At 53.9% G+C, this 230,686-nt stretch carries 198 protein-coding genes, 1 tRNA gene, 3 pseudogenes and 1 riboswitch (2 of these 203 running past the window's edge); of the genes and pseudogenes, 99 read left to right on the top strand and 103 right to left on the bottom strand.

From position 1 onward, the window contains the following. From WJU16_RS25400 to xth, 3 genes are all read left to right on the top strand, one after another. Positions 1-420: the 3' portion of a hypothetical protein gene (locus WJU16_RS25400; protein WP_341836159.1), read on the top strand. The gene continues 750 nt to the left of window position 1, outside the view; 420 of the gene's 1,170 nt are visible here — the last part of the coding sequence; its start codon lies beyond the left edge, outside the window; its stop codon occupies positions 418-420. Positions 421-524: 104 nt separating this feature from the next. Beyond that, positions 525-1,283, top strand: coding sequence for a DUF72 domain-containing protein (locus WJU16_RS25395; RefSeq protein ID WP_341836158.1), 759 nt, complete (start codon positions 525-527; stop codon positions 1,281-1,283). A 21-nt stretch (positions 1,284-1,304) separates the two neighbouring features. Next, positions 1,305-2,078: an exodeoxyribonuclease III gene (xth, locus tag WJU16_RS25390; protein ID WP_341836157.1), complete on the top strand. Its 774-nt coding sequence runs from the start codon at positions 1,305-1,307 to the stop codon at positions 2,076-2,078. 6 nt (positions 2,079-2,084) lie between these two features. Here xth and WJU16_RS25385 read toward each other — a convergent pair whose 3' ends face one another. Beyond that, positions 2,085-2,819 carry a hypothetical protein gene (locus WJU16_RS25385; RefSeq protein ID WP_341836156.1) on the bottom strand — a complete coding sequence of 245 codons (735 nt, stop codon included), beginning with the start codon at positions 2,817-2,819 and terminating at the stop codon, positions 2,085-2,087. Between the two features lie 134 nt (positions 2,820-2,953). Here WJU16_RS25385 and WJU16_RS25380 point away from each other — a divergent pair, with 134 nt between their 5' ends. Continuing rightward, positions 2,954-4,093, top strand: coding sequence for a glycoside hydrolase family 43 protein (locus WJU16_RS25380; protein WP_341836155.1), 1,140 nt, complete (start codon positions 2,954-2,956; stop codon positions 4,091-4,093). A 3-nt stretch (positions 4,094-4,096) separates the two neighbouring features. Here the strand turns inward: WJU16_RS25380 and WJU16_RS25375 are convergent, their stop codons facing one another. The 3 genes from WJU16_RS25375 to WJU16_RS25365 all read right to left on the bottom strand — a co-directional run bounded on the left by WJU16_RS25375 (position 4,097) and on the right by WJU16_RS25365 (position 10,034). Then, positions 4,097-5,239: an efflux RND transporter periplasmic adaptor subunit gene (locus tag WJU16_RS25375; protein ID WP_341836154.1), complete on the bottom strand. Its 1,143-nt coding sequence runs from the start codon at positions 5,237-5,239 to the stop codon at positions 4,097-4,099. Between the two features lie 3 nt (positions 5,240-5,242). Then, positions 5,243-9,568, bottom strand: a complete 4,326-nt coding sequence (locus WJU16_RS25370; RefSeq protein WP_341836153.1) for a CusA/CzcA family heavy metal efflux RND transporter — start codon at positions 9,566-9,568, stop codon at positions 5,243-5,245. 67 nt (positions 9,569-9,635) lie between these two features. Continuing rightward, complete coding sequence (locus tag WJU16_RS25365) at positions 9,636-10,034, bottom strand: hypothetical protein (RefSeq protein WP_341836152.1); 399 nt, start codon at positions 10,032-10,034, stop codon at positions 9,636-9,638. Between the two features lie 175 nt (positions 10,035-10,209). Here WJU16_RS25365 and WJU16_RS25360 point away from each other — a divergent pair, with 175 nt between their 5' ends. From WJU16_RS25360 to WJU16_RS25335, 6 genes are all read left to right on the top strand, one after another. Continuing rightward, positions 10,210-10,962, top strand: coding sequence for a hypothetical protein (locus WJU16_RS25360; RefSeq protein WP_341836151.1), 753 nt, complete (start codon positions 10,210-10,212; stop codon positions 10,960-10,962). Between the two features lie 710 nt (positions 10,963-11,672). After that, the gene (locus WJU16_RS25355) at positions 11,673-12,041 is read left to right on the top strand and encodes a cold shock domain-containing protein (RefSeq protein WP_341836150.1); all 369 of its coding nucleotides are present in this window, start codon (positions 11,673-11,675) and stop codon (positions 12,039-12,041) included. Between the two features lie 160 nt (positions 12,042-12,201). Further along, positions 12,202-12,792: a dihydrofolate reductase family protein gene (locus WJU16_RS25350; protein ID WP_341836149.1), complete on the top strand. Its 591-nt coding sequence runs from the start codon at positions 12,202-12,204 to the stop codon at positions 12,790-12,792. Positions 12,793-12,892: 100 nt separating this feature from the next. Beyond that, positions 12,893-13,117, top strand: coding sequence for a hypothetical protein (locus WJU16_RS25345; RefSeq protein ID WP_341836148.1), 225 nt, complete (start codon positions 12,893-12,895; stop codon positions 13,115-13,117). After that, positions 13,066-13,422, top strand: a complete 357-nt coding sequence (locus tag WJU16_RS25340) for a GNAT family N-acetyltransferase (RefSeq protein WP_341836147.1) — start codon at positions 13,066-13,068, stop codon at positions 13,420-13,422. Before WJU16_RS25345 ends, WJU16_RS25340 begins: the two co-directional genes overlap by 52 nt. Positions 13,423-13,462: 40 nt before the next feature. Then, positions 13,463-14,197 (top strand): ATP-binding protein, encoded by a 735-nt coding sequence (locus tag WJU16_RS25335; RefSeq protein ID WP_341836146.1) that lies wholly within the window; start codon positions 13,463-13,465, stop codon positions 14,195-14,197. Between the two features lie 9 nt (positions 14,198-14,206). Here WJU16_RS25335 and WJU16_RS25330 read toward each other — a convergent pair whose 3' ends face one another. The 3 genes from WJU16_RS25330 to WJU16_RS25320 form a co-directional block, all read right to left on the bottom strand. Next, positions 14,207-16,156 (bottom strand): hypothetical protein, encoded by a 1,950-nt coding sequence (locus WJU16_RS25330; protein ID WP_341836145.1) that lies wholly within the window; start codon positions 16,154-16,156, stop codon positions 14,207-14,209. Positions 16,157-16,241: 85 nt separating this feature from the next. Continuing rightward, positions 16,242-17,231, bottom strand: a complete 990-nt coding sequence (locus WJU16_RS25325; protein ID WP_341836144.1) for a methylenetetrahydrofolate reductase — start codon at positions 17,229-17,231, stop codon at positions 16,242-16,244. 573 nt (positions 17,232-17,804) lie between these two features. Continuing rightward, a complete protein-coding gene (locus WJU16_RS25320; protein ID WP_341836143.1) occupies positions 17,805-18,494 on the bottom strand; it encodes an FkbM family methyltransferase in 690 nt (229 codons plus the stop codon). Positions 18,495-18,666: 172 nt separating this feature from the next. Between WJU16_RS25320 and WJU16_RS25315 the strand changes: the two genes are divergently transcribed. From WJU16_RS25315 to WJU16_RS25285, 8 genes are all read left to right on the top strand, one after another. Next, positions 18,667-19,530 (top strand): DUF4886 domain-containing protein, encoded by an 864-nt coding sequence (locus tag WJU16_RS25315; RefSeq protein WP_341836142.1) that lies wholly within the window; start codon positions 18,667-18,669, stop codon positions 19,528-19,530. A gap of 270 nt (positions 19,531-19,800) precedes the next feature. Next, the gene (locus tag WJU16_RS25310; protein WP_341836141.1) at positions 19,801-20,922 is read left to right on the top strand and encodes a glycoside hydrolase family 2 TIM barrel-domain containing protein; all 1,122 of its coding nucleotides are present in this window, start codon (positions 19,801-19,803) and stop codon (positions 20,920-20,922) included. Beyond that, positions 20,919-22,754, top strand: a complete 1,836-nt coding sequence (locus tag WJU16_RS25305) for a glycosyltransferase family 2 protein (protein WP_341836140.1) — start codon at positions 20,919-20,921, stop codon at positions 22,752-22,754. The genes WJU16_RS25310 and WJU16_RS25305 overlap by 4 nt, the downstream gene beginning before the upstream one ends. After that, entirely contained in the window at positions 22,646-24,628 is a 1,983-nt protein-coding gene (locus tag WJU16_RS25300) for a glycosyl hydrolase (RefSeq protein WP_341836139.1), read from the top strand. Before WJU16_RS25305 ends, WJU16_RS25300 begins: the two co-directional genes overlap by 109 nt. A gap of 181 nt (positions 24,629-24,809) precedes the next feature. Continuing rightward, positions 24,810-25,139, top strand: a complete 330-nt coding sequence (locus WJU16_RS26220) for a DUF6660 family protein (RefSeq protein WP_404980253.1) — start codon at positions 24,810-24,812, stop codon at positions 25,137-25,139. A gap of 267 nt (positions 25,140-25,406) precedes the next feature. Beyond that, the gene (locus WJU16_RS25295) at positions 25,407-29,681 is read left to right on the top strand and encodes a CusA/CzcA family heavy metal efflux RND transporter (protein ID WP_404980252.1); all 4,275 of its coding nucleotides are present in this window, start codon (positions 25,407-25,409) and stop codon (positions 29,679-29,681) included. Positions 29,682-29,697: 16 nt separating this feature from the next. Continuing rightward, positions 29,698-30,978: an efflux RND transporter periplasmic adaptor subunit gene (locus WJU16_RS25290; protein WP_341836137.1), complete on the top strand. Its 1,281-nt coding sequence runs from the start codon at positions 29,698-29,700 to the stop codon at positions 30,976-30,978. Between the two features lie 653 nt (positions 30,979-31,631). Beyond that, complete coding sequence (locus tag WJU16_RS25285; protein WP_341836136.1) at positions 31,632-32,198, top strand: collagen-like protein; 567 nt, start codon at positions 31,632-31,634, stop codon at positions 32,196-32,198. Between the two features lie 109 nt (positions 32,199-32,307). Here WJU16_RS25285 and WJU16_RS25280 read toward each other — a convergent pair whose 3' ends face one another. Genes WJU16_RS25280 through WJU16_RS25265 form a run of 4 tightly spaced genes read right to left on the bottom strand, consistent with a single transcriptional unit; the run spans position 32,308 to position 36,998 of the window. After that, positions 32,308-34,269: a sulfatase-like hydrolase/transferase gene (locus tag WJU16_RS25280; RefSeq protein ID WP_341836135.1), complete on the bottom strand. Its 1,962-nt coding sequence runs from the start codon at positions 34,267-34,269 to the stop codon at positions 32,308-32,310. Between the two features lie 43 nt (positions 34,270-34,312). Continuing rightward, positions 34,313-35,017 carry a phosphatase PAP2 family protein gene (locus WJU16_RS25275; RefSeq protein WP_341836134.1) on the bottom strand — a complete coding sequence of 235 codons (705 nt, stop codon included), beginning with the start codon at positions 35,015-35,017 and terminating at the stop codon, positions 34,313-34,315. A gap of 17 nt (positions 35,018-35,034) precedes the next feature. Continuing rightward, positions 35,035-36,333: a HAMP domain-containing sensor histidine kinase gene (locus tag WJU16_RS25270; RefSeq protein WP_341836133.1), complete on the bottom strand. Its 1,299-nt coding sequence runs from the start codon at positions 36,331-36,333 to the stop codon at positions 35,035-35,037. Further along, positions 36,330-36,998 (bottom strand): response regulator transcription factor, encoded by a 669-nt coding sequence (locus WJU16_RS25265; RefSeq protein ID WP_341836132.1) that lies wholly within the window; start codon positions 36,996-36,998, stop codon positions 36,330-36,332. Before WJU16_RS25265 ends, WJU16_RS25270 begins: the two co-directional genes overlap by 4 nt. A 67-nt stretch (positions 36,999-37,065) precedes the next feature. Between WJU16_RS25265 and WJU16_RS25260 the strand changes: the two genes are divergently transcribed. The 3 genes and pseudogenes from WJU16_RS25260 to WJU16_RS26215 all read left to right on the top strand — a co-directional run. After that, a complete protein-coding gene (locus WJU16_RS25260) occupies positions 37,066-38,475 on the top strand; it encodes a serine hydrolase (RefSeq protein ID WP_341836131.1) in 1,410 nt (469 codons plus the stop codon). A gap of 490 nt (positions 38,476-38,965) precedes the next feature. Continuing rightward, complete coding sequence (locus WJU16_RS25255; RefSeq protein ID WP_341836130.1) at positions 38,966-40,021, top strand: response regulator; 1,056 nt, start codon at positions 38,966-38,968, stop codon at positions 40,019-40,021. A 299-nt stretch (positions 40,022-40,320) separates the two neighbouring features. Beyond that, positions 40,321-40,425, top strand: a pseudogene (locus WJU16_RS26215) (short-chain dehydrogenase); the annotation flags it as partial. An 86-nt stretch (positions 40,426-40,511) separates the two neighbouring features. Here the strand turns inward: WJU16_RS26215 and WJU16_RS25250 are convergent. The 13 genes from WJU16_RS25250 to WJU16_RS25190 form a co-directional block, all read right to left on the bottom strand. Next, positions 40,512-41,024, bottom strand: coding sequence for a nicotinate-nucleotide adenylyltransferase (locus tag WJU16_RS25250; protein WP_341836129.1), 513 nt, complete (start codon positions 41,022-41,024; stop codon positions 40,512-40,514). 420 nt (positions 41,025-41,444) lie between these two features. After that, positions 41,445-42,254, bottom strand: coding sequence for a hypothetical protein (locus tag WJU16_RS25245; RefSeq protein ID WP_341836128.1), 810 nt, complete (start codon positions 42,252-42,254; stop codon positions 41,445-41,447). Next, positions 42,251-42,970 carry a Crp/Fnr family transcriptional regulator gene (locus WJU16_RS25240; protein WP_341836127.1) on the bottom strand — a complete coding sequence of 240 codons (720 nt, stop codon included), beginning with the start codon at positions 42,968-42,970 and terminating at the stop codon, positions 42,251-42,253. The genes WJU16_RS25245 and WJU16_RS25240 overlap by 4 nt, the downstream gene beginning before the upstream one ends. Positions 42,971-43,228: 258 nt before the next feature. Further along, positions 43,229-45,943, bottom strand: a complete 2,715-nt coding sequence (locus WJU16_RS25235; RefSeq protein ID WP_341836126.1) for a carboxypeptidase-like regulatory domain-containing protein — start codon at positions 45,941-45,943, stop codon at positions 43,229-43,231. A 104-nt stretch (positions 45,944-46,047) separates the two neighbouring features. Next, positions 46,048-46,623 carry a hypothetical protein gene (locus tag WJU16_RS25230; protein WP_341836125.1) on the bottom strand — a complete coding sequence of 192 codons (576 nt, stop codon included), beginning with the start codon at positions 46,621-46,623 and terminating at the stop codon, positions 46,048-46,050. Positions 46,624-47,168: 545 nt separating this feature from the next. Then, a complete protein-coding gene (locus WJU16_RS25225) occupies positions 47,169-48,098 on the bottom strand; it encodes a phosphatase PAP2 family protein (protein WP_341836124.1) in 930 nt (309 codons plus the stop codon). A gap of 73 nt (positions 48,099-48,171) precedes the next feature. Beyond that, positions 48,172-48,720, bottom strand: a complete 549-nt coding sequence (locus WJU16_RS25220) for a sigma-70 family RNA polymerase sigma factor (RefSeq protein ID WP_341836123.1) — start codon at positions 48,718-48,720, stop codon at positions 48,172-48,174. Between the two features lie 27 nt (positions 48,721-48,747). Further along, complete coding sequence (locus tag WJU16_RS25215; protein ID WP_341836122.1) at positions 48,748-49,521, bottom strand: metallophosphoesterase family protein; 774 nt, start codon at positions 49,519-49,521, stop codon at positions 48,748-48,750. A gap of 10 nt (positions 49,522-49,531) precedes the next feature. Further along, on the bottom strand, positions 49,532-49,960 hold the full coding sequence (locus WJU16_RS25210; protein WP_341836121.1) for an arsenate reductase ArsC: 429 nt from the start codon (positions 49,958-49,960) through the stop codon (positions 49,532-49,534). A 21-nt stretch (positions 49,961-49,981) separates the two neighbouring features. Continuing rightward, the gene (gene arsB / locus WJU16_RS25205) at positions 49,982-51,061 is read right to left on the bottom strand and encodes an ACR3 family arsenite efflux transporter (RefSeq protein WP_341836120.1); all 1,080 of its coding nucleotides are present in this window, start codon (positions 51,059-51,061) and stop codon (positions 49,982-49,984) included. Between the two features lie 149 nt (positions 51,062-51,210). Next, positions 51,211-51,552, bottom strand: coding sequence for a GNAT family N-acetyltransferase (locus WJU16_RS25200; RefSeq protein ID WP_341836119.1), 342 nt, complete (start codon positions 51,550-51,552; stop codon positions 51,211-51,213). A gap of 10 nt (positions 51,553-51,562) precedes the next feature. After that, the gene (locus WJU16_RS25195) at positions 51,563-52,408 is read right to left on the bottom strand and encodes an arsenite methyltransferase (RefSeq protein WP_341836118.1); all 846 of its coding nucleotides are present in this window, start codon (positions 52,406-52,408) and stop codon (positions 51,563-51,565) included. Positions 52,409-52,462: 54 nt separating this feature from the next. Continuing rightward, positions 52,463-52,792: a metalloregulator ArsR/SmtB family transcription factor gene (locus WJU16_RS25190; protein ID WP_341836117.1), complete on the bottom strand. Its 330-nt coding sequence runs from the start codon at positions 52,790-52,792 to the stop codon at positions 52,463-52,465. A gap of 233 nt (positions 52,793-53,025) precedes the next feature. On the opposite strand from WJU16_RS25190, the gene WJU16_RS25185 reads away from it, so the two are divergent. Then, the gene (locus tag WJU16_RS25185) at positions 53,026-53,484 is read left to right on the top strand and encodes a MaoC family dehydratase (protein ID WP_341836116.1); all 459 of its coding nucleotides are present in this window, start codon (positions 53,026-53,028) and stop codon (positions 53,482-53,484) included. A gap of 104 nt (positions 53,485-53,588) precedes the next feature. Continuing rightward, on the top strand, positions 53,589-54,653 hold the full coding sequence (locus tag WJU16_RS25180) for a ketoacyl-ACP synthase III (RefSeq protein WP_341836115.1): 1,065 nt from the start codon (positions 53,589-53,591) through the stop codon (positions 54,651-54,653). Positions 54,654-55,638: 985 nt separating this feature from the next. Here WJU16_RS25180 and WJU16_RS25175 read toward each other — a convergent pair. From WJU16_RS25175 to WJU16_RS25165, 3 genes are read right to left on the bottom strand one after another with little or no spacing between them, the layout of a single operon-like run. Beyond that, complete coding sequence (locus WJU16_RS25175) at positions 55,639-56,547, bottom strand: SIR2 family protein (RefSeq protein ID WP_341836114.1); 909 nt, start codon at positions 56,545-56,547, stop codon at positions 55,639-55,641. A 32-nt stretch (positions 56,548-56,579) separates the two neighbouring features. Further along, positions 56,580-57,614, bottom strand: a complete 1,035-nt coding sequence (locus WJU16_RS25170) for a DUF4917 family protein (protein WP_341836113.1) — start codon at positions 57,612-57,614, stop codon at positions 56,580-56,582. 33 nt (positions 57,615-57,647) lie between these two features. Continuing rightward, entirely contained in the window at positions 57,648-57,878 is a 231-nt protein-coding gene (locus WJU16_RS25165) for a helix-turn-helix transcriptional regulator (RefSeq protein WP_341836112.1), read from the bottom strand. 336 nt (positions 57,879-58,214) lie between these two features. Here WJU16_RS25165 and WJU16_RS25160 point away from each other — a divergent pair, with 336 nt between their 5' ends. The 4 genes from WJU16_RS25160 to WJU16_RS25145 all read left to right on the top strand — a co-directional run bounded on the left by WJU16_RS25160 (position 58,215) and on the right by WJU16_RS25145 (position 60,191). Next, positions 58,215-58,463, top strand: a complete 249-nt coding sequence (locus WJU16_RS25160) for a hypothetical protein (RefSeq protein WP_341836111.1) — start codon at positions 58,215-58,217, stop codon at positions 58,461-58,463. Positions 58,464-58,498: 35 nt separating this feature from the next. Next, a complete protein-coding gene (locus tag WJU16_RS25155; RefSeq protein ID WP_341836110.1) occupies positions 58,499-58,966 on the top strand; it encodes an MbcA/ParS/Xre antitoxin family protein in 468 nt (155 codons plus the stop codon). A 1-nt stretch (position 58,967) separates the two neighbouring features. Further along, entirely contained in the window at positions 58,968-59,399 is a 432-nt protein-coding gene (locus WJU16_RS25150) for a hypothetical protein (RefSeq protein ID WP_341836109.1), read from the top strand. 90 nt (positions 59,400-59,489) lie between these two features. After that, complete coding sequence (locus WJU16_RS25145) at positions 59,490-60,191, top strand: hypothetical protein (RefSeq protein WP_341836108.1); 702 nt, start codon at positions 59,490-59,492, stop codon at positions 60,189-60,191. Between the two features lie 2 nt (positions 60,192-60,193). Here WJU16_RS25145 and WJU16_RS25140 read toward each other — a convergent pair whose 3' ends face one another. The 3 genes from WJU16_RS25140 to WJU16_RS25130 form a co-directional block, all read right to left on the bottom strand. Next, the gene (locus WJU16_RS25140; RefSeq protein ID WP_341836107.1) at positions 60,194-61,444 is read right to left on the bottom strand and encodes a site-specific integrase; all 1,251 of its coding nucleotides are present in this window, start codon (positions 61,442-61,444) and stop codon (positions 60,194-60,196) included. 269 nt (positions 61,445-61,713) lie between these two features. Then, positions 61,714-61,786: transfer RNA gene (locus tag WJU16_RS25135), tRNA-Lys, on the bottom strand. Positions 61,787-61,876: 90 nt separating this feature from the next. After that, complete coding sequence (locus WJU16_RS25130) at positions 61,877-62,896, bottom strand: alpha/beta hydrolase (protein WP_341836106.1); 1,020 nt, start codon at positions 62,894-62,896, stop codon at positions 61,877-61,879. 45 nt (positions 62,897-62,941) lie between these two features. On the opposite strand from WJU16_RS25130, the gene WJU16_RS25125 reads away from it, so the two are divergent. Beyond that, complete coding sequence (locus WJU16_RS25125; RefSeq protein WP_341836105.1) at positions 62,942-63,478, top strand: GNAT family N-acetyltransferase; 537 nt, start codon at positions 62,942-62,944, stop codon at positions 63,476-63,478. 93 nt (positions 63,479-63,571) lie between these two features. Then, a complete protein-coding gene (locus WJU16_RS25120) occupies positions 63,572-64,945 on the top strand; it encodes an alpha-L-fucosidase (RefSeq protein ID WP_341836104.1) in 1,374 nt (457 codons plus the stop codon). A gap of 74 nt (positions 64,946-65,019) precedes the next feature. Here WJU16_RS25120 and WJU16_RS25115 read toward each other — a convergent pair whose 3' ends face one another. After that, on the bottom strand, positions 65,020-67,083 hold the full coding sequence (locus WJU16_RS25115) for an Ig-like domain-containing protein (protein WP_341836103.1): 2,064 nt from the start codon (positions 67,081-67,083) through the stop codon (positions 65,020-65,022). 460 nt (positions 67,084-67,543) lie between these two features. Here WJU16_RS25115 and WJU16_RS25110 point away from each other — a divergent pair, with 460 nt between their 5' ends. Both WJU16_RS25110 and xrtN read left to right on the top strand, forming a co-directional pair. After that, positions 67,544-70,042: an XrtN system VIT domain-containing protein gene (locus WJU16_RS25110; RefSeq protein ID WP_341836102.1), complete on the top strand. Its 2,499-nt coding sequence runs from the start codon at positions 67,544-67,546 to the stop codon at positions 70,040-70,042. Then, positions 70,021-71,352 carry an exosortase N gene (gene xrtN, locus WJU16_RS25105; RefSeq protein WP_341836101.1) on the top strand — a complete coding sequence of 444 codons (1,332 nt, stop codon included), beginning with the start codon at positions 70,021-70,023 and terminating at the stop codon, positions 71,350-71,352. Before WJU16_RS25110 ends, xrtN begins: the two co-directional genes overlap by 22 nt. Positions 71,353-71,356: 4 nt before the next feature. On the opposite strand, the gene WJU16_RS25100 is transcribed toward xrtN, so the two are convergent. Further along, the gene (locus WJU16_RS25100; protein WP_341836100.1) at positions 71,357-72,160 is read right to left on the bottom strand and encodes a M90 family metallopeptidase; all 804 of its coding nucleotides are present in this window, start codon (positions 72,158-72,160) and stop codon (positions 71,357-71,359) included. 58 nt (positions 72,161-72,218) lie between these two features. Here WJU16_RS25100 and WJU16_RS25095 point away from each other — a divergent pair, with 58 nt between their 5' ends. The 3 genes from WJU16_RS25095 (at position 72,219) to WJU16_RS25085 (ending at position 76,142) form a co-directional block, all read left to right on the top strand. After that, a complete protein-coding gene (locus WJU16_RS25095) occupies positions 72,219-74,648 on the top strand; it encodes an AsmA-like C-terminal region-containing protein (RefSeq protein ID WP_341836099.1) in 2,430 nt (809 codons plus the stop codon). 110 nt (positions 74,649-74,758) lie between these two features. Then, positions 74,759-75,343: a type 1 glutamine amidotransferase domain-containing protein gene (locus WJU16_RS25090; protein ID WP_341836098.1), complete on the top strand. Its 585-nt coding sequence runs from the start codon at positions 74,759-74,761 to the stop codon at positions 75,341-75,343. A gap of 79 nt (positions 75,344-75,422) precedes the next feature. Beyond that, a complete protein-coding gene (locus tag WJU16_RS25085) occupies positions 75,423-76,142 on the top strand; it encodes an SRPBCC family protein (RefSeq protein ID WP_341836097.1) in 720 nt (239 codons plus the stop codon). A gap of 98 nt (positions 76,143-76,240) precedes the next feature. On the opposite strand, the gene WJU16_RS25080 is transcribed toward WJU16_RS25085, so the two are convergent. The 4 genes from WJU16_RS25080 to WJU16_RS25065 form a co-directional block, all read right to left on the bottom strand. Continuing rightward, positions 76,241-76,489, bottom strand: a complete 249-nt coding sequence (locus WJU16_RS25080) for a hypothetical protein (RefSeq protein WP_341836096.1) — start codon at positions 76,487-76,489, stop codon at positions 76,241-76,243. A 39-nt stretch (positions 76,490-76,528) separates the two neighbouring features. Then, complete coding sequence (locus tag WJU16_RS25075) at positions 76,529-76,771, bottom strand: hypothetical protein (protein ID WP_341836095.1); 243 nt, start codon at positions 76,769-76,771, stop codon at positions 76,529-76,531. 133 nt (positions 76,772-76,904) lie between these two features. Beyond that, positions 76,905-77,720, bottom strand: a complete 816-nt coding sequence (locus tag WJU16_RS25070) for a mechanosensitive ion channel domain-containing protein (RefSeq protein WP_341836094.1) — start codon at positions 77,718-77,720, stop codon at positions 76,905-76,907. Positions 77,721-77,828: 108 nt separating this feature from the next. After that, complete coding sequence (locus WJU16_RS25065; RefSeq protein WP_341836093.1) at positions 77,829-78,407, bottom strand: outer membrane beta-barrel protein; 579 nt, start codon at positions 78,405-78,407, stop codon at positions 77,829-77,831. A gap of 168 nt (positions 78,408-78,575) precedes the next feature. Between WJU16_RS25065 and WJU16_RS25060 the strand changes: the two genes are divergently transcribed. After that, positions 78,576-79,949, top strand: coding sequence for an exonuclease domain-containing protein (locus WJU16_RS25060; RefSeq protein WP_341836092.1), 1,374 nt, complete (start codon positions 78,576-78,578; stop codon positions 79,947-79,949). A gap of 77 nt (positions 79,950-80,026) precedes the next feature. Here the strand turns inward: WJU16_RS25060 and WJU16_RS25055 are convergent, their stop codons facing one another. After that, a complete protein-coding gene (locus WJU16_RS25055; RefSeq protein ID WP_341836091.1) occupies positions 80,027-85,228 on the bottom strand; it encodes an AAA domain-containing protein in 5,202 nt (1,733 codons plus the stop codon). Continuing rightward, the gene (locus WJU16_RS25050) at positions 85,225-85,398 is read right to left on the bottom strand and encodes a hypothetical protein (RefSeq protein ID WP_341836090.1); all 174 of its coding nucleotides are present in this window, start codon (positions 85,396-85,398) and stop codon (positions 85,225-85,227) included. The genes WJU16_RS25055 and WJU16_RS25050 overlap by 4 nt, the downstream gene beginning before the upstream one ends. 143 nt (positions 85,399-85,541) lie before the next feature. On the opposite strand from WJU16_RS25050, the gene WJU16_RS25045 reads away from it, so the two are divergent. Together WJU16_RS25045 and WJU16_RS25040 are read left to right on the top strand one after the other, a co-directional pair. Continuing rightward, complete coding sequence (locus WJU16_RS25045; RefSeq protein ID WP_341836089.1) at positions 85,542-86,531, top strand: histidine kinase; 990 nt, start codon at positions 85,542-85,544, stop codon at positions 86,529-86,531. Positions 86,532-86,541: 10 nt separating this feature from the next. Then, positions 86,542-87,297, top strand: a complete 756-nt coding sequence (locus WJU16_RS25040; protein WP_341836088.1) for a LytTR family DNA-binding domain-containing protein — start codon at positions 86,542-86,544, stop codon at positions 87,295-87,297. Between the two features lies 1 nt (position 87,298). Here the strand turns inward: WJU16_RS25040 and WJU16_RS25035 are convergent, their stop codons facing one another. The 6 genes and pseudogenes from WJU16_RS25035 to WJU16_RS25010 form a co-directional block, all read right to left on the bottom strand. After that, positions 87,299-87,568 (bottom strand): hypothetical protein, encoded by a 270-nt coding sequence (locus WJU16_RS25035; RefSeq protein WP_341838694.1) that lies wholly within the window; start codon positions 87,566-87,568, stop codon positions 87,299-87,301. Between the two features lie 15 nt (positions 87,569-87,583). Then, a pseudogene (locus WJU16_RS25030) lies at positions 87,584-88,959 on the bottom strand (ABC transporter ATP-binding protein); the annotation flags it as partial. A gap of 171 nt (positions 88,960-89,130) precedes the next feature. Beyond that, positions 89,131-89,724 carry an HAD family hydrolase gene (locus WJU16_RS25025; protein WP_341836087.1) on the bottom strand — a complete coding sequence of 198 codons (594 nt, stop codon included), beginning with the start codon at positions 89,722-89,724 and terminating at the stop codon, positions 89,131-89,133. After that, the gene (locus WJU16_RS25020) at positions 89,721-90,452 is read right to left on the bottom strand and encodes an SDR family oxidoreductase (RefSeq protein WP_341836086.1); all 732 of its coding nucleotides are present in this window, start codon (positions 90,450-90,452) and stop codon (positions 89,721-89,723) included. Before WJU16_RS25020 ends, WJU16_RS25025 begins: the two co-directional genes overlap by 4 nt. Positions 90,453-90,489: 37 nt before the next feature. Beyond that, on the bottom strand, positions 90,490-91,821 hold the full coding sequence (locus WJU16_RS25015) for an FAD-binding oxidoreductase (RefSeq protein WP_341836085.1): 1,332 nt from the start codon (positions 91,819-91,821) through the stop codon (positions 90,490-90,492). After that, on the bottom strand, positions 91,821-92,708 hold the full coding sequence (locus tag WJU16_RS25010; RefSeq protein WP_341836084.1) for a decaprenyl-phosphate phosphoribosyltransferase: 888 nt from the start codon (positions 92,706-92,708) through the stop codon (positions 91,821-91,823). Before WJU16_RS25010 ends, WJU16_RS25015 begins: the two co-directional genes overlap by 1 nt. A gap of 113 nt (positions 92,709-92,821) precedes the next feature. On the opposite strand from WJU16_RS25010, the gene WJU16_RS25005 reads away from it, so the two are divergent. After that, positions 92,822-94,441, top strand: coding sequence for a hypothetical protein (locus tag WJU16_RS25005; protein ID WP_341836083.1), 1,620 nt, complete (start codon positions 92,822-92,824; stop codon positions 94,439-94,441). Between the two features lie 47 nt (positions 94,442-94,488). After that, the gene (locus tag WJU16_RS25000) at positions 94,489-95,388 is read left to right on the top strand and encodes an EamA family transporter (RefSeq protein WP_341836082.1); all 900 of its coding nucleotides are present in this window, start codon (positions 94,489-94,491) and stop codon (positions 95,386-95,388) included. Here the strand turns inward: WJU16_RS25000 and WJU16_RS24995 are convergent, their stop codons facing one another. Both WJU16_RS24995 and WJU16_RS24990 read right to left on the bottom strand, forming a co-directional pair. Next, entirely contained in the window at positions 95,389-96,060 is a 672-nt protein-coding gene (locus tag WJU16_RS24995; protein ID WP_341836081.1) for an MgtC/SapB family protein, read from the bottom strand. It abuts the gene before it with no gap. Positions 96,061-96,062: 2 nt separating this feature from the next. Further along, on the bottom strand, positions 96,063-96,317 hold the full coding sequence (locus WJU16_RS24990; RefSeq protein ID WP_341836080.1) for a hypothetical protein: 255 nt from the start codon (positions 96,315-96,317) through the stop codon (positions 96,063-96,065). Positions 96,318-96,398: 81 nt separating this feature from the next. On the opposite strand from WJU16_RS24990, the gene WJU16_RS24985 reads away from it, so the two are divergent. The 3 genes from WJU16_RS24985 (at position 96,399) to WJU16_RS24975 (ending at position 99,850) form a co-directional block, all read left to right on the top strand. Further along, on the top strand, positions 96,399-97,331 hold the full coding sequence (locus WJU16_RS24985; protein ID WP_341836079.1) for a phosphoribosylaminoimidazolesuccinocarboxamide synthase: 933 nt from the start codon (positions 96,399-96,401) through the stop codon (positions 97,329-97,331). Positions 97,332-97,451: 120 nt separating this feature from the next. Continuing rightward, the gene (locus tag WJU16_RS24980) at positions 97,452-99,251 is read left to right on the top strand and encodes an ABC transporter ATP-binding protein (RefSeq protein ID WP_341836078.1); all 1,800 of its coding nucleotides are present in this window, start codon (positions 97,452-97,454) and stop codon (positions 99,249-99,251) included. 164 nt (positions 99,252-99,415) lie between these two features. Next, positions 99,416-99,850, top strand: coding sequence for a DUF3276 family protein (locus WJU16_RS24975; protein ID WP_341836077.1), 435 nt, complete (start codon positions 99,416-99,418; stop codon positions 99,848-99,850). A 161-nt stretch (positions 99,851-100,011) separates the two neighbouring features. On the opposite strand, the gene pgi is transcribed toward WJU16_RS24975, so the two are convergent. Further along, a complete protein-coding gene (gene pgi / locus WJU16_RS24970; RefSeq protein WP_341836076.1) occupies positions 100,012-101,640 on the bottom strand; it encodes a glucose-6-phosphate isomerase in 1,629 nt (542 codons plus the stop codon). 66 nt (positions 101,641-101,706) lie between these two features. Further along, on the bottom strand, positions 101,707-102,537 hold the full coding sequence (locus tag WJU16_RS24965) for a hypothetical protein (RefSeq protein WP_341836075.1): 831 nt from the start codon (positions 102,535-102,537) through the stop codon (positions 101,707-101,709). Positions 102,538-102,645: 108 nt separating this feature from the next. On the opposite strand from WJU16_RS24965, the gene prfB reads away from it, so the two are divergent. Both prfB and pruA read left to right on the top strand, forming a co-directional pair. Next, a protein-coding gene (gene prfB / locus WJU16_RS24960; RefSeq protein ID WP_341836074.1) for a peptide chain release factor 2 occupies positions 102,646-103,741 on the top strand; the annotation gives its coding sequence in 2 pieces (ribosomal slippage) (positions 102,646-102,705 and positions 102,707-103,741; 1,095 coding nt in all). A gap of 50 nt (positions 103,742-103,791) precedes the next feature. After that, the gene (pruA, locus tag WJU16_RS24955; RefSeq protein WP_341836073.1) at positions 103,792-105,423 is read left to right on the top strand and encodes an L-glutamate gamma-semialdehyde dehydrogenase; all 1,632 of its coding nucleotides are present in this window, start codon (positions 103,792-103,794) and stop codon (positions 105,421-105,423) included. A gap of 317 nt (positions 105,424-105,740) precedes the next feature. On the opposite strand, the gene WJU16_RS24950 is transcribed toward pruA, so the two are convergent. Next, positions 105,741-106,253, bottom strand: a complete 513-nt coding sequence (locus WJU16_RS24950; protein WP_341836072.1) for a peroxiredoxin — start codon at positions 106,251-106,253, stop codon at positions 105,741-105,743. A gap of 106 nt (positions 106,254-106,359) precedes the next feature. Between WJU16_RS24950 and pyrR the strand changes: the two genes are divergently transcribed. From pyrR to WJU16_RS24910, 8 genes are all read left to right on the top strand, one after another. After that, positions 106,360-106,887 (top strand): bifunctional pyr operon transcriptional regulator/uracil phosphoribosyltransferase PyrR, encoded by a 528-nt coding sequence (pyrR, locus tag WJU16_RS24945; RefSeq protein WP_341836071.1) that lies wholly within the window; start codon positions 106,360-106,362, stop codon positions 106,885-106,887. An 11-nt stretch (positions 106,888-106,898) separates the two neighbouring features. Then, a complete protein-coding gene (locus tag WJU16_RS24940; protein ID WP_341836070.1) occupies positions 106,899-107,837 on the top strand; it encodes an aspartate carbamoyltransferase catalytic subunit in 939 nt (312 codons plus the stop codon). Between the two features lie 75 nt (positions 107,838-107,912). Next, complete coding sequence (locus WJU16_RS24935) at positions 107,913-108,242, top strand: DMT family protein (protein WP_341836069.1); 330 nt, start codon at positions 107,913-107,915, stop codon at positions 108,240-108,242. Between the two features lie 15 nt (positions 108,243-108,257). Then, positions 108,258-109,361 (top strand): serine hydrolase domain-containing protein, encoded by a 1,104-nt coding sequence (locus WJU16_RS24930; RefSeq protein ID WP_341836068.1) that lies wholly within the window; start codon positions 108,258-108,260, stop codon positions 109,359-109,361. 71 nt (positions 109,362-109,432) lie between these two features. Further along, the gene (locus WJU16_RS24925; protein ID WP_341836067.1) at positions 109,433-111,916 is read left to right on the top strand and encodes a PIG-L family deacetylase; all 2,484 of its coding nucleotides are present in this window, start codon (positions 109,433-109,435) and stop codon (positions 111,914-111,916) included. A gap of 3 nt (positions 111,917-111,919) precedes the next feature. After that, on the top strand, positions 111,920-112,075 hold the full coding sequence (locus WJU16_RS24920) for a hypothetical protein (protein WP_341836066.1): 156 nt from the start codon (positions 111,920-111,922) through the stop codon (positions 112,073-112,075). Further along, positions 112,075-112,203, top strand: a complete 129-nt coding sequence (locus tag WJU16_RS24915; protein WP_341836065.1) for a hypothetical protein — start codon at positions 112,075-112,077, stop codon at positions 112,201-112,203. The genes WJU16_RS24920 and WJU16_RS24915 overlap by 1 nt, the downstream gene beginning before the upstream one ends. Next, positions 112,200-113,900, top strand: a complete 1,701-nt coding sequence (locus WJU16_RS24910) for a sodium:solute symporter (protein WP_341836064.1) — start codon at positions 112,200-112,202, stop codon at positions 113,898-113,900. Before WJU16_RS24915 ends, WJU16_RS24910 begins: the two co-directional genes overlap by 4 nt. Positions 113,901-113,980: 80 nt before the next feature. Here the strand turns inward: WJU16_RS24910 and WJU16_RS24905 are convergent, their stop codons facing one another. From WJU16_RS24905 to WJU16_RS24885, 5 genes are read right to left on the bottom strand one after another with little or no spacing between them, the layout of a single operon-like run. Beyond that, positions 113,981-114,823, bottom strand: coding sequence for a DUF2911 domain-containing protein (locus WJU16_RS24905; RefSeq protein ID WP_341836063.1), 843 nt, complete (start codon positions 114,821-114,823; stop codon positions 113,981-113,983). Between the two features lie 41 nt (positions 114,824-114,864). Further along, complete coding sequence (locus WJU16_RS24900; RefSeq protein WP_341836062.1) at positions 114,865-115,524, bottom strand: response regulator transcription factor; 660 nt, start codon at positions 115,522-115,524, stop codon at positions 114,865-114,867. Positions 115,525-115,543: 19 nt separating this feature from the next. After that, entirely contained in the window at positions 115,544-116,338 is a 795-nt protein-coding gene (locus tag WJU16_RS24895) for a histidine kinase (RefSeq protein WP_341836061.1), read from the bottom strand. After that, on the bottom strand, positions 116,335-117,009 hold the full coding sequence (locus tag WJU16_RS24890) for a hypothetical protein (RefSeq protein ID WP_341836060.1): 675 nt from the start codon (positions 117,007-117,009) through the stop codon (positions 116,335-116,337). Before WJU16_RS24890 ends, WJU16_RS24895 begins: the two co-directional genes overlap by 4 nt. 23 nt (positions 117,010-117,032) lie before the next feature. Further along, positions 117,033-117,428, bottom strand: a complete 396-nt coding sequence (locus tag WJU16_RS24885; protein WP_341836059.1) for a hypothetical protein — start codon at positions 117,426-117,428, stop codon at positions 117,033-117,035. Between the two features lie 419 nt (positions 117,429-117,847). Here WJU16_RS24885 and WJU16_RS24880 point away from each other — a divergent pair, with 419 nt between their 5' ends. Then, positions 117,848-118,735, top strand: a complete 888-nt coding sequence (locus WJU16_RS24880) for a hypothetical protein (protein WP_341836058.1) — start codon at positions 117,848-117,850, stop codon at positions 118,733-118,735. A 182-nt stretch (positions 118,736-118,917) separates the two neighbouring features. Here the strand turns inward: WJU16_RS24880 and xerD are convergent, their stop codons facing one another. Then, positions 118,918-119,835, bottom strand: a complete 918-nt coding sequence (gene xerD / locus WJU16_RS24875; protein WP_341836057.1) for a site-specific tyrosine recombinase XerD — start codon at positions 119,833-119,835, stop codon at positions 118,918-118,920. A 232-nt stretch (positions 119,836-120,067) separates the two neighbouring features. On the opposite strand from xerD, the gene WJU16_RS24870 reads away from it, so the two are divergent. The 3 genes from WJU16_RS24870 to WJU16_RS24860 all read left to right on the top strand — a co-directional run bounded on the left by WJU16_RS24870 (position 120,068) and on the right by WJU16_RS24860 (position 126,371). Continuing rightward, positions 120,068-123,520 carry a pyruvate carboxylase gene (locus WJU16_RS24870; RefSeq protein ID WP_341836056.1) on the top strand — a complete coding sequence of 1,151 codons (3,453 nt, stop codon included), beginning with the start codon at positions 120,068-120,070 and terminating at the stop codon, positions 123,518-123,520. 210 nt (positions 123,521-123,730) lie between these two features. Then, positions 123,731-124,984, top strand: coding sequence for a hypothetical protein (locus WJU16_RS24865; protein ID WP_341836055.1), 1,254 nt, complete (start codon positions 123,731-123,733; stop codon positions 124,982-124,984). A 151-nt stretch (positions 124,985-125,135) separates the two neighbouring features. Then, positions 125,136-126,371, top strand: a complete 1,236-nt coding sequence (locus WJU16_RS24860) for a hypothetical protein (RefSeq protein ID WP_341836054.1) — start codon at positions 125,136-125,138, stop codon at positions 126,369-126,371. Between the two features lie 155 nt (positions 126,372-126,526). Here the strand turns inward: WJU16_RS24860 and WJU16_RS24855 are convergent, their stop codons facing one another. Continuing rightward, on the bottom strand, positions 126,527-126,943 hold the full coding sequence (locus WJU16_RS24855; protein ID WP_298715739.1) for a nucleoside-diphosphate kinase: 417 nt from the start codon (positions 126,941-126,943) through the stop codon (positions 126,527-126,529). 179 nt (positions 126,944-127,122) lie between these two features. Between WJU16_RS24855 and WJU16_RS24850 the strand changes: the two genes are divergently transcribed. Continuing rightward, positions 127,123-128,127, top strand: coding sequence for a DHH family phosphoesterase (locus tag WJU16_RS24850; protein WP_341836053.1), 1,005 nt, complete (start codon positions 127,123-127,125; stop codon positions 128,125-128,127). 55 nt (positions 128,128-128,182) lie between these two features. Continuing rightward, positions 128,183-129,049 carry an FKBP-type peptidyl-prolyl cis-trans isomerase gene (locus WJU16_RS24845; protein WP_341836052.1) on the top strand — a complete coding sequence of 289 codons (867 nt, stop codon included), beginning with the start codon at positions 128,183-128,185 and terminating at the stop codon, positions 129,047-129,049. Between the two features lie 328 nt (positions 129,050-129,377). Here the strand turns inward: WJU16_RS24845 and WJU16_RS24840 are convergent, their stop codons facing one another. Beyond that, positions 129,378-129,776: a thiol-disulfide oxidoreductase DCC family protein gene (locus WJU16_RS24840; protein ID WP_341836051.1), complete on the bottom strand. Its 399-nt coding sequence runs from the start codon at positions 129,774-129,776 to the stop codon at positions 129,378-129,380. Continuing rightward, a complete protein-coding gene (gene purB / locus WJU16_RS24835) occupies positions 129,776-131,116 on the bottom strand; it encodes an adenylosuccinate lyase (protein WP_341836050.1) in 1,341 nt (446 codons plus the stop codon). Before purB ends, WJU16_RS24840 begins: the two co-directional genes overlap by 1 nt. A 92-nt stretch (positions 131,117-131,208) precedes the next feature. On the opposite strand from purB, the gene WJU16_RS24830 reads away from it, so the two are divergent. Both WJU16_RS24830 and WJU16_RS24825 read left to right on the top strand, forming a co-directional pair. Further along, entirely contained in the window at positions 131,209-131,946 is a 738-nt protein-coding gene (locus WJU16_RS24830; RefSeq protein ID WP_341836049.1) for a menaquinone biosynthesis protein, read from the top strand. A 45-nt stretch (positions 131,947-131,991) separates the two neighbouring features. Next, positions 131,992-132,645, top strand: coding sequence for an NAD(P)-binding domain-containing protein (locus tag WJU16_RS24825; protein WP_341836048.1), 654 nt, complete (start codon positions 131,992-131,994; stop codon positions 132,643-132,645). Here WJU16_RS24825 and WJU16_RS24820 read toward each other — a convergent pair whose 3' ends face one another. Further along, positions 132,646-133,869 (bottom strand): TCR/Tet family MFS transporter, encoded by a 1,224-nt coding sequence (locus WJU16_RS24820; RefSeq protein ID WP_341836047.1) that lies wholly within the window; start codon positions 133,867-133,869, stop codon positions 132,646-132,648. Positions 133,870-134,002: 133 nt separating this feature from the next. Between WJU16_RS24820 and WJU16_RS24815 the strand changes: the two genes are divergently transcribed. After that, positions 134,003-134,164 carry a DUF1328 domain-containing protein gene (locus WJU16_RS24815; protein ID WP_298715037.1) on the top strand — a complete coding sequence of 54 codons (162 nt, stop codon included), beginning with the start codon at positions 134,003-134,005 and terminating at the stop codon, positions 134,162-134,164. Positions 134,165-134,174: 10 nt separating this feature from the next. On the opposite strand, the gene recF is transcribed toward WJU16_RS24815, so the two are convergent. Then, complete coding sequence (gene recF / locus WJU16_RS24810) at positions 134,175-135,263, bottom strand: DNA replication/repair protein RecF (RefSeq protein ID WP_341836046.1); 1,089 nt, start codon at positions 135,261-135,263, stop codon at positions 134,175-134,177. 138 nt (positions 135,264-135,401) lie between these two features. On the opposite strand from recF, the gene pdhA reads away from it, so the two are divergent. From pdhA to WJU16_RS24780, 6 genes are all read left to right on the top strand, one after another. Beyond that, positions 135,402-136,394 (top strand): pyruvate dehydrogenase (acetyl-transferring) E1 component subunit alpha, encoded by a 993-nt coding sequence (gene pdhA / locus WJU16_RS24805; RefSeq protein ID WP_404980354.1) that lies wholly within the window; start codon positions 135,402-135,404, stop codon positions 136,392-136,394. Positions 136,395-136,435: 41 nt separating this feature from the next. Further along, a complete protein-coding gene (locus WJU16_RS24800; protein ID WP_341836044.1) occupies positions 136,436-137,137 on the top strand; it encodes a tetratricopeptide repeat protein in 702 nt (233 codons plus the stop codon). An 8-nt stretch (positions 137,138-137,145) separates the two neighbouring features. Continuing rightward, a complete protein-coding gene (gene ribH, locus WJU16_RS24795; protein WP_341836043.1) occupies positions 137,146-137,649 on the top strand; it encodes a 6,7-dimethyl-8-ribityllumazine synthase in 504 nt (167 codons plus the stop codon). 77 nt (positions 137,650-137,726) lie between these two features. Then, positions 137,727-138,446: a (Fe-S)-binding protein gene (locus WJU16_RS24790; RefSeq protein WP_298715029.1), complete on the top strand. Its 720-nt coding sequence runs from the start codon at positions 137,727-137,729 to the stop codon at positions 138,444-138,446. Positions 138,447-138,470: 24 nt separating this feature from the next. Beyond that, positions 138,471-138,878, top strand: a complete 408-nt coding sequence (locus WJU16_RS24785) for an EVE domain-containing protein (RefSeq protein ID WP_126243817.1) — start codon at positions 138,471-138,473, stop codon at positions 138,876-138,878. A gap of 41 nt (positions 138,879-138,919) precedes the next feature. Beyond that, entirely contained in the window at positions 138,920-139,603 is a 684-nt protein-coding gene (locus WJU16_RS24780) for a Sir2 family NAD-dependent protein deacetylase (protein ID WP_341836042.1), read from the top strand. 128 nt (positions 139,604-139,731) lie between these two features. On the opposite strand, the gene WJU16_RS24775 is transcribed toward WJU16_RS24780, so the two are convergent. Further along, complete coding sequence (locus tag WJU16_RS24775; RefSeq protein WP_341836041.1) at positions 139,732-141,057, bottom strand: saccharopine dehydrogenase C-terminal domain-containing protein; 1,326 nt, start codon at positions 141,055-141,057, stop codon at positions 139,732-139,734. 333 nt (positions 141,058-141,390) lie between these two features. On the opposite strand from WJU16_RS24775, the gene gyrA reads away from it, so the two are divergent. The 4 genes from gyrA (at position 141,391) to WJU16_RS24755 (ending at position 146,994) form a co-directional block, all read left to right on the top strand. Next, on the top strand, positions 141,391-144,018 hold the full coding sequence (gene gyrA, locus WJU16_RS24770) for a DNA gyrase subunit A (RefSeq protein ID WP_341836040.1): 2,628 nt from the start codon (positions 141,391-141,393) through the stop codon (positions 144,016-144,018). Positions 144,019-144,060: 42 nt separating this feature from the next. Continuing rightward, entirely contained in the window at positions 144,061-145,314 is a 1,254-nt protein-coding gene (locus WJU16_RS24765; RefSeq protein ID WP_341836039.1) for a hypothetical protein, read from the top strand. A gap of 307 nt (positions 145,315-145,621) precedes the next feature. Further along, positions 145,622-145,942, top strand: a complete 321-nt coding sequence (locus WJU16_RS24760) for a KGG domain-containing protein (RefSeq protein WP_341836038.1) — start codon at positions 145,622-145,624, stop codon at positions 145,940-145,942. 101 nt (positions 145,943-146,043) lie between these two features. Beyond that, the gene (locus WJU16_RS24755) at positions 146,044-146,994 is read left to right on the top strand and encodes an NADP-dependent oxidoreductase (protein ID WP_341836037.1); all 951 of its coding nucleotides are present in this window, start codon (positions 146,044-146,046) and stop codon (positions 146,992-146,994) included. A 61-nt stretch (positions 146,995-147,055) separates the two neighbouring features. Here WJU16_RS24755 and WJU16_RS24750 read toward each other — a convergent pair whose 3' ends face one another. Beyond that, positions 147,056-147,403, bottom strand: coding sequence for an MmcQ/YjbR family DNA-binding protein (locus tag WJU16_RS24750; protein ID WP_341836036.1), 348 nt, complete (start codon positions 147,401-147,403; stop codon positions 147,056-147,058). A 472-nt stretch (positions 147,404-147,875) separates the two neighbouring features. Here WJU16_RS24750 and WJU16_RS24745 point away from each other — a divergent pair, with 472 nt between their 5' ends. From WJU16_RS24745 to WJU16_RS24730, 4 genes are read left to right on the top strand one after another with little or no spacing between them, the layout of a single operon-like run. Further along, the gene (locus WJU16_RS24745) at positions 147,876-148,508 is read left to right on the top strand and encodes a hypothetical protein (RefSeq protein ID WP_341836035.1); all 633 of its coding nucleotides are present in this window, start codon (positions 147,876-147,878) and stop codon (positions 148,506-148,508) included. Next, the gene (locus WJU16_RS24740; protein WP_341836034.1) at positions 148,508-149,161 is read left to right on the top strand and encodes a hypothetical protein; all 654 of its coding nucleotides are present in this window, start codon (positions 148,508-148,510) and stop codon (positions 149,159-149,161) included. The genes WJU16_RS24745 and WJU16_RS24740 overlap by 1 nt, the downstream gene beginning before the upstream one ends. Then, positions 149,134-149,940: an ATP-binding protein gene (locus tag WJU16_RS24735; protein ID WP_341836033.1), complete on the top strand. Its 807-nt coding sequence runs from the start codon at positions 149,134-149,136 to the stop codon at positions 149,938-149,940. Before WJU16_RS24740 ends, WJU16_RS24735 begins: the two co-directional genes overlap by 28 nt. Next, positions 149,930-150,583, top strand: coding sequence for a response regulator transcription factor (locus WJU16_RS24730; RefSeq protein ID WP_341836032.1), 654 nt, complete (start codon positions 149,930-149,932; stop codon positions 150,581-150,583). The genes WJU16_RS24735 and WJU16_RS24730 overlap by 11 nt, the downstream gene beginning before the upstream one ends. 173 nt (positions 150,584-150,756) lie before the next feature. Here the strand turns inward: WJU16_RS24730 and WJU16_RS24725 are convergent, their stop codons facing one another. From WJU16_RS24725 to WJU16_RS24685, 9 genes are all read right to left on the bottom strand, one after another. Then, positions 150,757-151,209 (bottom strand): DUF1842 domain-containing protein, encoded by a 453-nt coding sequence (locus tag WJU16_RS24725; RefSeq protein WP_341836031.1) that lies wholly within the window; start codon positions 151,207-151,209, stop codon positions 150,757-150,759. A gap of 1,098 nt (positions 151,210-152,307) precedes the next feature. Next, on the bottom strand, positions 152,308-153,450 hold the full coding sequence (locus WJU16_RS24720; RefSeq protein WP_341836030.1) for a glycoside hydrolase family 76 protein: 1,143 nt from the start codon (positions 153,448-153,450) through the stop codon (positions 152,308-152,310). A gap of 12 nt (positions 153,451-153,462) precedes the next feature. Further along, entirely contained in the window at positions 153,463-154,593 is a 1,131-nt protein-coding gene (locus tag WJU16_RS24715) for a SusE domain-containing protein (protein WP_341836029.1), read from the bottom strand. 32 nt (positions 154,594-154,625) lie between these two features. After that, positions 154,626-156,233 (bottom strand): RagB/SusD family nutrient uptake outer membrane protein, encoded by a 1,608-nt coding sequence (locus tag WJU16_RS24710; protein WP_341836028.1) that lies wholly within the window; start codon positions 156,231-156,233, stop codon positions 154,626-154,628. 13 nt (positions 156,234-156,246) lie between these two features. Beyond that, complete coding sequence (locus WJU16_RS24705; RefSeq protein ID WP_341836027.1) at positions 156,247-159,741, bottom strand: TonB-dependent receptor; 3,495 nt, start codon at positions 159,739-159,741, stop codon at positions 156,247-156,249. Between the two features lie 36 nt (positions 159,742-159,777). Then, positions 159,778-160,818 (bottom strand): FecR domain-containing protein, encoded by a 1,041-nt coding sequence (locus WJU16_RS24700; protein WP_341836026.1) that lies wholly within the window; start codon positions 160,816-160,818, stop codon positions 159,778-159,780. Positions 160,819-161,337: 519 nt separating this feature from the next. Further along, the gene (locus WJU16_RS24695) at positions 161,338-161,970 is read right to left on the bottom strand and encodes an RNA polymerase sigma-70 factor (protein WP_341836025.1); all 633 of its coding nucleotides are present in this window, start codon (positions 161,968-161,970) and stop codon (positions 161,338-161,340) included. A 223-nt stretch (positions 161,971-162,193) separates the two neighbouring features. Further along, positions 162,194-162,976 carry an acyl-CoA desaturase gene (locus WJU16_RS24690; protein WP_341836024.1) on the bottom strand — a complete coding sequence of 261 codons (783 nt, stop codon included), beginning with the start codon at positions 162,974-162,976 and terminating at the stop codon, positions 162,194-162,196. A gap of 130 nt (positions 162,977-163,106) precedes the next feature. Then, a complete protein-coding gene (locus WJU16_RS24685; protein ID WP_341836023.1) occupies positions 163,107-164,723 on the bottom strand; it encodes an ABC transporter substrate-binding protein in 1,617 nt (538 codons plus the stop codon). 120 nt (positions 164,724-164,843) lie between these two features. On the opposite strand from WJU16_RS24685, the gene WJU16_RS24680 reads away from it, so the two are divergent. Further along, positions 164,844-166,475, top strand: a complete 1,632-nt coding sequence (locus WJU16_RS24680; protein ID WP_341836022.1) for a M1 family metallopeptidase — start codon at positions 164,844-164,846, stop codon at positions 166,473-166,475. A 4-nt stretch (positions 166,476-166,479) separates the two neighbouring features. Here WJU16_RS24680 and WJU16_RS24675 read toward each other — a convergent pair whose 3' ends face one another. From WJU16_RS24675 to WJU16_RS24620, 12 genes are all read right to left on the bottom strand, one after another. Beyond that, positions 166,480-168,753 carry an excinuclease ABC subunit UvrA gene (locus WJU16_RS24675; protein ID WP_341836021.1) on the bottom strand — a complete coding sequence of 758 codons (2,274 nt, stop codon included), beginning with the start codon at positions 168,751-168,753 and terminating at the stop codon, positions 166,480-166,482. 22 nt (positions 168,754-168,775) lie between these two features. Further along, positions 168,776-169,144, bottom strand: a complete 369-nt coding sequence (locus WJU16_RS24670) for a hypothetical protein (RefSeq protein WP_341836020.1) — start codon at positions 169,142-169,144, stop codon at positions 168,776-168,778. Between the two features lie 100 nt (positions 169,145-169,244). Beyond that, on the bottom strand, positions 169,245-171,011 hold the full coding sequence (locus WJU16_RS24665; RefSeq protein ID WP_341836019.1) for a RagB/SusD family nutrient uptake outer membrane protein: 1,767 nt from the start codon (positions 171,009-171,011) through the stop codon (positions 169,245-169,247). Between the two features lie 14 nt (positions 171,012-171,025). Continuing rightward, positions 171,026-172,291: a TonB-dependent receptor domain-containing protein gene (locus WJU16_RS24660; protein WP_341836018.1), complete on the bottom strand. Its 1,266-nt coding sequence runs from the start codon at positions 172,289-172,291 to the stop codon at positions 171,026-171,028. Next, positions 172,240-174,303: a SusC/RagA family TonB-linked outer membrane protein gene (locus WJU16_RS24655; protein ID WP_341836017.1), complete on the bottom strand. Its 2,064-nt coding sequence runs from the start codon at positions 174,301-174,303 to the stop codon at positions 172,240-172,242. The genes WJU16_RS24660 and WJU16_RS24655 overlap by 52 nt, the downstream gene beginning before the upstream one ends. 811 nt (positions 174,304-175,114) lie before the next feature. Beyond that, positions 175,115-176,305: a DUF1343 domain-containing protein gene (locus WJU16_RS24650; protein ID WP_341836016.1), complete on the bottom strand. Its 1,191-nt coding sequence runs from the start codon at positions 176,303-176,305 to the stop codon at positions 175,115-175,117. Positions 176,306-176,429: 124 nt separating this feature from the next. After that, positions 176,430-177,203 carry a hypothetical protein gene (locus WJU16_RS24645; RefSeq protein ID WP_341836015.1) on the bottom strand — a complete coding sequence of 258 codons (774 nt, stop codon included), beginning with the start codon at positions 177,201-177,203 and terminating at the stop codon, positions 176,430-176,432. Between the two features lie 192 nt (positions 177,204-177,395). Continuing rightward, positions 177,396-178,721, bottom strand: a complete 1,326-nt coding sequence (locus WJU16_RS24640) for a glycoside hydrolase family 71/99-like protein (RefSeq protein ID WP_341836014.1) — start codon at positions 178,719-178,721, stop codon at positions 177,396-177,398. A 54-nt stretch (positions 178,722-178,775) separates the two neighbouring features. Continuing rightward, positions 178,776-179,471 carry a DUF3823 domain-containing protein gene (locus WJU16_RS24635; RefSeq protein WP_341836013.1) on the bottom strand — a complete coding sequence of 232 codons (696 nt, stop codon included), beginning with the start codon at positions 179,469-179,471 and terminating at the stop codon, positions 178,776-178,778. A gap of 20 nt (positions 179,472-179,491) precedes the next feature. Beyond that, positions 179,492-181,384: a RagB/SusD family nutrient uptake outer membrane protein gene (locus WJU16_RS24630; RefSeq protein WP_341836012.1), complete on the bottom strand. Its 1,893-nt coding sequence runs from the start codon at positions 181,382-181,384 to the stop codon at positions 179,492-179,494. Between the two features lie 11 nt (positions 181,385-181,395). Next, entirely contained in the window at positions 181,396-184,536 is a 3,141-nt protein-coding gene (locus tag WJU16_RS24625) for a TonB-dependent receptor (RefSeq protein ID WP_341836011.1), read from the bottom strand. A 156-nt stretch (positions 184,537-184,692) separates the two neighbouring features. Further along, the gene (locus WJU16_RS24620) at positions 184,693-186,879 is read right to left on the bottom strand and encodes a GH92 family glycosyl hydrolase (protein WP_341836010.1); all 2,187 of its coding nucleotides are present in this window, start codon (positions 186,877-186,879) and stop codon (positions 184,693-184,695) included. 328 nt (positions 186,880-187,207) lie between these two features. Between WJU16_RS24620 and WJU16_RS24615 the strand changes: the two genes are divergently transcribed. After that, positions 187,208-189,715, top strand: a complete 2,508-nt coding sequence (locus WJU16_RS24615) for a hypothetical protein (RefSeq protein ID WP_341836009.1) — start codon at positions 187,208-187,210, stop codon at positions 189,713-189,715. Between the two features lie 291 nt (positions 189,716-190,006). Here WJU16_RS24615 and WJU16_RS24610 read toward each other — a convergent pair whose 3' ends face one another. After that, entirely contained in the window at positions 190,007-190,228 is a 222-nt protein-coding gene (locus WJU16_RS24610) for a hypothetical protein (RefSeq protein ID WP_341836008.1), read from the bottom strand. 602 nt (positions 190,229-190,830) lie between these two features. On the opposite strand from WJU16_RS24610, the pseudogene leuC reads away from it, so the two are divergent. The 4 genes and pseudogenes from leuC to leuB all read left to right on the top strand — a co-directional run bounded on the left by leuC (position 190,831) and on the right by leuB (position 195,481). Then, a pseudogene (gene leuC, locus WJU16_RS26210) lies at positions 190,831-192,238 on the top strand (3-isopropylmalate dehydratase large subunit). A 28-nt stretch (positions 192,239-192,266) separates the two neighbouring features. After that, positions 192,267-192,863, top strand: a complete 597-nt coding sequence (leuD, locus tag WJU16_RS24595; protein ID WP_341836005.1) for a 3-isopropylmalate dehydratase small subunit — start codon at positions 192,267-192,269, stop codon at positions 192,861-192,863. A gap of 29 nt (positions 192,864-192,892) precedes the next feature. Further along, the gene (locus WJU16_RS24590) at positions 192,893-194,389 is read left to right on the top strand and encodes an alpha-isopropylmalate synthase regulatory domain-containing protein (protein WP_341836004.1); all 1,497 of its coding nucleotides are present in this window, start codon (positions 192,893-192,895) and stop codon (positions 194,387-194,389) included. Positions 194,390-194,407: 18 nt separating this feature from the next. Beyond that, positions 194,408-195,481, top strand: coding sequence for a 3-isopropylmalate dehydrogenase (gene leuB / locus WJU16_RS24585; RefSeq protein ID WP_341836003.1), 1,074 nt, complete (start codon positions 194,408-194,410; stop codon positions 195,479-195,481). 60 nt (positions 195,482-195,541) lie between these two features. On the opposite strand, the gene WJU16_RS24580 is transcribed toward leuB, so the two are convergent. Further along, positions 195,542-197,431: a HAMP domain-containing sensor histidine kinase gene (locus WJU16_RS24580; RefSeq protein ID WP_341836002.1), complete on the bottom strand. Its 1,890-nt coding sequence runs from the start codon at positions 197,429-197,431 to the stop codon at positions 195,542-195,544. 393 nt (positions 197,432-197,824) lie between these two features. Between WJU16_RS24580 and WJU16_RS24575 the strand changes: the two genes are divergently transcribed. Continuing rightward, positions 197,825-198,142 carry an antibiotic biosynthesis monooxygenase gene (locus tag WJU16_RS24575; RefSeq protein ID WP_341836001.1) on the top strand — a complete coding sequence of 106 codons (318 nt, stop codon included), beginning with the start codon at positions 197,825-197,827 and terminating at the stop codon, positions 198,140-198,142. Between the two features lie 131 nt (positions 198,143-198,273). Next, positions 198,274-198,756: a VOC family protein gene (locus WJU16_RS24570; RefSeq protein WP_341836000.1), complete on the top strand. Its 483-nt coding sequence runs from the start codon at positions 198,274-198,276 to the stop codon at positions 198,754-198,756. Between the two features lie 7 nt (positions 198,757-198,763). On the opposite strand, the gene WJU16_RS24565 is transcribed toward WJU16_RS24570, so the two are convergent. The 4 genes from WJU16_RS24565 to WJU16_RS24550 all read right to left on the bottom strand — a co-directional run bounded on the left by WJU16_RS24565 (position 198,764) and on the right by WJU16_RS24550 (position 203,174). Beyond that, complete coding sequence (locus WJU16_RS24565; protein ID WP_341835999.1) at positions 198,764-199,249, bottom strand: MarR family transcriptional regulator; 486 nt, start codon at positions 199,247-199,249, stop codon at positions 198,764-198,766. Between the two features lie 142 nt (positions 199,250-199,391). After that, the gene (locus tag WJU16_RS24560; protein ID WP_341835998.1) at positions 199,392-200,870 is read right to left on the bottom strand and encodes an outer membrane beta-barrel family protein; all 1,479 of its coding nucleotides are present in this window, start codon (positions 200,868-200,870) and stop codon (positions 199,392-199,394) included. Beyond that, positions 200,813-201,835, bottom strand: a complete 1,023-nt coding sequence (locus WJU16_RS24555; protein ID WP_341835997.1) for a TonB-dependent receptor plug domain-containing protein — start codon at positions 201,833-201,835, stop codon at positions 200,813-200,815. The genes WJU16_RS24560 and WJU16_RS24555 overlap by 58 nt, the downstream gene beginning before the upstream one ends. Positions 201,836-202,241: 406 nt before the next feature. Beyond that, a complete protein-coding gene (locus WJU16_RS24550; RefSeq protein ID WP_341838691.1) occupies positions 202,242-203,174 on the bottom strand; it encodes an NAD(P)-binding domain-containing protein in 933 nt (310 codons plus the stop codon). A gap of 82 nt (positions 203,175-203,256) precedes the next feature. Here WJU16_RS24550 and WJU16_RS24545 point away from each other — a divergent pair, with 82 nt between their 5' ends. From WJU16_RS24545 to WJU16_RS24535, 3 genes are all read left to right on the top strand, one after another. Continuing rightward, positions 203,257-203,625 carry a helix-turn-helix domain-containing protein gene (locus WJU16_RS24545; RefSeq protein ID WP_341835996.1) on the top strand — a complete coding sequence of 123 codons (369 nt, stop codon included), beginning with the start codon at positions 203,257-203,259 and terminating at the stop codon, positions 203,623-203,625. Next, positions 203,622-204,203: a GrpB family protein gene (locus WJU16_RS24540; RefSeq protein ID WP_341835995.1), complete on the top strand. Its 582-nt coding sequence runs from the start codon at positions 203,622-203,624 to the stop codon at positions 204,201-204,203. Before WJU16_RS24545 ends, WJU16_RS24540 begins: the two co-directional genes overlap by 4 nt. A 61-nt stretch (positions 204,204-204,264) precedes the next feature. Further along, positions 204,265-205,080 carry a phytanoyl-CoA dioxygenase family protein gene (locus tag WJU16_RS24535; protein ID WP_341835994.1) on the top strand — a complete coding sequence of 272 codons (816 nt, stop codon included), beginning with the start codon at positions 204,265-204,267 and terminating at the stop codon, positions 205,078-205,080. A 259-nt stretch (positions 205,081-205,339) separates the two neighbouring features. On the opposite strand, the gene WJU16_RS24530 is transcribed toward WJU16_RS24535, so the two are convergent. Next, entirely contained in the window at positions 205,340-206,185 is an 846-nt protein-coding gene (locus WJU16_RS24530) for a helix-turn-helix domain-containing protein (RefSeq protein ID WP_341835993.1), read from the bottom strand. An 87-nt stretch (positions 206,186-206,272) separates the two neighbouring features. Here WJU16_RS24530 and WJU16_RS24525 point away from each other — a divergent pair, with 87 nt between their 5' ends. The 5 genes from WJU16_RS24525 (at position 206,273) to WJU16_RS24505 (ending at position 214,546) form a co-directional block, all read left to right on the top strand. Continuing rightward, complete coding sequence (locus WJU16_RS24525) at positions 206,273-207,208, top strand: NAD-dependent epimerase/dehydratase family protein (protein ID WP_341835992.1); 936 nt, start codon at positions 206,273-206,275, stop codon at positions 207,206-207,208. Positions 207,209-207,293: 85 nt separating this feature from the next. After that, on the top strand, positions 207,294-207,716 hold the full coding sequence (locus WJU16_RS24520; protein ID WP_404980353.1) for a secondary thiamine-phosphate synthase enzyme YjbQ: 423 nt from the start codon (positions 207,294-207,296) through the stop codon (positions 207,714-207,716). 15 nt (positions 207,717-207,731) lie between these two features. Continuing rightward, positions 207,732-208,631, top strand: a complete 900-nt coding sequence (locus WJU16_RS24515) for a DUF6929 family protein (protein ID WP_341835990.1) — start codon at positions 207,732-207,734, stop codon at positions 208,629-208,631. A gap of 60 nt (positions 208,632-208,691) precedes the next feature. After that, positions 208,692-209,108: a hypothetical protein gene (locus WJU16_RS24510; protein ID WP_341835989.1), complete on the top strand. Its 417-nt coding sequence runs from the start codon at positions 208,692-208,694 to the stop codon at positions 209,106-209,108. A gap of 134 nt (positions 209,109-209,242) precedes the next feature. Then, entirely contained in the window at positions 209,243-214,546 is a 5,304-nt protein-coding gene (locus WJU16_RS24505) for a CHAT domain-containing protein (RefSeq protein WP_341835988.1), read from the top strand. Between the two features lies 1 nt (position 214,547). Here WJU16_RS24505 and WJU16_RS24500 read toward each other — a convergent pair whose 3' ends face one another. From WJU16_RS24500 to WJU16_RS24480, 5 genes are all read right to left on the bottom strand, one after another. After that, positions 214,548-214,958: a DUF6157 family protein gene (locus tag WJU16_RS24500; RefSeq protein ID WP_341835987.1), complete on the bottom strand. Its 411-nt coding sequence runs from the start codon at positions 214,956-214,958 to the stop codon at positions 214,548-214,550. A gap of 16 nt (positions 214,959-214,974) precedes the next feature. Then, positions 214,975-216,267, bottom strand: a complete 1,293-nt coding sequence (locus tag WJU16_RS24495; protein ID WP_341835986.1) for a voltage-gated chloride channel family protein — start codon at positions 216,265-216,267, stop codon at positions 214,975-214,977. A 36-nt stretch (positions 216,268-216,303) separates the two neighbouring features. Further along, a riboswitch (Fluoride riboswitch) is annotated at positions 216,304-216,371 on the bottom strand. A gap of 84 nt (positions 216,372-216,455) precedes the next feature. Next, positions 216,456-217,499, bottom strand: a complete 1,044-nt coding sequence (locus WJU16_RS24490) for an LLM class flavin-dependent oxidoreductase (protein ID WP_341835985.1) — start codon at positions 217,497-217,499, stop codon at positions 216,456-216,458. Between the two features lie 383 nt (positions 217,500-217,882). Next, positions 217,883-218,317 carry a VOC family protein gene (locus WJU16_RS24485; RefSeq protein ID WP_341835984.1) on the bottom strand — a complete coding sequence of 145 codons (435 nt, stop codon included), beginning with the start codon at positions 218,315-218,317 and terminating at the stop codon, positions 217,883-217,885. An 11-nt stretch (positions 218,318-218,328) separates the two neighbouring features. Next, the gene (locus WJU16_RS24480) at positions 218,329-218,571 is read right to left on the bottom strand and encodes a hypothetical protein (RefSeq protein WP_341835983.1); all 243 of its coding nucleotides are present in this window, start codon (positions 218,569-218,571) and stop codon (positions 218,329-218,331) included. A gap of 110 nt (positions 218,572-218,681) precedes the next feature. Between WJU16_RS24480 and WJU16_RS24475 the strand changes: the two genes are divergently transcribed. Further along, positions 218,682-219,674, top strand: a complete 993-nt coding sequence (locus WJU16_RS24475; RefSeq protein WP_341835982.1) for a helix-turn-helix domain-containing protein — start codon at positions 218,682-218,684, stop codon at positions 219,672-219,674. Between the two features lie 90 nt (positions 219,675-219,764). On the opposite strand, the gene WJU16_RS24470 is transcribed toward WJU16_RS24475, so the two are convergent. From WJU16_RS24470 to WJU16_RS24455, 4 genes are all read right to left on the bottom strand, one after another. Beyond that, positions 219,765-220,811 carry an MlaD family protein gene (locus tag WJU16_RS24470; RefSeq protein WP_341835981.1) on the bottom strand — a complete coding sequence of 349 codons (1,047 nt, stop codon included), beginning with the start codon at positions 220,809-220,811 and terminating at the stop codon, positions 219,765-219,767. Positions 220,812-220,814: 3 nt separating this feature from the next. Further along, complete coding sequence (locus tag WJU16_RS24465; RefSeq protein WP_341835980.1) at positions 220,815-221,591, bottom strand: ATP-binding cassette domain-containing protein; 777 nt, start codon at positions 221,589-221,591, stop codon at positions 220,815-220,817. 9 nt (positions 221,592-221,600) lie between these two features. Continuing rightward, positions 221,601-222,392, bottom strand: a complete 792-nt coding sequence (locus WJU16_RS24460) for an ABC transporter permease (RefSeq protein ID WP_341835979.1) — start codon at positions 222,390-222,392, stop codon at positions 221,601-221,603. Between the two features lie 87 nt (positions 222,393-222,479). Further along, positions 222,480-223,577, bottom strand: a complete 1,098-nt coding sequence (locus WJU16_RS24455) for a Gfo/Idh/MocA family oxidoreductase (protein WP_341835978.1) — start codon at positions 223,575-223,577, stop codon at positions 222,480-222,482. A gap of 147 nt (positions 223,578-223,724) precedes the next feature. Between WJU16_RS24455 and WJU16_RS24450 the strand changes: the two genes are divergently transcribed. Beyond that, on the top strand, positions 223,725-224,027 hold the full coding sequence (locus WJU16_RS24450) for a hypothetical protein (RefSeq protein WP_341835977.1): 303 nt from the start codon (positions 223,725-223,727) through the stop codon (positions 224,025-224,027). Here the strand turns inward: WJU16_RS24450 and WJU16_RS24445 are convergent. Next, a complete protein-coding gene (locus WJU16_RS24445) occupies positions 224,024-224,539 on the bottom strand; it encodes a DinB family protein (RefSeq protein WP_341835976.1) in 516 nt (171 codons plus the stop codon). The two genes, WJU16_RS24450 and WJU16_RS24445, sit on opposite strands and share 4 nt — an antisense overlap. 155 nt (positions 224,540-224,694) lie before the next feature. Between WJU16_RS24445 and WJU16_RS24440 the strand changes: the two genes are divergently transcribed. Continuing rightward, positions 224,695-225,225 (top strand): DinB family protein, encoded by a 531-nt coding sequence (locus WJU16_RS24440; RefSeq protein WP_341835975.1) that lies wholly within the window; start codon positions 224,695-224,697, stop codon positions 225,223-225,225. A gap of 271 nt (positions 225,226-225,496) precedes the next feature. Then, positions 225,497-226,471 carry a helix-turn-helix domain-containing protein gene (locus WJU16_RS24435; protein WP_341835974.1) on the top strand — a complete coding sequence of 325 codons (975 nt, stop codon included), beginning with the start codon at positions 225,497-225,499 and terminating at the stop codon, positions 226,469-226,471. Here the strand turns inward: WJU16_RS24435 and WJU16_RS24430 are convergent, their stop codons facing one another. The 3 genes from WJU16_RS24430 to WJU16_RS24420 are packed head-to-tail and all read right to left on the bottom strand — an operon-like array spanning position 226,472 to position 227,828. Continuing rightward, a complete protein-coding gene (locus tag WJU16_RS24430; RefSeq protein ID WP_341835973.1) occupies positions 226,472-227,146 on the bottom strand; it encodes an HD domain-containing protein in 675 nt (224 codons plus the stop codon). Positions 227,147-227,158: 12 nt separating this feature from the next. Continuing rightward, complete coding sequence (locus WJU16_RS24425; protein ID WP_341835972.1) at positions 227,159-227,641, bottom strand: hypothetical protein; 483 nt, start codon at positions 227,639-227,641, stop codon at positions 227,159-227,161. A gap of 7 nt (positions 227,642-227,648) precedes the next feature. Beyond that, complete coding sequence (locus WJU16_RS24420; RefSeq protein WP_341835971.1) at positions 227,649-227,828, bottom strand: hypothetical protein; 180 nt, start codon at positions 227,826-227,828, stop codon at positions 227,649-227,651. A 137-nt stretch (positions 227,829-227,965) separates the two neighbouring features. Here WJU16_RS24420 and WJU16_RS24415 point away from each other — a divergent pair, with 137 nt between their 5' ends. The 4 genes from WJU16_RS24415 to WJU16_RS24400 all read left to right on the top strand — a co-directional run. After that, positions 227,966-228,340 carry an HYC_CC_PP family protein gene (locus WJU16_RS24415; RefSeq protein ID WP_341835970.1) on the top strand — a complete coding sequence of 125 codons (375 nt, stop codon included), beginning with the start codon at positions 227,966-227,968 and terminating at the stop codon, positions 228,338-228,340. A 71-nt stretch (positions 228,341-228,411) separates the two neighbouring features. Next, positions 228,412-228,603 (top strand): hypothetical protein, encoded by a 192-nt coding sequence (locus WJU16_RS24410; protein WP_341835969.1) that lies wholly within the window; start codon positions 228,412-228,414, stop codon positions 228,601-228,603. Positions 228,604-228,619: 16 nt separating this feature from the next. Next, on the top strand, positions 228,620-229,915 hold the full coding sequence (locus WJU16_RS24405) for an efflux RND transporter permease subunit (protein WP_341835968.1): 1,296 nt from the start codon (positions 228,620-228,622) through the stop codon (positions 229,913-229,915). Further along, positions 229,912-230,686, top strand: the start of a protein-coding gene (locus WJU16_RS24400) for an efflux RND transporter permease subunit (RefSeq protein WP_341835967.1). It continues 1,160 nt past the right edge of the window; the window shows 775 of its 1,935 coding nt (coding positions 1-775); it begins with the start codon at positions 229,912-229,914; its stop codon lies beyond the right edge, outside the window. Before WJU16_RS24405 ends, WJU16_RS24400 begins: the two co-directional genes overlap by 4 nt.

The raw sequence follows: 230,686 nt of genomic DNA, 5'->3' as shown, positions 1-230,686 counted from the left end.
TCTGGGATGTACGCCGCGGCGGGTTATTTTGAGTTGAGCCGGCTGGCCGGTTTCAACGAAGCGGGGCAATACAACGAAACCACCACGCAAACGTTCCTTTTAAACGGCAGCGGCGCCTTCACGGCCATCACGCTGGACCCCACGCAACGGATCGCCGTGCACCACCTGATGGCCAATTTATTTATCGTGGAAGACCCGGCAACCTGGAACCTGCTGTTGCGCAACCGGCCGGGGATCACGTTTGAAAGCAATCTCCAGGAAGTCATCGCGGGCATGCCCGATGCAACATTGGCGCTTGTATTCCCGTACCTCAACGGCCGGCGGTTGCGCAGAACTACCGGCGGCGCCATGGAAACGATGGACAGGGCTCTCTTCCTGCAACTCATGAACAGGCCGGATCTGGCGGGACTACTGCCGTAAAGGACCCGCATGCATGAGGATTTCCCTAGACAAACCGGGTAGCGTTTCTGTTGTTGGGCAACGGTATAATGTTTGTGCCATTACGGGTGGAAGAAAAGACCGTTATGAAGGAAAAACAAACAGGACATTACCACGCCGGCACGAGCGGGCTGGTGTTGCCGGTCCCCAACAAACAGTCGTTCCCGCCGGAGTTCCGCGACAAAACGAGGCTGGCATACTACGCATCGCTGTTCAACAGCATCGAGATCAACCGCTCGTTCTATACTGTTCCGATGGCCGCCACGGTCAGGCGCTGGGCCGAAGAGGTACCTACCGGTTTTACGTTCACTTTCAAGTTATGGAAAGGCATCACGCACGCCAAAAACATGGAATTCCGGGAAGCAGACGTGTTGCAGTTTATGGAAGTGATTGCGGGTGCGGGGGATAAGAAAGGATGCCTGCTCGTGCAGCTGCCGCCATCGGCACCGGTGGGGCGGATGGAGAAAACCGTGCGCCTGCTGGAACTGATCCGCGCGGCGGATGCCCGCGGCGAGTGGAAAATTGCGTTGGAACTGCGGCACGCCTCCTGGTACATCCCGGAAGTGTTTGCGATGGCGGATGAGACGCGGTGCAGCATCGTACTGCACGACATGCCGCGTTCCGCCAACGGGCGCATCGGGCCGGAAGCGCCTTTCATTTACCTTCGCTTCCACGGGCCTGCGGGCGATTACAAAGGCGGCTATGGCGAGGAGCACCTGCGTTTCCGCTGCCGGCAGATCCGGGCGTGGAGGAGGGAAGGGAAAGACGTATTCGTCTATTTTAACAACACGATCGGCGATGCCATCCCGAATCTCATGCGGCTGAACCGGATGGTGGAACGGTAGCAAAATCCTTATCTTCGAAACATGAAAATAGCCACCTATAACGTGAACGGTGTAAACGGCCGTTTGCCCGTACTGCTGCGCTGGCTGGAAGAAAGCGCCCCCGACCTGGTGTGCCTCCAGGAACTGAAAGCCCCTGAGGAAAAGTTCCCCCTGCAGGCCATCCGCGATGCAGGCTATCACGCCATCTGGCACGGACAAAAAAGCTGGAACGGCGTGGCTATCCTTTCGCGGTACGGATTACCGGCCGAAGTAACGCGCGTACTCCCGGGAGATCCGGAAGACCTCCACAGCCGCTATATCGAAGCCGAAGTGGAAGGCATCACGCTCGGCTGCTTGTACCTGCCAAACGGCAATCCCGCCCCGGGGCCCAAATTCGACTATAAGCTGCGCTGGTTCGAACGCTTCACAATGCATGCCGCGGAACTGTTCGCATCCGGCAAACCCGTTGTGCTGGCAGGCGATTATAACGTGATCCCCACGGAACACGACGTGTATAAACCCGAGAGATGGGTCGACGATGCACTCTTTCTCCCCGAAACGCGCGCCGCATTCGAAAAGTTGTTGTCGCAGGGCTGGACCGACGCTCTGCGCAAATTATACCCCAACGAAACCATTTATACCTTCTGGGATTATTTCCGCAATGCTTTCGGCAGGAACGCCGGCCTGCGGATCGACCACTTCCTGCTAAGCCCGGCCGTAGACAAGCGGCTCAAAGAGGCCGGGGTCGACAAATTCGTGCGCGGATGGGAAAAATCCAGCGACCATGCACCCGTTTGGATCGAGCTGAAACCGTGACCCGGTTCAGAAGTACTTTTCGACCGTCAACCCGTAATTCATGAACAGGTTCTCACGCTCCGTGCGGTTGATCTTGTTATAGTTCAAAGCCGCGGTGATGGAGAGCCAGGAGCGGAGTTTGACAGACAGCGAATTCGTGCTTTTGAGGATGTGGTCATCGAAATACCGGAAGGATTGCTGGTAGAAGTGCGAGCCCTCCAGCGCGACAATCCTCATCATCGTGAATTTGTAATACAGGCGCAGGGAATTCCGGAATGTGTGGTAGACGTCGGGGATGGTGTCTTTCAACAAGAGATCGTTACTTTCGAATAAAATGCCGTTGCTCACATTCAGCAGGGAATTCGGGCGGCTGACGACATCGTATGCCGCGCCGGCCCCGCCCTGGAACTGATCATTTACCTTGAGCGAAACGCTTTTCAGGTAGCTGGTGAGGCCCCAGTAATAGAAGCGCCGGCTGTCGCCCACATACCTGTTGAAGTTGAGCGAAGCGGAAAGGTCGCTGTTGGTAAGGGCCTGGTCCTGTTTTCCGTAAATATATCCCGCATCGGCATTCAGTACCATTTTCTTTTTGCTGATCTTGAAAGCAAAGTGGTTGTTGAGTAAATAGGAGGATCCGTCCTGCGTTTTGTTCACGGAACCGGTGGAGGCATATTTGAAATAATAATGTGTTGAATCTGTAAACTGCGATCTGGCCTGCAGCGCCAGCATCATTCCCCCAAAAATCAATCCGAGCATTTTCATCCCTGCCCTGCCGCAATTAGCGTGCCGTTAGCATTACGTCAATTTTAAGCCCCCCTTAAATTGCGAATTAGTATAATTAGCGCCTGAAGACTATATTTGACCGCTGAATTCCACGCATTTAAACTATTCATCTCATGAAACGGACCTTCCTGACTTCGATCGGATGCTTATTGATATTGGCTTTGCTGTCGTCCTCCGGACTATTCGCCCAATCTTCCCGCACCTTCCAGAACCCTTTACCCGTGGAGTTCGGCGACCCATATGTGCTCCACGTAAAAGGCGATAAATATTACATGTACGGAACCGGCGGGGCCAAAAACGGATTCGCTGCCTATTCCTCCACCGACCTAGTCAACTGGAAAAACGAAGGCCAGGTGTACTACGCCAGCAACCCCAACGGCTGGAGCGATTCCACCGCCGCCTGGGGTGGTGCGTATTGGGCGCCCGAGGTATATGCCCATAACGGCAAATTCTATATGTTCTACAGCGCGCAATGGAAAGAAAACCCGACGAAAGAACTCGAGAATTTCCGTATCGGCGTGGCCGTGGCCGACAAGCCCACCGGCCCTTTCATCGACCTGCAAACCCGCCCCGTATTTGATCCCGGATACCCCATCATCGATGCCAACGTGCTGTTCGACACCAACGGGAAAATGTATCTCTACTATTCCCGCTGCTGCTACAAGCACGCCGTGGAAAGCGAAGTGGCCGACTGGGCTAAAAAGAAGGGCTGGTTCGATTTTATCGAAGAAAGCTGGGTGTACGGCGTGGAACTGAAGCCCGACTTCAGCGGTGTTACCGGTGAGCCGGTGATGTTGTTGCGCCCGCCGGTTAAAATGGACGACAAACAAGCAGAATGGGAAAGCCGCTCGGTCACCAGCAAGGAAGTGAACCGCCGCTGGACTGAAGGCTCCGTGGCATTCCGGAAAGGCGATATTTACTATATGATGTATTCCGCCAATTACTTCGGCGGCAAAAACTACGCCGTAGGCTACGCCACCGCGAAAAGTCCGCTCGGCCCCTTTACCAAAGCCGGCAACAACCCCGTACTGCAGAAGAACGTGGAGCAGGGCGGCGTTGTCACCGGTACCGGGCATAACAGCATCACTTATTCCCCCGACGGGAAGGAAATGCTTTGCGTATACCACGCCCGAACTATGGCCACAGGCGATCAGCGGGTGGTGTTCATCGACCGGATGAGGATCCTTAAAAACGGGAAACTGGTGGTGGAAGGCCCGAAAACAACCCCGCAACCTATTCCCGGAGCCAGATAACCGCTATTCCCCGATATTCTTCAGCTGCATCAGCAACGTATACGCGCCTTCCGTGACGATCTTCTTCCCGGTCAGGTCCGGCGCCGTTACCACCGTCATGCCGCCGCTGACTTGCCCTTTCTCCACCGGTATTATCCGGAACGTGCGAACCGCTTCCTGGATAAATACGTAATCTTTTCCTTCAAAATTGACGATAGCGGCGTCCGGCAAGACGTTTTCCTCCGTGTCGCCGAGTTTCACTTCCACGTTCATGTACATGCCCGGCACGAGGGTTTTGTCGTACTTCAGGAAATGACAGTGCACCTCGGCACTGCGGTTTTCGTTGAGGGAATGACTGATGAGGATGATTTCCGTTTCGTACCGTTGATCGGGCCGCGCATTGGTATACGCGACCGCCGGCTGGCCGATGGCGAGCTTGCTGAGATCCTTTTCATACACGGTGAGGTTCAGGTGGATGTCTTCCGGGTTCACCAGTTCAAAGATCACGTCTGACGGTGTCACGTACTTGCCGATGTTGACATTTACCTTGCTGACGTAACCGGTGATAGGAGCGTGGATATTAATGGTGCGGGAAATATTGTTTTCGGTGAGCTGTTCCGCCCGGATGCCCAGCAGGCTGAGCTTTGCAGCCAGCGCCTTGCTTTCCACACTGAGGTTGCGGTATTCGATTTCCGCCTGCTGCATCACTTTGTCGCTGGCGGCTTTGTTGCGGTTAAGCTCCCTTTGCCGGTCGAATTCCTTTTCCGCATATCCCAGGCGGTTGCGGGCGGTGAGGTAATCCTGCTGCAGCTGGATGTATTGCGGATCTTCCATAACCGCGAGCAATTGGCCTTTTTTTACGTGCGTTCCGGGCATCATTCCCGTTGACTTCAAATATCCGCCCAGCGGAATGCTGACCGAAACGAGGTTCTGCGGCGGCACGTCTACCTGACCGCTCACTTTCAGCGTACCGCTGATACTTTCGCGGGAGATAGCGCCGGTTTGAAGGCGCGTATTGGCCATTTGTTTTTCCGTCAATGTAACGAGATCTTCCGTTACGGTGGCTTCCCGGGTTTCGGCCGGCGTTTCGGGCTTGCTGCCGCAGCTCGTGAAAAGGATGCTGGGGGCGAGGAGGGCGGCGAGAAATGTGATATTGCTGATGTTCATGATTTATCGGGCTAAGAGGTAATTCAATTGAATGATGCTGTTGTTCAGGTTGCGGACGGCTTCGAGGTATTCGAGCTGCGTGCCGAGGGATTGCTGGTTGAGGACCGTCCATTCGAGGTAGTTGATCTCTCCGCCGGCCAGTTGCCGGTTGAGCGTGCGGGTGATGTCCCGTGCATTCCCAAGGGCGCCTTTCTCGAAATCCGCGACGATGCTCCTGAATTGTTCCACCTGGCTGCGCGCCGCGGCGTATTCGGCCCCCAGCGATTGCGCCCGCTGGGCCGTTTCGTTCTGCGCCATGGCCAGCGCCGTTCTGGCGGAACGTATGCGGGCTTTCTGCGCGCCGGTGAACAAGGGAATGTCTACACCCAGCTGGAAGGACTGGAACCGGTCCGACCGCCCATACTGCACGCCATCCCGGATGCTGAGGTTGTTATATCCCGCGCTCAGTTCCGGCAGGAGCTTCGATTGCTCCACGCGCACCATCGCACCGGCGGCCTTTTCCTGCTGCAGTTGCCATTTCAGTGCGGGGTGGCCGGAAAGCAGGGAACTGTCGGGCAGGGGCGCCTCCATCTGCATCGATTCCGCCACCGGCGGCCGGAATTCGGCCATGTTCAACATGAGCATAAACTGCCGTTGCAACAGCGCCTTCTCCTGCTGCAGCCGCTTCAGCAATACGCGCAGCTGAATCAGCTGGTTTTCGGCGCTGGCCTTCTCCAGGAGATTGCTTTCGCCAGCTTCCAGGCGGAGTGTTGCCACGCGCAGGAAAGCACTGTAACTGGAATCCATGCGGATCAGCAGTTTTTCCTTTTCTTCCGTCAACAGCCATTCGTAAAAGATGCCGGTAGTTACTTTCCGCACCTCGGCTTCTTTCAGCTCAACATCCATTATCGCCGCTTTCCATTCTTCCTGCAACTGCCGGCCCTGCCGCGCATATACCCCCGGCAGGCTGAAACGCTGCATCACGGAAATCCGGTCGTCGGCGAGCGGACTGTTGAACCTGCCGTATTCTGCATTCACAGCAGTTCCGGGTAGGTTGACGGCCGTGCCGGTCAATTCTTTAGCTTGTTTCGCACGCAAGCGGCGGTTTTGTACCAGCAGGTTGTTGGCCACAGCGCTGTCGGTGGCTTCGCGGAGGCTGATCCCTTCCTGCGCCACGGCGGGCAGGGATGTGCAAAGCAACAGGACCGCCACCATCACTTTGCCAGGTTTCACACGGATACCTTTTTCGAACGCGATGTAGAGTATGGGCAACACAAACAACGTGAGCAGCGTAGCGATCATCAGCCCGCCGATCACAACCGTTGCCAGCGGACGTTGCACCGAAGCGCCGGCGCCATTGCTGAGCGCCATCGGCAGGAAGCCGAAGGAAGCCACGAAAGCGGTCATCAGCACCGGCCGGAGACGCATCGCCGCGCCCTGGGTCACGATTTTCCGCAAATCGGTTTCCCCGGCGGTTTTGATGCGGTTGAATTCCGCCACCAGCACGATCCCGTTGAGCACCGCGATCCCGAAGAGCGCGATAAATCCAACTCCGGCGCTGATGCTGAAAGGCATCCCGCGCAAGGCCAGCAGGAAGATGCCGCCGATGGCGGATAACGGAATGGCGGTGTAAATTAGCAACCCGTATTTGATGGAATTGAATGCGAAATACAATAGCAGGAAAATGAGGATCAACGATACCGGCACCGCCACCGACAGCCGGGCCTTTGCTTCGTTCAGGTTCTCGAACGAACCGCCGTAACTCACCGAGTAGCCAGCGGGCAGCTTCATGGCGGCGGATACTTTCTGCTGCAACTCGCCCACGATGCTTTCCACGTCGCGGCCGCTGACGTTGAAGCCCACGAGGATGCGCCGGCGCGTATCTTCCCGCTGGATCTGACTGGGACTGTCTTTCAGCTCCACTTCCGCCACCTGGTACAGTGGGATCTGCGTACCGGCGGGTGTAGGGATGAGCAGTTGCTGCACATCGCTGATACCGGCGCGCTTATCTTTCTGCAACCTTACCACCAGTTCGAAGCGCTTTTCGCCTTCAAACACCAGGCCGGCGCTTTGTCCTGCAAAAGCGGCGTTCACATTCCGGTTGATGTCAGAAATATTAAGGCCGTATTGCGCAATGGCGGCCCGGTTATATTTTATGACGATCTGTTGGGTGCCGGTGATCTGCTCCACGTACAGTTCCGTGGTACCGCGGACGGAGCGCACGATATTCCCCAGCTTTTTGGCGTAAACGCCCAGGGTGTCGAGATCTTCCCCGAAAATTTTGCACACCACATCCTGCCGTGCGCCGGTCATCAGTTCGTTGAAGCGCATCTGCACGGGGAACTGGAAGCTGGTGGTAACACCTGGCACTTCCGCCGCCGCGGCCCCCATCTTCTCCGCCAGTTCATCGAACGAACGGGCGGAGGTCCACTCGGATTTGGGCCGCAGGTTGATGATCATATCTCCCATATCCATTGGCAACGGCTCCGTGGGCACTTCGCTGCTGCCGATTTTTGTGACGATGTTCTTCACTTCCGGGAACCGCCGCTTGAGGATGCCGGCCACTTTCTGGACATTCTCCATGGTGGTGTGAAGGTTACTGCCCGGGAGCACGCGCGTTTCCACGGCGAAATCGCCCTCTTCAATCGACGGGATGAACTCGCCACCCAGGCGCGTCAATACGAAAACAGCGGCAACGAACAATACCGCCACTACCGCCACGATGGTTTTGGGAATGGCAAGCGCCCTGGTAAGCCAGGCGCTGTATCCGGTTTCGATGCGCGACATCACGCGATCCGACAAGTTGGGCTTCACTTTAACCTTCCGGCTCAACACCAGGCTGCTCATCATGGGGATGTAGGTGAGTGAAAGGATGAAAGCTCCCAGCAGCGCGAACGCTACCGTTTGCGCCATAGGTTTGAACATCTTCCCTTCGATCCCTTCCAGGCTGAAGATCGGGAGATATACAATGAGGATAATAATCTGCCCGAACACGGCGCTGTTCATCATTTTGGACGAGGCTCCCTTCACTTCCAGGTCCATATCCGGGCGACTCAGTATGGCCAGCCCGGCGAATTTCCTGTTGTGGCTCAGTTGGTGCATTACCGCTTCCACAATTATCACGGCGCCGTCCACGATCAGGCCGAAGTCGAGGGCGCCAAGGCTCATGAGGTTGCCGCTCACGCCGAAAAGGTTCATCATAATAATGGCGAAGAGCATGGACAGCGGGATGACAGAAGCCACCAGCAATCCCGCGCGCAGGTTCCCCAGAAATATAACGAGCACGAACACCACGATCAGCGCGCCTTCCATCAGGTTCACCTCCACGGTGTGAATGGCGTTGCTGACCATGTCGGTCCGGTCCAGGAAAGGCTCGATATCGATCCCTTCCGGCAACGTTTTCCGTATTTCCGCGATCTTTTGTTTGATGTTTTCTATGACCACGTTGCTGTTGGCGCCTTTCAGCATCATCACGATCGCACCGGCCACTTCTCCTTCGTTGTTATACGTCAGCGCCCCGTAGCGCGTGGCCGCCCCGATGGTCACTTCCGCCACATCGCGGATCAACAGGGGAGAGCCGCCGCTGCTATTTTTGATAACGATATGACCGATATCTTCCTTACTGCCGATCAGCCCTTCGCTGCGGATATACAAAACGGCCGCTTGTTTTTCAATATAGGCGCCGCCGGTGTTTTCGTTGTTGGTTTCCAGCGCGCGGAACACATCGGCGATGGTGACGCCCTGCGCCTGCAGTTTGGCGGGATCGATAGCCACCTGGTATTGCTTCAGCTTGCCGCCGAAACTGCTCACTTCCGCCACGCCCTTCACACCCAGTAACTGCCGGCGCACGATCCAGTCCTGAATGGTACGCAGTTCGGTGATATCGTATCTTCCTTCAAAACCTTTCTTCGGCTTCACCACATATTGGTAGATTTCCCCCAACCCGGTGGAAATGGGCCCCATCGCGGGCTTGCCGATGCCATCGGGGATGGATTCCTGGATCACGGCCAGTCGTTCAGACACCTGCTGCCGCGCCCAGTAAATATCAACGTCATCATCAAACACCAGCGTTACGAGCGACAGCCCAAACCGGCTGTAGCTGCGGATTTCGGTGATGCCGGCAATATTACTGCTGGATTGCTCCACGGGGAAAGTGACGAGGCGCTCGATATCCGTTGCACCGTACGAAGGTGCCACGGTGATGATCTGCACCTGGTTATTGGTAATGTCCGGCACGGCGTCAATTGGCAGTTTGAACAATTCGAAAATGCCGTAAACGACCAGTGCGAGGGTACATAACGCAATGACGAGTTTATTCCTGACGGAAAACCCTATAATTCGGTTTAACATGAATTACTGATTGAATAAAATCCGGAAATGGGTAACAGAACAGCCTGCCGGAAATGGCGGGCTTGTCCTACACGAGCGTATTCATTCCGGAACGGGGAGGATGCCAGATAATGCTGATGTTGGCGGAGGGGATCAAGTTATCGTTTTTGGGATACGGCTCATCCACAGCCAGGGGAATGACCGGCTTGCGAAGTTCCGCGGCGAAAGTCGCAGGAACAACCGGGGAGCTGAATATGCTGGAATCCACCTTTTTGAAAGGCAGCTGGTTGTCGCGATCTTCGTCGTTGTCGGTATGGGGTATATTGTTGTAGTGGTCGATGATGAATTGGGTGAAGGTGATGCGTCCATCGAGCTGTCGGTGTTCCTGGTAATGCTGAATCAGCACGGGGAGCTTCATCAGCTCCCGTAATTCCGCACCGGAAGTGATGTAAGCAATCAGTAATATGACAGCCAGGCACTTTTTCACCAGGACAAAGGTAAGCAGAACGGATTTCAATTTCAAGTACGAAGATCATTCTTGGAATTTTCCCTGATAATTTCTAAATTGATGGTATTGATCCCCATAAGTAGCAAAGGTTTGGACCAGATGACCCCGGATTTCCATTTCAATGATTTATTAAAACCCCATAAAAAAGCATAATATGAGTATCGACTTCCTCGATCCCGCCACCAGCGCGGTATTTACGCCATCCGGCCTGCTCGCGCGGAAGATTCCCACTTCCGATAAGCTCACCGGCATTGAGCTGCGGTTATTACCACCTTTTGTGAAAGACAACAACACGGAGCCGTTCTTTCCTTTTCCTGGCTTTTCGAAACTCTATTGCCTCATGATCGTGGTCAGCGACATCGGGAACCAGCTGGTAGGAGGGATCGACCTGCAAGGCTTCCCGCGGATCGGCGATGAAGAGCATTTGCCTATTAACAAGACCATATTTTACTGGCAGCAGAACGAAACGGACAAACAGCCCCCCAAACAGATCCACACGATGTGCGCAGTCATAAAAAGTAAAAAAGGGCTGCGGGATACCGGAAAAATCCTGACCAGCCTGAAAAACGACGAGGAATACAAGACGCTGATGGGCACCGTGGTGGGGATGGCTTCCGCATCCAGCCCGGCGGGCGCTGCGGTGGACATTGTGACACAGGTGGCTGGGATCGTAGGACGTTACCTGGTGGATGTGGAAGACAAGCCCGTGGGCACCGTCATCAACAGTTTCACCGACATTCGGGGGGACTTCGATCACGAAGGCGTCCGCAAGTACGCGTTCCCGACCAAAAAAGTGGATTTCGAGATGGAAGTGATCGTGCGGGCGCAGCGGCCGGCTACACGCGGCCTGGAGAAGATGCAGGAGGAAGACGAAGCGGTGGATGTGCAGATGCAGCCGCTATGGTAAATTAAAACTGCGTAATTTATGTCATATATTCCCATAAACAGCCTTTGAAATGAAAGATGAAGGCAAACCCGGCTAAATTCCATATCCTTATTCGCCGGTACATTTTTTCCATAACTGCAGTGATATTCAGGCAACGTTTTGATGACGGCGGCGTTAAACAATGGTTGATCGCCGGGGCAATATTTGGATTTTGGATGCAATATGATTTTGGATTCCGGAAACGTCGAAACGAGTAGTAAAACGAATACCATAAATGAAGAGACTGGTGCTTCTGATGCGGCTAGTCCCTTCATCTTTTACACCTATTTTCCCCGCAACCTGCGGTTGTTTACCGCATATCCGGGTTATCCCGATAAAAAATCGTATATTTGCATCATTGCACAGGCTACTGCCTCAGCTACTTCTGAATAAGTCCCGGATAACTCCTCTTCTTCCTCAGTCTTCGCTTTTCCAGCAGCCGACTACCAGTATGCTTTATACGGCAATTCGAGGGGCCTGCGTAATATCGAAACGTGACATCAAACTAATAATCGTCCGATACTCCGGAGATTTCCGGCCTGCAGCCCGCGCTGCATATGGGAATCTCGTCCAAATAAGATATTTATCGCAATAATGCGGCGTCACTAAAACCACAAAACATGGGTGAAACTTTTTCAAAAAAGGAAAAGAACAACAAAAAAGCAAAAGCAAAATTAGACAAGGCGGAAAAAATGAGATTCCGTAAGACCAACAATGACAAGGGCAAAAGCCTGGAAGATATGCTGGCTTACGTAGACGAAAACGGCAACCTTACTCCTTTTGCGCCTAAGGGAGGCACCGAAAGCGTTCCGTTACACGAATTGGCTGCCATGGCCAAAGTGCGGTCCAGGCCGCCGGAAGACAGCACCCGCACCGGGTTCGTTTCTTTCTTCAATTCCACCAAGGGCTTCGGGTTTATCACGGAAGACAATTCGAAAGATAGTATCTTCTTCCATAACAACCAGCTGTCGCAGCAGGTAAAGGAAAAAGACAGGGTATCCTTCACGAAGGAAAGATCTCCTCGCGGTTACAACGCTGCGAATGTAAAACTGATTGATTAACAGATAGATATCGTTAAAAATTACCCAAACACCTGCCACGCAGGTGTTTTTTTGTGCCCGCATGCGCGGGGCGCAATTCGCCTGCTTATTGTCGTAATTCACCCTGATCCCTGCCAGCTGCGCGTTTTACCTTTATAACATCACCTTTAAAATTGTTGTTATGCGGAAATTAATCTTGCAGGTACAGCTCACGCTGGATGGTTTTGTAGCAGGACCGGAAGGGCAGCTCGACTGGATGTGGCTCTCGGGCGACATCGACCCGGCCGGTATGGAAAAGGTCATCGCGCTGGCCGACAGCTGCGATACCATCCTCATGGGGCGCAAAATGACCCCGGGCTTCGTCAAATATTGGGAGAGCGTGGTTGATAACCAGCCCGGCAGCGGCGAGCAGCCCCTGGCGCAGCGGATGGTAAATATGCAGAAGATCGTTTTCAGCAAGACCCTGGATACCATGCCCGGCCGGAACCTCCGGGTGGAGAACGGGGACCTGGGCACGGTGGTCCAATCCCTGAAACAGCAACCCGGCAAAGACATGATCGCCTATGGCGGCGCCACTTTCGCCAGCGCGTTGATCAGCCTCGGACTGGTTGACGCTTATTACATTTTCCTGAATCCCGTGGCCATCGGGCAGGGGCTCCCCATTTTCAAGGAAACCACGCCGCTGCAACTGGAAAACCACACGGCTTACAAAAACGGGAAAATGGTACTGGAATACCTCCCCGTGCGGAAAGAGCTGCTGCCCGCAAAATAGCATTGGCCCGGTGCTTTTTTCAAAACTGGACTATTTGGAGCATGCAAAAGCTAAGTACATTTGCGGTGGAATTCCCCGTATTTCCATTAAACTTCCACCGATGGCATTCAATACCCAGCCCGTTCTCGAAAACGAAACCGTGCAGCTCCGGCCGCTGCAGGAGTCCGATTACCCGGCATTGTACGCCATAGCTTCCGACCCGAAAATCTGGGAGCAGCATCCCAACAAAGACCGCTGGCAGGAGCCTGTGTTCCGGAAATTTTTGAAGGCGCCATGGAAAGCGGGGGCGCTTTTGCCATCATCTGGAAAGAAACGGGCCGGATGATCGGCAGCACGCGGATCTACGAGCCCGACGAACAAGATAACTCCGTATTCGTGGGATACACTTTCTATACCAGGGATTTCTGGGGAAAAGGCATCAATCAGGCCGTTAAAAAGATGATGCTCGACTACCTGTTCCAATACGTGGACAAGGTATATTTCCATATCGGTGCGGCTAATATCCGTTCCCAGATCGCCATTACGCGCCTTGGCGCTGAAAAGATCGCTGAAGAAAGCGTGGCTTATGTGGGCGAAGCGCCGCGGCTGAATTTTAAGTATAGGATCGTCAAAAAACCGGTACAAGGCTGAGGAGAGGTCCGCTTACAATATTTTACGAACTTTGCAGGCTATGAATATTTTGGATCTGATCATTCATGACAGGGAACAGGTGCAGCTGGACAGTGTTTTCCTCGACGACAACAGCAGGCGGATGTGCCGACAGCTCATCCGGGAGCACCATTTCATCGCCGAGCTTCACAAATACGGCTTACCCGTCAACAATAAGCTTTTGCTGCATGGCGCTTCCGGTTGCGGCAAAACGATGACGGCCAAAGCGCTGGCCCATGCCATGCATAAGAACATCTACATCCTGAATCTCAGCAATATCGTGAGCGCCCGCATCGGGGAAACATCGCAGCACCTGAAGCAGGTGTTCGACAAAGCCGCGCGGGAAAACGCCGTTCTTTTCCTGGACGAGTTCGACCAGATCGCCAAAGCGCGGGGGAACGACGCGCAGGACGTAGGGGAGATGCGCAGGCTGGTGAATACGCTGCTCCAGCTGATCGACTATTACCCCGAAAAATCACTGCTCATCTGCGCCACCAACCACCCCGAGATCATCGACGCCGCGCTGATGCGGAGGTTCCAGGTGAGGATCGCCTTCGAAGTACCGGCCGACGCGGTTTTGGATCATTATTACGACCAGCTGCTGGCCCGGTTCCCGGACGATATCGCCGATATGGAACGCCGCTACGGGATTTCCTTTGCCGAAGCGAAGGATTACTGTTTTACGATCGCCAAAGCGCGGCTCATCGGGAAGTGGGAAAAGGAACAGGCCCTCACCGCCGAGCTGCAGGCACAATAACCCGCAAACTTACAAATCCACGATGCTGCTGCGTTTGTTGCAGCGGTTCATCAGCTGCACCTGCCAGCGATAATTGGGATACATGTAATCCAGGCTTTCCCTGGCGCCTTTTCCCGGCTGGCAACCACTAATATACAACGCCACCACGCCTTCGTTTACCGTCCCTGAAATCAGCTCCACATTGTAGCCGTTGGCCGCGATCTCAAATTGCGGCGCGCCGGGATTCATAAAGTACAGCCGAACGGGATAACAAGTGCCCTCTTTACTGCAGGCCCCACTGCCCCCGTACGCCAGGATACCGGCGCCATCGGCCTTGAACGCGACCTTGATCCGGATGCCGCGGGTGTCGCAGTCCATCGACACGCCCATGATCTGTGGGGCCGATCCGCATGGCGGCGTTACATGCGCCGAAATCACCTGGATCTTCTTTTGCTTGTACATCACGTCCAGCGATGCCAGCTGATCCACCGTTTCGTCGTGCGACAGCGTTAGGTCGAAGTCCCGGGTGCCCTTCAACATCGTGTATCTTACTTTTGCATTCGAATTCTCCAGGGTCAGGTCGTTGTAATTAACCGCAATGTCCCTTCCATCTTCATTCACCAGTTTAAATACCTTCTTGCTCCCGGATTCGAAAGTGAGCGGATAAGGTACCGCGCTCCCGTCGGCCATCACGACTTTCGGCCGGATATACTGCAATGTCACGTCCTGCGTTTTGCTGGGATTCCAGTCATCGCCGGTGAAAGCGTATCGGGCTGTGAGGCTGGTATATTTTTCGTATTCGGGAATGGTGGTGGGATCGATTTTAAAGGTAACGAGCCCGTTCACGGTAGACGTAAACTTCGTTTCCATGTGCACCGCCTGGTTGGTGCCCGGGATCAGCAGGGCAAAATCGACGCCTACCGGCTTTTGGGTATAGGGCAGATCGGTTTCATTATCATAAAGGGTAAAGGCGAGCTTGATCTCGGAATCGGTCACCTCGTCGTATTCCAGGTCCGTAGCTTCCGGGAAGGGTTTGAGCAAAACGTCGGGCTTCAGTTTGGCTTTCAGTTCGGCGATTAGCGCGGCCAGATCCCGCAGATAGCCCGCCAGCCTCGATTTTTCAAACTTATATCCTGAAATTTTCCCGCCGATATTTTTGAGCAGGCTGCTGAGGTAGCTGTAATTGCTTTCCAGGCTCTTGATTTCCTGCTGGCTGTTTTGATACTGCGCGGATCCCCTGGCGGATTCCAGCCCCTTGAGGATGGCGGCCTTGATGGCGGAAAGGGCCGGGTAGGTGTCGTAAGCGTGGCCGCCGCACTGGAAATAATCGAGGGTGTTGTCGACGGATTTGCTGATGTCGTCCGAAGGTTGCGGTTCGGCGCAATTGTATACCCGGTCGCCGCCTTCGCCGGTTTCCTTGAATGCATTGTATGCCGCGGCCGGTTTTCCATTTTCGAAATACGTTTGCGAAAGTATGGCGGAAGCGCCCGTTTCCCAGTTGAAATCCAGTATGGACATGGATACGCGGGATGTGGAAACATGGTTCATCTCCACCACGATCTTCCCTTTCTTGCCATTCAACATCGTATACATGCGGCTTTTGGAAACTTCCGGGAACATTTCGGTGACCAGTAGTTCCGCGTTTCCTTTTTTGGCCAGCACAGTGGAGGTGAGGTATTGCAATTGTCCGCTTCCGTTGATCTTTCCGTAGCCCGCCAGGGTATCTTCGTTGTAGGCAATCTTGAAAACAAGCTGGCTGGGTGCATTGGGTTTCAGCGCTTCTTCGAAAAAGACGTTCCCGATGCCGGGAGTAATGCTGCTGTTGTAGGCGGCATCGGCTTTCCGTTTTTCGGCAGGGTCTGTTCCGGGATCGGGAGGCGAGCCCTTTTTGCTGCAGGCGGCAACGATCAGCAATGTCAGGAAGGCCAGCAGGCCGGCGAGCCGGGCGGCTTTCGGGGAGAAGCGTGTTCGGGTAGGCATATCGGTATGGTATAGAATGGGGCGAAATTACCATACGCCCGTCGCTATCCCAATACCTAAATATGAGTATTTATCCGCCGGGGGCTCAGTATGCCGGAGCCGTTTGTTGCCAACTGCCTTGCAGGGTATTTTCCGTGCGGAAGGGCTTTACCAGTTGAATGACGTTTTGCAGCAGTTCGTGCGCGGCGTTGATTTCTTCCTTCTTGATAGAAATGCTTTCCACGTTAAACCCAACAGGAATGCGCTTCTCCGCGGCATAAGCGGCGATTTCGGCGGCGATGCGGGTGGCCGTGGTGGTGGACGATTCGAGGATGTCTTTGGAATGCTTCAGATCGTTGTAGAGCCACTTCGGCACCTGGATGCCCAGCCACTCCATGAACTGGAGGGTCTTGAGGCTGCCGCATGGCGCGAGGGTGAAGATAATGGGCGACATCTCAATACCCTGCTCATTGGCATGGTAATAATAATCCGACAAAACGTTTTTAGTATCGTTCAGGTTGTAGACGCATTGCGAAACGAAGAAACGGCAGCCCTGGTCCATTTTCCGGAAGATGCGCAGGTGCTCGTCGCCTTTTTTGGCATGGCGCTCCGGAATCGTTACCCCGCCGATCAACAGCTTGCCGGCATGTTGCTGACGGGCCTCATAGGCATCGTTCAGCGAAAAGCGGGTGGCTTCCACCTGCTGCTGCGACGAGGCGCCCACCAGCACAGCGTAATCTATCGACTGATTGTCGCGCAACCAGTCGGTGAATTGCTCCTTCGACTGGTTAGCGATGCTTTTGTAAATGATCCTGGGCACCTGCAGATCCGCGAGGTAATCACGGCTGTATACCTCCGGGCGGATGGTATGGATAAATGAAAAAGTGCGCTCCTGGTCGGTGCGCGTGCTTTCGTCCTGGATGTCATACAGGATCAGGCCGTCGATGTTTTTATCTTTCAGCCGCGCAACCTGGTTTTGGGCGATGACCGCCACCCGTTCCGCTTCGGTCGTAATCTTGGGGGGCGTCAGGCTGTAAAAAACCAATCCTGAAGCGCGTGTCTGAATCCGGTGGCTGAGATTATCTATTATTTGCATTCATTCAAAATGGCTGGTTGATCAAATCCTCCATGTTATGGCTTCTGCCATTCATGCTGCGGCCCGTTTGGACAGTCAGGGGCAGCAAAGATAATAAACGCCCGAAAGTTCTCCCTGCATATTATCCGGCCAGGTATTCCCGGTTCAGGAAATAAGCCTGCGCCGCAGGCGCCGTTCCCACCCGACTGGTATACCTGGATTTTATCCGCAAACGGCAACAGAAAAAGCCCGACAGGCCGAGATATGCGGCTACGGCCGGGATGAAATGCAGTAACCACGGCCATGCGGGCCGGGAAGAGCTTACCAGGGCAGATATATATGGAAATAAGAACGGTCCATAGGCCTGCGGCAAAGAAATTTCCACGCCCAACAAATACGGAAATGCGACGAAATCCCCAGGTGACCAGCAGATAATAGCATCCCGTATGCAGGGAGATGACGATCAGCCAGGATGCCAGTATAAAATCAGCGGCCTGCTTGCTTCTCTTCGTCAAAAGCAGGAGAGCGAGAAAAAGCGGGAAGATGGATCCGGCGAAATGAAGCCTGGGGTCCTGTTATTGGGCTGCCTCCGTATTAAATCGTGAAGCCGTTCAGCTTATAGAAGTAGGTTTTAACTGTTTTGGCGTATAACGTATACCCGTTTTCTTCCAGCAGGCGGTCAGATTCCGAGCCCATCAGGCCCCTGATATCGAGTTCGCTTTCGATCAGCACTATTTTAGGCCGGTATTTGAACCAATCGTTGGACGCCAGCACCTGGAAATCAAGCCCTTCGGCATCGATGGTCAGGAAATCGATCGTTTTGCCGGCCGGGAGATGGGCATCCAGGATACCGGAGAGTGTTTCCGTTTGCACTTTTACGACTTTTTTGACGTGATAGATGGCTTTCTGGCTGCGTTCTTCCGCCATTTCTTTCGAAAAAGTATTCAATGCCGGTTCGTTGAAGATGTAAAAATCGAGTGTTTCGGCCTTGTCGGAAACGGGTATTTCCAGGTTGATATCTTCCGGCCGGATTTTCCGGAATTCGGCCATGCTGCCGGGCATCGCGTCGATATTGATGCCGCGCCAGCCTCTGCGGTAAAATTTATAGGTATTGGAAAAGCGTTTAGGGTGCAGGGCGCCTACATCCACGAAAAAACCTTCGCTTTGAAATTCGAATATCCGCCCCAGCACGAGATCTTCCCCTTCCTGGGAATAGGAAATATTCAGGAAAGGATCGTTGGTTTCCGCTTTGATGAGTTTTCTGATGATTTGTCTGAGCCCCATTGTGTAATTTGATGTGTTTCTATCGAAGAACGCTTGCAATAAACGTACAATATAACGCATATTAAAAATAAATGTTACCGCTACGGAAACGAAAATCCGCTAAATGCCCCCGTAGAAATTATGTTTTTCAGGACGTAAGCGCTATTTTGCCGCTCCCTTAAACAGAAACATCATGCTATCGAAATTCCACACGGCGCTTATTTTCCTGTTAAGCATCTGTGTATCCGTTCACGCGCAGGGCGATATTAAAAAGCGCATCCTGATTATCGGCAATAGTTTTTCCCAAAATGCCGCTGCCTTCCTGCCCCAACTGGCGAAAGAAGGAGGAATCGAGCTGGAACTGGGCCGCGCAGAACTGGGTGGCTGCTCCCTCGAAAGACACTGGAAGCTGGCGGAATCCGGGGAAAAGGCATATAAAGGAAAATCGCTCCGGGAGCTGCTGACCGACGGGCGTTGGGATATCGTCACCATACAGCAATACTCCCTGCTCTCGGGAGACCCGGCCACTTATTCGCCCTACGCCCGTCAGCTCGTGGAATTGATCCGGTCGCTGCAACCCGGCGCGCAGATCTTCATTCACCAAATCTGGGCTTACCGCAACGACGCGAAAGCTTTCGGAAAGATCAACGGCGAAACACGCGCCCGCGACGCTTCGGAGATGCACCGGCATGTGCGGGCCGCCTACCACCAGGTAGCCGGAGAACTGGGGCTCACCCTCATCCCCACGGGCGACGCCTTCCGGGATATGGAAACCAGTCGCAAATGGCGGTACCGGAAAGATACTTCGTTCCATTATGACGCCCCGCCGCAAGGCAAACTTCCTAACCAGACCAACTCCCTGCACATCGGTTACGCCTGGCGCGACGGCAAACTCACCTTCGACCCCAATCATGCCAATACCGCAGGCTGCTACCTCGGTTCGTTGGTTTGGTACCGTACTTTGCTGGGCGGCAAAGTGAAACACGTAAAATTCAAACCGGAGAGCGTATCGGCCTCCATGGCGAAGCGGTTCAGGAAAGTGGCGGCGGGGCTGTGACACCTTCAGCAATTGAAAAGTTTCCGCTATATTTATAGGGTTCTAGGGAATCCGCATGTCTATACACCTACAAACCCGCCTGAATCCCATACAGGCGTTCTTTATTGCCCTGGCCGTGTTTTGCACAGGCATGACAGCCTGCAGGCAGGCGCCGGCGCCTAGTGCCGGGCGCAAAGTTTATATCGGAGAGTCGGGGGGAGATACACGATTTTCAGGGACGGCCAGCCATTCACCGTCAAAGGCGCGGCCGGGAACGGGCAGCTGGAAGTATTGAAAGCCGCCGGCGGCAATACTATCCGTACCTGGGACACCGCCGGGCTCGGGAAGCTGCTCGACGAAGCACAAGCGGCTGGCATTGCCGTCATCTGCGGATTTGCGATACCCGTCAGCGGGCACCTCGATTTCTACCGGGATACTGCCGCCATATCGGCCATGAGCCAGGCATTCGGCCGGGTGGTGGAGCGCCATAAAAATCATCCCGCACTGCTCATGTGGTGCCTGGGCAACGAAGTGGATTTCCCTTACAGTCCCCGCTTCCGCCCGTTTTACAAAGCGTACAACCACCTGCTGGACATGATCCATACGCTGGATCCCGACCATCCCGTTACCACCGCGCTCATCAATTTCAACAGGCGGAATATATATAATCTCCGTTGGAAAGTGCCGGAGCTGGACCTTATCTCCCTGAATATCTTCGGGGAAATAAAAGACCTGCGCACCAACCTGAAGAAATTTTCCTGGTTTTGGGACGGGCCTTTTCTCATTACGGAGTGGGGCATCAACGGCCCCTGGGAAAGCGAGACCACCGCGTGGGGTGCGCCCATCGAAAACACGAGCAATAAAAAAGCCGAACAATATTTACAACGCTACACGGATTACATGCCCGTCAACGATCCCCGCTTCCTGGGCGCCTGCGTGTTCTACTGGGGGCAAAAGCAGGAGGTTACGCACACCTGGTTCGGCATGTTTTCCCCGCATGGCAACACTTCCCCCGCAGCGCAAACGATGCAGTACATCTGGACCGGACAGTGGCCCGCACATAAAGCCCCCAGGCTCCGGTACATGCTGCTCGACGACAAGGGCGCCAGGGATAATATATTGCTCAGTCCGGGCACCGAACATTCCGCGTCGCTGCTGTTGGAAAGCCCCGGCGCCGGCTCGCTCCGGATCGAGTGGGAACTGCTGCCGGAAGACTGGTTCGTCCGTTACCGCAGCTACGTGAATCCTCTGAAACCGCCGGTGCTCGACAGTCTGCTGCTTTCGCAGGAAGGTAACGTGGCGAGATTCAGGGCGCCTTCGCGGGAGGGGCCGTACCGTTTATTCGTAACCGCTTATGATGCATATGGCAATTTTGCATCCGCCAATACACCGTTTTACGTAATCGCGCCATGAAGGAAAAACTGGAACCGGTAACTCCGCCGTCGCGGCGGGAACTGTTTACGCTCAGGCTCATGATCTTGCTGGGGACCCTCAGCATGGGAGTGCTGCTTGTCGTATTGTTCAAACGAACGCAGATAGGTTACGCCCCGATGTATTGGGTTTTGATGGCCGCCATCACATTCAACTGCCTCGCCGTTCTGCATGAATGGTACCATTATGCCGCTATCCGCATCCCTGCCGCTGCGCAGCCGCAACATCCGTTTACAGTTGACGTGCTCACCACTTATTTTCCCGGCGAGCCCTACCAGATGATCGAGGAAACCCTCACTGCCATCAGGGCCATGAAATATCCACATACTGCCTGGCTCTGCGACGAAGCGAACGACCCCTACCTCAAAGAAGTTTGCGCGCGACTCGGCGTGCGGCACGTAACCCGCACCAGCCGTAAAGACGCGAAGGCCGGGAACATCAATAACGCCCTGCAATACGCCACCGGAGAGCTTTGTGTGGTGCTGGACCCTGATCATGTGCCCGCTCCCGGCTTCCTCGACGCCGTGGTGCATCACTTCAACGATCCGGAAATCGGTTTCGTGCAGATCGTGCAGGCATACAGCAACCTGGGCGACAGCCTTATCGCCAAAGGAGCAGCCCAGCAAACGTTCCAGTTTTACGGTCCGATCATGTGCACCATGAACAGCTACGGCACGGTGCTGGCCATCGGCGCCAACTGTACCTTCCGCAGGGCCGCGCTGGATTCCATCGGCGGGCATGCCAGCGGCCTGGCCGAAGACATGCACACCGCCATGCAACTGCACGCCAAAGGATGGAAATCGCGCTACGTGCCGGTAGTGTTGACTCGCGGGCTGGTACCCAACACGCTTTCCGCGTATTATGCCCAGCAGCTGAAATGGGCGAGGGGTACGTTTGAATTGCTGGTGACCGCCTATCCGAAATTGTTCCGTCAGTTCACCTGGCTGCAACGGCTGCACTATGGCACCATCCCGCTGCATTATCTGGCCGGCATCGTATTTCTCATCAACTTCATCGTGCCGGTAGTTTCGCTGGTGACGGGTTATATTCCTTTCCGGGCGGACCTGGTGGAGTTTTCACTGCTGGCGCTACCCGCCATCGCGTCGGTTGTGCTGATCCGTCATTACGTGCAACGCTGGGTGATGGAAGAAAATGAGCGCGGCTTCCATGTGGTCGGCGGCCTGCTGTTCATCGGTACCTGGTGGATATACCTGCTGGGATTCGTCTATACCATCGCCCGGAAAAAAGTGCCGTACCTTCCCACGCCGAAAGACGATTCCGGGCCCGACGACTGGCGGCTGAATATCCCCAATATTTTTGTGCTGGTGATATCGATGGCGGCGATCGTATATGGGTTGCAAGCTGACTGGAATCCTTACACGCTTTTTATGGCGGCGATCGCGGGCATCAACTGCCTGATCATGGTATTCAATATCATCGCCAGCCTGCAGCTAAGGAAAATTCCTGACCGTTACGATTGGGTAAAAACGCTGCTGATCTATCCATTATTATTGAAAAAACAGTTTTGGGTGTTCCGTCATATCCACTTGTACAGCGGTATCCGCAAACTCGGGCTGCCTTTGTTGCTGGCAGCTATCGTGCTGAGTTGGTGGCTAACAACCGGGCAGCAGGGCGTTACAAACATTTCACCGCCCCCCGGCATAACATCTTCTATACAGGCGTTTATAACCCTTCGGGCAAGGGCATGCCGCGCATGCAGATTACATCGATGTACATCGCGTGGGGCAATGGCCCGGAGCACTTGCTTCCCGATACCCTGGCGGCGGTTTACAACGACGGATCCGTGCCCATGATCACCTGGGAACCCTGGCGGTCGCGATTCGGCCACAGCATCGACGGGCTGGGCCAGGAGCAGAAAGTACTGTCACTCATCCCAACCGGCATTTTCGATAGTTACCTTGAACGGTTCGCGGACCAGGTAAAAGCATTGAACCGGCCCTTGTTCCTCCGGTTTGCGCATGAAGCGGATAATCCCGCATATCCCTGGTCGCCCTCCGGCGGTAATACTCCCGACGAATTCAAAGCGGCGTGGCAATATGTACACACACTTTTCCAGCGGCGTGGCGCCATCAATGCGATCTGGGTATGGAACCCGTGGAAGGCATCCAACGCCGAAACCTGGTTTCCCGGCAAAGCGTATGTGGACTGGCTGGGCGTTACCATCCTCAACTACGGGCCGGCGCATGGCGGCAACGAATGGTATGCCTTCGAGAAATTGTATGCGCCTTTCCACCGCCTGCCCCTCTTCCGCTCGGGATTGCCGGTGATGGTGGCGGAAATGGGCTCAGCGGCGGATGCCGGCAATCAGTCGCGCTGGCTCAGCGATGCATTCCGCGACATCAGTCTGCTTTTTCCTGAAATCCATGCCCAGGTATTTTTCAATACCGCACATGATACCAATGTACCTCCGGGAGATTCTTCAAGGTACATCGACTGGACGATCCGACAACCCATGCCAGTGCTGACGGCGCTGAACAATTATCCTCGGCTCCATGGTCCGGTGGCCGCCATCGCATCCATTTCCCAAATCACAACATCCTCTACCGCCGTACACCACCTGCTGCCGGACAGTATCCGCGGGTTGCTTTACCAGAAAGGAGAAGAATGGTTCGGGAACCGGCATGTGCTCACCCGCCGGGAAACGGCCAGCGACATGCAGCAGATGCAGCAGTTGGGCGTAAACACCATCCGCCGGTATGGGCCCGGCGTTTACGATCGCAACGTACTCGCGGAAGCGGGTAGTCACGGCATCCGCGTACATTACGGATTCTGGCTGCCGGATGTAACGGATATGGATAAAGACAGTTCGTCGCTTACGCGGATGCAGGCAAGCATTCTCCGCACCGTGGCCGGGCGGCGGAGCGATACCGTTATCACGGCGTGGCACCTGGGGAATAATGCCTGGCAGGAACTGTCGCAATACCATTTCAAGCCGGCGTTGCTTTACCAGCAGCAACGATACCTTCAATGGCTGGAAGGCCTCGCGGCGGCGATCAAGGCGGCGGACCCTTCCAGGGTGGTGACGACCGATTTGCATATGTATCCCGGGCTTCCGGAAAGCATGCCCTGGCTCCGGCTGCAACTCCCTGCTATAGATGCTTTCGGCGTGGAAGCCACCGGCGATACCAGCGGGCTTTCACGTCTGCTGGCCGGCAACTTTCCCTGTTTCATCAACAGGATGCCCGTCTCCGCATTTGCCAAATTGCCGCCAACGCCGGCATTCCTCACGAACTGGCAGGACCTGGAAAACCGCAACTTCGTATCGTTCGACGGCCTCACCGACCTGCAGGGGCGATACAAGAAAGACCTGCACCTGCTCACCGGACTATGGAGCCATTCGCCCGCGCAGGCGCCTTTACCTAAAGTAAAAATCCTCCGGCCTTCCCGCACTACACTTCCCGGAAGCCAGCTGACGTACAATGCGCTTGTCAGCACCGGCAACGGCTGGCGTTTTACCGTTCCTGATACGGACCGGTTACGGTTTGAATGGTATCTTGTTCAGACAGATGGTTACGGCAATCCTTTCCGCATACAGCAGGTAGGAGAGGGTTGGTCCCTCACGCTCAGGGTTCCCGAACAGCCCATGCATTATTGGCTGTACCTGGAAGCTGCGAAAGACGGCAGCGTGTCAACGGATTTCAGTTCGTTGCATACGCCGCTTTTTTGAAATGCCGGCTACTGCAACATGTCTGCAATACCAGGTTCATCATCAGGATAATCTTCCCTGTGAAAACATACAACAATAAATTGATAATCAATCCGATGCACACATAAATGCAACACGCCTTCATTAATTTTCCTATGTATACCGGTGTTTAATTCATCCGGAATTCGATAGTTTTGTGAACATGCGATATGTTGCCGTCATATTATCTTTCGTGATGCTTATCCTGAGCTGTATCCCTTGTGCAGACCAGGGTTTAGGCATGAACGGCGGTGCAGATGCGCATGATCAGTACAGCACCGTGCAGGAAGAAGCTGACAACCATCATAGCCATCATAGCGATGGCTGTTCACCGCTTTGCGTTTGTTCCTGCTGTTCTGTCGTAACATTCGTGCACCAACATGTTAGTGTCGATCTTTCCGTACCTGGTGCACTATCTGCTTACAATTGCTATCATAGCCAATCTTATCCGGAGCAATCCTTCCCGATATTCCAACCTCCCCAACTGGCTTAATCTCAGCCGTTCCAGCTGCCGTTTTCTTAATTGATCATTTCCGCACCCGAAAATGAGGCGGGCGTAATTCCATGTCATGCCCTTTTCCGGTATGGAATGCAGGAAACAGTGTGTCTTACGGGAAGTAAAGTTTCCAATCGGCAGCTCCGATGATACCGGCACTGGCGGAACGGTGTGCTGTTGCTACATCTATCATAACTAACCATTCGTACATACATGCTAAGCAGAATCATTAGTTTTTCCATAAAGAATAAACTGATTATTGGAATGATGACGCTGGCGCTGGTGGCCTGGGGCATATGGAGCGCCGGCCGGTTGCCCATCGACGCAGTCCCTGACATCACCAACAACCAGGTCCAGATCATCACCCGCGCGCCCACGCTTGCATCCCAGGAAGTGGAACAGCTGATCACTTATCCCATCGAGCAAAGCCTGGCCAACCTTCCCAACCTGGAAGAAATGCGGTCTATTTCCCGGTTCGGTTTATCTGTCATCACCGTCGTTTTTCATGACGATATCGATATTTATTTCGCACGACAGCTAATCAACGAAAAACTGAAAGAGGCGGAAGAAAAAATCCCCCGCGGCATGGGTACACCGGAACTGGCGCCAGTAAGCACCGGCCTGGGCGAAATCTACCAGTACATCATCCACCCCAAAAAAGGAAGCGAGGAAAAATATTCCGCGATGGACCTGCGTACCATGCAGGACTGGATCGTAGCCCGCCAGCTTTACGGCACGCCCGGGATCGCAGAAGTGAACAGCTTCGGCGGATTGGTGAAGCAATATGAAGTGGCGGTGAATCCCGCGCGCCTCAAAGCGCTGAATGTCAGCATCCCGGAAATTTTCACCGCACTCCAAACCAACAACGAAAACACCGGCGGTGCTTACATCGACAAAAAACCGAACGCTTATTTCATCCGCGGGATCGGGCTCGTGACCAACCTGGAAGACATCGGCAATATCGTCGTTAAGAACGTTAACGGCATTCCTGTACTGGTAAAGAACGTGGCGGAGGTGCGCCTCGGCAGCGCGGTGCGTTACGGAGCGCTTACCTATAACGGCGACAAAGAAGCCGTCGGCGGTATCGTGATGATGCTTAAAGGCGCCAACAGCGCCGAAGTGGTGGCACGGGTAAAGGAAAAGATGGAAACCATCAAGGCTTCCCTGCCAGAAGACATCGAGATCGAAGCGTATGCCGACCGCACAGGGCTTGTGGACCGCGCGATCAATACCGTAAAAACCAATCTGATAGAAGGCGCACTCATCGTGATTTTCGTGTTGGTGGTTTTCCTTGGCAACATGCGCGCCGGACTGATCGTCGCGTCCGCCATCCCATTGTCCATGTTGTTTGCGCTGGGGATGATGAACCTCTTCGGCGTGAGTGCCAACCTCATGAGCCTTGGCGCCATTGATTTCGGGCTGATCGTGGATGGAGCCGTGATCATCGTGGAGGCTACGATGCACCATCTCGGTTTACGGAAATCGCAGGTGAGGATGACGCAGGCGGAAATGGATGAAGAAGTTTTCCTCTCCGCATCCAAAATCCGGAATAGCGCCGCATTCGGCGAAATCATCATCCTGATCGTTTACATTCCCATTTTGTCGCTGGTGGGCATCGAAGGCAAGATGTTCCGCCCCATGGCGCAAACGGTGGGCTTCGCCATCCTGGGCGCGCTCATTCTTTCCCTGACTTACATCCCCATGATGTCGGCTTTGATACTCCCGAAGCAATTCCCCGGTAAAAGGACTTTCGCAGACAGGATGATGGACTTCTTCCAACGCCAATATGCGCCGCTGCTTCGCGCCGCCATTAAATTCAAATATCTTGTTGTCGGCATCGCCATGTTTTTTATGGCGGTTGCGTTTTTGATTTTCAGCAGGATGGGAGGGGAGTTCATCCCGCAGCTCCAGGAAGGGGATTACGCATTCCATTGCATTCTTCCGCAGGGTTCTTCCTTGTCGCAAAGCATCGAAACTTCCATGCAAGCGAGCCGGATCATCAAATCGTTCCCGGAGGTAAAAATGGTGGTAGGCAAAACCGGCACGGCGGAAGTGCCAACAGACCCCATGCCGCCGGAAGCTTCCGACCTGATCATCACCCTCAAACCGCAAAAAGAATGGGATTCCGATGAAAGCTACGCCGAGCTGGCGGAACGCATGCTGGAGAAGCTGGAAGTGATCCCCGGCGTTTTCTTCGAAGCGTCCCAACCCATCCAGATGCGGTTCAACGAACTGATGACAGGCGTTCGCCAGGACGTAGCCATCAAAATATTCGGTGAAAACATCGACACGCTCGCCATGCTCGCGCCCAAAGTGGCGGCGGTAGTGCAGGGCGTCAAAGGCGCCACTGCGCCGCAAATAGAACGCACAACCGGACTCCCGCAGATTACCATCGCTTACGACCGCGCCAAAATCGCGGGGTACGGATTGAACATTTCCGATATCAACACGACCGTCAGCACCGCTTTCGCCGGAAAAGCCGCCAGCGTGGTTTTTGAGAATGAAAGGAAATTCGACCTGGTAGTACGGCTGGACAGCGCCCACCGCAGTTCTATCGAAGATGTCAGCAATCTCTATATCGCGTTGCCCGACGGCAACCAGATTCCCCTCGACCAGATCGCTACCGTGGCGGTTAAGGAAGGTCCCGCGCAGATCAGCCGGGAAGAAGGGAAACGCAGGGTCGTGGTGGGTTTCAATGTGCGCGACCGGGATGTGGAAAGCGTGGTGAAAGAGATACAGGAAAAGCTCTCCGCGACCAGGCTGCTGCCCACTGGCTACTACCTGACCTACGGCGGCACCTTCGAAAATCTGCAGGAAGCCTCGGCCAGGCTGCGCATTGCCGTACCGGTATCGCTGGCGCTGATTTTCATGCTGCTCTATTTTACTTTCCGATCGTTTAAGGAAGCGGCCCTCATATTCACCGCCATTCCCATGAGCGCCATCGGCGGGGTGTTGGCGCTGCTGTTGCGGGGCATGCCCTTCAGCATCTCCGCCGGCGTTGGGTTCATCGCGCTTTTTGGCGTGGCGGTATTGAACGGCATCGTGCTGATCAGCACATTCAATCAACTCGAAAAAGAAGGTATGAACGACGTAATCGCCCGGGTGCTCGAAGGCACCAAAATCAGGCTGCGGCCGGTGTTGATGACAGCTACCGTGGCTTCTTTCGGCTTTATCCCCATGGCTCTGTCCACCGGCGCCGGGGCGGAAGTGCAGAAACCGCTGGCCACCGTTGTCATCGGCGGGCTCGTATCCGCCACATTCCTGACATTGGTGGTATTGCCCCTGATCTACATCCTGTTTTCCGGGAAAGGCGGCGGCATGAAACTGAAGCCTTCCGCCACCATGATCCTACTGTTCACTGCCGTTTCCCTGACGAGCGTGAGCGCCCGCGCGCAGGAAGCGCCCGGTAAACGCGCTACCATCCAGGAAGTCATGCAAGCAGCCAAAGGGAACCTGCAATACGCAGTAGGTCAGGAAATGATCGGCAAAGGGAAAGCGCAGGTCAGAACCGCCAGCCTGCTGCCCAAAACAGGAATATTTGCTGAGAATGAAGACTACCGCCCCAGTGATAAAACCGGCATCCTCAAAATCGGCGTTTCCCAGGGCGTCGCATGGCCCGGGCTCTATTCGTCCCAGAAAAAATTGTACGGCGAACAACTGAAATATGCGCAGGTGAATGCCGCAGTAATTGATGCCGACGTGAAGCGGGAAGTCCGTAGCATATATTATCAGTTATGGTTTCTGCAAGACAAACGCGCTCTTTTCCAGCGGCTCGACAGCATTTACAGGTCGCTCTCGGATGCGGCCCGATTAAAAGTCAAAACCGGCGACAGTCCAGGCCTCGACAGCATCGCCGCTATGGTGCGGCTGAAGGAACTGGAAGCGCAAATCGCGCAGGCGGATAAGGATATCCAGATGCAACAGGCGCTCCTTCGCCAGGTGTTGAATACGGAAGAAAGCACCCTGCCGGTTGATGAGCCGCTGGAGAAGCTTCCGGTCCCGCAGTGGCTGGCCGACAGCCTGCATCCCGTTATACAGCTTGAACGCCAGAACGTGTCCATTGCGCAAGCGGGCGTAGCCGTGGCGCGGAATGAAAATATGCCGGAGTTTTCCGGCAGGTTCTTCAGCCAGCGGCTGTATGGTTTGAATGATCCATTTACGGGATTCTCCGTTACGGCGTCGTTTCCGCTGCTGGGCGCCGGTTCCTATAAAAATAAGGTGCGGGTGGCCAGGGCGGAAACCAGTGTCCGGGAGAAGCAATTCGCATACAATCTGCAGGTCTTCAATACGCAGCGCGCCAATGCGTGGAAAGAAGTGGAGAAGAACGCCAGCATGCTGAAGTTTTATGAAACTACCGGTTTAAGCCAGGCCAATGAGATCCTGAAAGCCGCCACGCTGGCTTACCGCGCCGGTGAAATCAGTTTCGCGGAATTATCACAATTCCTTTCCCAGGCCATCGACATCCAGCGCAATTACCTCGACAACCTGAATACCTACAATCAGTCTGTCATTAACTATAACTATTTCATCCATCAATAATATCAATCCGATTCAGATGAACAGAATATTGATTTTCCTGGTTTATTTTTCCTTATCAGCTACCCTCATTTCATGTGCAGGCAAAGGCGGACAGGAGCGTCCAGCCGAAAGTGGGGGCGAAGCGCATGAACACGAACATGAAAGTGAAAACACGGCTTCCCTCACCAACGAACAAATGAAAAGTATCGGCGTCCGGCTGGGTAACATTGAGCGGAAACAGCTGACCGCTTCCCTGAAAGCGAATGGCGTGCTGAAAGTACCAAATCAGAACAGGGCTACCATCCATTCCATTTACAGCGGGGTAATCAGATCGCTGCTGGTGCAGACGGGGAATACGGTAACGAAGGGGCAGGTGATCGCCACAATTGCCAATCCGCAATTTTTGATGTTGCAGGAAGAGTTCCTGGCCATCCAGCCCAAAATTCAACTCGCGCAGCAGGAGCTGACCCGTCAGCAGGAACTGACGAGCGGAAACGCCGGGGCTTTGAAAAACCTCCAGGCCGCCGAATCCTCGTTATCCGAACTCCGGACACGCCGTGCCGCGCTGAAAGAACAGATCGGGCTGATGGGTATTAATACCGACAACCTATCCACCGGCAAGCTGGTTTCGGTGATCAGTCTGCGCAGCCCAATTAATGGCGTTGTCAGCAATATTTCCGTAAACCTTGGCAGCGCGGTGGATGTGAATACGACGGTGGCGGAAGTGGTCGACAACAGCCAGCTGCACCTGGATTTGTTCGTTTTTGAGAAGGATTTGCCCAGGCTCCGGAAGGGCCAGCTCATCCACTTCACGCTGACGAACAATCCCGGTAAAGAATACGACGCGGAAATTTTCTCGCTGGGGTCCTCATTCGAAGGCGAAAGCAAGGCCGTCAGCGTCCACGCGATGGTAAAAGGGGATAAAACGGGCCTGATCGACGGCATGGGCATTACCGCTCTCATCAGCCTTGAAAAAGCCGTTGTTCCCACCGTGCCCACGGAAGCGCTGGTCAGCCATCAGGGCCAGGATTACATCTTCATCGTTACCGATGCGCATGCCGCGCATGACCACCACGACGAAGGCGGTGAAGAGCATGATCACGACGCCGCGGAGCCGCATGACCATAAAGAGCCGGAAAAAGCGGCGCCGGCCAGCGGCCTGACGTTCGAGCGGATCCCGGTGGCCAAAGGCACAACGGACGTGGGATATACGGAAGTCACCCCGCTGAAGGAGATTCCAGCAGGCGCGCAGGTGGTGGTGAAGGGGGCCTTCTTTATACTGGCCAAACAGACGAACACCGGCGGGCACCAGCATTAGTACGTGCCCTCTTTGATCCGTTACACTTCTGTCGGGAAATGCGGGATGGAACGCTATGGGATTAAATTTTTATTGCTCAGCACGACGCCAGTATCACAAAACGTTTTCAGGAAAAATCGGATTTCGGCTACCGTACAGCCGATTTTCACCTTGAAACCTTTCCCCCGGTGGAGCCGGCACAGCTTAAGGCCGCATGATCCTTCTGATAATTGATTTCATCCGCCAACCAATTTAGCAGATGGAGCTGGATGGAGTCCGACGAGGGATGACAGGCAATTTCCGGCCGAAGCCGCAGCTGGGTTACCTCTTTCGGAAAGAAAAGTATTGATTCAGGCTTTTTTTCGGCGAATAGGTTTTAATGTTGTCCGAGACGACTTTGGTGTTATACTTAAAAAGGCGGTAAAATGTTCTGTTTTCCCGCATAGCGGCACTCCCCAGCGCGGGTAATTTGTGCGTAAACCTTTCAAGTGGCGCCTATTAATATGTCTGGGTTTATTTTCGTATCGCTATTTTAATACCGGCGGCATCCATAGCGGTTTCCGGGAGCATACGCAGGATAAAAAGTGATTTTCAGGGTGGAAGGAGGTGAAAATCGTTGTTAATTAGAAAGGGGAATTACCTATTTTGTTTAGCATTTTAAAAACCACAACAAGATGAAATTATCCCAATTACCGATGCTGATATTATTAGTATCCGCTGTTTTCCTGGTGAGCGCCTGCGGCAAGGATGGTGATGCCGGGCCAGCCGGTACTGCCGGCGAAAAAGGTGACAAAGGTGATCCCGGTACGCCTGGCACTAACGGCATCATTTACTCCGATTGGCTGGATGTCATGTATGAAGCAGACACCATTCATACCTCCGGCGGCACCGTTGATACGATTGGCTTTTACGCCATTATCCCTGCACCAAAACTGACCGCCCAGCTGCTGGCCACCGCTGATGTAAAAGTATACATCAACTTAAATGACGCCTCAGACCCCGTAATCGCACCGTTGCCTTATGTGGAGCAGAGCGGGCTTGTCATCCGGTTTGTGGCAAGCGCCGGCGAACTGACAATAGATGCCAACGTGGATCCCAGTACCTACACTGCCAACGGTAAAAAGTATCTTCAACACCGGTATATGATTGTACCCGGTGGTACGGCTGCCCGCCACGCCGGCTCCGATGTTAACTGGAGCGATTATAGCGCGGTTAAAGCTTATTTGGGGCTTAAAGATTAACCGTCGCTGATCCGGGTATTAATCCGAAAAGTGCAGGTCGGATGGCCTGCGCTTTTGGGCTTGCAATTTTTTATGGACTTCGCAACCGCATACGGCAACCGGACTTCGCTCACTGACGACCTTCTCTCAATCCTCCATTCTTGAATAATCTGTATGCAGTTTGATAGTATGCAGTCGCTTTATGGACGATCCTATCATCAGCCGGTATTGGTGACTGGCTATCGTTCACCGTTGAATAACGCATCGTTTCAACACGCCGCTGCGGAGACAGAATGATCATGCTGTCATTTTCCATGTAAGCCAGCTTTTGATACGTTCCTAGCAGAATGCGGGGATGGTATCCCGGCTGCCGCACGTCCAGGCCATACAGATTGCTGTTGTAGTTCCAGGACAGCAGGCCAAATAATGTAGGAAACAGGTCGATCTGGGAACATCGTTGCTGAATGGAATCTGGATGCATGTTCGGAAGATTACAGATGATGGCAGGAATGTGATATTTCGCGACATCGATCTCGTTCTTTCCAGCACTGCTGGCGCAATGGTCTGCCACAAAAACAAAGACAGTATTTGAAAACCAGGGTTCTTTCCGGGCGGCTTCCAAAAATTGACCGATCGCGTAATCTGTGTACTGGACGGCCCCCTCACGTCCGGATCCCGAAGGATAGCCAACTTTACCATCGGGATACGTGAACGGGCGGTGATTTGAGGTTGTCATGACGAAGTCGAAGAAGGGCTTGCCACGCCGATATTGCTCTCCGGCGTCACGAATCACGGCCGCATAGAGATCCTCGTCACAAATACCCCACGCATTGCTGAAGTGAATCAGGCTATCTGGAATTTGTGTCCGCGAAGCATTGAATCTGTCGCCCAATACCAAATTCCTGCCCTTGTCGATGATATTATACCCGTTGTTGCCGAAAAATGCATTCATGTTGTCAAAGAATCCATCTCCTCCGTAAAGGAAACTGGTCGTGTATCCCTTGGAGCGGAAAAGGGCACCTACGGTCGAGAGATTCGCGTTTCCCGGGCGGCGCACGATGCTGCTGCCTGGTGTGGGAGGAACAGCGAGAGATAGTGCTTCCATCCCGCGGACCGTCCGTGTACCTGTAGCGTACATACTGTCGAACACAACATTTTCCCTCGCTAATGAATCCAATACTGGCGTTAGGTGCTGCCTGTTCCCAAAACGGGCCAGGAAGTCAGCGCTCAGGCTTTCAATCGTAACGAGAATCACGTTGGGGTGCATTTCCGGCCCTTTGTTCCGGATACGCCGCCAAATGGATGCCCCGTCCCGCAGGAATTGGCTGTTTGGCTCCTGCAGGGCGTCCCGGATAGTAGCGAAGGCTTCCTTATCATCCATCAAATAGTAGAAGTGGTCGAAATTCAGCTCGTTGTTCCTGAAAGCGGAAAAGAAAGAGTAGATTCCAGCTTTGGCCAGTTCATCCTGGTAACGATTACGCCCGCGCTCCGGCAGCCCGTTCCCGATAAAAGTAGCATAGATACCAGCGACGGACAATAATCCGATAAAAAATCCCGCCCGTTTACTAAAAGGCGTAACACCGAAATATGCGGAACGGAATATCCCTGAATAGGCGAATGCCCAGGTGATAATGCCCGTTACAGCCACCATGCAACTGATGAGGACTGGCAGCGGATAAGATTCGTTAATGTTCCGGACCACTTCGTAAGTGTAAACCAGGTAATCTACGGCGATGAAATTGAAGCGGCTTTCAAATTCAAGCCAGAAAGTGAACTCGGCGAAGAAGGAAAACATCAGTATCAGTGTGCCTAAGAAAAAGAACACCGGCGTAACGATACGGTTGAGCAGGCTACCGCTCCAGCGCGGAGGCAAAATCAGCAGGTACATCCCATATGGCAGCAGGAAAAAGGACGCTACACCTATGTCGAACAGCAACCCGAAACCAAAGATACGCAAGAAGGCAAGGATGGTCAGATCCGCATTTTTGAAAGAGATGATCAGTAATACCAGCCGCAGTCCGGTGGAAAATGCCAGGAACATGGCCGCAAATCCAGCCAGGGGCCGATAGTTTTTATTGCGAAGAGTGAACATGTCAGTATTGTTTAGAAAATTTCCGGGCGTAATATCACGCAGGTTAAAACTGATCGACTACCGGCTTTCTCTTCCGCCATTTGTATTGATGCGTCCAGTAAGCCATTTTCATTGAAAGAATGCCGATGCCGGCACCTACCAGCACATCGCTGACGTAATGCCGGTTATTGGCCATGCGGAACCCGCCCACCGCAGAAGCCATGCCATAAGCGGCATACGGCATCCAGGGAAAACGATGTTTATACTCTTCGGACAGGAAAGTAGCTGCAGCGAAGGCTTGCGCCGTATGACCAGATGGGAAAGAATTGTAAGTTGATCCGTCGGGCCGGAGTTGGTGAGTGGTGTTTTTCAGCAGTGATACTGAGGCGGACATGAGCGCTTCGCCTTTTATGAGGATGGCAGTCCGATTACGGATATCTGTCCGCGAGGAGATACCCGCAGCATCCAGCCCATAAACGATGGCTATGGGTGCGTATTGCAGGTAATTGTCAATATGGGTCTGGAAGGTTGGGATATGTTCGTTCCGCTCTTCCACCAGCTCTTTTTTAAATCCTTCGTTGCCATTCCCGTTAATCGCAACACCTGCCAGGATGAAGGACGCCGGCATGAATAGCGCCCTACGGAAGTTGAGGGGGCGCATATGGTATTGACTGTCGACAGGAATCGGCGGCTGTATGATTTCCTGGGCAAAGGAAGTACCTGACAGCAGGATCAATAAAACCTGCCATCTAAAAATTCTGTAATACATAAAGCTTGAATATTATGTTATGTTTCACTTCCGCCGGCAAATCCAACGGTAAAACGGTGCATGCCATCCGAGAACCTGTATCCTACCTGCCAGCCGTACAGCAGGGAAACCTGCCGTACAATCGCCAGCCCGAGGCCCGTTCCGGTTGAGTGCACCGCGGCAGCGGAGAACCGTTTGAATAGTTTGTCTTCAGGTAGCGGCTGCGTACCTGAATTAGCGACTTCGATCATGTTGTCAAAAATGCTGATCCGGATCTCACTTTCATACGGAGAATGCCTGATTGCATTCATGAACAGATTGGTGAGCATGATTTCTACCAATGCCCGGTTGCCTGTAACAGCGCCGCGTGAATGCGCGTCCAACACCAAATGGATATGTTTTTCTGCCAGAAAATCCTCCATTTCCTGGCTCAATTCCCGGGTAACCGGCAATAATTCCAACAATTCTTCCGCAGCAAACTGACCGTTGTCGATTTTAGCCAGCAACACAAGGTTTCTGTTGATGCGCGAAACACGCGACAATGAGTGGTTGGCTTCTTCGATAATGCCGGATTGCGCTTCGGTCAGCCCATCCGTTTGCAGGAACAAATCGAGCTTCGATTGAACAATCGCCAGTGGTGTTTGCAATTCATGGGAGGCATTTTCGGTGAATTCCCTTTGCTCGCGATACGCTGCGATATTGCCGCTAATCAGCTTACGGATACCGGCCTGTAAAGCTTCGAATTCTATGATATTGGTTTCGGGCAATAAAATCTGCGTTTGACTTTTCAGATCGTATGCCTCCAGTTTACCGACGGTTTCATGGAATGGCGCCCACAATCTCCGCGAAAGCTTTTTATTCAGTAGCAGAAATCCTCCCAGCAGCAAAAAGAAAAACACCGCGGTAACGGCTGTGATGGCCGCAATTGTCTCGTAAGATTCTTCAATATTAGTTTCGATGGTGATCCGGAATGCCTGGTCGCCGACTATAAAATAAGTGATTAGCCCATGAAATCTGTCCAGCTCCTCGTGCCCGGCGAGGCGAATTTCTCGGTAAATGGTATACACGCTGTCTTCATCCATGGCGTTTACCGGCATAATTGCGGCCTCCGGCTGGATGCTATTCCAGGTTTCGATGCTCCTGTGAAGTGCAGCCGGGTCGTTGGCAAGCCGTTTAAATCTCTCCTTAGCTCTGAATGCCACTATTTCATTGTGCTCATGCAATTCCGAGCGCCAAATAAAGTCCATAATAAGAAAATAAGCCGGAACGCTTGACAGGAACACCACCAGGGCATAAATAATATAAGCTTTCAGGTTTCTGTCGAGCAAATTTTTCATATTTCCCATTTGTAACCAGTCCCGTATACATTTTTGAGATAATTACCATAGCCGGCCTCAATGAGCTTGCGCTTGAGGTTTTTGATATGCGCGTACACGAAAGCGTGACTATCGAACATATCAGCCATATCGCCAGAAAGATGTTCCGCCAAAGCCCCCTTCGAAATCACTTTATTTTTATTGCCAATAAAATACAGCAACAGATCGAGTTCCTTCTTTGTAAGTAATACTTCAGCACCTGCTACAAATACTTTCCTCGATAGCAGATCTACCCTCATTTCGTTCAGGTCCAATATATTGGAATTCGAAAATTGCTTTCGCCGGATGACGGAATATATACGGGCAGCGAGTTCCGGCAGGTGAAAGGGCTTGCCAATGTAATCATCAGCTCCGTTGGTCAGGCCGATGATCTTGTCCTCTATTGCATTCCGGGCGGAAATGATGATGACACCGTCGTTCCGCTTTTCTCTCTTCAGCACATTAAGTAAACGGAGGCCGTCGCCACCAGGCAATGTAAGGTCGAGCAGAATGCAGTCGTAGGTGTAGATTTCAACTTTCTCCAATGCCTGCGTATAGTTGGCCGCTATTTCGCAGGTGTAGTCTGCGAGATAACTGACAATATCGTTTGCAAGCTCTTTTTCGTCCTCGATCACCAGGAGTTTCATAGAAGCAAAATTACGGATACGATTTAGAATAAATTTAGAAGCTGAAAATAGTATAATACTTACATATATGTATTGCATTATAAATTACAACAATTCAATATCGCCCGTTAAGGGATCCCCTAATTTTCAACTAACAGTCAAACTGATTTCGTCCGGGGGAGGAAAGGGATGCACTTTTATTATTCCTGTTTTTGTTAACCCAACAGCTTCATTCATTAAAACAGCATCCATCTTCTACCGGTCGCACTACATCTTTGCGGCAAGAACCTCAAACCACACAAATGAAAACGTTACTAAAAAAATCCGCCGCGATAATGCTGTTCGCCGGCGCCTTGCAGGCAGGTTGCGAAAAGCAGGAAGAGATCATTCTTCAAAAAAACCGGACATTGCGCTGGCCAAGGAACCGGGCGCGTCCCTCAAGTTCAACCCATCGCTTTTCACCCAGGGCCTGATGAATCGTTTCACGGGCAAAACAATAGGATTTGGATTTGCGATTGCATTCAACGGAGCGGTGGTAACAACGATTACAGCGGGCGACTCCCGTCGGCTGATGGACGGGCAACATCCCTATTTGCCTACTACGCGCCAGGGAACGTCGGAGGCCACACAAACCATCACTGCGCTTGCAATTTTAAAAGCGCTGGAAGCCAAAGGCATGGACGAAAACGCCTATGTTTGGCAGTTGTTGCCGACCAATTGGAACATTCCAGCATCTAACAGGAAAATTACCATTGCGCACCTGTTGTCACATACATCCGGATTGAAATACATTGGTTACGATTACACTTCGCTGCGCAAAACCATGCAAACGGCTACCACGGGTTACGGCGATGCTTACTTTAAAAACGCCGCGGTAAATTATCATCTTTGCCGGGTTTTGCTTGCCTGTATCGTAAACGGCGCGGGCTGGTACGCGCCAATGTCAGACAACAATGCGGACGAAGCAGTATCGCAGTTCTACCGGAGCTACGTGCGCCAGGTGATTCTCGGTCCTGCCGGCATTTCCAACTACTATCTGGTTGACCTATGCCCCTGGAACAGCCTGGGCCCGGTCTGGAATCCCAATTCCCCGGGGAGCAGCCAAACGCTCTACTACAATTATTCAGCACCCGTTCACCATGGCATTTCAATTTATACAAACTATAAATCTGGCGGTGCGGGCAACTGGTACATGAGTGCAAAGGAGCTGGCCCTTGTTCATGCAGCAGCGGAATCAAAAAAATTCGTTTCTGACGCGATGTTACAGCGCATGAAAAACAAGCTCATGGGATTCGACAGCAAATACAGGGGGCGGCAGGGAACCTACTACTTTAAAGCCGGTATGGCGTATGACAGTAAATTCCGCGGCACCAACACAATGATCGCGCATTTCCCCAATAATGTGCAGCTGGCGTGGAATACGAACTCCATTTCAAATGACATCGGCGTGGTAAAGGATGTGATCATTGAGGCGTATGAAAATGCATGGACGTACTAACCGGAGGCTGCTTTAAAATAAAAGTCAACATCTACGTCTGACACAGTTGGTGGTGAACGAAGTGGGGAAGATGTAGTTCAATGGAGCTTCATCATTGGTCACTGAGAAGTAATCGAACGGGGAATTCCTTGCTTGAGGGTTAATCGTAGTATAAAGCTCTTATTGGTTATGCGGTTAAGCTTGCGCAAAGGAGTTTGTAGTTACCGGGAGGAGAGCTGCGAAGACTAAAATTTAAAAACGATATATAGTCAAAACAATCTTTTCCAAGGCAATACAACTTACAATCACAAATACATTAAATATATTCATATTCTATTTGCCCATACTTAGGCAACAACTCTCCGAACCGCTGTAAATTTGCGGCATATAAAGAAAGGCCGGTGAAATAACGAATAGGATTTCCAGTGGCAACTTGAGAACATTTTAAGGGCGATTCTTGTTTTAGAATTAGTTCCCGGAATTTCAGTTTGTCTTGACAAAATCTTCACCCGTGCCTAATATTCTTGTCATTGAAAACAATTCTGATGTTGCAACGAGCATTAGCGCCATTCTTGAGTTGGACAATTATTCAGTATTGCATGCCAATGACGGAGTTGAGGGCGTAAATATTGCTTTAAAGGAAAAGCCTGACTTAATAGTTTGCAATGTACGGACGCCATTGCTGGATGGATACGGCGTCTTAAACATTTTGCAAAAGTATGATAATACGCTTGGCAGGCCATTTATCTTTCTTTCCAATTCAGCAGACCCGAAAGCCATCCGCAGGGGAATGAACCTTGGAGCCGACGATTTCCTCATTTCGCCCTTCAGTTCTGTTGAATTGCTGCACGCTATCGAAGTCAGGCTAAATAAAATACAAAGGCTTCGGTCAAAGCATCATTTGAATAGCTCCGACAAGTTAATGCCAACGGGAAATAAAACAGTAGCCGAAAAACTTGAAAAGCTACGTTCTGGCCGCGATGCAATTAAATTCAAAAGACGGCAATTAATCTTTTCTGTGGGGAATCATCCTGTCTATCTGTATTACATTGAAAAAGGATGGGTGAAAACCTGTCTTTTTAATGAGGAGGGAAAAGAAATCATCACCAGAATATATGGTGCGGGTGAATTCCTAGGCTATGAGGCGGCATTGAATGGAACCACATACAGCGAACAGGCAGAATCGTTGTGTACCGCAGAACTGGTACCTATACCTTTCTCTGAATTCAACTTACTTGTCTATAGTGACATCGAAGTGCTAAAACTCATTGTACGCTGGCTAACCTCTTATCTATCGAACAATCAAAAGCACCTTCTAAAAATAGCATACAATTCTCTTCGGAAGCGCGTAGCTGACGCCTTGCTTTATCTGCACCGGAAAAACCACGGCCTGCACTATATGGAAGTACCTGGCATTAACCGAGACGTCCTGGCTTCACTTGCCGGCGTGGCAAAAGAATCATTGATTCGGACCTTGAGCGATTTTCGCAATGAAGGACTAATAAATATACAAGACGGGAGAATTAACCTTCCCGATATACGGCGTCTGGAGGAGATGGTTAACTAACCACACATATCACTCCTGGAAAAAATAGTTAATATTGCGCCAGATGTCCTCTCATTAAGACGAAAATCCTGGGTCTGAAACATTGCTATCTTCCAGACGGCAATTTCAGTCATTGCACTCTTTCACCGAGAAACCTGGTCATGCGTTCAATTCGGTGGTACAGGTCGTCACCGCTGTAGTTGCCAACCTCCTCTTCACCCTTTAGATTCCCAAGGCCCATCGTGGCCTTAGTGGCAAGCCGGTTACTGCATACACCATTGCAACCAAGTACAAAAACACGCTATTAAACATTAAAATATATGATCATGAACAGACTGAAAGACAAAGTCGCTATCGTCACCGGTGCTGCTTCGGGAATTGGAATGCAAATAGCACTGTTATTCGCATCTGAGAGATGCCGGGTGGTGTCTGTTGACATTGACAAGAGCCACTTAAAAGCATCGGCCCTCCCAATAGGGGAGAACCGATGCCGCAGGTCGGGAATCCTTAATCAATCGATAAATTCCCCATTTTCATCTGTCTTGACACGCATGCGTTTGCTGCCATTCTCCAGCAGTAATTTGTATTGCATTTTGGCTCCGGCTTCGTCACCAAATTTAACAAGATATATATCTTTTGAAATCGACCAATTAGGGAATCTTTTGGCTACGGAAGCTCGAACCAAAGCCGGCAGGACAATATTCTTGAATTTCTCGGCTGTCCTTAACAGCTTTCCTTCCTGATCATAAACTGCCAGCACATATCCTTCCGGCAGGTAAAAAGTAATGAAATAAGTATCATTATCGTCCTCGTAATATTCCGAGTTTTTGATATCGTAGCTGGCAGCCTTGGCCTCCAGCAGCTTAACCGGTTGTGCCGCCTCTTTGCTGTTTATGGACCGAAGGTACTTATAATTCTTGGCCGTCACCGTTACTTCGGGTAACTCACGCACTTGTGCGCGCAACGGCATAGTAGCTCCTGCTATTGCATTAATAGCAAGTAGCAACAATTTATAACTTGTCATTATTATAAGTTTAGCTGAATATAGAATAACCTCTGATAGTTTTTCCGTCTTACATTCTGCTGGTCCCATCAGGGAAAACCCTCATGCCATTCCTTTTTCATAATGTCTGATTTTACTAGTTACCTCGAAAAATCAACGCGATTAAGGTGCGATCAAAATTGCCCAAAGGCGAGCCATCAAATTATGTAAAAACTCAGGCAGTGCAAATTCCCGCCTCCTCATCCGTATTCGCTGTATTAATGCAATACAAATTTTCACTATTTTCGGCAACGGAACAATGATATTGATGGGCAAAATATTGATGGATATCAGTCTCCCGCAATCCGCGCAATTCACCGGCTTATTACGCAAGAAGCAAAAATGAATTTTCAATGTACTTACGATCCACCCGGCTCTTTATAATTGTCGCTAAATTACCGGTCATTCAATATTAATTTCTTGCTGAACAGCCTCCAAAGGAACGTCCTTCCCCGCATCTATTACACCAACGAGGGAATATTTGCCCGGCGGAAGTTCCATTGGCAGTTCAAATTCCACCAATCTTCGCTGATCTGGGAACAAAGGGAACAATGGAGCGTCTATCCTTGTTTTTACGCCCGTTTCCAAATTGGAAAGCTCGATGTAACTGGTGCATTCTAGTTGAACTTCCCCTGAGTTCACACATGTGATCCGGCATCTCCTGCTTTTCCAGGTCGGTGGATTGAACCCTACGATTCGGACATCTTTATGTATGACTTGCGGAGGCGTTTGATAGAGATGTATACCCACACGAACCTTGTTATTGACCACTGTATACACCTGGTTATCTGTTTCGACAACCTGTTCCTCAGTAGTTTCCAAAAACAACATGGCCCACTTCATCTCAGTAGCGGCATTTGGCGTATCTGGTATCCGCAACCGGACGTCTAGGACAGCTGTCTGGCCGGGGGCTATTTCCAGGAAGTCTTTGTCTATTGTAATCCATGATGCACAAGATCGTGGATTGGCTCCAGGAGGCGTATAAACATGTACACCAAGGGAATCGCGGATCCAGTCGCTGAGATAAACCGAAAACTGTTTACTTTTCTGTAGGTTATTTATTATAAAGATCTGCGCATTCTCCGTCTGCCCATTGCCTAGTTGGTAATTAATCGTGGCAGGCCTGATCAGCAGACCGGCACTTGGCAGTTGTTGTGCATCGGCATCACAAAGGAAATACAGAAACGCGAAAAGTAGGCTGGATAACTTCATCGGTTACTGTTTATCTTGGTGAAATCACATTCAAGCACTAGCCTCTTGATGCAGGTGATCCTAATCTTCGATTCGCCGATTTGAATAATACCTTCATCCCGGAGGTCGCTCAGGGTGCGAATTACGGATTCCCTGGCAACACCGGCTAATGCGGCCAAGTTATGCCTGCTCACATCGATTTCAAAATTGCTATCGCGCCCTGTATTGTATTTTTCCATGAATGTCAGCAATGCATTTATCACTTTCTGGCGTACAGTACCATATGCGATGTTCATCATCCTCACCTGATTATCTAACATATTCACAATCTGGTTGCTATACAACTTGTTCGCAAGAAAGGGAATTTGTAGCAACATCTTTTCAAAGTCGGGAATAGAAATAACAGCCAGTTCCGAATCCAGCATGGCTTCTGCTGTTTCCTCATACCGGCCAAATGTAATAATGGCCGAGTTACCCAGGAAATCCTTTACCTTATACAAACCAGTGATCAATTCTTTACCGTCCACATTCCATTTACTCGTTTTTACACGCCCTTTTATCACGTAATATATCGATACGGACCTTTCTCCTTCACGATAAATAATACTTTTCTTCCGGTATTTTCTTGTGACGCCGTTGATCATCAAATGATAAATATCGTCACTATCGCGAACTGATTCTACCGGAAACTTTACTTTAAGATCGTTTTGTGCTAAGGCATCAGTTTCGATTATCATCCTTTTCCTGCACATGGGTGTTATGTTTAATCGTTAGACAATAAAAGATAAGTCTTAAGCTCTCGTATGAATTGCAAATATTCTATCTAAAACGATGCAGGAAAATAATTTCCATCGGAAAAATCTTGATTTTCATCAACATTACCTTGGCATTTATACATGAACAATTGGGATAAATAATATAAATTAATATCATAATTATTGCTTCAATGTGTAAGTAATTGAAGCAATAATGCCTATACTATTTAGTCAGTTATCCTAATTTTTGAAAAATCTCACTTCCCTGCTGACGTCCACAATTTCGAACACTACTTCCGCTTGCTCGGCGCTGACAAGTTCAACTATGAAATACATTGTTTTTGGCCTGACTTTTTCGCTGAATGCCTGTGGGTTTAGCGAAACAACATACTTTCCCGCAGGTACGTTAAGAAAGAATACGCCATTATCATTAGTCATCGTAGTATAGACGATGCCGGCACTGTCAGTGGCGGAAACCTTAATATTCTCCTTGGTGATTCTGCTGCCGGTCAACGCATTTGTCTTCAGTTCTACCATACCCGTGATTAGTTTGCTTTTCCTGAAAGGAAGCAGATGGGTAACGTCGCCAGCAACGGTTAATTGCTGAGTGAAACCGCCGGCAGGAACCCAGCCTTTGATCTTGTTCGCATATTGGCATACTATCGTATAATTCCCTGCAGGTATGTTTTTATAATAGATAGTGCCATTGGCGCCACTTATGAATGAAATATCTCCGATGCTAAAGAGCGCGCCGGGAATGACATTTTCTGAAGGTTCCAACTTTCCGTTCCCATTTTTGTCAAAAAATGGTACAAGCTTTAAAGTGTAGTACTTCTTCCGGAAGATGATCGGAACGTTGAGCCTTTTACTCAATGAAAGATTTATATACTGGTCATTTACACCCGCGGGAGCTGTGCTACCTGATACTAAAGGGAACTCGACCGAAGCCGAAATATCAAGCCCGCTCCGTGAATTTCTATACGACATGTTGCTACCCCATAGATGATACACCTGCTTGTCATAAAGTGTCTTAGAAATACTGTAATGCAGGTTGGCCTTAACGCGGCCGAAAAGCTGAAAGGAAGCGGACGGGCCGGCAAGCAACGTGCGGTTGTATCGAACAAATCCCTTAGCAGTTGTATTGTCGAATACCGGAACCTGGGCATAGAATCCCCTAATTCCGAAGTTTTTAAATACCATGGAAAAACTCGTATTCGTAAAAAAGATATCTTCTCCTGTACGTTGGTAATTATTATTCAAACCGCTCATGGATGAAAATGTCATACTTGAGTTTTTCCAAACGGCCAGTCTGCCGGAAAATTCAAGGAATCCATACACAGGCAAAGAATTTATAAAACCATCAGTTTGCCGTAGCCTACCGATGCTGATCCCGTATGCACCACGGCCTGCCGACAGACTGTATTTCACTCCATAACGCAGTATGTCGAACTTCAACGCATCCTTGTTAAACATTGTGTCTCGCAGGGTTGATATGCCTGCCCTGTTGTACTGCCAGAATAATCCAGCTGCATTACGTGTATTGAACGTCCAGGAAAGATCGTGAAAGTGTGTAACCAGCCCCTTGTTTAATCCGGGAAAGTTTTTTCCGTTGTATTGGACCTGGCTTGATATGGAAAGCTTGCGGCCTGTAAACATGAATTTGTATCCCACGGCCGGGCCCGGCGCGGTTCGTTTCCGCGAAGGCGGCGCTTCGTCATATACGTCCTGCCCTGCTCCCAAGTTGACACTCAGGTGAATAGGCACCGCGTTCAATAAAGTGATCTCATTATCGAGCAGGTAGCTTTTTACACCATTTTCGTTATCCAGGTTGGCCGCCGCGGTGTGGGAAAAAATGATTTTACCGACCGGATATTGTATGGAAGCCAGAACATGATCATTCGTGAATGGCAGACGGTTGCTGTGAATACTGGTGCTGAAAAGGAAGGTTGCGTTTTTGTCGGATGTATAGGTTACTTTGACGCCGTTCCCGTAGGAGAAGAAGTATTTGAGACTGCTTAGATGTCCACCGTAAAGCTCCCAGCGCTTGGTTTTCAGGTATGCGCCGAATACGTTGCGTTCGAGGCGATTGCCTAATCCATATTGTTTGCTATGGTAATAGAACCCCGCCCGGCCATTGCCAATTTCAATTTCGCCCCTGGCTGCGGCATAATAACTGAACTGCCGGCCCCATTGCATCATTCCGGTTTCTACCTGTATTGGAAGAACAGGATACGGTGAAGAGCGGCTTTTCAAAACCTGTTGCACTTTTTTCACCTCGGTGAAATTCATATAGCTGACACCGGTAGTGTCTTCAAGGCTGACGGCTATCTTTCCGCGGGTAAGCGCAATCCACTGCCGCTCGCTCAGGAGGTATTCCCAGGTCAATATCGTGTCTTTGCCAGGCTGAAGGCGGAAATCTGCAACTTTGTCTATGCCGAGGTCACTGCTCTTATACGTTGCAGCATACTTACCGAGCGTTGTACCCATATTATTAACCCGGACTCGGATGCTCAGTTTCCTTTCCGTTCCGGCCAGCTCAATTTGCGGGGTAAGAAAGGCCGTGGAGAATTCACAAACAGCCTCCGCGATAACCTGAAATCGCTGCGTAATTTTAATTCCGCCAGAGGTAATGGCGGTAAGGCGCACCGGCAACCACATTGCCATAGCATCTCGCTCCTTCAGCAATACTATCGTTGATTTGTGAACGGCACCGGCTGCGATCCGCAAAGTATCTCCGGGTCCCGGGGACATTAGCCGCCACCCTTGCGGCACCGAAGCATGCAAGATCAATTCGATAGGTTGTGCTGTCAGGTTTTGTATGGTCAAAGGGTTGTATAGGAAGGAAGACTGCTTATCAATTTTTAAAGAATCTTTCAGTTGTATGCGGACCGGGGGCTTTCCTGTGAATACCCAGAGGAGATCCAACAGCCAAATACAACGAAGAGGGGCAAACATTGTATTATGTAATGCGGGATAAACATGTTCTCATTTTCTCAAACACTGGTTCGTGAGATGGATAAGCCTTTCCCATAAGGAAAGGCTTATCCGGAAGGAGGGGTTTACAGCTGCGTTGCAGTTAATATTACACCAAGTGCATAAGCACCCCCGGTATAGTCCCAACCAGGGTCTGCCTTAAATTTAAGGGAAAAGGGTTTATCTTTCCCATAAGTCCCATTGGTGATCAACGGCGCAGCAGCAACTGTCAGCGGGTTCCAAGCCGAAGGGGTTGCATTAGTCCCACCAGTTCCGTTACTGAACAAATTGTACTTCAGTGCTCCGCAAGGCATAACATTGTTACTCATGCCAGGGCCCGTATAAGAGAAATTCGGAGCGCTGGACTTGATGGTCACATTGAAATTCCGGTTGGAACTAACTTTGAAATCACTGGTATGGTTTCCGTGAAGGTCTTCCAGTATTTCACCTTCATTATAATCGTGACCGCTGGAGAATTTCGCTCCCATCAAGTCCAGTGGCGGAACGAGACTGATCACATTCTCAAGTTTCAAGCCTACTAAAACGGTGGAGTGGTCTGATGCGGGGGCTGGACCGGGAGGAGGAGGGGCTGCGTTTTGGGTCTGCGCGAATGCGATAACGGAGGTCAATGCCAATACCCCCGACAGAACGATTCTTTTCATAACTGAGGAGTTTTATGGATTAAATAATTCTTAAACTAGGGTGCGCACTTTAGATGATGCAATATAACTTATTCGATAATTCACTACCAATGACGGCTGTCACCAATTCTGAAAAAGAGTACGCCAACACCGATTCAGCGCCTGATAGCGACTTGCCACGGGATCATGGACAATGGAATCCACCTTTCGGTGTAGATTGTTTATTAATACAAGTTAAGGCAGCATTGTACGCAAAACCTTCTTATTGTTACTAATCTTCCGATGCGTCACCTTCGCATAAATCTGCGTTGTCCGGATGAAGGGGCGCTTTCAATCAAATGCTTTAATGACGCGATGCACATAGCACTGGCAACCATAAACCAAGCTGAAGTGCTTTCCTGCAGGAACTTTAAGCACTTCGCTAATCGAAATTATGAAGAAGCGACACACCACCCACGCCAATCTCCAATTTCAACGCCAGGAACACCGCTATTGACGCGAAATGGGAACCATTGACGAAAAGGTGGTTAATATACGCCCACCGCGGTAAGCCTCCCATGAATCGGCTATTCCCGTTGATATGTTTTGTTCCAGTTTGCCCATTCTTTCCTCGCTTTTTTCAGGTCGGCCACGAACGCCGGATTTTTATACCAGGCGCTCAGCAGACTCCAACTGATCACACGGGAGGCTTCATTGTCGCTGGGGTAATGAATCCCCATCAACTCGCGCGACCAGCGCACTTCTTCTGCCATCTTCACGAAGTCGGCCCGTTTCTCCGGGATGATCTCCGCGAACAGGAAAGCCTCCGAAAATGCCCAAAGCGAATGGCCGCTGGCATACGACGGCGACGAAATCCGCGCCAGCGGCTTCAATGCCGGCTCGAGGTGATACGGCCGGGGGCGCTTGAAGTGCCATTTCAACCGGAACTCCGTCACCCGCACATCCTGTATGCATTTCAGCAGCAGCTCCGTGGTGGCCGGGAAGTTTTTGTCGTTGTACCACTCACCGACGGAAGTGGCGATGTAAAACAACTGCTTCCGGTTTTCCTTATAATCCGGATCTTCCGGGTTCAGGATATTGGGCCACGAGCCGATGTTGGCGATATGCTCCGCTTGGGCGATCTCCGCCGGCGTCCGCTTCTGCTGCAACTGGAGCATGTAATCCAGTTCGGCCCGCGTCTGGTCGGAACTGTTCGCTGGCGGACTGATCAAACCGGGTAAAATGCGTTCCAGCTCCGGGCTCAGGTATACGGTGCGCCAAAGCGTGTTCCCTTGCGCGCCTTTCCCGTATTCCGACCATGGGTACCTGATTGTATCCATCCAGGCGCGGGAGGCGTCGGGCTGCGGATTCAGCGTGGACAGCGTTTTATAATGCTGGCTCATCGGCTCCAGCGGGTGAGGAGCCGTAGCTCCGAATTTGAATGCGACCAGCGACAGGAATGCGAAAACAACGGGCAGAAGGAAAAGCGTCTTTCTTTTTAAATGCTTGAAAATCATAATGGAAGTTTGTTTGTGAAAAAACGGTTTTCCTATATGACGGGCGCATGCCAAAAAAGACGCAAAAAATATCTCAGGTACAATCCGACCCGCAGCAGGAAACGATATTGCCGTACCTGTCAAAGGAAAAATCACAACACGCCAGGATAGCCGCGCGCAGCATCTCCTTCCCGCGCTGGACGCGGGACTTCAACCCGGAATAGGAAATACCCAGCTCCTCCGCCAGTTGTTTTTGCGAAATGCCTTCGATTTCCGTACGGACCAGCGCATCCCGGTAGATCGGCGGCAGCGTGTCGATCATCTGGCCGACGAAAGATACGGACAACTGCGACACCAGGTCGTTCGGCTGGTCGGCAGGGGCCGGCGTATCCTCCACGACGGCCACCTCCGCGGATGCTTTGCCTTTCTTCCGGAAATAATCTACTACTGCGTTGTCTGCCATCCTCAACATGTAGGACGTGATGTTATCTGCCTTTTCGAGTTGCGGAAGGCGTTCGAGGGCTTTCAGGTATACATCTTGCAGGATGTCTTCGCAGCAGGCGTCGTGCTTTACGCGGGCGCAGATGCGCCGGGATAGTTGTTTGTCGAGCTGAACCAGGACGGGCAAAATGGATTCCTGCATAAAAAGGGTATTTAGCAAGAAAGGGCTTTAAAAGCCCCTTCTCAACATATCAGCGTATTCGTTCGGTAAAATACTGTTCTCAACCGCCTTGGCCGCCGTTTCAACATCATAATCGAAGCGTATGAACTCCACTTTCAGCGAATTCCGGTCGTGGATAGACAGGGTTTCGTCGATATGGAGCATCACGTAACCGCCGCGCGGATCGCCGTCCTTCGGTTTCCCTACAGAGCCGATATTGATGGCGTGGCGGCATTTGGGCGCCTCGCCGGGCTCGGTGCAGAGAATCCGGTGGTAGGGCTTATGCGTGTGTCCGAAGCAGAGAATATCGGCGCTGGCGTCGGTCAATATCCGAAGCATGCTTTTTTCCTCCCTGTCCTCGAAAAGATATTCGTTGATCTTCCGGGGACTGCCATGCACCAGCATAAGGGTAAGCGTGTCGTCGTTCAACTGGAACTCGACGCGGATGTGCGCGGGCAGCGTCCGCAGGTAGCGGCGCTCATCCGGCTCCACGAGGGAGTTGGTGAAGGAAATGGAAATCTGGCCCATGTCCTTGTCCTCGGTCGTCTTGTAGGCGCAACCGCACTCGTTGCTCATCCGGCCGATGCCGTGGTCATAATTGCCGGCGATGGTGGGAATACCGCGCTTCCGGATAGCCTGGATCACTTCGTTGGGCCAGATGTTGTACCCGACCAGATCGCCCAGGCAGTAGATCGAATCGGGCTTTCTTTTGTCCACGTCGGCAAAGAAAGCTTCCAGCGCGGGGAGGTTTGCATGGATGTCGGAAAACAGTGCAATTTTCATTTGGAGCGGTTTACGCGGTTACAGGTTGAACGTGTGTGTTGACGAATTGTGCAAAATAGTTGCGGATGATCTGCCTTACTTCCCGGAACTCCTGCATGATCTCTTCTTCCGTGCCGGTTGCTTTCGCGGGATCGGGGAAGTTCTCGTGGAACTTTTGTGCCTGCGAAGGGAATACCGGGCAACGCTCTCTGGCGTTGTCGCACAGGGTGATCACGTAATCGAAATCGATGCCGGTATATTCCGATATATTGTTGGAAGTATGCCCCGAGATATCGATCCCGTCTTCCGCCATGATGGCGATTGCGCGGGGATTGACACCATGCGTTTCCACGCCGGCGCTGTACACTTCGGCCGCGTCGCCGGCGAAATGCCGGAGGTAGCCTTCTGCAATCTGGCTCCGGCAGCTATTGCCGGTGCACAGGACAAGGATTTTCTTCATATAGATGGATGTGTTTTTCGGTTATGCCTGCCATGCTTTTTCTTCCGGCGTGCCGTACCAACGCTTGCGCAGCCAGAACGCCACGTTTACAAGCGCGATCAGGGCGGGGACTTCCACCAGCGGGCCGATCACCCCGGCGAAGGCCTGTCCGCTGTTGATACCGAATACGCCGATGGCGACGGCGATCGCCAGCTCGAAGTTGTTGCCCGCCGCGGTGAAGGCGATGGAAGCGTTTTTAGAATAATCGGCGCCCAGGGCTTTACCCAGGAGGAAGCTCACCAGGAACATGATCACGAAGTAGATGGCCAGCGGGATGGCGATGCGCACCACGTCCATCGGGATCTGTACGATCAGTTCGCCTTTCAGGCTGAACATCACCACAATGGTGAACAGCAGGGCGATCAGGGTGATCGGAGAAATGGCCGGTACGAACTTCTCCCGGAACCATGCTTCTCCCTTCCAACGGATCAGCACGAAGCGGCTGATGATGCCTGCGGCGAAGGGAATGCCCAGGTAAATCGCCACGCTTTCCGCGATCTGGCCGATGGTTACGCTTACTTCCAGCCCTTTCATGCCGAAGATCGGCGGTAGCACAGTGATGAAGAACCAGGCGTACACGCTATACAAAAGTACCTGGAAGACGCTGTTCAGCGCCACGAGCCCGGCAGCGTATTCCCGGTTGCCTTCGGCCAGCTCGTTCCACACGATCACCATGGCGATGCAGCGGGCGAGGCCGATCAGGATCAGACCGATCATGTACTCCGGATATCCGTGGAGAAAAAGCAGCGCCAGCCCGAACATGAGGATCGGACCGATCACCCAGTTGAGCAATAAGGAAACGCCCAGGATCTTCGTGTTCCGGAACACTTCGCCCATTTTACCGTAGTTCACTTTTGCCAGTGGCGGGTACATCATCAGGATGAGGCCGACGGCCAGCGGGATATTGGTGGTGCCGGTGGAGTAGGAATTGATCACATCGGCGGTGGAGGGAACGAAATATCCCAGACCCACGCCGATCAGCATGGCCAGGAAAATCCAGAGGGTCAGGTAGCGGTCGAGGAAGCCCAGGCGTTTGCGCTGAGCGGGATTACATTGCTGCATAAACTGTTAAATTCTATAAACCAATTTCAATGCTGCGGCGCTCCAGCAAAATCGTTTCGCGCCAAACGCCGTTCATTTTTCCGATCTTTTCGCGCCGCCCGACTGTCCGGAAGCCGCAACTTTCATGTAGCTTGATGGTGGCGGTATTTTCAGGGAAAATTACTGCTTACAGGGGTCCGGAACCCGCTTTGCTCGCTGGCGGCAAGCAGGGCCTTGCCCACGCCCTGGCCTCTGGCGCCGTCGGCGATGTAAACGCTTACTTCACCGACGCCCGCGTACACGCACCGGCCGGATACGGGCGTTATCGCCGCCCAACCGATGACCTGATCGCCGTTGGTCGCAACCAGGCGGCAGGCGGGCGTAAGGGTTTTATCCCAATCGTCCCATGCAGGCGCCGTGGTCTGAAAAGTGGTATTTCTTGTAGCGATGCCGCTTTCGTAAATGGATTTCACTGCCGGCCAGTGATCCGGCATCAAGGCGATGATTTGCATTTGATTCCCTTTATGAACAGCAATCAGGGCCGCAGCATGCAGCTGCAGGTATTGGCTTTTCTGCGTAAACCGTGATACTTAAAATACCGGCCTGTTCTGATTTGAAGGTTGCCAGCTCGTCCGCCGTGAGGTATTTGCCAAGGATATCCTCGGGAATGGTGATGACCTTTTCCTTTTGAATGGTCACATTTTGAAAACCGTTAGCGGAGATCAGCGCGAGGTATTCTGCCTTCTGGCTGGCGCCGGAAACGCAGCCGGCGTACATTTCGGCGGCTTCCTTCAAGCTGTAGGGGAGGGTACCAGTAAGTACCACGTCGGAGATGCTGAAATGGCCGCCGGGTTTGAGGACGCGGAAGATTTCAGCGAAAACGCCGTTTTTGTTGGGTACGAGGTTCAGGACGCAGTTGCTCACGATCACGTCGGCAACGTTGTCGCTGACGGGCATTTGCTCGATGTCGCCCTGGCGGAACTCCACGTTATGGAAGCCGCGCACTTCCGCGTTCTTCCTCGCTTTGGCGATCATGGCGTCGGTGAAGTCGATCCCGATCACTTTTCCAGTTTCCCCGGTTTCAGCGCGGGCGATGAAGGCGTCGTTGCCGGCGCCGGAGCCCAGGTCGATCACCACATTGCCGGGCTGGATTTTGGCGAATTGGGTGGGAAGGCCGCAGCCCAGGCCGAGGTCGGCGTCAGCGTTATAGCCTTCGAGCTGGCTGTAGTCTTCGTTCATGATGTTATATACTTCGGAAGAACAGCAGCTGGCGCCGCAGCAGGAGGATTCGTTGGTTTCCTTGTCCTGCAGGGCGATATTTCCGTATTTCTCGCGTACGAGGTCTTTGAGTTCCTGATCTGTAGGCATTGCATTGTAATTGTTCGTATAATTGCAATATTGCGATAATTAAGGGCAAAAAAATCAGCAGCAGTTGCCCTCCATCATGCTGCTGTCGAAGAATTTATCGAAAAGATCACGGTATTGCTTCCAGGTCTTTGGGTTGATACAGTAGCAGATGGAGGTACCTTCCACGGTGCCCTGGATCAGTCCCACGGCTTTCAGCTCTTTGAGGTGTTGTGAAATGGTTGCCTGGGCGAGACCGAGTTCATCCACCAGGTCGCCGCCGATGCAGGCGTTGATCTTCACTAGATGCTGGAGGATGGCAATGCGGGCGGGATGCGCCAGTGCTTTAGCCATGTTGGCGATGTCGTTTTGCTGTTTGGTGAATAAATCGGTCTTGGTGGCTCCCATAATATTGCAATATTACGATAAATCTTCAGACCCGGCCAAATTTATTTTCTGTAGCTGATTTTCCCCCTGTTGAGGAAGGCAGCATCCCTTCCTATCATTACTGAACCATATCCGTGGAACCTGGAATTACCTGAAAAACTTTCCTTCTTCACACGGAACACTACTTTTTCCTTCAAATAATATCAATTATTAAACTTGTGCATTAAATTTGATAATTGTAAATAAAATTCACAATGGTAGTAATTAGCAGTTTTGAAGAATACAAATCTTTTGAAGGGCAAGTGCTGGGCGTTTCAGGTTGGCATACAATCAGTCAGGAACAGATTAATAAATTCGCTGATGCAACATTAGACCACCAATGGATTCATGTGGATAAGCAGCGGGCAGAAAACGAAGGCCCTTTTAAATCCACAATTGCGCACGGATATCTCACATTGTCGCTTATTCCTTATTTATGGAAGCAGATTGCCGATGTAAGAAATGTAAAGATGGAGATTAACTATGGGATTGAGAGCATCAGGTTTTGTGAGCCTGTGTTGGTAGATAGTGAAGTACAATTGCAAGCCAAAGTAAAATCAATAACAAATCTTAGGGGAACTGTAAAAGCGGTTATCGAAGCAATTTTGATACTCAAGGGGAAAGACAAACCGGTGTATACGGGCGATGTCGTATTCCTGTATCATTTTAATTAATAAGTTACAGCTGTTGTCTGCGGTGATATACCGGTTTAACAGTAATTGGATGCAGTATTACTTGTGAAATAGCATATTCTGATTAAGAAACACCCGTTTTCAATATGATTCGATCAAAAATAACAGGTACCGGCGCCCATATTCCAGCTCAAAATGTAACAAACGAGCACTTTTTGAATCATATTTTCTATAACGAAGATCATACGGAAATCGAACAATCACCTGAAACGATTATCCGAAAGTTTAAAGCCATAACCGGGATAGAGCAGCGGCGGTATGCCCCGGAGGGAATGGTCGCTTCCGATATGGGCACTTTGGCCGCCGAAGAAGCTATCGCAAATGCGGCAATAGACCGGGAATCCATAGACCTGATAATTGTCGCCCATAATTATGGCGATATGAAATACCATGGCGCACCACGGGATATGGTCCCGTCTATTGCTTCGCGCATCAAGCATAATCTGGGGATCCGGAATGTAAATTGTATACCCTATGATATCATATTTGGTTGCCCGGGATGGCTGCAAGCCCTGCTCCAAGCTGATTTTGCTATCAGGGCTGGCGATGCAGATACGGCACTTGTTATTGGTAGCGAGACGCTTTCCCGCGTTGTCGACCCATCTGACCGCGACAGCATGATATTTTCTGATGGAGCGGGCGCTTGCATCATTCAAAGGAAGGCAAGCGGCGACAGCGGAATTGTAAATACCGCTATGAGATCTGATACATCGGAAGAACTGGCGTTTATAACTTCGGCAGGAACCAATAAAGGCGATGAACTTGAGCCGCTCTTTATCAAAATGAAAGGCCGTAAGGTTTATGAATATGCCCTCAAACATGTTCCGCAAGCCATGAAAGACTGCTTAGACAAAAGCGGAAAGAATATTCGTGACCTTAAAATGATCTTCCTTCACCAGGCCAATGACAAGATGGATGAAGCTATTGTTAAAAGGTTCTTTGAATTATACGGCATAGAAAAGCTTCCTGAAAATATTATGCCAATGAATATAGCTACGATGGGCAACAGTTCGGTCGCGACAATCCCGACACTATTACATCAAGTGCTGAGTGGCGAGCTGGGAACTTATCGATTGTCTGAAGGTGATTTGATCATGTTTGCCTCAGTCGGTGCTGGAATGAATATCAATGCGCTTACCTATATTTGGTGATCGTGCTCACTCGATCCCTCCTTCAACCGAAAACCCTTCCAGCACCGTGCTGCGCAGCCGTTTTGATATCTTCTTTAAGATATCAGTTAAATAATCAGCTTGTGTCCCGTTAATCATCGCTATAATAGAGCCCGGCGGCCTTTGGCCAGCTTATTGATCACATTCGTATACAGTTCTCCGCTGGAAAAGACCGTCTCATCAATGCTTAAATATGCGCTGAAAGTTTGTTCAAAAAAGCATTCAGTGCTCTGCATGTTCTTTCTGCTCCCATTAGGGAAAGTCGCTCAGTTGATGCTTATATTGCTGCTGAAGTTGTTTGCCATCAACATGAAAAAGCTATTCCAACTGGACGGGGCTCATAGCGCTATCATCTAAATGTCTTCTTAAAAAAAATACCGAACTCTTGGGTAATTCGAGTTCCGTCGGCAACCAGATTCCAGTCTCTGCTGATCGGATTACCAGTTTCCACAATTCCCCATCGTCGGCGTTTGATTACCAGCGTCACCTTTGGGCCCCGGATAGGGAAATCCGGGACTCTAACCTCGTCCAAAAGCCCTTTGGAATGGAGTTTTACGCCATTATACACCAGTGGAGCTCCAATGCGTTCTTCCAGGTAAATATGAAGCCCATTGGGCGATTGAGTCATTTTGATCAGGTAAAATATTCAAGTATGCCGGCTGGCAAATGGGGTTCGATGAGTTGTTGATAGTACTGGTCCACAGAGATCATTGATAAAGTATGCAAAACAACACTTTTTTACTGCTTCCCCCAACTTTTCAACTTGATCCCAACTTTGTACGGAATAATTCGTGAAAGCTATGCCAGCAGGCGTATTTAAACGAAAAAAGTACGATTGCTCGTACCTTCGTGATCCCGCTGGGATCAGGGAATATTTTTGAAACCGTCGTTGAATAATGCAAAATACATTATGCTTACCCCAAAGCTAACCTATATACCAATCGTCAAAATGTAAGAATAATTGAAGTTAAGAATTTACCTCCATTTTGCCAACTTTGCTTTTGATATCTCTAATTGCTGACATATAAAAATCCTCATAGCTCTGATTCGACTTTCCTTGTATGACAGTAATACCAAATGATTCTATCAATTTCACCCGTTCAACTTTCTCACTTTTAGAATAAAAAACTATTGAATTTCGATTCCGATCAATAAGCCTATCCTTAAGCAGTCGAGCTCGCTTATTAAGAATCCACCATAAATCGATCTCACTAAATTCCAGAGACAAACCAATGATATATACATGTGTTGAGAAAAACAAATCTATCCATGAATATGAATCAAAACTCTCATTTTTCAACTTCTCTTCAATTCTTACGGGCTTTAACTTCTCACCATTGAGCGTCAAATCGTATTTCCCCTTGATGTAGTTATCTATTTTACCAACGGAACCACAATACTGATCTAATCCTAGCATTATTGATTTTGGATGACTTACATCACCATGCATGTGCCAAATCTTACAATAGTCGACTCCATCTTGAATACACGAAAAATTCCTACGTATACTGTATACATCTTCAGTACTATTGTCATAGACCATTCCATTAAATTTCTCCTTAAATGTTGATTGTAAAGAATGTTCGTAGTTGGTTGTCAGATAGTTTGGTAAAGCCAAATCCAGTAAGTGCTCATAGAACTCATTTGTCTTAAATTTCGCGAGCAACTCGGCAATCGATACTTTTAGACCTTCCTCGTCCTTCAATATATTAGGAAGTTCTGCAGGGCGCTCTAACAAAATCTGTTCATATATCACAGTGTAGGGTATATTTTCAGTCGATTCTAATAGTGGGTGAATTTTTTTCAATAGTTCATTCCAGGATATTGAATCTTTACTAAGTCTATTAAAGCCATTTCCATAAACTAGGGTATACATAAGTTGGGATAATTTTAATGTGATAGTGGGCATTAACTCCAAATATCAATGGAATCACTTTTATAATAAATAAGGTTTAGTTCTTTATCTTTTCTTTTCCGAAATACATTCATCTTTGCTCTTCTGTCCAAGATCGATTGGGCCGATTTAATTGTCTCTTGATTCGTGGGAGAGTCAACATCACCATATAGACCAATACACACCTCTATCAATTTATCATTATCAGCAATTGCGTCAACAATATGTCCATCGGAAGCGCCAAGCGTATTACCAAAAACAACTAGCCTATTAGTAATTCTTCCAAGTTTACTCAAACAATAGGATAAGTATGCATTTGAATTTATTTGCTCTACCTTTTTTTCAGGAGAGCCCTCCGCAACAAATAATGGAAAACTATTATTATCCAGTCCAGATTTAATAAGATCAATTAAAGGGCGCTTAGTTCTTGACCAACAATGTTTTTTTATATAACCATCAGAAAAATACAAATGTAATGCACCATGTAAATGATATATTCCTTTATCGCCACCAAGCCTTTCCGCAAATACAACATATTCAGCATCAGGGTTTTCAAATTCAGCCCTAAATCCATCCCCAAAAATAGGTCTATCCCCACTATGCATATTTACCCAATATAGAAGTAAATCATAGTTAGTTGTAAAAACCGATTTATATGGCATTAAGAAGTCAATACATGAATCTTTTGCATTATTTGGCACTTCTCCTGTATGATGAAGATGGGATTCCGCAATGGTCTTAATTAGAGTTTCCTTAATAATTCTAACATCATCATAGATTAAGTCCCCATTATCATCCAAATCGTAATAAAAGCTTGCTACGGCTGCCGTACTGTTTAGAACTCTAAGAACACCTTCAAAGTTATTGGTCCCCAATAAATCAAATACTTTAATTGCATTATCACTCAATCCATTATCAACTGCCTTTTTAAAAAGTGACTCATAGGAAAACACATCACTGAAAGAAATACTAAATCCATTACCTAATAAAAGGTGAGAAGTGCCATTCTCTAACTTTTTTCTTACATCGCTATAGTCGTATATACGCATTTTGAGGTTATTCGTTATAAAGAATTTGCAATTTTATTCTTCGTAGTCTAAAAGTAGAGATAACTTTATATCGAGCCCTTTGGCTATTCGATATAGGGTTATAAAAGCTAAATTAATTTCACCACGCTCAATTTTGCCGATATCACTTGTATCGATGCCACTTTGCACTGAAACATCGTCAAGAGTCAACTTCTTCCGTTTTCGAATTAACCGAATCTGATTCCCCAGCTTTTTTAGCACTTCTACATTTTCAAATTTTTCCATAATTATATCGAATACTCTAAAATGCCAGAAAATGAGGAATATTCTTTGGGGCGTTCGCCCCAAATTGAAAATATTTCCCTATATTCGCTATTATTGCAGCCCTGCAAGAAATTAGAGCTGCTTCTTTGATTCTCACCGGCAGAACGTAGGAAATTCAAACTGGGAGAGATGAAGAGGAGGAGGCTCGTACCTTTTGGTGCGGGCCCTTCTTGTCCATCCCAGTAGGCTTCCTACGGCCTTGCCGGTGGCGAGTTGGGTTCCGCGCCATTCTTTTACCTGGCTGGCCCCGATCCGCATAGCGTCAAAGTAATTTGTGATACTTCAAAAGCTAACGTTATGGGAAAACTTGTTGACCTGGAGGCCAATCCCGGCCCCTCCGTTGAAGCAATAGTTGATTTTTTTGAATGTTACCCCGTTCCAACTTCTGCCAAAGGCAAACTTTGGGAGCTACTTGTCGCTGCTATGGGAAGTAAACATGCCGATATGTGGGACGGAGAAACCCGTGCCGATATGCTCTTCTTCATAGAAAGATGCGGCGAGTTCTTCGAGGCGGTCTATGAAAATATTAAACCGCCGAGCCTGTAAATCTTCCGAGTTCTCACAACAAAAATCTATTGCAAATGCTACCAACCAAACCCAATCGCCGCGGCCGACCGCGGAAGGCTTACGATGCAATTACCATTACAGCCGACGAATACTTCCGGCAATTTTCTGAACTTTCTTTGTCCGAAAGGGAGAAAAAGTCGCTGGAAGGCGTGACCAAGTGGGAACTTATTACGATCAAAGTTCTATTGAAACTGGATTTTCCCACACTCTCCAAACTCTTGAATGTAACGGAAAGGGCGATCTATTCCTACCACCCGGATGAGGTAATCAGCCCGATAATCAGTGACAAGATCTTGGGTATTATCGAGGTGTATAGCTACGGCTACTTCATAATTGGGAATATAAACGTGCGTTGCGATTGGATGCTGAACCCAAATCCCCGTCTAAACAATCAACCACCGGTAGATGTGTTATGCACTCACTCCGGCCTGCTGGAAGTCCGTTCTTTACTTACAGAAATGTTAACTGGTCAATATCATTAGCATGAAATTATACCGGATAGTACATAAAAGCATCGCTAATTTACTGGAACTAGATTCGCTTACAGGATGTGACCACCATTCCAAACTTCCATTCATCCGGGCATACGATTCCATCGCAATGGCGGTATTGGAACATCCAGTTGGCGGCTATCTAGCGGATTTGCCTGATAAATTCCGGATTTTAGAGTACATGCTACCCGACGGTTCCGTGGAAATCGTCAAGGAATTGCGCTATAATTTGTATGCCAGCCCCCGAGAAGGAAGTCCGAAATTTGGGGATTGGGCATGGCGCTTTCTGATAAAAGAGGCCGCTTTGGTCGCACAAATCCCGTCATTAAAATGGAAATGGGGAAGTATCTATATCATAAACCCCAAACACCCTTATTTCGATAAAGCAGGCATCAAAGAAGTAAAGCCAATCCAAACTCCATAATTTCCATTTTTTTCCTTTCATCGAAAAAATACACCCATCGCGACCACCGGGAGCGATGGGCAAGCGGTTTTTGTCTGACAAAAACACCGCTTGCAAAAACCATCTTTAATCGCTAGTTTAGTTTATATGAAAGCGACCCTTTATTCCCATACAAAACCACTCGGCACAATTGAAATGAAAATAGTAGATGAGTCAATGGGTGTTGTTGGGGGCAAACTAACTCCTAGTAAATTCTATTTTTCCCTTCAACAGATTTTTCGAAGATCTGGCGGGAAATACAATGAAGAACTACAACAACTTAATTTGAATCTTCAATTAGAAAACGGTTGCTACCTTCATCCCCTTGGTGGGTACAGCATTTATGATATTGAAGATTTCCCGGACGAAATTTCTGTTGATGTTGTTGGCTCCAATTATTTTAACATTTTCGAAACGTTAGACGGCGACAATCCTATTTCCTTTGTTAAGGAACCTTGGTATTCCATAGCTATAGAAACAAAGTTTGCGTTGGAAAGTGAATTGAGTAATGAAATAAGCCGTTTCAGGGTGGACAAAAAATTCAGCAATCACTATTATGCTGAATATGACTTTTTTGCATTAGCAAGTTATGGCCCAGATGACGATGTACTATTTTACGCAGTAAAAAATAACGAGCTGCGCTATGCCATAATCCATCTCACATGGACGGGTAACCCTGAAAAAAATCCTGCTTACCCTAGATGTACATTTTACAATACATATGAAGAACTTAAAACTTTAAGGATGCTTCCTGACGCTGAAGAGTGGGAATAAATTTACACACCGACTTCTTTAAATGTACCTTCATCACCAAAGAGCTTGTTTTTTAAGTGTGCCATGTTATTGCTTACCTTCTTCTGTGTCACCTTCGCATAAATCTGCGTGGTCCGGATGGACTTATGACCCAACAACTGGCTCACCGTTTCAATCGGCACATCCTGCTCCAGCGTTATCGTGGTGGCGAAAGTATGCCGGGCCGTGTGGGAGGTCAGGTATTTATTGATCCCGCAAATAATGGCGATTTCCTTTAGAAAGGCATTAAACTTCTGGTTGGTACTCACCGGGAACAAGGTTCCTTTCGCCCGGCAAACCGGGTCGTCCTTATACCGCTCAATGATCTGCAAGGCGATGGGAAGGAGGGGAACATTCTCTCGGCTCTGCGTCTTTTCCCGGGCTTTGGAGATCCATTTCTCCCCGTCGATTCCGATCACGACATGCCCCGGCGTCAGTTGGGCCACGTCCGCATAAGCGAAGCCGGTGAAACAACAAAACAGGTAAATATCCCGAACCTCCGCAAGCCGGGGATGCAATTCCTTCCGGTAGAGCGCCACCACCTCGTCCATAGTCAGGCGTTCTCGCTCGGGTTCTTCATAGGTACATTTAAAGTTGCCCAGCGGATTATTGGGGAGCCATCCCTGCTCTACGGCCATTTTTAAGACCTGTTTCAGTACTTTAACGTGCTTCATTGCCGTATTTGAGGAAATCCCGTCCACCGTAGTTAAATAATGCTCAAAATCGGGCGCTAGTGAAAATGAAACTTCTTTCAGTGGCTTATCCGTGACTTTATACCGCCATTTAATGAAAGTTTCAACTTTCTTGCGCGTCACTTCGTGATGTTTGAGCGTGTCGGCGGATTTAGTGCCAGCCTTCACCTTATCGGCAAACCGCTTATTGTGAAAGAGGAACGCCTCGCAAAGGGATTTACCCGTTTCCGCGATGCCCTGGTACGCATTGCGGACAGCCTGCACACTCACCGGTTGACCTGTGGAAACTAAAAGGCTGTAATGCCGCTGAATATCACCTTTCATGGCGGTTAGTTGCCGGTTGATGGAGGCCGCTTCCTCGGAGGCTCCTTTCACTTTGTGCCCGGCCTGATCCCATAGTAGGGGATCAATGTACTGATAGGTGGAGATTTCCGTCCGTTTGCCATCTACACATATGCGGAGGTAGATCGCGGGCTTGCCTTTCTTCGAACGGCTACGGTTCAGCCAGCATAACATTGAAAAACGCAGATGTCCTTTCTTCATGCAATTCAGTTTTTTTGTTAACCGATATTGATTTAAACAAACTCGTCCTTACATCTTTGATCTTCGGAAACGCATTACAGGTAAGCCTTTCAGCGTTGCGAGGTTAGCGAATATATGTAACTCGTCGCTAACCGCAATGCTCTTTTTTTCGATAGAAAAACGCGGGAAAGTTGGGGTATTTTGGAGTAAACCAAAAACAAAAAACCCGCGTAAATGCAGTATTTACGCGGGTTCCTTAATTCTATTTGCTCTTGCTTGAGCTTCCTCTGTGATCCCGCTGGGACTCGAACCCAGGGCCCATACATTAAAAGTGTATTGCTCTACCAACTGAGCTACAGGATCATCCCCGTTTCGTTTGGGATTGCAAAGATAGGAATTAATTTATTCGCTCCAAATTTTCACATGAAAAAATTTTACGCAACTCTCTCATCCTCACTTACGGCGCACGTTAAAGCTCGTAATTTCCTGAATTAGTTGCGCACGCCCTTTCTCCGGACGATCCAGGAAAACATGATGCGAACCCTCCGGCAATGTGACGAACTGCTTTCGCGGACTGTTCACCAACCGCAATTGCAACGCCAGCAGATCTTCCTGCCGGCTCCAGTTGTCATACTTGCCACGAATGTAGAGCACCGGCACCCGCACGTCTTTCGCGTGCCACTGCCCGCGGCCCTGCGCCGTATAAAACGCCTCCGCGCGGTAGCCCCCCGGAACAGCCAGGATACTATCAGGATAAAAACCCACCGCCGTCTTGCCATACAACTCCGCCAGCGCCGGATCGCGCCAAAGCGCCTTGTTGCTGTCGGGGATGCTGCGGTCCCAGCTGTCGGTGAGCTGCGTGCGCGTGGCCCGGCGCAATACGTGAGTGGAAGCGTAGTTGAATTGTGTGGTATCGAAAGGGGAGCGGAAATATTCGGTAAACGACCAGGGCGCTTTTTCATTGTATAAACTATTCAGCATAATCAATGCCGACACACGGTTCGGGTAAATGCAGGAGTAATATCCCATCCACTGACCACCCGTTGCCCAACCGAAAAGCGTCACCTGCTTCACGCCGAGGCGCTCGCGGATGAAATCGATCACAGCATTGATATCATTGGAGACTTCGGCCGACGAGCCCGTGATGGTCCACCGGCGCAGCGTGTCGTAATCCGGCCGGGTGGAAGTTTCCCAGCCGCGCGCGTCCATGATGAACACATGCTGGCCTTCCTTCGCCAAATCTTCGGCCAGCGATCCGCCCGCCACGGGAAGATCAAACGAAGCCACCGCACCAGAACCTCCGCCGTGCAACATCAGCACCGGCGGCTTGCGGCTGCGCTTCTTCACGGTGATCTCCCTGACGAAGATCTTCACGCCCGGGTCGCTGTCTATCATAAAATCCTCGCGGTGAACCGTCTGGCCCTGCGCCAGCGCGGAAACGAACAAGGGTGTTACGAGCAAGGTTTTCCACATATTGTTTTCTGAGGTTCCGGTGCAAAAATAGCATAATTTGCGCGTATGACGGACACGTATATCCGCCGTGCCACCGAAACCGACCTCCCGGCACTGACAGCACTCGAATATCAAACCTTCTCCGACGCCTTCCGCATCCAATATCCACCGGAAGATTTCGAAGCATTTCTCCGCGATCACAAAAGCCCTGAAGCCGTACGCAAAGCCTTCCGGCAGGAGGGAAGCGAGTACTACGTCGCCGCAGCCGGTGAACAACTCACCGGTTTCGTGCAGCTCAACTTCAACAAACAACCCGATAACGGCACCTTGCTCCCGGAACCCGTCATGGAAATCGAAAAAATATACGTACTCCAGACCACCCAAAGCCGCGGCACCGGCAAAGCCCTCATCCATTACGCCCTCCAGCTTGCCCGCCAGCGCCACGTGCGCACCGTATGGCTCGGCGTCTGGAAACACAACCCGCGCGCCAGGGCCCTCTACGAAAGAGAAGGCTTCTCGGTCTTCGGTGAACACGCATTCATTATAGGCTCCCGCCGCGACCGCGACCTCCTCATGGCCAAAGTCCTCACCGGCAACAGTTAAAAAAACACCATCATCCGGTAAAAACATCCAACCCCATTCCCGCATTTTATCCGAAATTGCCTTTGTGCAATCGTTTGCATTAAAATGAATTCCATGAGAAAAACACTCCTCCTGATGGCGGCGCTCCTCGGCGCGCAAAACCTTTCCGCCCAACAAACCGATAAAGACGCCCGCATGCAATGGTGGCGCGAAGCCCGCTTCGGCATGTTCATTCATTGGGGCGTATATGCCGTGCCCGCCGGCACCTACAATGGTTTTCCCATGAACCGCGGCGGCGGCGAATGGATCATGAACAGGAGCAAAATCCCCGTTGCCGAATACCAGGCCTATGCGCAACAATTCAATCCCACCCGCTACGACGCGGAACAATGGGTGAAAATGGCGAAAGACGCGGGGATGAAATACATCGTCATCACCGCCAAGCACCACGATGGCTTCGCCCTATTCGATTCCAAAGCCAGCGAATGGGACATCGCCGACGCCACGCCCTACAAAAAAGACCTCCTCAAACCCCTCGCCGAAGCCTGCCGCAAACATGGCATCAAACTCGGATTCTATTACAGCCAGGCCCAGGACTGGAACAATCCCGGCGGATCCGCCGCCCGCAAAGAAATGCACGAAGGATGGCCCAATCCCGACAGCAACCGCGTAAACGCCTACACGAAAGCCCATAGCGGCCACTGGGACCCCGCGCAGGAAACCCAATCGTTCCAGCAATATATCGATTCCGTGGCCGTGCCCCAGGTCCGCGAACTGCTCGCCAACTACGGCGACGTGGCAGTGCTCTGGTGGGACACACCCACCAATATGACCGACGAAGCCGCCCGCAAACTCCAGGACGCCCTCACCGCTCAACCCAACATCATCACCAACGACCGCCTCAAACGCCCCAACTTTCCCGGCGATTACAAAACACCGGAACAAAAAATCCCCAACCTCAGCGACCTCGACGGCACCGACTGGGAAACCTGCATGACGATGAACGGCACCTGGGGCTACAAAAGCTACGACCACAAGTGGAAATCCGTGGAAACGTTGGTTCGCAACCTGGTAGACATCGCGTCGAAAGGAGGGAATTATCTCCTCAACATCGGCCCCATGGCGGATGGAACTTTCCCGGAAGCGAGCGTCGAGCGGCTGATAGGAATAGGGGCGTGGATGAAAGTAAATGGTGAAGCGGTCTACGGCACCAAAGGCAACCCTTTGCCGGTGCAAAAATGGGGAAGGATCACACAGAAACACAATGGTAAAAACACCACGCTCTATCTGTCGGTTTTTGAATGGCCCGCGGATGGAAAGCTGCAGGTAGACGGCCTCACCGCCAAAATATCCAAAGCCAGCCTCCTCGGCGGCAAAGGCAAAGTGACCGCAACAAGCCATGGCCCAGGAGCTGTCTTGACCGTTCCCGCGAAAGGTACGAACGACATTGCATCCGTAATCAAACTGGAAGTGGAAGGAAAATTATAAAATTCACAAAGACAGAAGGGCCGGAAGCGGGGATGATTTCCCTGCCTCCGGCCCTTTCTGTTATATAGATGGGGTTATTTCAGTACCCAGCGCTCATAGTTGATCTGCCCTGCCGCGCTGCCGGTTTTATACACCTTGAACTCACGCTGATCGGTTGACTGGAGTTTGGTGTAGAGCATGTTAAACGTGGGCAGCGCAATTCGCAGATACCCGTCTGTACTCACATCCCAGGTGCCCCAGTTGGAGTTACTGGGCGGATTGCTGACGTGACAGGCATAGCCGATAACGGGCACACTGTAGTCGCGGCTAAAAGTTACATCATCGGATTGAGGGCTCTTGATATACCAATACACTACATCATTGTATGTGATCGTGCCCAGCCCGCCCGTGCATTCGCTGCTGTTGGCCTTGAACATCCTTTGCGCTTCCTCCGCGGAGTACATGCTGGTGGGGTAGAGGTAACCATTTTCCCGCGCCCAGGTAGTGCCGGCCATCATCTTCTCCCATGGATTGCCGGAAGTAGCCTTGAACAGCACCGGGCTTCCCGCGACGGGCGTCCCGTCCTTTTTCGTCACCACCGCTTCCACCTCCTGTAGCTCAGACTCACCGAGGGTCCAGCTCATTTGCGCAACACCATCCGCCCCGGTCATAGTTTCGGAAGCCGACAGCGTACCGCCGCCCAGCTTCACCCGCCACACCACTTTAACATCTTGCAAAGGCTGCCCACGAATATCCAGCACCTTTACTTTAAGCGGGGCTGGTAACTGTTTCCCCTTCTCGCCGAGCTGGTTGTTACCAGCAACAAGCGACATAGTGTGTGGCACCAGCTTCGGGCTGTAAAGCGCAGCAACGGTGAGGTGGTTGGAAATACCCAGGAACGGTTGACCAAATACGAAATCCACGGTAAACTCAGTGTCTGTAGTGAGCGTGGAGCTGCTGGCTTTCACGATCAGCTTCCCGTCCTTTACCGTTTTGGTAATCGTGATGGCGGGATTGGATATGTTTGCGAGCGTCACGTCTTCCGCTTTTACCGCCAAAGAAGATGCAATCCCCGTGGCGGGAATACCAAAATCCAATGGGGGAATATTCGGGGTACGGACGAGCCAGTTTTTCAGGTTATTGACTTTCGTGATGGTAGCATTGATGCTGTTGGTGAGGCGCTGCAGTTCAGTTAAGAACTTGTTGATCACGGGACTTTTTGAATCCATAGCCAGGGATACGTGCAGCGCCACTACATTCATTTCGTAGGAAATATCCATCTCGAATACCATGCGCTCTTCTTTTTCGGCCGATGCATCTTCGCTTTGGCGGCCGGCTTCCCTGTTGCCGGAATAGGAAGATCCCTGTTGAACGCTTTCCACGCTTTTGGTATCCTTCGAATATAGCGTCAGCAGGCGCTTGCAGGCTAAAGCCTGTTTGAAGCAATAAAGCGACGTACCGATCACCGCCGCGCCCGCCACCTGGGTGACGCCAGTAGGCGCCGCCATCATGGTTGCCCCCAACACCAGGTTCGTACCCGATAAAGTGTACAATCCGATGCATTGGATCATCACTTCCCGGTATTCCTTGTCTGAAGAAATAGAAGTCGGCGCCTTGAAATCGTCGAGCTTGCTGGCGCCGGGAGCTTGCCGGAGGTTAACGGCGGGAGGGGACTGCAGCATCGATTGCTCGAACATGAATGCCACCTGGGCTTTCTCGGCAGCGGTCAGTTTTTGATAACCGGCCACGAAGTTGTCGCGAATGGCGGCAACGGAAGATGCATATCCATCGGGCAGCGTGATATCCGCGGCAATTTCATTCATGATGGCCACCATCCGGTCCTTCACGGCATCGGGAGCACTTACGGGCGTGTAGGACGCTATTTTAAAACTGGCCGGCGTTTTGACCTCCAGTGCGCTGAAATCGATTTTCACATCGCCACTGGGGAGGTAGGGGAGGATGAATACGGCGGCGCTGTCTTCCACCTTTGCGATTACAGTTTTCTGGCCGCCTGCGGTAATTTCTCCCGATTCCGCAACGAGGGGAAAATTGAATTTCGCTTTAATGATGTGGCCGGGGAGCCCCGTTTGCACATCCAGCGTGACCGTTCTGGGGTTTCCTTTTCGCCGCCCGGATCCGGATCGTTCTCCTTCTTGCACGAAAATGCAAGCAGCGACAGGAAGGCCAGCGAAAAGAGGAGGGATGGTTTGGACATGATTTCAGATTATACTATTAATCAATATAAATTCAGATAACATAGCTATCGCCTTCAAATTCAACTGCAATGCTATCAAAGATGATGGGAAGCAGCAATACCCAGAATTAAGTACTTAACGGCTTCTCCTGCACCGATTGCTGAACTAATGAAGGGATCGATGCGCCCCGCCTGATACGCGCAAACCGTAAGCCCGAATGTGCGGGATATGTACACGGTGGGTGCGCCCGTTTCTGCCGGATCGCATTATCAGCTGGCGGATGATATCCTGCGAGAATATTTTTTCCGCAAGCCTTTGTTTTATCCGCTAATTTGAATTTACTTTGTAATGCAAAGTGAAACAAAAGGGAGGCAACTCCCTTTATTCCGGCACCTATACTTTGAATCACAAAGTACTTTTCACCATGGAAAACAAAAGATCCCTCAAACAACGACTCCTCGACCACCGGTACCTGACTTACATTTCAGCATTGCTATTCAGCCTGTTACTTTATTGCTTCGGTAACCTCATCGACACACCCCGGGGAGACACGCTCTTTACCTTATTCGTCGTCCACGCCGGCCTTGCCATCCTTTGTTTGATCTGCTACATGACCATGGAACGGAAAAAGCCCTATAGCAAGGACATCAAAACTGTCCTATGGCTCCTCTGGCTCGTCAGCTGCTACGCCCTCAACCGCGAGATCCCCGTCTTCGATGAAAGCACCACCTGGCAAGCGGTTTTGCTCGTCATTTCCGGTGCCACACTGCTCACGTTCCGGTATGCGGATCTCTTGCCGGGCTGGGGCCGCGCTTTGCTGGGCATTTCCGCCGGCGTGGCGACCCTGTTGTTCGCCTACCTTGCAATTTGCTGCATCCCGCTGTTTCCTTTTGCAGCCGTCGGTATCATTCTGCTCGGCCTGGGCTTCCACGCTTTTGTGCCCGCCTTTCTCGTTTACCACACCATCTCCGCCATACGAAACCTGCAACTCGGAAAGCCCGCCCTCACCGGGGCGGCGCTTTCCCTGCTCATCGTCGCCGCGTTTTGTATCCGCTACGCGATGATCGTACAGGACATCAATCAAGCCTATAACCGCAAAATGATCGAAGGATCGGATGAATTACCCGCCTGGGTCGAAACCGCCAATCAGCTCCGGCCGGGCTTCGTGAACGATCGCGTCCTGAAAACGGGGCTCGTGTTCACCACTTCCGAAGTTTTACAAAACCTCTTCGATTTCGATATGCCCAACCGGAATTTCGACGCCCGGAATTTTCACGATCCCCTCGTCACCATCGCCCACCTCTTCAGCCCCGCGCTGCGCCCCGACCATGCCGACCGCATCAAAATCCTGGAGGCCCTGTACGACAGCCGCCACGAAGCCCAGGAGCGCCTCTGGTCGGGCGATAAGCTGTCGACCACCTACGTTCACACCTGCATCAGGCTATGGCCGGAACAACACCTGGCCTACACCGAAAAATCCATCACCGTATACAATGCCGCGCGATGGGGCGCCGCCGAAGGCATCTACTCCTTCGAACTTCCCGAAGGCGGCGTGGTTACATCTCTTTCGTTATGGATAAACGGGAAAGAAGAAAAGGCCATCCTCACCACGAAGGAAAAAGCCGACACCGCCTACAAAACCATTGTAGGCGTGGAGCAGCGCGACCCTTCGCTGGTGCGCTGGCAGGAAGGCAATACCGTTTCCCTACGGGTTTTCCCGGTAAACAGCATGGATTCGAGGGTGTTCAAGATCGGCGTTACCGCGCCGCTGAAGGTGGAAGGCGGCAAGATGATCTACTACAACATCGCCTTCAGGGGCCCCGTTTTCCGCCGCGCCACCGAATATACCAGCATCACCAACGAAGGCGATCAGCTCCCGGCCGTCAAACCCGCAGGCTTCGCCCGCAACGGTACGCTACTCGAAAGGGAAGGGGCCTACCGGCCAAACTGGCAACTGGAAATGCCCCTGGTGCCCCTCCGGCCCCAAACCTTCGCATTCAACGGAAACGCGTACACGATACAGGCGTATGAACCGGAGCGGTCCTCCGTTTCCACTTCTGCCATCTATCTCGACATCAACCATTCCTGGACACGCGCTGATATGCGGACGATCTTCGGGATGGCGGGCAACATTCCCATAAAAACATTCGCCGGCGACAAATTCGTTTCACTCACCAAAGAGAACTTCCGTGAACACGTGGAACCGCTGCTGGATAATCGTTTCAGCTTATTCCCTTTCCACCGCATCCCTGACCCTGCGGGCGCGCTGGTGATCACGAAGAACACCACGGTTTCCCCGGCGCTGACGGACCTGGAAGGCAGCGTTTTCAGGCTGAAACTGGCGGAAAGGCTCGCCGATCCCGCGTTCCCCAAAATCCGCCTGTACGATCTCGGCACCCGGCTTTCTCCGTACCTGGCCAGCCTCAAAGCGGCGCGGGCCTTTCGGTACGAACAAGGCAACGTCACGCAACTGCGGGAACTGCTGAACAAGGGCCTCTTCGCCGAAGATCCCGAAACACCGGATAAAGTGGTCATCGACGAAGCGAAAGCGGCGATCGTCCGCCGGGCAGACAGTTCCGCCACCGGCACCGCGCCCGACCATCTCATGCGCCTTTTCGCCTACAACCACATCCTCCAGCAAACCGGCAAAGGCCTGATAACGGGCAGCCAGGGGCAGGAGCACCTGGTAGCCGCCGCCAAAGAGGCCTACGTGGTGTCGCCCATCAGCAGCCTGGTGGTGCTCGAAACGCAGCAGGATTATGACCGCTTCGGTATCCACGACGAAGGCAACAGCCTGAAAAACGCTTCGCTCAACGGTAACGGCGCAGTGCCGGAACCCCATGAATGGGCGCTCATTGTCCTTGCTATTGTATCCCTGTACATATACCTTAACCGCCGCAGATGGACCGTCTCCAACGCATAGTTCCCGCCTTGATATGGACGGCCCTTTACGCCGGCATCGCGCTGTTTGCCCTGGATGATTATATGGAGTGGGGCTCCAACGGGTTTATCCTCGGAGCGGCGACGGTGCCGGTCGTACTGCGGGCGGATGCGGGCAACAAACGCAACCTGCGTTACTTTTACGCCGCACTGGCCTGCTGCCTGCTGGCCTGGATGGTACCAGCCAAAACGCTGCTCTTCGCCACGCTCGTGCTGGCATTATGCTTCCTGGCCGAAAGCTGCTTCGGCAAAATCAACGCGCTGCCCGTGATGGCGCTCATGCTCATGGCCCCCATCTTCCAGTACGTTACCAACATATTTACCTTTCCTATCCGCCTGCACCTGACCCGCTTTGCCGGCGCCATCCTGCGCCTGGCAGGGCGGGAGGTAACCACCGAAGGCAATGCAATGCACCTCAACGGCGCGGAATTCTCTGTAGACCCTGCCTGCATGGGCCTCAGCATGATGGTGACGGCCATCCTCTGCGGGATCGCGGCGGTTGGCATCGCGCAGAAGAAAACCGGCAAAACCCTGCCGCTATGGGCGCTCCTCGGCTGGCTGGGTTTCATTCTCTGCCTCAATACCGGCTCCAACCTCTTCCGCATCGTGCTGCTCGTGCAGTTCCATATCCTGCCCGGAGATATCATGCACGACGTGGTAGGACTCCTCTGCCTGGGGCTCTATGTGCTCACCCCCATATTCTATCTCACACCACGCCTGGTCAACCGTTTCGGCAAAACACCCGGAGTACGCGCCGAAACCGCGCAGCACCCGCGATACATCGTGCTGCAGGCGCACCTGTCGCTCGCCGCCTGCATCTTTTTGCTGGCATACAAAGTAAACCTTCCGAAAACAGTAGAAACCGCCACAACTCCCGTGGTGCCGGGGTTTACAGCTACCGCGATGAAAGACGGTGTCCTGAAACTGGAGCGCGACGGCGCTTTGTGGTATGTGAAGAAAATCAAAGACGGCTATTACACCGATCACCATCCTACCATCTGCTGGCAGGGGAGCGGGTTTGCTTTCCGGAAAGTGAAAGAGGAACAGATCGCCGGGATCCCGCTGTTTACCGGCGTGCTGGAGAAAGGGAAGGAGCGGCTGTACACGGCCTGGTGGTACGACTGCGGATCGGTGCAAACGGTTTCCCAGTTCGAGTGGCGTTGGAACGCCCTTGCCAAACGCCAACGCTTTTCACTTGTAAACGTGACGGCATCCAGCAGGGAAGCCCTCATCGCGGAGATCCGCCGGGCGCGGCAGAATGGCGCCATCCGGCTGGCGATGGGTTTGGAATGATGTATCAGGAGGCGCGGGCCGCGGGGTCCTGCCTGAAGATTTCGCTGAGCAGGCGGTATAATTCGGGGTGATGGGTTTGCATGCTGTCGGGCTTCTCGAAGAAATACTCCGCCGTCACCGCCAGGAACTCGCTCTGGTTCATAGCCGCATAAGGGTTGATCTCGCTATGCCCGGATTCGATCTTGCGGATTTCTTCGTGCATCACCTGCAGCCACGGCAGGCTGGTAATATTGTGCAGCAAGGATTGCGGGAGACCGTCCACGTACCCGTCCGTTTTATCTACCAGGTGCACAAACTCATGGATCGCGGTATTGCTCTGCCCGGCGTGTTCGGAGAAACCCGCGCGCAGGGCGCTGCGGGAAAGCAGCATCTGCCCGTTCATATGCCCGCTGCCAACCATCCCGAGGATATTGCGCCGGTCGCCCTCGAACTGGTAATGCTCGTCGAACGTATCCGGGTAAAGAATGATGTTGGTGAGATTGCGGTATTTCCAGCCGGGGAAGCTGAAGATGGGAATAACGGCGCTCGCCGCGATGAGGATCCTGTCCAGATCCTCTACCTCCGTACCCACGCCCTCGATGGTCACATGCCCGAGGAAAGCCTCCACCTCGCTGGAAAAGCGCTCTTTTTCGGGCGGCGTGAGCTGCTGGTAATAACGGACATGCGCTTCGAGCATGCCGGCTGTTCCGGCGGGAACGGCGCCGGGGGCCGATTTCCTCGGCCGGTAGAACCACCAGAAAAGAAATGCGATCACCACCACGGGGATCAATACGGGCAACACTTGTGCAAATTCCAAATTAAATGCCATCGGCAACAATTTACGAAGGAAAATTGTTTTAAAATGCAAACAATCAACAGACCCGTACATGCCCCGCTGGTTAAGAATCACCCTCATCACCGCCGGCAGCCTCGTGTTGCTGGTAGTCGTACTCTGGCTCGTGCTGGCCCTCGTTATCCGTAGCCGCAAGGCCGATATCCTCGCCGAAATCACCCGCCAGCTCAGCGAGCGCCTTAACGGCGACCTCGTTATCCGCGACATGGAACCCTCCCTCGTGCGCAGCTTCCCCCAGATTTCCGTTACGCTCAAAGACGTATCCCTGAAAGATAGCCTCTACGACCGGCATCACCATGCACTGCTCGATCTGAAGGAAGTCTACGTCAAAGTACACACGTTCGCCCTCATCCGCCGCAGCGTTTCCATCCGGGAAGTCAGCATCGAGCACGGAGAAGTTTACTTGTATACCGACAGCCTCGGCTATTCCAACGGATATCTCCTCAAAGGGAAAGACAGGAAAAAAGACTCCACAGCCGCCAAACCCTCACCCGTCATCAGTGCGTTTTCCTTCAAAGACGTACGCATCACACTGGAAAACCAGCAGAAATGGAAACATTTCCAGTTCGACGTGAAACAGCTCGAAGGCCGCATGCAGGAAAACGACTCAGGATGGCAGGCCCGCATCCATCCCGAAATCCTTATCGCCGACATGCAGTTCAACACCACCAAGGGCAGCTACGCAAAAGGCAAAACGCTCTCAGGCCCCATGGACCTAAAGTTCATCGCCGCCGATAAAAAGCTTCGCATCCCGCAGCAAATGATCCGGTTCGACCAGCAGCCCGTCCAGCTCGCAGGCGAGTTCATTTTTTCCGAAACCCCGCCGGCCTTCCACCTGCAGATCAACGCCGATAATATCCCCTTCAAATTCGCCACCACGTTGGTGACACCCAATATCACCGCCAAACTTTCACCCATCGATTTCGCGCAGCCGCTGAATGTGGCCGCCGACATCCGCGGGCATATGAAGTTCCGGGATACGCCGTACGTCCGTGTTACCTGGCAGGTACGCGATAACCGGCTGACGGGCGCCAACCTCGCGCTGGAGAAAGTCAACTTCGACGGCGCTTTCCTCAACGAAGTATTCCCCGGCCAGGGCCACAACGACGCCAATTCACGGCTGAGCGTGTACCGCTTTTCCGCGGAATACGACAGCATTCCCGTCACCGCCGACACCATCCGCATCCTCAACCTGCAAAAACCCTTGCTCACCGGGCGCTTCCGGTCGAAATTTCCGCTGGTGCGGCTCACGCATGCATTGGATCATCACCTTTTTCATTTCAATGCGGGGCAGGCGGAAGTGGACCTTCAATACGCCGGCTCCTGGGACGCGAAGGATACGCTGGCCGGTTCTCTGGAAGGATTCGTGCAAATCAAAGACGGCGCCTTCACTTACGTGCCGCGCAACCTGGCCGTCTCCGACTGCAATGCACGGCTAGACTTCACCCAGGGCCACCTTTATCTCCGGGATATCCGTGTGCAATCGGGCGCCAGCAAAGTTGAAATGGACGGCAGCATCCTCAACATCCTCAACCTGTATTTCTCCGCTCCGGAAAAAATCGTACTGAACTGGAACGTCCGCAGCCCGATGATCAATCTCAACGAATTCCAGTCTTTATTCGGCCGCCGCGCCAAGGATAAATCCCACGCCCAGACAAGGCAAAACCGCCATATGCGCGCGCGTTTTTCCCGCCAGCTCGACACCATGCTTGAACTGTCCAGCGTTCACATGAAAGTGGCGCTCGATAAGGTACGCTACCGGAAATTCAACGCCAGCAACGTGAAAGCGGATGTGCAGATGGGGCAGGATGGCGTCCGGTTCAATAACGTGGGACTGAACGCAGTGGGCGGGCAAATGCAGCTGAGCGGCGCCATCATCCAGCAGCCAAAAGGCGACCGCTTCAACGTAGACGCGGATATCCGGCAGGTACAGGTAGACCAGCTCTTCCACGCGTTCGAGAATTTCGGGCAGGACGGCATCACGGCCAAAAATCTCCGCGGCGTATTTTCCGCGAAGGTAAAAGTGACAGGGGGAGTGAAGGAAGATATCAGCATCCAGCCCAAATCCATCAACGGCAGCGTCAGCTTCAACCTGAACAAAGGAGCCCTCCTGAATTTCGAACCGCTGGTAAACGTGGGAAAATTCGTTTTCCGGAAACGGGACATGTCCAACATCACTTTCGAAAACATCCGCAATACGCTGGACATCCGCGGCAACAAGATTTACATCCATCCCATGCTGATCGCTTCCAGCGTGCTGAACATCGAAGTGGAAGGGACGTACGGCATTCCCAAAGGGACCGATATCAAGCTGAAAGTACCGCTGCGCAATCCGAAGAAAGATGAACTGGTGACCGACGCCGAGGAGTTGCGCAAACGCAGAAAAAGCGGCATCGTCGTGAACCTCCACGCCGTGGACGGCGACGACGGCAAGGTGAAATTCAAGCTCGGGAAAGGCGACTGACCCCGGAATGAGGAAATTCAGCCCCGGCGACAGGCAATTTCCACCTGAGGGGAGGAAGGAACCGTTTTTGCAGGATTATGTTTTTAATCAACGTGTTAAAAACTACTGTCATGGAAAAACAATCGCTGCAAGACAAAAAAGTAGCCGTATTGGTTGCGAACGGGTTTGAAGAATCAGAATTTACCGAGCCCGTAGCCGCGCTGAAAAACGCCGGCGCACAGGTGACCGTCGTTTCCCTCGAACCGGGCAAAGTAAAAGCCTGGGCCGAAAAAGACTGGGGCGGCGAATATGAAGTGAATGAAACGGTAGACCGCGCTTCGTCCGAAAACTACGACGCGCTGGTGCTGCCGGGCGGACAAATGAACCCCGATTTCCTGCGCGCCAACGAAGAAGCGGTGCGTTTCGTGAAAGGGTTCATGGAAGAAGCCAAGCCCATCGCCGCCATTTGCCACGGCCCCTGGACGCTCATCGAAGCCGGCGCCGTGCGGGGCAGGAAAATGACATCCTACCATTCCATCAAAACCGACCTCATCAATGCCGGCGCCGATTGGGTAGACCAGGAAGTAGTGACCGACAACGGCCTGGTAACCAGCCGCAGTCCGAAAGACCTGCCTGCCTTCTGCGCCAAAATGGTGGAAGAAATCGCCGAAGGCCAGCACCTGTCCAGGAACAGGGGTGTACATCAGCTGGGATAGAATTTAATCAGCCCGGAAATTAAACACTGCGCTAAGAGCTTTGTTATATTAGACAGTTAGAATCCCATTTACTCAGCATATGAATCAAAACAACAACCGTCCCCGCGCGGGCATGCTCTACGAACAATCCACTGTTATCAACGTATCCAAAACCGGCAGGATCATTTCCTCGGCTGCGGGCGCATCGCTGGTGTACCTGGCGATCGCGGGCATGAAGGAATCGCCCTTTAAGAACATCGGCCGTCTCCTGGTAGGCGGTTACCTGCTATACAGGGGGCTTTCGGGCAACTGCCCGATCACGGCGGCCATCGACGACGAGCAGCGCCCGCGGCACGCACGCGCTGTCAACATCCGGACGTCCATGATCGTGAAACGGCCCAGGGGCGAAGTATATGCGTACTGGCGGCAGCTGAATAACCTGCCGAACTTCATGGCACACCTGCACGACGTGGAAGTGGTGGATTCGAAACATTCGCACTGGACCATCAAGCTCGCGGGCAATGTAACACTGGAATGGGACGCAGAGATCACGGAAGACAAGCCCGGTGAGGAACTGGCCTGGCGCTCCACCGAAGGGGCGGCCATCGCCAATGCGGGCAAGGTGCGTTTCCGGGATGCGGAAGGGGAGGCAACGGAAATTCTCGTCACGTTTACCTACCGGCCGCCGGCGGGGTTCATGGGCGCAGGGCTCGCCCGGTTGATGAACCCAGCGTTCGCGCAACTGGTAAGGCACGACATCAATCGTTTCAAACAGCATCTGGAAGCGTTTCCCAAAGCGGATAACACCGCGCATGGCTGAAACGCGGGGCAGATCTCCGGATCACTAACCCATAAAGAAAAATGGCTGTTCCCTTCACTGGAAACAGCCATTTTCGTGTAATCCGTACATCCTGTATGCTATGGCTTAGAGGTGCGGAAAGTATCCGGCCGCGGCGTGTTGGATGTATCTTCACGCTCTTTGCGGTCTTTCTTCTTCTTTTTCTTAGGAGTAGTGTCGCCCGGCTCCATGGGAACCGTATCGGTCCAATGAACCGAAGGCGTCGAACCGGCAGGTGCGGAAAGTCCGGCCTGACTGCTCCAGGCTTGGCTCATCGCAACCACCACGAAGGCGATAATGAGACTCAGGGGAGTGATCGTCGATTTCATGTGATTCACGTTTAATGGTTATCAAATTGATATGGTTACTTAATAGATTTTATACGTGCGGACAACATCTTCCCACTGATCTTCAATATCGTCGTACTGTTCCTCATCATTGTTCGGATCTTCTTTTAACCGGTCAGGATCGCTCACCAGGTCGTTGTTGTATGCTACTGCCTCGGGGTCTTCGGGCCATCTTTCCTGTTCGCCCCCGGGCGTAAAGTCGGTGTTGAGGGGATTATTCCGGGCAGGTGTCCGTTTGTCCTGCCAATTGCTGAGCTTTTGCATGATGAAACGGTTTTAAGATGAACATTTTCAATAAAAACGGGCAATAACCGGTCCACCCGTACCAGGCACCAACAGCAGGAAAAGGTAGGGCAGGTACGGTACAGAGTGGGTAATCGGCTCTACTGGCGGGGAATCAGGGTAATAGTTGTTTTTGCCGGAGCGCGTCCAGCAGCCGTAGAATCAGCTGGTGGCGGGATTTGTTGAAGGATACATCGGTCCGGTTGGAGATCCAGAGCGTTACCAGCAATTTAAGATTGGTGCCTTCGATGTTTTCAAACCAGACTTCCGGCGCTTTCCGAACGGTACCGGTTTTTAACTGATTGACTACGCCCATGGCTGTTTTCACGATATCATCGAGCACGGGCGCGGGGTCCTTGTTGAAAGGAATGAGCAGGCGCAGTTCTATTTTTCTTTCTGTTGTGAGGGAATGGTTGATGATGGGTTTCTGGAAGATGTCTTTATTGGGGATAATGAGATGTTGCCCGTCGGAGGTACGCATGGTGGTGGAGCGGAACTGGATGTTCTCCACGGTGCCGGTGAAACCATTGGTTTCGATGACGTGCCCGGTGTCGAAAGGTTTGCGGAATGTGATATAAATGCCGGAAATAAAGTTGGACGTTAGATCCTGGAAAGCGAAACCCAGGGCCAGCCCCAGGATGCCGGCGCCCGCCAGGAGCGAGGATACGGCTTTATCCAGCTTCAATACTTCCAGCGCGGAAAATAATCCGATGGCGAAGACGATGAAATAGGCCACACCGGCGAACAGGTTGCTGATGGCCTTTTTATCGGAAATGCGGCAGGAAAGCTTGTACACGAACTTTTTCACCAGCCGCGCCAGGAAGTAAAAAACCAGGAAAATAACAATCGCTAATGCGAGATTGGGGAGCATTTTGATGGTTGCCTGTCCCCAGCGGTTGAGTTTTTCGTAGATAAGGTAAGTCCATTCCATACCCCTGAAAAGCAAATTCTGCACCACAGCAAAAAAACCTGCTCCCGGGAAGGAAGCAGGTTCGCCCTTGATTCCCGGCGTCACCAGCCGGGAAGTATTTTTCAGGTATTAAAAACGGCCTACGACGCCGAGTTTGATCCAGGTTACATCGTATCCCAGTTCGGAATATACGCCGAAGCCGGGGGTGAAGAAATAACGGGCGCCGGCGATGAAGCCTACATGCACGTCATTGTCTTTGATATTAGTTCGGCCTTCGCCGTAGTCCGCCGTGCCGGTGTACTTCGTTTTGGAAAGGCGCGCGCCGAGCTGGAGGGCGCCGTACAGGTCGAGATTTTCGACTTTGATGATCTCGGAACTGAGGTGATAGGCGCCGCGCAGGGCGATCACCATGTTGCTGTACTTCCATTTGCCCAGGGTTTCCACGTCTTCATAATCCAGAAACGTGCTTTCCCATTTCACACTGCGGTACGAAGCGGTGATCCCGGCCCCGAAGGTACCCGGACCAACTTTGAACGGCAACATGCGCTCGTAGGTGAAATTCAGGGTGGGCATGCCCTTGGCGCCCGAAGCATAATCGAGGGTGTTGCCGAATCCGATGCCGGCCTGCACATAGTTCTGCTGATCCTGTGCCGCAGCGGAGCCGAAAAGGCCGCTCACGAGGAGGAATGCTGATAAAATTTTCTTCATGTTTGAAAAGATGGTTTTGAGATGACGTTTTTGGGATTATGGCTGCAAAAATATCCCGGCCGGCGTCAAAATATCTCAGTATTGCTACCGGGTTTTCAAAATGAGTATTTCCCGCAATACCCGTAGCGCTACGCAGATACACTGCGTTTGATGCAGTATATTTGCCGTATGTACGCGATAGTAGACATCGAAACCACCGGCGGGCACGCCAGCGCGGGGAAGATCACCGAGGTAGCCATTTTCCTGCACGACGGCATGCAGATCACCGGGAAATACGAAACACTGGTGAACCCTGGCATCCCCATCCCCAGGTATATCCAGGCGCTGACGGGCATCACCGACGAAATGGTGGCCGACGCTCCCCTGTTTGAAGACATCGCCGAAAACGTCTTCAACCTCCTCCACGGCCAGATCTTTATCGCGCACAACGTTAATTTCGACTATTCCTTCCTCCGCCACGAGCTCGACTACTGCGGCTATAAGCTCCAGTCGAAGAAACTGTGCACCGTGCGCCTGAGCCGCAAAGTTTTCCCCGGCTTCCCATCCTATAGCCTGGGCAACCTCTGCCGTCAACTGAATATAGGCATTGTGAACCGCCACCGCGCTTCCGGAGACGCCAGCGCCACCGTCCGCCTCTTTGAACTGATGCTCGCGGCTGATAAACAGGGCGCCATTTCCCAGGCGCTCAATGCCCGGTCCAAAGACAAATGGCTGCCGCTGCACCTGCCGCAGGAATATGTCGACGACCTGCCGTCGACTCCCGGGGTGTATTATTTCCATAACGAAAAAGGGAAAGTGGTATACGTAGGCAAAGCCCGGAACATCCGCAAACGCGTGACGAGCCATTTCACGGGCAACAGCGCCGGCCGCCAGCGGCAGGAATTCCTCCGCAACATCCATAGCATAACATTCGAGAAAACCGGCACGGAACTGATGGCATTCATCCTTGAATCCATCGAGATCCGCCGCCTGTGGCCGCAATACAACAATGCGCAAAAGCGCGTGGAATCCAAATTCGGTTTTTATACGTTCGAAGACCAGCAGGGATACTTGCGCCTGGCCATCGAAAAGCGAAGAAAATACACCACGCCGGTGTTCGCCTTCAACCTCCTGGCCGAAGGCCATAACCTATTGCGCCAGCTGATCCGGGAATTCAAGCTGTGCCCGAAGCTCTGCTTCCTGCAAACGAGCCCCGATCCCTGTGCCGGCATGGCCGAAAAAACCTGCAAAGGCGCCTGCGAGAAAAAGGAAAAACCGGCGAAATACAACCAACGCGTCCTGGAAGCGATCGGGCATCTTCAATCCGCCCAACCTTCCTTCCTCATCCTCGACGCCGGGCGGCAAGCCACCGAGCAAAGCTGCATCCTCATGGAAAAAGGGAAATTCTACGGCATGGGATACGTTCCCCGCGATGTAGCCGTGTCCGATACCGCCATGCTAAAAGACCTGCTGACGCAATATCCGGAAAACGAGTTCATCCTCAACCTTTTACGCACTTATGCCAACAATAATGCAGGCAGATTGGTACAGGTGCCCGCCTAAATTGACCAAAACGGCACATCCTATTGTTATTTTACGACATAGTACGGTTGTAGTACGGTATCTGTACTGAGCGACTACTATATCCCTACCGCATGGTTATGGTTCCCATCATGGAGTGGCCCGCCATCCAGCAGCTTTTTCTCCGCCACCGCCTTTTCCAGCTCTTTTGCCGCATCCGCGTCGTTCATGCAGGTTTTCACTTCGATCTGGCCTTGCGTCCCGGTTTTGCCATAGCGGATGAGCAGTTTCGCGCCGGAAGCTTTGATTTCCCAGAATTTCTCCTGTTTGCCCTCGCCCGTAAGCAGGCGGGTGGCGCCTTCAGGCACGCCGTTTTCCTTTATGTCGGCTGCGCCATTGGCGGCGGGTTGCTTCCCGAGGCGCTTGAGAATGTCTTCCAGCACCTTTTCCGGCGCTGCCAGCCAGTCCTTCGCGTAAACGGTCATTGTCCGCCAGCCGAATGTTTCCATCACCGCGGGACGCTGATAATATTGTTCGAGCACGTTATCGTGCAGGTACCACGCTTCATCATCCACCTGGATGCCCAGCGCAAAGTGCGCGTCCTGCGGCTTCGATTTCACAGCCAGTGAGCAACGGAACCCGCTCTGGCCCACCTGTTCGGTCACTTCTAGCCCTTCTTTCTCCAAAGCTTCGCGGATTTCCTGCAGCACCACGGTGTCGCCGCTGCGGAAACGGCCCTGCGGGCGGGCGGAAGTCAGCATGTCGAGCACGATACGCGCCTGTTTCATGTTGCCGCTACTCACCTGTTCCGCGTATTGTAGAAATTTCGACAGGAAATTGGCGCCGGGGTTGTAAAGATTCGTAATCTGACCGTGTTTGATGGAGCTGACGATCGCCATGTGCCGCCTGGCGCGGCTGAAGATCACGTTCAGGCGTTTTTCGCCGCCCTTTTTATTGATAGGCCCGAAGTGCATCGACATCTTGCCACGGGCATCCGGCGCATAGCAAACGCTCATGATGATGATATCGCGCTCATCGCCCTGCACGTTTTCCAAATTCTTGACGAACAAGCCGGTAAATTGTCCGTTTTCGGTGCGGGCCTGCGCTTCTTCCAGGAGATCATCGAACGTGGTATCCTGTTCCGCCAGCGCATCCAGCGCCGCATGAATGGCGCCCTGCTGTTCCTGGCTGAACGCCACGATGCCAATACTGTCTTTGGTCCGCTTCAGCAATAACTCCCGCACCAGGTGCGCGATGTAAGTGGCCTCCGCCGTGTTGCCGCGTTTGGCGTACACGCCCTGCGGAAGATGGTGGTAACTGATGCTGCGGTCGAAAAGGGCTTTGATGTTAAACAACGCGTCCGACGGCTGCGCCACGCTGATATGCGGCCGCGGCACGCCGTGCTCGCTGCGATCGGGGATCGTGAGCAGTTCCGCGTCGTAGAACGCGTGGTTGCTGTAACTGATCAGGGTTTCGAAATGACTGCGGTAGTGCCACCCGAGCATGAAGCTGTTCATTTTGCGGGCGCCCTGGGTCAGGAGGCTGTCTGCATCCGCGCTGAGCAACTCATCCTCTGCGGGATCTGCGCCGAGATCGTCGGGGTCACCGGTACGGGCGGAAAAGAAATCCGTGGGCGGCATTTGTTTTTCGTCGCCCACGATGATGGTTTGCGGTGCGCGATACAGCGCCGGCACCCCTTCTTCCAGCGTGATCTGCGAGGCTTCGTCGAAAATCACGGCGTCGAAGAAGGGCTGGTCGAGCGGGAAGGCGTCGCTGACGCTGAGCGGGCTCATGAGCCATACGGGCTTGAGATCCAGCAGCACCCTGCCGCTGGCGCGGGAGCAAAGCTCGCGGATGCTTTTATACCGCATGCTTTTGGAGAACTCGTTTTCGAGGATGCGGCGCCCTTCCATATAGGTCTCATCGGCCTTCTGGCTGCGCTGCACGTTGTCGAGGAACTGGCGGCGGATGTTGGCGCGGATATAGGCGGCGTTGAGCTGTAACAATTCACCATAGCAATGCTTCACCGTGGCTACGGCCTGTTCCAGGTTGTGGGCGCCCGTTTGCGCGAAGGCTTTATTGGAACGGTACAATTGCCGGAGCGATTTACCGGCCATACCGGCTTCCAGCTCTCCGGGCGTCCAGGGAAGGCGGCGGAGCGCGTATTTGAACCCTCCCGGCAGGCTGGTGTAATTACCTAAAACGGGCAGCAATGCTTCGAGGGCGGGCGCGTTGAGACGGATGCCCTCGAGCAGGTCGGCCAGCTCACCGAAAGGCTGTGGGGCAGGATCGGCGAGGGTTTGGGAGAGGATTGATTCCAGTTTGAGCAAAGGTTCCTGCAACGCGGCCAGGGTACGCACGGTTTCGGGCGCCTGCGGGTGATGCAGGAGGTATTGGAGGGATGGCTCGTGCAGTTTCGTCCGCAATCTTTCCACCGCCAGCCAGGTCATCTCCAGCTGGGCGATGCGATAGTCCGATTCGAGCGCCTTCCGGGCACGGGATGCTGTTGCCGCGGCATCGTATTCCTGTTGCAGCTGCTCCAGCAGCGACGCAGCGGAAGGTGCTACGGCGCGCGACGAAAAATCGAATTGTTCCCGCAGCGTCCTGTTCAGCCGGCGCCATTTCCCGGATAAAAACCGCCAGAAGGAACCTTCGTGCCGGCGCGCAATTTCCAACCCCGCCAGAACATCTTCAGGGGATAATTTCTGACGCCATCCCGTGTTCTGCGCAGCGGCTTCAACGGCCGCCTGCTGCAGGGCTTTCACTTCCGCGAAACGGCGCTCGAAGGTAACGGCATCGGGGTGAGAAGGGTCCACCAGGCGGAGGAGCCCCGCACTGGCCAATGGCAGCAGCAAGGTTGCCTGCAAAACGAGCGACTTCAGTTCGTTCAACCGGGCAGCGTGTTCCCGCGCGCTTTCGAGTTGTTCCACGAGCGCGAGGGCGTCGCCTGTTAATTGTTTCAGCGTATGAATAGGTTGCGCGGAAATGAACACGCTTTCATGCACCCGGCTCAGGGGATGGGCGGCAAACACCGGTTCGGCGCCCGTTTCCTCCAGCGCCTGTCCCAATTGCTCTACCACGTTTCCGAACTGCAGCCATTGCAGGTATCCGGGCACCAGTTCTTCCGTTTCCGCATCCGCAGCAGGGATCAACGGTTTGAGTGACAACAGCCTTTCGATGAGCGTGCGAACCGGAACGCCCGCTGAATCGGTTTCGCCGGCGTGCGTGTCGTGGAATTCCTGCAGGAGCAGTAACTGCCGCCGCAGGTTGTGCAACAGCGCGTCGCGGCGGAGGGTGATCGTATGCAAATCAGTGTCCGGCTTGAGCGCGGCTTCATAACTCAGTTTGAGATCCTTGATGAAAGCGCGCTTGTCGGCCTGACTGTCATGAATATACGAAGACAGATCCGCCAGCCCCTGTTGCTGCAGGCGATGGTACACCACGTCGAGCGCGGCGCGCTTCTCGCAAACGAACAGCACTTTCTTCCCCCGCGCTACAAAATCAGCGATCAGGTTCGTGATGGTCTGGCTTTTCCCCGTGCCCGGAGGCCCCTGGATGACGTAGCTTTCTCCCTTCCGCGCCTGCAGGATCGCGCGCGTTTGCGTGGGATCGGCTTGTATGACATGGAACCATTCTTCCGGCAGGGCGGGCAGTTCCATCTCCTCGTCCAATGGCCGGGGATGGTCGCTGAACAGGTGGTCGAACACGCCGTGCCCCTGCCGCTGCTCGATGGCCGCGTTGTAATCACGCACCAGGCTCATCTTTTTATAATTGAAATTCCCCAACACCATCTGGCAGATATCGAACTCCCAGCGGTATGGGTTCGCTTCGGCTTCGGCCCATTCGAACAACTCTTTTTCCGTTACCTCATCGGTTTCGGCGGGCGCATCTTTGGGCTTCGGTACCTCCGCCCCGGCCGTTTTCCTGCGGTATTGCTCCGCCGTTTCGCGGGCTTCCTTGTAAATGAGGCGGATGCGGGGTTTGCGGAGATATTGCAGGACAATGCCGCGGTTGGCGCCCTCTACCTGCCGGCGGATGTGCTCGCAGAACATTTCGGGCGACATCTCCTCCAGGTCCACGCTGTCCGGCAATTCGATCCCGAACAGCTCACGGAGGCGGTTGGCCAGCACCGGGTTGACTTCCGCGTTATTATCCGTCACGGAAAGCACGTATTGGTCGCCCCCCGTTTGTTTCTTCTTTTTCAGCTCCACGGGCAGCAGCAGGAGCGGACTGTGGATGCTTTCCTGCGGATCCTCCGCCAGGTTGTGCCATTTCAGGAATGCCGCCACCAGCTTCAGTTGCGAGAAACCGAACTCCTGCACGTCGCGCTGGGCTTCGAGCCGGATTTTGTTCAGCACGGCAGGCAGGTAGGGATGGTCTTCGAAGCGGAGGTATTTGTTAAGGGGCAAATCGCCCATGGACACCACTTTAGCGGCGATATCGCTGTTCCAGGTGAATAGCAATTCTGGCCGGATACTTTGGTGGTGCAGCACCATGGGCACGCTGCCGAAGGTGAGGTTGGCAAATCGTGCGTTGGGCTTATAAAACAGCAGCCGGTTGCGGCGGCTGGTATCGAAAAGGCGGTTGCGCAGTTTGTGAAGGATGATCTGCTGCTTCTCGCTGCGGTCGTGCGTTACCCAACCCGCTACCTGTGCCAGGTCGGTTTGCTTTTCGGGATCGAAGTCGCGGTAATTTTCCAGCCGGTGGATGGCTTCACGGAGGTCGCGGGTGCGATGGCTGCGGTCCAGCTCGGTCATTTCGGTGATGAGGGTGCCGAGGGCGGGGTGGAGGGGCCGGTGCAGGAGGGGGCGCTCGCGTTGGGCAACCAAGGCCGGCAATGTTTCCGGATCATGCAGATCAAGGCCGTGGGCCAGGCTGGCCAGGACGAGCCCCAGCACGAAAATGTCAGTCTGTTCGTCGTGATGCCCCAGCAGCATTTCGTAGCTGCGGTAACCGGGGATATAGGCGGCATGGCGCAGGGGCTTGCCGGTATCGGTGTGTACGCGGAGCGTTTCGGCGGCCTGGCCTTCGGGGAGCCGCACTTTGTCGATCACCTCGAAGTGGGGGTTATGCCCGTTGAAGAGGGCTTCCACTTTTTCGGGGGCTTCGAGAGGCGGGTGGGCCGCTTCGGCGTGGAGGCGGAGGGTGCGGGCGGTGGCCAGGATAACGGCCTCCTGGTCAAATGGCGCCACTTTTCCATCGTCGTGCAACGCCTGCACGTCGGAGAATAACGGGAGAACGGCCGCTATAACGTCGTCGGTGGTGTATGGTCCATGCTGGAAAGCAGTTTGCAGGAACTGCCGGAATGAGATTATCGTCAATGTAAAAGATTAAAACCCTGGGCCGGGGGTTCGGTTGCCGGCCGGTCAAAATTACCAATTTCCGCTCCCCGCGCAAAGCCCGGAAAGCCTTCATTTTCCGCTTCGCTGCAAAATCTTTCCGCTTCCCTGCATTCCGTTTCACCGGCAGCGGGCGGCTGGATATTTTGCATTGAAAATGAATGTGAAAGGACATTCCAAAGCATATCCGCGCGACATGCGGGCTTCCTATAACGCCCGCACCCGCCTGATTATTGGCAGCTTCTCCCATCATTTCATTTCAATCCATTTAAAAAACATGCTAAATTTCGCCCCTATGTCCAAATTTCTAAAAAAGCACGCCGTTCGTATTGCCATCACCCTCCTCATCATGATCGCCGCATTCTTTATCGGTTTGATGATGTCGCCCAGCTTCAGCGTGATTGTCGCCGCCATTTCCGTACCCGTCGTGCAAATGCTCTGGTTCATGCTTGCCCGCATACACCGGCTGCTCGACCGCCTGCTGCCTTTCGAAAAAAGCGAAGCGGGAAGGATGATCCTTCAGTTACTCGTTGGATTTATTGCAGGCGGTATCGTCACCAGCATCGGCATGCTTGTGTTCCTGCTGCACCTGCCGTTCAGCAACCTCGTGGGAATACCCCTCATGTACTCCCCTTACCTTTCCATTATCATTAATATTGCATTGATCGGTCAGCATTACTTCCAGGCCTGGAAAAACAATGCTGTAAAGGAAGAAAGGATCAAACGGGAAAATTTGCAAATGCAGTTGCAGCATCTTAAAAACCAGATCGATCCCCACTTCCTGTTCAATGCCTTCACATCGCTGGACAGCCTCACGCAAACCAATCCGACGCTGGCTTCCGAATTCATCCGACACCTGTCGAAAATATACCGGCATGCGCTGGAAAATAAAGACAATGGCGTAACTCCGCTGTCGGTTGAGCTGGATATGCTGCGGCACTATACCGCACTCCAGAAAATCCGGTTCGGTGACGCCCTGGCGATCGATATCGATATCAACCCTTCACAGGAAGACAAGGGCGTAGCCGCGCTATCACTCCAGATGCTGATCGACAATGCCATCAAGCACAACGAAATCCATCCCGAACACCCCTTGTACATTCGTGTTTACGAGGAAGACGGATATATCGTGGTGTCGAATAACAAGCAAATCCGCCGGCAGCTTGCCCCTTCGAACAAACAAGGTTTGCTGCAGCTGAAGCAGATGTATAAATTGTTGGGGGAGAAGGAAGTGATTGTGAAAGATGGAGACACCCAATTCACTGTATCCATGCCCATGCTCTAATAACGGAAAGATGAATGTATTGATTTTGGAAGACGAGCCCCTCGTAGCCGCGCACCTCATCCAGCTGGTCCGCGCACTTGAACCGGAATGGGAGATCACCGGCCCGGTGGCCAGCCTCCGCGAAGCGCTGTGGAAGCTCGACCCCATGCCCGACCTCATATTGGCCGACATTCAGTTGTCCGACGGCATCAGCCTCGACCTATTCCCGCACCTGCAACCCGCCATCCCCGTTATTTTCACGACGGCCTACGACCAGTACGCGATCCGGGCTTTCAAAGTCAACAGCATCGATTATCTCCTCAAACCCGTTGACCGGGAAGAGCTGGCTGCCGCATTCCGCAAATACGCGTCTTTGCGGGAGAAGTACGCCAGTCCGCAATACATCCGGGAACTGTTGCGGTTCGTGCATAACCAGCAACAAGCTTCGCGGTATAAAAGCAGTTTTACCGTGCAATCCGGTAAAAACGTGTTTGTATTCCCGTTATCGGAGATCGTGGGGTTTTCCAAAAGTGAGGTGATCCGGCTGCACCATGCCGACGGGCGCAACTGGGTGGCGGATTTCCGTTCGCTCGATGAGATAGAAGAACTGCTCGACCCGCAGCATTGCTATCGCGCCAACCGGCAGTTCATTGCCCATCGCGCGTTCCTCGCGGGTTTCAAAACAGATGAAAGCTCCCGCCTTACGCTGCATTTCAAAGCCGGCAAGGCGCCGGAAGTGACGGTGAGCAAAGACAAAGCCGCCGCTTTCCGCACCTGGTTCGGGTAAATCAATTGGAGAATTGCAGTTCGCTGAGGCCGCGGTACAACCCTTCCGAACGGCGCATCAGCTCTTCGTGGGTGCCGGCCTCGGCCACCTGGCCTTTGTCGAGCACCAGGATCATATCGGCCCGGCGCACGGTGCTCAGGCGGTGGGCGATGACGATGGAGGTTCGGCCTTCCATGAGTTTTTCGAGCGCTTCCTGCACGAGTTTCTCCGATTCGGAATCGAGGGCGGAGGTGGCTTCGTCGAGGATGAGGATGCGGGGGTTCTTCAGCACAGCGCGGGCAATGGCGATGCGCTGGCGCTGCCCCCCGAGAGCTGTACGCCGCGTTCGCCCACGATGGTATCGAGGCCTTCGGGGAACTGGCGGATGAATTCCCAGGCGTTAGCCTGGCGCGCGGCTTCCATGATGGCGGATTCGGTGGCGGAGGGGTCGCCGTAGGCGATGTTTTCGCGGATGGTGCCCCCGAACAGGAACACGTCCTGCGGCACCACGGCCATCTGGGAGCGGAGGAGGGAAAGGTCGTATTCGCGGGTGTCCTGGCCGTCGATGTAGATATGTCCGGCCGCGGGGTCGTAAAAGCGCAGCAGCAGGTTGACGATGGTGGATTTGCCCGCGCCGCTCGGCCCCACGAGGGCCACCTGCCAGCCGGGCTCGGCGTGGAAGCTGACGTCGCTCAGTACGGGTATGTCTTTTCTCGAAGGATATTGGAACCCGACGTGCTGGAAGCGGATTTCGCCGCGGAAGTGCGGCTGGCGGGCGGCGGGAGGGAGGAGCCGGATATCTTCCTCCGGTTCGTCGAGGATTTCCAGCAGGTGCTCAGAAGCGCCGAGCGCACGCTGGACGCGGGTGAAGATCTCCGCCAGGCCGGATATCGATCCGCCGATAAAACCGGAATACAACACGAAGGAAAATAAGCTGCCTACGGGGAAATCCGGCCCGATCATGAGGACGCCCTTCCAGATAACGGCCACCATGGCGCCGAAGAGCCCGAAGATGAGGAACGACACGAACATTCCCTGGTACATGCCCGATTTGATCCCGGTTTTCACGACCTCATTGGTTTTGGCGCGGTAGCGGCCGATTTCGAAGTATTCGTTGGCGAAGGCTTTCACGTTGTAAATACCCTGCAGCGTTTCTTCCACGATCGTATTAGAATCCGCAATCTGCCCCTGCACCTGCTTGCTGAAACGGCGGATGAACTTGCCGAATACCACCGCCAGAATGCAAATGGCCGGGAGGATGGCCAGCATGAACAGCGTCAGCTTCCAGGAAGTATACGCCAGCAGCACGATACCGCCCACGATGGTGAGCACCTGCCGGAGAAACTCCGCCAGCGTGGTGGTGAAAAGATCCTGCAATTGGGAAATATCCGAGGAAATACGGCTGTTCAGCTCCCCGACGCGCCTTTCCGAGAAAAATTTCATGGGCAGGCGGATAAGGTGCGCGTAGGTGGCTTGCCGCAAGGCGGCCACGGTTTTTTCCGTTACGGAAACGAAAATCTGTATACGGAAAAAGGAAAAAATGGATTGAAGGGCGAGAACGGCCACCAGCATCAGCCCGATGCGGTTGATATGAAGGTGCAGCTCCCCGGCCTGGCCTACGTTGATGAGATCGCCCAGCAATTTGGGGAATGCCAGGCTGGTGGCGCTCGATAAAAGAAGCATGACCAGCCCCACAGCGAATTGCCAGCGGTAAGGTTTGGCGTATTGGTATAATCGGGATGCCTTCCGGATGCCTTCAAATGAGAGCTTTGCACGCTTTTGCTGTTCCTCCATACTATGAAATTAACTATTTCCTGATGGTGAAGACGGCCGGGGGCGGCAAATATTGTATGATTATTCAAATTCCCGGAATCCCTTGTGCTGGGCGAGGTCCAGCATTTCCTTGTCGCCGCTGCTGTCGCCATAAGCGTAAATCGCCTGGTAGGGCGTCAGTTTCACGGCCTCCCGGATCCGGCAGACCTTTTCGTCGCCGTTGCAGTTTTTGCCTTCCAGCAACCCGGTAACCCGCCCGTTTTCGACCCGCAGGCGCGATCCCAGCACCGGCACGCCGAGGGTTTCCGCCCAGGGGCGCACCCAGTTTTCTGCGGATGCAGTGACAATATATACGGTATGCCCTTCCGACTGGTGCCAGGCGATGGCATTCACGGCGCGGGGGCGCAACAGGGAGGGTAGGCGATCCCGGCAGAAGGCGTCACATCTATCCTGGAATTCCGCCAAAGGCGTGTTTTTAAAGAAAAACCGCAAAACAATCTCCTTCATCCGCTGGTTGCTGATCATCTTCAGTTTGAACATGACCAGCAGGGGCGACAGCACCGCCATTCCCGCATACAGCGCCACGGCTCCCTTCTGAAACCGGATGATCTCAAAAAGGGTGTCGTTACGGGTAATGGTACCATCGAAATCGAAAAAGGCGATCGCTTGCTTCACAGTTTTTTCTTTTTGAAAATAGGCTCAGGAACGTTTTTGATGATCAACATGATATATTTCCAGAACCATTTGGTATACAACACATTCTTTTTGTTCTCCGCCGCTTTGAAAATATCAGCCGCCACCTGGTCGGGCTGCGCCGTGAGCAAGGGCGGGAGTTTCAGGTGCTGGGTCATCTGCGTGGCCACAAAACCCGGCTCCACCGTCATTACATGCGCGCCGCTATGCCAGAGGCGGTTGCGCAGGCCGGAAAGATACGCCGTGAAACCTGCCTTGGCGCTGCCGTAGAGATAATTGCTCATCCGGCCGCGGTCGCCGGCTACGGAACTGATGCCGATGATCGTCCCTTTGCCGCGGGAAGCCATGTCTTCCGCCACGATATTTAAGATAGAAACCGCGCCGGTAAAGTTAGTATGCAAAATCCGGGACGCTTCCTTCCAGTCGGCCTGCCCTTTTTCCTGGCTGCCCAGGTAACCGAAAACACAGATGACGATATCGGGCGGAGTGGGGAGGGATTGATAGAAAGCGGCGTGGGAATCAAAATCGAGCGCGTCGAAAGCGTGCACGGTAGCCGCGATCCGGTGGCGGATGCGCAGGTCTTGTTCCAGGGACCGCAGCTGGCCGGGGTTACGGGCTGCCAGTTGCAGGGTGTGGCCGGCGGCGGCATAGCGGCGGGCAAGGGCTACGGCCATATCGGATCCGGCGCCCAGAATGAGAACAGTAGGCATATCATTCGGTTGGGCCGGCAAAGGCCCGGGGTATTTTTTAAGCGAATTGAATGTTAAGTCTGTCGGATTGCGCGGAACGGAATTTCCCGTTCGGGTTCCATTCCTTCACGATCTGGTGGAACCGCTGCGCGTTGGGGTAACTGTCCCAGAAAACACTTTCCTTCATCCGCGCGTCTTTCGTCAGGTACAAACGGCCGCCGTATTGCAGCACCAGTGCATCCAGCTCATCGAGGAAGGGGAAAAGCCCGTCCCGCACCGGGAAGTCCAGCGCCAGCGTATATCCTTCCATGGGGAATGAGATGAGATCGTCCTGCGGCCCGAAAGTTTTCAGCACCGCCAGGAAGGAGCCCCAGCCTTTATCGCTGATCTTTTGCAGAATCGCCACCAGCCCGTCTTTCTTATCCATCGGCAATACAAACTGGTACTGCACGAATCCGTCTTTCCCATACCCGCGGTTCCAATGCAGGATGGCGTCGAGCGGATAGAAGAAGGGTTCGTAAGGCACCGTATTCTCGATCACGCGCTTAGTATTCTTGGCATAGTACAGCGCGTTGAAAAGTTTGACGGTGAAGTTGTTCAGCACGAACCCCGGCAGATTGAACGGCAGGGTCAGCTTCATTTTCTTCGGCAGCGTGAGCGGCGCCTGCGCGGCTTTGGCGGGTAGCTGTTCCAGCGTGGCGTGCTCGCCTGTGATGAGGATGCTTCGGCCAAAGGAATCACCCTTTTGCAGGCAATCGATCCAGGCCATGGAGTAGGTGTAATGTTTATGTTCTTCGAACAACTGCAGCACCTCGTCCAGGTTTTTCGCCTTGATCTGCTTTTGCCGGATATACGCCGTTTCGATTTTCTTCAACCGGAAGGTAACGGTGGTGATCACGCCGGTAAGCCCCATCCCGCCGCAGGTGGCCCAGAACAAATCGGGCTCCGTTTCGGGAGAACAGGTTACGGGGCCTTTGCCGGTGAGCACATTCATCGAAATGATATGATTGCTGAAGGAACCTTCGGAATGGTGGTTCTTGCCATGCACGTCGGAAGCTACGGCGCCGCCGATGGTGATGAACTTGGTGCCGGGGGTAACGGGCAGGAACCATCCGCGCGGTACGATGATATCGAGGATCTGGTCGAGCGTGAGGCCCGACTGGCATTCGAAAATCCCCTGCTGCTCGTCGAACTGCAGCGCCTTGTCGTAGCGCAGGGTGGAAATACTATGCTCGCCCAGCGAGGCGTCGCCGTAACAACGGCCATTGCCCCGGGCGATCACGTTATCATGGGCATCCACGTATTGCGCAAGCTGTTCCTCCATGGAGAAGGATACTTCTTCACAATCCAGTACCGGATAATTGCCCCAGTTTGCTATGTTTTTTCGCATTATTCAAAAAAACTTTTATTCGTCGGTAAATAAATGATCACATAAAAGCTTAGAATCCACAGGAGAATGGTTAATTGAATAAAGCGGTCTTTGTATAGGATTTTGGTGGGAGAACCTGTGTCGTTGTCGACATAAGTTATTTGCAAATATCGCAATAATCCGGCAATAACAAAAATGCTGGTATAGTAGAGGCGGTAGGTGTTGAAGTGCGCCATGGTTTCGGGCGCCATGGTATACATGAGGTACGCCACGATGATCACCGCCGAAACGAGCGCCAGGGAGGCGTTCAGGAAGTCAAGGTTATATCCTTTGGACGCTTTCCGGAGATCTTTCCCCGATTCGAGCTTGTGCAGCACATCGTCGCGCCGTTTGGCGAAGGCCATAAACACGGCCAGCAGAAACACCATGATATTCAGCCATTCGGAAATGGCCACATCGCCGGCCACGCCGCCTGCCTTCACGCGCAGCACGAAGCCGGAGGCGAGGATGAGGATGTCGAGGATGGAAATGTTTTTGAGGCCGAAGGAATAGCCGAGGTTCAGCAGGAAGTAAATGCCCAGCACGAACATGAACTTGTAGCTGATGAAGTAGGCCAGCCCGAACCCGAGGAGCACCGTGAGCACGAAAACGGCCAGCCCCGCCGAAGGCGATACGGCGCCGGAGGCGAGGGGACGGCTCTTTTTCTTCGGGTGCGCCCTGTCGGCCTCGATATCCATATAGTCGTTAATGACATAGATACTGCTGGCAACGAGGGAAAAACAAACGAAGGCCAGGCCCAGTATCTTGAGCTTTTCCATTTGAAATATCTCACCTGCAAAGAAGAGGGGGATAAAAAGGAAGAGGTTTTTGGCCCAGTGTTTCGGACGCAGTAGTTTTAAGTATTGCACGGGGATAGACAATTAAGGCGCAAAATACAATGTTTATCAGGAATTGTGCTACCTTTGGCACCTTAAATTTGTATTCCGCAAATATTACCTTTACCCAGAAATACTTCCCCAACATGTCCAATCCCTTCCTGACCCCGCGCCGGGCAATGGTTTTAGAATGTTTACTGATTGTTGGACTGGCACTAGTTCCGCTTTTCGCCACATTTCCATACCGTGTCAATATTTTCCTTTCCTGGGAAGGGGCGTACCGTTTGTCGGAAGGGCAGGTGCCTTATAAAGACTTCGGATTGCCGTTGGGATATGGGTATTGGCTCGTTCCGGCCATGTTTTTCAAGTTGTTCGGGCCGCAGCTGATCTCGCTGGTGAAGGCGCAGATTTTCCTCAACATCGTGGGCGGGCTCAGTTTCCGGTACATCCTGCAGCAGATGCGTGTGGCCCCGGGCGTGAGGTTGCTGTCGGTACTGGTGTTCGTTTTATCTTATTCTTTCGTGAATTTCTGGCCCTGGTACAATAATACCGTGATCATTTACCAGCTTGTGGGGCTGGCGTTCCTGTTCCGCGGGCTTGGAGAGGGCCGCTGGAAGTGGCCCGCGCTCTTTTTCGCGGGGGCTTTCACGTTCCTCAGCTTCTTCACGAAGCAGGACGGCGGCGGACTGGCCCTACTGCTTGCCCTGGCGATCCTGGGATATCATAGCCTCAACGCCCGCCGCTGGCAGGAGCTGGCCGGGTTTATGGGCAGTTACCTGCTGGTAGCCTGCCTTTTCATCGTTCCCGCGGCGCAATATGGTTTCGGATACTGGTTCAACCACGGGCAGCCGCCGCATTCGTCGCGGCTATCGCTCATGGATATCTTCGACGTACTGCTGATAGAATCCCAATGGCTGAAATTCTATTTCGCCATCATCGTGATCCTCATGCTGCCCGAGCTGAAAAAGCCCCGCGAATTGTGGAACAACCGCGGCCTTATGCTGTTCCTGCTGCTGACGATCGGCATCCTCACCGAAGCCGCGCTGTTCCAGGTTACCAGCTACACGCCGCCGGATAACAACATCTTCTTCCACGCGTTCGCCATCGCGTTCATTCTCACCCGCATCTGCAGCCTCACCGCCATCCGGCTCGAAAACCTCAAACCGTTTATCGTTGCCGCCGCGGCGGTATTGCTCTGGTGGTCGGCTTCCTATTACAAATACATCGCCCGCATCCTGTCGCACCTGAACCCGCCGGCTACGGCCGCCGTAGTTCCCGGCGCGGAAAACGTCGTGAACCGGCATAACTTCATGGTGAACCTGGATACAACTGACGTCCCTACCAGCGAGTGGACCTTCTCTTCCCTCCCCGAATTCCACAAAGTGTACATGCCGCCCTCCACCGTAGCGGGGATCGACCGGATCATGGCCCTGCCGGAAGTGAAGAAAGGGAAAAACGCCAAAGTGCTCAACCTTACCGAGCTCACCCCGCTCGACCACGCCATTGGCTATACGCAGGAAACAGGCATGGATATCCCGATGTGGCACCACCTGGGCGTGGGGATGTTCAACCGGCAGCTCGCGGCGTATACCGAAAAAATCCGCTCCAAACACTACGACCTGGTCTTATATGAATACGCGCCCACGCTCAACAACTTCTTTCCCTGGGCGTTGCGCGAAGAGCTGAAACGCAATTACCGCCAGATCGACTCGTTCCATGCGCCGCGCCGGCCCACGAACGCGTATATCGAGGTATTTGTAAGGTGATCCGGGAAGCGTAGCTTTGCACCCGGCACCGCCGGAAAAGAAAAACCATGCAACAACAACGTTCCAGGATGTTCCTGGCATTAGGGCTCGTATACATCCTCTGGGGCTCCACCTACCTGGGTGTGAAAATCGCCACGGAAGTACTTCCGCCATTTTTGTTATCCGTCCTCCGCTTCATACTGGCCGGCAGCCTCATGCTCGGGATCGGGTATGCGGTGGAAAAGCACCGGCCCAGCCGCGAAGAGTTGAAAAACGCTTCCATCCTGGGCATACTCCTGATCGGGATCGGAAACAGTACGGTCGCTTTCGCCCTGGTGTACATGCCCTCAAGCCTCGTGGCGCTGTTCATCGCGGCATTGCCCGCGTGGTTTATCGGGCTCGACTGGCTGTTTTTCAGTAAAAAAAGGCCATCCACCCTGACATTATGGGGCCTGGTTATGGGGTTCGCCGGGCTTTTCTGCATTTTCGATCCTTTTTACCTCATGCACCCCGACAACGTGGTACGCACTTATCCGCTGTGGCCCGTAGCGGTTTTGACGGCAGGCTCCATCTCCTGGGCGCTGGGCTCGCTGCTGAGCCCGCGGCTGGAAACGCCGCCCCAGCTCACTTCATCCGCCATTCAAATGCTGTCGGGCATCGTGGTGACGGCGCTGATGAGCGTAATCCTGGAACAGGGCGACTGGCATAAAGTGGGGGAGATGACGACCCGCACCTGGCTGGCCATCGGCTACCTGGTGGTCTTCGGCTCGCTGGTGGGCTATACGGCCTTCAGCTGGCTGGTAAACAACGCCCCGCCGCAGGTTTCGGCGACGTATGCCTATGTAAACCCGGTGGTGGCGGTGATCCTGGGCTGGGTGTTCCTCAAAGAAACACTTGCCCCGCATGCCATCCTGGGATCGGCGGTCGTTATTGCGGGGGTGATCCTGATGACATTAAGGAAGAAGTAATTATTTGGCCAGCTCCACTTCGAACTGGATCACGTCCGCATGGGCGAGGAGCGTGTCGTTCACGGCTTTGAGCCGGGCGGAAGTGCCCATCAGCTCGTATTTCCCTTCATAAATGATCCGGCCGGCCTCGTCGGTGGATTTGGTGGTGGAGATGCCGAGCGATTTGAGGTGGTGGGCGTGGAAGAGCGCGTCGAGCGCTTCCGGGCTGAGTTTTCTTTCCCAATACTGGATCGCGTAGTATTTTCTTTCCCTTTCCTTCATGATGATGCGCTCAAAATAGGAGAAACCCCAGAGCGTAAACAGCGTAAAAAACACGGCGAACGCCGCCAGGTCGTATTTCCCGACGCCAACGGCCATCCCGATGGCGGCGGAGATCCAGATCACCGCGGCGGTGGTGATGCCGTCTATCGTAAACCCGCCCCTGAATATCACGCCCGCGCCGATAAAGCCGACGCCCGTCAGGATGTTGGAAGCGATGCGGTCGCCCGATACCATCCCGCCGAAATGGATGCTGAGGATGGAAAACAGGGCCGAGCTCATGCAGATGAGCGTGATGGTGCGGACGCCGGCGGCTTTACGCTGGATTTCCCTTTCCAGCCCCAGCAGGAAACCGGCCAGCATGGCCACGGCCAGTTTGATGATCATTGCGTATTCGATATGAAATCCTGTCATTTTCAACAAGTTTTGGGAACGGGTAGATGGTTGACGGCCATGAGACGGTCGAGCCGCAGCTCCCTGCCTGCCTCCGTCAGCAAAAATTCTGCCTTATTCCGGACATAGAGGTCGCGGATTACGGCTGTTTCGGTCTGCGGCTGGCCGTCGCTTCCCAGGAACTCCAGCAGCACGGGTTCCCGGAGGGTGGCCCAGGCTTCGAGGCGGTCGTAATAGTTGCAATCGATCGGTTGATAAACGGAATTTTGGCTGTCCATAAAAAATGCTTTGATTTTTTAATCCCGACTGGCCTATTTTTGCAGCACTTTCAAACAGGTAATCTATTAAAATATTCCGGAATGTTAGAATCTGCATTTAAGTTTCCGAACCAGACGGCCTTCTACAAAGGTAAGGTACGCGACGTGTATACCATCGAAGACAAATGGATGGTGATGTTTGTGAGCGACCGTATTTCGGCGTTCGACGTGGTGCTGCCCCGCCCGATCCCTTATAAAGGGCAGGTGCTGAACCAGATCGCGGCCATTATGCTCGACGCTACGAAAGACATCGTTCCCAACTGGGTGAAATCCGTCCCCCTGCCCAACGCTACCGTGGGCCTGAAGTGCGAGACCTTCCCCGTGGAAATGGTCGTGCGCGGCAACCTGACCGGCCATGCCTGGCGTACTTACAAAAGCGGCAAGCGCGAGCTGTGCGGCGTAACGATGCCCGACGGTCTGAAGGAGAACGATTTCTTCGCTTCCCCTATCATCACCCCCACCACCAAAGCCCATGAAGGCCACGACGAAGATATTTCCCGCGAGGAAATCATCGCCCAGGGCCTGGTGAGCAGGGAAGACTACGAGAAACTGGAGCAATACACGCTCGCCCTGTTCCAACGCGGGCGCGAGCTGGCTGCCAAACGCGGTCTCATCCTGGTAGACACCAAGTATGAATTCGGCAAAATCGGCGACACCATTTACCTGATCGACGAAATCCACACCCCGGACTCTTCCCGTTTCTTCTACGCCGAAGGCTACGAAGAGAAGCAGAAAGCCGGCGAGCAGCAAAAGCAGCTCAGCAAGGAGTTTGTACGCGAATGGCTGATGGAAAACGGTTTCCAGGGCAAAGAAGGCCAGCAGGTGCCGGAAATGACCGACGCATTCGTCAACAGCGTAACCGAGCGTTACATCGAGCTGTTCGAAAACATTACCGGCCAGCAATTCAAGAAAGAAGACGTCAGCAAGGAAGACCAGGAGAAGATCATTCTCGACACGCTTTCCAAACTGGGTTAATACAAAAAGGAGCAACGCAAGTTGCTCCTTTTTCTTTTCGGCTGCCCTAGACTGCCTGCAGGTGGGCGATTGCTCCGGCAGCGGCAAAATCAACCGCAATTGCTACATTTGTATAGCTTTATGAAACACCTCGCAGCTTTAAACAAGTACTTCGTCAAGTATAAATGGCGCTTCCTGCTCGGGATGCTCTTCACGTCGGTTTCCATCGTATTCAGCGTTTTCCAGCCCATCCTGGTCCGCCAGATCTTCGACCTGCTGGAGCAAAACCTGAAAAGCTACCGCATGCTGAGCGACACGAGCCTGAAAGGCGCCTTCCGCGCAGTTTTCAGCCAAACGCTCATGTTCTACGGCCTGTCCATCCTCGGCCTGGCCCTGCTCAGCGGCTTTTTCATGTACCTGCAAAGGCAAACGCTCATCGTCATGAGCCGGTATATCGAATACGACCTGAAGAACGAGATCTACCAGCAATACCAGCGCATGGATCTCCAGTTCTTCAAGCTTAACCGCACCGGCGACCTCATGAGCCGGATCACCGAAGACGTGAGCAGGGTCCGCATGTACGTGGGGCCGGCGCTCATGTACGCCACGCGCACGCTCATCATGATGATAATGATCATCTGGCTCATGTGGGCCGTGAACCCCATGCTCACGCTCTACACCCTCAGCCCGCTGCCCATCCTGGCGATAACGATCTACTTCGTCAACCGTATCATCCATAAGAAAAGCGAGCGCATCCAGGCGCAGTTGTCCAACATCACATCCGTGGCGCAGGAGAATTATTCCGGCATTCGCGTGATTAAATCGTATGTGCAGGAAGACGCGTCGGCGGGGCATTTCGAGGAAGCCAGCGAGGCTTACAAGCAGAGCAGCATCAGCCTCGCCAAAACCGACGCGCTGTACCAGCCGGCCATGGCGCTCATGATCGGGCTGAGCGTGATACTGACGATTTTCATCGGCGGCATGCAGGTGATCAAGGGGAATATTACAGTCGGCAACCTCGCGGAGTTCGTTTTGTACGTGAACATGCTGACGTTCCCGTTCTTCAGCATCGGCTGGGTGGCATCGATGATACAGCGGGCGGCTGCATCGCAGCAGCGGATCAATGAATTCCTGCTCCTCGAACCGCAGATCAAAGATGCGCCGGCGGCGCAAAACGATGTAACGCTCAAAGGGGAGATCCGCTTCTCCGGCGTGAATTTCACCTATCCGCATACGGGGATAACGGCGCTGAAGGATTTCAACCTGCATATCCGGCCCGGCGAAAAGATCGCGGTGATCGGCCGCACAGGATCGGGCAAAACCACCATGGCGCAGCTGTTGCTGCGGATGTACGATCCGCAGGAAGGCGCCATCCTGGTAGATGGGCACGACGTCCGCCAGCTGACGCTGCACAACCTCCGCGACCAGATCTCCTACGTACCGCAGGACGTGTTCCTGTTTTCCGATACCATCGCGGGCAATATCCGTTTCGGCGAGCCCGGCGCCAACGACGACGCCGTGCAGCAGGCAGCCCGCCAGGCCTCCGTGGAAAAGGACATCCTGGGTTTCCCCGAGGGGTTCCAGACGGTGGTGGGGGAGCGGGGCGTAACCCTCAGCGGCGGCCAGAAACAGCGCGTTTCGATCGCCAGGGCGCTGATCCGCAAGCCCAACATCCTGCTGTTCGATGATTGCCTGTCGGCCGTGGACGCGCGGACAGAAAAAGAAATCATCGGGAATCTGTATGCATACCTGAAAGACAAGACCGCCATCATCATCACGCACCGCATTTTTTCGCTGTTCACATTCGATAAAATCATCGTGCTCGACGAAGGGAGGATCGCGGAATCGGGGACCCATGAAGAATTAATGGCGAAAAACGGCTATTACGCAGAGCTTTACGCCCGCCAGCAGACAGGAGAAGAAGAGCGTGTAAGTGAATAATTTTCACATAGTTGTAAATAGCTGTAATGCCCTCCTGCGCGGAATATAAGATGATTTTTGAAAATCATTTAAAAATATTTTGATATTTGTAAAACAATAGTATATTTGTTGATTATTGATCACTCAAACAGGATTTGATTCGTTAACACTTAAATCTATCAACTGTGGCGTACGAAAACAACAATCAACAGGAAAGAAACAACGACAGCATCTTTTCCAAGCGATTGAAAGCGGGCAAAAGGAGAACTTATTTCTTTGATGTAAAAACGACGCGTGGCAACGATTACTTTCTCACTATCACGGAAAGTAAAAAACGTTTCAACGACAACGGTTACGACAGGCATAAAGTATTCCTGTACAAAGAAGACTTCAACAAGTTCCTCAATGCCCTGACGGAAACCATCAACTACGTAAAAACCGAGTTGATGCCCGACTTCGATTTTGATGCATATAACCACGACTACTCCGACGCTCGTGAAGACGAACAGGACAGCGACGCAAACGATGCCGTAGCCGCCGTTCGTTCCGAAGTAGCCGCGGCAGCTGCCGAAGCAGCCGAAGCACCGGCCCCGTCTTCCGAAGACGTAGACAAATGGTAATTTCTTTTTCTTTTCTCCCTGTCAACGATAAAGAATTTAAAAACCTCCGCAGTGCGGAGGTTTTTTTATGCCCGTAACGCCCGTTCCCCGCTATTTCCCGGCATAAAAGAAAAGCCGCCGGCAATGATACCGGCGGCCATTCGAAAGTCGATAAAAGCGGTTTATTTGCGCATTTCCTTGAAAGCATTGATGAGCCCGTTGGTGGAAGCGTCGTGGGAAGAGATTTCCTCGTTTCCGCCCAGTTCGGGGAGGATTTGATTGGCCAGTTGCTTGCCCAGTTCCACGCCCCACTGATCGAACGAGTAAATGTTCCAGATCACGCCCTGCACGAAGATTTTATGCTCATACAGCGCCGTCAGCATCCCCAGCGTGCGCGGGGTGATTTTTTTGACGAGGAAAGAATTCGTAGGCCGGTTGCCCGTGAATACCTTGAAAGGCACCAGGCTTTCGGGCGTGCCTTCCGCACGTACTTCTTCCTCGGTCTTGCCATTCATGAGCGCCTCCGTTTGTGCGAAGAAGTTAGAGAGCAGTTTGTTGTGGTGATCGCCCACAGGGTTGTGGCTGATGGCCGGTGCGATGAAATCGCAGGGGATCAGCTTCGTTCCCTGGTGGATCAGCTGGTAAAACGCATGCTGACCATTGGTACCGGGCTCACCCCATACGATGGGGCCCGTTTGCCACTCCACCGACTGCCCGTTGCGGGCCACACATTTGCCATTGCTTTCCATATTCCCCTGCTGGAAATATGCAGCGAAACGGTGCATGTACTGGTCGTAGGGGAGTATGGCTTCCGACGCCGTATCGAAGAAGTTGCCGTACCACAGGCCCAGGAGCGCCATGATCATGGGAATATTCTCTTCCGCCGGTGCGTTTCTGAAGTGCTCGTCCGCCGCATGCGCGCCGCCCAGCAGCTCGCGGAAATTGCCGTAACCCACTGTCAGCGCGATCGACAAGCCGATGGCGGACCACAGGGAATAACGGCCCCCCACCCAATCCCAGAATGCGAACATGTTCTTCGGATCGATGCCGAAAGCGGTCACGGCTTTCTCGTTGGTCGACAGCGCCGCGAAGTGCAGCGCGATATCATGTTCAGAACCACCGTTGGCCAGGAACCACGCGCGCGCGGTATGCGCGTTGGTCATGGTTTCCTGCGTGGTGAAAGTTTTGGACGCGATGAGGAACAGCGTTTCGTCGGCGGTCACCTTTTTGAGGGTTTCCACGATGTGGGTACCGTCTACATTCGACACGAAGTAAGGCTGGATGCCTTCCACCCAGTAGGGTTTCAGGCCTTCCGTCACCATCACGGGGCCGAGGTCGGAGCCGCCGATGCCGATGTTGACGATGTATTTGATTTTCTTGCCGGAAAAGCCTTTCCAGGCGCCGGAATGGATGCGGTTGCAGCAATCTTCCATTTGCGCGAGCACCGCGTTCACTTCGGGCATCACGTCTTTACCGTCGAGCAGCACGGGTGTGCCGGAAAGGTTGCGGAGCGCGGTGTGGAGCACGGCGCGGCCTTCGGTGGCGTTGATCTTTTCGCCGGCGAACATGGCTTTGCGGGCTTCCTCCACCTGGCATTCGCGGGCGAGGTCCTGCAGCAGCTGCATCGTGCCCTCGGTTATGATGTTTTTGGAATAGTCGAACAGGATATCGTCCAGCCGCAGGGAGAACTTCCGGAAACGGTCGGGGTCTTCGGCGAAGAGGTCGCGCAACTGGGTGATGCCCATCATTCCTGCGTGGGCGAGTAGGTCTTGCCAGGCTTCAGTAGCGTCGGGCTGTACGGATGGAAACATGATAAGGGCTTTAAATTTTCAATGCGTCAAAAATACACATCGGGATTGATAGTTGCGCAGGTTTTATCAGACGAGGGGCCGTTTTCGCAACAGTTGCATGAGGATCGACAACGCGAGCACGGCCATGATGATGGTGCCGGCGGCCACGATGGGAGGGGAGTCGGGACTGGCGACGGCGTCGCGCTTGAGGATGATGCCGTAGTAGGCCCAGATGCCGGTGAGGCCGTACCAGATATTATTGAACCGGAAAACCATGAGGAGGGCGGCGAGGGTGCCGAGGATCATGCAAAGTAGGGTCCAATAGACGCCCCCCACGCCGTAAACGTTCCAGCCCATGGCGAGGCCCCAGATGGTGAGGTTGGCGAACAGGGCGATGGTGATCCATCCGAAGTATACGCCGAACGGGAAGAAGAGGAAGGTTTTTTCGGCCAGGGGGGCTTTGGGATCGGCGATCCGGAAGCGGGCGTGGATGCGGACGAGGGTGTAAAGGATGAAAATCATGAGCAGCAGCGAAATCCCGATCAGTTCATAATGCCACGCGAACAGCCAACAGGCGTTGCCGAGGCAGTTGAGCAGGAACCACGGGCCCATGCGCACCATCAGCGAGGTGAGCTCGCCTTCGCGGCCCGGCGCGAAGGCAATCCACAGCTGGTAACCGGCGAAAGCCAGCAGCCCGAGGTAAATCACGCTCCAGATACTGAAGGTGATGCCGGCGGGGGTGAAGAGGTTCGGGTACATGTCCGACACCTCTCCGGTAGTGTGGCCGTTCAGCGTGGCGGTATTCGCCATAATGTTGACGCCAATCACCACCAGCAGCGCAATCAGATTGAAAAAAGCCTGCTGCCGGAAATGCGGTATGCTCATGCGGGTTTCCATACGGGTTTCATTTGATGACATGCTCGCACAAAAATTTTTCCAATCTGAATTTACACATTAAAAATGAATTGATTAGTCATCGAATTCCATTTTCGTATTTCGTTAATAATAATTTATCTTTGCGGACTTATGACAACAGAGCAACTGAAACATATGAGGGACCGTTTGTATGTCCTGGGAGGTTTTCTTTAACGTCCAGGACCGTATAGACAAAATCGAAAATGATAAGCAAATGACCCTTGCTCCCGGTTTCTGGGACGACAACGAAAGGGCGACCGCCATCCTCAAGGAAATCAAGGTTAACAAGTTTTGGGTAGACCTCCATGACGGCGTTAAATCGTCGATCGAGGACTGTTCCGTTTTACTCGACTTCCAGAAGGAAGGGGAGGCTACGGAAGAGGAAGTGAACCAGGCATATGCCGCCGCCTTGCAGGCGCTGGACGAACTGGAGTTCAAATCCACCCTGAACCAGCCGGAAGACGAGATGCCGGCCGTGCTCACGATCAATTCGGGAGCGGGCGGTACCGAAAGCCAGGACTGGGCCGAGATGTTATTGCGGATGTACCGGATGTACGGCGAAAAGCAGGGCTGGAAAGTCAGCGAGATCGACGTGCAGTACGGCGACGGTGCGGGTATCAAATCCGCCACCCTCGAGTTCGACGGGGACTTTGCCTACGGCCTCCTCAAAGCCGAAAGCGGCGTGCACCGCCTGGTGCGTATTTCGCCGTTCGACTCCAACGCAAGGCGTCACACTTCGTTCGCTTCCGTGTTTGTTTACCCGTTGGTGGACGATACGATTGAAGTGACCGTGAACCCGGCCGACCTGGAATGGGAATTTTACCGTTCGGGTGGTAAGGGCGGTCAGAACGTGAACAAGGTGGAAACCGCGGTGCGTTTGAAGCACATCCCTTCGGGCATTATCATCGAATGCCAGCAGGCCCGTACGCAGGGCGAGAACCGTGAAAAGGCGCTCACCATGCTGAAATCCCGCCTGTACGAAGAGGAGATCCGCCGCCGCGAGGAACTGAAGAACGCCACCAACGCCAACAAGCGCAAAATTGAGTGGGGCTCGCAGATCCGGTCGTACGTTTTCCATCCTTATAAAATGATCAAAGACCACCGCACCGATTTCGAAGTCGGCAACGTAGGCCCGGTCATGGACGGAGAGCTGGACGGTTTCATCAAAGCGTACCTGATGATGCAGAAAGAAGACGAAAAAGGCTGACACCAGGCCTGAAGTGAACAATATTGATAACCGAAACAACAATCTAAGCCATGCACAATGCTTATTTTGACTTTGCAGCACCAACCAACGAGCCGGTTCTATCTTACGGTCCCGGCACCCCCGAGAAAGCAGCATTGAAAAAACAGCTGGCCGCGTTCAAGGCCGTTGAGATGGACATTCCCATGTACATCGGCGGCCAGGAAGTCCGCACCGGTAAAACGGTGGATATTCGTCCTCCACACGAAATCAAGCATAAACTGGGGCACTTCCATGCGGGAGACGCCAGCCATGTGAAAGACGCTATCGCCGCTGCGCTCGCAGCGCGCCAGCAATGGGCGGATACGCCCTGGGAACAACGCGCGGCCATCTTCCTGAAAGCGGCCGAGCTGCTCGCCACCAAGTACCGCGCGCATACCAACGCCGCTACCATGCTGGGGCAGAGCAAGAACGCCTACCAGGCAGAGATCGACTCCGCATGCGAGCTGATCGACTTCCTCCGCTTCAACGTGCATTTCCTTTCCGAAATCTACCGCCAGCAGCCCATCAGCTCGCCCGGCGTTCATAACAGGCTGGAGTATCGCCCGCTCGAAGGATTCGTGCTCGCGGTAACGCCTTTCAACTTCTCCGCCATCGGCGGCAACCTGCCTACTTCCGCCGCCATGTGCGGTAACGTAGTGGTTTGGAAGCCCGCCAATACCGCGGTATACCACGCCAGCTTCTTCATGAAAGTGCTCATCGAAGCCGGCCTGCCCGCAGGCGTGATCAACCTGGTATATGCCGACGGCCCCACCATCGGAGACGTATGCTTCGCGCATCCCGATTTCGCAGGTATCCACTTCACCGGTTCCACCGGCGTTTTCCAGACCATGTGGAAAACCATCGGCAACAACATTTCCAAATACAAAACCTATCCCCGCATCGTGGGCGAAACCGGCGGCAAGGACTTTGTGCTTGCGCATAAATCCGCCGATCCCGACGCAGTGGTAACAGGCCTTGCCCGCGGCGCTTTCGAGTTCCAGGGCCAGAAATGTTCCGCAGCTTCCCGCGCTTACCTCCCCAGCAATATCGCCGAAGAGATCAAGACGAAGCTGGCTGCCGAGCTGAAGACCATGAAAATGGGCACCACCGAAGATTTCACCAACTTCATCAACGCCGTGATCGACGAGCGCTCGTTCGACAAGATCGCAGCGTATATCGAGAACGCGAAGAAGGATCCCAAGGCGAAAATCATCGCCGGCGGCAACTACGCGAAAACGGAAGGTTACTTCATCGAGCCCACCGTCATCGAAACCACCGATCCGAAGTACGTGACCATGTGCGAAGAGATCTTCGGGCCTGTGCTCACCATCTACACATACGACGCGGATAAATTTGAAGAAGCCATCGAACTGGTGAACGGTACCAGCGAATACGCCCTCACCGGCGCCGTTTTCGCGCAGGACCGCTACGCGCTCGACCTCGCCACCCAAAAACTGGTGAACGCGGCAGGTAACTTCTACCTCAACGATAAGCCCACCGGCGCGGTAGTAGGGCAGCAGCCCTTCGGCGGCGCCCGCGCTTCCGGCACCAACGACAAGGCCGGCTCCATGCTGAACCTGTATCGCTGGCTCAGCGCCCGCACCGTGAAAGAAACCCTCGTTTCCCCCACGGATTATCGTTATCCCTTCATCAAAGAAGCATAACAGGCAAATATCTTACGCGAAAAGCCGCTCCATCCGGAGCGGCTTTTTTGTTTTTTTGACGTCAATTCTACTGCCATCCTTCTACCATCGTTCAGCCATCCTATAATTAACCACCCTCAAACCTAATCCAGCATTGAACAAGCTTGAAGGATGATTGAAGGATTGCTCATAGCTTCCTGAAATACAAGCTTTTAAATTGTCCTACATAATCTGATTAATGACCATTAGCCGGTAATTGCATGGCGGGCAGGGGGGTATTGAGACAAAAAAGCGCCCCGTACAGGGCGCTTTTTACCAAATTCCGTAAGGTGTAGCAATTACAGTTTCCTTATCGCCGCCAGGGCTTCTTCCACGTGCTGGGTAGCCTGCGTCATGGAGTTGAACTGGTGCACGATGGTTCCCTTACGGTCGAGTACATATGTAACACGGCCGGGGAGCATCATGGTTTTGGGTACACCGAACAACTTGCGGACCTCGTTTTTTTCGTCGGCCAGCAGCGTGAAGGGGAGGTTATGTTTCAGGGCGAATTTCTTGTGGGAAGCCACATCGTCGGAGCTGATGCCGATTACCTGCGCGCCGGCGTCGGTAAAGGCGGCGAAGCTGTCGCGGAAGGAGCAGGCCTCCTTGGTACAGCCCGGCGTATCGTCTTTCGGATAGAAATACACCACCACCGGGCCTTTGGCCAGGGCTTCGGACAGGCGGAAGGTGTGGTTGTCCTGATCCTGCAGGGAGAAGTCGGGCACGGTTTCGCCCGTTTTGATCTGGCCCGAGGTATCGGAAAAGAGGCCGAACAGCGACAAGGTAATGAGCATGGTTTTTAAGATTTTCATGACCGGATGCGATTTACCCTTCAAATGTACGGCAATGGTCCGCTCCGGCAATCATTTTTTATTCCGGTCCTTCATCCTTACTTTTGACTTTTAAATTTCACCTGATTTGAAATCAATTCTGACAGACCGGCAACTGGCGATCACGATCGAAAGGCTGAGCCACCAATTGGTGGAGAACCATCTCGACTTCCACGATACCGTGGTGATAGGGCTTCAGCCCAGGGGCATCTTTTTGTCGGACCGCATCTACCGTCATTTACAGGCGCTGGTGCCCTCCGCCAATATCCCCTACGGCAAGCTGGACATCACTTTTTACCGCGACGACTACAAGAGCGGCAACCTGCATGTTCCCAACGAAACCGATATCGCATTTTCCATCGACGATAAAAAAGTGATCCTTATCGACGATGTGCTGTATACTGGCCGTACGATCCGTTCGGCGATGGACGCCATGTTGGATTTCGGCCGTCCGGCGAAGGTGGAACTGTGCGTGCTGGTAGACCGCCGGTTTAGCCGTGAGCTGCCGATACAGCCTGATTATACGGGCCGCACGATCGACGCGATTATCACCGAGCGCGTAAAAGTTTTGTGGAACGAACGCGATGGTAAAGACGAAGTTGTGCTGATAGCATAAAACCCATATATTTGCACCTTAGAATGTCACTGTCTGTTAAACATCTGCTGGGTATACGTGACCTGACGCGTCAGGATATAGAACTCGTCTTTCAAACGGCTGATCAATTCAAGGAAGTATTGCAGCGCCCGATCAAGAAAGTGCCCACTTTACGGGATACCACCATCGTCAATGTATTTTTCGAGAACTCAACACGCACGCGGCTCTCTTTTGAGCTGGCGGAGAAGCGCCTTGGCGCCGACGTGATGAATTTCTCGGCTTCCGGATCGTCTGTTTCCAAAGGCGAAACCCTCATCGATACTGTCAACAACATCCTGTCCATGAAAGTGGATATGGTGGTGATGCGGCACTCGGCCACGGGGGCGCCCCACTTCCTCGCCAAGCACATCAACGTACCCATCGTCAACGCCGGAGACGGCATCAACGAACACCCCACGCAAGCCCTGCTCGACGCGTTTTCCATCCGGGAGAAGCTTGGTAGCGTAGAAGGCAAGAAAATCGCCATCTGCGGCGATATCATGCACTCCCGCGTGGCGCTTTCCAACATTTACTGCCTGAAGAAACTGGGCGCGGAGGTAACCGTTGTAGGTCCGCCCACGCTCATTCCCAAGCACATCGCCAAAGCGCTCGACGTGAACGTTTCCTACGATATTAAGGAAACGCTCAAATGGGCGGACGTGGCCAACGTGCTCCGCATCCAGCTGGAACGCCAAAACATGCCGCTTTTCTCGACCCTGCGGGAATATTCCCTCGCCTACGGCGTCAACCGCAAGCTGCTGGACAGCCTGGGCAAGGAGATTGTGATCATGCACCCCGGGCCCATCAACCGCGGCGTGGAACTCAGTTCCGATGTGGCGGATTCGGGGCAAAGCATCATCCTCGACCAGGTAGAAAACGGTGTGGCGACGCGCATGGCGGTATTGTACCTGCTCGCCCGAAAAGAGAATTGATCCATCAAAAGAAATATTCTTCGAAGCTCCCGGCGCCCCGGGGGCTTTTTTATGTCCAAAACAGTAAATTAGTGCATGCGTACAATCATCCTGCTGCTGATCTCCAATGTTTTCATGACGTTCGCCTGGTACGGCCACCTCAAGAACACGAACGTGCCGCTGTGGAAGGTGGTGCTCGTGAGCTGGGGGATCGCTTTTTTCGAGTACTGCTTCATGGTGCCCGCCAACCGGCTCGGGTATCTCGAGGGCTTTAACGGTTTTCAGCTGAAAATGGTGCAGGAAGTCATTACGCTGACGGTATTCTGCGTTTTTGCCGTGTTGTTCCTGAAAGAGCCCCTCCGCTGGAATTACCTCATTTCCTTCTCGCTGCTCCTCGGCGCCGTGTACTTCATGTTCAAAAAATAAACAAACCCTGTGCTGATGAAACGTTCCCTGCTGACGGCCCTGCTCGTCTTTCACGCCCTGGCTGCCTTCTGCCAGCAGACCAGCAACCCGATGAAAACACCGCTTGACCGCAAGGTGGATTCGCTCGTACGCGCGGCATATGCCCGTGGCGAATGCGTAGGGCTGATGATCGGGGTGATAGACGGCGACAAGACATATACTTACGCATACGGTGAAACGGCCATAGGCGACAACACACTGCCCGGAACCAGTACGGTCTTCCAGATCGGATCGGTCACCAAAACGTTTACCGGTATATTGCTGGCCGCGCAAATCAGCAGCGGGCAAGTAAAAGCGGACGATCCCATTTCAAAGTACGTTCCGGATACGGTATCGCTCAAATGGTATGATAACCAACCCATCACCCTGGCCATGCTGAGCAACCACACTTCGGCCATTCCCCGCTGGGAGCCGATTATGACATATCCGGGGTTCTCGGTAGCGCAGCCCTACAGGCATTTCGGGGAAGCGCAGCTTTTCCATTTCCTCAACCACTACCAACCTGCTTACAAGCCCGGGGTAAAATATGCCTATTCAAACCTCGGTGCGGGACTACTGGGCGAATTGCTCGCCCGAAATGCCCGTACTTCATACAAAGACCTGCTCTTCCGGCAAATTTTCCGTCCACTGGGCATGAACAACACCTGGCTCACGGAGTCTCCGCAAGTGCCTGCGCAAATGGCGCAAGGCTACAATGCGCGCCGAAACCCGGAACAACCCTGGGTCATGTCGGCCGTATCGGGTGCAGGAGGGATACAATCAACCCTGCACGACATGCTCCTTTTCGCCCGGGCCAACATTCGTCCGGGTAAGGGCGCCCTGGGCGCAGCCATCCGCCTGAGCCACCGGGAAACCTTCCGCGATGCATCCGCGCGTATGGGGCTGGGCTGGCACATCGTTGAAGGGCCGGGGCATACCGTGCTGTTCCACAATGGGCAAACAGGCGGGTATCATTCGCACCTGAGCATTGAAACGGCTGGACAGAAAGCGGTGGTGATCCTGTCGAACCTGGCTGCCGACAACAAGATTGGCTGGCCGCTACAGGGTTATCTCATGCTCCGGGGCGGCGAAGGTAAATAATCCACCAGCGGCAACACGTTGCAACATATAATCCCTATTTTTGACGACTGACCAAAACCGGTATCTATTTCATGTTGAACATCCGAACCCTTACGGGATTGGCTGCCGCCTTTCTGCTGTGCTTTTCCGGCACCAGGGCGCAGACGTCTCCGGCGATGCATGCGGCCGATATCCAGCTGCAGCTGCAGAAACTGAACACGCTCGGCAGCGTTTTGTACGTAGCCGCGCATCCTGACGACGAAAACACGCGGCTGCTGGGATTCCTGGCCCGCGAAGGTAAATACCGCACCGGCTACCTGTCGCTCACCCGCGGCGACGGCGGGCAGAACCTCATCGGCAACGAACAGGCCGAACTGCTGGGGCTCATCCGCACGCAGGAACTCATGGCTGCACGCCGGATCGACGGAGCGGAGCAATTCTTCACCCGCGCCAACGACTTCGGTTTCTCCAAGAACCCGGAAGAAACCTTCACCATCTGGGACCGCAAGAAAATACTGGGCGACGTGGTGTGGGTGATCCGCAAATTCAGGCCCGACGTGATCATCTGCCGCTTCCCGGCGGATAGCCGCGCGGGACACGGCCATCACACCGCTTCGGCCATGCTCGCTGCGGAAGCGTTTAAAGCCGCCGCCGATCCGAAACAATATCCCGAACAGCTGAAATCCGTGGAAGTGTGGCAGGCGAAAAGGCTGCTGTGGAACACGTTCAATTTCGGCAGCAACAATACCATTTCCGAAGACCAGTTCAAGATGCAGGTAGGCGCTTACAACGCGCTCCTGGGCAAGGGTTACGGCGAAATCGCCGCCGAAAGCCGCAGCCAGCACAAGAGCCAGGGATTCGGCGTGGCCTCCGGCCGCGGAGCGGCTACCGAATACTTCCAGACGATCCTGGGGGATGCGCCCACAAAAGACCTTATGGACGGCATCAATACCACCTGGAACCGGGTGCCGGGCAGCAATGCCGTGGCGCAGCAGATCGGGGATGTGATCAAAGCGTACAAGGCCGAAGCGCCTTCCGCCAGCGTGCCCGCACTGCTGGCCGTACGTAAAAACCTGCTCGCGCTGCCCGACAGCTACTGGAAAGCGCAAAAGCTGAAAGAAACGGAAAAACTCATCATCGCCTGCTCCGGCCTCTGGGCCGAAGCTTTCTCCTCCGCCGCCGAAGTAGTGCCCGGAGGCCCGATGAAAAGCCAGCTCCAGATCATCAACCGCAGCAACGTGCCCGTACGCCTCGAAAAAGTGACGTACAACGGCACCGAAAATACTTCCCTGGCCAGGGATCTCGCCTTCAACGAATTCAATACCATTCCCGCCGATTTCAACATCCCGGACCAAACGCCCGGCTCGCAGCCTTACTGGCTGCAAGACCCGCATCCGCTCGGCGCTTATGTGATCCGCGATAATAATATGGTCGGGTACCCGGAAAATATCCCTTCCCTGACGGCCACGTTCTTCCTCCGCTTCGGGGATCAGACGATCCCTCTGCAAAGGCCCTTCATCTACAAATTCACCGACCCCGTGAAAGGGGAAGTGTATAGCCCGCTCGTGATCGCGCCGCCCGTGGTAGCGCATCTCCAGAACCAGGTCTACATCTACACCCAGGCCGAGCCGCAGGCGGTGCCCGTGAAGATCCGCGCCATGCAGCCCGGCGTGAGCGGGAAAGTGAAGCTGCGCCTGCCGCAGGGTTTCACCGCCGATCAACCCGCCATTGCTTTCTCTCTGAAAGAAAAAGGTGACGAGACGGAAGTGGTATTCCAGGTGAAACCCCTGAAAGTCAACGGCCGCCAGCTCACCGATACCATGAGCGTAGCTGTGGAATTCAACGGGAAGGAATACACGAATAGCATGACCGTCATCGCTTACGACCACATCCCCGCCATCACGCTCTTTCCGCCCGCGGAAGCGCGGCTGGTGACGCTCAACCTGCAATACAACGGCCGCAACATCGGGTACATCCCCGGCGCGGGCGACAAAGTAGCCGAAAGCCTGCAACAGGTGGGGTATACGGTGACCATTCTTGGAGAAAAAGAAATTATGCAGGGCGACCTCTCGTCCTACGACGCCATCATCACCGGCGTGCGCGCCTACAACACGCAGGACCGCCTCCGCTACTGGCAGCCCCGCCTGCTGGAGTACGTGAAAAACGGCGGAACACTGCTCGTGCAATACAATACCAACGGCAGCCTCGTGAGCCAGCAGCTCGGCCCGTTCCCCTTCACCCTCTCCCGCGACCGCGTGACCGACGAAACCGCCGCCGTTACCTTCCGCACGCCGCAGGACAAGGTGATGACTTATCCCAACGCCCTCACCACCGCCGATTTCAACGGATGGGTGCAGGAGCGGGGATTGTATTTCCCGGCCAACGCCGACGCGCAATATGTGCAACCCTTCGCTATGAAGGACCCCGGGGAGAAAGAGATTACCGGCTCCACACTGGTGGCCCGTTACGGGAAAGGCAAGTATGTATACACCGGCCTGTCGTTTTTCCGGCAGCTGCCGGCGGGCATTCCGGGCGCTTATCGTTTATTTGTGAACCTGATCGCTAAACAGGATTGATATATGAGTATGAGAAAAGACCGCGTGACGATTTCCGCAGGGCTATGCATCGTTATCGGGCTGGTAATAGGTTTCCTCATCAAGAGGGTTCATATCGGCCTGCTGATCGGGCTGGCGCTCGGCGTGATCGGAGGTGGATTACTGTCTAAACGCAACTGATGATGGAAGACCATTCTAATGAAAAAGCACCGCTGTTCCGCCGCTGGCGCACCTGGTATCTCCTGGTGATCGGCTGGCTGGCCGCGCTGATCGTTTTCTTTTACCTGTTCACCAAACACTATTCATGAGTTATGCCGACTGGGCTGTGCTGGGGCTCACACTCACCATTATCATTTTGTATGGTGTGTGGAAGAGCCGCGGACAGCAAAACCTCGACAGTTACTTCCTCGGAAACCGCTCCGTGCCCTGGTACATCGTGCTCCTGTCGATCATGGGCACCCAGGCCAGCGCCATCACCTTCCTGAGCGCCCCCGGCCAGGCGTACACCGACGGGATGCGGTTCGTGCAATACTACTTCGGATTGCCCATCGCCATGGTGGTCATCTCCATGGTATTCGTGCCCATCTACCACAAACTGAAAGTCTATACCGCTTACGAATACCTCGAAAACCGGTTCGATCTCAAAACGCGCACGCTCACGTCGTTCCTGTTTTTGCTGCAACGGGCCTTGTCGACGGGGATTTCCATCTACGCACCGAGTATCATTTTATCGTCCCTGCTGGGATGGAACATTTACTACACGAACATCTTCATGGGCGGGCTGCTCATCATTTACACCATGTATGGCGGCACGAAAGCGGTGTCGTACACGCAGTCGCTGCAACTGGGGATTATTTTCGCGGGGATGTTCCTGGCGGGGTATATGGTCGTGAAACTCCTGCCGGCCGACATCGGTTTCTCCGACGCTTTGCATGTTTCGGGGAAGATGGGCAAGCTGAACGTGATCGTGACGGATTTTGATGTGAAAGACCGCTACAATATCTGGAGCGGGGTGATCGGGGGCTTCTTTTTGGCGCTGTCGTACTTCGGGACGGACCAGAGCCAGGTGGGCCGTTACCTCACCGCCCGGGACCTTACCGAAAGCCGGATGAGCCTGCTGATGAACGGGTTGGTGAAAGTGCCCATGCAGTTCCTCATCATGCTGATCGGCGCGCTGGTATTTGTGTTCTATCTCTATTTCAGGGCGCCCATCAATTTCAACGAAGGCCTGATCCGGCAGGTGCATACCACGGAATATGCCGGGCAGATGCAGGCCCTGGAGCAGCGGTACGATTCGCTCGACGGCGTGAAGCAGCTCCAGGTGAAAGCCCTCGTGACGGCGCTCGACGCTAAAAACGAAGGAGCCGTCCGCGACGCGCAGGCTGGCCTGAAAGTTTCAGAAGCAGCCGCCGACAAACTCCGTGGCGAAGCCAAAGACATCATCAAAAAAGCCAATCCAGCGGCGGATACCAACGATACCAATTACATCTTCCTGCACTTCGTGGTGAACAACCTGCCGAAAGGGCTCGTGGGCCTGCTGATCGCCATTATCTTCCTCGCTTCCTGGGGCAGTATCGCGGCGGCGCTCAATTCCCTCGCATCTACCACGATGGTGGATTTCTACAAACGGATGTACAAACCGCAGGCGAGCGACGATGACTACCTGCGCGCCTCCAAGCTCTGGACCCTCGTGTGGGGCGTGTTTTCCATCGCCGTTGCGCTGTTCGCTTCCAACCTCGGCAGCCTCATCGAAGCCGTGAATATCCTGGGCTCGCTATTCTACGGCACCATCCTCGGGATCTTCGTGGTGGCGTTCGGGATGAAAAAGATCCGGGGCAACGCCGTGTTCTGGGGAGCCTTGCTGGCGGAAGTCGCCGTCATCGCAGTGTTCATCTCCGATATCGTCTCCTTCTTATGGCTCAACGTAATCGGGTGCGTGCTGGTGATGGCATTCGCCGCCATGTTGCAACCTTTCCTTCCTTCCAATACCAACGAACCCGCCTAAATTGGCGACCAGATAACAAGAAAAGCGGATGGCCCGGTCGGACCATCCGCTTTTTCATTACTGTAACAATCTTGCAAGCCTTACAGCGTAGCGATCAGCTTTTCGTTCAGCGCTACGTAGTCGGCGTTGTTGGCAGCTTTCGCCAGCTCGGTGGATTTGGCGGAAGTGGCCTTGGCGCCGGCTTTGTCTCCGGCTTTCGCCTGCATGCGGGCTTTCTGGTAGTACATCCAGAAGGCTTTGGCGTTGGCGGGGTCAGCGAGGGCCTGGTCCATCCATTTGATGGCCTGGTTGATGTCGCGGTTGGATTCCATGTAGTACATAGCCGCCTGGAAGTAAGGCTTTTTGTCCGTCTTCATGGCTTCGTCAATAGATGCCATGATCTTGCCGTCGATTTCAGCGGTGATTTCGATGGGCAGGAGGAATTTCTCCCAGAGGATCATCATGGTCATGGCGTCCGGTCGGATATTCTCGAACGTGATCATGAACGATTCGATGGGGAAGGGCAGCTCCTGGGCTTCTACATTGAAGCGGGCTACGTCTTCTTCCTGTTTGTAACCGTCGATACCCCAGTTCTTCAGGCCTTTGTTGATAATGATTTCCCAACCGTTCCGCGAGGGGATGCCATAAATCACGTATTCGCCCGCGGGTACGGCTTTGCCGTTGAGCTTCACATCTTCACCGAATTTGATCCGGGTAGCGGAGTTGGCTCCCATGCGCCAGATTTTGTTCCAGGGAACGAGGTCGCCCATGATGGTGCGGCCTTTCATGGCGGGGCGGGAGTAGGTTACTTCCACGGCCGACAGGGCGAAATCCTGTTTGATAGTCTGGGTAGGGCTGGGAGCGGGGAGCTTCACCTGCGCCTGGGCGGAAACGGTCATCACGCCAATGGCTGCGGCGGTGAGGAACGCGGATAGTTGTTTCATATTGATTTTGTTGTTTTTATGATAATTGCGTATTCACTGTGTTAATCGATCAGCCCGTTCCGGAAAGCGTACAGCACGAGGCCCACGGTATTCTTCACCCCGAGTTTTTCCAGCAATTTCTGCCGGAGGCCTTCCACGGTGCGCGGGCTGAGGAAGATCTGTTCCGAGATTTCCTGCGTGGTTTGCTCACTGCAAATAAGCTTCAGCACTTCCAGCTCACGGTCGGTGAGCTGGACCTCGTTCTTGAAGGTCGGCTTGAATTGTTGTTTGTTTTTATGGAGGACTTTCTTCAGGAGCGCGAGGTTCACGTTTTCATTGAAGTAGAATCCTTTTTCGAAAGTGGTGCAAATCGCTTCGTAGATCTCTTCCGGTTCACTGTTTTTGAGCAAATAGGCGTTGGCGCCATTCTCTACGAGATGGACGATAAAGTTGTCGTCTTCGTACATGGTGAGGATGATGATCTTGACCTGCGGGAACTTTTCCTTCACTTTGATGGTGGCCTGGATGCCGTCCATTTTGGGCATTTTCAGGTCCATCAGGATGACGTCGGGTTGCTGTTCCTGCATGATCTGCATCAGATGTTCACCGTCCTCCGCTTCAAATACGACGTTGATGTTTTCGTAGGGAGTGAGGGTTTGGATGACCCCGCTCCGGAAAATCTTGTGGTCGTCTGCGATTGCGACCTTAATAGGCGGCAGCATACTTATTTTTTATTGATGGCTAAGCAACAGGCTGATAGTTTTCCACCCTGATTTCGGCGATGGTGCCTCCGGGTGAATTCTTTACAAAGGTGATGTTTCCGCCGATAATATTCAAACGGCTTTCGATATTTTTTAATCCGAGGTGCCCGGTCTTCTTCCGGGAGGCTTCGAGGTTATCGATCAGCAGCCCGTTACCGTCGTCTTCGACGCGGATGGTGAGCAGCTGCGGGGTGCTTTGGTAAATGATAAGGACTTTCTCGGCTTCGGCGTGCTTGAGGATATTATTCATGAGTTCCTGCACTACGCGGTAGACGTTGAGGGCTTTTTCGCGGTCTACGGGGTAGGAGGAGCCGTCGGTCCGGAACTGGATGGCGGTTTGGCGGTTTTTGTTCATGAGGCTGGCGAAGGAATCCAGGGCATGGCTGAGGCCGAGGTTCTCCAGCGTGGTGGGGTGGAGGCTTTGGGAGATAAAACGGAGTTGCTGGATGATGGTATCGGCAAACTCCTTTGTTTCCTTGAGTTTTTCCTTTTCCCCGTTCCCGGCGAGTTGCTGGAGGTGGTTGAGGCTGAGTTTGAGGACGGAAAGCTGGGCGCCGACTTCGTCGTGGAGGTCTTCGGCGATGCGTTTCCGTTCGATTTCCTGGCCCTGGAGCACGGCAACGAGGCGTTCTTTCTGGATCTGGAGATCCTTTTCGCGGAGGGTCAGCTTATACTGAACTACCTGTTTTTGTTGCAACACCACCATGATGACCACGAAAATACCGAGGCTCATCATAACGATCGTACCTGCCAGGATCAATTGCAGCGTGTTCATGATCTCGCTCTTTTAATCTTTTGGAGGCCAATATAAAAAACAATCACCTGAATTATGCCGGCGATCCATCCGAGGCCCTGGGTAATCCGGAAAAGATTGATGATTTCGGGCCCGGGCTCGTCGCGCAGGAGGAAATTAAAAGAGAGATATAAGATGAAATTGCAGCATTGATAGACGAATACGCCGGAATTGAACCAGAATTCGGGGATGGAAGTGATGTAAATGGACCGTTCGATGAGGGAATTGTCGCGCACGAGCTGTACAAAGAACAGGATGCCATAAACGATCAGTACGAAGGTGCGGAAGGAGACGAAGATGGAACTGAAGCCACGGGGGCCGCTGATCCAGAAGAAGTCGATGATAAACGCCAGGGTGACGACGGGCACCATCCAGGCAATGATTTTTCGGGTAAGGGGCTTTTTGATGACGGTTATGAAAAACCAGGAAAGTAAATAGAACGCAACCAGGAACATCACTGCATGCCACGCCAGGTTATGCCGGAAGACCCGGGCAAGCACTTCGGCGCCTATGCTGAGGACGGCCGAATGGATAGCATACAGGTAGATGATCCGTTGTTCTTTATTGAACAGCTTGTAATTTAAAGTGAAGGGGATCAGAAGAAGGACTTCGATCCCCATCATGAAATAGAAAATATAGTGATGCAGCGGCACGTAATAGTCTTTATCCTTTGGGATTACTCAGAATCGGAGTTCAGGGGGTTTGATATTTTGGGGCAATCGAAGGGGCAGAAACCATCCGTCATCAGCGCTCCGCTGTTGGCACTGGCTTTCTTTTCCAGGCTGCGGGTCTGTGCGGGGAAAATATCGTTGCCTTCAGCATCGGTGGCGGTGAGCACGAATTTCTTGTCTGCCTTGCCGTCGCCGTCAACATCGAGGCCATAGTAGATGCGGAGGCCAACGGTGCCTTCCTGCGAAAGCAGTTCCTGTAATTTGTCGAGCCCGAAGAACTGAGACATCACGGGGTCTTTGTGTTTCTTGCGGTCCAGTTGATCGACCCGGTAGTTCTTGGTCAGCTTACCGGCAGCCTTCAGGTCAATAAAGATCCCGGTTTCTTTTGAAAATTTTGCCATTGTTTAGCATTTAGGAGTAAGTAATAATGATAAAAAAAGTCGCGGGTAAAATTATCACAAATTCCCAATCGTCAAACCCTTCCGTTAAATACCCGCAAACGGGGAATAGGAACTGAAAATCAGGAATAATTATAGCCACGGCGGCTTTCGGGGGAGGTGGCCTACCCCGGGGAGGGTATATTTTGCGTAGGGGCCTCATAAAAATGCGTATAAGTACGCATTCGGTATTTACCGTGGTTGAACGCTTGATTAAGGGATTGTTTATGTCAACCTTTGCAAGGTGGATAATGACCATGTAGACAGCGCAATCAAGGCCTTTCTACCATAGTTTGTTTCGTTAGTATGCAGAGGGCAGCCGGTGCCCCAAAACCGGAGTAACAAAGCGTACCCCAAAATGTAAAGTCCAAAAGTGAATCGCTATGAGTTACCTATTGATCGGCAACATCTCGGCGTTGATCTGTGAGGAGTGCATGGAACCCCTGGCCGACGCGCGCATCAGGATTTACCTGCCCGAAGGCCCGCACGACCCCGATGTTCTGGCCCGCGGTATCTTCAAAGATCTGCGACAGATCCCCGGCACCCAGGTGAGGGCCAAGGCAGACCGCCTCCTCGCCGAAACCGAACTGGACGGCAGCGGCAACTTCTGCCTGTCCTGGGACGAGATCCACCTGTTCACCGAACCGCTGGAACTCGACATATGCCTCAACAGCGTGCCCGGCGCACGCAACGCCAGAGAAGGAAGGGCCCAGTATCATCTGAGTACCTTCGTGCCCCATTGGAAAAGAGACCGCGACAAGTACCTCGCCGCCTTCGCGTACGTGGTACCTGCCGAAAAATGGTCCAACATCCGCCGCGAATTCGGCGCATGGGCCGTTGCCGGAACCGTCCGCCATGCAGACACCGGCGAAGCCCTGCGGACCGTCCGGGTCGAAGCTTATAACGCGCTCAACGACAAACTGCTGGGCCGCGGGTACACCAACGAGCTGGGAAAGTATAAACTGTACTTCTCCCGCGAAATGCTCTCCGGTAGCCGCATGATGCAGATTATCCGCGAAAGCCGTTACGGGATATCCGACTCGCCCGACGTCTACTTTAAAGTCTTCTACCAGGGAGAGCCCCTGCTGGAAGAAGACGGATCCCAGGCCCATAAACCCGGCCGGCGGCGGATCGCCCACTGCTCACGGCAGAACCTGCAAGCCAGGCCTGCAACCCAACCCCGAAAAACCGGCACCTTCTCCGGATGGATCAATGGATTCATCTCCGGAAAAGCACGCAGCTTGCAAAAGGACCGGTATGTGACGTACTAGAAAGCCCATGTTGGAAAGCCCCAAATACACAACAGCTACCTGTTTCTCAGTCATGCCTCAAAAGGTAGCTGTTTTTTTCCTTTCTGACATAACAGACAAGTCCCTATAACTCCAACCCGGAACGGTCCCAGGACCGCCCGGGCGTTGCCCCAAGCCAAGCCCGCAAATAACTTTGTATTAGATTACCGGTGAAACCCCGGATGAAACTGCACCAGCATATCGCGCAGGTATTCGCGGTTGAGGTGCGTGTAGATTTCCGTGGTGGTGATGCTTTCGTGCCCCAGCATTTCCTGTACCGCCACGAGGTCGGCCCCGCCTTCCACGAGGTGCGTGGCGAAGGAGTGGCGGAAGGTGTGGGGGGAGATGTTCTTTTTGATATTGGCCAGCCGCGCCAGCTCCTTTATAATAAGGAATACCATCACCCGGGTGAGCCCTTTGCCCCGGCGGTTCAGGAATAATATATCTTCGTGCCCCCGGGCGATCGGCGCAAACTGCCGGAATTCTTCCCTGTATCTGTTAATATGCCCGATTGCCGAACGGCCGATTGGTACGAGCCTTTCCTTGTCGCCTTTCCCTAACACCCGGATATACCCGTCGTGAAAATGCAGCTGCGAAAGCCGCAGCCCCACGGCTTCGCTCACCCGGAGCCCGCAGCAATACATGGTTTCCAGCAGGGCGGTGTTGCGCTGGATGATGGCGGGGTCTTTTTCCGTTCCGTAATTCGGGACTTGTTCAATAATCGCGTCGATTTCTTCCACACTGAGGAAGTCGGGCAGCTTCCTGGGTGTTTTGGGCGCCTCCAGCAACTGGGCGGGGTCGTGGGAGATGAGGTCTTCCCGCTGCAGGTACCGGAAAAACGTCCGGATCCCCGAAATCATCCGCGCCTGGCTGCTGGCCGTCATCCCCAGTTCCGCTACCCACCTGACGCAGGCCTCCAGCTCTTCCAGGGTCACGGATTCCGGCCCGACGGGTTTGCCGGCCTGCACGAGGTACCGTGCCAGCACCCGCACATCCCGCTCATACGCCTCTATTGTATGCTGCGATAAAGAACGCTCCATCCGCAGATGAACCCTGAACCCGTTGACCGATGCTTCCCACATATCCGTAAAAATATGGGAATGATTCCAAACTACCCATTCACATTATTTTAATTCATCATTCGAGCTCTGATATTGGATAAATGCATTTTAAAGCCCCTTTACTTTGAAAAAAATCAACAAATTCCTTAGAAAGTTTAGAAATAAACAAAGAAAAAATACATTCTTTTACTACTTTTATACCCGCTGATTTTTAGCATTAATGTTAAATTGATTGTCTGAACTAACCACAGTTATGTCTGATTCATCGCTAAAAAGGATACACAAGCTGTTAGTGGCCAACCGCGGCGAAATCGCCGTCCGGATTTTAAGGGCAGCATCGGAATTACGGATCAGGACCGTAGCGATCTTTACATATGAGGACCGCTATTCGCTTCACCGTTACAAGGCAGACGAAGCCTACCAGATCGGGAAAGACGACGACCCGCTGAAACCTTACCTCGACGTGGAAGCGATCATCCACCTGGCGAAGTCCCAGGGGGTAGACGCCATCCACCCGGGATATGGCTTCCTCAGTGAAAATGTGACTTTCGCCCGCAGGTGCAAGGAAGAAGGGATCATTTTCGTAGGCCCCGATCCGGAAGTAATGGCCCAGCTGGGCGACAAGGTGGCCGCCAAAACGCTGGCGCGCCGGGTGAACGTGCCCCTGATCGAAGACAGCCAGGTGAAACTGGAAGATATCGCCACCGTGAAACAGGAAGCCCTCCGCATCGGGTTCCCCATTATTCTCAAAGCCGCCTCCGGCGGCGGCGGGCGCGGGATGCGCGTGGTTCGGGATGAGTCCCAGCTCGAGCGATCCTTCCTCGAAGCCCGCGGCGAAGCCGGCAAAGCCTTCGGCGATGATACCATCTTCATCGAAAAATTCATCGAAGAGCCCAAGCACATCGAAGTGCAGCTGATGGGCGACAACTACGGCAACATCGTTCACCTCTATGAACGCGACTGCTCCGTGCAGCGCCGTTTCCAGAAAGTGGTGGAAATCGCCCCGTCGCCCAACCTGCCCGTGGAAACCCGGGAAGAAGTATATAAGTATGCCCTCGCGCTCGCCCGTGAGGTGAAATATAATAACGTGGGCACCGTGGAGTTCCTGGTCGACCGCCAGAACAAGGTGTACTTCATCGAAGTAAACCCGCGTATCCAGGTGGAACATACCGTGACCGAAGAGGTGACCGGCATCGATATCGTGCGGTCGCAGATCCTCATCGCCAAGGGCCACCACCTGTCGGACCCCGAGATCTTCCTCAAAAGCCAGGACGACGTGCGCCTGAACGGCTTCGCCATCCAGTGCCGCGTGACCACCGAAGATCCCGAGAACAACTTCACCCCGGATTACGGCACCGTGATCGCATACCGCAACGCGGGCGGTTTTGGTATCCGCCTGGATGAAGGCAGCGCCTATTCCGGCGTGAAAATCTCGCCCTTCTTCGACTCCATGCTCGTGAAGGTGACGGCTTCCGGCCGCACGCTTTCCGGCGCCGCCGGCGAGCTGCACCGCACGCTGAAGGAGTTCCGTATCCGCGGTGTGAAAACCAACATCCGCTTCTTAGAGAACGTAATTACACACGATACTTTCCGTAAAGGAAACTGCACGGTAGGCTTCATCGACCAGCATCCGGAGCTGTTTAAGCTGTCGCCCATCCGCGACCGCGCCACCAAAACGCTCATGTACCTGGCCGACGTGACGGTAAACGGGCATGTGGACGTCAAAGGCAAGCACGACGGCCGCAAGTTCCGGGTACCGCACGTGCCGTCGTTCGATCCGCTGGCGCCCGTTCCTGAAGGTACACGCAACAAGTTGCTGACCATGGGCCGCGAAGGATTCACGCAATGGCTCCGCAACGAGAAGCCCGTGTATTTCACCGACACCACTTACCGCGACGCCCACCAGAGCCTTCTGGCCACCCGGGTGCGGACTAAAGACATTCTCGCCGTGGCGGAAGGTTATGCCCGCAACAACCCGCAGATCTTCTCCATGGAAGTATGGGGCGGCGCCACGTTCGACGTCGCCATGCGCTTCCTGCACGAATGCCCCTGGAGAAGGCTCCAGCTCATGCGCGAAGCCATGCCCAACGTGCTGCTCCAGATGCTGTTCAGGGGCTCCAATGCAGTGGGGTATTCCGCTTACCCGGAAAACCTGATCGCCAAATTCATCGAGAAAGCGGCGGAAAACGGGATCGATATCTTCCGCATCTTCGATTCGCTCAACGATATCGAAGCCATGACGCCTTCCATCGGGTTCGTGCGCAACAACACCACTTCCCTGGCACAGGCCGCCATCAGTTACACCGGCGATATCCTGCACAAAGACAACAAAAAATACACGCTCGACTATTACGTTTCCCTCGCCAAACGCCTGGAAGACGCCGGCGCGCACATGCTCTGCATCAAGGACATGGCCGGCCTCCTCAAGCCGCAGGCCGCCACCGTACTGGTAGGCGCCCTGAAAGACGCGGTGAAACTGCCGATCGTGCTCCATACCCACGACACCGCTTCGGTACAGGCCGCCACTTACCTGAAAGCCATCGAAGCCGGCGTGAATGCAGTAGATTGCGCCATCGCATCCCTGAGCGGGCTCACCTCGCAGCCCAACCTCAATGCCATGGCCGCCATCCTCGAAGGCCACGAGCGCAGCCAGTTCATGAACCTCCCTTCCCTCAACGAATACAGCAACTACTGGGAAGACGTGCGCGAATACTATTACCCCTTCGAATCCGACATGAAGGCCGGTACCGCGCAGGTTTACCAAAACGAAATCCCCGGCGGACAGTATTCCAACCTCCGCCAGCAGGCCGAATCCCTCGGGCTGGGCGATAAACTGGAAGTCATCAAGCAAAACTACGCCGTGGTGAACGACCTGTTCGGCGATATCGTGAAAGTGACCCCCAGCTCCAAAGTAGTGGGCGATATGGCGCTGTTTATGACCGCCAACGGTCTCACCGCCGCCGATGTGCTCGACGAATCCCGTAACCTGGCATTCCCCGCCAGCGTGCAGGGTTTCTTCAAAGGCGAGATCGGACAACCGTACGGAGGGTTCCCGGAAAAACTGCAAAAGATCGTGCTCAAAGGCCAGCAGCCGCTCAACGGCAAACCCAACGCACATCTCGCACCGGTAGACTTCGATAAAGACTTTGCCGCCTTCCAGCTGAAATACCCGCTGGCCGAATTCCTCGATTACCTCAGTTACCACATGTTCCCGAAAGTATTCGAAGAGTACTATCAGCATGCGCAGACTTACGGCAACGTGGAAGCCATCCCCACACCGGCTTTCTTCTACGGATTGAAGCTCGGCGAGGAAATCCTCATCACCCTCGGCAAAGGCAAGACCATCATCGTAAAACTCCTCTACGTACTGCCTGCCGACGAAAGCGGCATGCGTACCGTGGTATTTGAACTGAACGGCTACACCCGCCGCGTGCAGGTGCGCGACCGCGCCGTGAAAAGCGAAGTGCCTTCCAACAAAAAGGTGAACAATCCCGAACAGGAAGTAGGCGCCCCGCTGCAAGGCAAACTGTCGAAAGTACTGGTGAAAGCCGGCGACAGCATCGGCGCCAACACACCGCTGTTCATCATCGAAGCCATGAAAATGGAAACTACCGTGACGGCTACACGCGATACGAAAGTGAAATCCATCCACCTGCGCGAAGGCACTATGGTGCAGCAGGACGACCTGGTGGTGGAACTCGAATAATTTTTATTTTTAAGATTGGTTGGAAAGGCCTCCCGCATGGGGGGCCTTTTTTTCATTTCAGCTTCGCCCTTCCCATTTCATAACCACTACCATGCAGATGGAAGCGGCGATCCGTCAGTTAGCCCCGTTTAACATTGCGCCCTTCCATCCCGCCATTAATTTTACCCCGTATATTAACATTTGGCCACCCCCAAAACCAGCAATACACTTATGCGTACAGCATTCTTCTCTTTCCTGATCTGTTGCGCCACTATCCTGGCAGGCTGCAGCAAAAGCAATGCTCCCGGAGACAGGGGAGGGCCCAACGACCCGCCGCCCCAGGAAGAACCGGACGGCAGCGGCGAAGTCACCGAAGCCGGGAAACCCGACGGAACACCCGGTACCGAAAAAGCCATCGGAGCCGCCGGGGGCGAAATCACCAGCGCCGACGGGAAAATCAAGATCACCGTGCCACCCGGCGTACTGGCCAACACGGTAACCATCGGCATCCAGCGTATCAGCAATACCAACCCGCTCGGCAACCAGCATGCTTACCGGCTTACCCCCCACGGACAGCGCTTCAACAAGCCCGTCCAGATTACGTTCCCTTATGACGACACAAATCTGAAAGGCACACACGAAGAAGTGATAGGCATCGCTTACCAGAACGAAAAGGGCGTGTGGATCGCTTTGCCGGTGGAGAGAAATACCACAGCCAGGACCATCACCGTCAACACCACCCACTTCTCCGACTGGGCGCTTTTCAATGCGCTCGATATGGTCATCACCAGAGATACCCTGCCCTTGTTCACATCTACTAACGTGTCGGCATTCTGCGACGACGATATGCTTGCGCCGCTTACACCTGCAGGACAACCCATCAAAAAAAGAATACTAGCCGCAGACAAATATGTAAAAAGCTGGCGGTTGACCGGTGCCGGGAAATTCGAGCATGAAGGGGCAGAAGGTACCTACACCGCTCCAGGATCTGTACTCAAACCGCCGCAAAACCCCGCCACGCTGACCCTGGAATTAAATCCCAAAAATGGGAAGAAATACCTGATGGTCGGCGAAATACTGACCACAGCGGGTTACATGGAAGTCAGGGTCAACGATGGCAACTGGATCGCATTACAGGCGAAACATGCGGTGAAGCTGGACGAGCTTTGGAGCGTAGTTTCGTATGTGGACCGGACCAACAAAAAAGGAGTGAGCATTTACTGGAAAGGGGATATCGGCAATTTCAATTTTAACGACGACAACATGGTCATCTTTGCAGATGGCACGGACAATTACGGCTGCTACTACATGGTACGCGGTTCCAACGATCCGATTGTCAGTCCGGGTTCGATCAACATCACTGACGTTGGCGCCACCGACAAATTCCTGGAAGGCACCTTCATCATCCAGAAAGCGGGCCTGCATAGCGATATGACCCAAACGCGCAAAATCGAAGGGCGTTTCAGCGTATGGCAGGGGAGCTGATATAACCCAAACCGATTCATTCCATCGGCGCCACCGGTCATTCCCCCGGTTGCACCGATGGTTCCTTTTGCTCGATACCGCCGGGATGTGGGGATACATTTGCATTTTAACCGGTTTTACCCGGAAACCATGCAACTTCAAACCCCATCATATGCACGCATTCAGATTGATGCTGCTGGCTTTGGCCATCACCGCCGGCTGCAGCAAAAGCGATTCCGGTAACGACGGACCGCCCGATCCCGCCACTAAAACCGGAACCCCCACGCCTGTAGGCGCCACGGACGGCACGCCTTCCGCATCTGCCGTCATCGGCGCGGGAGGAGGAACGCTTTCCTCGGCCGACGGGCAACTGAAAATCACCGTTCCGGCAGGCGCCTTCACCGCCGACCAAACGGTTTCTATCGAACGGATCGCCTCTCACAATCCACTTGGCGTTGGCCGTGGATACCGGTTAAAGCCCGAAGGGGTACGTTTCGCCAAACCGGTTTCGCTTACTTTCCAGTATTTCCGTCCCGATTCCATCGCATATCCCCCGGAAGCCATGCGCGTGGCTTACCAGGATGCGAAAGGCATATGGATGGCCGTTCCTGGCACGGTAAATACCGATAACAGAACGGCCACGGTGCAGACGGACCACTTCAGCGACTGGACTTTATTCACACCCGTGCGCCTGGAAGTGGACCAGCCTGTGGTGAACCCCGGTGGTTCCACACCCATCACGCTGATACTGGCAGATGATTTCCTGGCGCCGCTGACGAAGGAAAAACCCATCCCATCAAACCTCCCGGCCGATTCCCGGTTCATTAAAAGCTGGAAGGTAACGGGCCCGGGCGCACTTACCGGTACCGGTGCCACCAACCGATATGTGGCGCCGCCAAGGGTTACGGCCGGGCAGAACAAGGCTACCATTTCAGTGGAAGTGTACCGCGCGCTGGGCAAGCCGGAAACGGTGAAGCTGAACGCCGAGATCAGGACAATGGAAGGTTTTCTGAAAATAAGCATCGACGGTGGAGATGAGATCACGCTGCCAGCGAACCCTGTCGCTAAGGTGGGGGAGTTTTACCAGTTGTCGACAACCTATTCCGCGAACCAGACGGCTGTGATGATCTCCTGGCCGTTTGGCGTGGGAACCCATGGCTACCATATAGAACCGCGGATGGACAAGGCCGCCGTCTCCCTGTTTTACAACGACGCCAATTACGGCTATACTTATATTGCCGGAGATATGTTACGGGCGAGCCCGGGCGCGGTGACGATCACCAGCATGGGCGCGATCGACGGATTGGTGACGGGGAAGTTTGTGGTGGAGAAAGGAGGGAAGTACCCTTTGCTGAAGAGCTCCGTGCATTACGAAGGCACTTTCCAGACAACGAAGCTCGCGGATTAGCCGCTACAGGTCTCAAATTCGTACAATCACATAAACTACAAAGTGTTCCAGCGCAAACGGGCTCCTGTTCTCAGGGGCCTGTTTTGCATGGCCCGCGAAATGAAAACAGAAAGGCGGTACCGTGGTACCGCCTTTTCCAGTTATTCCGGAACGGATTAAAACTTCTCCAGGCCGGAGAAGAAGAAATTGCCTTCGATAGCTGCGTTCTCATCGGAGTCGGAACCGTGAACGGCGTTACGGCCGATGGATTCTGCGTAGATCTTGCGGATGGTGCCTTCCTCAGCCTGCGCGGGATTGGTGGCGCCGATCAGCTTGCGGAAATCTTCCACAGCGTTGTCTTTTTCCAGGATCGCTGCCACGATGTGGCCGCTGCTCATGAACTCAACCAGCTCGCCGTAGAAGGGGCGTTCTTTGTGCACTGCATAGAATTCGCCGGCTTTCTCAGCGGAAAGGCGGAGTTGCTTCATCGCTACAATGCGGAAACCTGCCGCGCAGATTTTGTCCAGGATGCCGCCGATGTGCCCGTTAGCCACAGCGTCGGGCTTGATCATGGTGAAAGTTTTGTTGCTCATATTGGTAATTGGTCGTTATACGTGAGTAATGCCTTTTTGCGCCGCAAAAGTAATCACATTTTGATTACCTGTAAAAAATTTTGAAATTCTGGCTCAAATGGTGAACTTCGCACTTCATTTGCTTAAACGAAAATAACCGCTTTTAGCGGCTACAACCTTTACTAATCATCATTTTAGGAATGAAGCCGATCGAGGATATTAAGCCACTGCTGGAAAGCCCCAAGAAGGTGGTCATCACCATGCATCAGAAACCCGATGCCGACGCCATGGGCTCTTCACTGGCCATGTTTCATTATCTCCGTCGGAAAGGGCACGACGTCACCGTTATTTCGCCCACCAATTTCCCTGATTTCCTCAAATGGATGCCCGGTTGCGACCAGGTGGTGGATTTCGAATCGCAGAACGACAAGGCCATGAAAGCCCTTGAAGGCACCGAAATCCTCTTCTGCCTCGACTTCAACGCCATGAGCCGTACCCGGAACATGGAACCCCACCTGGAAAGGCTCCACAGCGTGAAAGTCCTCATCGACCACCACCTTGAACCCCAACCGGTGTTCGATTTCGGCGTGAGCGACACCTCCGCCGCCTCCACCGCGCAGCTGGTATATGAGATGATCTACCGCCTGGGCGACGAACATTACATCGACAACGACATCGCCCAGTGCATCTATGCCGGCACCATGACGGATACCGGATCCTTCCGGTTCGCATCCACCAGCGCCCGCGTTCACCGGATGGTGGCCGATTTGCTGGAAAGAGGGCTGGAGCACGAATACATCCATCAGGCCATTTACGATAACTTCCTCGAAAACCGCCTCCGCTTCATCGGGCACAGCCTCCTGAACCGGATGGAAGTGTTTTATGAGACCAATACGGCCATCATGGCCATCCCGTACAGCGACCTGAAACGGTTCGATCTGCAAACGGGGGACACCGAAGGACTGGTAAATTTCCTTTTATCCATCCAAGGCATTAAATTAGCGGCGCTGATCATCGACCGGAATTCGGAAGTAAAGCTGTCTTTCCGCTCCAAAGGCAATTTCGACGTAAATACCTTTGCCCGGAAATACTTCGAAGGCGGTGGCCATTTCAACGCCTCCGGCGGCAGGAGTTCCGATTCGCTGGACCGCACCGTGCAACGCTTTATCCGCGCCATGCACGAGAACGAAGACTTATTGCAATAAAATCTTAACCGGCCCGATAAAACCGGTTGAAACACTCATAAACTCAATCGTAAAGATGAAAACAAACAATCTGTTACTTGTTGCGCTGGGAGGCCTTGCTCTGGCCAGCTGCGGTAAAAGCGGGCCCAGAAAAACACCGGGCGGCATCGAGTTCATCGTTCCCAAAGAAGGTAAGGGCGAAAAACTGAAAGAAGGGGATACCATCCTCGTTCACTTCTCTTCCTACCTGAACGACTCCTCGCTGATGTCTTCCCGCGAGCAGGCACCTTCCGGCATGCCGCTGGTACTGCAAAAATCCATGAACAAGTACGATCTCATGGACGGTTTCGCGATGCTGACCGAAGGCGATAGCGCCGTATTCCTGCTGCCGGTAGACTCCATGCCCCAAATGCCTCCCATGGCCAAGAAAGGTGATGTGATGAAAGTGGCATTCGTGGTAGAAAGCAAATATTCCTCCGCCAAACAAAACGAAAAAGACGAGAAGGAAATCGCTGAATACATCAAGAAAAACAACCTGAACACCCGCAAGTCTCCCAAAGGCGTTTACATCGCTGAGACCGTTGTTGGTACCGGCGCACAGGCAAAAGCCGGCGACGAAGTGAGCGTGAACTACACTGGCAAGCTGCTCGACGGCACCAAGTTCGACTCCAATACCGACAGCACCCTGCGCCCCGGTATGCCGCTGGAGCCCCTGAAATTCAACGTAGGCGAAGGCCGCGTGATTCCGGGATGGGACGATGCGCTGGCGCAACTGAAAGTAGGTTCCAAAGCTACGATCGTGATCCCGTCTTCCCTCGCTTACGGCCTGAACGGCTCCGGCCCCTTCATCAAGCCTAACAGCATCCTGGTGTTCGACGTGGAACTGCTCGAAGTGAAACCCGCTCCCGCAGCACCCGCAGCACCGCCTGCTCCCGCTAACTAAGCAAAAGCAATAGATTGCACATATGTAAAGCCCGGCCACCGCGCCGGGCTTTCTTTTTCCTCCCGCCTTCCGCCCCGGATAATTTACAGCTACTTCCCGTTAACGTCATTCCTGCTGCATGTATATAGTAAGTATATAAAACGGTTAATACGCCCGGTTGGGGGAAAATAGTATCGGTGAAATGGGCTTATTGCAGGATGAAAGCGGGTTTAAAGAGGGGTAATGTATATCATAGGTATATTAACAGTATATAAACCCGCTGCCATAGGGCATAAAAAAGCCCCGTTCCTTCACCGGGAACGGGGCTTTCTATGATCGGATGTTTTGATTAAAGGAATTTACCGCGCATGTCCGCATCCGGCACCATGCAAGCGTCCATCTTCCCGAACCAACGGTACCGGTTGCGCGCAATCCAGTCGTAGATTGCATTCCGGATAGATGCCGGCACGATCATGAAGGCCCACAGCAGGTTCCAGGGAAACCCCAGCCCGCGGGCCACCCGCAATGCCGCCGTGCTCTTGAGATATGGTTTCCCATCCCTGATCAGCACGAACGAATCCGTTTTTGCCCGGTCGATGCCATGTTGAGCCATCAGCCGTTGCCCTGCTTCAGATTGCAGCGGCGCGAAGCGGAAACGGCCGGCTTTGTCGTGGCGGAGCACGAAATTCACACTGCCGTTGCAAAAGCGGCAAACGCCGTCGAACAGTATGACGACCTTTCCTTCCATTAGTGGATGCCGGTGTAGTTATGCGGGGTGATGGCTTTCAGTTCTTTCTTCAGCGCCGCGCTGATCTTCAGCCCGTCGATGAATTTGTGCATCGTTTTCTGCGTGATCGCTTCCCCGCCGCGGGTCAGTTCCTTCAGCGCCTCGTAGGGCTGGGGATAGTTTTCGCGGCGCAGCACCGTCTGAATGGCTTCCGCCACTACGGCCCAGTTGTGCTCCAGGTCTTCGTGCAACTTCGCAGCGTTGAGGATCAGCTTGTTGAGGCCTTTATCCAGGCTTTTCAGCGCCAGGAGGCTGTGCGCGAAAGGAACGCCGACGTTGCGCAGCACCGTGGAATCCGTAAGGTCGCGCTGCAGGCGGGAAATGGGCAGCTTGGCCGCCAGGTGCTCGAACAGCGCGTTGGCGATGCCCAGGTTGCCTTCGGCGTTCTCGAAATCGATCGGGTTCACCTTATGCGGCATGGCGGAAGAACCTACTTCGTTTTTCTTGATCTTCTGCTTGAAGTAATCCATCGAGATGTACGTCCACACGTCGCGGGCGAAATCCACCAGGATGTTGTTCACGCGCTTCAGCGTATCGAATTGCGCGGCGATATTATCGTAGTGCTCGATCTGGGTGGTATACTGCATACGTTGCAGGCCGAGGTTGTTGTTCACGAACTTGTTGCCGAACTTTTCCCAGTTGATGGCCGGGAAGGCCACATGGTGGGCGTTGAAGTTGCCGGTAGCACCGCCGAATTTGGCGGCGAAGGGGATTTCGCCGAGGAGTTTGATCTGGCCTTCGAGGCGCTCCACGAACACCTGGATCTCTTTGCCCAGGATAGTGGGGGAAGCAGGCTGGCCGTGGGTGCGGGCGAGCATGGGAATGGCTTTCCATTCCTTCGCCAGCTTCTTCAGGTGGAGGATGAGATTGGAAATGGCCGGGAGGTATACGTGTTCGATGGCGTCTTTCCAGAGCAGGGGCGTGGCGGTGTTGTTCACGTCCTGGGAAGTGAGGCCGAAATGCACCCATTCCAGCTTATCTTCCAGCCCGAGGCGCTTCAGCTCGTTTTTCAGGAAGTATTCCACGGCTTTCACGTCGTGGTTGGTCACTTTTTCAGTGTCTTTCACCAGCTGGGCCTGCTCCACGGTGAAATCTCGGTAGATGGCGCGCAGGGCTGGCAATTTGGCTTTGGGGAGGGTGAACAGCTTCTGTTCGGACAGGGCGATGAAGTATTCCACCTCCACCTGTACCCGGTAACGGATCAACGCATATTCGGAAAAATAAGGGGCCAGTTCTTCGAGCTGGCCTCTGTAACGCCCGTCTACCGGGGAAATCGCAGTTAAAGCTTGTAATTGCATCATGTTAATATTATCCTGTCAATAAAGCCCCCGGTTATCCCAAAGCAGGTAATTACGGGAATTACTTTAATTTAGCAGGCTCAAAATTACAGAAATTGGAACGGAAAGTAAAAGTAGCAGCAGTGAGTTATCTGAATACGAAGCCTTTATTATACGGATTCAGGGAACACCCGGTACTGCGGAACATGGAGCTGACGGCGGATTACCCGGCTAAAATAGCCGCGCAGCTGATAGATGGAACGGTGGATGTAGGGCTGGTTCCCGTGGCGATCATCCCCAAACTGAAGGAATCGCATATCATTTCCGATTTCTGCATCGGTGCGGAAGGCCCCGTTGCCTCCGTTTGCCTCTTCAGCGAAGTACCCCTGAAAGATATTAAAAGAATTTTCCTCGACTACCAGAGCCGCACTTCTGTGGCGCTCCTGAAAGTGCTTGTACGCGAATACTGGAAGCTGGACGTCGAGTTCGTGGAAACCACGGGCGACTACCAGCACCTCATCACCGGTACCGACGCTGGACTGGTGATCGGCGACAGGGCCCTGGAACAGCGGCTGATTTCGTCGTTTATCTTCGACCTGGCCGAGCACTGGATCCGGTTTACGAGCCTGCCTTTCGTGTTCGCCGCCTGGATCAGCAACAAGCCGTTGCCCATCGAATTCATCCAGCAGTTCAACGACGCCAATGCCATCGGGCTGAACAACATCCCCGCGGTGGTCGCCGAAAACACGTACGGGCCTTATGACCTGACGGTCTACTACACCAAAAACGTCAGCTACCGCCTCACGCCCAGCAAGCGCCAGGGGCTGCAGCGTTTTCTGGCTTACCTGCAATAATCCCGCAGGATTTGCTTAAATTAGGATAGAGCAAATCTGTTCGGTATGAAGATCGCCATCCTCGGGTCCGGCGATGTAGGGCTGACACTGGCCGGCGCATTCCTGGCGCGCGGCCATCAGGTGATGATCGGTACCCGGCACACGCAAAAGGAAGGCTTGCTGGATTGGCAAGCGGCGCACCCCGCCGCCCAGGCAGGCACATACTCGGAAACGGCCGCATTCGGGGATGTGGTGGTGCTTTGCACCGGGTGGACCGGCACCAAAGCCGCCATCGAAATGGCCGGTATCTGGAATTTCAAGAAAAAAATCGTGATCGACGTGACCAACCCGCTCGACGGCAAGGGCCCCGACGCTTCGGGGCGCCTGCATCTCTCCACAGGCAACGCCCGCTCGGGCGGGGAACAGGTACAAAGCTGGCTCCAGGAAGCCCACGTCGTGAAAGCCCTCAACTCCATCGGCAATTCCGGCATGATCGCACCGGCCTTTTCGCAAGGTACGCCGGCCATGTTCATCGCCGGAAACGACGACCTCGCCAAACTCGCCGTAACCGACATTCTCGGACAGCTGGGCTGGAAAGATGTGGTGGATACCGGCGACATCGCCATGAGCCGCCACCTCGAGTCCCTCGCCGTGATCTGGTGCGCATACGGCTTCCGTAACGGCACCTGGGACCATGCCTTCGCCCTGCTCCGCAAATAATCAGGCTGCTGTTTTCGTATGCTTCCGGAACGCCCGGATGGCCAGCATCGCGCCCCACAGCGTGAGAACAGCGGCCATTACGAAGGGCGCGGCCGGGAAGTACATCGGCGCCGTGTCTTGCGTGAAGAAATGGAAGAGGCCCGTCATGAGCAGGGGCCCCACGATGTTGGTGAGGCTGATCAGGCTGGTGAAGGTGCCTTGCAGTTCGCCCTGCTCGTCGGGTGGCACCTGGTTGGAGATAATCCCTTGCAGACTGGGCCCGAAAATACCGCCCAGGCCGTAAAACGCCAGGATGGCGAACATCATCCAGCCGGCCGTGGCCAGGCCGAACAGCAGGAAAGAAATCCCGTAAATCAGCAAACCGATATACACCGCCCGGCTGTAGCCGATCTTAGGCAGCAACCACCGGATCAGTACACCCTGTACGATGATGGTCATCATCCCTGAAAAAGAAAGCGAATACCCCACCATTCCGGTCGACCAGTTGAAAACCAGCATAGTGTAATAGGTCCAGTTGCTCTGGATGGCGTGGATAGCCGTGAAAATGAGCACCACCGCGCCGAGCAGCGGATAAATATTCCGGTATTGCTTCATTTGCCGCAGCCCGCCCCAGGGGTTGGCGCGCGCCCAGCTGAAAGCCCGGCGGTTTTCCGGTTTGAGGGATTCCGGGAGGATGAAATATCCGTACAGCGCATTCAGCAGCGACATGCCGGCCGTGAGGAAAAAAGGCGCCCGCAGGCCCCAGTGCTCGCTCACTGTTCCGCCGATAACGGGGCCTAATATGAAACCAACGCCGAAAGCCGAACCCAGGAGCCCGAAGTTCTGCGCGCGTTTTTCAGGCGTGCTGATGTCTGCGATATAGGCGGAAGCGGCCGTCATACTGGCGCCCGTGATCCCGATGATGATCCTTCCCACAAACAGCCAGAAGATATTGGGCGCATAGGCGAGGAACAGGTAATCGATCCCCATACCGGCCATGGATAACAGCAATACGGGCCGGCGGCCGTACTTATCGCTCAGCCCCCCAAGGATAGGCGCGAAAAAGAACTGCATGATGGCATATGCGAAGGTGAGCCAGCCACCGTACCACGAAGCGTCGCTTTCGTTGCCGCCGATCAGTTGTTCGATCAGCTTTGGCACCACCGGGATAATGATCCCGAATCCGATGAAATCGATCAGTAATGTAATGAAAATGAATGCCAATGGTCCCGAAAAGCGCCGCATAGTGTGGTGAAATTTGCGCAAAACTACAGGAATAAGGGAAGGAGAGTAGGGTAAAATGACATATTGCATTCATGGAATGATGTTTGCCTGACACTCCATATCACATCATTGTTTCACTTTAAAACCCTTTATTATGTTACGTTGGGCAGTTATTTTCCTGATCATCGCCATTGTAGCGGCTATATTCGGATTCGGCGGCATCGCGGCGGGCGCCGTGGGCATTGCTAAAATCCTCTTCTTCATTTTCCTCGTCCTGTTCGTGATTTCCCTCATCGGAGGACTGATGCGCCGTTAAGGCCGGAATTTCAGGCTTCCTGCATGGAAATAAGCTGGATGGCATCCGGACAGGCGGCGAAAGCCTCCCGGAGGCGGTCCCCGTGTGTATCGGTAATGAATACCTGCCCGTAATCGGGTTGCAACACCAGTCGGATCAGCCGGGAAACTCTTTCCTGGTCCAGTTTTTCAAATACATCATCCAGCAACAGGATGGGAGGGAAGCGCTTGTGCGCGCGGATCGCCTCGTATTGCGCCAGTTTGAGAGCAAACAAAAAGCTCTTGCGCTGGCCTTGCGAGGCGCTCGTTTTCATAGGATGCTCGTCGAGCAGGAACAGCAGGTCGTCGCGGTGGATGCCCTGTGTCGTGCGCTGCACCTGCTTATCACGGAGCCGCGACTGGGCCAGCAATTGCGCCAGGGGCTGTTCGTTGAGCTGGCTCTGGTAGCGGAAGGCGACGGTTTCGTGGCTGCCGGCCAGGTAATCGTAGCGTTCCTGTACCTGGTCGATGAATGCGGGAAGGAAGGCTTTGCGGGCTTCGTAGACGGGCGTTCCGTGCTGCACCAGCTGCTCGTCGAATATATCGAGGAGCGGATCGGGGCTGTGGATCAGGGAGGCCATGGTCTTGAGCAGGGAATTCCGCTGCTGGAGTACTTTATGGTAGGCAAGAAGATGGTCGAGATACCCGGGCACGAGCTGCGACAGGAGGCCGTCAAGCCACTTGCGGCGGTCTTCCGAGCCACCGAGGATGATTTCGGCATCGTCCGGCGCGATCATGACGGCGGGGAAATGGCCGATATGGCGGGAAAAGCGGTCGTAGGGCTCATCGTTGAGGGCGATATCCTTTTTACCGTCTTTCACGGTGCACACGATCTTTTCATCCTGGGCGTGGCGGCGGAGCTGCGCTTCCAGCCGGAAGCCGTTCATAGTATATTGCACGTTCTGGCTTTCGGCGGTGGAGAAATAACTTTTGGTGAAACAGAGATAGTATATCGCGTCGAGCAGGTTGGTTTTGCCCGAACCGTTGCGGCCGGTGATGCCGACGATGCGGGAATGGAACCGGAAGGTGCGGTGCGAATAATTCTTGAATTGCGTGAGCGCTATGGAGGATAATGTCAACAAGCTGTCTGATTCATTTAATCTGCCGGAATGCCGTCTGCCGCAAGGGGTTAAGACATCCTTCTGCAAAATTGCTTGAATTTGCAGATTTTCCTGTTATATTTGCGAACAAATTTAGAAATAGTGCAAACTTTAACAGACGTGAAAACGAAATTCACCAAAGAGACATATCTGTACTGGTACGAATTGATGCTGTTACTGCGTCGCTTCGAGGAGAAGGCAGGGCAATTATACGGAATGCAGAAGATACGCGGTTTCTGTCACCTGTACATTGGTCAGGAGGCGATCGCGGCAGGTGCTATGACGGCTACGAAACCCGGCGATAAATTCATTACGGCATACCGCGACCACGCATTGGCGATCGCGAAAGGAATTTCTGCGAAGGCCTGCATGGCCGAGCTGTATGGTAAAGCTACCGGCTGCTCCAAAGGTAAAGGCGGATCGATGCACTTTTTCTCCAAGGAACACGGCTTTTTCGGCGGCCACGGTATCGTGGGCGCACAAATAGGGACCGGTGCAGGCCTGGCATTCGCCGAGCAGTACCTGGGTACCGATAACGCGGTATTGGCATTCTTCGGCGACGGCGCCGCCCGCCAGGGTATGCTGCACGAAACGTTCAACATGGCCATGCTGTGGAAACTTCCCGTAGTATTCATCTGCGAGAACAACCATTACGCTATGGGTACATCCGTGGAGCGCACTTCCAACGTACTTGACATTTACAAACTGGCAGATGCTTACGAGATGCCCGCCGATTCGATCGACGGCATGAGCTGCGAAGCCGTTCACGAAGGCATCGCCCGTGCGGTAACCCGTGCACGGGAAGGCGGCGGGCCCACCCTGCTGGAAATCAAAACATACCGCTACCGCGGCCACTCCATGTCCGACCCGGCTAAATACCGCACCAAGGAAGAAGTGGAAGAATATAAGAACAGGGATCCGCTGACCATCGTTGAGCAAACGCTCCTGAAAAACAAATGGGCCACGCAGGCAGATCTGGATACGATCGCCGAAAGAGTGAAGGCTGAAGTGGAAGAATCCGTGAACTTCGCGGAAGAAAGCCCCTGGCCGGCCGACGACGAGCTGCTGAAAGATGTTTATATTCAAGAAGATTATCCGTTCATCGTCGACTAATCCATTTCCCTGTCTACCTATTATATTTTATGCAAACAACCATGGCAGAAAATAAAGCAAACACCAAACAGCCCGATGCGGCGGTGAAAAAACAGGACTTCGATCTGCAGGCCACTGCGGACAGGGCTTCTGATTTCTACGGCAAGAACAAGAACATCATCAATATCGTGGTGCTGGCTTTTGTGATCGGCTTCGGCGGATACTTCGCCTACAAGCGTTTTGTAAAAGCACCGGCGGAAGAGAAAGCGCAGGTAGCCATCTTCCAGGCGCAGAACTTCTTCGCGGCCGATTCCCTGGCCAAAGCCCTCAACGGTGACGGCAACAATTACGGTTTCCTCCAGGTGATCGACAAATACGGCAGCACCAAAGCCGGTAACCTCGCCCGTTACTACGCAGGCGTTTGCCATGTTCGCCTCGGCGAATACCAGAAAGGCATCGACCAGCTGAAACAGTTCTCCAGCAACGACCTCGTTGTATCTTCCATCGCAAACGGCCTCATCGGCGATGCTTACATGGAACTGAACAACGCCGCCGACGCAGTGAGCTACTACAAAAAAGCAGGCGCTTCCGATAACGAGATCACTTCGCCCATGTACCTCATGCGCGCAGGCCTGGCACTAGAAAAAGCCAACAAACCTGATGAAGCGATCGCCGTTTACCAACAAATCAAACAAAAATACCCCCGCACCAACGAAGGCCGTGAAATGGAGAAATACCTGGCAAGATTGGGCGTGGTGAAATAATCCGGGAAATGTCCGTACATAATCAGACTTTACTCAACAACACTGGCACTCTTCAACTGGAAGGTGCCAGTGTTGTTATTGTATCTACAGAATGGAACGATTTCGTCACCAACGAACTGGTGGCAGGCTGCCAGCGCACGCTCGACGAATATAAAATCGCCCACCGCACCCATATCGTGCCCGGCTCCTTCGAGCTGCCCTTCGCCTGCAAACAAATCTGGGAACAAACCCGCGGCACCGGCCTGCAACCTTCGGCCATCATCGCCTTCGGCTGCGTCATCCGTGGAGAAACTCCGCACTTCGATTATGTCTGCAACGCTGTAACCGATGGTATCCTTCAACTCAACCTCGAACTCCCCGTTCCCGTCATTTTCGGCGTACTCACCGTGAACACGGTGGAACAGGCTACCGACCGCCTCGGCGGCGCGCATGGCCACAAAGGAGAAGAAGGCGCGCTCACCGCACTGAAGATGATCGGATTTCAACGTCAGTTGGCAAAAAGTGCCCGATAAAAGCGAAGTTTACAGCAGTATCGAATGCTGGAAGCCCGTAACTTTGACTGCTCATTACCCAAACTGATACCATCAGCATGAACGTACATCTTTTCATTCCGTGCTTCGTAGACCAGCTCTTTCCTGAAACCGCCTTCAATATGGTGAAAGTCCTAGAGAAACTGGGCTGCACCGTGCATTACAACCCTAACCAAACCTGCTGCGGACAGCCCGCTTTTAACGCAGGTTACCAGGACGAATGCCGGAGCGTAGCCACCAAATTTCTCAAAGACTTCCACGTATACGACTATATCGTGGCGCCCAGCGGCTCTTGCACCGGATTCGTGCGCAACTATTACGGCAAACTGTTCGATAATTCCGCCGCGCATAACGACGTGAAGCTGCTCCGCAAAAACCTGTATGAGTTCACCGAATTCCTGACCGACGTACTGAAAGTCACCGATCTCGGCGCTACCCTCGAAGGCGTTGGCACCTATCACGACGCCTGCGGCGCCCTGCGCGAATGCGGCATCAAGGAAGGCCCGCGCAAACTGCTGGCCAACGTGAAAGGCCTGGAGCTGCGCGAAATGAACGAATCGGAAACCTGCTGCGGATTCGGAGGCACCTTCGCCGTGAAGTTTAAACCCATCTCCCTCGGCATGGGCGAACAGAAAGTGCATAACTCGGCTGATACCGGCGCGGATTACCTTATCTCCACCGACCTCAGCTGCCTCATGCACCTCGACGGCTACATCCGCAAACACGGACAAAACATCAAAATCATGCACATCGCGGACGTACTGGCCAGCGGCTGGTAACCCCGCATCATAAAGCAATTCGGAATGCAATACTGGTTAGTGAAATCGGAACCGTTCAAATATTCCTGGGACCAATTCGTGAAAGACAAGCAGACGTTCTGGGACGGTGTCCGCAACTACGCCGCCCGCAACAACCTCCGCTCCATGAAGAAAGGAGACCAGGTATTGTGGTACCATAGCAACGAAGGCCTGGAAATCGTAGGCATCGCCAAAGTGGTAAAGGAATCCTACCAGGACCCCACCACGCCCGATCCCGCCTGGCTGGCAGTAGACCTCGCACCGGTGAAGAAGCTTAAAAAGCCCGTCACCCTCGCGCAGATAAAAGCCGAGAAAAGCCTCGCCAACATGGACCTCATCCGGCTCGGCCGCTTGTCGGTCGGAACGGTGAAGCCCGAAGAATTTGAAAAAATCATGGAAATGGCGGGTATGTAAACCCGCCATTTCTTTTTCGTTCCCCTTCAAACCCAACGAACATGAAACCCAAACTCGTCGTGCTCACAGGTGCAGGCATCAGCGCCGAAAGCGGCCTCCGGACTTTCAGAGACTCAGACGGTCTCTGGGAAGGCCACGACGTCTACGAAGTCGCCTCACCCTCCGGCTGGCAGCAGAACCCTTCCCTCGTACAGGAATTCTACAACCTGCGCCGCAAAGACGTGCTTGCCGCACGGCCCAACGCCGCCCATACCGGACTGGCAGCGCTGGAACAGTGGTACGACGTGCGCATCATTACCCAGAACATCGACGACCTGCATGAACGGGGCGGCTCTTCGCGGGTGCTTCACCTGCATGGAGAAATCCTGAAAATGCGCAGCGTGCATGACGAAACCAAACTCTACGATATCCGGGAAGATATCGCCATGGGGCAGGTGGCTCCGGACGGCGGGCAGTTCCGTCCGCACGTGGTATGGTTCGGGGAAGATGTGAGCATGATCCAGCCAGCGGTGCTGGAGATCGTACAGGCGGATATATTCGTGCTGATCGGAACCTCGCTGAACGTGTACCCCGCAGCCGGATTGGTGAATTACCTGCGGGCGGATGTACCGCGGTACATCATCGACAAGAAGATCCCGCCGGTGAGCGATTCGCACGACTGGACGCTGATCGAGAAGCCTGCGACGGAAGGCGTGGGGGAGTTGCTGCGATTGTTACGCCCATAAAAAAGCCGCCCAAACCGGGCGGCCCATACTTTCACATGTTCAACCTCCTCTGAATAGGAGTAGTCATAGGAAAAATGACTTGATCCCGTGCGCGGGTTGAATCGTTGGCCGGTAGCAATACTTTTTGGTTAGTCGAAAGATTCCTCGAACCTGATATCGAATTCCTCCAGTTCGCGGAGGACGGGATTGTAGATTTCCGGCATTATGGGGATCTGGAGCCCGGTGAGGCTCACCTGGCCGGAGAGCACGAGCTTCGCCAGGATACCCAGGGGCAGACCTACGGTTTTTGCCATTGCGGTGCGCAGATTGTCTTCTCCCTGCACGATCATATAACTTGATAACTTAGTGCTCATGTTCCGCCGCTCGAACTCGATTTCGTGGAGCATGACGATCATGTCTTTGTCGGATGGTTCCATTCTCAGGCGGGCTTCGAGCACATGTTGCAGGACGCCCGCGTCGGTTTGTTCTCCTAAGTTAATCAAATCCCCGTTTAAAATCCCTAAAAATTTCAGTTGGCGGATAAGTTTGCTTTTGGACGAAACGCCAAGGAACTGCGCGACATTTTCTTCTGCGGAGAGGTTGGGGTCGGCGGAGATGTGCCGGGTGGTCCAGCCGGCGTAGGTGAGCTTGTCGGTCTGTTGTTTCTCCTTATCGTTTGTCAGCCCCAGTTTAACGATCGCGTTCCAGCCTTCGCAGAAGTCGGGGTAGCGTAGGGTGGCGCGCATGAAGGTGGGGATATTGGAAAGGTTGTAGATATCGGTGTAGTTGAGGGAATCGCGGTTGGGATACCAGGCGAGTTTGCCGAGGCCGGGCACCTGGATGGTTTTGGACTGGTCGAACAGGTGTTCATAGGGCACTTCCTTCACTTTTCCCTTTTCGCGGTAGATGGCGCCGGAGGAGCCTGCCAGTACGATGTTCCGGGCATTCCAGGAGATTTTGTACTGCCAGGGGTTGTCGTTGCTTTCGGGGGAAATGAGGCCGCCGCAATAGGAGCGGAAGCAGGAGATCTGGCCGCCTTTTTTCTCGATCGACTGGATGAGTTTCATGGCGGACATGTGATCGATTCCGGGATCGAGGCCCATTTCGTACATGAAGAGGAGGCCGGCGGCTTCGATTTCTTTTTCGAGCTGGCGGATTTCCGGATCCACATAGGAAGCGGTAAGGAGGTTCTTGCCGAATTGCAGGCAGTCGCGCGCCACAGTGATGTGGAGGGCGGGGGGAAGGAGGGAAATGACGAGGTCGGTTTCCTTCACAAGGGGTTGGCGGACGGACGGATCCTTCACGTCGATCGCCGCTGCAGTGGCATAATACGACTTGCCGATCTTGGATTTGATCAGCATGAGGTCGTTGTCGGCCACGGTGATGTGCCATTTTTGCCGGGGCGCGTTGGCCAGCAGGTAATCGATCAGTACGGTCGCAGACTTGCCGGCGCCAAACAATAGAACATGCTTCATAAGAGACTCGATGGTTAAAAACTACCAAACGAAAACAATAAATTCCGGTGAATGTTCAGACAAGTGTACTTTTCCGAACCTTCGTGATATTGTTCCCAATGGAATGTAAGGGCTGATTTTCATAGGGTTATAAACAAATTGCTTGCCAATTTGTGATCGGCTGGTATATATCAATTTTAAGATATATAGAACATTTACCGGAGATGATGCGAAAGTAGGAATATTCCCTCATTTTTATTCACATTCCGCCCCCATAGCGCCTGAATACGGCTCAAATTCGTTATATTTGCTCTTTATTTAAGGATACGGAAAAACCTGTAAACCAATAACATAATGATAGAGAACACGGACAATCAAGACAATCAAAAGGAAGGTAGAATTGTTCAGATCAACATTGAGGAGCAGATGAAGACCGCTTACATCGATTATTCGATGTCTGTGATCGTGGGCCGCGCGTTGCCGGATGTAAGGGATGGTTTCAAACCTGTTCACCGCCGCGTGCTGTTTGGCATGTATGAACTGGGGAATACGCATAACAAACCTTACAAGAAATCTGCCCGTGTTGTTGGGGACGTAATGGGTAAATACCACCCGCACGGCGACTCGTCCGTTTACGACACCATGGTTCGCATGGCGCAGCCCTGGTCGCTGCGGTATATGCTGATCGACGGTCAGGGTAACTTCGGTTCCATCGACGGCGATATGCCTGCGGCCATGCGTTATACGGAGGTCCGCCTCCAGAAGTTCGCGGAAGCCATGCTGGAAGACCTCGATAAGGATACGGTGGATTTCACGCTCAACTTCGACGATACGTTGCAGGAGCCCCTGGTACTGCCCACCCGCATTCCCAACCTGCTCGCCAACGGCGCGTCCGGTATCGCGGTAGGGATGGCCACCAACATCATGCCCCACAATCTCTCCGAGCTCGTGGATGGTCTGACGGCCATGATCGACGACCGCAACATCACCGTTGAAGAACTCATCAAACATATCAAAGCGCCCGACTTCCCGACCGGCGGTATCATCTATGGCTTCGAAGGCGTAAAAGCGGGCTTCGAAACCGGCCGTGGCAGGGTAGTAGTACGCGGTAAGATCAATTCGGAGACCAGCAAAACCGGTAAGGAAAGACTGGTGATTTACGAATTGCCTTACCAGGTGAACAAAGCCGTGCTGCACCAGAAAATCGCGCAGCTGGTGAACGACAAGGTAATCGAAGGGATTTCCGACGTGCGCGACGAGAGCGACCGCGAAGGCATGCGCCTGGTGATCGATCTCAAGCGCGAAGCGATCCCCAACGTGATCATCAACCAGCTGTACAAATATTCCGAGTTGCAGACTTCTTACGGCATCAACAACGTGGTGCTCGTGAAAGGCCGCCCCAGGATCATGAACCTGAAGGAGCTGCTGGAAGAATTTATCGAATTCCGCCACGAAGTAGTGACCCGCCGTACTGCTTACGAATTGCGCGAAGCGGAAAAGAAAGCCCACATCCTGGCGGGTTACCTCATCGCGCTGGACCACCTCGACGAAGTGATCGCCCTTATCCGCAACTCCGCTACACCGGACGTGGCAAGGGAAGGGCTGATGAGCAACTTCGGCCTGAGCGAAATCCAGGCGAAAGCCATCCTGGAACTGCGCCTCCAGCGTTTGACAGGCATGGAGCGCGATAAAATCCGCGAAGAATACGAAGAAATCATGCAGTTGATCGGCAGACTGAAAGAGATCCTGGCAGACGAAGGCCTGCGTATGGGCATTATCAAAACGGAACTGGAAGAAGTGAAAAAGAAGTTCGGCGACGAACGGAAAACTGAGATCCAGTACCTGGCGGCCGAAATGCGCATCGAAGATATCATCGCCGAAGAAGACGTGGTAATCACCATTTCCCATCTCGGTTACATCAAACGCACTTCCGCTTACGACTACCGCCAGCAGAAACGCGGCGGCCGCGGGGCGATCGGCGGCAAAACGCGTGACGAAGATTACATCGAGCACCTGTTCGTGGCTTCCACGCACCATACCATGCTGTTCTTCACCGAAAAAGGCCGTTGCTACTGGCTGAAGGTGTACGAAATCCCCGAAGGGGAGAAAGCCAGCAAGGGCCGCGCCATCCAGAACCTCATCCAGCTCCCGTCAGACGACAAGATCCGCGCGATCATCGATATCAAGGACCTGGGCGATAAGGACTTCATCAACAACCACTACATCGTACTCTGCACCCGCAACGGTATCATCAAGAAAACCCTGCTGGAAGAGTTCAGCCGCCCGCGCACCAATGGCGTGAACGCCATCACGGTGAATGACGGCGACCAGCTGCTGGAAGCCAAGCTAACCAACGGCAACAGCGAAATCATGATGGCCGTGAAGAGCGGCCGCGCGATCCGTTTCCCTGAAAATACCGTGCGCGACACAGGGCGCGGCGCCATCGGGGTACGCGGCATCGAGGTAGATAACGAGAAAGACGAAGTTGTTGGTATGATTTGTGTTGATAAGGAAGACAAGACGAAAACCGTGCTCGTGGTTTCCGAAAAAGGCTTCGGCAAACGTACCGACATCGAGGAGTACCGTATCACCAATCGCGGGGGCAAAGGGGTTAAGACTATCAGCGTAACTGAAAAAACCGGTCCATTGATCGCCATCCTGGACGTTACTGAGAACAACGACCTCATGATCACCTGTAAATCAGGCATTACCATCCGTATGGCAGTGGGCGATGTCCGTGAAGCAGGGCGCGCTACGCAGGGCGTAAGGCTTATCCGTATGGACGAGTCTGACGAAATAGCGGCAGTGGCACGGCTCGACGAGCAGGAGGAAGAAGAAGTTGTGGAAGGAGTTGAAGGAGCAGAAGGTGCTGAAGGCGCAGAAAGCGCGGAAGGTACCGGTGAAAACGCAGAAGGTGCTGAAGATGCCGGAAACGGTGAGGAAGCGGCCAGTGAAGACGCGGGACAGCCTGCAGAAGAATAAACCACTAACAATTAACGATAATTATTTAAAAACCTGAGCCACATGAAAAAACTATTTGTAACGCTTCTCTTTTGCGGCGCCGGATTTGCAGTCATGGCGCAAAAAGCAAAGGTGAACAGTGCAGATGAATACCTGAAAAGCGACAAAATCGACCAGGCGAAAGCTGATATCGAGGCGGCGCTCGCTCACGAAAAAACGAAGGACGATGCTAAAACCTGGTACGTGAAAGGCAAAATCTATGAAGCCCTGGCTACCAAGAATAAAAGCGCGGCCGACGCGGAAATTGCTTACGAGTCTTTCAAGAAAGCCCTCGAAATCAATCCTAAACTGCCGGAAGCCCTCCTGGAAATGAATAACCGCATGTTCAATGTGTACGCCACCATCGGCAACGCCGGTTATGGCAACCTGAACGAACAGAAGTGGGATTCGTCCTACCTCTATTTCCAGAAAGCCGTGGAAGTGCGCGACTACTATAATGGCAAAAACCTCGGCGGTTCCATCCCCACCGACACCGCCATGGTATTCTACGCCGGTTACGCCGCGCAGCAGGCCAACAAAAAGGACGAAGCCTTCGCCCTGCTGAAAAAGGCCGCCGACCTCCAGTTCAAAACCGAACCCGCCCTGTACGTAGTACTCGCGCAGCAATATGAAGAGCGCGGCGACAATGCCAACTGGCTCGGTACCATCGAAAAAGCGAAAGCCCTCTTCCCGGCTGACAAACGCTTTAACGACATGGAAATGCTCTACTATTCCAAAACCGGTAAAACGGATGAACTGCTGAGCATGCTCGAGAAAAAGGTAAACGATAATCCCAGCGACTTCAGCCTCGTACTGGATTACGCCATCCGCCTCGATAACGTAGCCAATCCCCGCGACGAAAAAGGTAACGACATTGCCAAGCCTGCCAACTACGACGCACTGATGACCAAAGCAGAAGAAGCGTACAAGAAAGCACTGGCACTCAAGGGTGACGACGCCACCGCCAACTTCCAGCTCGGCGCACTATACTTTAACCGCGCAGTAGCCAGCAACAAGGATCTCAACAACCTGCCCAGCAAAGAGCAAACCGGCCCGAAAGCGAAAGAACTGCAAGCCAAAGTACAGTCACTCATGGACCAGGCCCTGCCTTTCTTCGAAAAAGCAGACGCCGGCTTCACAGCGATGGGCGCTAACATGGAAGCCAGCGACAAACGCACCTTCGAAAGCGCACTCTACGCGCTTCAGAAAATCTACGCTATCAAAAACATGAATGATAAAGTAGAAACCGTGAAAAAGAAACTGGAAGGTCTCAACTAAGGCTTACCAAAATGATAAAAAAAGGCAAGGGGCATCCCTTGCCTTTTTTGTTGCCACGCCATCCCCCAATCGCCCAAACTGCCGCAATAATTCCACAGTCGTTATCTTACACAAACAAGTAAGTGATTATCATGAACTTACGTTAGTAAACTGTTAATCAATCACTATCAGTTGAGATAGTTTTATATGTATCTCGTGAATATCCGTTGGCATGGTAATTACCGTATGTTATTGGTAAACATGTAATTGATTCAATTAACCATATCAAATCCTTACAATTATGGTCACACGAACAAAACCTACTGACATGCAGGAGCAACATCACGACAACATGCTGATGAAAGACGCCAACAGGCAGGAGCGTTACGGAGAACAAGAGGAATATAACGACGATAAAAACAATCGTCTAGAAGGGTATGATGAAAACGAATTGGATGCCGCCGACCGTCGTAATCAGCGTGAAGCCAACCTGGCTGATGGTGATGCCGCTGCGCATGGGGAAACGCAAAAACGCACTCCCAGCAGAAGGGGCTTTGCGGCAATGGATAAAGAAAAACAACGCCAGATTGCCAGTAAAGGCGGGAAGGCCTCCCACGGCGGTGGCCGTAAACCCAGCAAACCCCGCTGAGGCGCATAAGATCATTGTAAAGGCGTGTAACCGTAAGCGGTGCACGCTTTTTTTATGCCCCGGCAGGTAATTTGCGTACATTCATATCCAATCCCAATTATATGAAAGCTGTTGCAGTCAATCAATTCAAAAGCGTTCCCCAGTTCGTGGAACTGCCCGAACCCGCCGTGAAAGACGGCACCATCCGCATCCGCCTCGCCGCGGCCGGGCTCAATCCCTTCGATTGGAAATTGGTGGACGGCATCCTGGAAAACACGATGCCGCACGTATTCCCGCTCATCCTGGGGGTCGACGGGGCCGGCGTTGTAGATGCGGTGGGTGCGGGCGTTAAACGTTTCAAGCCGGGCGACCGCATTTTCGGGCAGATGATCCATCCGCCCATCGGCGAAGGATCTTACGCGGAATTCGTGACCGTCCCGGAATCGGCGGCGATCGCGGAAGCGCCGCACTCCATCCCATTGACGGAAGCGGCCGCTTTACCCACTGCGGGCATGACCGCCCTGCAGCTCCTCGATCGTTCCGGGCTCGCGGAAGGGCAGACATTGCTGCTGATTGGCGCCACCGGCGGCGTGGGGGCGTTTATATTGCAGATGGCAAAGGCCAGGGGAATCCATGTGGTGGCCACTGTGTCGGGAGATGAGGCGGCGGAGCGCGTCCGGCAGCTGGGTGCAACGGAAACCATCAATTATAAATCCGCGCCGGTGGAAGATCAGTTTGCCGGCGGGGCCGATGCGCTGATCGACCTGGTGAGCCCCAAATCCGGGTTCGATAAGATGCTGCCGCTGGTGAAGAAGGGCGGTCATGTGTATACCACGCAGTTTGTAGCCGACAAGGAACATCTACATGAACTGGGGCTGAAAGGCGGCAACTTCGAGACGAAGGGCAGCCCGGCCTCCCTCGACGCGCTTCGCGACCTGGTCGATAACGGGCGGCTTACCATGCCGGTGGACCGCAAATTACCGCTGGAGCAGGCGCCACAAGCCATCGCCGATAGCCGGGCGTCCCGGAGCAAGGGGAAAACCATCCTGGTGATCGATGATTCGCTGGATTGAATTCGCTATAACTGTTTTTCCGCCGCCGTTGCCCGGGAAACCGGCCTGCGGCGGTGGTGTTTTACCCCAGCTGTTCGCGGGTCTTTTTGGGCAGTCCTTTTACGACGAGGTCGTATGAGTTGCGGGTCCATTCGAGGAGGAGCCGGTCCGGGATGGAGCCGTCGAACAAAACGGTGTTCCAGTGTTTTTTATTCATATGATACCCCGGCAGTACGCCTTCATATCTTTCGCGGAGCTCTTCCACATCTTCCGGGTCGCATTTCAGGTTGATGCTTTCGAACGCATCCACATCCACTAAAGCGAATATTTTTCCCATGACGGTAAATACAAGGGTCGCTTCCCCAAACGGGAATCCTTCGGCGGTACCGGGGAGGGTAAGGCAGAAATCCTGTAGCTTTTCGAGATTCATGACTACAATTTACGGAAAACTCCCCGCGCTGAAAAACGCTTTTACCGGCAGGAATCCTCACTATTTTTCATACATCCATCCAACTGGTAAACATTAAAATATCACTCCTCACCGGAAAATTTACATGAATGCAAACGTGTGTTAATCAATCTGTATTTACAATTTAATGTTAATTAACTCCTGGGTTTTTCATTCTTGTTGATAGCGAAAAATGAAGCAAGTGCCGTTAGAAATTTACACTCAGTAAGTTGAGTGAGGTATCAGATGGGTATTGATTATCAGCATTTTCCCCATTTTACCTGAAAACCGCCTTTAACGGAGCCGAAAAACGCCTTCCCGGTATATGTGGCAACTCCGAAATTTGAAGCTGCGGTTATGCGGAATATGTGATGAAAAACGGTAATTTGGGGCACCTTGAAAACCGTTTGGCAACATCCCGTATCCTTCCACATTACACGCAATAAAAACCTATATGAGTACATTCAAATCAATGCTGATCCCCGTTTTAACCCTGGCCGCCGGAGTTGCGGCAGGTTATTACTGGTCCAATTCCCAAAGCGCGGGCGGCGGGTCTGCCGGTAAAGATTCCTCGCAGTATGTCTGCAATTCCAAAACAGTTGTGCCCGAAGACGCACTGATGTCGGTAGACACGGCTTACGCCATGATCGCCCGGTATGGCGCCAACCTCCCGCCGGATTCCGCACACACCCGCAGCATCTGGTTCTCGACGGAGCGTATTCATGCCTTGTTGTGCGTCATGCAGCGCGACAAAATGAGCGGCGTCCGTTTCTACCTGGCCAATTACGCCGACGATTACCCCATTCCACACGAGGAAGGCACCATCGGCCACATCCCCATCAAACCTTATTGGGGCCACACCACGCTTGTAATGGTTACCACCCGGGAAGAAAAGAAAAAGCATGTCGACCACATCCAGGTTACACCAGATAACAGGCCCACCAAAGGCATGATTGCACTGAGCGGTCCTCCGGACGATCCTGAAAACAACGGCGAAATGTGCCCGCCCCCTAAAAACTGTTTCGCAAGAGGCGCGTATTTCCTCGCACCCAATGTGGACAGCACTAAAAGCCATATTTACAAATAATGCAATATTTCACCGTCAACACGGTTGCTGAATGGATCTGCTTCCTCACCGCCCTTGTATGCCTCCGGCGCGACAAGGACCCGGTGTGGAGGCGGTTTCCATTCTACCTTTTCCTAGTTTGCCTGGTGGAAACCGGCGGCATTTACATGCGCGCCGTACTCCACGCACCCAATGCTCCATTGTACAACCTGTATATGCTGGCCGAATGTTTCGCCATCACCACCTTCCTGTACCACCTCATGAAACCTTACGGGATCAGTATCTGGGTCCCGGTTGTATGGGGGACCGTATTCCTGTCCGCCTGGCTCACAGAATCTTTTTCCCATCAATTCGGATATTATTCGCCGCTCACGGCCGCTTTGATGTCGATGGTCATGGTAACGGGATGCCTGTACTATTTTTTCCTGGTGCTCCGCGACGATAAATACATCCGCCTTTCCACCCATCCGCCGTTCTGGTGGGTGAGCGGCACGCTCATGTTTTACTTCGGCGGGATCGCCACTTACATCTTTTTTCAATACCTCCTGGAAGCTTCTTCAGCTGAAGGCATCCGCTTTTCGCTCCGGTATGTTATTTTTAAGGTCCTGAATGTGCTGTTATACGGCAGCTGGACATATGCTTTTATATGCAGGTACCGACAAACGAAATACTAACCCTTATCATTTGGGTGAGCGCCGTCTTCCTCCTGGCGCCGCTGTTCCTTATCGTATACGTAACCGTGTACAACTCCCGGAAAAAGAAGCATTTGGAAGAAACGGAGCGCCTGCGCAACGCGTTCCGGACGGAATTGCTGCAAACCCAGATGGAAGTGCAGGAGCAAACGCTCAAGACGATTGGCAATGACCTGCACGACAATATCAACCAGCTCCTCGGGCTGATGACCATCACACTTTCCGCCGTAGACCTGTCCGACAAGGAAAAGGCCGCCGGAAAGATCGCCGCGGCGGAGGAGCTCGCCCGGAGATCTATCCGGGAAATCCGCGCGCTTTCACGCCTGATGCACGGGGAGGAGCTTGTGGGCAAAGGGCTGGCCAATGCCATTGCGTTCGAGCTCGACTGGCTGGAGAAATCCGGGCGCTACCAGCTCCACCGCACGGGAAACCTCACGGGCATGCCTAAACACCCGGAAACGGAACTGTTCGTGTTCCGCATCTTCCAGGAAACACTCCATAACATTATCCGCCACGCCCAGGCCACGTCTATTTCCATTGAACAATCCTGGAACGACAACACCCTGACCCTCACACTTACCGACGATGGCGCCGGCTTCGACGTCGAAGCCGCACTGGCCCGGCAGTCGGGGATGGGCCTTCAGAATATCCGGAAAAGGGCTTCCATGATAGGGGGCTCCGCCGTAATCCGGTCGGCCCCGGGCAAGGGGTCGTCCGTCACCATCACCGTTCCCCGCACAATCCAGCACCATGCAACATAAGACCATACAGATCGCTATCGTGGACGACCACACGCTGTTCCGGCAGGGACTGACCAGCCTGTTGTCCGAATACCCGGAGATCCACGTAGCTTTCGAAGCCGCCAATGGCGCCGAAATGAAAGACCGCCTCACGGCTGCGCCCGCGCCCGATGTGGTGCTGATGGATATTAACATGCCCGTCATGGACGGGTTTGAATCCACCCAATGGCTAAAACAATTCCATCCGGATGTGAAAGTATTGGCGCTCAGTACATTCGAAGACGACAAGCCCATCATCAAAATGCTCAAGAACGGAGCGGGCGGTTACCTGGTGAAGGAATCCCGGATCGCCGATGTAGTGCAGGCCATCCGGACGATCCACGAACAGGGATACTTCCTTAACGAGCTGATTTCCGCCAAGATGCTCCGCAGCATCCAGGATAATCCGACACCCGGCGCGCTGCAGGTGCAGTTGAGCGACAATGAGATTACGTTTCTCCGGTTGTGCTGTTCCGAGCTCACGTACAAGGAAATCGCCGCGGAAATGAAACTAAGTCCACACACGATCGATAACTACCGGCAGGAGCTGTTCGACCGGCTGGCGATCAAATCGCGGACGGGCCTCGTGTTGTTTGCCATTAAAAATGAATTGTACGCCCCCTGACCTGGGTTTTCTGAAAATAAAGATCCCCGGCCTGGATGAAGGGACCGGGGATTTTTTGTTTGCATGGAGTGATGAAACCGGCGCCGGAAAACCAGCGCCGGTGCTCGTTTCATGTGTGTTACTTAGTGAAAACTGAAGGTAAATGGAATAGGGATCAAAAGGATGCAATGCTATTACACGACAGATGCCAGCATCCTTGGTTCCATGAAACCGGCCGGCGCTTTGGCTACTGTAAACCATGCACCGTCGGTTTCATACCTGTACGTACAGAAGCCTGATTTCCAGGCGTTATCCAGTTCGAGGAAGATTTCCATGTTCGGCTGCGGCACTACATTGCTGTAAGGCGTTGCCAGGTATGGCATACCCATGATAATCAATGAATTTGGGAACTCAACAATGGGTGAGGCCGGCAAAGCAAAGAAGTAACCTTTCAGATAGGTGAGGCCGAAAGCATGATGATGCGCGGCGGCCGACAGCTGGCCGGTACCGGTGATTTGCCGGGTTTGCTCATGGATGGTGAGCGAAATATGCAGGACCGGCCCGCCGGGCTGATGGGCGCCGATATCCATTTGAACGGCGAACAATCCGGGGGAAAGATGGGATTCTATGTGGACAGACTTAAGCATACAGAGAAAAGCGAACGATCAAATTTCTATAAATGCGGTTACCCCTGAAAGGCTGTTTTCCCCCTGGACAGGGGGGATTTTCAGCCTTTTATGGGTGTTTTTCATAAACAATTGACTGTTAATAACTTATAAACCAATTCAGAAATCTTATCCAGGTCATCTTTGTAAAGAGATGTAGCCTGCGCATGCGGGCTTCAGGCGCCAGTACGGCGAAAACCAGTCGCTGTGTTTTCCCGCCCAAAATCGCGCTATCAACCGAAACAGTATACCGAAATCGAGCCGTCAAATCACCTAAGGACAAATGGCGGCACCCATCAACAAGTATATTTTCATTCCAATATCGCGCATAATGGGAGGTGGCGGCACATGTAATTTTTCCATCTGACCGTGAAACTTTTCTCAACGTATCATCAGGAGGTCAGGATGACCCGTTTGAAATTAAAAGGAAGATACCGAGAACGAGGGCCTGATTTCGCGTTGCTCTATTTAACATAATATAAATTATATTGCCGTATATACAATTTGATCAATCATTTAAAGTTAATTTTAAACATTTTAATTTCGAAAAGCCAACTAATCATGTTTAACAAGTCATCCATGAAGTTCCAAAAGCTAATGGATGTAAAAAATTATGCGGACTTTGCGGGATTTTCAAGGTGATGCGATGACAAAACATACTTTCGTCAACTGATATAAATTGATATACAATTCACTCATCATCAATCGATCATGAATTTTAACTCCATCAATCATTTATTCACTTTCAGTAATGAAAAATTACGCAAGAATTGTCACACGGCTTTAACTGACCACGCGCTACGCGAAACGCCCGGCAAAATCAAACTCCGGCTCCTCCTCTGCTGAAAACACAAAAAAATCCGGGTAAGTCGTGAATACGCCCCAGCAAACAGATAACATCAATTAATATGAAATTATCCTATTCTTAGAAGCGCCCGTACAAGTCTTGTCTGCCTTCCCACATCTTCAACCCCGAAATGGGATTTTACAGATGCCCCATCCAGCCCAACAAATGAAAAAACGGGCAAATCCTGTAAGGACTGCCCGTTTTCCGGTTAACAACTTTATCCCGAAAGCGATCTATTCCATTAAATCCAGCGCCTTCAAATGGGCGGCGGCTTCAATCAGCATGCAGCCGGAAAGCTGGGTGCTCAGATCCACCTGGGAACCCATGGCGTTCCATTTGCCACCAAAAAGTATCTGCGGACGCGTGGTCGCCTGGAGCCAGAGCGTTTCCGCGTTGACTTTCAGGAAGCTCACATACTTGCCGGCGTCGGTGGCTGAAATCCCGCCGTCTGTAATCAGCAACATCATGTAGCGCACCAGGATGCCCTTGAACAACCCGCCATCGCCGGCGCCTTCGTCTTTCATCACGTTCCCCTGCGTCAGCTCCCCGGTCAGGGAGTTGTTGGCGGTACGCAGCGCGTCGTTGAGGTACACCTGTTCGCCCGTGATCTTGTATAATTCCACGGCGGCGCCAATGTAAACCCCTTGATTATAAGTGAATTTCCAGTTCTTGTTGGTGCCGCTGCCATCCAAACCGTCCCACACCAGGCCGGTTACCGGGTCTACCAGGTTGTTTTTCTGCCAGTTATAGATTTTCCTGGCCCAGTCCAGATCTTCCGGGTTCTTGTTGAGCAAATATATCCGCGACGCAATGATGCTCGCCGGCGCGTTGGAAGGCGTGTTTTTGTTCTTCCGCTCTTTATTCCAGTAAATCCCGCCGCCCCAGGTGTCGTCCCAGCCGCCTTTGATATCATTCCAAAGCGTTTCGGCGACGGTTTTGTATTTCGCGTCGTTCGTTACCTCGTACACCCGGATGCAGGCTAGCGCCATCCATTCCATATCATCATAAAAATGATTGATGTATGTGTTCCCGTTACGGGCTTTCATCCCTTCCAGCAATTCGTCCATCCGCGCTTTTATCTGCGGATCATTCTTACGGAGGTACGCGTCGAGCAATACATCCAACCCATGCGCATTGCGCCAGTAATGAAATGTATTGCCGCCGGTGTGATTCTCATTGAAATACTTCCCGGATGCATTGTAGAAGTTGGCTATCAATGAATTATAAGTCGAGTCCGCAATCGACGGCCAGTTGTACACGTACGTTTTCTTCCCCGCGCCAGGCCCCGGCCCATCGTCTACCGGTTCTTTCAAACAACCGGTAAACGATACGGCCAGCATAAGCAGCGACAGGCTATATTTAGTGATTTTCAGCATGTTGCGTGTTTGTTATTTAACAATTACTTCATGGGTATACGCCCTGTCCGCCCGGAAATATACATGCACGTCGCAAGGACGGGTATCCACTTCCGTCATGAATTTATAGCAGTAATTCCAACGGTCGCTGTTGGGGATAGGTCGCAGCTCCCAGAACGACAAAGGCGTGGCGGAAGTCGGGCGGTTGTTATCCGCATTCGAGCTGCCGAACCATTCGAAACCGTCGGTTCCCGCATTCTTCACGCTCAGGCGGAATTTATAGCGCTCGTCGCGGCCCCATGATTCCTGGCGGAAAGTGATCACTTTGTCGGTGAACGACCAGGTTCCGTTGCCGGCATAGCTCAGTTCGTGCATGATCTGATCGTTGGGCGCGAACCACAGGCCGATACCGGTGATTTCGGTAACCGTTACCGCGGCGTTGTTGAAGTCGAGGCGCAGTCGGTAAACTTTGGTGCCGCCGGCGTGGGTGCTTTCGCCGCCTTCGCGGATCAGGCCGCCATCGAGGGAGAACACGTTAGGCGTACCGCTGTTACGGTCGGTGAATTTGTATTTGCCGTCTTTCAGCGAAGTGTAGATTTCGAATACGCCCGCAGTCACGGATTTCAGTTTTTTCGCCTGGGCCAGGTCGGCACCGGCTTCGGTAGCATCTCCCGTCAGGAATACATCGACCGGGATCTCGGCGAAGCCGTTCGGGCGTTCCACCTCGATCGACCGGGCTTCTTTTGCGGGCTGAACATTAAACCCCTTGGAAGCCAGTACGGTCCATTTGATTTTACCCGTCCCCAGCGCGGGGATCCCCGTTTTGCCGGCGATGCTGTTCAGGTCTTTGTGGGACAGGTTCAGTTTATTCTGCACCCCGCCGCCATCGGAAGGGACTCGGGCGATGGGGTTGCTGAAATCGCCGTCCTCTTTATCGAACGCCACTTCATATAATACCAGCGAGCCGTCTTCCGCGCGGGCCTGGTCCCATTCGAAGAGTACCGAAGCGCTGGTGGCGGGCTGGAGCTTGGTGAATTTGTTATTGAGCGGCGCGGTCAGTTTATCTACCGGCTGCATGTTGGTGTTCAGTTTGTAATCGTCCTTTTTGCACCCGCCGGCTAACAGCGCAACGAGCAAGGTTACCATGGAAAGACTTTTATACATGACTTACGATTGAATTTGATTGTAGAATTGGATTACCATTCGGGATTCTGTCCCAGGTTTTTGTTCTGATCGCGTTCGGCGGTGGGTACCGGCCAGAGGTAATGTTTCGGGTTTTCAAAACGGCGTTCCTCTACGATGACGTACCCGTTGGGATCTTTATTGAAAGCGCCCGAGGCCACCTTAATCCCGCGAACCGGTTTCGCCAGTACAGTTTGCGCGGTTTTCCAGCGGCGGATGTCGAACACGCGGATACCTTCGAACGCCAGCTCGGCCCTCCTTTCGCGGCGCACGATGTCGCGGAGGGTTTCCTTTACGGCCCCGGCGGGATATTCGAGCGCGCCTGCATCGGTGAAGCCAGCGCGGACACGGAGGGCACGGATGGATTTGTTCCAGGTATCGGCGTCCAGCTGGCCCAGCTCGTTTTTAGCTTCGGCAAAACCCAGCAATATTTCCGCATAGCGGATCAGCGGCAGGTTGAGGCCGGAGTTATAGTTCGGTGCGGTCGGATCATAATGTTTCCGGAAGTAGTACCCGGTGGGGGAAGCACCCTGGTCGTCCACGCTGTTGGTAGCCGGTACGGAGCCCGGCTGGGTGAGGATCGTTTGGGTCGCGCCGTTGAAATCCACGATGGTAGCGCCGTGATGGATAACTGTCGCTTTGAAGCGGGGATCACGGTTTACGTAAGGATTGTTGGCATCATATCCGGAACCGGTTTCGGCAATCCCTTTCCCGTTCGTCATGATGTAATCGTCGACCAGGTCTTGCGTGGGCACCAGTGTGCTGCGCAACAGCGCCACCGTTTGCGGCAAAAAGCTGCGCTGGGTACTGTAAGTGCGCCCGCCACCGTACTGGATGTCGAGCACGGTTTCGTTATTGAATTCGTTGGCGGGTTTGAACAGGTTCTCATAATTGCCGAGCAATCCATAAGTCCCGTTTTGATTTCCCATCAACAGCGCATATTCCTGCGCGGCCAGATCCCAGTCGCCTTTCCAGAGGCGCACCCTGGCAGCCAGCGCGATGGCGGCGCCACGGGTGATGCGGCCGCGGTCTTTTTCCGCGTATTGCGTGTTAACGGGCAGGTCGTTCCGGATGGCCGCCAGCTCGTCGAGCACGAATTTGGACACTTCTTCGCGGGAGGTCCGCCCAATGGTGCGGGCTGCGGTTACCGAGATGAGATCCAGGTAGAAGGGCACGCTGCCGTACAGGTCCGTCATATTGAAATAAGCCCAGGCGCGGATGAACCTTGCTTCCGCGACGATCCGGCGGCGGAGGGTTTCATCCATCTGCGGCACTTTGCCGATGTTGAGCACCACGAGGTTGCACTTGCGGATAGCGGAATAATGGTAACTCCATTGCTCACGGACGCGCGACTGCGCCGGATCGTAGCTGCCACCTGCGATGAGCGACACGCCACTGAAGCCGCCGCCGGCTACATAGGCATTGTCGCTGAGGGCTTCGTTCCCGAAGTAGAAACCGTCGCCGTACATGTTTTCGTAGCAGCTGGCCAGCGCATCGAGCGCATCCTGTGCGTCGCGCCAATAGGCTTCTTCCGTAAACTCGCGCGTATTAGGCTGTTCCAGCTTGCGGCAGCCGGCGGCGAGTAACGAAATGCATGCTATGGTGAAGATCAATTGTTTCATAACGGTGTGTTTATCAGAATTTGATGTCGATCCCGAAAGCGTAAGTCGCTGCGTTCGGATAGTTACGTCCTGCGATGGCGTTGTAATTGAAGAAATCCATCTTATCGTCGAATTGCGTAAACTCAGGGTCTACGCCGATCTCACGGAAACGCTTCGGCATGAGGGTCAGCATGTTCTGACCTGTCACATAAATCCGCGCGCCCTGGATTTTCACCCGCTCAGTGAAGGATCTGGGCAGGGAATAACCGAACTGCAGGTTCTTCAGCCGCAGGTATTTTGTATCGAACATCCAGTAATCAGAATACGCGAAGTTGTTGGCGTTCGCTGTGCCGATAGTGAGCCTCGGGTAGGAAGCGCCGGGATTGTTCGGCGTCCAGCGGTCGAGATGCTGCACCATGGCGTGGTCTTCATTATTATGGAAGGCTTCCACGATATCGCCGCGCAGATATTGCGAACGCTTGCCCACTCCCTGCCAGAACATGGTGAAATCGAAATTCTTCCAGGTCAGGTTGTAATTGAAACCGAAAGTATACCGCGGGAAAGGATTGCCGAATACGAAACGGTCGTCGGCATCGATTGTACCGTCCTCGTTCCGGTCGATGTACCGGATATCACCGGGCATCACCTGCTGGTTGAATGCGAAAGGCACCTTGGGCGCGTTCTTCAGATCGTCCAGGTTCTGGTACAGACCGCTGGATTTGTACCCGAAGTATGAAGCGATGGGAAAACCTTCGCGGATAATGTAGCTGAAGTCGGAACCGCGGATGGACTCCTGCCCGAACTTCGTCACCTTGTTCAGGTTGTCGGACACGTTGGCGCTCAGGTTATGGTTGAACGCACCTGTTTTGGCGCGCCAGGAAACCGTCACTTCCCAACCCTGGTTCCTCACCTGGCCGGAATTCTGCAGGCTCGATCCGATGCCGGTGGTGCCGGGTACTACTTCGAACAGGTAAATACCGGAAGTCCGTTTGTCGAAGTAATCGAAAGACACTCCGACTTTATTATCAAACAGTTCCACGTCGGCGCCATAGTTGGCCATGGCGGAGGTTTCCCATTCGAGCAGGTCGTTGTAGGGCGTGAAATCCGCGCCGGGGTTGGCGGTATTGTTGAAGGGATATTTGTTCGGGTTGATGGACACGCGCGCCAGGTAATTGAAACCGCCGATGTTGGAGTTGCCCACTTTACCCCAGGAATACCGGAGTTTGAGGTTGCCGATGTCGCGGAGGTTGTCGAGGAAAGGCTCGTCGGTCACGCGCCAGCCCAGCGAGAATGCGGGGAACATTTGCCAGCGGTGGCCGGGCGCGAGCTTGGAAGAACCGTCGTACCGCCAGGTGAATTCTGCGAGGTAGCGGTCTTTGAACACGTAGTTCACACGGCCAAAAAGAGAATTCAGGGCGAAGAGGTTCGGGTTCACCAGCTCGTTGTACGTGCCGATCGTCGCGTAATCGAGGGTACCGTCGGGCTTGGGGATATACCCGCCGCCGATGCTCCAGTCGCTGTCGAGATTGGTGGTCCCGTACCGGGTGGCACGCAGGCCGTAATATTCGTTCTGCGCATCACTCCTGCCGCCTACCTGCGCCTTCACGTAGTGATCTTTCGCGAAAGTGTTCTCATATTCCACCGTTGCATACACGTTGGTGGTGAGGTCGCGGTAAGAAGCGTTGGACTGCTGGTTGTTGATCGGCGGGTTAGCTGTAGTATAATACGGCGCGTAGCTGTATTTGTTCTGCCGGTAATAATGGTTGTTGATGGTATAGTTACCGGAAGCGTTCAGGTTTACCTTCACATGTTTGAGCGGCGTGATGGTAACGTCAACACCACCCAGCAGGTTGTCGCGCTCGGTGTTGTTATAACCGGCGTTCACGAGTTGGGCGATGACGTTGTTGCTGTTCAGCGCCGGAACCACGAAATTGCCCAGCGAGTCTTTCACCGGGTAGATCCTCGGGGTCCGCATCGCATCGCGCATCAGCAGGCCGATGTCCGCATTCTGGCGGTTGAACCAGGATTTGGTGTACGCCATGTTCACATTCACCTGCACATATTTGCTCACTTCCACGCTCACGTTGGCGCGGGCGTTGTAGCGGCGGTAACCGAGGTTGAGCTCGTCGGGCACATACTTGTTGGCGAGCATGTTCCCCTGGTTCACGTAACCCATGCTAAGCAGGTAGCTGGTGGATTGGCCGCCACCGGAAAGGCTCAGGCTGTGGTTTTGCTGCGGGGTGGAACGGCGGATCATTTCCCGCAGGTAAGCTGGTTCCGAACCGCGCTCTTTCCAATGCGCCACCTGTTGCGGCGTGTATTGCGGTGTTTTGCCGGAGTTCACCAGCGCTTCGTTTTTGAGGGACATATACTCCCATCCTTCCACCTGGCGGGGCAGCGCCGTGGGCGTTTGCCAGCCGTACATGCCGTTGTAGTGAACGGAAGGCCGCTGGTCTTTGGTGCCGCGCTTGGTGGTGATATAGATCACGCCGTTGGCGGCCTGCGATCCGTAGATGGCGGACGACGCGGCGTCTTTCAACACGGAAATGCTTTCCACGTCGTAGGGATTGAGGTTCTGCAACCCGCCGCCCTGCGTCATCACCCCATCGATTATGATAAGGGGCGCATTGCCGGTGAGCGATCCCACGCCGCGGATATTGAGTACCAGCGCGGCGCCGGGTTCGGCGGTAGCCTGTTGCAGCGTGAGGTTGGGCGCGGTACCCTGCAGCGCCTGGAACATATTGGTCACAGGTCGGCTTTCAATATCCTTGGTGGAAATGGTGCTGATGGCGGCTGTTACCTGTCCCTTTTTCTGAGAGCCGTAAGCCGTGACCACCACTTCACCGAGATTTTTGGAATCGATACGCAGTAAAACGGTGAGATCGGTGCGGCCGCCGATAGGCACTTCGGATGAAAGATAGCCGATGTAACTGCAAACGAGCGTTCCGTTTGCGTCTTCGGAAGGGATCTGAAGACTGAAATCGCCGTTTTCGTTCGACACGGTGCCTACAGCAGGTTTGCCTTTGAGGCGGATATTTACTCCGGGAAGCCCTTCGCCGTTTTCGCCCACCACCCGGCCTTTAATGGTGACGTTTGCCTGCTGCGCGAACACGACGGCTGCTACGTTTCCCTGTTTGAGTATGATCTTGTTATTGATCAGCTCGTATCTGATATCGAGCGGGGAAAGGAGCATGTCCAGGATTTCGCTGAGCTGGCGGTCTTTGACCTGGAGGGTGATTTTGCGGGAAATGCTGATTTCGTCGTTGGAGTATACGAAAACATAAGGTGTTTGCTGCTCGATGCGATCGAGGACGGACGATAGTTTCTCGTCGCGCACCTGGATGCTGAGGCGTTTCTCCGTTTGTTTGCGGGGATTGTCCCGAGCCTGGTCCATCGTTTGGCGGGCGGTGTTGGCGGCCCATGCATCCTGCGCGTGGAGGTCGAGCATGCACAGCAGGGCAGTGCAGAAGACGGCGGCGCGGAGCAACGAACGGAAGGGACCCGGCTTGCAGAGCGGTCTTACTTTCATAACGTTTTAAGTGTTGTGATAAATGGAACGGGTACTTTATTCACTGATCAGCAGGGTGCTGTCGGTGATGGTATATTGGAAATTTTTAGATTTTGACAGGTAGAACAGGATCTCGGAGAGGCTGTTGTTGCGGAAGGCGCCGGTCATGCGGTAGTGGCGGGGCTCTTCCGAATCGAAGTGTACTTTTTTCCCGAAGGTTCTTTCCAGCTCGCGGCATATATCTTCCAGCGTGGCGTCACGGAAAACAAGGCCGCCGTCGGTCCAGGCGCGGTCTTCATCGCCGGATGTAACCGCTTTTTCCGGGCGGGCGTCTTCATCATACCAGGTTACTTTTTCGTCTGGCGTGATGTAGAAGGTGTCGGGAATGCGGGCGTCGGTGTATTTCGGGATGAAGGCGACTTTCCCGGTGCTGACGGATGTTTTGACCGGTTCGTTTTCGTATGCGCGGACGTTGAACGAGGTGCCGAGCACGCGGATGGTGCCTTTGCTCAGATGAACGATGAAAGGTTTCTCGGGAGCGCTGCTTACCTGGAAGAAAGCTTCCCCGGTCAGGAACACTTCGCGGGAATGGGGGCCGAACTGTTCGGGGTACGACAGGCGTGAATCTGCGTTGAGCCAGATTTTGCTGCCGTCCGCCAGTTCAAGTGCGGCGCGGATGGCTTTCGCGTTTTGGCGGTGCAGCCAGCGGACTGTATCCTTTTCAGGGTTGAACGCCGCGTAGCCTGAGTGTAACGCGGCTGGTTTCCACAGCGCCCACGCGCCTCCCAGCAGCAGGAGTATGGCTGCGGCGGCGGCGGACCACCACTTCCAGGCTCCTCTCCTGCCACGGCCAGACTCGCTGAGCGGGGCGGATTCACCGGCACGGATGCGGGCGAGCGTCCGCTCCAGGGCCTGCTCCGTACCGGCGGAGCTATGGACCGGCGCATCTTTGAAATAGCGCTGGAGGAGCTGCGCCTGCGACTGCACCGATGCATCCTGCGCCAGTAGCGAATCCAGTTCGCGCAGTTCCGCTTCGGTAGCTTCGCCAGCCAGCCGGGCCGCCAGCAGCCGGGTGATTCTTTCGTCGTTCATCATCATTACCAGAGATAGGGACCTGCTTATGATTCCGTCATTTCCTTACGGATATTGCCGTTATCTTCCGGCAGGTCAAATACATATATACATTTTCAATGCTATCGACAATCCATTTCATTCCGGGCGCGGCAATGCGTTACACCGGCCGGCCCTCCCCTTTTCCCGCACGCTACACCTGTATCCACTTCACCCATAAACTTGCACAATCACCACCGAACGGACGCTTTTTGCCAGCAATACCGCACTTTTCCGATTGCTTACCTGGTGGGATACTATAGGGTAACTTAGGGGTTACTGTATATTTAAAGTATATCAACAGTATATCCCAGCCTGTATTACCCTTTGTTTACCCTGGAGAATACCCACCTTAACCTACTGTATACCATTAACTTACACTACACTATCCATCACGTTGGCATCCATTAAAAGGCCTTCAGATATACATAAACCCCCAGTTTATACGGGTAAACCAGCTTGTTGCGGGTTTCCTGTTCATCGCGCGGCCAAATCGCAGCCGGGGGCTTACCAAGTCCATCCATCCAGCAACAGCAGCAATAAACCCACCGTTGGCGGCAGTTTTCCGCCCTTTCTGAGCCTGTCCGGCAACCAGTGCCCCACGGCCTCCTGCAGGCGGCGGATGGCGCGGAAAAGCTGCGTTTCCACTGTCCGCGGCGAGATATTCAGGATTTGCGCCACTTCTTTATACCGGAAACCTTCTTCCTTGATCAAGCGGAACACTTTCCGGCATTGATCCGGCAGGAGATTCACCTCACGGTCGAGCCGCGCCGACATTTCCTTCCACTCCATATCCCGGCCGGGATCGCCCGCGTCCGTCAACTCCCACTCCCCGTTCTCCAACGGCGATATCCGCATCGATGAATACTTCTCCTGGTAATTATAAGCCTGGTTCCGCACCGACACAAACAAGTACACTTCCAGGTTCCCTACTTCCGTCAACCCCGCACGCCGCTCCCATATCCTGACGAATACATCGGATACCACTTCTTCCGCGGCCTCCCGCGAAGAAACGTACTGCATGCAAAATCGAATTAGCCGATCGTACAGCAATCTGAACAGTGCGGCAAAAGCCTGTTCGCTGTCGTTACGTGCAATTTCTTCCTGCAAACTCCGTATGTGCTTGTTGCTGTCCGGCATAAGCCCTGCTGTGGGTCCCCCCTTGTTTACCTTCGTAAAAAACCTACGTTAAAAAATGTCTTGGTTGAACGGAACGGCGTGGAATACCGTTTTCTAATGTAAGGACCGGCAATTTTAGAAAATTCCTTACAGGAAGGAAAAAAATTTTAGACGGCGGAACCGGGCATGAAAAAAGGCGGCGGAATTGCTTCCGCCGCCTTCGAATATTTTGTTCAACCCGCCATTAAGCCGCCTTGCGCGACTTCTTCGGTACCGCGATCTTTGCAGTAGCCGTCTGGCGCAGCTTGATCATGCCCAGGAAGTGCATTGCGCGCATCACCGGGTAAGTAGGATCAAACTCAAACCATTTCTTGGCGAAGTTGGCGCTGTCCTTATGCTTGTGGTGGTTGTTCTGGAACAGCTCACCCAACAGGAAGATACCCCAGGGCTCCGAGTTGCGGGAATGGTCGCCGTTGTCGAAATTGCTGTATCCGTATTTGTGACCGCACCAGTTCACGATCGCACCCTGGATAGGGCCCATCAGGAAGTGAATCGGCAACAGCAGATACAGCCACCAGGTAGTACCAGCGAAGATCACATAAAATGCAATATACAAAGCGATCCAGGTCAGACGGGTAGCACGGTGGTCACCGAACTTGTCCAGGCTGTCCCAAACCGGCAGGGGATCTTTCGTGAATTGTGCGTCAGGCAGTTTTTTGCCGGACAGAAACGCTGCATAAATCTCACGGGTGTGGATCATCATATGCCAAACGTCCTTGAAAAAGTGCGGGCTGTGCGGATCATGCTCCGTATCGCTGTATTCGTGGTGCATCCGGTGCATCACGCCATACGCACGGGGAATCAGGTAAGAAGAACCCTGGAAAAACCAGGTGCTGAAATAAAACACGCGCTCCCAGCCCTTGCTGGTGTCGTACATCTGGTGAGATGCATAGCGGTGAAGGAAAAATGTATGGAAGAAAAGTGATAAAAACCAGTGTGAAAAGAAGAAGATCAATATCGCAGTCATCGCCTCAATTTTAGTGTTGAAAGTTGAACCGCAAATGTAACCCTTTAATCCGGGCTAACCTAATAATCAAGCCCCCCGAAAAAATTAACCCCTTCTTAATGAATATATTAATATATGATATGTTCACTGCTCAATTTTCCACGATCCGTACCCTTCTCAACTCCAGGGTATTCAACCCATCGCTACTGAGCCCCAACACGTTAGGCTGTTTGAAACGCATCACCATGTCATAAAACAACGGCACCACCGGGGCATCCGCCACCACCATCCTGTCCATCTCCTGGTACAACCCATACCGTACCGAATCGTCCGTTTCCTCCAATGCGCGCTCATACAGCCGGTCGAACGCCGGATTATCATACCGCGTATAATTCGGCGGCGCGGGATTCTTACTGTAGAACATCGCCAGGAAACTTTCCGCATCCGGGTAATCCGCGATCCAGCTGGCCCGGAAAAAAGGCACGGCGGATTTCGCTACCTGATCAATCAGCGGCCCCCGTTGCATCACTTCCACCTGTACCTTAATCCCCAATTCCTGCAACTGCCGCGCGGCGTAATCGGCCAGGTCCGCGTACAAAGGGATCGACACCAGTGTAATCCCCGGCAACCCCTTCCCATCCGGATATCCCGCTTCCGCCAACAACTTCCGCGCCCTGGCCGGATCGTAGTGATACCCCGGCACCGCGGCCGTATCGAACGACGGCAATCCCGCCGGCACAAAACCCGACGTGGCCGGGATCCCTTTATTGTTCCGCAGGTATGTCACCATCTTCACCCGGTCGATCCCGAAATTCACCGCGCGCCGCACGCGCAGGTCGTGCAGCGGACTGTTTTTCACACCGGGCTTCTCCGGATCCATCACGATACCGAAATATTCCGTGCTGAGGTAAGGCGTTTTCATCATGACGATCTTCCCCTCCCACTCTTTTTTCAATTCACCCTGCCGCGTGAGCACTTCGTCTTTGAACGTGGCGTCGATTTCGTTGATGAAGCTGAGTTGTCCCTGCCGAAACAGCAGAAACTCGGTTCCCTTGCTGTCTACAAACGAGATCTGCACCGCATCCAGGTATGGCAGTCGCGTGCCGTGTTCATCGGTTTCGTGATAACGGGGGTTTTTATGCAGCACCAGCCCCTGCCCTTCGTCCCAATAGAAAAACTGAAAGGGCCCCGTGCCTATGGGGTGCTTCCGGAAATCCTTGCCGAAGTGCTCCACGATCTCCCGCGGCACCACGCTGCAATATTGCATGCTGAGGATGCCCATCACGGGTTGGAAAGGCTGTAGTAACCGGAGTCGGAAGGTGCTGTCGTCGACCGCCGTGAAACCTGCCACGGGATCTACTTTGCCGTTGAAGACCCAGGCGCCCGACGATGCCGTGGCGGGGTCGATGAGCCTGCGGAAACTGTAAGCAACGTCTTCCGCCGTCATTTTCCTGCCTTTGCCGCCGGGGAAAAGAGCGTGGTCGTGGAAATGGACGTCAGTGCGGAGATGGAAAACATACTCCTTCCGGTCGGCCGAAACTTCCCAGCTTTTCGCGAGCGAGGGGCGAATGTTGAGGGAGCTGTCGGTTTCGACGAGTGTGTTGAATACCTGGCGCACGGCCCACATGATGGCCTGGTTCTTGGCGAAGGCGGGGTCCAGCGTGGGGATGCCGCCTTCCTGGTTGTAGCGGAACACCATTTTCCCGTCGCCGCGGCGTTCGCCGCAGGCGTATATCAGGATCAGCAGGAAGAAAACGGAATACTTCATAAACAGGACCATCAAGGTAATCAGAATTCCGGGACCAGGCAAGCCTGCGCAACCGCCTGTCAAAAAAAGCCCCTGCCGTCTCCCCCAACTGGATTATATTGCCGTTTAAACTTAACCTGTATGATGAGGCTGCTGCCCATTCTGCTGACGTTGTTCACCGTAAGCAACGCCTATAGCCAGCACAATCAACGCTTTACCCGCCAGGATACCCTGCGCGGCACCCTGGGGCCGGAGCGCACCTGGTGGGACGTAACGTACTACGACCTCTCGATGCGCATCTTCCCCGACACCAAATCCATCGAAGGCACCAACGTGATTCATTACCGGGTTACGGGCGCGCCCAACCGGATGCAAATCGACCTGCAGCAGCCCATGGAGCTGCGGAAAGCCGTGCAGGACGGGCAAGAACTCACATTTACCCGCGAAGGCAACGCCTTTTTCATCGATATGCCGGCCCATCAGCCCAGGGGAAAAATCAAACAGATCGTCCTCACTTTCGGCGGCAAGCCCCGCGAAGCGAAGAACGCGCCCTGGGACGGCGGCATCGTCTGGAAAACCGACTCCCTGCACCGCCCCTGGATCGCCAGCGCCTGCCAGGGCCTGGGTGCCAGCGTGTTCTGGCCGAATAAAGACCATCAGTCCGAAGAGCCCGACAGCATGCAGATTGCGGTAACCGTACCCGGCGCCCTGACCAACGTTTCCAACGGCAGGCTGCGTTCGGTGAAAGACGGTGCGGATACCACGCGCACCTTTACCTGGTTCGTCTCCAATCCCATCAACAACTACGACGTGGCGCTGAACATCGGCCACTACGCGCATTTCTCCGATATTTACAAAGGCGAAGCCGGCAACCTGCCGCTCGACTTCTGGGTGCTGGATTACCACCTCGCCGCCGCCAAAAAACACTTCGGCGTGGTGAAGCCCATGATGCAATGTTTCGAGCACTGGTTCGGCCCCTACCCTTTCTACACCGATACCTACAAACTTGTGGAAACGCCGCACCTCGGCATGGAGCACCAGAGTGCCGTGGCATACGGCAACCAGTATAAAATGGGCTACCGCGGAAAAGACCTTTCCGGTTCCGGCTGGGGATTAAAATGGGATTTCATCATCATCCACGAAACCGGCCACGAATGGTTCGGGAACAATATCACGACTAAAGACATCGCCGATATGTGGGTGCATGAATCCTTCACCAACTATTCCGAAACGCTTTTTACGGAGTGCCGATACGGCAAGGAAGCGGGGAATGCATATCTGCAGGGCATCCGTAAAAATATCGCCAACGACGTTCCCATCATCGGCCCCTACGGCGTCAATACCGAAGGTTCCGGCGACATGTATTACAAAGGCGCGAACATGGTGCATACCATCCGGCAGATTATCAACAACGACGAACAGTTCCGCCAGATCCTGCGCGGGCTGAACAAAACCTTCTGGCACCAGACGGTGACCACACAGCAGGTAGAGGATTTCATCAATAAAAAATCAGGGTTTAATTTTGATAAGGTATACGATCAGTACCTGCGCCATACACAGCCGCCCGTATTCGAGTACAGCATTAGCGGCGGACAGCTGAAATACAGATGGGTAGCGGATGTGAAAGGGTTCGACATGCCGATCCGTGTGAGCACGGGAACCGGCAAGCCCGTTATGCTGCGGCCCACGGCGGAGTGGCAAACGATGCCGCTGAAAAACGCGTCTAAATTCGGGATCGATCCGAACTTCTACGTGGTTCCGAAGAAAGTGTAAACGGTTAACGCCGCGAGAGATATTTCCGTAAGAATTTCCCGGTTTGCGACGCCGGGTGGTCTGCCAGATCGCCCGGCGTTCCTGTAAATACCACCGTGCCGCCCTCTCGCCCTGCACCCGGGCCCATGTCGATGATATGATCCGCCTGGGCGATAACGTCGAGGTTGTGCTCGACTACAACGAGGGTGTTGCCGTTGTCGACGATGCGGGCGAAGATATCGAGGAGCCTGTCCACATCGCTCATATGCAATCCGGTGGTGGGCTCGTCCATGATGAACAACTGGTTTTCCGTTGCATCCAGCCGCATGGCGAGTTTGATGCGCTGGCGCTCGCCGCCCGACAAAGTGCTGAGGGGCTGCCCAAGCGTGAGGTAACCCAGGCCTACGTTGCGCAGGCGTTCCAGCATGCCGTGAATATTGCCGCTCGCGGAGAAGAACGGTATGGCTTCGTCGACCGTTTGATGGAGGGCTTCGTAGATGTTCTTTCCTTCGTAACGATAGCGCAATGTTTCGGCCGTATATCTTTTCCCGCCGCATTCTTCGCAAATGGTGGTGATGGGGTCCATGAAGGCCAGGTCCAGTGTAATTTCCCCGATGCCCCTGCACACTTTGCATCCGCCTTCCGAGTTACTGCTGAACAGGGAGGCCCTTGTCTTATTTGCCTTTGCGAACAGGCGCCTGATTTCATCGAAGATGCCCGTGTAAGTGGCCATATGCGATCGTTTGCTGCCTGCGATCGCGGATTGGCTGATGCGCACCGCACCTGGCACTTGTTTGGGCAATACGCCGTTGATGAGGCTGCTTTTCCCGGAGCCGGCTACGCCTGTCACAACGGTCATTACGCCTTTGGGAATGGATACCGTTACGTTTTGCAGGTTGTGGAGCCGGGCGTTTTTCACGACGAAGCTTCCCGTCGCCACGCGGTTCCGGGGGCGGAAGGTGCGCTTACGGCTCCAACATTGCCCGGTAAGCGTTCCGGCTGCTTTCAGTTCCTCCAGCGGTCCTTCGAACACGATCTTCCCTCCTGCCGTTCCCGCGCCGGGGCCCATGTCCACGATGTGGTCGGCGATGGCGATCACGTCCGGGTCGTGCTCTACCACCAGCACGGTATTCCCTTTATCGCGCAGCTGGAAGAGCAATTGGTTGAGTTGATGTACATCGCGGGGATGCAGGCCGATACTGGGCTCGTCGAGGATATAGGTCATATCGGAAAGACTGCTGCCGAGATGGCGTACCATCTTGATCCGTTGCGATTCGCCGCCCGAAAGGCTGCCGGTGTCGCGGTCGAGCGTCAGGTAATGCAGTCCGATGGCGGACATCTGGTGCAACCGTTCTTCGATGGCTTTTACCATCGTCACGGCGCGCGCGTCGGTGATGGTGCCGATGAACGCCTCCAATGCAGGAATTTCCATGGCTGCGCAATCCGCGATATGGTAACCGCCGATCCGGCAGGAGCGTACTTTTTCGTTCAGGCGCGAGCCTTTGCAGACGGGGCATTCGCCGCGTGTGAGCACTTTCTCGAAATCCGCTTTATGTTTACCGGCAAGTTCCTTCGAATCTTTCGCGAGATAACTTCTTTTGAAGCGGGGCACGATCCCTTCGTAAAATTTCTGCGAGGGTGGCCAGCAAGGCAGCGGGTCGGGCAGCTTCAATCCATCGGCATACAACAATAGCTGCCATTCTTCCTCCGAATAATCTTCCAGTTTTTTATCCGGATCGAAGAGGTTGGAACAGGCATAACGGCTGAACCGCCAGCTGCCTTTGGCGAATGTGGGAAACAGGATCGCGCCTTCGTTGAGGGATTTGGCGGTATCGAAAAATAAGTCCGTATCCAGGACAGCAACTTTTCCCAGCCCATCGCATTCCGGGCACATGCCGTTGGGATGGTTGAAGGAAAATACATCTGAATAACCGATGAAGGGCTCTCCTATCCGGGAAAACAACAACCGCAGCAGGGTGAATATATCCGTGGCCGTGCCTACGGTAGACCGTGCATTGCTGCCGATAGGCTTCTGGTCGATAATCACCGCCGGCGACAGGTTTGATAATTCATCCGCCTCCGGCTGGCCGTAATGGGGCAAGCGGTGGCGGATGAAAGAAGGAAAGGTTTCATTGAGCTGGCGCTGCGACTCCGCCGCGATGGTATCGAAAACCAGCGACGATTTCCCGGACCCGGACACGCCGGTGAATACGGTGATCCTGTTCTTGGGGATGCGCAGCGAGATATTTTTCAGGTTATGTTCCCGCGCGCCTTTGATGATGATATGGTCTTTCCGCATGGTTTCCGCTATTTGCGGAAAATCACTTCAATTCCCGTACCGTAATCCGGTTGGAGGATTCCATGATCCAATAATCACCTTTTACGGTGAGGGTGTCCCCGGTTTTGGCGGATTTGTAGGAGGCGTGGTCGGTAAGGTTGGCGTGGGAAATCGTCACGAAGAAACGGCCGTCCTGGTCGGTTTTCAGCAACGCGGTGTATCCGTCTTTCCCTGGTTGCACTTCCAGGACCACGCCGGTAACGGTGGTGTCTTTATTGGCGGGGGCTTCGGGCGCCACTACGTTCTGCGCGGCGGAATCCTGCGCGGCCTGATCTTCCTGCGCGGGTTTGCTGTTGTTGCAGGATGCGGCGAGCAAAATGGCCGAAGCGGCGAATATCATTGCAGATTTCATATGGTCAGATTTTAGCCCGGAAAATTACGGAATCCGCCGGATAACGAAAAGGCCGCACGGAGGATCGTGCGGCCTTTTCCCTATAAATACCGAAGTAGCATCAATCGAGCGTGGGCACGAAGGTGCCGCCCCAGTTGATATTTTGCTGCAACTTGGGATTTCGGTCCAGCACATCTTTTTTAATCGGGAAGAAATAGTATGTCTCCGGTACAGACATTACCTGTACGCCCGACCGGGGAACCTGGAGCAGACTGTACTTGAAGTTTTCTTCCGTCAATTGATTGGCGAGCCCTTTGGTACGGGCTTCATTGATCGGCATTTCCGTACGGTTGGGATTAATGGCGATCGCTTCCACACCCCATTTCTTGAGGTTGTTCAGCCGGTCCAGCATACGCAAGCGGCGGAGATCCCAGAAACGCTGGCCTTCGAAGCAAAGCTCGATGTTCCGTTCATCGATAATAGCCTCGCGCATCTGCTCGCGGGTAGTGGCGACGATTCCATAATTCCCATCGGCTCCGGGCTCGATACCCGCGCGCTGGCGGATCTGGCGAAGGATATCCATCGCTTCTCCGATGTGGCCGGTTTCATTGGCGGTTTCCGCATAATTCAGCATCACTTCCGCAAAGCGCATCAGTACATAATCCACATCGTATTGTTGTACTTCCGCTTGCCTGAGCCGAAGCAGGCTGTTTTTCAACACAAAGAACCCGGTATAACGGTCGATGTTGGTAGAGTTGAGATTTGCATTCGGGTTGATGCCATAGTCGTCCAGCTCGTGCGCAACACCCAATGCGGTGTATTGCCTTTTGTCGGTTTTACCAGAAACGGGATAGGGTTTCCCGTTCCAGACAATCGACTTGTTGAAGCGGGGATCACGGTTCTTCCAGTAATTCTGGAGGAAAGCGGAATCGTTGCCCTGGTAATATGCGCCGGTGGGATCGTTGTATTTTTTCCCGTCTTTCATGGGGAATGCCTTCACGAAATCCCAGGTGGGAACCGCGTAAGCCGGCCCACGGCTTTCGGAGCCGGGACGCACCCCATTATCCCATTCGGTCGTTTTGTTCGGGTATTGATTCACTACTGAAAAGATCGCTTCCGTACCTTTCTCCACCAGTGCGATGTTGCTGTAATCTTCCACCAGCTTGAAACCGAGGGCTTTAAGGTCGTCATACGCCTTTTTATTGGCGGTATAGGCTTCGGCCCAATATGCATTACCCCAGGGATTGGCTGGATTGAACTGCGGGGATGCTTTGTACAGCAGTACTTTCCCTTTAAAAGCAAGTGCGAAAGCGCCATCTACCCGACCATAATCCCCGGAGGAAGTGGCAATTTTCGGGGGCAACATGGAGATTGCCTGATCGATGTCCTTTATGATGAGTTCAAAGCACTCTTTCGTGTTGTTGCGGGGCGTATACAAATCATCTGCATACCGGTCCTGCGGAACGGTGATGTACGGTACGCCGCCATGGTGCACAACCATATCAAAATAGGCATATGCACGCATAAAAAGAGCCTGTCCGATGATTTTGTCCTTAATCTCCTGTTTCAGCGGGCCTTTGCCCATTTCGACGATTGCTTCGTTCAATAACCGGATACGGTTATAGTTCCAGCTTTTGAATTCGTCGTTTACGATGTTGACGCGGTCGGGAAAGAAAAATATACCGGCCATCTGATCGCTTTTCTGTTCCAGGCCCGGGCTCCAGTTTCCGAACATCGGGTAGATGTTGGTCAGGAATGCATTCGCCAGGTTTTCATCGCTCCAAACCTTTTCAGGGCTGTAGCTATCGTAGTCTTCTATTGTCAGTACTTTCTTGCAAGAAGCAAAAGTGCCTGCCAGTAGAGTAATTGCTATTATTGCTTTTTTCATAATGATGCGATTTACTAGAAGCGGATGTCCGCACCTACAGTGAACGTTTTCATGAGCGGGAAGGAATCATAGTTTTTCTGTTCCGGGTCATGGAATTCATTCATAGGCGAGATCGAGAAAAGGTTGGTGCCATTGAAATAGAGTTGCGCGCTTGTTAAACCAATGGTTTGTACCCAGCTCTTAGGAAGGCTGTACCCCAGGTTTAACATTTTCATACGCAGGTAAGCACCGCTCCTGATCCAGAAATCGGTGGCAATACTTCCGGACTCAGCCCAGTTGGAGCCAACCGGACGGGGATATTTTGCATCCGGTGTTTCCGGCGTCCACACGTCGTCGGCCCAGATCGGGTAATACGGACGAACGGCTCCGCCGTGTTGGCGCATGCCGGCACCTTCCTGGTTGCTGATAACTCGGTCGTAAGCTGTTACCCCCTGGAAAAAGGTTTGTAAAGCCCAGTTTTTGTAAGACAGGTTAATGCCAAGGCCGTAGTTGATGCGAGGTGTCGCATTTTCAGACAGCAACTGCATGTCGTTGGCATCGATTTTCCCGTCGGGGCCGGGTGCGAAGTTATTGCCACGAATATCTTCAAACAGGATCATACCGAGATAAGGCGGGCGTCCATAGGTGGTAAACCCTTTGGCTTTCAGTGCATCCAGTTGTTCCTGGGTACGTACCAGTCCCTCCGATTTGAGGCCGATAATGCGTTTGTCCGCACGACCGATACGGGACTCGAACTGTTGCAAACCGTCTTTACCCAGGGCAGGCGCTTCATCAAAAACATCCCATTGATCTCTCACATAACCCATATTTGCGATAATGGAGTAATTGAGCTTGCCGGCAGCGGCTTTGTCACGCCATTCAAATGTAAACTCCGCTCCCCTCCAGGAACGGGCGGCATAGTTTTCAGGCGCGAGCGACTGGCCATAGTTGTCAGGCAGGCGTACGAGGCGCGAGCCGAGGATATCGGTTTCTTTACGAAGAAAAACGTCTACCGTACCATTAAAGCGGCCGCGCAGCGTGGTGAATTCGAGACCGGCATTGTAAGATGCGGAAGTAGCCCATGTCAGGTCCGGGTTGGGTGTTGCACTGGGTGCAATGCCCTGGTAAAGGCGGTCATTGAACATATAAGAACCACCGTTTACCATCTTTCTCACGAACGAAAAAGGTGTGATACGATTATTGGCAACATCCAGATCGTTACCGGTGGTCCCGTAAGAAGCACGGAGCTTCAGATCATCAAAGGCGTTGGTAAGATTCTTGAAGAAGTTTTCTTCAGACACACGCCATGCCACGGAAGCGGAGGGAAAAATCCCCACCGGCTATGGCTCGGGAAGAGGGTATTGCCATCGTACCGGAACGAGAATTCAGCGATATACTGGCTATCATAGTTGTAGTTGACACGGCCGATGATCGACTGGCGAGCCCCGATAGAGTCCTTGGCGCTGGAGTTCCGGAACTGGCGATCCGCAGGATAGGCAATGAACTGATCGTAAGCCGTAATCGGATTTTCGCCGCGCGCATAAGCGATTGAACCGCCCGTTTCGGATTGTTCATACACTGCAAGCGCGTCTATGCCGTGTTTACCAAAATTACGGTTGTAATTCAGGAACCAGTTGAACTGGTAGCTCCACCATGTAGAAATGTTGTAGTCCAGGAAAGGTTGGTTGGAACTGAATGTGAAAGTATTGGTATTGTTAGGATCTGGTGGAGCCGGTATGAAACGGTTGCCACCGGGGTCCTTGGAATTGAAAACATAATTCTTCTGATAGGTCAGGAAACGCTTGCGCGTATTGTCTTCCGCGAGGTAACTACCCGTTACTTTCGTGCTGAGCCCTTTCACAAATTTGCCCAGATCCACATCGATGCCGAGGATAGAATTCAGCTGGCGGTTACGTGATTTTATGTAACGGTTTCCGATTACCTGGTCAATTACACTCCAGGCCTGCCAGCTACCCATAGGCGTTTGTACAGGAAATTCCGTTACATAATTAACCGGCGTACCATCGGCCAGGGTATAGAACGGGTAAGTTTTAGGCCAGTTGAAAGTTACACGGTAAAGGTCGGACACATCAAAATCATCGTCTCCGGTAAATGGCCAGTAGAAGCGGTCGAGATTCTGCTGGTTGGCCGCAATGTTGAGGTTCACCTTAATTGCATCCGAAACCTTTGCGGTAACGTTGCTCCGTAGGTTCACCTTGCTGTTGTCCAGGCTTTTGTAAGAACCTTTTTCACCACGGTAGCTGAGCAGGGAGTAGTAAGTGATTTTATCGCTTCCCCCCGTTACGCTGAGCGAATGGCGGTGGCTGCTGGGATCCTGCCAGATGAAGTCGTGAACGTTATAGTGCTTGTCTTTAAAGTAGTCAAACTCGTCTTGTCCGTTCGGTTTGGCATTTCCCAAGAACTCCGCTACGCGGTTTTGGTAAGTCAGCTCGTCGGCTGCAGTTGTTTTATCAGACAGCAGCTCGCGCGTGGGCCGGGCAGTAGTATAGTTTGTTTGAAAACTGAAAACGGGTTTGCTGATGGAGCCCTTTTTGGTAGTAACCAAAACAACGCCGTTGCCCGCTCGGGATCCGTAAACCGCGGCGGTGGCAGCGTCTTTCAGGAAGCTCATCTGGTCAACTTCCGCTGCCTCCAATGCGTCGAAGGCTTCCTTGTCACGCACGACACCGTCGATTACATACAAAGGTTCCGCAAAAGCGCCACGGATGCTTATCCCGGCAGTAGAGCCCGCCAACCCGGATGTGTTGGTCACATTCACACCAGGCGCACGGCCGGCAAGGGTATTGGACAGGTTAGCCGGCGCCATGTTCACTAGTTGTTCGGCTTTCACCGAAGTGACTGCACCGGTAAGGTTACCCTTTTTCTGTGTACCATACCCCACTACCACCAGCTCGTTGAGGCCTTTGGCCGAAGTGGTCATCACTACATCGACACGCGCCTGGCTGCCGACTGCCACTTCCTGGGTGTTGTAGCCCACAAAGCGGAAAATAAGCACGGCGCCGGTGTCGGGCACATTGAGGGAATACTCTCCGTTTACATCGGTGACGGTACCGGTAGAGGCCCCTTTGAGGGCAATCGTAACACCGGGAAGGCCTCCGCCTGTTCCGTCTGTTACGCGGCCCGTAATCTTACGGTCGAAGGCTGCGGCTTCGTAGGGAGCCCGGGCGATACCCTGGGAGGCGTAGCCCATCAGCAGGCAGACAGACAGTGCGGCCGGGACGAGCCCCGCGATACGCCTCACCGTCCGGTTGCAGCTTCTCAGCTGCAGGGATTTTGATTGATGGAATAGCATATTGGTTTGGTTTGTGTAAAAGCAAATGTGATGTGCCGGCTGGAAGGTTAATCCTGGACCGGCGAACAGGATGGGATGGATAAACATGGCCTCAGGGGCCCCGTAAACAACATATCATAACCATTCCTTATAATTTGACAATCGGTTGCAGGCATGGCAATGCCGATCGGCGTTGTACACGTCGTTTTCAAATGATAAAATCTCAGGATTACCGCAAAAGATTATTTGCGCAGCCGCATATATTAATGCTACGGGATGTTTGCTTCACTGTCAGACATAAGCCTCATACTTCGATTCGATTTGTTCCTAAAATTGATAACGGTGATAACCCTGGAATGATGCTCATAAAAAGTAGCGATGCCATCATTCCATACTGGTAATAAAACTGACTAGCTGTATGCAACGTGTGGATTCTCTCTCCATGTCTGCCGTATGCAATACCGCGATGTTATTTTGTGAAATAGTTTTCTTCGGGTCCCTTCGCGCGATGCGCCGCGCGAATGCGGGTGATGATTAAATATGGTTTTGACATGCAGCCGGACAGGCTTACCACAACGGTTTTCAGATATCCTGGCGCGCTGATGTTGTGTTTTTCAAAAATGAGAATGAGATACGTGTTTTTTTACGATTTGAATTCTGGTTTACGCTCGATCCTTACAAATATATTGTTAAAACTTCCATTTTTTTACTTTTTCTTGGCACATCCATGTTATATTTTATTTCGATTTATTAAAGTATTGAAAACTTCTATAAAAAAATAGAAAAAGGCCCGTTACCGGGCCTTCAAGAAAAGTTGGTGGTTATGAGAAAATCAGGGGTATAATACGTATTTCTTCCGCATCACTTTATACCGGCTCAACCCCGGCTCCCAGCTTTTGCGGATCTCCGCTTCCGTGGCGCCCGCTTCAATCTGCTTACGGAAATCACGGGTACCTGCGAGATAATCGATATTACCGATTGCGCTGCTCAGACTGCGGTTGAAGAAATCCTTTTTATTCGGATATGCTTTATACAATTCGATCATCCAGCCGATATTGATCTGGCCACGCTTGCGCCAGGGCGTGATGTCGAACGTGCGCAGGTCGAGGCCATAACAAGTCACATCTTTGTGCAGCGGCGATTCGCTTTTGCCGGGGATGCTCACCGGCGTGAAGGAGAAATCGAATTTCCCTTTGAACGCGGGTGCACCCAGCACGGTGAACGGGAAATGCGTGCCGCGGCCCTGGCTGAGAATGGTGCCTTCGAATAAACACAGCGAAGGGTACAGCACGATGGATTGCTGCGTATTGAGGTTCGGTGAGGGAGCTACCGGCAAGGTGTAATCCAAATCATGCCGGTAATTTTTCAACTTGACGATCCGGATATCGCATTTCTTTTTATTGCGCATCCATCCCTGTCCGTTGATCATCTGCGCGAATTCTCCGATGGTCATGCCATGCGCGATCGGCACCGGGAACCGCCCGATTCCCGATTCCAGCGACATATCCAGGATCGGACCGTCGACAAAACCGTTGGGGTTGGGACGGTCGAGGATCACGAGCGGCTTGCCCGCGTCGGCACAGGCTTCCATGATTTCACGGAGGGAATTGATGAGTGTATAAAACCGGCATCCCACATCCTGCAGGTCAAACACCAGCACATCGAGCGCCGCCATTTGGGCTGGCTCCGGCTTGCGGCGATTGCCGTATAACGACACCACCGGGATGCCCGTCTGCGGATCGATCTCATCGGCCACTTCCGCGCCGTTGCTCGCGTTGTTACGGAAACCATGCTCCGGCCCGAAGATCATTTTGATGTTGACGCCGCGCTTCAGCAAACTGTCAACTATCGGCGTGGAACCGATCACGGACGTAGGATTGACGAGCAGGCCCACCCTTTTGCCTTTGAGCATGGGCAGGTATACATCCGTTTGATCGGCGCCCGTCAGTATCGGCTGTTGCGCCCTGGCGCGGGGGGCTGCCAGCAACCCCAGCACGGTCATGATTGCAAATAATATTCTCATAGTAGTGTTTCTCTTTCCTTTCAGACAAACTTAGGACTTGCAGCCGTTATTTCCCCGGATAATTTCCAAAAACAAAGACGCCCCGTTGCGGGGGCGTCTTCCGGCACATACATCATGCATCAGATCATGGCAGCTCCTTCAGCCATTGTTCCGCGTATGCACGCGCGGCTTTCACGGCTTCGGGCCCGGCGCGGAAACATTGCTTCCATTCGGCGCTTCTTTTTTCCAATGCCGGGTCCTCAAAAATCATTTTATTCCCTTTCTTCACCAGCGCAGCGTTGAAGTCGATATCGGCGCTCAACGCCAGGAAAGATTTCAGGCGCAGCTTGAGCATGCCTTCCACCGTGCCGGGATACTTTTCTTCATACTTCGCCAGTTCGGCTTTGAAAGCAGCCGTGGGCGGGCCAGGCACCTCTCCTACCATCGACTGCACGTAGATCTTGTGCATCTTGTGCTTCGGGTCTTTGAGGGCATTGATAAGATCTTTCATCGTTTTCAGCGCTTCGGCGTAGCTTGCCTTGTATTCCGCTTCGGCGGTTTCATGGATCTTCTCTAATTCTTGATAGTCCTTCTCGCTCTTTTTGATGGCGGCCCTGAGCTTGGCGTTCGCATCCTTAGGCGCTTCCTTCTCCCATTCTTCCACGTATGCCGCTTTGTATTCCGGCGTGGAAACATAGGCTTTGATGTAATCTCCCATCTCTTTGACGGCCTGGGCGCGCTCGCCCGCGGGGATCTGCTTGGCTTTATACGCCGCGATCAGCTCCATTTTACCTGAAAGCAGGTTGCGATCGATGGTTTTATGGGCGTCTTCATCCGAAATACCCAGCCGGGTAATGATGCTGTTGGCGGAAAATGCCAGCAGCCCTGTTGCCAGAACGGCGATACTGATTTTAAACATGGCAGAAATAATGTTAGGGGTTACCAATATGTAAAAGTAGCCACTGTTCGATACTTGAGAACATACACATCCCCCAACTGATATTTTCTTCCGCCGGAATGCCGTTTTGCCCAACTGAAATGAAAAGCCCCCCAGCCCGTGATCGGACCTTGGGGGGCATGCATGTGTGTAACACCAGTTATATATTTCCGCTCAGTTCCGTACGGGCCGGGTGGCGCCAAAACCGCCTTCGCCATGAAACCAGCGGGCGGCCTGACCGGTCAGCCAGAGATAGTGGTCACTTTGGAGGTCGGCCTCAATGCCAATGAAACGGCGGTCGCCATGTAAAGGCAACTCCCCTTCCCGGGCGCATTTGAAGATCGCCGTGCCTTCGTCGATTTCGTCGAACATGGCCACGTACAGCGATTTCGCCCCGGAGATCTTCGCGCCGGCCACCTGCTGCCACAGAAAGTCGCCTTTCAGCCGCGGGATGGAGTTGTACTGCGCGGGATCGTTTTTCAGGTTGCCCCAGCTGAACCCGGGGAACGCCAGGGGCACATACGATACGTTGTTGTTTTTACACCACTGGATATCCGCGGCCAGCTCCACGCCGGCTACCTGCGCATAGTTCCCGCTGCTGTAACGGCCTACCGCCCAGGGCATGATGATATCGGATTTCTTAATCAGCGCATGCAACGCGGGATTGTTTTCCGTGTCGTTTTTCATGCTGCGCCAGTAATACGGTACGCCGAGCATGACGGACACCCGCTTTTCCGGCCCTTTCAGCTTCCCCACCAACTGATCTACATTGGCGGTGGTATAGCGGCGGTTGTCGTTGAAACCCACGCCCCAAAGCACCATCAGCGGCTTCTTGTTGTGCCGCAGGTAAGTGGGATGTGTTTTATTGTCGAACAGGTTGAAGGTGGACTGCAGTTCTTTCCAATCCTGCTCGATATATGCCACGTCTTCCGGCCCGCAACCGCTGAGGTCGTACATCACGCAAATGGCGCGACCGTGCTTCTTCGCGGCTTTCAGCGCGTTTTCGAGCACTTTGTTGAAATGGCGCTTGCCTTTCGGGTTGGATTCCTTCACTTCCACCACAAAGCGCTGCATGAACACGCCGTCGATCCCGTAATCCTTCATCCATTTGAAGTGCAGGTCTACCGTGGTTTCGTCGTATGGACTGAACATATACGCGTCCGTTCCGTCAGCGTATTTGAAATCCGTTTTATATTTCTGCGTGTATTCGGACATGTCCGGATAGAAGTCCACCGCGGAGCATCCCGGTTTGAAGCCGCCGCAGTGGCCCATGCCGAGGTGATACCAGCCACGGTCGGAGCCGTCGCCCTGGGCGGCGAACCATCCCTGGTAACCTGCCATCACGAGGTTATCGTAAGCGGTGTAGAGGCAGCCGGTTTCGTCGTACACGATTTCCTTGACGGGCGGTGTGGGCGGAGGCGGTTCCTGGCCGTTGCCGCCGCTTTTTTTAGCGCAGCTCAGCGCGATAATGGCCAATGCGGAAAAGAAAAAACTCTTCATAATCGTTCGGAAGCATGAATGCCTGCGGAGAAGGGCATCTCCGCAGGCAAAGGTTTACAGATCGAAAGACACGGCTTTCGCATAATTCGGTTTGGATTCCACCGCGTCGATGAGCGCGCCGATGCGGAAATAGTATGTGCGTCCGGGCTTGAGGATATCGCGGACGTTAGGCGCGTTCAGGTCGATGGTGAGGGTATACGTGGTGGCGGGGTCCGTCACGGCGTTGATGTCCTGCTCGGCGGCGGTGAGCCGGAGCGTTTCCCCTACCCTGAAATCACTGTGTGCATACAGCCCGATCTTGCGGACGTTGTTGGTCACCTGCTGCTGCAGTTGAAAAGTTGCGGTTACCAGGTTGCCGGTGCGCGTAATCGTGGGACTGACAATGCGGATGTATGGCGTAACATTGAAATCCAGCTGGGTACGGCCTGCGATGCGCACATCCTGCGGCTCCACCGGGATGAAGTTCCCCCGCACGGGCGCCACGGTATAATTGGCTTCGAACAGGAGCGAATTTTCGTAGGAGCCGTCGGTTTTGAAAATGAGCCATTGCGGCTGCACGTTGTCCCACCCGTGTTCTTTCAGCTCCACCACTGATCCACGGATTACGTCCTGTTCCAGTAGCGTTTTGGTGCCGGCGTCGTAGATATTGCCGTAGAGCGCGGCGTCCGGGGCGTCGTAATTGTCTTTCTCGCATGCGGCCATCCCCGTGAGCAGCAAGCCTAATCCTACTATAAATGCGGTTCTTTTCATAATCGTGATGTTTAAACGGATCAATACTGCGGGTTATTTACCAGTCCGTTACCCGCGATGCCGGGGATGTAACGGTAATAGGAGCGTTCGGGGAAAGTCTTCGGGTTGCTGTTGGGCACTACCACGCGCACAAAAATGTATTTGGTAGCCGGCAGCGCGCGGAGGTCCTGCAGGGGCAGGATGGAATGCAGCAGCCGGTTGTTGAACTCGGTATGGAATTCGCGGCGGCGGATGAGATCCCAGAATCGCTTGTTTTCGAAAGCCAGCTCCACTCTCCTTTCCCTTTGCACATTAGCTACAGTCAGCGGGATGGCGGTGGTATGGCCCGCACGGCGGCGGATGTCGTTCAGCGCCTTCGCGGCTTCAGCGGCGTTTCCAGTACCGCTTTCCACAACGGCTTCCGCATAGTTGAGTAGCACTTCAGCATAACGGAACTCGATGTAATCGGTCGTGCTCTGGTTCCAGCCTGCCATAACGGGTGCGGCGTGGTTCATGAACTTCTTAAAGGAAAAACCCGTCCGCGTATTGTTCCCGCCATAAGAATCGAAACCGGAGTACTGCGAAGTATTGGCTGCGCCGTAGGTGTAGTAAGTGGTGCCGTTGATGGTGGTTTCCGCTTTGGTGCGTACCACGGCCTGGCCATTCGGCAGCACGTAACCGGCCTGGATGATGATGGGCGTTCCTTTCCAGGGCGTGCCGGGCAGGATGGCCGTTCCCCACAGGCGCGCGTCTTTACCCTTGAAGATATCGTTGGGAGAATCGTACTGGATATAATGCAGGCCGGCGTTGAACCCGCCGTAATCGTTGATGTCGCCTTCGGTGGTGGTTACTACGGGCGCTGATTGTCCCGGGTTATCGTACCGTTCGTAGAGGTCCACCAGGTCGAGCGTGGGATTCATGCGGCCCGGGTGCGGCCAGCCGTTGGCGGATTGCGCCGGCTGGTACCAGATGTCGTAATTATGCCCCGTGAGGTTGCCCGGCAGGGTGAAGCCTTTGATGAGAATGGTTTCCTTGTCGCCGCCGTTCGGATTGGCAAACAGCATGCGGTAATTTTCCGCCGCTTCTTCCGGCGAAGCGGGATTGGCGCCGTACAGCGCGAAAGCGCCGGAATTGATGATAAGCTCGCTGGCCTGGATGCAGGCGGTGTAATACGCGGCGGCGTCACCGGCGGTCATGCCTACGAGCTTGTCTGTCACCGCGGGCCCCGACATAGGCGCCCTGCTCCAGAATTTGGCCACGGAAGCGGCGTGGAGCGCGGCGCGGGATTTCAGCGCGGCGGCGGTGTATTTGGTTACGCGGCGGCTCTTGCCGTCTCCGGGCTCGAGGTTGTCGATAGCCTGGTCGCAGAGCTCCATTACATAGTCCCAGGTCGCTTTTTCCGTGCTGCGCGGCACTTTGAGGCTTTCCACGTCGCCGGTGTACTGCTGGGTTTGTTTGATGAGGGGAACGCCGCCGTAACGTTTTGCCAGTGCGAAATAGGCAAAGGCTTTGATGAAGGCGCTCTCGCCGGTGAGTTTCTTTTTATCGGCTTCGATGATCTGCAGGGTGGGAATGGCGTCTGCCAGGAGGTTGACGTCGCGGATGAGCTTGTAGCCCTGGTCCCACCAATGGAAATCTCCGTCGCCCACGAAGTCGCCGAATTCTGAATGCACGGCTTCGTCAGTCACCATGGCCGGCGCGAATCCGCCGTTATTGGGATCGCCGCCGTTCTGGTTGAAACCGGCGCGGAAGTAAGCAAAATCTTCCATCGGCAGCTGGTAATAAAGATTGGCCATGTAAAGTTTCACGCCTTCGGGATCGCCGAAGAGGTCTTCGGCCAGGATCTTGTCGGTGGGCTTGAGGTCCAGCACCGACTTGCAGCTGAAGAGCATTACGGCCAGCAGGCATGTTAGTATTTTAGGAAAGGTCTGCATAATGTCCCGTTTTAGAAGTTTGCGTTAATACCGAAGTTGTAGGTCCGCATGAGGGGATAGTTGAACCCGGCGTTGAAGAGGCCTTCGAGCCTTTCGGGATCGAAGGGTTTCACGAACGAATCGGCGAAAGTGAACAGGTTGAAGCCGCTGGCGTATACGCGGATGCGTTCGAGGCCTGCCCTGCGGTAGAGCTTCGCGGGCACGGTGTATCCCAGTTCGAGGCTCTTGAGGCGGAGATACGAAGCCTTGCGGCGCCAAACGGAGCTTTCGGCGTACATCATACCCACGTTGTGGTTGAACCGGGTGGCGGGCCATTTGCCGGCGATCCATTCGCTGGAGGGATCGTAAGGATCGGCTTTATGCCAGCGGTCGAAGAAGTAAGCGGGCGTATTCCCGCGGAAGGCCAGCACTTCGGCGTATACTTCACTGAAGCGCACGGTGTACATGGCGGCTCCCTGGAAGAGGACGTTCATGTCAAACCCTTTGTAACTCGCGCCTAACGTTAAGCCGTAGTTGATCTTGGGATTTTTGCCGCTGGGGTTCTGGTTGTCGTTGGTACCGTTTTGCCCCAGCCAGAGCGGCAACAGGTCGCCGTCGTTGATCACGCCGTCGTTGTTGGTATCCTGGTATTTGAAATCGCCGGGCAGCTCGCGCGTATTGGCGAGGTCGCCGCCCTGCATCGGATAGTGGTCGATTTCGGACTGGTTCTGGAACTGGCCGAGGTAAGTATGCCCCCATACGATATCGTTGTACCGGTTGGTACGCCCGTTGCGCCAGCGCTCAAAACTGTTGCGCGGCAGGTCGCCTTCCTGATACAGGTTCATGATACGGGAATAGTTGAAGTTGCCGGAGATGTTATACTGGAACTCCCCTATCCGGTTGTTATGCCCTACCGTGAAATCGAAACCCTGCACGCGGTCGCTGTTGATGTTTTCTTCCGGCAGGGTGCCGCCGAAGGTATTGGGCAGGCTCACGTTCCTGCGCGCCAGCAGGCCCGTCCTGTTCCGGCGGTATACGTCGAATTCGAGGGTGAATTTATTTTGGAACAATCCGAGGTCGATGCCGATGTTGATGATTTTGGAAGTGAACCATGTCAGCCTTTCGTTGGTGATGCCCGGCGAAGAAGCGCCGCTGGTCAGCGATCCGTTGGCGAACTCATACGATCCGCCGCCCTCCGTCGAGAAACCGGCGATGTACTGGAACGGCGCGCCCGCGTCTTCACCGACGGAACCATACGACGCATCCAGTTTCAGGTTCGAGATTACCGGCAGCGCGCGCTGGATAAACGGCTCTTCGGACAAGCGCCATCCGCCCGTTACCACCGGGAAGAAGCCCCAGCGGCGATCAGGGTGGTAGCGGTAGGAACCGTCTTCGCGGAACGCGAACTCCACGATGTATTTGCGTTTGTAGTCGTACGACAACCGGCCGATGTACGACAGGTTGGCGAATTCATTCTCCATCCCCGAATTCTCCTGCCGGGCGCGGCCTGCACGGTCGATCTGGTCGTTGGTGTAGAAATCATAATACCGGCGCAGCCATGCGTCCCGTCCCCAAAACTGCTGCTGCTCTACTACGAACGTGGCCGCTACGTTGTGGTCCGCCGCGAAGGTGCGTACATAGTTGGCCTGCCCTTGCAGCGTTACGCGGTTGCCATTGCCGTAGTTGTTGGAGATAGACCCGTTGCCGTCGCGCTGGCGCTCTTTCAGATACTGGCCGTTCACGAATTTATACAGGTCGTATGTTTTGCTGAGGTCTTTATTGGCGTAGCTGGTCATATCGTAAGCCGCCACCCCGCGCAGGCTCAGGCCCTCCACGAAGGGAACGGTATACGTGAGCGACCCCGTGGCCTGCACGTTGCGGGTCACGCTTTCGTTGTAGCCTGTGATATCTCGCTGGCTGAGGATCACCGGATTTTGATTGCTGGGCGCCACCACGCTGGGGTACTCCGGGTTGTTGTTGGCGTATACGCGGTCGGTAGGCAGCGAAACGCGGGTGCCTTTAAAGATGTTGAAGAAGTTTTCTCCCGGCACCGTCCGGTTGTCGTACCGCCCTGCGATGAGCAGTTCCGCTTTCAGGTTGCGGTGCAGCATGGTGGTGATGTTGGACCGAAGGTTGAAGCGCTTGTACCACATGTCGTTGCTGCGCAGCAGGGAGTTTTCGTCGGCGTAGCCGAAGCTGAAGAAGTATTGCGTTTTTTCATTCCCGCCGGAGGCCGACAGGTTATGTTGTTGCTGCATGGCGGTGTTCTTCATGGCCGCGGCGTACCAGTCGGTGCTTTCGTAACCGGGTTCGGCGTTGATCCATTTCTGGAGTTCGTCCTTCGGCAGGAAGGGTGTGCCCAGGCTGAAGATGTCTGCTTCGTTGCGCATCTGCATCCATTCGCCCGCGTTGGCCATACGGGGCACGTCGGTGGGTTTCATGACGCCGACCACGCCGGCGTAGTTGAAGTTCGCTTTGCCGGAGGCGCCTTTCTTGGTCGTCACGATCACCACGCCGTTGGCGGCGCGCAAACCGTAAATGGCCGCGGATGCGTCTTTGAGGAAACTCACGCTTTCGATATCATCCGGGTTAAGGCGCTGGAACTCGCTGGCGCCGTCGCGGGCGATCCCGTCGATCACGAAGAGCGGCGTACCGAAGCCGCGGATGTTTATCATGTTGTTGAAAGTACCCGGCTCACCGCCCAGCTGGCGGATCTGAAGGCCGGCCACCTTGCCCTGGAGCTTTTGGGCCAAACTGATGTTGGTGGTCGTCTGGATTTCCTTGCCGGTGATGTTGCTCACCGCGCCGGTTACCACTTCTTTTCTTTTCGTACCGTAACCTACCACCACCACGCCGGCGAGCTGCTCTTCGGTGGAAGTAAGCACCACGTCGATGGTTGTCCTGTTACCGATCGTTTCGGTAACGCTCACCATGCCCAGGAACGCAAACGTAAGCTGGGTGGTGTTTGCCGGAACCTGGATGAGGTATTCGCCGCGGGCATCGGTGGTTACGCCGTGCCTTTTGCCGGCAGCGTCAGTGGTGTAGACGCTAACGCCCGGCAGCGGAGTGCCGTCTTTGCTTTCCCGTACCTTCCCGCTGATCGCCTTTTGCTGGGCGACCAGGTACGCGGGCAATAGGAAAAGCAGCATCAGTAGTAAATGGAATTTCTTCATAACGTAAATGTTTTCATGCTGTTCATTTGGAAAGGATGATAAGTGTTCATGCCGGTTGCCGGACGTGCGGCCGGGACCGGATCAGGGTGGAAACGTGTTTGCATAGCGCATAAGGGGATGTTGATCTTGGTTAATTAATGCTGTCGGAATATCTTTTTATTCTGCGCCCAGCTTTTTGTTCGGCAGCGGTCCCATCTCCAGTTCCAGGTGCCCGCCGGCCATCAGGTCGGTGTGCGTGAAGCTGAGCCGGGTCAGCGGTTTGCCATTAAAGCGCGCGCTTTGGATATATTTATTGACGGTGGAATTTTTCGGCGCCGACACCCGGAAGGTTTTCCCGTTCTGCAGGCTTATCGCCACGTTGCTGAACACCGGGCTGGTGATGGTATACTCCGGAATACCGGGCGTAACCGGATAAAAGCCCATGCTCGCAAACACCACGAAGGCCGACATGCCGCCGCCGTCTTCATCGCCGGGGATGCCGAAGATGTTGTCTGCAAACCAGGTGTCGAGCAGAAAGCGGGTGCGTTTTTGCGTTTTCCAGGGCGAGGCGGTGAAATTGTAGAGGAATGGAATATGAAAACTTGGTTCGTTGCCCATGGAGAACTGCCCCACGAGCCCCGTGGCATCGGGGAATTTGCTCCAGAATTCGTATTTCGAGCGGTCGAGGCCTTCGCGGAACAACTGGTCGAGGCGCGCTTCGAACGCCGCCGGGCCGCCATTGAGGGCGATGAGGGCGGGAATGTCCTGCTGCACCTGCCACATGTAGGTCCAGCCGTTGTTCTCATCGTAATAATCGCGGCCGCCCATGCCGCCGTCGAATTTCGGATCGATGGGGATCCAGTTGCCCTGGTCGTCTTTCGGCAGGAACATCTTCTTCTCCGGATGCCAGAGATGATGGAAGTTGCGCCCGCGCGGCGCGAAGAGGGCTGTATCGGAAATTTTACCGAGGTCGCCAGCCAGTTGTGCCAACGCCCAATCGTCGTAGGCGTTGCCAAGGGTTACGGCCACGGCCTGCCGCTTCTCGAAGGAATGTACTTTATCCACCGGCTCCTTCTCACCCGGCGCGAGGGAGGGGAAATAACCTTTCTCGTAGTAGAAATCGTCGAGCACCGTTTTTTCACCGTTGCGCCATGGCAGCATGGTGGCGCTGACCGCGTTCTTGCGCATCCCGGCATAAGCCTGTTCGATATCGTAATTGCGGAGCCCTTTGCGCCAGGCGTCGAGGAAAACGATGGTGGAATGGAAGCCGTTCATGCAGGCGTGGTCGCCGAAGAGCACCGGGAAGGTGGGCATCCAACCGCTCTGTTCGTACATCTTTACGTAGGATTGCAGCATGTCTTCCTCCCCTTTCGGATCGAGGATGACGCGGAGGGGATGATGGGCGAGATAGGAATCCCACGACCAATCGTCCACATAAAACGGCCGGTCCGCCTTCTCCACGCGTTTGCTGTAGCCGCTGTAATATTGTCCGTCTTCGGTGACGTCGGTCATTCTTTCGTAGCAGCGGTACAGGGCGGAGTAAAAAGAGCGCTGCTGCGCGGGGGTACCGCCTTCCACCCGGATCTGCCCGATCACCCGGTCCCAGGCTTTCCGTCCGTTATCAGCGAGCTGCCGGAAGGAAGCGCCCGCGACTTCGGTTTCGAAGTTGCGCTGCGCCTGGCCGGGGCTCACGTAGCTGATGGCGTATTTGAATTCGAGGCTGCGCGTGGCGGAAGGGAAAGCAGCCGCCGCGCGGGGGCCTGGCTGCTGCACCGGAACGGGCGCTTCGCTGAAGGCGCCGTACATGTACACTTTCACATCGTTCTGCCAGGTTTCCATCCCGCGGATACGGTTGCCGGGAAGGAACTCCCAGGACGAGGGCCCCTGGTTATACACATCGAGCAGCAAAGATTTGGTTTTGCCTTCCGGGAACGTAAACCGGAAAATTCCCGTTTTCTTTCCCGCCGTAAATTCTACTTTTATTTCCTCATCTACCAGGTAAGTGGAATAATACCAGGGGCGGTTCACCTCCAGCGCATGATCCCAGGTCTGTCTGGCGCGCCAGCGTTCCGGGGCCACCGGGAAAGTATTCGGCTTGATGGCGAACACCTGGCCGAGACGGTGCGATACCACGTTGAGCGGGAAGCTGGAAATCTGGTCGTCCAGGAAATCTTTTCTTTGCGGCGTAAACCGGATCATCTGGTTGGGCAGCTGCACGGTGGGCCGCGTCGGCTCCAGCAAAGCCCCAACCGACCCGATCGTAGGATCTACGCTTTGCAGGTAAGCCGGTTCGTTAGATACCTGCGCATGGCATGCCGGCATCAACAGACTGCCCGCCAGGAGGAATTGCATCGTTTTTTTCATATCCGTTTCGTGGAATTGTTGAATGTTGATGCAAGTAACCCGCAACCCACTAACAAACCCATTAACGAAACCACTAACCGGGAAATTAATTTTCAAATATTTTACAACATATTGATTTATTGCCATTAACCAATATATTAATTTCTTCAATTCTTCGTCATTTCTGTAGATTTTCATCCTTTCACGCGCTACTTTTCCGGAAATCACAGTGCGTATCTGCGTTTATTCCCCAATTTTTTGTTCCTTTAAGACGGATCAGTTAGCATAGGATCGATAAGTGTAAAACAGACGTCCACGTAATCATTTCAACCAAGACTTCGCGCCTCCCATGAGGAAGTATATATATTGTATCATTGCCTGTTTGTGCCAGGGGTTTGCCGTGATGAGCCAATCGCACGGACTGGAATTCTCCAGTCATGAAGTGGTGCCCGAGCACCGCACGGCGCTCGACCTCACCCCCGGAGCGCCCTATTGCCTGAAAGACGGGCAAACGGAACTTGCCTTTCAGCTCGCCTTCCGCCCTCATCTTGAAACGTATTTCGGATATATTCTGCGGATGTTGACCGAAGACCGTCAGAATATCGACCTGGTGTACAACCAGCGGACGATGACCATTCATTTCGTGATCGGGGAAAAGATAACAGGCAGCGCTCCGCTCGACAGCTCATTGCTGACGGGCCAGTGGCTCCGGCTGCGGGTGGTGCTGGATGCGGGGACGCAAACGGCGGCGTTTTATTGCAACGACAAACCGGCCGGCAGTGGCAGGATGCCTTTTAAGAAAGGTTCCTGCGCGCGGATCTTTTTCGGGGCCATCAAGCACGAAGGGTTCCAGACGCTGGATGTGCCGCCTATGCGCCTGCGCGACGTGCGCCTGCGCGAAAACGGCACCATTGCCCGCTCCTATCCGCTGAACGAATCCTCCGGCCAGGAAGCCCGTGACGAAGCAAAAGGCACGCCAGCCAGGGCCACCAACCCTGTATGGATCAAGCCCCGCCACCAGCAATGGCAGAACCGCCTCACCCTCGAAACCACCGGCACCCCCAGCTTAGCTTACAACGAACGCGATGATCTGCTCTACGTCGTGACCGACGATACGCTGTTCACCTACTCGCTCCGCAACGGCGCCCTCCGCGCCGATCCCGCAGGGCGCGGCAACCGCATCCTCCCGGCGGGTAACCAGTCGGTGTACGATCCCCATTCGCACCGCATCCTCAATTTCTACATCGACGAAAAGAAAGTGGCCACCCTCACCCCGGGCAGCGACCGCTGGTCCAATACCTTTTACGCCACCGAGCTTACGGAGTGGTGGCAGGCGAATAAATTCTATGCTCCGGCCGACAGCAGTCTGTATATCATAAGTGGTTACGGCCAGCTGCATTATAAGAATACGGTCCAGCGCTACCGTTTCCGCGACAACCGCTGGGATTCCGTTCCCGCAACCGGCGACCCTTTTTCGCCGCGTTACCTAGCGGGGCTGGGGCTCAATGCCGCGGGCGATACGGCGTTCATCATCGGCGGGTACGGCAGCAATACGGGCGACCAGGCGGTGAATCCCCGCTTCACGTACGACATGCTGGCGTACAGCGTGCAGTCGGGGACGTTTAAGCATTTGTATACACTCCCCCAGCCCGAGCATCATTTTTGTTTCGCGAACAGTCTCATTATAGATTCCGCCAGCCGGGAATATTACGGGTTGATTTACCCGACAGACAGGTTCCAGTCGAGCCTCCAGTTGGTACGCGGCTCCTTGTCGGAGCCGGAGTTCCGGCTGATGGGGGATTCGTTGCCATACCAATTTTACGACATCGGGTCGTTTGCGGACTTGTATTACAGTCCGCAAAGCCAGCAGCTGATTGCGGTTACGATATATAATAATAAGGACAGTGTGTCCGGTGTGCGGGCGTGGTCGCTGGATTTTCCGCCGAACGCATTGCAGCCGGCGGTACCCGAGCGAAAGGCTGACCGGCGCTTATGGCTGCTCCTGGTTCCTGTGGCGCTTGTTTTGTTTGTGGTGTTCAGGAAGAAAAAGAAGGTGGTGCGGACGGAGGAACCGAAGGAGGTTGTCCATCACGAAATGCCGCTGGAACCGGCGGCGCGTTTGCCGGAGAAGTCTGCCGTGTTCCTGTTCGGGCAGTTCGAGGCGTTTGACCGGGAGGGGAACGATATCACGAAGCAGTTTACGCCTTTGCTGAAGGAATTATTTCTGTTGCTGATCGTGCATTCGATGAAAGACAGCAAGGGGATTTCTTCAGACTCGCTGTACGAAGCGCTCTGGAGCGATAAATCGCCGAAAGACGCGAAGAACAACTTTTCGGTGAATTTGGTGAAGCTGAAAGGCGTGTTGGAGAAGATCGGCGGGTTCCACGCCGGTAAAGAGCCCGGGCGCTGGAGGCTGGAGATTTTGGCAGATTCGGCTTACATCGATTATGCGGCATTTGTGAAGCTGACGCAACGCCCCGCGGGCGAGGCGCCGGACAAGCAGACGGTCGCGGCTTTGCTGGAGATCGTTCAGCGCGGGGCATTCCTGCGGACAACCCATTACGAGTGGCTCGACGATGTGAAATTTCAGATCGCAGGCACGGTGAGCGATGTGTTGTTGCGGTATATGTCTTCAGCCGACAAGCATGCCGAGGCGGATTTCATCCTCCGGGCGGCAAATGCGATTTTCGGGTTCGACCATCTGAATGAGGAGGCGCTGGCGTACAAATGCCGGAGCCTGAACCAACTGGGACGGCACAGCCTGGCGCGGGATGCTTATGAGAAGTTTGCGAAAGAGTACCGGGAAAACTACGGGCAGGAATTCGGGACACCATTTGTGGAGGTACTGCAGCATTAAAGCATCTTCAAATCCAGATACCGAATCTATAAACGGCATGAAAGATTCATTGTCTCAATGCTTAGAATTTACAACTGAAAAACAAAAGGATTTTGTGACATTCAGATTAACGCCGGCGGGAGTTGCCTTGATTGGCCTGGTTGTATTATTGGCCGTGATTGTAGTTTAACGTAAGTATATAAGAAGATAAGCTTTAGTATTGAAACTATACATTATAGCAATTCGGAGTTTGCAATCAACGAACTTGCAACTATATGCCAAGTGTTGGCGTACTTATCCGGATCCATCATTTTACAGTATAATTTCAAACACGATAATAAACGAACATACAACTGTAAATACGAGCAGGAGCATGGTGAGCAGCCCAATCCATCCGTTCAGGTACCAGTTTCCTTTCAATATTTCCTGGAAGGGCCTGCGACGGCCGGTGATGATCCAGCGGACGAAGGCGCCGGGATATTTGAACAGGTAGACGAAAAAACCTTCCAGGATGACTGTCAGAATTGTTCCCATAACAGCTAGAATTGGTAAATAATGAAATGACGGCAGATGCATTTAAAAATACTAAAATTTAATGCACCCTTGCAGCAAGAATTTCATCTTGATAACCCGCGATTAGGGGAAACAAAAAACTATCGCATCAACTCCTTCACCGCTTGCCGATAGTTCTTCCCCGGGTGGCGCCATGGCCAAACACGTGGAAAGCCGCGTGCTGGCATATCGCCACGAATGCAACCACCTGCAATACCTGGAAGCCAATCGCCAATATTATTATGCCATGCAGTAGCTGCCGCTCATACGCTCCGCCGGGCAGAACTGGGTGCATTACCAGAAAGAGGGTAGAAATGATAAATAATATCCCGGGTTAAGGCAATAAGACGAACGTCCTTTGCAAAAGACGTTTGTCTAATCTTCAAACTTTCTATTCCTCACAACAGTTTAATGACAATTCGCAACCATTGCTGCAAATCCAGGATTTGGAAAAAACTTTCCACCCCACCCTACTTTCACCCAATTGTCAAATCCCCGCCCGGATTAGAGCATCCCAAGAAAAAATCGAGAAAATGTAAATATTTTTTAACAATTTTACAGTTACATTACATAAATCGTAAAAAATGAGCCAACAACCCGCTACATTATTTGACAAAGTATGGGATGCGCATGTAGTCCGGAAAATTGAAGACGGGCCGGATGTGTTTTTCATCGACCGGCATTTTATCCACGAAGTGACCAGCCCCGTGGCTTTCCTTGGGCTCGAAAACCGCAGGTTGCAGGTGATGTTCCCGCACAAAACCTTCGCCACCGCGGACCACAACACTCCAACCATTAACCAGCACCTGCCGGTATCGGACCCCTTGTCCGCTAATCAGCTCAAAGCGCTGGAAACCAATTCCGCCAAATACGGCATCTCCCACTGGGGCCTCGGTAACCCGAAAAACGGCATCGTGCACGTAGTTGGGCCCGAAAACGGGATCACCCTCCCGGGGATGACCATCGTTTGCGGCGACTCCCACACTTCCACCCACGGAGCCTTCGGCGCCATCGCATTCGGCATCGGCACCTCGGAAGTGGAAATGGTGCTCTCTTCCCAGTGCATCATGCAGCCCAAACCGAAGAAAATGCTCATCAACGTGAATGGCAAACTCGGGAAAGGCGTAACTCCTAAAGACGTTGTTCTCTATATCATCGCCCAGCTCACCGCCGCAGGCGCTACCGGTTATTTCATCGAATACGCCGGAGAAGTGTTCCGCGAAATGAGCATGGAAGGCCGTATGACGGTTTGTAATATGTCGATCGAGATGGGCGCCCGCGGCGCGCATGATCGCGCCGGACGAAACTACCTTCGCTTATATCAAAGGCCGTGAGAAAGCCCCGCAGGGCGAAGCCTGGGACAAGGCGCTCGCTTACTGGAAAACGCTCAAAACCGACGAAGGCGCGGCATTCGACGTCGTGTACGATTACGCCGCGGCCGACATCGAGCCGCAGATCACATACGGCACCAACCCCGGCATGGGCATGGGTATTTCCCAGCGCATCCCCACGGCGGCGGCCGCAGGTGGCAGCAAAGCCAGCTACGAGAAATCCCTCGATTACATGGGCTTCCATGAAAATGACGCGATGCTCGGCAAAAAGATCGATTATGTATTCATCGGCTCCTGCACCAACGGCCGCATCGAGGATTTCCGCGCGTTCGCTTCCATCGTGAAAGGGCGTAAAAAAGCCGACCATGTAACCGCCTGGATCGTACCCGGCTCCCACATCGTGGAAGCACAGATCCGGGAAGAAGGCATTTTCGACATCCTGACGGAAGCCGGCTTCCAGCTGCGCCAGCCCGGATGCTCCGCCTGCCTGGCCATGAACGACGACAAGATCCCGGCCGGCAAATACGCCGTGAGCACCAGCAACCGCAACTTCGAAGGCCGCCAGGGCCCCGGCGCGCGCACCTTGCTCGCATCGCCCCTCGTTGCCGCCGCAGCAGCAGTTACCGGCGTGGTGACCGACCCGAGAGACCTCATCGCTTAATCTTTTCAAACGCAGAGACAAACCAACAATGGCATACGATAAATTCACCGTTCTCACCAGCACCGCAGTACCCCTGCCCATCGAGAACGTAGACACCGACCAGATCATTCCCGCGCGCTTCCTGAAAGCCACAGAGCGCAAGGGTTTTGGCGATAACCTGTTCCGCGATTGGCGGTACAACGCCGACGATTCCCCCAAACAGGATTTCGTCCTCAACAACCCGATCTATTCGGGTAAGATCCTCGTGGCCGGCAAGAACTTCGGCAGCGGCTCCTCCCGCGAGCACGCGGCCTGGGCGATCTACGATTACGGGTTCCGTTGCGTGGTATCCAGCTTCTTCGCCGACATCTTCAAAAACAACTCCCTCAACATCGGTATCCTCCCCGTTCAGGTGAGCCCCGAATTCCTGGATAAGATCTTCCGCGCCGTGGAAGCCGATCCCAAAGCCGAAATCACCGTAGACCTTGGCAAGCAGTCCATCACCATCGCCGCCACCGGCGAAAGCGAATCCTTCGCCATCAACAGCTACAAAAAGCATAACCTGATGAACGGTTACGATGATATCGATTACTTACAGGCGATGAAGGACGACATCCAGGCATTCGCCGCCAAAAGCATATACTGATAATGCCCGCCCAGCGACATCTTGAGATCATGGACACCACGCTTCGCGACGGCGAGCAAACCAGCGGCGTTTCATTTTCCCCTTCGGAGAAACTGACCATCGCCCAGCTGCTGCTTACGGAAGTGAAGGCGGACCGCATCGAAGTGGCTTCCGCACGCGTGTCGGACGGAGAAATGGCCGCCGTGAAAGCCATTACCAAATGGGCGAAAGCCAACGACCTGCTCGACCGCGTGGAAGTGCTCACATTCGTGGACGGCGACGTGTCGATCCAATGGATGCAGCAAACCGGCGCGAAGGTGATGAACCTCCTCACCAAGGGTTCCCTCAATCACCTAACGCATCAGCTCAAAAAGAAACCGGAACAGCATTTCGCGGACATCGCCGATGTGATCGCCAGGGCCCGTAAGAAAGGCCTCACCGTGAACGTGTACCTCGAAGACTGGAGCAACGGCATGCGCCATTCCCGCGAATACGTGTTCCAGTACCTCGACTTCATCGCCACGCAACCCGTCAGGCGCGTGATGCTGCCCGACACCCTCGGCATCCTCACCCCTGCCGAATCTTACGACTTCCTCGCCGAAATCGTGCAGCGTTACCCGAAACTGCATTTCGACTTCCATGCCCATAACGATTACGACCTCGGCACCGCCAACGTGCTGGAAGGCGTGCGCGCCGGCGTGCAAGGCATCCACCTTACCATCAACGGCATGGGCGAAAGGGCCGGCAACGCACCCCTCGCCAGCGCCATCGCCACGCTCAACGATTTCATGCCCGGGGTAAAAACCAATGTGGCGGAGAAATCGCTCTACAGCGTGAGCAAGCTCGTGGAAACCTTTTCCGGCATCCGCGTACCGGCCAACAAACCGGTGGTAGGCGAAAACGTGTTTACGCAAACGGCCGGCATCCATGCCGACGGCGACAAGAAAAACAAACTCTATTTCAGCGACCTCATGCCCGAACGCTTCGGCCGCCAGCGCAAATATGCACTGGGGAAAACGAGCGGGAAGGCCAATATCGAGAACAACCTCCAGCAGCTGGGCATCCGGCTGTCGGAAGCCGATCTCCGGAAAGTGACGCAGAAAATCATCGAACTGGGCGACAAGAAGGAAATGGTGACGCAAGCCGATCTGCCTTATATCATCTCCGACATCCTCGACAGCAACACCATCGAACAGAAGGTGCAGATCGAAGATTACGTGCTCACCCACGCCAAGCATCTGAAACCCTCCGCCACCATACGCATCAGCGTACAAGGCGAGCAGTTCGAAGAACATGCGCAGGGCGACGGGCAGTACGACGCTTTCATGAACGCGCTGAAAAAAGTCTATAAGAAAAGGAAAGAAGAGTTGCCGCAACTCACCGATTACACCGTGCGCATCCCGCCCGGCGGTAAAACGGACGCGCTCTGCGAAACCGTCATCACCTGGCGCCTGCCCAACCAGCGCGAATTCAAAACGCGCGGGCTCGACAGCGACCAGACCGTTTCGGCCATCAAGGCGACGCAAAAAATGCTGAACTTACTGTAAAAGATTAATCACTACCGAATGGCAACAAAGCATATTTTAATCGTTCCCGGCGACGGGATCGGGCAGGAAGTAACTGCCGAAGGCAAGAAAATACTGGACAGGATCGCCGCGAAGTTCGGCCATACCTTCACTTACGACGACGCGCTCGTGGGCCACGCGGCTATCGAGGCCACCGGCGACCCGTTGCCGGCCGTTACCCTTGAGAAGATGCACAAGGCCGACGCCGTGCTTTTCGGCGCCGTAGGGCATCCCAAATACGATAACGACCCCTCCGCCAAGGTACGCCCGGAGCAGGGGTTGCTCAAAATGCGCAAGGAACTGGGCCTCTACGCCAACCTGCGCCCCATCAAACTGTTCGACGAGCTGCTGGAAGCCTCCAGCATCAAACCGGAAATCCTTCGGGGCGCGGATATCCTCTTCTTCCGTGAGCTTACCGGTGATATTTATTTCGGGGAAAAAGGCCGTAAAAACAACGGCGACACCGCTTTCGACATCGCCGAATACAGCCGCTTCGAAGTAGAGCGCATCGCCCGCAAAGCGTTTGAAGCCGCGCGCACCCGCCGCAAAAAACTCTGCTCCGTAGATAAAGCCAATGTGATCGAAACCTCCCGCCTCTGGCGCGAGGTGATCCAAAAGATCGCACCCGAATACCCCGATGTGGAAGTAGAACACCAGTTCGTGGACGCCACCGCCATGCTGCTCATTAAAGATCCCAAGCGCTTCGACGTGGTGGTGACCGCCAACCTGTTCGGCGACATCCTCACCGACGAAGCTTCGCAGATCGCGGGCTCCATGGGCATGCTGGCCTCCGCCTCCATCGGCGACGGCACCTGCGTGTACGAGCCTATCCACGGTTCCGCGCACGACATCACGGGCAAAGGCGTTGCCAACCCGCTCGCTTCCATCCTTTCCGCCGCCCTCCTGCTGGATATTTCCTTCGGCATGAAAGCGGAATCCGAAGCCGTGATCGAAGCGGTGGATAAAGTGCTGAAAGCAGGCTTCCGCACCGGCGACATCGCCGACGCAAAAACGCCCAAAGACAAAATACTGGGTACCGCCGCGATGGGCGACCAGGTACTGGCGCAACTCTGATAAAGCTTTCGGAAAATAACATCCCGCGGGAACGCTTCGGCTGTCCGCGGGATTTTTCGTTTATGCCGTCACCGCTTTGCCGGCCTGCACATTGCGCGGTAGCGCGAAATAAAACGTGGTGCCTACGCCAGGCTCGCTTTCGGCCCAAATACGCCCGTGCATACGCTCCAGCATATCCTGGCTGATAATCATGGCGATCCCCGCGCCTTTCAGCCCGTCCTTGGCCGCCATGCTTTTTTGTTCCGGATGGAAAATTTTATTGATTTCCGCTTCGCTGAGCTCTTTGCCATGGTTGGTGACGGCAGTTACGAGGCTGTCGCCCTCAATGAAGGCGCGCACCACGATAGGCTTGCCTTTGGCGGCATATTTGGTGGCGTTGTTGAGGATATTGCGGCATATGAAGCCCAGCATATTTTTCTCCGCATACACTGCCTGCCCTTCTACGCTTTCATCGATTTCGAGCCGAACGTTTTTCTCTTCCTGCGCGGGAGCGAAAAAGTGGTTGGCTTCCCGCACCACGTCTTCCACCATAAACGATTCCGTGGTGAATTTCCCGCCTTTGCGCTTGGTGCCGATCCATGCGAGGAGGCCTTCCATGAAACGAATACTTTCTTCGGAAGTCTTCGTGAGGCTGCCCATCATCACCTTGATTTCCTCCGGCGAAAGCTGTCCCGTCATATTGATCAGCTGTGTAATGCCGAGAATGTTGGAGAAAGGCGCGCGGAGATCGTGGGCCATCACGGAAATGAGCATGTTGTGGAACTGGTCCCAATCTTCCAGCTCGCGGTTGCGCTCCTGCTGTATCCTGGCCATCCTGCGGGTTTGCAGGCGCGAGCGGTACACAAAAAACAGGAGCCCGCCGGTAACGAGCGTCAGCAGGATGAGCAGGTAGATCGTTCTTTTCTGAGCGGCCTGCCGCTCTTGCGCATCGCGCAGGTTGCGCTCGTTCAAAACAAAATCAAAATAGGTAAAGCCGGACGACTGAAGCTCTATAACTGCTTTTTCCGACAATTGCAACTGTTGTTGCGCATATTGGTAAGCTTTGGCCGTATCGCCCGTTTGTTCGCAAAGTTTCATCAGTTCCGGCAGCAAAAGGCTGGCGGTATAGAAGAACTGCTGGTTTGTCGCAATGGTGAGCCCTTCCGTGAGATGATGCATCGACAAGTCGGTGTCGCCGCCGCTTTCCAGGATCATTCTGCCAATATCTCCATGTATGAAAGCCATGAAACTGTAGTTGCCGATCCTTTCCGCGTCGGCCAGGGCACCCTCCATCATGACCAGGCTTTCTTTGACTCCGCCGGCAACATACATCCGGTTTGCCTCGTACTGGAGGCAGGCATTCAGCATGACTTCATCCTTCCACCGTGTGGCGGTCCTCCGGGCAATCACCAGCATGGAATCCCTTTGCCGCTTAGTAAGCGAGGTGTCCATTTCCAGCAGGTTTAAAAGCACCATAGCCCGTACGGTATCTTTCGGTGCCCGCTGGGCGACCCGGTCCGCTTCATGGAGCTTGTCGATACACTTGGCATAATTGCCGTCGAAGATAAAGTTGATGGCAATATTGTTGAGGAGCAGGGAAACGCGGGTGCTGTCTCCCATTTTGCGGTACATCCGCAAGGCATCGTTATTGAATCGTGAAGAGAGGTAATTGTTGCGCGTCATATAGTAAACGCCCTTGCCGGTAATGGCTCCCGCGATGCCGCGCTCATATCCATGTCGTTCAGCCATTGCGAGGGCCATTTCGGCATAATATCGCACGCTGTCTCCCTGCCGGTAATGGTAATAATCGGCGAGATCGACCAATGCATCGATATAAGCGAGGCTATCGGTAGTAGAGGCGAGGGACTGCTGCAGTTGCCTGATATGTTGTAACTGACCGGCGCTTTTATGGGCGCACACAATCGTCAGCACACAGCATAGCAAATAGGCCCGGATTCGTCGGTAATGCATATGTGTTAGTTTCCTTCGGTGAGGGGGCCGTCCTACATTCGGTTATCCTGTTTTTCATCAGTAAGGTGCATTCTTCTTTCGGGGGTATATGACCCGGGGGCCCTGTTCATGTTTCATGGCTGTTAAACAAAACGAATGCCAGTTTTTCAGAATCCGCTATGGATAAGGGTTCTGGCATCACAACCTACAATTCCAGTACAAATGTAAGATTTCAGCTTTACAAAAAAACATAACTATGATTATGCAAATGCAGGATGGAAGCAACTAAAATCGCCCCGCCGGGAATCGTTCATGCGTTTGGGATGGGCGGCAGGGATCGTGTAGGCGCAATTGGTGCAGCTATTTAATTATCGATATTTTTGTATATATTACTATCAAATTATCATTCAAACAATGATACTGGAAGTCGCAATTCTCGATGTCATCCCGGGGAAAACGGACGCATTCGAGCATAATTTCGAGTCCGCACAGCGGATCCTCAGCCGGATGGAAGGCTATGCCGGGCACCAGTTGCGCCGTTGCATGGAAAAGACCGGCAGGTATGTATTACTGGTAAACTGGGAAACAGTGGAGCACCATACCGTCGGGTTCCGCCAGCACCCCTTGTACCAGGAGTGGAAAGCCCTGCTGCATGAATTCTACGACCCCTTCCCCACGGTGGAACATTACCAGCCGCTGTTCGCCTTCTCCGGCCCCGCGTATCAACCGTAAACACCTTTATTTCTCCCGCTTGCTAAATTTGTCGTTTTACGCCTATTTATTGTCGCATATGCACAGGGTGCGAACTGTGGGAACGGAGTAAGTTTGTACCGTAACATTCCATCACCCAAAAACGGTACGATATGCAAAAGATAACGCCCTGCCTTTGGTTCAACTTCAATGCCGACGAGGCCATGGAGTATTACCAATCCATCTTCCCCGATTTCAAAGTCACGCATAAAAGCTATTACGGCGATTGGGGCGGCCCCCACGCAGGCAAGCTTCTCACGGCCGAATTCGAATTATTCGGCATGAAAATGATCGCCCTGAATGCGGGCCCGCAGTTCCCATTCACGGAAGCGATTTCGCTGACGATAAATTGCAAGGGACAGGAAGAAGTGGATTATTACTGGAACAAGCTGACGGCCGGCGGCGGACAGGAAAGCATGTGCGGTTGGCTGAAGGATAAATTCGGGCTTTCGTGGCAGGTGGCGCCTGAAGAACTGACGAAACTGATGGCGGGCCCGGATAAGGAAAAACAGATGAAAGCCGCGCAGGCCATGATGAAACAGAAGAAAATCATCATCAGGGAAATCGAAGATGCCGTAAACGGCGTGACCGCCTGAACGGGGGTTAACTTTCGCGTGTGAGCCCTTCGCGGATGCGCTGGTACATGCTTTTATCGTCGAGCGCCTGCTCGAGGTCGCCCAGGATGCGGAGAAGATCGCCGGCTGATTGCTGCAGCCATTTGCGGTTTTCTTCGCGGATGACCTTCAACATGGGCCCGATGCGCTTGTACATGTGTTTGCCGCTGGCGCTGAGCGAGAGCAGCCTCCTGCGGGCGTCGCGCGGGTCGGGCGAGGCTTTCATGAGCCCCTGCTCCAGCATCTGGTCGGCCAGCTGCACCACGGCGGGATGGCTGATCTGGAGCGCTTCTGAAATCTCCGTGATGCCCATCGTTTTCTTGCGGCTGAGCAATTCCAGGATCAGGAACCAGCGCGCTTCGAAATCCAGCGACGATTCCTTGTAAATCCGGCTAACATCCTGCGACAAACGTTCCCCAAGCCTTTTAAGCCGGGTAGCCAATGCCAGTTCTTCCAGTTCGTGGACGATATTCATACCTTAAAAATATTCCTTTTTAGGTGTCGCCACGCACTTTCCCTTAAAATCCCACAGAATCAGCTACTGAAGCGTTGATCGGGCACCCTGGAATGATAACCGGCACCCCGGAAACGCGCCGACAAGATAAATTCACGAGGCATCAGCCCGCCCGGCGCTTCTCCTCTTCCGCCCCGCCCGCGCGCCTGCGCGGCCCCTGTTGCTGCCCGCCGAACCGATAATGGAAGGTCAGCGTCACCACGCGCGTATCCCGGAACTGGCGGAACGCTTCGGAATAGCCCGTCAGCTCTGTGAAGGCTTTGGTTCTGCCGGTATAGAAAATATCGCTCACATTCAGTTTCACGGAACCTTTCCTTTCCCAGAACTGCCGCTGGATGCCCGCTCCCAGCTGGAAGCTGCTGCGTACGTCCAGGAAACCGTACCAGCTGCGGCTCTGGTAATTCCCTGTGATCTCCATCGCCGTTTTCGGGTTCAGGGTAATAGTGTTGCTGCTGTTCAGGTTCACGGCCACGCGGCCTTCGTTGAGGTCTGTATTCACAAGGTTGCCACTATACCGGCCATAATATACCACTAGCGTGTTGTTGCTGTTAAGCCATTTGAAAGCGGTAACGGGAATGCCTATGGTAAGATGGTAATAATCGTACCGCGCGAGGTTTCGGTTGGTCTGGAGTACGCTGTTGGGCTCCTTATCGGGACCGAGGACGGTCAGGATATTATCTGTCGTGCGGCTGTACCCCGCCTTTGCAGTGTACGCTTCGTTAAAGGTGTACACGATCTCGTACGACGCGGTGATTTCGGGGTTCAGCGCGGGATTGCCGGTGGACGACGTCAGCGGGTCGAGGAATACGCGGAATGGGTTCAGCTGGCGGTACGAGGGCCGGTTGATCCTTCGGCTGAGCGTTACGCCCAGGTCGTGTTTTGGGCTGAACTGGTAACCGACGTACCCGCTGGGGAACAATTGCACATAATCGCGGTCGAATTGCTCTTCATGGATTACCTGGCGGCCGTTAGCCCGGGTATGTTCCATCCGCAGGCCGAACTGGTAATTCAGTTTGCGCCACTTGCCGGAACCGTTCAGGTAAGCGGCGTTGATGTTTTCCTTGTAGATGAAACGGTTGCTCTTCCCTTCATCCAGCACATCGCTTCCATTGCTGCGGTCGAAAAACCTGACGTCATTATCAGTGCGAACCCAACTGCTTTTGATACCGCCTTCCAGTTTCAGACCCAGCGCCTGTACAGGATGCGTGTAATCGATTTTCACGGAATAGATGTCGAGGTCGCCGCTGAGATCGCCGAAAAGCAGGAAATCCGGGCGCAGGGGCGCGTTGTGGTTATCGAGATAGGAAGTGCGGTAGTTTTGGTATTCCCAGTTGGAGAAACGCGCGTAATCCAAATCCGCCGTCAGTTCGCGCCCGGTGGTATCGAGCAGGCGGCGGAAATTGGCGTTGACGCTGTAGTTGCGGCGATGCAGATCGTTGTCGCCAAAAGTATTGAAACGCCCTGCGGGCGCCTGCGCCGCGTCGTAGGATTGCGCACGGCTGTCGGACCCGATGCCGCCGTCGCTCACGATAGCATTAGCCGCGAAGCCGATGGTCGTGCGCGCATCAGGCTGATAATCCATGCCGCCGCGAACGTTATGCGTATTGAATTTGAGTTTGAAGAGATTGTCGTAATCATTGCCGCCGGTTTCTTCGCCCTGCGCGGAAAAAATTTACGGTGGATGTTGAGCTCATTGAAATCGCGGCGGTGGCTGAAATTATACGACGCGAAATAATTGAACGCACCTTTTTTGTGGTTGATGGAGAAAGATGGGTTGGCTTTAGGATAGGCGCCCTGGGCGAGGCTGAGGCCCAGGGTGCCGTTGGTGCCGTTGTTCTTCCCTTTTTTCAGGCGGATGTCGATGATACCGGCATTGCCTGCGGCATCGTATCTGGCGGAAGGATTGGTAATGAGATCGATCCGGTCGACCTGCGCGGCGTTGAGGCTGCGGAGGTAACTGGCGAGGTCCGGGCCGGACATGGGCACCTGCTTCCCGTCCACCATCACGAGCACACCCTGGCGGCCGCGCATGGCGATGTTGTCGTTCTGGTCGACCGTAATACCAGGGGCTTTCTCCAGCACTTCCAGCGCATTGCTCCCCGCCGCGCCGATGGAGCCGGCGACATTGAGGACGGTTTTATCGTATTGTTGCTGCACGAGGGGCTTCTGCGCCACTACACTGGCTTCGCGGAGCTGGCGGGTAGCGGCTTCCAGGCGGATGCCGCCGATATCGGTGAAGGTAGTATGCGTAATGGCCGGGGAAATGTAGCGGTTGTAGGAAAGATGCTGGATGAGGATGTGATATTTGCCTGCGCGGATGCCGGTAAACCGGAAATCCCCTTTCGCATCGGCGTATTCCATCTTCACGAGTTTTTTGTCGCTTTCGTTGAGGAGTTGAACGATCACTTCATTCGGCCGGAACACTTCGCCGCCGGTCACCTTGCCGCGCAAAACGCCCGTTTCCTGCGCCAGCAGCTGCAAGGGCAACAGGCAGATCAGACAGACAAACAATTTCCAGGTAACGGAGGGTACAAATAATCGCTTCATCGGGGGTATGATTTGAGGTGCTGTTTCCTCGAAATTCATCCAATCCGCCCATCCCGCCAACCCATTTTACGTAAGCGCTTACTATTTATTTCCCATGTCCGATTCCGGACGTTTTCCCGGGCAATTAGGGAGTAAAACACAGCATTTCCAGGCAAATCGCTTCATTGGACGGAATCTGCATTTCAGCGGCCGTTTTTTACATTTCAGCATTACAAATCAGCATTTTATCTCACCTGAAATCTTCCTGCCAACGCCAGAAGGCCCCGGACCGCCCGTTTTTTCCGGCGAAATGCCCGATGGCGGGAAATATAGATGAGCGGTAACAGCGACTGCTCCCTGAAGCGCATTTTACGCCAGGGAGCAGCTGATTTCGGGCTATTTTTCAGCCAGCCGCGCACGGCCGCATCTATCCCCGCAGTACTTTGATCATCGCGGCCAGTTCTTCATTGGCCAATCCTTTATCCGCCGCTTCCCGGAACGCGCCGGCTACATACCGCGGGAATTTATCATGAATCCCCGATTCCTGCGCCTGCCGGAGGATGCGCGCGGTAGCATCCACTGAAATGCTCATGGGGCTTTCGCTTTTTTCGAAACGGTTTTGGTGAACGAGCTGCCCTTCCAGTTGAATGAATTCGCCGAATGTGCCCAGGATGCCCGACAGCAGCGCGGCGTATTTGTCGACCGGGAATCCCGCGTGCTCCATGATCCGCGCGCCGTGGAAGAAGCCCATCATCGTGCCGTAAATTCCCGACAGCGTGGCCAGGTCCACCGACGAGGCAAGTCCCGCCGGGATGCCCAGCCATTCCGGCGATCCGGCGAACACCTTCAGCACCGGCAGCGCCTGGTCCCATGCCGCGTTTTTTCCGGAAAGGAACAGTGGCGTGTCTTCCCGGCCCATCTGCTGCGGTGCGGCCTGGATGGCGCCATCGAGGTACCTGGCGCCCAGCGCTTCCGCCCATTGCTCCTGTTGCTCCGCTTCGGCGGGGCTGCCGCTGGTGAGTTGCACAAGTACTTTCCCTTTCCAGCCAGATTGTTCGGTTTGGGACAGGATGGATGTTGCGGCGGCATAATCATGTACGCACATCACGATCACCTGGCCCGCGTTCACGGCGGCTCCCGGCGAATCCGCCACCGTGGCGCCCGCTTCCGCCAGCAGTGCGGATTTATCTTTGTTGCGGTTCCAGACCGTGACTTCATATCCCGCCGCGAGGAGGAGTTTGGCCAGGGTGGCGCCCATCATGCCCAGGCCCAGAACGGCCGCTGTTCTTTCGTTGTTGTTTTTCATTTTCCATTCGTTTTTGCTGGAACAAAATTGCGGGTTGGCGCGAACGCGGGCAATAACGGAGTAAAGATTCGGTAGGGATAAAAAGTTCCCTATACCGGGCTTTTCCTCATTCAGGGAAAAAACTTACATTCGGAACATGTACGAAAAGAAGATCTCCGAAAACCTGGATTGCGGCGTGAATGTGGCCAACAAGATCGTGGGCGGCAAGTGGCGCGCCTGCATCATCGACGCGATCTCACGCGGGATCCGCCGGCCCAGCGGCCTGCAGCGCGAAATACCGGAAGCTCCTTCCCGCGTAATCCAGATGCACCTGCGCGAGCTGGAAGCATTGCAGGTGATCCGCAAAGAAGCGTCAGGCGGCTTTCCGCTGAAAGCGGAGTATTTCCTTACCAGCTTCGGCGCATCCGTGCTGCCGCTCATCGCGGTGATGGACCAGTGGGGCAACCAGCATAAGGAATTCGTGAAAGAAATGGCCGCCGCCATGATGGAAACATCCGAATCATGAAAGTCGTGATCGTTCCATACGATCCCTTGTGGCCGGATGCCTTCCGCGAACATCAGCGCGCGATAGAAAACAGTCTTGGCCATTTATTCCCGGTGGTGGACCATATTGGCAGCACTTCCGTGCCCGGGCTCGCCGCCAAGCCGGTGATCGACATCCTGGTGGGGCTTGCGGCCGACGAACTGCTCGACAAAACCGTGGAACCGTTGACCCGCTGCGGTTTTACTTACTTCCGCAAATACGAACCGGGCATGCCTTACCGGCGGTTCTTCGCGCTGCTGAGCATGCCGCCCGGCGAAACGGCGCCGCCGCTCGTCGATATCGGCGACCCCTTCGTGACCGGCGGGCCAATCCCCTCGCTGGTGAACATCCACGTGATGGTGCGGCATACCTATCACTGGAAGCGGCACCTGGCGTTGCGGGATTTTCTGCGTTCCCATCCGGAGGTGGCGGAAGCGTATGCGGCGGTAAAAATCGGGTTATCAGCCCGTGAATTCGGCGACACCAATGAATACAACGCCGCCAAAGACGCTTTTGTGAAATCCGCCGAGCAACGGGCGCTGGCATGGTGGAAAGGCTGAAAACCGTTTATTGTTGTTCCCTTCCCGGCATTTGCGTAAATTGGATATCAAACCCTGCCATATGTTGCAACCCAATCTTCCCTTATCGGACGCCGATATCCGACACTTCATTACGGAAGGCTATGTTCGCCTCGATCAGGCATTCCCCCGCGACCTGGCGCTGGAGGCGCAGGAAATTCTATGGAAGGAAATGAACCTCCGGCCGGATGCGCCGCAGGGCTGGAAAGCGCCCGTCGTGTGGCTGGGCGAGCTTTCGCATGCGCCGATTGTGCAGGCGGCCAACACGCCTTTGCTGCATGCGGCTTTCGACCAGCTCGTGGGGCCCGGCAAATGGGCGCCCCGACATAGCGTTGGCACGTTTCCCGTCCGTTTTCCAGGTCACGAACCGGCGGGCGACGACGGCTGGCATGTAGACGTGAGCTTCCCCGGCCGCGAAGCCGCGCAGGATCCGGGGAATTACTTCAAATGGCGGTCTAATCTCCACTCCAAGGGCCGCGCCCTGCTGATGCTGTTCCTGTTTTCCGACGTCAGTGAAAATGATGCGCCCACGCGGCTGCGCGCCGGCTCCCACCTCGATGTGGCCCGCATGCTGCGGCCCCACGGCGACAAAGGGCTCACCGCCCTCCAGATCGCCGACCGGCTGGGTGGCACCGGGCAGCGGAAAGAAGTGCTGGCGACCGGAGAAGCCGGAACCGTCTATCTCTGCCACCCTTTCCTCGTGCATGCGGCACAGCAGCACAAGGGCACGCAGCCCAGGTTCCTCGCCCAACCCGGACTTCATCCTAAAAAACCTTTCACCCTCTTCAACCGCGAAAACAATTACACCCCCGTGGAAAGCGCTATCAGACTGGGCATCGGGCTCGATAAAGCCGGCTGAAAATAGTTGTATGGAAGAAAAGCGTGCTTGCATCCTACTGCAAAACCAGCCATGCAACGTGCTTTTTTTTCTTACTATGCCTGTCAATCTTTTCTTGCCGGCATCAAAACTACAGCACCCTTACCTAACAATATACCGCCAATTGCCGCCTGGTATGGCAGCAACCCGATCAACCGAAAATCATTTCCAACGAATTCTTTGCACCGGTAAACCGGCTGATGCTGAATGTTGTGGAATCAAAGATGGGTAAATCCCGGTATCAATCCCCTTCCGCTTGCCAGCTCGTACAAAAGCTGCCGTTGTCGTTCATCCGGAGGAATTCCCTGGGAGGGGCGCCGGTGTATAGTTTGAAATCTTTGATGAGGTGGCTTTGGTCGTGGTAACCGAATTTTTCGATGAGGAAGAACCAGTCGGGTTTCTCGTCGGGGTGCGCCAGCAACCAGTTCACCACTTCCTTGAAGCGGAGAAAGCGGATCAGTTCCTTGGGCGAATAACCGCCATATTTCCGGAAGCGCTGTTGCACGGCGCGTTCCGTGATGTCCCATTGCCCGGCAATCACCTTTACGGGATTGAGGTTGGGGTCATGCAGCGCATCGCGGCCCTGCAACAGCGGTACAGACGCGGCTTCCGGTGGCGCGACGGCGCGGAGGACGAATGACTCCGCCGCGGCGGCGCGTTCCATCGGGTCGGTATATCCGGCAAGGCGGTCGTGCATGGCTGCCAACAGCCCGGCTGTTTGCGCGAACCGCGGATCGTCAGGGGAACCTGGGTCGATGCCGTCAGGCGATATGCCAAGCAGGCGATAGAAGCCGTCGAGCACGAAAGGCAACACCAAAATATCGGTGCCGCCGGCGCGTTCGTAGGTGAGCATCCGGCGGAGGGGGCCCAGGATCATAATTTTGTCCATCATCCGCTCCGGTTCCCCTTTATTTTCGAACGTGTACCGCACCGGCGTCCCGAAACTGAAGATCAGCAGCATTTCCAGATTAGGGGAAAGATGGAATACCTCCGTAGCGGAGCATTCCGGCGACTTGATAGCGTATAGCGGCTGCAGCACGCTTTTCAGCCGTTCGTCGATTTCATATTTCTTGCCGTAGATATCCATTGCGTTCGTTTTCTTACAATTTCAGGCGGTGCGCCGGTGCTAAGTTTGCATCATCAAACCACACATCAAAAGTAAAACATTTCAATCATGGCATTACATACGCTCCTCGGCGCTAACGGCACCATCGCAAACGCCCTCCTCCCCGTTCTCCAGTCCGCCGGCCACCAGGTCCGTCTAGTTTCCCGGAACCCGCAGCCCGTGGAGGGTGTGGAATCCATCGCCGCCGATGTTTTGCACCACGACCAGGTACTGCGGGCGGTGCAGGGTTCTGACGTCGTTTACCTCCTGGTAGGCATCCAATACAATGCCGCGATATGGGAACGCGACTGGCCCCGGATCATGCGCAGCGTCATCGATGCCTGCAAAGCCTCCGGTTCCAGGCTCATCTTCTTCGACAACGCTTACATGTATGGGAAATCCGACGGAGAAATCACCGAGACCACCCCCTACCGCCCCGTGAGCCGGAAAGGCAAAGTACGCGCCGGCGTGGCCCGCATGCTCGAAGCGGAAATGCGGGCGGGCGCCATCGATGCCATCATTGCCCGCGCGGTGGATTTTTACGGGCCGGGCGTCAGCGATAAAAGCGCCGCCGGAGTGCTCGTGTTCGCCAATATGAAAAAAGGTCGAAAAGCCCAGTGGTTCATCAACGCCGATGTGCCCCGCTCCTACAACTACACACCCGATGCCGCCAGGGCTTTGTATTTGCTTTCGCAATCCGAAGAAGCCCTCGGGCAGATCTGGCACTTGCCGGCCGTGAGCCCGGCGTTGACGGGCAGGCAGTTCATTTCGCTGGCGGCGAAGGAAATGGGCGCGAAAGACGGCGTGTTCGTATTGCCCAAATGGTTGCTCAAGGTTTTCGGCTGGTTCAACCCCTTCATGCGCGAGATGTTTGAAATGCATTACCAAGACGAGTTCCCCTTCCGCTTTAATTCTTCCAGGTTCGAAAAGCATTTCCACTTCACCCCCACGCGTTACGAAGACGGCGTGAAAGCTACCGCGCAATGGTTCCTTCAGCAACCCTAACATGGTCTACAGCGATGATATTCCGGTCGCATTCCCTATCTTGGGCCACCGGACTGGCCCGGAATTGTCTTTAAATCGATCCATGATGAAGATCTACCAGGAAATGTTGCGGTTGCCGGCGAAGCACAGGGGCTTCCACCTGATCACCGACGAAGTGTTGCGCGCAATCCCCGCCATACGGCAGGTGAAAACCGGGATGCTGCAGGTGTTCATCCAGCATACTTCCGCATCGCTGACAGTAAACGAGAACGCCGACCCTACGGTGCGCGCGGACTTCGAAACCTATTTCAATAAAGCGGTTCCGGAAAACGATCCCGATTACGAACACGATTATGAAGGCTCCGACGATATGCCCGCGCATCTGAAAGCCTCGCTGCTGGGGTGCTCTGTGATGCTGCCCGTACGCAACGGCCACCCCGCGCTTGGCACCTGGCAGGGCATCTACCTCTGCGAGCACCGCGATGCCGGCGGGCCCCGGCAACTGGTCATCACCCTCTGGGGCGAATAACTTATATTTGAAGATATGCTCATCCAGCCCGCTATCAGCCTCCTCCGAGAGCAATTACTATCCGACTTCCCTTCCGGCTCTGCCCTGGCGTTTACCGAAGGGCGGCTCTACCTCACGGGCGACGACGCCCGGGAGCTCCGCATCCTCGACACGCGGTACCGTACCGCCGGTTCCGTTACGCTCTTTTCCCATCCGCAATACAGGATTCCCAAACCTGAGAAGGCCGACCTGGAATCCGCCGTGGTGATGAAGCACAAGCAGGCCGTGTACCTCGCGGCTTTCGGTTCCGCCAGCCTGGACACCCGCCGCCAGATCGTACTGGTGCCGCTCCCCCTACGCACCAGCGATCATCCCGTGATCTATTCACGGTATGCAGACGATTTCTTGGAGCACCTCGGCCAGCACCTGCATGACGTCAATATCGAAGGCGCCACGATGTTCAAAACGCGGCTCATCTTCGCCAACCGCGGCCACGAAGACAATCCGCACAACACGCTCATTTACGCCCGCCCCGATTGCTGGAACGCCATGGAGCAGGATATTCCATTTATCCAATCGCTGAAGCTCCCCGATAACAGCCGGGGATTTTGCGGCGTGTCGGACCTGTGCTATATCTCCGCCCGCGATATCCTCCTACTTACATTTACCACCGAGGCCACGACCAGTACGTACGACGACGGTATCATCGGCGACAGCTATCTCGGTATTGTCCGGGAATTCAGTAAAAAGTCGCGGCAGGAAACGTTGACGGTCGATGAAATGATCAACCTGCCGGCGGTTTCCCCTGTTTTCGCCGGGCAGAAGATCGAAGGGATTTGCCTGGAGAAAGTCAGGTCGGAGGGGTTACTGCTCCACCTCGTGGCCGACAACGACGCGGGCGACAGTCGCCTTTTCACCATCAACGCCGTACTGTAAAAGCGGCTTTGGCCGTTCCATCCGCTCATCTTACCTTTAGGGCCTCACTAAATAGGTTTTATGCGGGAAATCAATCTGTCGAATCTGCCCATCGCCGCCGCTCCCTGGAAGGAAAACGCTTCCGAAGTACTCTACCGCCTGCAACAGGTATACCCCGATATGGACATTCTCTTTTCCGCCGAACTGGAACAGCTCGCCGAAATGCGCGATGGCGACGACCAGGAAGATGCCATGGACTACGTTGGCCAGGCCCTCAGCGTTTATGGATATGCATTATACAAGATCGAATCGTTGCAGGAAGAACACTGGTATGCGATCTGTTCCACGGAACAAGAACCGCCGGAGGAAGCGGAGTACCAGGTCAGCGAGGAAGAAATGGACCAGGAAGGTATTGCGGAAGAGAGCCGCAATACTTACGGCCATCGCGAGGCCTCCCTCTGCAAGCTTTTCGGCCATGAATGGGGCGAGACATTTTAACGAAGGGTGCATACGGTCGTTTTTTGCCGCAAATCACCCCACGGCAGCCAGCTTTCGCCTGCCGGCAATTGAACACATTTCATAACAGGTAATTACCCCATAACGCATCCCGTTAACCTAAAACGCATATCAGCATGCCTATCCATGAATTGCATATTTACGGCACCCGCATCGCGGCGAATAGCGAGATCCTGGTTTCGGCCGAAGAAGTGCCCGGCCTGGAGCGCGAGGTGGCCTATCAGCTCGGCAGCGTGGAACGCGGTTCGCAGGACGCGCATATCCTTGCCCTGGAAGACCATCACGTTTTATCCCTGACGCTCGACGATGGAACGGTTTGGTTCTGCGATCCGCTGTCGCTCGAGTCCCTGTTCCCGGATATGCCGGTGCAGGAACGGAATGGAAATGTTGTTTACCGCCTTCCCTCCACGCTCCCATCCGATCTGCCGGAGCGCGGCGCGCTGCCCGACCTGGGGATTAAGCTGCTGGAGGTTTTCATCAAGAAAGAAGCCGCACCGAAAATCCGTGACCTGGCGGTCAGCCTGGAAGATAAACAAACGGACGGGCAATACGGGTTGATGTTCGTAAACGACGATTTTACTTTGCAGGAAGATCAATTCATGGATGGCGATGCCACGCCGTACCTGCTCTTTCTTCACGGCACGGCATCCAGTTTCGCTGGTGCTTTCGGCGCACTCCGCGGCACGGAAATCTGGCGAAGTTTACGGAAGATGTACGGCAACCGCATCCTCGCCTTCCAGCACCGGACGCTCACGCAATCGCCGTTGCAAAACGCTGAAATCCTGGCGGCGCTATTGCCGCAGGGCGCGGCGTTGCACCTGGTCACGCACTCGCGGGGCGGGCTCATCGGCGATATTCTCGCCCGGTATGCGGAAGAAAGCAAGCGGACAGGATTTACAAAACTTGAAAAGGAATATTTACAGAAATACGACCGCACCGGCGATCTGACAGCGATACGGGCGCTGGACGGCATTTTGCCATATAAAAAAATCAGCGTAGCCAAAACCGTGCGGGTCGCGTGTCCGGCGAGCGGCACACTGCTCGCCTCGCGCCGGCTGGATCATTTTTTCAATGTGGTGATGAACTTGCTGGGCATGGCCACCGGATTCCACCCGGCGATAGTGGCTTTTAAGGCCTTGCTGGCGGCGCTGGTCGCGGCAAAAGGCGATCCGGATTCCCTGCCCGGCCTGGAGGCGCAGCAGCCTGCTTCGCCGTTTATCCGCGCGTTGAATAATCCCGGGCCGGAAGAAACGATCGACGCACCGTTGTACGTGATTTCGGGCATCAGCCGCGCGGGCGTGAGCTGGCGCGGGCTGGCGGCGATCCTGGGAAAATTGTACTTCCGGACCGGAAACGACCTGGTGGTAGATACGGCCTCCATGCACAACGGCGCCCGCAGGGCAGCAAACCGGGTGCAATATTTCCTGGACCAGGGCGGCAATGCGAGCCATTTCAATTACTTCTCCAACAGCGGCTCCGCTTCGGCCATGCTGCTGGCATTGCAATACGACGGCAGCGGAACGGTAGCGGGATTCAATACCGGTTCGCAGATGGAAGGCGACGCCCTGCGGTCAGGGATTGCCACGGGCGGCAAGCTTACCCGCGACCAGGTTACCGGCAACAAACCGGTGGCAATACTTATACCCGGGCTTTTAGGCAGCTGGCTGCGCGAGGGGCAGGAAACGCTCTGGCCGGATTACGATGTTCTGCTGAAAGGCGGGCTCACAAGGCTTTCCATGGAGAACACGAAGATAGAAGCAGAAGCATTGCCTTCATCCGCTTATACTGAGCTGGCCGATGCGCTGTCGGACTCGCACGACGTGCTCACGTTTCCCTACGACTGGCGACGCTCGCCCGTAGATACCGGCGCATTGCTGGCGGAGAAGATCCACACCCTTCTGCAAAGACGCATCCATGTGCAAATCGTGGCCCACGGAACAGGGGGCCTGCTCGTCCGCGAACTGATATACCGGCATCCGGAAATTTGGAAAGCCCTGCGCGCCCAGGGCGCGTGCAGCGCCCTCTTGCTGGGAAGCCCCCTGGGCGGCACTTACCGCATTCCGCAATTGCTGTTTGGGGAAGACGCCGTCATGCGCCAGCTCGCCGGCCTCGACCTCTACCACTCCACCGCCGAGCTCACCGAAGTGTTCGCTGGGCTCCCGGGATTGTTGTGCCTCCTGCCCACCGCCACCACCATCGATGATTTCGCGGATGTCAAAACCTGGGAAAAACTGCGCCACGCGTTGCAAAAACCCGGATGGCCGATACCTTCGGAAAACGATCTCCGTTCCTTCGCCCAATACCGCCAGGAAGTAAGCGAAGGCATGCGGCATACCACTTACGCGGGCGTGGCATACATCGCCGGGCAAGCGCCTCCCGGCCACCTCACGCCCGACGGATATCGCGATTTGCCCGATGGCCGTATCCAGTTCACCGGCGAACCGGGCGGCGACGGCAGCTCCACCTGGGACAGCGCCATCCCGGAAGAGCTGAAGCGCCAGCAACAACAATACTACACCAGCGTTCCCTACGGCGCGCTGCCATGCGATAAACGGATATTCACCGCCATCAAGGAAATCCTCCGCAACGGGTCCACCACCCTGCTGCGCAACACGCCCCCGGAAGCCCGCGGTATCGGAGGCGCCGCGAAGCCGAAGCCGCAAAAAGCGGCCGTGGCCTTCGGCATTTCCCCCGAAAACCTCGAACGCTCCATGCTCGGCCTCCCGCAAGACACCATTTACCGCGAAGGCGCCGTCCCCATCACCATTTCCCTTAGCAACGGCGATTGCAAATTTGCGGCGCACCCGGTGCTGGTGGGGCACTTTCTGAACGACGGGCTTTTCTCCGCCGAAAAAGCCATCAACTATTTCCTGCACGGCGAACTCGCGCGTCGGCACGGACTGGGCCTGTACCCCGGCGACCCGGGCACCAGCGAACTGTTCATCGTGGAAAATCCGGCGCCCTTCAAAGGCGCCATCATCGCGGGACTCGGACGGCAAGGCGAACTGACGCCATGGCTGCTGGCGCAAACGGTGGAAAAAGCGGTACTCAAATACTTATCGGCATTCAACAGCCCGATCGCCGTGCCAGCTTCGGTAGCCACGCCAAAACGCACCGTGGGCATCAGCACACTGGCCATCGGTTGCGGGTATGGCGGTTTAAGTATCGAAAGCTCGGTGCGCGCGGTGATCACGGGCGTGCAGCATGCCAACGACAAAATCCGCGACAATTACGACAACGCTATTACGGTAGGCGAGATAGAATTTATCGAGCTTTTCCGCGACAGGGCCATGGGTTGCTTCATGGCCATCAATCATATCGACGAAGAAGAAAAGAAACAGCTGCACATCCTCTGGAAAAACCGCACCATCATAAAGCGCCCCGGCAGCAGGGAACGCATGCTGATCGACAATAACAGCGACTGGTGGACGCGCATCCAGGTGCGGCATATCGAAGACAGGGACAAAACTGACGGCGCGGGGGAATTGCGATTCACCATGTCTACCGACGCCGCGCGGGAAGAGGAGCGCATCCTGCACGTTTCCCGGAGCGGCATGCAATCGCTGCTGAACGCCATGAGCGGGCAAAACCGCTGGAATCCCCAGCTCGCCAAGTCCATGTTCGAAATGCTGATCCCTAAAGATTTTAAAGACCAGATCAAACGCCAGAGCAATATCAACTGGATCGTGGATACCCAAACGGCGGAATATCCCTGGGAACTGTTGCAGGACGCATTGACCGACACACAGCCGCTCAGTGTCAACGCCGGGATGGTACGCCAGCTGGCCACAAAGGATTACCGTATCCGCATCAATCCCGTTGTATCGCGCACTGCGCTCATCGTAGCCGATCCCGATCTGAAAGGCACTTATGGCCAATTGCCGGGCGCCCGGCACGAAGGGGCCAAAGTCCAGCAGCTCCTCGATGCGCAGGATTACAATACCTGGCCGTTGCTCAACGCGTCGGATGCAGACATCCTATCCGCGCTCTTCGCCCGCGACTACAAGATCATCCACCTCGCAGGGCATGGCGTTTTCGATCCTGAAAACTATCTCAAAAGCGGCATGCTCATCGGGGCAGAAACCTGTCTCAACACCACGCACCTCGACCAGCTGCCCACCGTTCCCGAGTTCGTGTTCGTCAACTGCTGCTTCCTCGGTGAAATGAACGGCGCCGCCGAGGCCCGCTACCAGCAACGTTATCAGCTGGCAGCCAACTTCGGCACGCAACTGATCAACAACGGCGTACGTGCAGTCATCGTAGCGGGATGGGCGGTAGACGATGCAGCGGCACTGGACTTCACCGGGCGGTTTTACAAGGAAATGTTCCAGGGGAAGAATTTTGGCGACGCCGTGAAAGCCGCGCGCAAACACATCTTTGACCTGCATGGCCACCGCACCAATACCTGGGGCGCATACCAGTGCTACGGCGATCCGTTTTACGTGATGGAACCAGGCAGCCATTCGGGCAAACCAAACGAACCGCTGCTGCTGGCCGACGATGCTGAGATTATGCTTTCCAACATGCTCAGCGCCCTCGATCTGGGCGACGGCGATGTACAAAGAACGTTGCGGCAGGTGGAAGACATTTGCCGGCAGGTGGATGAGAACAAGATCCGCACGCCCGCCATCACCGAGCTGCAGGCCTTGCTTTATGCGAGCCTCGGCCAGTTCGAGTCCGCCATCCAGCTATTCACCCAACTGCTGCAAACAGAAACGGCCAGCTTCTCCGGCGCAACGATGGAACGCTACTGCGCCGTGCGCCTGGCATCCCTCATGCAGCAATACCGCGACAACCCGGCGCAAAGCGATACCATCCTGCAGGACGTGGATCGCGTTATTGGCGATATTCTCTTCCTCCGGAAAATGGGCGCCACATCGGAAAGGTTGCACCTGCTCGGCAGCGCTTACAAACGCAAAGCGTTCCTCAGTCATGGAAAAGCGAAAAAAGCCGCTTACCGTGCTTCGGCGGATTGTTACCGGGAAGCCGCGGGCATTGCGCATAACGGGCTGAAAGCGTATAGCCTTGGATGTTACTACCTTTTACAAAACGCCCTGTCGGTGGCGGGGTCGCAAGGGCCATCGAAAGAGGCCGCCGTGGCGGAATTGCGCCAACTGCTCCTTGAGCACCGCAAATCACCGGTGGATCAGCTCGGCGGACAGGCCTACCGCCAATTGGTCACGGAAGCGCACATCCTGATGGGGTTGCACTTCCTGCAACCTTCCGCCACCAGCTACCAGGAAGCAGAAGCGGCTTACAAGACTGCACGGCAACAAGCGGCGCACCCCGTCATGAAACAGGCGGATGCGGGTTTGTTCGATTTTATTGATGATGTGTTGTCGATGGCGGGAAAAAACAGGCTCACCCGCGCCACAAACGCCCGGCAACAACTGGATCCGTTGCGTAAACTGTTCCCGTAAATCAGGCTTTTTTGGAACGCATGGCTTTTGTGTGCTGGAGTTGCGGGTCTTTGCTGAAACGATCGTATTCCGGCGTACCTTTCGCATAGATGGCGATCCGGCCCTCGGCGTCGTAGTGAATGCCCCAGCCATAGCGCTTTCCGAGCGGAGAAGCACGCAGGCAGGCACGCCCGGTCTGGAAGTATGCTTTGCGGCCGTCTTTCCGCGCCTGGCCGGCAAGGCCTTCCTTATCGGCGTATTGGTTGAAGAGGATATCGTCGGAAGTATATTTGTAGGGATGTGCCAGGATCATATCGAACTGGTACGACGCAACAGTTACTTTGCCGTTCCTGGCCCGGGGGATCTCCCCTTCCGCCACCGGACAATCGTCCGCCACTTCGATAAAGGTGTTGAAGTAATTGGTGGTTTTCATGGTGAAATGCTTTGCGTTACGGGTGACGCGGATCTTTCTTCACCCATCCGAATTTTGGAATGATAACCCGTTGGGAGGAATAGATACCGGCGTGACCGCTGAAATAATACGCCATCAGGCATGCCGCTCCGAAATATACCACATTTTCCGGGCCGAACAGTTCCACGCCCATCAGGGTACAGGCTACCGGCGTATTGGTGGCGCCGGCAAACACCGCGATGAATCCCAGCCCCGCCATCAGGTCTACCGGCACACCCGCATAGAGCGCGATAGCATTCCCCAGCGTGGCACCGATGAAGAAGAGCGGCGTCACCTCTCCCCCTTTGAACCCCATGCCCAGGGTCACCACGGTAAATGCCAGTTTCCACAACCAGCTGAACGGCTCCGCACCGCCTTCCCGGAATGCGCTAACGATTGAGACGCCATCGGCATGCGAAGCTGTAACGCCCAGCCCGAGGTAATCTTGCGTTCCGGCTATAAATACCAGGCCGATGATGATGCAACCTCCCACGAAGGGCATGAGCCAGGGCGTTGCCACGAACAGCTTGCCGGATAAGTCTTTGACGCGGTGCATGGACCAGGAGAACAGCCGGCTGGCGCATCCGAAGGCGACACCGGCCAGGAGCACCCACCCCAGAAGCTTCCCGTCAAACCCGCCGGCAAAACCGATGGCGTAATGCGTGTGTCCCGCGCCCCAAAACTGGCATACCCGGTCCGACAGGTACGCTGCGACTGCACAAGGCACTAGGGCTTTAAGGTCGCCCAGTTTGCCGATCGCCAGCACTTCCAGCGCAAACACCGTTCCTGCCACGGGCGTGCCGAAAACGGCCCCGAAACCGCCCGCAATGCCCATCATGAGAATTATCCGCATATCTCCGGCATCCAGCTTCATCCATCCCCCGATCCTGTAAGCGATACTGCCGCCCATTTGGACAGCGGTGCCCTCCCGCCCGGCGGAACCTCCGAACAGGTGTGTGATGAGCGTGGTGAATAAAACGAGGGGCGTCATACGGAGGGGAACGCCGCCGCCGGGCGCGTGAATCTCGTCTATGATGAGGTTGTTGCCCGCGGCGGAATTCTTGCCGAAACGATGGTATACCCACCAGATAAAAACCCCGGCAACCGGCAACCCGTACAACAGCCAGGGATGCGCCTGGCGCGTGACGGTCGTAAGATCCAGCAGTATCAGGAACAGCGCTACGGCCGAGCCGATAAAAAACGAAACGGCCACTGCGATGATGAGATAATACGCATAAGGAAACCGGGACCTGAATACGTCAATGGGGTCGGAAGATGGCTGTTTGTGCATACCTACAAATAGTTTTAACATCGGCCGAAGCCGTTAGTATTTGCAGGCGCCATCAGCTGCGAAGCAGCGGTTTGGGTCAGGAAGACACCATTTCCTGTTGAATGCATGCAAGGTAGGAAATATTCACTGGCTTGTCAAGCCCCGTTGCGGGGAATCAACAAGCCAGTGGAATGCCATAAGCGATGGGATCAGGAAGACATTTTTCCGAGCGCAGCGCGTACCGCTGGCGCCACGCGGGTGCCGAACAATTCAATGCAGCGAAGTACTTTTTCGGGTTCGATATACCCTTTCACCAGTTGTCCCAGGAATCGGGTGTGGCCGAAAAGTTTGTGCTGGTGGAGGATTTTGTCCGTCACTTCCTGCACGCTGCCAACGAACAGCGGCCCATCGGGCAGGCGGAGGTATTCAAACTGTTCGCGGGTGATGGGTTGCCATCCGCGGTCACGGCCCACACGGTTCATGAGTGTTTCGTAAGAAGGCCAGAACTCATCCGCCGCCTGGTCGGAATTTTCCGCTATGTACAGCTGGCTGTTGATGCCGAATTGCAGTTTCGACAGGTCGTGCCCGGCTTCTTCGGCTGCTTTTTTGTACAAGTTCATGAAAGGCACGAACTGCGAAGGGCGCCCGCCCAGGATGGCCACGATCAATGGCAGCCCCAGCTTGCCCGCCCGCACCGCCGAAGCCGGCGTGCCGCCGGCGGCAATCCAGATAGGTAACGCCGCCTGGTATGGCCGGGGATAAACGCCGCGGTTGCTCACCGGCGCACGGTATTTCCCCTTCCAGGTGAGTATCTCGTTTTCGTTGATCTCCATGAGCATTTGCAGCTTTTCGATATACAGCTGATCGTAGTCGCTCAGGCTGAAACCGAAAAGTGGAAAAGATTCGGTAAAAGAACCCCGCCCGGCCATGATCTCCGCCCGGCCGCCTGAAATGAGGTCGAGCGTGGCGAATTGCTGGAAGGTGCGCACAGGATCGGCGGAACTAAGCACGGTAACCGAGCTCGACAGGCGGATATGCTCCGTAACGGAAGCAATGCCCGCAAGGGCGACTTCCGGGGAGGAAATGATAAAATCAGGGCGGTGATGCTCGCCGAGCGCGAACACATCGAGCCCTGTTTGGTCGGCCAAACGCGCTTCCGCGATCAGTTCCTGCATGGCGAGGAAGGATGCGCGGGCGCCGCCGCTGACGCCTTCCGGCTTGATTTCTCCGAATGAGCTGATTCCTAATTCCATAGTTCCGGTTTGAACTGCAAAAATAGGTGAAACAGAAACTCCGGCGGCCACCGGTGACCTCCAGGTAAGTTGTTTAACCTAATAAAAGCCTGCCCGTCCGGTAACACCGGCGGGCAGGTACATGTAAGTTAAAATAACATTATCAAAAACGGGATGGCAGACCATGATATGAAGAAATATCCCCATATCGGACGCAAAACCTGCTGACATCCTACCGACATCCTTCGTTCATTCTTCGTTCGCGTTCGTTCGCAGTACGGGCTTGAGGGTGTTTGAACGAGGGATCGACGAAGGATTATCGAAGGATCGTCGAATCTTCCCCGGAGAGCGATCAGGTTGATGGTATTATTTTGACAACAAGCGGGAATACGAACATTTTGCGACTACTGCTGTTTGTGCTCCATGCCAACCATCCATTGAATGCCGAACTTGTCGGTCAGCATGCCAAACATCGGGCTCCAGAACGTAGGGCCCAGCGGCATGGCGACTTTCCCGCCGTCGGCGAGGCCGTCGAAAATCCTTTTGGTTTCCGCCTCATCGGCGGTTGTCAGTGAAATATTGCTGGCCGTTCCCTGCTCCACGCTCCCCCACGACGGCGGGCAATCGCTGCCCATAAGGATGTTACTGCCGACGGGCAGTGCCACGTGCATCACCAGGTCAGCGTCTTTCGGATCGAGCGGGTATTCTTCATTCGGCGGCGCGTCTTTCATCCGCATGATACCGGGTTGCGTAAATTCGCCGCCCAGCACGGATTTATAGAATTCAAACGCCTGCGCGCACTGCCCGTTGAAGTTCAGGTAAGGATTCATGTGTGCCATGAGTGTAGGTTTTATGAGGTGATAGATTGTGTTACGATATCTTCCAGGACCACCGCCGAATAATCATGTTTTCGCACCAGCGCGATCACCGCTTCCGCGTCCACCGTTCCGCTATCGCGGCAAACGCGCAGGATGCGGTCGCAGTCTTCAAGGTCGAAGTTGGCGCGGCATCCTTCCATGGCCTCCATGATGGCCGCGGTAATGCGCCGGGCGGAGGCGGTCGAATCTACGTCTGTTTTGAATACTTCTACCATCGGTGGGGAATTGATAATGCAAAAATAGCAGGCGGAGTTCAGAAAGACGGGGTGTAAAAAAGGCAAAATGCGGGGTGGATTGCGACAAAATTTTCGCTTATTTTTGAAATATGAAGCATATCTCCATCCTCATCCCGAAAGGCGCAGTAGCGCTTGGTTGTATCGACGGCTCGTTCCGCGTGTTCTCCCAGGTCAATGAATTCCTCCGGCAAACGGATGAAGACCCGCTTTTTTCCGTGCAGCTGGTGGGAATGACGGGCGACACCCAGGTTTACGACCGCCTGTTTTCCGTGAAGCCCGATGTCACCATCGCCGACGTTGCCAAAACCGACCTGATCATCATCCCCGCCGTAAATGGCGATATGGATGAAGTGATCGAAGCCAACCGTGAATTCCTGCCCTGGATCCGGCAGCAGCATGCGGGCGGCGCGGAAGTGGCGAGCCTTTGCGTGGGGGCTTTCCTGCTCGCCGCCACCGGCCTGGTCGATGGGCGCAAATGCTCCACCCACTGGCTCTCCGAAGCGCTTTTCCGCGACATGTTCCCGAAGGTGGAACTCGTGCCCGACCGCATCATTACCGATGAACAAGGCACCTATTCCAGCGGCGGCGCCAATTCCTTCTACAACCTCCTGCTGCATATCGTAGAAAAATACACCAACCGCGACCTCGCCATCCTTTGCTCCAAATATTTCGCCATCGAAATCGACCGCGGCAGCCAGAGCGCGTTTATTATGTTCAAAGGGCAAAAAGACCATCCGGACGACTCCGTCAAGGAAATCCAGTCGTATATCGAATCCAATTTCGCGGAGCGCATTACGGTAGACCAGCTCACCACGCACTTCGCCATCAGCCGCCGCAGCCTCGAAAGGCGCTTCAAGAAAGCCACCCGCAACACCGTCACCGAATACATCCAGCGGGTGAAGATCGAAGCGGCGAAAAAAGGATTCGAAACGAGCAGGAAAAATATCACCGAAGTGATGTTTGAAGTGGGATATACCGACAACAAGGCGTTCCGTACCCTGTTCAAACGCACCACTGGCCTGTCTCCCGTGGAATACCGCAAAAAGTACAACCGCAACGTTCCCATGCCGGCGCGTTACTGACCGCCACTTGATTACATAAGATATTATTGCTTAGATAAAGAACGGCTGCCTCAGGGCAGCCGTTCTCAATAACTTCAGATTGATTTCACATTATTGCGCAGCACGGGCAGAATCCTTCCGCTGTTTTTCCGCTTCCTTTTCAAGGCGCTGCTGCTCCTTGCGCTCGGCTTTGTCGCGGCGGCGGAAGAAACCGCGCAGCAGGAAATTATGCTGCAACGCTTCCATGTTCTCGTCCAGCTTGTAAGTGCTGGATTGCAGGTTGCGGATCGTGGTCTTGAGGGATTCGGCCGTTTTCTCATCATTGAGCAACAAACCCGCCGGCGTTTTATCGCTTTGCAGGTTGTCGTTCACGCTGGCGCTGGCCGACTGTAAATTATGCATCACACTATCGATCCCTTTCGACGCGGATTCAATCCGGCCCATCGATGAGCGCAGCCGTGCAAACACGACGGTATCGGACACCAGGTCGCCGGCAAGGGTCCCCTTGCGCTGGAGCTTCGACGTGTAATCGGTCAGGTTTTCCGTGAGACGGCGGGTATTCTGCGCGGTCGTTTGCAGGCTGGCGATCGTTCCCTTCAGATCGTTGTATACCGTATCGCTGGAAATCAAACGCCCCAGCGATCCCTCGCCGTCGGCGATCTTCTTAGTGATCGTTTTGAGGTTGCCCGTGATCTCGACGAGGCTCTTATTATTTACCTGCAGCGTTTCCAGGAGCTCGTCGCTGCTGATGGCGGTGGCCACTGCAATCGTATCTCCGTCTTCCACCGCCGGCACGCCCGCCGTTCCGCCCGCGAGGGCGATGATTTTATTGCCCACCAACCCGTCGGAACTTACTTTCGCGATCACGTCCTTATGGATAAATTCGCGCGAACGCTTGTCGATCTGCATTTTCACCAGGATGCGGTCGTGCCCCATGAAGCTGATGGATTTGATGGTACCGACCTTTACGCCGGAATACCAAACGTTATCGCCTTTGTTGAGGCCGCCGATGTCGTGAAAAACGGCTACCACGCCGAGGCTCGACATGAAAGTTTTCTTTTGTCCGCCCAGGATGAGGATTCCCGCAACGAAAATGAGCAATCCGATGAACACGAATATGCCTACGACTACGCCTCTTTTTGTGCTTTTATCGTCCATGGTTTACTGAGTGAAATTGTAATCATAAAACTCCCGGATCAGCTCGTCGCTGTTATCGGAAAATACTGTTTCAAAATCTCCTTTCCGGATGAATTTCCCTTCTTTCATCACGGCGATCTTGTCGCCCGTTGCGCGGGCGCAGGTAAGGTCGTGGGTGATGATGATCGAGCTGGTTTTGAATCTTTTCTGCACTTCGTTGATGAGATCGTTGATCTCCGTGCAGGTGATGGGATCGAGGCCGGCGGTGGGCTCGTCGTACAGCATGATTTCAGGCCGCAGGATGAGCGTCCGCGCGATACCGATGCGCTTGCGCTGACCGCCGGAAAGTTCGGCCGGCATCTGGTTGATGGTTTGCGACAACCCTACCGCGTCCAGCACGATATCGATGAGGCGGCGGCGCTGGTCGGCCGTCATTTTCGGATTATTGCGCTTGAGGGGGAAGGCGAGGTTTTCGCCGACGGTCATGCTGTCGTACAACGCGCCGTTCTGGAAGCAGAAACCCAGTTTCAGGCGCAGCTCGCGGAGCTCGGCGGTTCCCAGAGCGGGAACTTCCTGCCCCAAAACGTTGACTGTGCCCGCGTCGGGTTTCAACAATCCGGCGATGATCTTGATGAGCACCGATTTACCCGTTCCCGAGCGCCCCAACACCACGATGTTCTCGCCTTTATACAGGTCGAGGTCTACCCCGCGCAGCACGTGATTGGAACCGAAGGACTTGAAAAGCCCGCGGATGCTGATGACGACGTCATCCCAATCTATTTCTGGCGTAAATTTTTTCATACACAAATTTTACCGGATCGAGTTGATGATCTGAACGATCACGATCTCTTCGATGAATATCAGGAACATGGAAATCACCACCGCCACGTTGGCCGCCTTGCCCACGCCTGTAGTGCCCTGCGAGGCGTTGAAGCCCTGGTAGCAGCTCACCACGCCGATCGTGAACCCGAAACAAACGGATTTGAACAGCGAGGAGAACAGGTCGAGGAAGGAAATATTGGCGAAAGCCTTGGCGAAGAAGGCGGTGATGCTCGTTTGTTCGTTGAGGTGGATGTCGAGGAACGACCCCATCATGCCTACGAGCGCCGTGTAAGACATGAGGAGCGGCAGGCAGACGGTACAGGCCAGGATCCGCGTCACCACAAGGTATTTGAACGGATTGATGGCCGACACCTCCATAGCGTCGATCTGCTCCGTCACTTTCATGGACGCCAGTTCGGCACCGATGCTGGAGCCTACCTTACCCGCGCAGATGAGCGCGGTTACAAGCGGCGCCAGCGCGCGTATTACGGCGATGGAAATGAGGGAAGGCAACCACGAGGTGGCGCCGAATTCCGCCAGCGAAGGGCGGCTTTGCTTGGTAAATACGAGGCCGGTGATAAATCCGGTGAGGCTGATCAGCGCGAGTGACTTATACCCGACCATAAAACATTGCCGGATGAACTCCTGCACTTCCAGCGGCGGGCGCAGCACTTCACGAAAAAAGCGGCTGATAAACCGGAAGATATCGTAGACGCTTAAAAAGAAAGCGTCCACCTTAGTAGAAATGACTGGCTTTTCCGGTTGATCGTTGGGTTCCATGTGCTGCATTTTATCCAATACTATTACAATTTCCGCAGAGGAATTGTTAACATTTGAAGAAGCCCGGGCAAATGTCGTGCCTCAATATCAGGGGCGGACGGATTTTCCTATTTTGGCGGAGATTTTCGCCGCTTCCAGGATGCGTACCACCATCACATTATTCTCCAGGGAATAGAGGCTCCAGGGAGCTACGGTTTCTTTGCCACGCACTACCGCCGCCAGGTACACGAAGGGATCGGTGTAGACTTTGGCTTCTTCCGGCGTCACTTTACGCTCCTGCGGGCGGCCGTTGGGGCCGCGGGTGATGAGGGTGGCGGCGTCCGGGGCGGAAAGGGAGGCTTTGTCGCCGTAGACCTCCATGTCTTTGCGGTTGAAGGTCCAGTTCCACGAAGCCTGTATCACGGCTTGCGCGCCGGGATAATCCACAACGATGGTGGCGTCGTCGTCCACTTTTGGGTACACGTCGGGCTTGAACCGCCGGGTTACGGCGGAAACGGAGACAGGCGCCCGGTCGCGCATGAGGGCCGTCATAATGTTGGCGCCATAGCAACCGAAATCGTTGAGTGCGCCGGCGCCGTTCAGCACGGGATCGGTGAGCCAGGCGAGGAATTCGGGGCCGCAGCCGATCTCTTTAGGGCCCTGGTGGCCGTGGTTGAAGCGCGCCATGCGGATGGTTCCGGCCTGGTTGCTGTCGGCCGCGAGCCGGAGCGAGGTATGCACGGAGGGATACCAGCTGGTCTCGTAATTGGTGAGCAGATGGATGCGGTGCTTCCGGGCCAGGGCTTCCATTTTCCGGGCATGGCCCAGGTTGGCGGCAAGCGGTTTCTCCACCATTACATGGATCCCCCGGGGCGCGGCGGCTTCTGTTACCTCCAGGTGCGCATATACCGACCCGAATGCCAGCACGGCTTCAGGCTTCACGGCATCAAGCATGGCGGGGAGATTGGTATAAAAAAGGCTGGCGGGCAGCTTGTATTGGCGTTGCGCCTTAGCCGCGAGGGCCGTATCCGGCTCCCAGATCCCGGCCACGATCACGTCGGTTTTACCCGTGCGCCCGAGAATCCAGCCGGAATGGCCGTGCGAAATGCCAGCCACCGCCACGTGCAGCGGAGGCTCCTGGGCACGGAGGGCTTGCGTCAACAGCGAAAATATCGCCAGTAAAAGGAAAATCGGTCGGAGCTGCATGGTCTGATGGGTTTTACCAGACCAATATCTAAAAAAATGTAACATTCTTCGCTCCCACCCCGTTTCAAAACAGTTACATTGAAGCGAAATCAAACATTCATTTCCTATTCCCTCCAACGTTCATGTCCCTAAAGTTACACGCCCATATTGCTCCGTTCCGGACCCATAGATGCGACGATCACCGTGCGGGTGCCGGCGAATGCGGGTTGGGGCATTATACTTACGCCGGCTGCGCCTGATCCGCAGTCTGGCATCTATAAAGGCAATAAGGAAAATATCCCGCGCATTCCGCGGGATACGTTGCGGTTGGAAGTGGAGGATATGATGGCGCTGCCGGAAATGCAGATTACCCGCCGTGATCCGGTCCTGTTCGCAAACGGCTTACTGCAAATAGCAAAGAAGCCCCCGGACGGGGGCTTCTCCTGTTACAACATGGTTACAATGGCTTAGTAACGGTCCCAGAACGGAGGAGGCTCAATGCCGAGGGAACGGAGGTATACATACCCCTGTCCACGGTGATGGTTTTCGTTGTCGAGGAAGTAAAACCATGATCCGTACATAGGCTGCTCGCCGTAACCGAAAGCATTAACCACTTCATTCCAGCGCTCCACCGGGATCTGCGGCCATACGCGGTCGATTTCCGCGGTGATATCATCCCACAGCTGCAGCAACTCCGCTTTGGTGGCGGGAGGCGTGTAATCTTTTACGCGGCCGGAGATCGAATCGGTGGTCGCGTCGTTCCAATTGTCGGTCAGGAACCCGTTGAGCCCTTTGGCGGCAATCAGCGCCAGCTCCATGGCCTGCGTGGCAAACGGGCGCATGCCGCCGATGCTGTATTCATACAATTCCTTTTCGGGAAATGCGTCGATCACGCGGCGGGTAAGCCCGCGGTGGCCTTGCCAGTGGAAACGGATCTGTTCGGGGGTCAGTACGGAGGCGGCAGCCTGGATAGTAGTGTTCATGATGGTGAATTTTTTTGTTTGTTGTCACAAAGCAAATCATGGGTGGTGACAACCTTATGTCAGCAGGAAAAAATCTTTTTTCCTTATTTGCTGCTGACACAGGGTTGTCATTTTCCGATAGGATCTTTGAATCAACAAACAAAAAAACCATTCACATGCAAACCACTTTCGCAACCGCCGCTCCCGCTCTTACCGTATCCACCCTCCTGCAGGACTACGCCTCCTATAACCACTGGGCCAATACCACGCTGGCCAGCTGGCTGCGCACGAAGCCGGAAGACAATATGAATATCATGGTACCTTCCAGCTTCAGCAGTATCCGCGCCACTTTGCTGCACATCTGGGCCACGGAAAACTACTGGCTGGCCATGATCTGCCAGAAAGAATACGTACCGATCGACGCCGAGCATTACGACGGCGATTTCGATTCCATTATCGATGGCCTGCTGGAAACATCTGAGCGCCTGGTGGCATTTACGGATACACTGGAAGAAGATGCCGCAACGGGCGAATTATTCTATGATTCACCATGGGTGAAGGGTTTCCGGCCGCTGGTGCAATACGGCCTGCATGTGTTCAATCACAGTACCTACCACCGCGGACAAATTGTGACCATTGGCCGGGGGATCGGGTATAAAGATGCGCCGATGACGGATTTCAACTTCTATAATTTCTTCGCGAAATAAGGCGTTTTACGCCATGGTAACGGGGTGTTCCTGCGGAAGGGGCGCCCCGTCGCGTTGTTACCCCGCGGAAGCGAATGTGCCGCTGCGACAAACAACAGGGGCATTTGAGCCAAACCGGACTTCGTACAATTATCTATCAATATTTTACCGTTCATCCAACGCCCCCGCACACAAACAAAACTGTGTTCCAGGGTCTTGTATGTGCCAAAAAGAGGGGTGTTTTGTGACAGGGTAAACCTTTACCTTTATCCGAGTCAATGCACGAAACACCATGAAAACTGTATCACTGGTCATTTACGAAGAAGCCATCCTCTCGGCCATCGCAGGCGTGCTGGATGTGTTTGAAGGCGCAAATGCGCTATCGGTTCAGGCTGGCAAGGAGCCTCCCTTCAAAGTGGAATTGGTGAGCGAGAAGGTGAAGCATATTCAGCTGAACGTACCTGCCTTATTTTTCTGTTACAAATCCATGGCGGATGTGAAAGACACGGACCTGGTGATTGTGCCTGCCTTCCATGGCCGGCCCGACCAGGTGCTGGCGAAGAATGCGGGCATAGCGCCGTGGCTGAATGAAATGCGGAACATGGGAGCGGAAGTGGCAAGCCTTTGCCTGGGGAGCTATTTCCTGGCCGAGGCGGGGCTGCTGGACGGCAAGTCGTGCACGAGCCACTGGCAGGCGATTTCCGATATGCAACAGCGGTACCCTGCCGCCAGGGTGCTGTCGGACAAGGTGATTACGGATGAGGACGGGGTTTATACGAGCGGAGGGGCGTTTTCCAGCCTCAACCTGGTATTGTATATGGTGGAGAAATTCTGCCATAAGGATATGGGCGTCATCCTCAGTAAAATGTTCTCCATCGACATCGACCGCGTCAACCAGTCGCACTTCATGGTGTTCCAGGGGCAGCGGCGGCACGAAGACGATCAGATCCTGCGCGCCCAGCTTTTCATTGAAGAAAACTACCACCTGCCCATTTCGGTGGAGCAGATCGCGGAACAAACCAGCATGAGCAAACGGAACTTCATCCGCCGTTTCAAAAACGCCACCAACCACACACCGTTGGAATACCTGCAGCGCGTCAAGATAGAATCCGCCAAAAAAGCCCTGGAAAGCAACGCGCAGAACATCAGCACGCTCATGTACGATGTGGGATACAACGATCTCAAAACATTCCGTTCCGTGTTTAAGAAAGTAACAGGCCTCACTCCGCAGGAATACCGTAAGAAGTACTGCAGGACGGTAGTGTAGTTATTTCGCCTGGCCGTTCCACTCGCTGTAGAACTGTTCCAGGTACTGCTCCATAAAGGCGTGCCGCGATGCCGCGAGGGCTTTGCCGGAGGGAGTGTTCATCCGGTCTTTCAGCAACAGCAGTTTTTCGTAAAAGTGATTGATAGTGGGGGCGGCCGACGATTTGTACGCTTCCTTCGACATTTGCATGTCCGGCGCAATGGCCGGGTCGTAGAGCGGACGGTTCTTGAACCCGCCGTAATTGAAAGCCCGCGCGATGCCCACCGCTCCCATTGCATCCAGCCTGTCGGCGTCCTGCACCACGGCCAGCTCGGGCGACCAGTACGTGCGCGCATGATTGCCGCCTTTGAAAGAAATGTGCCGGATGATCTGCGTCACCGCTTCGGTCACTTCTTCCGCTACGTCCTGCGCCTCCAGGAATGCCGCGGCTTTCGCAGGCCCCAGTTCTTCGTCACCCCCGTGGAACTTCGAATCGGCGATATCGTGCAGCAGTGCGCCCAGCTCCACCACCAACAGGTTCACATCTTCATGCAGCGCGATCTGCTTCGCCTGCTGCCAGACGCGATAAATATGCCACCAGTCATGCCCGCCTTCGGCGCCCTGGAGCTCCTGTTTAACGTATGCGACGGTCGCGTCAATGATGGCGGGGTGCGTAAGTTGTGGTGTTGTGGTCATGTTGCGTAGGGGTCAGTTTTCTTCCCGAATCTTTTTTATTTTTTCAAGCTCAATAACGTCGATTTGATCTTTTGGCCTATCCACAATCTTCTTATTCTGAATTAAATGATTAATATGAAGAAATGGCACCTGTACAGTTTCCAGATCTGCAGTAGAAGCCAAATTCAAACATTCCTCGAAAGACAGGCTCTCTAAGCCTTTCATTGTTGTCATGATATCAATTTCAACTCCACTGCCAATATGGAAACTTGTCCAGCCAGGAATAAATTGCATTGTTTCAAGATAACCGAAGTCCTTCCCATACCCTAATTGCTCAAAGGATTTAATGAGGTTTCGCCTATTTTCCAGGGTATCTTCTAACCAGATATCCAGATCGTCCGTATTTCTGTTAAATCCATGAAAACGTGTTGCAAATCCGCCAACCATGATATAGCGGACTTTATTTTCAGACAACGTTTCCCAGAATTTCAATAATTCCTCATTTAGCATATCCATTCCGGGGTTATTTGTGGGTGACTTTTACCTTTTTAAGGAGATTGTTTGTCCGGAGCATTTGGGTAAACAACTGCAGTTTCTCTATATCGGAACGATAAATATCCCTTCGCAAACGTTCCGTTTCATCAGCGAAAACAAGGACAATCTGCCGGGCAGTTTGCTGATCATTCTTTTTCTTTTCTGACATACAAAAGTCTGGTTTATCGATAATATCAAAGATAGCATTTTTGTAATGGCCCGCAAAGCCACTTAAACCGGAAAATATAAACCTTTTACAAAATTATGTAACACTTCCACACAACCCGCCGCCTACATTTGTGTTGCATGAAGAAACTCCTCACGATCATCCTGGCCCTGCTCTACGTGAGCACTTCCACCGGCGCCACTTTTCATATGCACTATTGCATGAAACAGCTGGTGGACGTGAGCCTCTGGCACGATGAGGAATCCCACGCCTGCGGCGAATCCTGCAGCAAGAAATGCTGCAAGGACGTTCACCGCACCGTCAAACTCGAAAAAGACCAGCAACTTACTGTCAAAACCCTGCTGGCCATGCAGGCCGCTGCGCAGGCCGCCGATTTCCCGGTAGCCACGCTGCCCATATACGCAATCGCAGCACCCGCCCCGGCCGCAGACCCCACGCCTCCTCCCTTGCCGCATGTGCCGGCCCATATTCTCCACTGCCACTTCAGGATCTGATACCGGTTCCCTCCACACCGTTTCGTATCAAACAACCACCATTTCCATTCAACACCCTTCAACTTTAATTCATGAAAAAGGTCCTCTCTTTCATCGCCCTTCCCATGACCGTATTCTTCGCGGGCAAAGCTTCCGCGCAATCCCTGAAAACCGACTCGTTCACCGTTTCCGGCAACTGTAACATGTGTAAAAAGCGCATTGAAAAAGCCGCCGATTCCGTTTACCAGCAACTGCCTGGCTGCTGCCGGTACGAGCGTCACTAAAACCTAACGCACAAATATGATACACAGGATCATTGAATGGTCGGTCCGCAACCGTGTCACCGTATTGGTGCTGGCTGCCCTGCTGTTCGGCTGGGGGTGGTATGCCGTGAAAACAAACCCGGTAGACGCCATCCCCGACCTTTCCGAAAACCAGGTGATCGTTTTCACCGAATGGATGGGCCGCGGCCCGCAGCTGGTGGAAGACCAGATCACCTACCCTCTCGTGACCAACCTCCAGGGCCTCCCGCAGATCAAATACGTGCGCGGCTCCTCCATGTTCGGCATGAGCTTCATTTACGTCATTTTCGAAGACGATACCGATATCTACTGGGCCCGCGAGCGCGTGCTCGAACGGCTCGGCACCGCCACCCGCACCCTGCCCGAAGGCGTGAGCCCGCAACTGGGACCCGACGGCACCGGCGTGGGCCACATCCTCTGGTATACGCTCGAAGCACCGGGGATGGACCTCGGCGAACAGCGGGCGTTGCAGGACTGGTATATAAAATTCGCGCTGCAAAACGTAAAAGGCGTGAGCGAGATCGCCTCCTTCGGAGGATTCCAGCCGCAGTACCAGGTTACCGCCGACCCGAACAAACTGCTTTATTACGGCCTCACGCCGGCCGATGTTATCGCGGCCGTGCGCGCCAACAACAACGAATCCGGCGGGCGCAAATTCGAAATGAGCGACATCGGGTACATCATCAAAACCACCGGCTATCTCTCCTCCATCGCCGACATTGAGCAGATCGCGGTAAAAACCGTGAACGGCGTGCCTGTGCGCGTGGCGGACGTGGCTACCGTGCAGATGACCGGCGAACCGCGGCTCGGCATCTTCGACCAGAACGGCGAGGGCGAGCGCGTGGGCGGCATCGTGGTGATGCGCTACGGCGAAAACGCCGCGGAAGTGATCGGCCGGGTGAAGGAACAGATGAAGGAAGTGTCGCGCGGATTGCCCGCCAACGTGAAGTTCGACATCGTATACGACCGCGGCGAGCTCATCCGGGAATCCATCAGTTCCATCAAACACACACTCATCGAAGAAATGATCGTGGTGTCGCTCGTAGTGCTGATTTTCCTGTTCCACTGGCGCAGCGCGCTCAGCATCCTCATCCAGATCCCCATCACGCTGGCGGCCAGCTTCATCCTGCTGAACGCTTTCGGGATTTCGTCCAACATCATGTCACTCACGGGCATCGCCCTGGCGATCGGCGTGATCGTGGATAACGGGATCATCATGAGCGAAAACGCGTACAAACATTTATCCGAACGGTATGCACAATGGCAGGCCGGACAAAAATCGCAGTCAACATGAAATTCATAAAACGGTTATTCCGTCGTGAGCCTTCCTGGATCAGCGAGGAGGAACGGCTGGATATCATCGCCAAATCGGGCAAGCAGGTGTCGCGCGGGGTGTTCTTCGCCACGGTGATCATCATCACCTCCTTCCTGCCCGTGTTCCTGCTCACCGGTCAGGAAGGCAAGCTGTTCCACCCGCTGGCATTCACCAAAACGTTCATCATGATCGTGGACGCGCTGCTGGTGATCACCCTGGCGCCCGCGCTGATTTCCATTTTCATGAAGGGGAAATTCAGGCCCGACAGCGCCAATCCCGTCACGCGCGTCCTCGAGAAAATATACGAGCCCGTTATCCGCGTGGTATTAAAATGGCGAAAAACCACCCTGGCCATCAATATCGCCGCGCTGGTCATCGCCATTCCCTTGCTGAAAAGCCTGGGAACGGAGTTCATGCCGCCGCTCGACGAGCAAAGCATCCTCTTCATGCCCGTTACCCTGCCCGATATCTCCAATACCGAAGCCAAACGCATCCTGCAGGTGCAGGACCGGCTTATCAAATCGGTACCGGAAGTCGACAAGGTGCTGGGCAAAGCGGGAAGGGCGTCGACTGCTACCGACAACTCCCCCATCAGCATGATCGAAACCATCATCATGCTCAAACCGAGATCGGAATGGCGGGAAGGGAAGAACAAAGAAGCCATCATCCGGGAACTGGACAGCCTGCTGCAGATCCCCGGCGTAGTGAACGGATGGACGCAACCGATCATTAACCGCATCAATATGCTGT

Origin of the sequence: Chitinophaga pollutisoli (genome assembly GCF_038396755.1) — a bacterium.
Lineage (GTDB): Bacteria > Bacteroidota > Bacteroidia > Chitinophagales > Chitinophagaceae > Chitinophaga > Chitinophaga pollutisoli.
Note: the sequence above shows the minus strand (reverse complement) of the source record. Positions and strands in the feature narration are given on the sequence as shown.

Excerpts from the sequence above, each read along its gene's own strand:
- WJU16_RS24620 (WP_341836010.1), bottom strand. The coding sequence starts at position 186,879 with ATGAAAAAAACGATGCAATTCCTCCTGGCGGGCAGTCTGTTGATGCCG.
- WJU16_RS25200 (WP_341836119.1), bottom strand. The coding sequence starts at position 51,552 with ATGCAAATCATCGCCTTGATGCCGGATCACTGGCCGGCAGTGAAATCC.
- WJU16_RS25385 (WP_341836156.1), bottom strand. The coding sequence starts at position 2,819 with ATGAAAATGCTCGGATTGATTTTTGGGGGAATGATGCTGGCGCTGCAG.
- WJU16_RS24485 (WP_341835984.1), bottom strand. The coding sequence starts at position 218,317 with ATGGCACACATGAATCCTTACCTGAACTTCAACGGGCAGTGCGCGCAG.
- WJU16_RS24695 (WP_341836025.1), bottom strand. The coding sequence starts at position 161,970 with ATGCCGGACAGCAACAAGCACATACGGAGTTTGCAGGAAGAAATTGCA.
- WJU16_RS24840 (WP_341836051.1), bottom strand. The coding sequence starts at position 129,776 with ATGGAAGGAAAGGTCGTCATACTGTTCGACGGCGTTTGCCGCTTTTGC.
- WJU16_RS24575 (WP_341836001.1), top strand. The coding sequence starts at position 197,825 with ATGATACTGGAAGTCGCAATTCTCGATGTCATCCCGGGGAAAACGGAC.
- WJU16_RS24690 (WP_341836024.1), bottom strand. The coding sequence starts at position 162,976 with ATGACTGCGATATTGATCTTCTTCTTTTCACACTGGTTTTTATCACTT.
- WJU16_RS25015 (WP_341836085.1), bottom strand. The coding sequence starts at position 91,821 with ATGCGAAAAAACATAGCAAACTGGGGCAATTATCCGGTACTGGATTGT.
- WJU16_RS24665 (WP_341836019.1), bottom strand. The coding sequence starts at position 171,011 with ATGAAAAAAGCAATAATAGCAATTACTCTACTGGCAGGCACTTTTGCT.
- WJU16_RS25175 (WP_341836114.1), bottom strand. The coding sequence starts at position 56,547 with ATGTATACCCTAGTTTATGGAAATGGCTTTAATAGACTTAGTAAAGAT.
- WJU16_RS25315 (WP_341836142.1), top strand. The coding sequence starts at position 18,667 with ATGCTATCGAAATTCCACACGGCGCTTATTTTCCTGTTAAGCATCTGT.
- xerD (WP_341836057.1), bottom strand. The coding sequence starts at position 119,835 with ATGTGGGAAGCATCGGTCAACGGGTTCAGGGTTCATCTGCGGATGGAG.
- WJU16_RS24950 (WP_341836072.1), bottom strand. The coding sequence starts at position 106,253 with ATGAAAATCTTAAAAACCATGCTCATTACCTTGTCGCTGTTCGGCCTC.
- WJU16_RS24720 (WP_341836030.1), bottom strand. The coding sequence starts at position 153,450 with ATGCTGAAAATCACTAAATATAGCCTGTCGCTGCTTATGCTGGCCGTA.
- WJU16_RS25335 (WP_341836146.1), top strand. The coding sequence starts at position 13,463 with ATGAATATTTTGGATCTGATCATTCATGACAGGGAACAGGTGCAGCTG.
- WJU16_RS24560 (WP_341835998.1), bottom strand. The coding sequence starts at position 200,870 with ATGGATTATCAGCCTGATGCGCGCACGACCATCGGCTTCGCGGCTAAT.
- WJU16_RS25005 (WP_341836083.1), top strand. The coding sequence starts at position 92,822 with ATGTCCAATCCCTTCCTGACCCCGCGCCGGGCAATGGTTTTAGAATGT.
- WJU16_RS24765 (WP_341836039.1), top strand. The coding sequence starts at position 144,061 with ATGAAAAAACTATTTGTAACGCTTCTCTTTTGCGGCGCCGGATTTGCA.
- WJU16_RS24995 (WP_341836081.1), bottom strand. The coding sequence starts at position 96,060 with ATGACAGGATTTCATATCGAATACGCAATGATCATCAAACTGGCCGTG.
- WJU16_RS24650 (WP_341836016.1), bottom strand. The coding sequence starts at position 176,305 with ATGAGAATATTATTTGCAATCATGACCGTGCTGGGGTTGCTGGCAGCC.
- WJU16_RS24580 (WP_341836002.1), bottom strand. The coding sequence starts at position 197,431 with ATGCATTACCGACGAATCCGGGCCTATTTGCTATGCTGTGTGCTGACG.
- WJU16_RS25235 (WP_341836126.1), bottom strand. The coding sequence starts at position 45,943 with ATGTTTGCCCCTCTTCGTTGTATTTGGCTGTTGGATCTCCTCTGGGTA.
- WJU16_RS25345 (WP_341836148.1), top strand. The coding sequence starts at position 12,893 with ATGGCATTCAATACCCAGCCCGTTCTCGAAAACGAAACCGTGCAGCTC.
- WJU16_RS24475 (WP_341835982.1), top strand. The coding sequence starts at position 218,682 with ATGAAGCATATCTCCATCCTCATCCCGAAAGGCGCAGTAGCGCTTGGT.
- WJU16_RS24920 (WP_341836066.1), top strand. The coding sequence starts at position 111,920 with ATGAGTATGAGAAAAGACCGCGTGACGATTTCCGCAGGGCTATGCATC.
- WJU16_RS24680 (WP_341836022.1), top strand. The coding sequence starts at position 164,844 with ATGATGAGGCTGCTGCCCATTCTGCTGACGTTGTTCACCGTAAGCAAC.
- WJU16_RS24515 (WP_341835990.1), top strand. The coding sequence starts at position 207,732 with ATGCTCATCCAGCCCGCTATCAGCCTCCTCCGAGAGCAATTACTATCC.
- WJU16_RS24510 (WP_341835989.1), top strand. The coding sequence starts at position 208,692 with ATGCGGGAAATCAATCTGTCGAATCTGCCCATCGCCGCCGCTCCCTGG.
- WJU16_RS25100 (WP_341836100.1), bottom strand. The coding sequence starts at position 72,160 with ATGGCATTTAATTTGGAATTTGCACAAGTGTTGCCCGTATTGATCCCC.
- WJU16_RS25160 (WP_341836111.1), top strand. The coding sequence starts at position 58,215 with ATGGGAAAACTTGTTGACCTGGAGGCCAATCCCGGCCCCTCCGTTGAA.
- WJU16_RS24655 (WP_341836017.1), bottom strand. The coding sequence starts at position 174,303 with ATGCTATTCCATCAATCAAAATCCCTGCAGCTGAGAAGCTGCAACCGG.
- WJU16_RS24670 (WP_341836020.1), bottom strand. The coding sequence starts at position 169,144 with ATGAAATCTGCAATGATATTCGCCGCTTCGGCCATTTTGCTCGCCGCA.
- WJU16_RS24715 (WP_341836029.1), bottom strand. The coding sequence starts at position 154,593 with ATGTATAAAAGTCTTTCCATGGTAACCTTGCTCGTTGCGCTGTTAGCC.
- WJU16_RS24635 (WP_341836013.1), bottom strand. The coding sequence starts at position 179,471 with ATGAAAAGAACCGCATTTATAGTAGGATTAGGCTTGCTGCTCACGGGG.
- WJU16_RS24430 (WP_341835973.1), bottom strand. The coding sequence starts at position 227,146 with ATGACCACAACACCACAACTTACGCACCCCGCCATCATTGACGCGACC.
- WJU16_RS25320 (WP_341836143.1), bottom strand. The coding sequence starts at position 18,494 with ATGGGGCTCAGACAAATCATCAGAAAACTCATCAAAGCGGAAACCAAC.
- WJU16_RS25225 (WP_341836124.1), bottom strand. The coding sequence starts at position 48,098 with ATGATTTTCAAGCATTTAAAAAGAAAGACGCTTTTCCTTCTGCCCGTT.
- WJU16_RS25260 (WP_341836131.1), top strand. The coding sequence starts at position 37,066 with ATGTATTGCATTATAAATTACAACAATTCAATATCGCCCGTTAAGGGA.
- WJU16_RS24740 (WP_341836034.1), top strand. The coding sequence starts at position 148,508 with ATGCAATATTTCACCGTCAACACGGTTGCTGAATGGATCTGCTTCCTC.
- WJU16_RS25090 (WP_341836098.1), top strand. The coding sequence starts at position 74,759 with ATGGAAAAACAATCGCTGCAAGACAAAAAAGTAGCCGTATTGGTTGCG.
- WJU16_RS24545 (WP_341835996.1), top strand. The coding sequence starts at position 203,257 with ATGTACGAAAAGAAGATCTCCGAAAACCTGGATTGCGGCGTGAATGTG.
- WJU16_RS24850 (WP_341836053.1), top strand. The coding sequence starts at position 127,123 with ATGAAGCCGATCGAGGATATTAAGCCACTGCTGGAAAGCCCCAAGAAG.
- WJU16_RS25380 (WP_341836155.1), top strand. The coding sequence starts at position 2,954 with ATGAAACGGACCTTCCTGACTTCGATCGGATGCTTATTGATATTGGCT.
- WJU16_RS24745 (WP_341836035.1), top strand. The coding sequence starts at position 147,876 with ATGAGTACATTCAAATCAATGCTGATCCCCGTTTTAACCCTGGCCGCC.
- WJU16_RS24570 (WP_341836000.1), top strand. The coding sequence starts at position 198,274 with ATGCAAAAGATAACGCCCTGCCTTTGGTTCAACTTCAATGCCGACGAG.
- WJU16_RS25370 (WP_341836153.1), bottom strand. The coding sequence starts at position 9,568 with ATGTTAAACCGAATTATAGGGTTTTCCGTCAGGAATAAACTCGTCATT.
- WJU16_RS24520 (WP_404980353.1), top strand. The coding sequence starts at position 207,294 with ATGAAGATCTACCAGGAAATGTTGCGGTTGCCGGCGAAGCACAGGGGC.
- WJU16_RS24425 (WP_341835972.1), bottom strand. The coding sequence starts at position 227,641 with ATGGATATGCTAAATGAGGAATTATTGAAATTCTGGGAAACGTTGTCT.
- WJU16_RS24505 (WP_341835988.1), top strand. The coding sequence starts at position 209,243 with ATGCCTATCCATGAATTGCATATTTACGGCACCCGCATCGCGGCGAAT.
- WJU16_RS24925 (WP_341836067.1), top strand. The coding sequence starts at position 109,433 with ATGTTGAACATCCGAACCCTTACGGGATTGGCTGCCGCCTTTCTGCTG.
- WJU16_RS24495 (WP_341835986.1), bottom strand. The coding sequence starts at position 216,267 with ATGCACAAACAGCCATCTTCCGACCCCATTGACGTATTCAGGTCCCGG.
- WJU16_RS24815 (WP_298715037.1), top strand. The coding sequence starts at position 134,003 with ATGTTACGTTGGGCAGTTATTTTCCTGATCATCGCCATTGTAGCGGCT.
- WJU16_RS25065 (WP_341836093.1), bottom strand. The coding sequence starts at position 78,407 with ATGAAGAAAATTTTATCAGCATTCCTCCTCGTGAGCGGCCTTTTCGGC.
- WJU16_RS24985 (WP_341836079.1), top strand. The coding sequence starts at position 96,399 with ATGTTAGAATCTGCATTTAAGTTTCCGAACCAGACGGCCTTCTACAAA.
- WJU16_RS25140 (WP_341836107.1), bottom strand. The coding sequence starts at position 61,444 with ATGAAGAAAGGACATCTGCGTTTTTCAATGTTATGCTGGCTGAACCGT.
- WJU16_RS25050 (WP_341836090.1), bottom strand. The coding sequence starts at position 85,398 with ATGCAAAATATCCAGCCGCCCGCTGCCGGTGAAACGGAATGCAGGGAA.
- WJU16_RS25360 (WP_341836151.1), top strand. The coding sequence starts at position 10,210 with ATGAGTATCGACTTCCTCGATCCCGCCACCAGCGCGGTATTTACGCCA.
- WJU16_RS24405 (WP_341835968.1), top strand. The coding sequence starts at position 228,620 with ATGATACACAGGATCATTGAATGGTCGGTCCGCAACCGTGTCACCGTA.
- WJU16_RS24910 (WP_341836064.1), top strand. The coding sequence starts at position 112,200 with ATGAGTTATGCCGACTGGGCTGTGCTGGGGCTCACACTCACCATTATC.
- WJU16_RS25265 (WP_341836132.1), bottom strand. The coding sequence starts at position 36,998 with ATGAAACTCCTGGTGATCGAGGACGAAAAAGAGCTTGCAAACGATATT.
- WJU16_RS24885 (WP_341836059.1), bottom strand. The coding sequence starts at position 117,428 with ATGGCAAAATTTTCAAAAGAAACCGGGATCTTTATTGACCTGAAGGCT.
- WJU16_RS24755 (WP_341836037.1), top strand. The coding sequence starts at position 146,044 with ATGAAAGCTGTTGCAGTCAATCAATTCAAAAGCGTTCCCCAGTTCGTG.
- WJU16_RS24825 (WP_341836048.1), top strand. The coding sequence starts at position 131,992 with ATGAAGATCGCCATCCTCGGGTCCGGCGATGTAGGGCTGACACTGGCC.
- WJU16_RS24630 (WP_341836012.1), bottom strand. The coding sequence starts at position 181,384 with ATGCAGACCTTTCCTAAAATACTAACATGCCTGCTGGCCGTAATGCTC.
- WJU16_RS24465 (WP_341835980.1), bottom strand. The coding sequence starts at position 221,591 with ATGAAAAAATTTACGCCAGAAATAGATTGGGATGACGTCGTCATCAGC.
- WJU16_RS25340 (WP_341836147.1), top strand. The coding sequence starts at position 13,066 with ATGGAAAGCGGGGGCGCTTTTGCCATCATCTGGAAAGAAACGGGCCGG.
- WJU16_RS25020 (WP_341836086.1), bottom strand. The coding sequence starts at position 90,452 with ATGCCTACTGTTCTCATTCTGGGCGCCGGATCCGATATGGCCGTAGCC.
- WJU16_RS25240 (WP_341836127.1), bottom strand. The coding sequence starts at position 42,970 with ATGATAATCGAAACTGATGCCTTAGCACAAAACGATCTTAAAGTAAAG.
- WJU16_RS24930 (WP_341836068.1), top strand. The coding sequence starts at position 108,258 with ATGAAACGTTCCCTGCTGACGGCCCTGCTCGTCTTTCACGCCCTGGCT.
- WJU16_RS24705 (WP_341836027.1), bottom strand. The coding sequence starts at position 159,741 with ATGAAAGTAAGACCGCTCTGCAAGCCGGGTCCCTTCCGTTCGTTGCTC.
- WJU16_RS24700 (WP_341836026.1), bottom strand. The coding sequence starts at position 160,818 with ATGATGATGAACGACGAAAGAATCACCCGGCTGCTGGCGGCCCGGCTG.
- WJU16_RS25220 (WP_341836123.1), bottom strand. The coding sequence starts at position 48,720 with ATGCAGGAATCCATTTTGCCCGTCCTGGTTCAGCTCGACAAACAACTA.
- WJU16_RS24790 (WP_298715029.1), top strand. The coding sequence starts at position 137,727 with ATGAACGTACATCTTTTCATTCCGTGCTTCGTAGACCAGCTCTTTCCT.
- WJU16_RS25250 (WP_341836129.1), bottom strand. The coding sequence starts at position 41,024 with ATGACAAGTTATAAATTGTTGCTACTTGCTATTAATGCAATAGCAGGA.
- WJU16_RS24800 (WP_341836044.1), top strand. The coding sequence starts at position 136,436 with ATGGCAGAAAATAAAGCAAACACCAAACAGCCCGATGCGGCGGTGAAA.
- WJU16_RS24500 (WP_341835987.1), bottom strand. The coding sequence starts at position 214,958 with ATGAAAACCACCAATTACTTCAACACCTTTATCGAAGTGGCGGACGAT.
- WJU16_RS25395 (WP_341836158.1), top strand. The coding sequence starts at position 525 with ATGAAGGAAAAACAAACAGGACATTACCACGCCGGCACGAGCGGGCTG.
- WJU16_RS24725 (WP_341836031.1), bottom strand. The coding sequence starts at position 151,209 with ATGCTTAAGTCTGTCCACATAGAATCCCATCTTTCCCCCGGATTGTTC.
- WJU16_RS24845 (WP_341836052.1), top strand. The coding sequence starts at position 128,183 with ATGAAAACAAACAATCTGTTACTTGTTGCGCTGGGAGGCCTTGCTCTG.
- WJU16_RS25195 (WP_341836118.1), bottom strand. The coding sequence starts at position 52,408 with ATGCCTACAGATCAGGAACTCAAAGACCTCGTACGCGAGAAATACGGA.
- pruA (WP_341836073.1), top strand. The coding sequence starts at position 103,792 with ATGCACAATGCTTATTTTGACTTTGCAGCACCAACCAACGAGCCGGTT.
- WJU16_RS24435 (WP_341835974.1), top strand. The coding sequence starts at position 225,497 with ATGAAAACTGTATCACTGGTCATTTACGAAGAAGCCATCCTCTCGGCC.
- WJU16_RS25270 (WP_341836133.1), bottom strand. The coding sequence starts at position 36,333 with ATGAAAAATTTGCTCGACAGAAACCTGAAAGCTTATATTATTTATGCC.
- WJU16_RS24820 (WP_341836047.1), bottom strand. The coding sequence starts at position 133,869 with ATGCGGCGCTTTTCGGGACCATTGGCATTCATTTTCATTACATTACTG.
- WJU16_RS24615 (WP_341836009.1), top strand. The coding sequence starts at position 187,208 with ATGAGGAAGTATATATATTGTATCATTGCCTGTTTGTGCCAGGGGTTT.
- WJU16_RS24775 (WP_341836041.1), bottom strand. The coding sequence starts at position 141,057 with ATGAAGCATGTTCTATTGTTTGGCGCCGGCAAGTCTGCGACCGTACTG.
- WJU16_RS24895 (WP_341836061.1), bottom strand. The coding sequence starts at position 116,338 with ATGAACACGCTGCAATTGATCCTGGCAGGTACGATCGTTATGATGAGC.
- ribH (WP_341836043.1), top strand. The coding sequence starts at position 137,146 with ATGTCCGTACATAATCAGACTTTACTCAACAACACTGGCACTCTTCAA.
- WJU16_RS24855 (WP_298715739.1), bottom strand. The coding sequence starts at position 126,943 with ATGAGCAACAAAACTTTCACCATGATCAAGCCCGACGCTGTGGCTAAC.
- WJU16_RS25355 (WP_341836150.1), top strand. The coding sequence starts at position 11,673 with ATGAGATTCCGTAAGACCAACAATGACAAGGGCAAAAGCCTGGAAGAT.
- WJU16_RS24675 (WP_341836021.1), bottom strand. The coding sequence starts at position 168,753 with ATGCGGAAAGACCATATCATCATCAAAGGCGCGCGGGAACATAACCTG.
- WJU16_RS25080 (WP_341836096.1), bottom strand. The coding sequence starts at position 76,489 with ATGAAATCGACGATCACTCCCCTGAGTCTCATTATCGCCTTCGTGGTG.
- WJU16_RS24735 (WP_341836033.1), top strand. The coding sequence starts at position 149,134 with ATGCAGGTACCGACAAACGAAATACTAACCCTTATCATTTGGGTGAGC.
- WJU16_RS24415 (WP_341835970.1), top strand. The coding sequence starts at position 227,966 with ATGAAGAAACTCCTCACGATCATCCTGGCCCTGCTCTACGTGAGCACT.
- WJU16_RS24535 (WP_341835994.1), top strand. The coding sequence starts at position 204,265 with ATGTTGCAACCCAATCTTCCCTTATCGGACGCCGATATCCGACACTTC.
- WJU16_RS24410 (WP_341835969.1), top strand. The coding sequence starts at position 228,412 with ATGAAAAAGGTCCTCTCTTTCATCGCCCTTCCCATGACCGTATTCTTC.
- WJU16_RS24530 (WP_341835993.1), bottom strand. The coding sequence starts at position 206,185 with ATGGATATCTACGGCAAGAAATATGAAATCGACGAACGGCTGAAAAGC.
- WJU16_RS24780 (WP_341836042.1), top strand. The coding sequence starts at position 138,920 with ATGAAACCCAAACTCGTCGTGCTCACAGGTGCAGGCATCAGCGCCGAA.
- arsB (WP_341836120.1), bottom strand. The coding sequence starts at position 51,061 with ATGCAGCAATGTAATCCCGCTCAGCGCAAACGCCTGGGCTTCCTCGAC.
- WJU16_RS24555 (WP_341835997.1), bottom strand. The coding sequence starts at position 201,835 with ATGAAGCGATTATTTGTACCCTCCGTTACCTGGAAATTGTTTGTCTGT.
- WJU16_RS24540 (WP_341835995.1), top strand. The coding sequence starts at position 203,622 with ATGAAAGTCGTGATCGTTCCATACGATCCCTTGTGGCCGGATGCCTTC.
- xrtN (WP_341836101.1), top strand. The coding sequence starts at position 70,021 with ATGGACCGTCTCCAACGCATAGTTCCCGCCTTGATATGGACGGCCCTT.
- xth (WP_341836157.1), top strand. The coding sequence starts at position 1,305 with ATGAAAATAGCCACCTATAACGTGAACGGTGTAAACGGCCGTTTGCCC.
- WJU16_RS25085 (WP_341836097.1), top strand. The coding sequence starts at position 75,423 with ATGAATCAAAACAACAACCGTCCCCGCGCGGGCATGCTCTACGAACAA.
- WJU16_RS25045 (WP_341836089.1), top strand. The coding sequence starts at position 85,542 with ATGTCCAAATTTCTAAAAAAGCACGCCGTTCGTATTGCCATCACCCTC.
- WJU16_RS25125 (WP_341836105.1), top strand. The coding sequence starts at position 62,942 with ATGACGGACACGTATATCCGCCGTGCCACCGAAACCGACCTCCCGGCA.
- WJU16_RS25295 (WP_404980252.1), top strand. The coding sequence starts at position 25,407 with ATGATGACGCTGGCGCTGGTGGCCTGGGGCATATGGAGCGCCGGCCGG.
- WJU16_RS24525 (WP_341835992.1), top strand. The coding sequence starts at position 206,273 with ATGGCATTACATACGCTCCTCGGCGCTAACGGCACCATCGCAAACGCC.
- WJU16_RS25180 (WP_341836115.1), top strand. The coding sequence starts at position 53,589 with ATGATTCGATCAAAAATAACAGGTACCGGCGCCCATATTCCAGCTCAA.
- WJU16_RS25375 (WP_341836154.1), bottom strand. The coding sequence starts at position 5,239 with ATGAACATCAGCAATATCACATTTCTCGCCGCCCTCCTCGCCCCCAGC.
- WJU16_RS25070 (WP_341836094.1), bottom strand. The coding sequence starts at position 77,720 with ATGGAATGGACTTACCTTATCTACGAAAAACTCAACCGCTGGGGACAG.
- WJU16_RS25330 (WP_341836145.1), bottom strand. The coding sequence starts at position 16,156 with ATGCCTACCCGAACACGCTTCTCCCCGAAAGCCGCCCGGCTCGCCGGC.
- WJU16_RS24990 (WP_341836080.1), bottom strand. The coding sequence starts at position 96,317 with ATGGACAGCCAAAATTCCGTTTATCAACCGATCGATTGCAACTATTAC.
- WJU16_RS25150 (WP_341836109.1), top strand. The coding sequence starts at position 58,968 with ATGAAATTATACCGGATAGTACATAAAAGCATCGCTAATTTACTGGAA.
- WJU16_RS24785 (WP_126243817.1), top strand. The coding sequence starts at position 138,471 with ATGCAATACTGGTTAGTGAAATCGGAACCGTTCAAATATTCCTGGGAC.
- WJU16_RS24965 (WP_341836075.1), bottom strand. The coding sequence starts at position 102,537 with ATGTCATCAAATGAAACCCGTATGGAAACCCGCATGAGCATACCGCAT.
- WJU16_RS25185 (WP_341836116.1), top strand. The coding sequence starts at position 53,026 with ATGGTAGTAATTAGCAGTTTTGAAGAATACAAATCTTTTGAAGGGCAA.
- WJU16_RS24865 (WP_341836055.1), top strand. The coding sequence starts at position 123,731 with ATGCGTACAGCATTCTTCTCTTTCCTGATCTGTTGCGCCACTATCCTG.
- WJU16_RS24565 (WP_341835999.1), bottom strand. The coding sequence starts at position 199,249 with ATGAATATCGTCCACGAACTGGAAGAACTGGCATTGGCTACCCGGCTT.
- WJU16_RS25120 (WP_341836104.1), top strand. The coding sequence starts at position 63,572 with ATGAGAAAAACACTCCTCCTGATGGCGGCGCTCCTCGGCGCGCAAAAC.
- WJU16_RS24610 (WP_341836008.1), bottom strand. The coding sequence starts at position 190,228 with ATGGGAACAATTCTGACAGTCATCCTGGAAGGTTTTTTCGTCTACCTG.
- WJU16_RS24460 (WP_341835979.1), bottom strand. The coding sequence starts at position 222,392 with ATGGAACCCAACGATCAACCGGAAAAGCCAGTCATTTCTACTAAGGTG.
- WJU16_RS24980 (WP_341836078.1), top strand. The coding sequence starts at position 97,452 with ATGAAACACCTCGCAGCTTTAAACAAGTACTTCGTCAAGTATAAATGG.
- WJU16_RS24750 (WP_341836036.1), bottom strand. The coding sequence starts at position 147,403 with ATGAATCTCGAAAAGCTACAGGATTTCTGCCTTACCCTCCCCGGTACC.
- WJU16_RS25350 (WP_341836149.1), top strand. The coding sequence starts at position 12,202 with ATGCGGAAATTAATCTTGCAGGTACAGCTCACGCTGGATGGTTTTGTA.
- WJU16_RS25110 (WP_341836102.1), top strand. The coding sequence starts at position 67,544 with ATGGAAAACAAAAGATCCCTCAAACAACGACTCCTCGACCACCGGTAC.
- WJU16_RS24935 (WP_341836069.1), top strand. The coding sequence starts at position 107,913 with ATGCGTACAATCATCCTGCTGCTGATCTCCAATGTTTTCATGACGTTC.
- pgi (WP_341836076.1), bottom strand. The coding sequence starts at position 101,640 with ATGTTTCCATCCGTACAGCCCGACGCTACTGAAGCCTGGCAAGACCTA.
- WJU16_RS25325 (WP_341836144.1), bottom strand. The coding sequence starts at position 17,231 with ATGCAAATAATAGATAATCTCAGCCACCGGATTCAGACACGCGCTTCA.
- WJU16_RS24445 (WP_341835976.1), bottom strand. The coding sequence starts at position 224,539 with ATGAACACTACTATCCAGGCTGCCGCCTCCGTACTGACCCCCGAACAG.
- WJU16_RS24900 (WP_341836062.1), bottom strand. The coding sequence starts at position 115,524 with ATGCTGCCGCCTATTAAGGTCGCAATCGCAGACGACCACAAGATTTTC.
- WJU16_RS25165 (WP_341836112.1), bottom strand. The coding sequence starts at position 57,878 with ATGGAAAAATTTGAAAATGTAGAAGTGCTAAAAAAGCTGGGGAATCAG.
- WJU16_RS25190 (WP_341836117.1), bottom strand. The coding sequence starts at position 52,792 with ATGGGAGCCACCAAGACCGATTTATTCACCAAACAGCAAAACGACATC.
- leuB (WP_341836003.1), top strand. The coding sequence starts at position 194,408 with ATGGCAACAAAGCATATTTTAATCGTTCCCGGCGACGGGATCGGGCAG.
- purB (WP_341836050.1), bottom strand. The coding sequence starts at position 131,116 with ATGATGCAATTACAAGCTTTAACTGCGATTTCCCCGGTAGACGGGCGT.
- WJU16_RS24915 (WP_341836065.1), top strand. The coding sequence starts at position 112,075 with ATGATGGAAGACCATTCTAATGAAAAAGCACCGCTGTTCCGCCGCTGG.
- WJU16_RS25230 (WP_341836125.1), bottom strand. The coding sequence starts at position 46,623 with ATGAAAAGAATCGTTCTGTCGGGGGTATTGGCATTGACCTCCGTTATC.
- WJU16_RS24490 (WP_341835985.1), bottom strand. The coding sequence starts at position 217,499 with ATGGAATTAGGAATCAGCTCATTCGGAGAAATCAAGCCGGAAGGCGTC.
- WJU16_RS25215 (WP_341836122.1), bottom strand. The coding sequence starts at position 49,521 with ATGAAAATTGCACTGTTTTCCGACATCCATGCAAACCTCCCCGCGCTG.
- WJU16_RS24905 (WP_341836063.1), bottom strand. The coding sequence starts at position 114,823 with ATGAAACAACTATCCGCGTTCCTCACCGCCGCAGCCATTGGCGTGATG.
- WJU16_RS25075 (WP_341836095.1), bottom strand. The coding sequence starts at position 76,771 with ATGCAAAAGCTCAGCAATTGGCAGGACAAACGGACACCTGCCCGGAAT.
- WJU16_RS24685 (WP_341836023.1), bottom strand. The coding sequence starts at position 164,723 with ATGAAGTATTCCGTTTTCTTCCTGCTGATCCTGATATACGCCTGCGGC.
- WJU16_RS25275 (WP_341836134.1), bottom strand. The coding sequence starts at position 35,017 with ATGTATTACAGAATTTTTAGATGGCAGGTTTTATTGATCCTGCTGTCA.
- WJU16_RS25130 (WP_341836106.1), bottom strand. The coding sequence starts at position 62,896 with ATGTGGAAAACCTTGCTCGTAACACCCTTGTTCGTTTCCGCGCTGGCG.
- leuD (WP_341836005.1), top strand. The coding sequence starts at position 192,267 with ATGGCATACGATAAATTCACCGTTCTCACCAGCACCGCAGTACCCCTG.
- WJU16_RS25040 (WP_341836088.1), top strand. The coding sequence starts at position 86,542 with ATGAATGTATTGATTTTGGAAGACGAGCCCCTCGTAGCCGCGCACCTC.
- WJU16_RS25000 (WP_341836082.1), top strand. The coding sequence starts at position 94,489 with ATGCAACAACAACGTTCCAGGATGTTCCTGGCATTAGGGCTCGTATAC.
- WJU16_RS24760 (WP_341836038.1), top strand. The coding sequence starts at position 145,622 with ATGCAGGAGCAACATCACGACAACATGCTGATGAAAGACGCCAACAGG.
- WJU16_RS26220 (WP_404980253.1), top strand. The coding sequence starts at position 24,810 with ATGCGATATGTTGCCGTCATATTATCTTTCGTGATGCTTATCCTGAGC.
- WJU16_RS24870 (WP_341836056.1), top strand. The coding sequence starts at position 120,068 with ATGTCTGATTCATCGCTAAAAAGGATACACAAGCTGTTAGTGGCCAAC.
- WJU16_RS24470 (WP_341835981.1), bottom strand. The coding sequence starts at position 220,811 with ATGGACGATAAAAGCACAAAAAGAGGCGTAGTCGTAGGCATATTCGTG.
- WJU16_RS24625 (WP_341836011.1), bottom strand. The coding sequence starts at position 184,536 with ATGAAGAAATTCCATTTACTACTGATGCTGCTTTTCCTATTGCCCGCG.
- WJU16_RS24860 (WP_341836054.1), top strand. The coding sequence starts at position 125,136 with ATGCACGCATTCAGATTGATGCTGCTGGCTTTGGCCATCACCGCCGGC.
- WJU16_RS24480 (WP_341835983.1), bottom strand. The coding sequence starts at position 218,571 with ATGGTAGAAGTATTCAAAACAGACGTAGATTCGACCGCCTCCGCCCGG.
- WJU16_RS25060 (WP_341836092.1), top strand. The coding sequence starts at position 78,576 with ATGTACGCGATAGTAGACATCGAAACCACCGGCGGGCACGCCAGCGCG.
- WJU16_RS25300 (WP_341836139.1), top strand. The coding sequence starts at position 22,646 with ATGCCGCGCATGCAGATTACATCGATGTACATCGCGTGGGGCAATGGC.
- WJU16_RS25245 (WP_341836128.1), bottom strand. The coding sequence starts at position 42,254 with ATGAAGTTATCCAGCCTACTTTTCGCGTTTCTGTATTTCCTTTGTGAT.
- WJU16_RS24710 (WP_341836028.1), bottom strand. The coding sequence starts at position 156,233 with ATGAAACAATTGATCTTCACCATAGCATGCATTTCGTTACTCGCCGCC.
- WJU16_RS25210 (WP_341836121.1), bottom strand. The coding sequence starts at position 49,960 with ATGAAGAAAATCCTTGTCCTGTGCACCGGCAATAGCTGCCGGAGCCAG.
- WJU16_RS25305 (WP_341836140.1), top strand. The coding sequence starts at position 20,919 with ATGAAGGAAAAACTGGAACCGGTAACTCCGCCGTCGCGGCGGGAACTG.
- WJU16_RS25170 (WP_341836113.1), bottom strand. The coding sequence starts at position 57,614 with ATGCGTATATACGACTATAGCGATGTAAGAAAAAAGTTAGAGAATGGC.
- WJU16_RS24420 (WP_341835971.1), bottom strand. The coding sequence starts at position 227,828 with ATGTCAGAAAAGAAAAAGAATGATCAGCAAACTGCCCGGCAGATTGTC.
- WJU16_RS25095 (WP_341836099.1), top strand. The coding sequence starts at position 72,219 with ATGCCCCGCTGGTTAAGAATCACCCTCATCACCGCCGGCAGCCTCGTG.
- WJU16_RS25280 (WP_341836135.1), bottom strand. The coding sequence starts at position 34,269 with ATGTTCACTCTTCGCAATAAAAACTATCGGCCCCTGGCTGGATTTGCG.
- gyrA (WP_341836040.1), top strand. The coding sequence starts at position 141,391 with ATGATAGAGAACACGGACAATCAAGACAATCAAAAGGAAGGTAGAATT.
- WJU16_RS24730 (WP_341836032.1), top strand. The coding sequence starts at position 149,930 with ATGCAACATAAGACCATACAGATCGCTATCGTGGACGACCACACGCTG.
- WJU16_RS25285 (WP_341836136.1), top strand. The coding sequence starts at position 31,632 with ATGAAATTATCCCAATTACCGATGCTGATATTATTAGTATCCGCTGTT.
- WJU16_RS25155 (WP_341836110.1), top strand. The coding sequence starts at position 58,499 with ATGCTACCAACCAAACCCAATCGCCGCGGCCGACCGCGGAAGGCTTAC.
- WJU16_RS25290 (WP_341836137.1), top strand. The coding sequence starts at position 29,698 with ATGAACAGAATATTGATTTTCCTGGTTTATTTTTCCTTATCAGCTACC.
- WJU16_RS24640 (WP_341836014.1), bottom strand. The coding sequence starts at position 178,721 with ATGAAGAGTTTTTTCTTTTCCGCATTGGCCATTATCGCGCTGAGCTGC.
- WJU16_RS24590 (WP_341836004.1), top strand. The coding sequence starts at position 192,893 with ATGGACACCACGCTTCGCGACGGCGAGCAAACCAGCGGCGTTTCATTT.
- WJU16_RS24645 (WP_341836015.1), bottom strand. The coding sequence starts at position 177,203 with ATGTTTAAAATCAGTATCGCCGTTCTGGCAACAGGGCTGCTGGCATTT.
- WJU16_RS24880 (WP_341836058.1), top strand. The coding sequence starts at position 117,848 with ATGAGTTACCTATTGATCGGCAACATCTCGGCGTTGATCTGTGAGGAG.
- WJU16_RS24455 (WP_341835978.1), bottom strand. The coding sequence starts at position 223,577 with ATGCAGCTCCGACCGATTTTCCTTTTACTGGCGATATTTTCGCTGTTG.
- WJU16_RS24440 (WP_341835975.1), top strand. The coding sequence starts at position 224,695 with ATGCAAACCACTTTCGCAACCGCCGCTCCCGCTCTTACCGTATCCACC.